The organism is Paenibacillus sp. CCS19 (genome assembly GCF_033239625.1).
Classification (GTDB): Bacteria; Bacillota; Bacilli; order Paenibacillales; family Paenibacillaceae; genus Paenibacillus_T.
This window is the reverse complement of record NZ_BTCK01000001.1, coordinates 115,344-346,029: the sequence shown is the minus strand read 5'-3', so window position 1 is coordinate 346,029 and position 230,686 is coordinate 115,344. Positions and strand designations below refer to the sequence as shown.

Here is a 230,686-nt window from a genome sequence, read left to right as displayed (position 1 = left end):
TTCGTCCTTCATCATCCACGACAACGAAGGGACGATTCAGAAACTCGCTCTCCCACCCATCAAAATGAAGTCGAGCGATGGACGTCGAGAAATGTTCCATCGGGTTAATGACTAGGAATGAATTAGGTCTGCGTGCCGTAAAATCGCCTTCGCCACGTGCTTGAAGCACTTCATAGAGTGCCGTATTCGCAAGCTCATCTGCTTCAATTGCATATTTCATCTTTCTTAAATGAATACGTTGTACAAGATTGTCCCAAGGCTCGACAAAACAATGGGAATGTCCCCAAGTATGCTCTGCGTAGAGTAGTAGATTCTGCGTAATGGCTTGCCTATTTTCTGGCGTAACGATTGTTCCATTCGGATCTAGGCGTTCAATTAATCGCTTTGTCCGCTGTGCTTGCCGGAAAAGCGCAGTTTCGGTTGGCGTAGATATAGCTCCATCCGACCACCAATCCGTCCAATCGCCGCTATAAACCGGTATATGCTGTACATTTTGTTCCAGATGCATAAAGAATTGTTTGAGCGTGGACGAGGTTACTGTGACCGAATCCCCGTGTACTTGGTTCCACTGCTCGATTACATCGCAATAACTGTCGCTTACCGGACTGTTATCGGTATATAGTGCCGAACCCATGACGGGCAGAAAATCATAGGGATAATCGTTCTCCTCAAGAATTCGAAGCAAAGGGAAAATCTTTTCCTCCGCTAAGGATATATCAGTTACATCAACATATCCGCCACGCCCTTCGAGGATGAGTCCCGGAATACCTGGATCAATATCCGGATTCCATCCAGCTATCAATCCTAGTAAATTAGCTTTATGGTACGGAAAGCCGTTCCAAACTAGTATTCGATTTCCTTGCGGCGTCTGCCATTGGAATGGAACAAGCGGTTTAAACGGGCACCCTCCATGATGTGTATTGATGTTCATCATTAAGTAACGAACACCTGTGTTATACAACGCCTCTGACATTCCCCATGAAAATCCGTTAATATCGCTTCCCATTGCGACATCTAATCGCAGCCCATGTTCATCTGCGAATTGTCTCGCAGGCTTAAGACTGTCTTCCAGATGACCTTGGTCTAAGAGCTCGCAGAAGTGGAGGTAAAAGGCTCCTAATTCGATTTGTTCTTCTTTTATTGCATCAAGTAGCCTGTCTTTCTCAGTAGCATTTGCATCCTTCCAAAACTGCTCAAGCGCCCAGAAACCTTCGATCGTAAATTTAAATCGTGAGGACTCATCTCTCTTCTTTTCATGATCTATAACAGCAGCTTGAACTGCTTGACTGATAAATTGTTTGTGATAAGCCGCAATGCGTTCTTGGCAATCTGTGTATCCCACATCAATATGCGAGTGATTGACAACAAAAAGTTTCCATTTTCTATTTAAAACTTTGCTGCCGCTCATCGATATATTCTCCTTCTGGCAAGGAATGTTCATTCCGTTCTATTTTTAAATAATCGACCATTGAGTGAGCAGTGATTTTACTCGGCAATGACCCTGGTATGTCAGTAGAAAATCGGACAGTGACTGGATATGCAGGAAGTAGATCGAAGTAATTGTCAGAGAACCTGCCCTCCGATTCAGAAGACAACCAAACCTGTTTTGCGAGACGATCACTTTCCAGACGAACCCATATACCGTTCTCATCCTGTCCTTGGGTAAGTTTAACGACTGGTGAAGGTAAGTCTAAATCTTTTGTTGGAACCCAATAATGAATGTTTCGATCGACTTCTTCGCCATTTATCAATAACTTAGCGATCACAACACTCTTTGATGGCTGGACGCTGCCGATCAGATCCGCTGCTAGAAGTGCTGTGTATACATTGACTGAAGGTTGTTGAATGATAACTTCAGTTCCGATACGACTCATTAGGTTTCCATGAAAATCATATCCTTCAACTATGAGTTCCCCTTTTGAATGAACAACTGAATCTGAAAGGACCCGAACATCTAATTTTCCAGGAGCGCTCTCCTCAAATACGATTCGCAGGTCTTGGAAACTTCGCTTCACCGCGTATTGCAGTGCCTTCCAACGTCCGTAATAATCTATTCCGGACCATGAGGCTGCCGGCCAACAATCATTCATCTGCCAATACAAAGACCCCATGCAGAACGGCTTGTTGCTTCGATGGGACTCGATTGCCGTCTGAATAGCTTCCGCTTGCAATATTTGGCTCATATATAGGAAAGACTCCATATCTTTGGCTTCCGGCATATACTGTTGCATGTAAGTCAGAATAAGTTGGTTGCCACCACCGCTTCGCTGATGAGCAAGCATGACTTCTGATTCCAATTCCATATCCTTCTCGGAAGCATAAGTCTGCACAGTTCGATACTCAGGGAAGGATTGGAAACCGTATTCGCTCATAAACCGTGCTTGATGCGTGCGGTAACTATCGAAACTTGCCCCTGTATGCCATACCCCCCAATAATGAACATCCCCTGCTGTCGAAGTATGACGAGCATGCATTTGTTCATCGAACGATGCACTGCATAGTGGAGATGACGGCCAATAAGCAATTTCCGGCGCAAGTTGTTGAATCACTTCTGGAAGAATGCGATGGAACAATGCAACGTAATCCTGCCAGATTTTTTCCCGAAGCTCAGCGGAGTACTTCTGCTTCCATCCCCAGCCGGATGCCTCATCGTAATGCGACCAAGCCATGTCGATCTCGTTATTCCCGCACCACAGTGCTATGCATGGATGATTACGAAGTCTCCTAACATTGTCCTCCGCTTCTAAACGTACACTATCAAGGAAAGGTTGATCTCCTGGATACATGCTGCAGGCGAACATGAAATCCTGCCAAATCATAATGCCGTACTCATCACATAGGTTGTAAAATGTATCTGCTTCGTAAACGCCTCCGCCCCAGACACGGAGCATATTCATGTTAGACTCTGCTGCCGATTGGATCTCTTGGCGGTACCGTTCCTCTGTCACGCGTGTAATGAAACTATCATTGGGTATATGATTTGCTCCTTTAGCAAATACAGGAACCCCGTTCAATTCAAAATAGAACGAAGTGCCGAATGCATCCGGATCGGTGATAAGTTTGATCGTACGAAGTCCCGTTTTTACAGTTTTATGTGAAAGCGGTATTTCGTTCTTGGAAAGTTCAACATGAAATTGATATAGATTAGGATCCCCAAGCCCATTGCACCACCAAAGCTTAGGCTCATTCATCTCGAAGTTAAGTTCATAGGTCTGTTCGCCCTTTTCAAGTGCGATTTCTAAACTCCATGCATGATTGTCCGTTGTTAGTTCAATAAGCCCTTGACCTGAAGTGTCGCTTTTTACTTGAATGACCGCCGTTAAGGTTGCCGACTGATTAGAGACTTCGTGTTGTTGAATGTGTATATCCGAAATGACTGCTTCGGACCATCCCTCGAGTCGGACGTTTCTCCAAATACCGCTGGTTACAAACCTTGGTCCCCAGTCCCATCCGTAGTGGTATGGTGCTTTTCGAGCAAATACACTAAGTTTTTGATCTTCTAATTCTCCAACCTCGGACTGGTCATTGATGGCAGGCAGTGAGTATCCCAATTGTTTTAACTTTGGCAAGTCCTCCATAATTGGAGAACGGAATTTGATGAAGAGCAAATTATCCTGGTGCTTTAACCAAGGCTTTACATCCTTCCGCCATTCACGGAACATATTATCAACCGAAAGTATAAATTTACCGTTAAGCCATATATCCGCATAAGTATCCAAGCCGTCGAATACGAGTTCTAGTTGTGGTAGAAGAAACAAGTCTTCAGGAATATCAAAAACGGATTTGTATTCCCAGTCCTCTTTATCAATCCATTGAAGGTTTCTTTCATTCGTTCCATAAAACGGGTCAGGAATTACGCCATTCTCCCACAAATCGGTATGGATGCATCCTGGAACATGTGCGGGCAACCACCGATCCTCTTGTTTGAGCTTGAACTCCCAGTTTTCTAAATTCATACTATAATCGTTTCTCATATCCATTCTCCTATCCCATTCAAACATGCTTGTTATCTAATGAAGGGGGCCTCAAATGCAGAATCAAGCCCCCCAAGCTGGTTATTTAAAATTCAATTTATTACGGATTTCATCTGCAATCTTAGGCAAAGCATCTGCTGCTTGAACTTTACCTTGATCAATCTGATCCAATATAGGCTGTAACATGGTTCTAGCTTCTTGTAATTGAGGGAATGATTTCACGAATATCGTATTGGATTGCATGGATTCGTTTACAACTTTCACGTTGCCAGGTACGTACTGCCCGGAATTAAACGTTTCCTGTGTACGTTTGATCGATGGATGCGCCCCCACAAGATTAGATTGGATATCTTGGCCTCCGCCATGTGTCAAGAACTCCAATAGCTTCCATGCTTCCTCCTGATGCTTTGTTTTGGAGCTAATCCCGATCGGCAGTCCAAGAAGCTGCGATTTGTTACCAGCTTTACCAGCGGGAACCTGAACGATATCCCATTTGAATTTGGCGTTTTGAGCGAAGTTAGACCAATCCCATGGACCGCCGAAAGTCATTGCGGCTTTTTGAGCTGTGAAGAGATTGCCGATCCCCTTGCTTTCTGCTGCCGATGGTTGAACATGATATTTATTCGTTAAATCCGCTACAAACTGAATAGCCTCTATCGCTTCAGGTTTATCAAACATGACGACCGGTGACTGTCCATCAAAATCAAAGCTCAAGCCTCCATTTTGCACGATCGCTTCGTCTCGGTAGTAGCTGGCAATGCCGAATTGCGTTACTTTACCATTAGAATCTTTAATCGTTAGCTTTTGAGCAACAGCTAGAAAGTCGTTCCAAGTCCAATCATCATTCGGATACGGTACTTGCGCTTTATCGAACATATCCTTGTTGTAGGCGACATGAATGTTAATCAAATCGCGTGGAAATCCAAAGGTTTTGTCCCTCCATCGGCCAATGTCTGTGCCTCCAGGCAGCCAATCATCCAGATCAATATTGTTTTTCATAATCAGATCATCCAGCGGCATCAGCAATCCTTTTTCCGCGAAGTCTGGAATTTTGTCACCCACCCAGAATACATCAGGCAAATTATTGCCAGCTGCCATTGTTACTAGCTTGTCCGAATACTGTCCATAAGGTGCCGTTAGAATATTGACTTTTACGGTAGGGTTTTGCTTCATAAATTCATCGATAATAGCTTTATCGCCTTTCAACTCCTCTGGACCATTGCCCCAAGCCATGAAGTTTAGTGTTACTGCTGAACTAGAACCACCGGAACCTTTGGACGTAGACTGATCAGTTGTGCCGCATGCAGCTAGAGTCGAAGCTAATAAAACGGATATACCGAATGCCATGATACGTTTCTTACTTTTCATTCTGACTTCCCCCTATAAATGTCATATTTATTATTCCTGACCGGACATGTGCCCTGATGCAGGTAATAACCTGGATTAGCCCTATCCCTTGATTCCCGACAATGCTATACCTTCGATAAAGAATCTTTGTGCAAGGAAAAATAAAACGACCAATGGAGCGATAACCATCGAACTAGCAGCCATTCCAGGTCCCCATAGTGAATTCTGAACACCGTTGAATAACTGCAGCCCGATCGCCAAAGTAAACTTAACCTGATCGTTCAGATAGATAAGCGGCGACATAAAATCGTTCCAGGACCACATAAAGCTGAGAATCGCAACCGTTGTGATTGCGGGACCTGAAAGCGGCAAAATGATTTTTGCGAATATGCCGAATGTAGAACAGCCATCAATGATAGCGGCATCTTCTAATTCCCTGGGAATGGTCTTGAAAAATTGTCTCAGCAAGAATATAAAGAAGGCGCTTCCCATAAAAGCTGGAACAATCAGAGGCAAGAATGTGTTTATCCAATGAAGTCTTGAGAAGATTAGATAAACCGGAATCATTGTGACTTGACTCGGAAGCATCATGGTTGCCAGAAGCATGACGAACCAGAAGTTTTTACCTTTGGCAGAAATTCTGGCAAAACCGTAAGCGACAATCGAACTGGATAGGATCGTTCCAATTACTGAACAAGAAGTAATAATAATGGTGTTTAAATAGAACCGACCAAACGGAACCAGTTCAAATACTTTAGCGTAATTGTCCCACTTCACCTCATTCGGGAATAAGGCAGGGGGAAAAGCGACAGCATCGCTTTCGGGTTTGAGTGAAGTAGATACCAGCCAAACGAACGGAAGGATAAAGACCAACGACAATAAGATAAGAAGTGCATATGTGATGGTTCTATCAAAATTATTTGCTTTGACTAAGGATGTCTTGGACAAAAGCTTTCTCTCCTCTCACAGAGCTATTGGTCTTCTGCTTCGTAGTACACTTTTTTGCCGAAAACTTTAAATTGAATGAAAGTAAACAAGATAATAATCAGAAATAGGACCCAAGCCAGCGCGGACGCATACCCCATTTTGAAATACTTGAACGCGTTGTTATACAAATACAGGACATAGAATGTGGAAGCATAATTAGGTCCGCCATTTTGGCCACTGGCATCAGTTGTCATAACGAAAGCTTGAGTGAAAATTTGGAACGAGCCAATCAAACCCATGATAAGACTGAAGAAAATGACGTTGGACGTCATGGGAACAGTAATGCGCCAGAACTTCTTCCAACGAGTCGCACCATCAATCTCTGCCGCCTCATATAGACTAGGCGATACACTTTGAAGCCCCGCGAGATAGATGACCATGCCGCCGCCTACCCCCCATAGGCTCATAATAATTAATGACGGCTTAACCATATGCTCGCTCATAATCCAGTTAGAGGTCGGCAAATGCAGGTAGGATAGGATCGCATTTGCCAAGCCAAATTCAGGCTGGAATACTAATAACCAAAGAAGCGAGCTTGCTACTGCAGGAACGATAGAAGGTAGGTAGAAGATCGTACGAAAAACCCCAAGTCCCTTGACCTTCTGATTCAACAAGACAGCCAGCAGATATCCAAATACCAATCCTAACGGCACACTGATAAAGGTGTAGTACAAGGTGTTCCACAGGGAAATCCAGAATATTTTGTCATGGAACAGTGTTTTATAATTCGATAGGCCAACCCAATTCGCATCGCCGAATATTTGCCAATCCGTAAAAGACATGTAGAGTGAATAAAGCATGGGGCCTGCAGTTAATCCAAGAAAGCCTAATAACCAGGGCGATATGAACAGGTAGAATAATCCCGTTTGTTTATCACGCATCTCTCTTCCTCCATGTGATGAAAGTGCTTACAGTTTTGAGTAAAACAAAGCTTCCATAGAAGACTGGAGCAATTGGCCCAATTCAGGGCCAATCAGATTAGAATTTGAATCTAGGGAGAAGATCAGCATGAACGGCAAGTTGATGATCAAATGCTTGCAAGGCTTTCTCTTTGTCGACAATGGCAGGATCTCGTAGCATTGCTTCACGAGCTGCCTCCCTGCTGCCCGTTGCAGCTGATGCTGCAACGAGACTATGCACATCGGATACCTGACGAATAAGATTAGCTAGTTTATCCGGGAACGGATTCAGTGGTATGGCTGCTAATTTTCCATTCGATACCTTTACAGGCACTTCGACGATGCGCTCATCTGGAAGATATGGGATGGCACCATCATTTCGGATGTTTAAAATATCAAAATATTCTGACTTTCTAGTGTGGAGCGCAATAGCAAGATCAACCGGGTGTTCCCAACTCGAATGTTGGAATAGTTCCTTCCAATCTACTTTCCCGTCCGCAATATGTTGTATTTCAATCATTCTCTGTTTGCGTTCCTCTTCCGTCCCGTGATAAGGAGGTGCCGTTGGATAATGAATGCTTGCTACGAACGGCAAATATTCTGCATGATGATCCACTGCACCGGCAGCTATTCCGCCGTATTCGGAATACCAGTTTCTCATGATTGCAAGTTCCCTCTGAATGGAAGAGTCGAACTGTTCCCATGTCCCATTCTGGATTCGTTCGGTTAATTGCGGCAGTAAGTCTTCGCCTGTCCTTCGATCACGAATGGAACAAATCCAAGCGAAGTGGTTCAAACCACCGGTTACGATATCGAGCGATTCTGGACTTCGGCCAAGTAAATGAGGGATTAACCTATATCCATCCGCCCCTCGGTACGCGATATTACAGAAACCGACAACGCGAATGGAGGTATACTGCTGTACAGCCGTTACGACTCTGGGCATCGGATTCGTAACGACAAGAAGCATGGCTTTGGGGCAAAGCCGCTCCATATCTCCACAGACATCAAGCACTAGGGAAATGGCGCGCAGAGAGTTGAGCAATCCTCCGATACCACCGCATTCTCTAGCTTGATCAGCTAGCCCAATACTGGAGAGGTATTCGAAATCCATACACCAGCGTTTGGCCCCTTGCGGTGAAGCGGAAACAATAACGAAATCAGCTTCCCGCAAAGCTTCTAGACGTTCTGAGGTCGCTTGAATCTCGAGCTGTACCCCTAGCTCCTTGGCAATCCTTCTTCCCGCAGCTGCCATTGCTTCAGCAGCTGCTATATTAGGGTCAACAAGAATTAACGAACCTTCAAGCTTATGCTTGACAATTGCATCCTCAAGTACAGTCGGTGCAAAGACGAAACTCCCGCCGCCAATCAAAACGATTTTCATTGGTGTCTCTCCCTGCTTCATTGATTACGAGTCTCTAGGTGCCAATTCGTACATTGATGCAGTTTCTCGCGTATTTCATCGTCATAACGTTTGGTATCACCGGCGAACAAGGTAAGCGTCGGAATTGTGAAGGCTTTGTTGCTCTTGTCGATGGACGACCAGTTCCAACCAATCTCATGGATCCCCGAGCTGCCGTTGAAAGCAGGATAAGCAAGATACTCGGTTTGTCTGGTATAGCGCAGCATTGCGTGCTCTAAACCGAGGGGGCCCCAACTAGTGGCGAAAAGTCCGAACAGTCCCCACAGTACGTCGTACCCGTCCTCGCCCATTAACAACTTGCCAGGGTGGCGCCTAGCAAATTCATTTGCAAAAGCAGAGACTCCCTCGAATGGCGAATAGTCGGGCGCATTGGACCACCGAATGGCCCCATCTAAGAAGATGCCGTCAAAGCCATACTTGTTCATTAACTCATCCACTTTATTCAGCATGTAATCACGCAGACCCGGATGCCCATAATTTACGATATATCCCATGTTCTCTTGCGACAAATCGCTGTTCCAATCGATCCAATTCTGAATCTGAGGAATTCCTTCGGTATCTTTCAATACTGCATCGAGCATATTGTTTTCCTGAAGAAATTGGCGAGTCACCAGATTGGGGCCGCCTAGCATTGGAATAACTTTGACACCGAGCGAGTGAGCGGTCTCAACCAGCTTACGTAGACCTGCTTCTCCTCCTAGCCGTTCGCCCGCCTCGTGATAAGGATAGGTGTAGTAGTACCGACCATCCCACGCAGGTAAAAATGCGAGAATATGTTTGCCAGGCATTTCCCTGCATAGATCTCTAAGTTGTTCCTCCATATCATGGAAAGTGTTGAACACATGACCCGTCCAATGTTCGCCGTGGAAGTTGACGACGACTCGAATATCTTCTATCCATTGCAGTTCTTCACGATTTTGAAATGGCCTAACACCGAAGTCATGTTCCAGATCTTTGCAGCGTTCAGCGACAACTTGTGCCCTGGATTGGACTTTGCCCATTTTCCATTCCGGCAGCTCAATTTGGTTTGTCCACTTACGACGATCCTCCTCGAAAGAAAGAATGAGGACGGGCGCCTGTTCTTCCATGTCGTAATAAGCTGCAAATCCCTTCTTTCGAACCAAGTTATCTTTGGAAAGGGCATACCATTCTTGTGCGATGCTGCTTTCGTTTGCTCTTTCCCCGATCATAACGAGCGGCATCATTGCATCTCGACCAGGATAAATCAATGGATGAATGCCACTTGGATACTGGAATTCTCGTCTGCCCATGTTATCTGAATCTGCGTCAAAGTACGTAATATCGATACCGATGATATGAATAAGCAGCGATTTACAAAGCTCTGTTGCATGTTCGCCTTGACCGTGGATGGAGAAGGATCCATCATCATTTCTTCCAATTGTAAGTGCTAAGGATCCTTCAGCTGATAACTGCCCCCCGGCTGCCCACAACCGTTTTGAAGTAAGCTGCAACTTTCCATTAACCTCCACAGTTTGAGTATGCTCTGGTGAAGGACAATAAATATTCTCTTTCGTCGATAGTCGAATGGCGAACTTCAATCCGCCATAAGTCACGTAGGTATCACCGAAATAATAAGCAAGCGTATACATATGTCTCTCCTTAGAAATCAAATAAATTGTACTGTCGATGAATTGATTTTAACTAGAAATTACATGACAATAATAGTATTATTAAGAACATATTTCGTACGATTTAAACTAGTCGAGAGGTGGTACACAAATGCCCTGTTATTATTTTGATACCCCACCCCTGCCTCATTTCTATATTTGTGGAGAACAGATTATTAATAAAGACGAATCTCATGCCGCACGTTCGAACATAGGCGTTTTCGATTTGCTTATCGTACTGGAAGGAAAGTTATTCATAGGGGAGGCAGATCGTCAGTGGGAATTAAAACCGTGGGACATGCTTATTCTTCGTCCGGATGCCCATCATTACTCTACCGCTCCGAGCTCTGAGAAGACTCGTTTTTTCTGGTTGCATTTTCAAGCTGGTTCACGCTGGTTTGAAGTGGAAGAGCAATCTCAAGAGGAAACCTTGCCACTCGAATTAAGTCGATATCAACATTTCGGCAATACCTATTCGTTATATATTCCAAAGCACTGGTCCATCAAAAATAAGGACGATGTTAAAAGAGAAATGAGTCTGTTATTGACATTAAACAATAAAACATCCATGACGAATGGTTGGGAACAGCAGTCTGCATTCCAGAGGTTGATTCGAATCGTTTTTCAAGAAACGCAAGAGATGAGTGCTTCTACTAGTCAGCTATTAATCGAACGAGTGACAGAGTATCTAAGAAATAACTATAAAGATTCGATAACGAATGAAGCATTAGCTGAAGAGTTTCACTTTCATCCTGTATACATCACTAGAAGTATGCAGAAGCATCAGGGATGTACACCCTTGCAGTACTTGATGAAAGTTCGCATTGAACAAGCTAAGTTGTTGTTAATCAACACGGACGGCAGCATTGCAGATATCGCAAGCGAGGTAGGGTTTGACAGTAATACTTACTTCACGCGCTGTTTTCAAAAAGCGGAAAACAAAACGCCGCGAGAATACCGAAATCAATTCAGAGCCTAATGCAAAAGAGCGAACGCGTTCATTAACGATGAACACGTTCGCTCTTTTAATGCGGGACTTACTCTTTAGCTTTGTTCCATCTATCATTGAATTGGTCAAAGACGGTTTGCAGGTCAGTAGTTGCAACCCACTCCTGAACATATTCACCTGACCATAAATTCCAGTTCGCTGCATTTGCTGTTCGAAGAAATTGATCATTGGGCGGAACACTTTCTAGAAACATCGGTGAATAAGATATAAATTGTTTTATTTGAGGCGAACTGCTATCTATGGAGATTGATGAGTTGACAGGAAGAAACCCTTCTTCCTCTACAACCCCGGATTCCTTTACGTAGAATTCAATCCATGCCTGGGCTAAGTGTTTATTCTGACTAAATTTGCTCACACCTAAGAAGAAATCCGGAAACAGTGGTGCATAATGAATAGTGTCATTATTGTACGGAAACGGAAAGAATCCCAGATCTTCGGGATTAGCACCTGCTTCAATTGCCTGTTTGATAAACCAATTACCATTAAAGTACATAGCAGCATCTCCGCTTGCTAGTTTCTGCTTGGATGTTTCCCATTGATCCTCCATTAAATTAGTCTCAACGTAGCCCTTACTAATAAGAGATTGTACAATTGTTATCGATTTTCCCCAAGCGTTATCAAGAACCAGAGGTTTCTCTTCGTTTACCATCTCGTTTAAATAATTGGCATTTCCGGACATGAAACTGACTAGATCCTCTCCCCAGATTTTCATCGGCCATCGGGCTCCATAATTTAGAATAACGGGTGTAATGCCAACTTGTTTTAACTTTTCACATGCTTTAAAAAAAGAAGTTAATGTGGATGGTATCTCATTAATTCCTGCTTTTTGAAAAGCTTTCTTATTGTAAATGATTCCAACGGTAGATACACCAGTAGTAATACCATATCTGATGTTATCGTACGATTTGTAGTCAGAGAATCGAATATCTTTGAACAATGTATTTGGCAGTGGTTCAAAATATTGTGGTAAGTCTTGCGATAACATGTTCGCTGGAATAAGTAATACATCCCCCATGTTTTGGGTGGCTAGGCGTGCCATAATGTCTGCAGTATAGTTACTGAACCCTTGAAATTGCACTGCGACATTTGGATGCATTTGTTCGAATTCATCTGCATATCGCTGCAATTTACCATTTTCAATCAAATCAACTCGGTTGGTTAAAACTGTAAGCACCTGATTTTCTCTTGGTTTTAAGGAACTGTTGTAATCTTGCTCAGTCTGCGGATTATTGTGAGTACAGGCTGAAAGTATTATAGTTAAGGCAAAAACGAAAGGCACGCTATTTCTGACTTTCTGCATTATTTCTCGTTTCTCCTTCTTAATCAAGCCGAGTAGGAAACGCTTCACTCCATCATACTTTAGGAATTGTATCATTACTACCATATAAAATATTTTACAGGAGGCTGAATCATGCTCCAACAGTTGGGGTACTCCGCTGCTGACAAACTGCTGATCATTAACGCTGATGATTTCGGTCTTACTCAAGGAACCAATGAATCCATTATCCGTTTATTCGTTTCCGGTCGCCTTTCATCTGCGTCTCTTATGATGCCTTGTCTCTCATCAGTGGATGCGATTAACAGAAGCATAGCGGCTGGAGTTAAGCAATTCGGCATCCATCTCACTTTAACGAGTGACAACTATCAGAACTATTCGCCGGTTTATCAAGAGCGCCCTCTATCGAGTATTACCCGGTCGGACGGTACGTTCCATATCGATTGTGCTCAGTTCGAACGTCAGGCAGATGTCGAAGAGGTGCGAATCGAGCTTGAAACACAAATTCAACAGGCCTATGCATCGGGCGTTGATGTTACTCATTTGGACAACCATGCTGGAAGCTTGTTCGGACTGCATACGGGGAGAGACTTTCTAGAAATCGCATTTGATCTAAGCATCAAATACCAGCTGCCGTTCAATCTGCCTCGTCGGATTGTTGAACAACCTTATTTTAATAATGACCAGCTTCAGTTGTTTCAGACTCGATTAGTCTCAGCGCGAGAACGTGGCATTGTACTAATCGACGATATGATCGCACTCCCCTATTCCTTCCAACCTATGCCTGAATACGCCATCATGAAGGCTAAATTGATGGAACTGCTGCATTCATTGCAACCTGGCATTACGCAGTTGACGGTTCATCCTTCTCTAGTGACGGATTCACTGCGAGCATTAACAGATTGCTATTCGGAGCGGGAAATCGAACATCAACTACTTCAAGACGATGAAATTATGCAGATATTGCGTCTGGAGGAAATCCATCTCCTATCTTGGAAAGAAGTTCGCGATTTGCAAAGAAGGTTATAGAGGTTGCAAAAAAGACTCCTGTGGCCATATCGGACACAGGAGCCTCTTCATATCGTATATTCACAGCCACTCTACAGACCTGCCGCTGCCTTAATGCGCTGCCGCTCCGCCATGATCAGCGCCTTTAACGGTTCTGTACCGAATGCGCCGCCAATGGCGTTCGCCTTCGGGTAGAATACCATTCGGAACGATGTTCCGTCCTTCAGATAGACGCGAAGGAAGACACCCGATTCATGCATCGTCTTCTTATACGTCTCGTCTGTTCCGACATACGCCAGCGGCAGCAGCAATTGAACGAATTGTTCAGAAGCTTCTGGCGTGAAATCACCGATCGCACTGCCATCATTGCCGCTGTCGAGACCGACTCTCGCGACTTTACCCTCGATATCCAATAAATCCGCCATCGTCCTTGCGTTAGGGTTCGTACCTGCTTGATAGACCTTGTTATCAGCGATGACACGGAACGACGGTTTGTACCCTTTCATCGCATAGATCGGTGTTCCAATCGGAAGAAAGGCAGCATCGCCGTTAACGGCTTTATGATCCGCACAAGCATGCTCGTCAAGCATATAAGCGACGGTTCCCACCTTCTCGCCAAGCTGATCCGAAGAAACCGTACCGACACCATCCACATTGCGGCCATAGGTAATATCATTGATCATCACGAAATCTACCCAATCGATAACCCCGCCGCAGTCTGTCGATGGTCTCATTTTCTCCTTGATCTTCTCACCGCAGCCGGTTGCGGCCAGGATGAGGCAGATCGCGAGCGTCCATCCTGTCAATCGCCGAAGTCGTCGTAATCGATACACTTTCTATCACCTCATTCATTAGACGACTTCGACCACGCCAATGTTACAAGCTTGACCCGCTCTTCCCTGTTCTTGCGGCCAATACTTGCAAATCCAGCCCCTTCAAAGCCCCTTCGATCAGCTCAGGCAGCTTGTCAGGCGTGCAGCCGAAGCATGGAATGCCGAACTGGGCGAGCTTCCGCGCAACATTTTCGTCATACGAGGGTACGCCATCATCTGCGAGCGCGAGCAGACAGATGACTTTGACGCCTGCCTCATGCATCTCCTTCAGCCTGCGGATCATTTCCGTCCGATTGCCGCCTTCGTACAAATCGGAGACAAGGATGAACATCGTTTTCTTCGGTTCGGTAATGAAAGGCTCGCAATACTGGATCGACAGATTGATATCCGTACCGCCTCCCAGCTGAATGCCGAACAGCATATCGACTGGATCGTTGGCGCACTGCTCCGTTAAGTCAACGACTGCGGTGTCAAAAGCAACCACCCGCGTATCCAGCGATGGCATGCTTGCGAAGATCGAACCTACAATCGAAGCGTAAATAACGGAATTCGCCATCGAACCGCTCTGGTCAATATCGAGAATGACGGTCCATTCCTTGCTCTTGCGAGCACGATCGAAGAAATACACCTTCTGTGGTATAAGCAACTGCCGCTCGACATCATAATGCTTCAGATTCCGACGGATCGTCGTCAACCAGTCTAAGCCGCTCATCGACGGCAGCGGCGTATGCTGCCTGCGATTCAAGGCGCCGGTAACTGCGCGCGTCAAATCTTGCTCGAGCCGCTTCATAATCTCTTGGACAACTTCGCTCACCAGCTTCCGAGCCGTCTCCTTCGTCCGTTCCGGAATATGACCGCGCAGCGACATTAAAGTCGCCACCATGCCGATATCGGGCTTCACTTGGGATAACAGCTCCGGCTCGAATAACAGCTGCGTCAGACCTTTGCGATGAACGGCATCCGCTTGAATGACCGATACGATATCCGGCGGGAAGAATGTTCGGACATCGCCCAGCCATTTGGCAAGCTTAGGCGATGAAGCTCCCAATCCCGCTGATCGTGGCTGACTACCGCTGCCTTGGGCACCGGAATGTCCGCCAGCGCCAGCGCCACCGCTTTCTCCCGAAGCGCCATCGTAGATCGCAGCAAGCGCCTCATCCATCAGACGCGCTTCCTCATCCAACAGTTCTGCGCCTGGGGCGCCGCTGCCCTGCGCGGTTCGCAACTGCTCATCCGCCGCAGCGCCTAGAATAAGCCGCCAACGTTTCATTTGTTGTTGATCAGGTATCGTCATAGGCTACAGGTCTCCAAAATCAAAATCGTTCAGCTCATCGAGCTGAACCTTCTCTTCCTCGTTGAGCGGACGCTGCAGCGCCTCCCCAACTACATCTGCGCCAGCACCCCACAGATCGCCCATTAATTCGGCAATCGCAGCCTTCTCCCGTGGCTCGAAAGAACCGAACGCTCGGCGCAGAAAGACGAGCGACCGCTTGAATGGCTCTTCTTCCAGCGAAGCAATGTATTGATCCAGCCCCTGCCACAGATATGGGCGCGACAGCAGCCCATATCGATTGCGCATCGCCAGTCCCTCGAACCAGCCTGCGCCAATGTCTGCCGGGATGCCAGGCGACAGCCGCCGCGATACCTCCATTGCGCACTGCTCTTCGCCCGCTTCGTGTCGTTCCAACAGAATCGAGAATGCATAACCCGACAGCTTCGCATTCCGGTCATCTCGCTCGGCCAGTTCTTTAAGCTTAGCTGTCCACAGCGTTTCATCGACGACATCATAATGCTCTTGCGCTGCCGTGCTCATGGCATGAATGGCGCTCACCATCGCGTTCGCTGCTTCGTCATTGCACCCTGATGCCTCAAGGAGCAGTAAAGTGCCGCGCAGAAACAACTGCTGAAGGAGCGGGACGAGCGATTCCGTATCGATTCGGCGGATGGAACCGTATTGCAGCAGGATCGAAAGTTCATGTACCGTCATTGCAATCTGTTCGAAATTTCCTGCATCCACAGCGAGCTGCTGGAGCGCATGCGTCGCCTGCCCCATCACTTGCGGCAGACCGCAGTCGCATGACTTGCGAATGAGCTTCGCGGCCGATTCGATGTCGGTGGCGGCGAGCAGCTCCTCGTGAATGACATAAGCCGCAGCCAGCTCGATCGTCTCGCCCTTCAACGTCGATTCGACCGTCTCAATCTCGGCTTCCGGCGACCATTGCAGCACCCAATGCTCCGCCCACGTCGCATCGGCCTGTCTGACATTCCCTTTGCGCGCGAATCGAATGCCAAGAACAAGCAGACGATGAAGGAAGACCGAACGATTCAAGTCCAAGTAAGCCGCTTCCTCCGATTTCACTCGGCGGTTCTCGCGCAGATCAAGCTCTAAGTCTGCTGACACGAGCGACTTGTACTTCTCCAGCTTCAGCCGCTTCAGCTGGCGATTCAGATCATCCTGTACAGGCGTCTGACTGACGCCCTCCGGCAAGCTGCCGATAGCCGTTCCAATATCAATGCGAGCAAGCGCTTCAGCGACAACGCTCAATTCACCATGCCCGAACAGCACGGTTGCAGCATCTCGCAGATCGCGCCATGTCGGCTGCAAACCGTCATGCATCGATGCGAGCGCCTCTGCTAACCGAACCCCCTCGATAACGGAGGCGGTCGAACGCCATGTACCTTGCTCGCGCAGCTGCTGGGCAACAGCCGACAAATACAAGGCAGGCAGCTTGTCCAGCTCGCCATGCTTCATGCTCTGCCACAGCAGCTCGTAATAAGCAGGCGCAACCGTCCCCGCTCCATACCCCGAATGCGAAGACAGCTTGTAATACGAGTAGGGCATCAATGTCATTCGCGTCGCAGCTCGCGGCAGCTTCTGCATGTCGTCGTCGGTCATGATCGGAAGCTGAAGCGTCAATGCCGGCGTATGATGCGCCCCGCTGATAACGACAATTCGATCCGCCTGATGACCGCTTGCAATCGCATCATGAATACGCCGCCTCATATAGGCTTCGCGAATTTCGTTGTAAGCGACCTCCTGCGGAGCGATTCGCCTCTCCATCTCCTCCGTCATGTCCCGAAACGTCGCAGAGAAATGCACGATTGCTTGTTGATAGGCGTCCGGTTGAAGAAGATGCTCGTAGTACCGTTCCCAATACGATTCATAATCCGGTTCGCCCGACAACTCCGTGATACGCGCGTACAGATCATGTTGAATGGAGCCGAAGCTGATCGATTCGGAAGAATCCGAATCACCTTCTTGTTCCGCTGGTTCCGCAGCAGTAACAATAGCCCTGCGCCTCAGCTCATTCAATGCAAGCGACACATCCGTCGGCAGATCGATGAAAGTTGCATGGCTTCCGTTCCGCTGCGCCCACAGGAGCGCTTGATATTCAGGCGAATAGTCGGCAAAAGGATACAGCAGCGTTCGCACCGGCAGCTGTTCCGTATAAGCCAGCATGGCAACAGGCGGCACAACGCCGCGCGCCACAAGTTGAGCCGCAAGGTGCCCCGCGTCGCTTGGCCCTTCAATGAGAACTGCCGTCGGCTTCACCTGGTTCAGCAGGCTGATCAAATGATAGGCACCGGCTGGCGATAGATGCCGGATGCCCCAATAGTGCGGCCCGGTCGCGGCGCCGCTCACCCATTCATCTCCGAGCATGCGCTGTACAGGCTTCGCCATGTTGCACCTCGTTTTTTCATTACATTATCGAGATATTCCTTCCAGACGAGCTGGTCCTTCGCATCGTCCTTCACGATCGCCCCTTGCAGGCCAGCGGCAATATCTTCATCCGTCAGCTGACCGTTGCCGAAGCTTCCTGCAAGTGCCATGCTGCCCGTCAGCAGCGAGATCGCCTCCGCCGTCGAGATGACGCCGCTCGGCGGCTTCACCTTCTCCTTGCCGTCCAGCGTAACGCCGCTGCGCAGCTCGCGGAATATCGTCACAACCTTGCGAATCGCTTCATCATCCGGCTGCGCCGCCCCAAGCTCATAGCTGGCAGCGATCTCGCCAACACGGCGCCGTACAATGTCGATCTCCGTATCAAGGCTGGACGGCGCGGGCAGCACGATAATATTGAACCGCCGCTTCAGCGCCGCGGACATTTCGTTAACGCCGCGATCTCGCGTGTTGGCCGTCGCGATGATCGAGAACCCGCGTTGTGCGGATACTTCACGGCCAAGCTCCGGAATCGCGATCGTCTTCTCGGACAGGATGGAGATGAGCGCATCCTGTACTTCGGACGCGCATCGCGAGATCTCCTCGAAGCGAGCGATGCCGCCGCTCTCCATGGCGCGAAGGATCGGGCTTCGAATGAGTGCTTGATCAGACGGACCCTGCGCCAGAAGGAGCGCGTAGTTCCACGAATACCGCACATGCTCCTCGCTCGTGCCTGCCGTTCCCTGCACCACTTTGGACGAGTCGCCGTGAATGGCGGCCGTCAAATTTTCCGAAAGCCATGACTTCGCCGTTCCCGGTTCGCCGATAAGCAGTAGCGCACGGTCCGTCAGCAGCGTTGCAATCGCCATCTCCACTAAGCGCTTGTTGCCGATATACTTCGGCGTGATCGTCGTTGCTCCCGCCTGTCCTCCAATGAGGAAGGTTAATACCGAACGAGGCGACAGCTGCCATCCCGCGGGCTTCGTATCTTGATCGGCTGCTCGCAGCGCTTCGAGCTCATGAGCATACAGCTTCTCGGCTGGTAATCTTAAGACAGCTTGCTTGTTATCCATCGCCATAATCCAGATCCACTCTCCTCAATTAAATCGGTTGGCGCAGCTTCTATTGCATCTGCGATCTCGATGATTTCTCGGTAATACCACTCGTCCCCAATGATGGCCCGCAGCCGAGGCACATAGCTTCTCGGTAATGCGGCAATCAACTGTTTGGTAGATTCATAAAGATGATGATATCGACTTCGTTCTATTAATTGGAGCAGCAATTCCGGCGATTCTGCGTGCCGAATACGGAATAAAGCGAACATAATGCGTACGTTTATGTAATTGCTCAACCCCGCCTTAATGTCCAGCTTGGCTAGCAAATAAGGAGCGCTGGAAGGATCTGAACGCTGGGTGAAGGCAGATACCAGCACAACGTTATCCGATGAGATAAAGAGCCGCAGCCATCGTGAATCCCAGTCTTCTACCTTTACTCCCCTACTATCGTTATCGGGATATTGAACTTTCACGACGTGCCAGATGGCGTCGCTGAGCTCCTTCGCCTCAGCAGTGGCTGGACGTTCCAGAAGCGGCGAGAATCGTTCATACAGCTCGGACGGCCGCAGCTGCCTGTATGCCGCACGGAATCGGAAAGCCAACAGATTGACCGCATTCGTATGCGGATGTTCCATTAGCAGGCGATTACTATCTTCTGTGTTAATCGAGAGCAGCAGCTCGGCTGCGTTATCCCGAACAACCTCGGTCTCCGGTGCGATAAACTCCGCGCTCGATAAGATCGTGCGAAGCAGTGCAAAGCATTCCTCTGTGCACGCAAGGGTCGCTGGAGAGATGGTAATGCGGCGATGCCAGCTCATGTTCGATGATGCCAGCTCGGTTTCTACGCCATGCAAGCAGAGAACCTCCGCGTGAAGCTGCTCAGCTGCTTTGGTTCGCTCTTTACTCTCCGGCGATGCAGACACGAACTGTTCGACTTGTTGGCTCGCAAGACCGATAATTCGTCTAAGCAGCTTAACGGATTGCGCTCGGCGAATCGGCTCAACGGCAAGATCGCGATCCTTGGATGTGAGCGCTTCACACAAACGGTCTAACGCAGCATCCGTTCCGATGGATGCGAGGGCATGCAGGGCCGCCTGCCGTACCTCTTTACGCTTGTCGCGGCTCAGCTCCAGCAATAACGATTCCTGCTGCTTGTAATCGCCCAACAGGCTGATCGCTGCAATCTTTAAGTCAACCGAACCCTGCGTGGCTGCGTTCAGCAGCAATTGTTCAACTTCCGCAGAAACTCCGCTAAGTTGGTGAATCAGCTGCAGTCTGCGGACGTCCCCCTTGCCTCCTTGAACATTGATCTGCTCACGCAGCACCGGGACTGCCAGCTGACCATAACCTGTGCGGATCGTGTCGGTTATGAGCTCTGCAATCTCAGGAAAGGTTTCGTCCAACGCGCGGCACATAACCGGAAGCGCACGAAGGTCCATGTGGATGCCGTCTTGCACAGCCTGTCTGAGCTGTTCCAGTCTTCCTTGCCCTTTGGTCGTCAGGATATCGAGCAAAGGCTTTAATCGCCGATAGGATATGTCCGTCGATAACGGAATACCTGTACTTATTACGGGATGAAGTTCGCCTGCCGTCTCCGTCTTCCCCTGCGTATGCAGCACAGCGCTCAGAAGCGTCGCCAACTCCAGCAGCTTCACGGCACTGTCTTCGCGCGAGGCGGTCAGCACAGCGTCAGACGCATCCGCAATCCGATTGAACACTGGCGCGGATTCGCCCAGCTTCTTCAATTGCGGCTGCAGCTTCGCGATACGCAGATCTCCCTGCGCCAGCGCGCTGCCTGCGATGAACAAGCGCCGAACCTCTTGCTGCAAGTCATGCAATAGCTCTACACTCATGGTCGTCTCTCCTCTAATACAGCAGCCGAACAAGCCGGCTATCCGTCATTATGCTCATCAATTGGGCAACCAGCCGGCCGCTATCCATCTCATGACGGAACATGATAAGCGCTGCTTGATCCTTCAACTCTTCCGGCTGCATCAGCCCGAGAATGACATGCGGCTGCTGCGGTGTTTCCAACAAGTTCGACACGAGCGGAATTTGTTTGTTCTGCGCGTCGCGCAGGATGTAGGTTTCATCGTCCACTCGCTCAACCGATTGGAAGGCGACGAGTGCGGCAGGCATTTTGTCCGAGAGAGGATTCTTGACCTGATTCTTCACTTTCTTGATCACATCCGGATAAGAAACGGCAGCTAGCTGCTTTACCTTGCGGTAGTCGGCCTCATGAACGTCTCGGAAACGGGAATGCTCCCATCGAACACGCGCATTCAGCTCGCCCGGATAGATAAACAGCTCATCGGTCTGAATAACCGCATAGATCGAATCCTCTTCTTTCATTTGCTTCGCAGCGCGGAAAGGACGCAGATGACGGGTCACGCGAATCGTGCCATCCTCCAAATCGATCCACCATCCGGTGTCTACGAACTCGCCGCGGGCATGGTCCGCATAGGACAAGAACGAAAGCTGCAGCAGCTCTACGCTCGGCTTGGTCCGACCAAGTTCGCGCAGCTCAGCCAGCTGCCAAGCATGGCCTAACAGCTCCTCCAGCGTCGAATCCGTCTCCATCGGCAGATCCGGCTGCTCAGCACGTTGTTCGAGATACGAACGGCTCTTCTTCACGAGCGACTGAAAGTAGATCAGCTGCTCTATCGCCTGCGTGTAGCTCGCTTCTCGATCGTTAGCTTCACGGAGCAGAAGCAGCAGCTCGCGGAGCGCCGCCTGTGCACCTGGTATGTAATAATTGCCCAATTGCTTTGCTTGATCGTCAATGAGCTGAATGGATTTTTTATCCATGCTGCCTAAGCCATTATGCACGAGTTGCAGGACCAGCTTGTCTAGGATCGACAGACCTTCGAGCTGAGCAGCAATTTTCTTCACTAACGCCGATTTGTTCACTTTGCGCGGAGCTTTCGGGGCACCTTCACTCTCGGCAGCCTGCTTCTTCTCTTCCCGCTTCTCCGCCTTGTCGCGTTTGTCTGCGATGTCCGCTGGTACATCCGCTGTCTCGAAACCTGCGTTAGCGACGTAAGCATAGAGCAGCCCGAGATTATGCTTGCACGGGAATTGACGGCTTGGGCAGGTGCAGCGAAAGACAGGATTGCCTTCTTGAATAAAATCAATCGAGCAGCGATACGGCTCTTTGCCGCTGCCCTTGCACGCTCCGAACAAGAGCGTACGGTCTTCCGTTACGCATCGGACAGGAAAACTATTTTTACGAGCAAGATCCCTGCCGTTCTTGATTGCCCCCGCATTAGGAGCGAGACTATCGACATAGGCTTCCGTTAATGTGTTCATCTTCTACCTCGCATGGATCAGGATTACACTAATTTCCACATCACCTGGATTTTTTCCTGTCTGTCATGATCAGAAAGCTCTGGATGATAAATACGCTATTCATCGGTCCGAATATGTCTTGATTGTGATTAATGAGAAAATAAAGAAATTGATTATTGTCGCAAGAAGTAAGATAATATGAAAATCGATTTTATGAATGTGAGAGGGTAATTGGCAATGAAGATCAATTTGAAGTATAAAAGCATTGTTTTTGCATTTCTGATGGCTTTCAGCATGAGTTTATTTATTTCTTTCATCTTATCTTCGATCAACCTCGGCTACAGCGACAGCAGCTTGTTCCTGCATTCGTGGTTAAAGACGTGGTCCCAGGCCTTTATTTGCGCCTTCTTCGGCGCTTACTTCTTCCCTAAGGGCATTCAGAGGGTAATGAAGAAGATTCATTTTGTGGACAAAACAAATTAGCGGCCTCACTTATACCGATAGGTTCGTTACAATGAGCCGCCTTCAATAAACTGCACGCCAGTTGTTAGACTTGATCTAACATGGGGTGCAGTTTTTATTTGTCGAACACCGACAATGTAGGACTTCGTTACTATTATCATATTAAATACAAACTTTTTGTAAGTACCTTGACAAAAGGAATTACATCGAGCTATCATAATTTTACCATGTGTTCTGTATAACGTCAGGAGCTTATGGGAAAAACTGTTCAACGGTGATGTTACCTTAACACAAGGAACCAACTGACAACCTAAGGAGGAAGTAAAATGTCGAAATTGAATATCGGTATTATTCTTGGCAGCACGCGCCAAGGTCGTGTAAGTCCGCAAGTTGGTGAGTGGGTCAAGAGCGTTGCTGACAAACGCGGCGATGCAAACTATGAAATCGTAGATATCGCAGATTACAAACTTCCACTCCTTGGCGAAGCTGATGCAACAGAACAAGCTACAGCTTGGAACGCGAAGCTTGCTACGCTCGACGGCTTCGTATTCATCGTGCAAGAATACAACCACAGCATTACTGGCGCGCTGAAGAATGCACTCGACTATGCACGTGATGCATGGAACAACAAAGCTGCTGGTATCGTGAGCTATGGCTCCGTTGGCGGCGCACGCGCTGCTGAGCACCTCAGAGGCATCCTCGGCGAGCTGTCTGTCGCAGACGTTCGCGTACACCCTGCCCTCTCCCTGTTCACGGACTTCGAGAACGGCTCGGTATTCAAGCCAAACGACCTTCACCTGACGAATGTCAACGGCATGCTTGACCAAGTTCTTGCTTGGAGCGGCGCCCTGAAGACGCTTCGTCAATAGTCGGTTCGATCATCGAATCCTAATCAAGCTGAAGCTGTCCTTCCGTCAATTGACGGTGGACAGCTTTTTTCGTATAACTCGATGACAACACGACTTCCAATGAATTGGGTGTTGTTTCCTACACTCCAAGAGCTAAGCCTGAATAAGATTGTGTAGCGAACAAACATCCAGCGACGCCAGTCTAGAAGGAGGATGTCACCAGCGTGAAACGAAAGCCTGGCAAGAACAACACACCTGTGCAGAAGCAATTAAGCGCAACCCATCGATTCTTCCAGAAGTTGGGATATAAAGACGAGGAACAGCTTCGGTTCGTGCTGGTCCATGATGCGCAGAACAATTACTACCAGCGATACAGCAGCAACAGCAATGACAACAATGCTTATAACAGAATGCCGGTCATCCCCTTATATAAGCCCTTTCATCTCATCGAACAGCAAGTGCCGTTCATTACGTTCTACTCGACTAACGGTCAGCCTGTTCACCTGTTCGGGCAGAACGCGCGAGGATATGCCATCTTCATGGAAGTGAATTATCGGCAGTCACGCCAGAGCAGCTTTCAAGACATACGCGCGCATTTCATCGATGTCGACCTGAACAAAGCGTCCACCATAACGGATACGAAGGAGCAAGCATTGGAGAAGGCAAAGTCGCTCAAAGCTTCTAAGTCCGAGTCCATCGCCTCTGTCAGCATTACTCGCACCCCTAACAGCAGATACCTCCTGCTGGCGGAGCGAACGAAATCCCGCATCGAGCAATTAAAGAAAACCTACTTGAATCGACATCGCAGCAGCATTAAAGACGCCATGATCGTGGAGACGAAGAACGGCTTTCATATGTACTGGCCGATACAGGATGGATCGCTCGACAAGTTCGAACCGATTCAGAAAGCGTTAGTGAACAAATTCAACTCCGATCCGAGAATTACCAATCTCTCAAGAGCGATGCGAGTGCCCGGCTTCTATCATATGAAAGATCCAAGCGACCCCTTCATGGTCAAAGTAAAGCAATGGGGCCGATCTCAGCCCTTCTCGCAAAATGAACTTGTTTCATCGCTGCAGTTGAACGTCGGCGCCGGCGCGCAACGCACTCAGCGGTCCCGATTAATCATGTAATTCAGCAGATGTTCTAGAAAAACGATGCGACGAGATAGGCTGTGGAGCGCATCCATCGCAAGACAGTAATGCTTCAACATCGCTTTGTTCGCCCCATCTATTCCTAACACGGTCACGAAAGTCGATCGATCGTTCTCGACATCCTTGCCGACCGGCTTCCCGAGCAATCGCTCATCGCCCTCCGTATCCAGCAGATCATCTTTGATCTGGAACGCGATTCCCGCATGGTAGGCGTATGTTTTCAGTACCGTAATCTCCTGCTCATTCACTTGTGCCAGAATGGCTGGCATGACCAATGCAGCTTCGAATGCGATACCTGTTTTGTAGTAACAAATCGTATTCAACTGCTCCTGCGTCAGTACCATGCGCTTGGTACTCAGATCCATCGCTTGCCCCGCGCATAGATCCTCCGCCTTGAGCGCGGAATAACGAATGAGCGCAAGCACATGATTCGGGTCGAAAGACTGCAGCGAAGCTTGTTCCTGCGTTGCGCGTTGAATGAGCAGGAGGCCCGTTAATTCGGCGGTAGCGCTGTTATGCACTTGATGAAGCGTCGCCCGTCCTCTTCGAGTGTCCGCATTATCCTGCGAAGGCAAATCGTCGAAGATGAGCGATGCCGTATGCATATATTCCAACGATCGCAATAATGGCACGATTGACGATGGCTGCAAGCCGTATTCATGAACCCCCATCACCCAGGTCAATACAGGACGCAGACGCTTCCCGTCTCCGGTAAGGCTGTAATTCGCAGCGTCGATCAGCGTCTCTTTCATCGGGAGCATGCCTTCGGTCTTCGCAATCTGCAGCGTACTGTTGATTTGTTCCTTCGCCGCTCGAACGGTTTCAGCGAATTGTTCCTTCTGCTGCTTCTCCTCTCTCAGGTGAACGACCAATTGGTCTCGAATCAGCTTATCGAGGAAATCCACATCATCCGCTTGCTTAACCATCTGTTGAATCAACCGATTAAACGCTGGAGCATCCGGGGCAAAAATCGCCATCATCCGATTGTACGCTTCTGCTCCTAGTCGCTTCAGGCAGCGCTTCAGTCCGTTGATCACCCGATTCAGAATAACCTCGCGGGCTTTCGGATCATGGTGGTACACGTCGTGGATCAGATGGCTTATGACCGTCCAATATAATTCGAACGGGTTGATTAGATCCGGCCGCTGCTCGCGGTGGGCCAAATAATACGTAAAGGGTGTTACGGCGCCATCTCGTTGATCATCAAACAAGTCCGCAAAATCGTCGGCGAGCTGATTGTAAATCCCATAATGAAAAGTCCGATGTTCGAACCCCTCATCCGAATTCGAACCTAAGACGGAACGAGCGATCAAGCGGGAAGAAGCGGATTTTAATATGATAGGAATGTAGAGCTCTTCGTTCGTGTAGGCTGCGTGAGTCAACACCTTCGCGCGGTCGATCTCCTGTGAATGAAAAAATACATAGGCCTGCTCGAAAAAAAACTGCTGCGTCTCGGGCTGCTGATGTTTCTTAATATATTCGAACGCCTCTTGGAGCTCGGCGTGCACGAAGTGAACCAGCTTCGCGTTCGAACCGCTCCACTCGCGAAGAGCCGGCACCGATCCGGTCAGCAGCGCCTCCCGTATCATGCGGGAATACTGCGCTTTCTCATCCGTTGACAACACCTGCGCATCCAGCAGATCGTCTACGAAAGGATAGGTCAATCCATAGGAGTAACCGAGCCTAATGGCTTCATCCAATCTTCGGCTGCGCACTGCAGGCGAGCGCTCCTCGATTAACGCTTCGTTCGCATGCATGACGACGCCAACAATAATCTTGATCAGCTTGCGTTGTGCATGTTCGGCACTCATTCCCTCTGGCATGTGATCCGATACGTTCTTCAGCTTGCCAAGCGCCCAGATGACGGCCGTCTCTACGCCTTCCTTCTGCGCCCATTGATAGAGCTCTGCCATACTAATGAATGTCGGCGTTTCTCCCCTGCCTGCCTTGGAAGGTTGAGCGAGAAGACGTTTGACATCGCTGACAACGCGCTGGATTCGCGCTTTTACAGCTGGTTCATCCAACGCCATGCCGAGATCGCGCATATAAATATAGGAGACGCTGCGATCCAGATAAGCCTCCAATCTATTGGTACGATGCATCCATTGCATATATCGATGGTAATCAGTTGTATTCGATTGTGTTGTACGTCGCATCAGTATTGCCAACCATGACCGACTTGACGTATGGGTTCTCTTCCATTGGCCTATGTCTTCTGTCAGAGTCGTTACATACGACTTTCTCTGCAGCTGCTCATGCAGCGACGCAAAATATTGACTTGCCTTGCTCTCAGCCAGCCGATAACTAGAATCGGCGTGGACAATGGATTGCATATTCATCTATAGATATACCTCAGCTTCTCTGTCGTCTACCAGTATGCCTATTGTATACGAAGCAAAATTATTCTGGTTACGCAAAGACGCGTTGACCAACCTACTCTTATCAAAAATAGGTGCAACCGCAAGCAAACTGACAGCTGTCTGCACATTTGTACTTTCCTTAAGTCAGCTCGGCCATTTGGCGCGAAACCTTGCAGACGCCTGCTTCATAATCGGATTGCCATGCCCGAAACAAGCGATTTCATAGTCAAGTTGGCCAACCATTCTGAGCGTCTCAAGTCCTTGCTCCAGATGCTCGTACCCAATATTTAAATTCAGTCCGGACATATTGGCTGCAAGATCTCCTGCAAACAATACGCCGCCATGGCTCGGAAGCAGAAACGCAAAGTGCCCGTAGCTGTGACCTGGCGTGAAGATCGCTTGCAATCCGCCGGCGAAATCAAGAACCTTTCCATGTTGCAGCACACCATCAAGCGGCGCTGGCTCAACTACGCCGTCGCCTCGGATGAGAATACGGAACAGAATAGCGTTCAATAACCCTGGAGCGGGCTTAATCGTCCGCTGTTTCTCCCGCTTGGACACGATGGAGATATCTTGTTCGCTGGCATAAATCCGAACGTCAGGCACTTCTTGTTTAAGGGCGCCGAGACTGCCGGCATGATCGGGATGAGCATGCGTCAGCAGAATGGTCCTCAGATCCGATGATTCACAGCCTAGTGAGCGAATCGCCTGAAGGATAGCGGGAGCACTTCCTTCATAACCCGTGTCAATCAAGACGAGACCTTGCTCGGTTTCCAGCAAATAGACATTCACTTGTCTGATCGGCAATCTATAGACGCGATCCACGACTCGCTGCAACGTCATCTCTCATACCCCCGGATATCTGTTCTTGTCAGAACATATGCCGGACAATCCTATTCCATGTACTTCTCGTAATAGCCTTTTTGCTGCAGGTCAGCCTACAACGGGATCTCTTTGATGACCCTCGCAGGATTGCCGCCTACAACGACGTTATCCGGTACATCCTTCGTAACGACCGCGCCTGATGCGATCACAACGTTATGACCGATCGTCACCCCCGGGTTGATGACCGCGCGTCCGCCGATCCATACGTTGTTGCCGATGACGATCGGCTTGCCGAATTCAGCGCCGGAGGTACGCTCCTTCGCATGAAGCGGATGGGTTGCTGTGTACACATGCACACCAGGCGCTATGAAACAATTGTCGCCGATTCGAATTTCGCAAACGTCGAGAAACACACAATCGAAGTTGGCATAGAAATTGTCGCCGACATGGATGTTATAGCCATAATCGCAGCGGAATGTCGGTTCCACGTAAGCACCTTTACCTACCGTACCGAACAACTCATTTATTAGTTCAGACCGTACACCGAACTCGGTCTCCAAGGTTTCATTATACAAACGGGTCAGACGGCGTGCGTTCACACGATCCCTCACCAATTCCTCGTCTCCGGCAAAATAGAGCTCGCCGCGAAGCATCTTTTCTTTCTCCGTTGTCATCTTCCATAGCTCCTTCCACTTCATTTAATATCCGTTCCATTATAACCCAGCCAACAGCCGAAGAATACGCCGCGTTGCGGGGTTGCGCATACAAAGAAGCCCTGTCTGTATAAGCAGACAAGGCGAATAATCTGAATAATTGGAGCTTAATTTCGATTATTAACTGCATTAATTACTATCTATATTTAATGTCATAAAATAAATACTTAATGCCATTACATATTCCTGCGATATTGTCCTCCGACCTCGTACAATGCTCGCGTAATCTGCCCGAGCGTGGCAACACGAACCGTGTCCATTAACATCGCAAATAGGTTACCATCCGCGCGTGCAGCCTGCTTCAATCGATCCAAAGCAGCGGCGCATTCATGCTGATGCTTCTGCCGGAACGCCTGCAAATTGTTGATCTGCGTCTGCTTCTCTGCTTCCGTCGAACGGGCAAGCTCCAACTCCCCCATCTGCGCCTCCTGCGCTCCTGCATTCATGAATGTATTGACGCCGATGATCGGCAGTTCGCCCGTATGCTTCTTATGCTCGTAATGAAGCGATTCCTCTTGAATGCGGCCCCGCTGATATTCCGTCTCCATCGCGCCGAGCACGCCTCCGCGGTCATGCAGCCGCTGAAACTCACGCAGTACCGCTTCTTCGACAAGGTCGGTTAATTCCTCTACAGCGAACGATCCCTGCAGCGGGTTCTCGATCTTCGCCATGCCGAATTCGCGATTAATAATGAGCTGGATGGCCATCGCCCGGCGCACGGAGTTCTCCGTCGGTGTCGTCACGGCCTCGTCATACGCATTCGTATGAAGCGAATTGCAGTTGTCATAGATCGCGATCAGCGCTTGCAGCGTCGTACGAATATCATTGAAGTCCATCTCCTGCGCATGCAGGGAGCGCCCCGAAGTTTGAATATGATACTTCAGCTTCTGGCTCCGCTCATTGCCGCCGTAACGGTTCTTCATCACGACAGCCCATATTCTGCGCGCCACTCGGCCCATCACACTGTACTCTGGATCCAGACCATTGCTGAAGAAGAAAGACAGGTTAGGAGCAAACTCATCAATCTTCATCCCGCGGGACAAATAATACTCCACATACGTGAACCCATTCGCCAGCGTGAACGCCAGCTGCGTAATCGGATTCGCTCCTGCTTCAGCAATATGGTACCCGCTAATGCTGACCGAGTAATAATTTCGCACCTGATGTTCGATAAAATATTGCTGGATATCGCCCATCATTCTAAGCGCGAATTCGGTTGAGAAAATACACGTATTCTGACCTTGATCTTCCTTCAGAATATCCGCCTGAACCGTACCGCGAACCGTCCGCAATGTCTCCGCTTGGATCGCTTCAAACTCTGCCGGATTCGGTGCTCTGCCCTGCGTCAAGGCAAATCGTTCAACCTGCTGATCAACCGCAGTATTCATATACATCGCCAGAATGATCGGCGCAGGTCCGTTAATCGTCATCGATACGCTGACGGACGGGTGACAAAGGTCGAAGCCCGCGTACAGCTTCTTCATATCGTCCAACGTGCAGATGCTGACGCCGCTGTTGCCGATTTTGCCATAAATGTCGGGCCTTGTATCCGGATCCTGCCCATATAAGGTGACGCTGTCGAACGCAGTCGACAATCGCTTGGCTTCATCATTCATGCACAAGTAATGAAAACGACGGTTCGTTCGATCCGGCGTCCCTTCACCGGCGAATTGGCGCTTCGGATCCTCGTTCGTTCGCTTGAACGGGAATACGCCTGCCGTATAGGGGTAGTAGCCCGGCAAATTCTCCAACATCAGCCATCGCAGCATGTCGCCGTCTTCGCTGTATCTTGGCAGACTAATGCGAGGAATGCGGCTTCCCGATAACGACTCGGTGTATAGTTCCGTCATGATCTCCGTGTTCCGAACCTTCGTGGTAAGTCGATCTTGAAGGTATTGTGCTCGGACCGCCGGCCAGTCGATTAAGCGCTTACGATATTCGGGATGCAGCCGTGCTTCAGTCTGCGAGATCATGCCGTCCAATTTCTCCAACAATGACTGAGCATTCGGCACTCCAGCTTCAGTTGGAGCTCCGTCATCCGCCTGTACGATCTGCCGGACACCCTTCAATTGAGCAAGCTGCCTAGCTATCGTCGCTTGCTCATCTACCTGCTGCCTGTATTCGCGAACGGTAATGAGGATCTCTCGCAAATATCCCGTTCGTTCAGGCGGTATAATGTGACGCGATGCCGATTGTTCTACCCGACTTCCAGTGCTGGCAGCGGACACCTTGCTCCCTGTCGTCTGTCGTATAGGCCAGTGGACTCCCGTTTTCTTCACAACGATCTGCATGAGTGTGGCAAAAAGCGCCGTCGTCCCCGGGTCGTTGAACCGGCTTGCCATCGTGCCAAGCACGGGCAATTCCGCATCGGGCACATCGAACAACAGCCGACTCCGTTTGAACTGCTTGCGCACGTCTCGAAGCGCATCCTCCGATCCTCGTCGCTCGAATTTATTAATGACAATGATGTCGGCATAGTCGATCATGTCGATTTTCTCCAGCTGCGAAGCCGCGCCGTATTCACTTGTCATCACATAGACGGCGATATCGCATAGATCAACAATCGCAGCCCCGCCCTGTCCAATGCCGCTCGTCTCTATGACGATCAGATCGAAACACGCCCTAGTCACAATCGCGATCGCATCTTTCAGCGCATCGCTTATTTCAGATCCGGAACCTCTTGTCGCGAGACTTCGCATATATACATTCGGATGGTGGATGGCGTTCATTCGAATGCGATCGCCAAGCAGCGCGCCTCCAGACTTCAGCTTGGAGGGGTCAATCGACAGGATGGCGATCGACCGGTCCGGGTAATGATCGAGAAAGCGGCGGACCAGCTCGTCGGTCAGCGAGCTTTTGCCCGCGCCACCTGTCCCTGTAATGCCAATGACTGGCGTCGATGCGTGAGCGACATCTTTCTTGTGATTAATAGAAGCAGTTATTGAATGCAGCACAGCCTCGCTGTCTCTATCTAACGGAAGCTGTGCGGCTCGTTCCTCTGCCAACGTGATAAGCCGCGCAATGGAGCCGTCATTGCGAGTCTGCAGAACGGCATAGTCAAGCTCCGCCATCTTCGGCGTCGGATGATCGCAAGCGCGTATCATTTCGTTGATCATTCCCTGCAGACCCAGCTGTCGTCCATCCTCTGGCGAGAACACGCGGGCAATGCCGCGCTGCTGCAGCTGCTCGATCTCTGCAGGAATGATGACGCCGCCACCGCCTGCGAAAATACGAATATGACCTGCTCCCTCTTGCTGAAGCAGATCATGCATATAGGTCAAATATTCAATATGACCGCCCTGATAAGAACTGACGGCAATGCCCTGCACATCCTCTTGAATCGCCGTACGAACAACCTCTTGGACCGAACGGTTATGGCCGAGATGCACAACCTCGACGCCAGACGATTGCAAGATTCGCCGCATGATATTAATGGAAGCGTCGTGTCCATCGAACAGCGCGGCAGCCGTTACAAAACGAACATAGCAGCTTGGGCGATACACATCTGTCTGCACAGCTTCTCCTCCCCGCTCTGTACGTGATCATGCAGTCTATATGGACATCTTGTTTGTTTGCTCTACCGGTCGTATTTCTCTTCGTTCTGGGAACAAGATCTCTTCCAAGTACTTCTTATTGTGCAGCACAGATGCATCGTTGGGCCGATATTCCCTTGCCTTCTCGTTGTGCATATAAGCGCGCTGATGATCGCCGAGCCGATCATAGCAGACGCACAACTGCAGATGCGGCAGCCAGGTGGCGCATTGATCGTTGCGAAGCGACCAAGTCTGTGCCGACTTCGGCGTGCTTAACGCCGCTTGATACCAATAGGCAGCTGTATCATACGCCTTCTTCTGCAGATGCCAGTACCCGATCCGGCAGCAGAACTCCGGTAGCGGCGTGCCGTAGCGAAACGAGATTAACGCATAATGAAGCATCATATCATCGTTGCCAAGAGCAGAATAACAATCCGACAGCTTGGCGCAAGCCGAGATGTTATCCTCTACCCAGCCTTCTCCTCCAAGGAGAAATTTGGCATATTGGATGATCGCCTGCTCGTATTGGCTATGATCCTTAAGCTCGTTCGCGTAGTAGAACGTATCTCTCGCATTGAACGTTTCTCCTGCCGCTAGCCGCTTCTCATAGATACGCAGATTTCGGTCGCTGTCATGCCGCAGACTCGCATGCGTTACCGCAATATCGGATGCTATCGAAGGACCATACACCTCGAGGTATTCATGCACCGCACCGATCCAGCGAAACCCGCGTGACCGCTTCACAAGCCGATTGCGGCGCAGCGAGCTCGTTACCCTGCCGTATTCATCCTTCGCTAGATGATAGTTCATAGACACCGCATCGATGTCCGGCGACAGATCGTCCTTCAGCTTCAGCAGCTTCTCTTGGTCGACTTCGAGCAACACATCATCTGCATCAAGCCACATAATATATTCGGACGTAGCTAAGCTGAACGCATAGTTCCGCGCCGCGGCGAAGTCATCCATCCATTCGAACGAATAGAGCGCACTCGTATATTCGGCCGCAATCTCTCTTGTTCGGTCCGTCGAACCGGTGTCGACGATGACGATTTCATCGGCGGCAGCGCGAACGGAGTCTAGACAGCGTGCAAGCACGTCCTCTTCATTTTTCACAATTAGAACGACACTGATCGTAATCACAAGCCACCTATCCTTTCCCCATAAGTCCACAATGGCCTGCCGCATTGCAAGACAAGCTGTTTCCTTAAAGTGCACACGCGACGAATAGTACTAATTTATGGAACATAATTTCCAATATGACTATTGTCGAAGGGAGCGGTGAGATGACAACGCGGCGTGTACTAATCGGCAGTCCGGTCTGCCAGAAACAATCGATTCTCGCTTTATTCCTGCAGGCTGCAGCAAGACTTACGCAGCGTACATGGACTTGCGATTATGTCCTAGTCGACGATAACGAGGATCCCGCTTCCCGCCTGCTGCTAGTGCAATTCGCCGATTCGCTTCGAAGCGAGGGCAAGTCAAAGGTTGAGATTATCGATGGAAGGTCAGGCAGCAGCCCAAGGATGACGTATTACAAGGACGAAGCGACGCATTACTGGAACGACGATCTGATTGACAAAATCGCAGGCTGGAAAGATCATATGATCCAATTGGCTCGCGATGGCGGTTATGATGCGCTGCTGCTGGTGGACTCCGACCTTATCCTTCATCCGGAGACGGTAGAATCGCTGCTGGAGGCCGATCGCCCGATCGTATCGAGTTTATTCTGGACGCGATGGCAGCAAGGCGGTCCGGAGCTTCCGCAGGTATGGATCAAAGATCACTATTGGCCATGGCAGGGCAGTGATGAGGCCTCGCCTGAAGCCGTTGCTGCAAGAAACGATCTGCTCGTCAAACTGCAAACCCCCGGCGTATATGAAGTAGGCGGGTTAGGCGCCTGTACGTTGATCAGCCGCCTTGCACTCGATCAACCCATATCGTTCCAGCGCATACCGAACCTGTCCTTGTGGGGCGAGGATCGGCATTTTTGCGTTCGCGCAGCTGCACTTGGCATTGAACTGGCTGTGGATACGCACTACCCCATTGTCCATGTATACCGGGAATCGGATTTGCTCAAGGCGCATCAATTCTTCCGCACAACAGAGCCTGCCGGCAGCAGCAGAGCGAAGCAAGTCTTCGAGCTGCTTGTTCGCCAAGCTGGACCGAAGCTTGTGCTGTCGATGGTCGCATGCAATGAGGAAGGCCGCTATCTAGACGATGCGCTGCGCAGACACCGGGAATACATCGACGGCGCTGTCATTATCGATGACGGGAGCACGGATGCGACGGCGGACATCATTCATGAACGATTGCAAGGCATTCCGCTCTATTACGTTCGGAACGAGCAGTCCAAGTTCACCAATGAGATCGAGCTGCGGCGGCAGCAGTGGAATGCAACGGTCCAGTTGAACCCCTCTTGGATTCTTAATCTGGACGCGGATGAGTATTTCGAAGACCGGTTCACGCAGGATGTGCACGGGCTATTGGCTAATTCGGCGGCACACACGTATTGCTTCCGTTTGTACGATTTCTGGAACGAGCATCAGTACCGCGAAGATGAATTTTGGCAGGCGCATCGGACGTATCGTCCTTTCCTCACTCGCTATGTGGCGGGCTTTCCTTATGTTTGGAACGAAATGAAGCTGCACTGCGGAAGGTTTCCGCGCAACCTGATGGACATCATGCCAACGCTCTCTCCCCTGCGGTTGAAACATTGGGGCTGGGCACGCGAATCGGATCGACGATTGAAGGCCGAACGCTACGAACAGCTGGATCCTGGCGCTCGATATGGCTGGAAGGAGCAATATGATTCGATTCTTAGCAGCAATCCGAGACTGATCAATTGGCAGGAGGATGAGAACGCCGTCCATTCGAAATCGATACCGACAGCAATGAAATGAGGAGTTGAATGAGATGGATAATGAAATTCCGATTACAGCCTCTCAGCTGAATGCGCTCAAGAAGCTGTTGAATGACCTTGCCGCATTGCTCCCTTCCGTGCTCGGTTCACCTACTCCTAGCAGCATCGCGCAGCTGAATGCTCTTCTTCGGGAGCTGCGCCGATTGGTGCTTGCGATCAATTTAGAAGTGGTGGAACAAGCAGCATTGCTGACGCTTCTTGAGAATTACATTACGTTAGCGGAAGTATTCCCTTTCACTCCGCTTGGCGCAGCCGTCATTACGGAGGAGCTGCTGATGTCGCTCGGCACCGTCATCCTGCGTTTCGCTGTTGATCCACCGGATAAAGATGAGCTCATTAGCCTCATTCGCTCGAATCAGCAGCGGCTTGCTGCCAGCTTCGGGCAGCTTGGTTCGCAATCCGGTGCGCCAGGACCCGCTGGACCGCAAGGACCGCCTGGGGCGCCTGGCTCAGCAGGCTCGATAGGCCCTGCTGGTCCGCAAGGTGTGCCGGGACCGCAGGGACCGCAAGGGCCTGCAGGTGAGATCGGTCCAGCTGGACCTCAAGGTCCCGCGGGGGCGGAAGGTGTGGCTGGCCCGCAAGGCGCTGCCGGTTCAGCAGGTGCCACGGGCGTAACGGGAGCGACCGGGGCGACCGGCGTTGGGCTGCAAGGCGTCACCTTTTTTAACCCGGCAAGCGCGTCAAAATATTCCGAAAACCAACTTGTTGTTTATAATGGCAGTCTATATATCACGAATACAGATCATCCAACCGGAACTCCTGGGTCGTCACCTGATTATACGCTGCTAGTGGCGAGAGGCGATACGGGCAGCGGCTCGACTGGGGCGACTGGGTTTACTGGAGCTACTGGAGCAACAGGTGTGACAGGCGTGACAGGAAACACAGGATTAACAGGCGCAACCGGCATTGGTGTAACGGGTGCCACTGGGGAGACGGGTACTGCTGGTACGCAAGGTGCGACAGGTTCGCCAGGAGCTACTGGCGCAACTGGCGCCACCGGGGAAACCGGCGTTGCAGGATCGCCTGGTGCGACTGGTACACCAGGTGTGACTGGCGCAACTGGGGCTACAGGGGAAACTGGCGCTACTGGCGCCACCGGGGAAACCGGCGTTGCAGGATCGCCTGGTGCTACTGGTTCACCTGGTGCAACGGGTGCAACTGGGGCCATGGGTGAGACCGGAACTCCTGGTACGCAAGGTGCGACTGGTGCACCCGGCGCTACGGGCGCTACGGGTGCTACAGGGGCCACGGGTGAAACCGGTACTGCCGGTACGCAAGGTGCGACTGGTGCACCCGGCGCTACGGGCGCTACGGGTGCTACTGGGGCCACTGGTGAAACCGGTACTGCCGGTACGCCAGGTGCGACTGGTTCACCTGGCGCTACGGGCGCAACTGGTGCTACCGGAGAAACAGGTGTTGCCGGTACGCCAGGTGCGACTGGTTCACCTGGCTCAACGGGGGCCACGGGTGAGACTGGTACTGCCGGTACGCCAGGCGCGACTGGTGCAGCAGGAGCAACGGGTACGACAGGCACCACTGGGGCAACGGGAGCAACTGGCAGTGCTTTCACGGATGTTCACGCTTTTGCAGCCAATACAACGGGCGCCGTTATCACAATCGTACTCGGCGGTACGCTTATTCCGCTCCCGGATGCGCAGCTATTTAACGGAGGCTTCACAATCAATGGTACCGACGATACGATAACCATACCTGTGACGGGCACGTATATGGTTACCTATCAAGTGAATACGACGGCAGCACTCGCAATAGGAACTCAGTTGCTAGTGAATGCCGCCCCAGTAACAGCGAGCATCTTAGATCCTGTCTTGTCCGCTTCCCAGTTCAATAATGTTGTCGTCATCAATCTTGCCGCTGGGGATACGGTCTCGCTTCAGATGTTCGGCGTGCTTGGTGCTGCGACATTAATAACGGGAGCCGGAGCTGCCTTAACCATTATTCTGCTGTCCTAATTGAACCATCTAAATAAACAAGCACGAACCTGACTCCTTCGGAATCTTGTTCGTGCTTGTTTTGCGTTTATTTAACTTGTCGACTCACCTTCAACCCGCTCATAATAAAATGCATTGCAGTTTGTTTAATCTGCGTAATCTCTTCCTGCGTCTTAGCAGGAGCATGCGCGTTTGTCTTCAGGTCGATTTTGGCAGAAAGACTTATGCCTCGAATGATGAGCAGCGTATGAGCAAGCGACTCAAAGTGAAACACGCCTTGCTCCCTGCCCCGCAGCAGCAGCTCCTCCAGTTTCGCCCACACTGGCTGTACATATGATCGTACAATATCGGTGCGAGTGGAATGCAAGATCAACTCTTGATCGATGATCAAGCTCAAATGATAGTCCTCGAAGCTCATCGAGATAATCTGATCCATTAGAAATTGCAGGCCTGTCAACGGGTCGCGATTTAATAACTCAGCCTGCTCCATCCTTGTGCCAGGAAAGAACGTCTCGAAGATATGCTGAAACACCTTATCCTTCCCGCCAAAATAGTAGGAAACGAGCGAAATATTCGCATTTGCTTTGTCGCATATTTGCCGAATCGTCGTGCCATCAAACCCTTGTACCGCGAACAGTTCCTTAGCCGCTAGTAAGATGCGCTGCTTGACATCCTGCTCCATCCGTCATACTCCCTCTGCCCAATTAGGTATATGGAAAAGCTTAACATGCAGCTCAGTATTGTTCAAACGTTTGATTAAACCGCTGCATCAGTTAGTCACTGTTTCTTGGGATACTGCGGTTTGCACTTCTATTGCTGCGGGTTGTTTCTTCATTCTCAATTGAATAAGGATGAAGCCGAGCGCTGCACTGATCACGAGAATGAGGAATAGAATCGCTGCATCATCCCACGTATGAATCCCGCCGAAGGCTAGGTTGAACAATCCATCTACCGCATATGTTGCAGGCAAGTATTGACCCAACGACTTGAAGAATCCGCTGAGCACTTCACGTGGTACGATCGTCCCCGAAGTAACCAGCTGCAAAGAAAGCATCATCATATTAATGAACATGCCGGCCATACCGAGCAGAAGCAGAAATAGCTGTGCGAAGAACATAAACGTGAGAAGCATCAGCATGCTGAACAGCCAGAACAACAGGAACCCGCTCTCCATCTGTCCGCCAAGCGCATAGATAAGCGTTGAGCCAACGATTGAGATGATAATTGCACCGCCTACATTAAGCACGACTCTTGCCGCAAAATGCTGCCGCGCCGACAGTGCCGATCCAATCGTTAGCGTCACCTGCTGCAGATTCATTGCCATGAGCATCGCACCTACGAATGACCCTAACACGAGCATCATTGGAAGCATCTGATTGTGCATCCCTTGGATCGGGTGAAGCGTCTCCGTCTGCGCCTCAACCTTCGAGAGCAGCGCTTGCGACGTCTGCCCCGCTTGTTCTTCAGGCATCTTCATCTGTTCCAGCACCGATTGTATTCCTTGCTGCGTTGTATGATCTTTCAACTGCTGCGTTATGCGCGCAACCACACTGTCCATCACACTTCTCGTCATCTGTGGATTCGACTGGTTGACTGTAAAATGAATCGTTGCTTTCGCATTCGGCGTCGTCAAGCTGCTGCCGAATTCACTCGGTATCGTCATTATGAGATGCACCTTGCGGCGTTCCAATTCCGTACGTGCGTCCTCTGCACTTGGCGTTATGATTTCGAAAGGCAGGCTTTCTCTGAACTGTTCAATCAACTGGTTGCCGAATTCCCCATCCTCATTCACTACAGCAATCTTCAAGCGGTCCGTCCGATCACTGACACCATCATAAGCAGTCATCCAGCATACGACGAAAATCGTTAGCGCCATCAATGCGACAACTAATGCCACGATCGTTTGCGGTTTGGTCAAATAAGCCCTCAATGCCGTTTTCATTTTCAACACCCTCATTTCATTCAATCGTTTTAAACAAACGTTTTAAACTGTTGTTTGAATAATAAATTACCATCGGTCCCCTTACCTGTCAATACCCAAATAAAAAGTCTGAGAGGACACCACTACTCTCAGACTCACACCTTACTTTCGCACCTCACCAACAACACTCAGACTCACTTTCGCCCTGCTCATCGCTAAAGCTGTGAATAGCCTTCTCCTCTGCGGAGACAATAAGGAAAATTAAGGGACAGATGGTGGCTTGTATGGAGAGCAAATCATTAACGAGAGGATTTCGAAAATATCGTGACGCGACAACCCGTGCGGAACCTGCGAGAACGGAACCTATCGAAGTCGATCTTAAGCATAATTTCGAGAAACTTAAGGAAATCTTCTCGAATACGCCGGACCTGATCAACCGGCATTTTATTCTGAAGGCGGACAATCGTCAGGCTATTCTTGCTTATCTCGAAGGCTTGTCTGACAAGAATTCAATCAATCGCGACATCCTTACCCCACTTAAACAAGGAACGGCCGAAATCAACGGTGACAATGATTTTCCTGCAACGATCGGCGAATTCCATCGGTTGCAGGACTGGGGACAAGTGGAGCACATGCTATTTGCCGGATATAGCATCTTGTTCATCGATGGAGAACAAGTCGCCTATGCTTGCGGATCTCAAGGCTGGCCCCAGCGTGCGATAGAGGACCCCCAATTAGAAACTTCGCTGAAAGGAGCACATCAGGGCTTCGTCGAAACAGGTGGCGCCAATGTTGCATTAATCCGACGTTACATTCCAAATCGCGAGCTCAAAATTAAAGAGTTCACGATCGGGGCCAGAAGTCAGACCAAACTTTCCATTCTATATTTAGCTGACGTTGCGAATGTTCAAACCCTTCATGTGCTAGAAGAAAGATTAAGCCAGTTAGACATTGATGCCGTCATTAATACAGGAGAATTGGCGGAGCTAATCGAAGATTCACCTCTCTCGCCTTTCCCTCAATTCATATTGACCGAACGCCCGGACGCTGCCTCATCTCAGATTCTTCAAGGCAAATTCGTCATAGTGGTGGATCGTTCGCCAAGTGCGCTGGTCGGCCCTGTTAACTTTATTTCCTTCTTCCAGAGTGTCGACGACTACAGCACGCGATGGACGATCGCAACTTTCATTCGCATGCTGAGGCTGCTCGCGTTTTTCATCGCCATTCTATTACCCGCGATCTACATCGCGGTCGTATCGTTTCACTTCGAGGTCATTCCGATGAAGCTTTTGTCGACGATTGGCCAATCGAGAGCAAAAGTCCCCTTCCCTCCTTACATGGAGGCTGTCTTCATGGAACTTACGCTAGAGATGTTACGTGAGGCAGGCGTCCGTCTACCCGCACCGGTCGGACAAACGGTCGGCATCGTAGGAGGCATCGTTATTGGTCAGGCTATCGTACAAGCCGGCCTTATAAGCAATATCATGGTCGTCGTCGTTGCTTTTACCGCAATATCTTCATTCATCTTGCCCAACTACGATATGGGTGCGGCGGTTCGGTTAGTTCGGTTCGCCATGATGCTTTTCGCTTCTATTTTCGGATTTGTGGGGATAGTCGTCGGACTATTGACTTTGATCGCTCACCTGCTGTCTCTTAAATCCCTTGGCGTACCTTACAGCACGCCATTCGGACCCGTGCGATTCCGGGATTGGAAAGATACGCTGGTGCGGATACCGATTTGGTTAATGAAGAATCGTCCAACCAGCTCGAACGCGCAGCAAGACACCAGACAAGGCGATACCGGCCACCCGAGAGAGGATGAGAGCCATTGAACCAATCCGTTAAGACTCCCATATCTTTCCTTCAATATGTATTTACCATTGCTGGCATCCAAATCGGCATTGCGATCCTGTCGACACCGAGAGAGGTATCACGTTTTGCCGGAACGGATGGCTGGATCACTATTGTAATCGGCTACTTGATTACAACCATCCCAAGCCTGTTGGTTATCAATATCATGAGGAGAAGTCCTGACGGCACCATCCTCGATTTGCTGAAAACAAAACTAGGAAGATTGCTTACACGAATCTTAGCTCTATCCTTAGCAGTTTATCTTGCAGGGATGGCCTATATCGGACTACTCCGAACGCTGTTAATTATCCGGGTGTGGCTCTTGCAGAATACGTCACCCTTTATCGTTTTGCTGCTGTTGTTCATCCCAACCTACATCGTCGCGAAGGAAGGGACGAATATGCTCGGAAGATATGCCGAAGCGATCTTCTATTTTCTGTTCTGGCTTCCTTTTATATATTTACTGCCTCTTAAGGAAGGTCAATGGTTAAACATTATTCCTTTGGTGAAGGAAGGCTGGACACCGATCCTATCCGCAATCCCTAGTGTTCTTTTTGCCTATTTGGGCTTTATAGCAGCCTTCTTCCTGTATCCTCATTTAACGCATAAGAAGCATGCTGGCGCCGGGATAATGCTTGCTAATACCATTACGCTGATCATCAATCTGCTTATTACGCTAGTTTGCTTTATTTATTTCAGCCCAAGCGAGATGGTCGAAGTGAATCAGCCCGTCATTTCTGTACTTAAGACGATTCAATTCAAATTCGTTGAGCGAATTGAAATTATATTCATCTCGCTCTTCATCGGCATATATTCCCTCTGTTGGGTCCCTTGTCTTTACTTTACAGCCTATTGCCTACGGTGGACAACGAATGGCGCTAGAGAACAAAAGTACTTGATCGCCCTCCTAGCCGTTATAGGGATCGAAACATACATCTATATTCCGACATTCAACCAAAGTGTCTGGCTGGAGCAGACGATGACCAATATCGGAATTGTGATGGAATATATCCTCCCGATTGTGATTTGGATTTATCTATTGATCAGAGAGAAAGTACATAGAGAGGAACAGCTAGGATGAAGACAATAATCAGGGGAACCTTGCTCTTAATGGCTCTGATTGTTGGAGGGTGCGGAGATAAGGTTAATTTAGAAGAAGCTGCAGTACCGCTAGCTGCGGGCATTGATCTGGATGAACACAATCAGCTTCGGTTCTATGTATCCAATCCAGTATTCGGGGAGAAGCATAGTGAAGAACAGCAATACAATATTCCGGTATCGAGTCTTCGCGAATCAAGAAGCATCCAGGATGCTTATACGTCGGGAGCCCTAGAGGGAAGAAACTATCAGGTTTACGTCGTTGGTCGCAAACTCCTTCATCACGAGAACTGGTTTAAAATTCTGGATGTCGTGTTCAGGGATGCACGAAACACCGTGCTTGACCGGATGGTTGCGTTCAATGGTCCCCTTGAGGAAATGTTTACCGTTAAGACGGATAAGCAGCCGCCCCTTCCTGTTCTATTGCGCGGGATGATTGATTCCAAGAGCAAACGAGGAACAACTGTACTTACCACCGTACAAGACATGCATCGGCAAATTTTTGAAGAAGCGCTTACCCCTAGTTTAAGCGAAGTAAGCTACGACGCTAAACAGGACAGCTTTCGACTATCAGGAACAGCTTTATTAACGCATAAAGGGAAATATGCAACTTCCATCGGATATCAAGAAAGCGTGTTAATGAATCTTTTGAAGAAAGATGCGACGAAAGGAGTTTCGCTTTCCTTCTCGATCCCTGGAGAGCCGAACTCCGACTTCTTTTCCTTAGATAAGGTTAGCTTTAGCGTCCGGGACATTAAGACTAAAATAAAATCGTCCTATTCCGGTGACCGTTTTCATTTCCTGATCCGGATGAAGGTGTCAGCAGCCATGACCGAACAATTGTTCACTTTCGATATCCAGGAGCATGCAGATATTCTTGAGAGAAAAATGTCTCAACAGATGCAGAATCAATTGGAAAAGCTGATTCGTAAGTTTCAGAAGCACCAAATAGATCCCGTAGGGTTCGGTATTTATGCAAGGGCTCATCAGTATCGTCATTTCAAGTCAAATGAGGACAATTGGGGAGATGCCTTCTCGCACGCGGATATAAAATGCAATGTGAGTATCAAAATCAACTCAATGGGTACCATCAAATAAGCCTTCGATCTGAATGAGCAGAGCAATAGCCTTGTTATCGGGAAATCTTGACCCTATTCCGTCAAAAACATGCTACGAAGCCCAATGGTCACCATTGGGCTTCGTTTGATGCAAATAACAAATGGTAATTATCGCTTTCTAGCTTTCCCTCGCGAGCAGCTATTCCTACCAGTCTCTCCGCAGCGTGAACAAGTCGCGCAGCGCTTCCGTCGACAACTCCGTGATCCACCCTTCCGAGCTCGTGATGACGTCATCGCTCAGTTGCTGCTTACTCTCGAGCATCTCGTCGATCCGCTCCTCCAACGTGCCAAGCGAGATGAATTTGTGCACCTGCACATCGCGCGTCTGGCCCATCCGGTAGGCGCGGTCCGTCGCCTGGTTCTCCACGGCGGGGTTCCACCAGCGGTCGAAGTGGAATACATGGTTCGCGGCGGTCAGGTTGAGCCCGACGCCGCCGGCCTTGATCGACAATATGAATACATTAGGTTGCTCCGCCGCAGGCAGCTCCTGCGACTGGAACTGCTCGATCATTCGGTCGCGCGCCGTCTTGGACGAGCCGCCATGCAGGTACAGGACAGGCTCACCAAGTTCCCGGGAGATCACCCGCTGCAACAATTCGCCCATGCCGATGTACTGGGTGAAGATCAGACACCGCTCACCCTCATCGCGGAGCTCCTTCACGAGGTCGAGCAGCCGTTCGAGCTTGGCAGAGCGGCCAATGAGCATCGCCGATTCGGCGGCTTCCTCGCGCTCGTCTTCAGGCACCGGCACAGCTTCCTTGGTGAACAGCACAGGATGGTCGCACAGCTGCTTCAGCCGAGTCAACGCGGAGAGGATCGCGGCTTTGCGCTGAATGCCTTCCAACTTCTTGACCTCGTCCATCAGCTCCTTCACCGTCTGCTCGTAGAGCGCGCTCTGCTCGCCGGTGAGATTGATGTACGTCTTCATTTCGTTCTTGTCCGGCAAATCCAGCATGATGTTCGGATCCTTCTTCTTGCGCCGAAGCATGAACGGCTTCACGAGCCGCTGCAGCTCCTGCGTACGGTTATGATCGCGCTCACGTTCAATGGCTTGGCTAAACCGTTCGGCGAAAACACGGGCGGTGCCGAGGTAACCCGGATTGGTAAAATCGTAGATCGACCACAGCTCCGCGAGCTTGTTCTCGATCGGCGTGCCCGTTAGCGCGATGCGATGCCGCGCGGGGAAGCTCTTGACCGCGATGGCCTGCTTCGTTCCGGCGTTCTTGATGTTCTGCGCCTCATCGAGGCAGATCGCTGACCACGTATACCCGCCAAGCAGCTCTTGGTCTAGCGTCGACGTCGCATACGAGGTCAGCACGAGATCAGCTCCCGCCGCTTCCTCGTAGAATGCACCGCCGCTGAGACGCTTGCCGCCGTAGTGGAGCATGATGCGCAGGGACGGTGCGAAGCGGCGTACTTCCTTCTGCCAGTTGCCGAGCACAGAAGTCGGACAGATCAACAGGGCGGGACGGCGTCCTCCGCTAGCGGCGGCTTCTTCAGCGACGTGCAGCAAGTACGTGATGAACTGAATCGTCTTGCCTAGCCCCATATCGTCGGCCAGCACGGCGCCGATCCCGAACCGGCGCAGAAACGCCAGCCATGAGAACCCAGCTTGTTGGTAGCTGCGCAGCTCCGCTCGCAGCGTCGGCGGCACGGGGATTGACGGCCAGTCCGTCTGCTGCGTCAACTGCCCCATAACTGTCGTCAGGTGAGCGTTGAGCTCCACGTCCACCTCCAGCTCGACGTCTTCTTCGCCGTTGTCCACAGCGCCGCTTAAACCATTCTCGCCCGCGGAAGCCGGCATGCTGTCGCCGCGATTGCGGTGCAGGTGCATCTTCAGTACATCCTGGAAGGACAAGCCCCGCCGGTGATCGACGCCCGCCATCGCTTTGCGTATCTGCGCTAGCAGGGCCGGATCGAGCGGTACCCATAGGTCGCGGAATCGCACAAGCCGTTCGCCGCGGGCGACCAGCTCGCGAAATTCCTCCTCGCTGAGGTCAACCTCGCCAATAGACAGCCTCCAGTCGAATTCGATCAGCGCGTCGAGACCGAAGAAGGACCGCCCGCCACCCGTCCGGTTTCCTTCCCCATCGCCTTCGCCGGGGCGGACCTTCGCGCGGAGGCGCGGCTTCTTGCGGCTTGCCTCCTCCCACCATCCGGGCAGCAGCACTTGCCAGCCGGAGGCTATAAGCCGCTGGCTGTCCGCGGTCAAGAACCGCCACGCATCGTCGTTCAACAGCGGTGCGTTCAGCACGTCCGCGGGACTACCGGACAGCCGGTCCTCCGGCAAGCTCGCTCGCAGATGCGCGAGCCAGGCCGCGGAGCGCTCGCGCACGTGCGGGGTCCAGTCGGAGGGCCATGTCCCGTAGGCTTCTCCATTCGCGGCCAGCCGAACAGGCGCAAGTTTCGCTGGTTCGAGCTTGTCCTGCAGCATTAGCGCAAGGCGCCAACCATCGGATTCGGCGTCCTCCGGCTCCAGCAGCTGCAGCAGCGGCCGGAACGGAAGCGTGTCCGCCTTCCAGCCGGCAGCGACGAGCCATCCGCGCTCATCGAGGCCCGCGGCCGCGGCGGCGCGATCATGCGCGAACAGCAGCGGGAAGTCGCGGCGCAGGTCGGCTGCGGCAGCTTCCGTGCCGTAATGGCTCTGGAACACCGCCGCGGAGAACGCAGCTCCGAGGCCGGCCAGAAAGACGGCATCCGCCCCTCCCTCGTCCTCGGTCACTTCATTCCAGACGCCTGAGTCATCCATACCGCCGCCAGAGAGCGCGCGCAGCGCCCGGCGGGTCTTCGCGTCGAGCGCCTCTTCCTCCCACGTCCATCTCAGTTTGCCGACCTTGTAGGCTTCGAAACTCGGGACGAATCTTCGCTCCGTGATGCCGCGATTCAGCGCCGGTGCGAACGCGGCGAGCCGCGCAGCGTCGCCTTCAAGCTGCCAAGTCACGTGCATCGGCAGCAGCCCGGGATCGGCGAAGAACGGCACGACCATCTCCGCCGGCAGTACGACAAGCTCCAGCTCGTCCCTCAGCTTCTCGATCTCAAGCTCCGTGCCGTAAAACGACGGCTCGTGCCGAGCGAACAGCCGCTGCTTGACGAGCAGCCCCGGCGCGTAGCCGGACGCATCCGCACCGAATATGAGCGCATCGCCACGTTCGGTCAGACTCGCTTGAATCGTAAGTGTATCGGCGTATGCGTTCATGACAGCAGTCCTCCTTTGCGCAGTTCTTCCTGCAGCGCCCTCAGCCGGCTGTTTCGGCTCGCGAACATGTCGATAAACTGCTCCCATCGCTCGCCTTTCTTCAGGCGCGCATAAAGCTTGGCGAGCCGCTTCAGCAGCTTCACCGCACTTTTGTAGCCATCGCGGTTCTTCTGCAGTACATACCGTTCCACCGCCTGATGGTAGAAGGGCAGAAGCAGCTCCGGTGCTTCCTTCTCTATGGGCTTCAGCGCGGTCGCGCGGAATGACAACGGATCCTGGCCCATGCACATCTGCAGGTCGATCCACCGATCCCACCTGCCGAGTGCCGCCAGCGCATCCTCATAGACGGACCGCGAGAACGGCAGCATCGCCTGGAGCGTGCGCCACATTGCCGGCTCCGCCTCAGGCAGTTTCTCTACGACCACGGCCCAATAGTCGCCGTAGGGTGCCAAGTCTTCGCCGCGGAAGCCGGCGAGCAGCGGTCCGGACTCCTCGAGCCAGTCGCGCAGCAGCGCCCATTGCTCCGCGCGCTCGAGAACGCCAAGCAGTGGTGCGAGATGCTCCAGCCTCAGCATCAGCTTTCGTCCGGCCTGCGCGAGCAGCGCCCGCGCTTCCGCGTCGCGAGACAGGTAGAGCAGCAGCAGACATAGCGATAGCGTCCACGGCAGCCGCGACAAGGACGGGCCGAGCGCCGCTTCTGCCTCTTGCAGCTGGCGCATCTCTAACTCGTAGAGCGCGGCGCTTCCGGCAGAGTCTGGGCCGAGCCAGCTCAGCCACATCGAAGCATAAAGCGCCGAGAAGCAGCCGAGCGTCTTATCCTCGGTCAGCATGCGCTCGCGGAGAAAAACTACCGTCTCCATTAGCCGCTCCCAGTATATGGAGCTTTCGTCTGCCATCGCGAGCTTGTCCTCGAGCAGGCTCTGCGCCTTGGCGCGAAGCCCGTCCAGCGCCAGCTGCGTATGGTAGCCCTTGAACAGGCCCGATTGGCGCCAGTCCGCCTGGGTCGGTTTGGTTATCTGTTCCAGCACAAACAGCAACGCGTGGAGCGTGAACAGCTGCTCCAGCGCCCAGGGCAGCTCGGGCCGCATCGCTTGCAGGTCAGCGAGCAGCTCATTGGCCTCCTGCGCCGTGCGAATGTGCAAGTGCATCGGTCCGCGGCGAGCCTGGAACCGTTCATGCCACTTCGCCACAGTAAGCTCAGTCAGCTCCGCCTCCGTCAAGGTCGGCCGATCGCGCCAAGGGGCTGTCGGCGCAGCTCCCCGGTTCGCGATATCGCCACTGCCCGTCCGGGACGAAGTCTCCGAGGCGGCTTCTTCGGCACCAGCGCGGGCAACGCCGCGGCCGCCGTCCAACGCTGCGCCAGGCTTGACGCCGGCGGCCGCGCTCTTCAAGGCGGTGCGCGCGTTGGCGAGCGCCTGGATCGGCCGGCCGCATAGCTCCGCATATCGCATCAGGGCGGCTGCCATGTGCGTGCAGGCGCGGTTCGCGGAACAGTTGCATTCGCGCGCCGCGAGATCGTCCAGATCGACGGCGACGTCGTACATCCGGTTGTCCTTGACACGCGCGTCCACGTGCACGCCGTCGTCGCGGAGCGCTAACTCTTCGACCCGTCCCTGTTTATAGTATTGAAACCCTCGTATGATCGTCAGTTCGTCGAAACGCGCGGCGACGCCTTCCAATAGGAGCCGCCACGCGCCGTCATCCAGCATATAATCCATATCCATAATCCGTTGACTCCCGGTTGCGTCGTCAGTATTTTTAAAGCTTCACGCTCTATTATACCATCTCTTCCACCCGCGGGACCTGTAACAAGGTACCATGGCCGGAGACTTTCAAATCGAGAAGAAACGATCTCATAGTGACTGCAGCCCGGTATCAGCCTATACTCACAGCCCAACCACAATGCAAAAAGAAGTCGCCGTTTATGCGACTTCCATTGTATAAATGTCTTGTCATTCCACATACCTACTACTACTTCTAAAGGTTCTATCCATACCAGGAAGCTGCCGATCTCGGGGCGATTAGCTTTAATGAATGATAATTGCGCTTCCTCACTTCATCCCGCTTAGTGCGATGCCTTGAATAATTCGTTTCTGGAAAATCAAGAAGATCGTAATCAGAGGAAGCACAGAGACGGTAGCGGCGGTCATAATCAGAATCCAACCGCTGTTATCTTTCATTTCGCTAGAGAAATAGACCATCCCAACAGGGAGTGTATATTTGCTCTCCGTCTGCAGTACGATGAACGGCCATATAAATTGATTCCAGCTCGAGATGAAGCTTAAGATCGCAAGCGTCGCTAATGCCGGCTTCATGAGCGGAACCGCTATGGAGGCGAATACCTTCCACTCGTTCAATCCGTCGATGCGCGCCGCATCAAGAAGTTCCGAGGGCAGCGACTCCATAAACTGGCGCATGAGGAAGATCCCGAAGGCGGAAATAAGGCCAGGCAGCAGCAAACCGGCATATGTGTCCGACAGGCCTAACTTCGACGCGAGCAAGTACCAGGGGATGATGAGCATCTCGGTAGGGACCATCAATGTGCTAATAATCAAGACGAAGATAACGTTTCTTCCAGGAAAATCGAACTTAGCGAGCACATACCCCACGACCGTATCGAAGAACAGTACCGACATCGTCGATACGACTGCGACGCCTGCCGTGTTGGAGATCCATCGCCCGAAAGGTGCTTTGACGAACAAATCTCCATAGTTGTTCCAAGTGGCAGGCGACGGGATCAGGCTTAGATCGAACAAATCCTTGGGCTCCTTGAATGAGGAGGCTGCCATCCATAGGAACGGAAACAGTGTCACGGCGACTCCCGCAAAAAGAAGCAAATAACGAAGAAGCACCCCTGCTCCAATCGCGTAAGAGCGGCTTAACCTCCTTTTGACGGAAAATCGTACTGGTTCTGTGTTCAAATTCATATCGAGCCTCCTCTCAGTATTCAATTTTGCGATTTAATATTCTTAGCTGCAGAAGCGTGAACGCAAGAATGATGATGAACAGAACGACAGTCGCAGCCGAAGCGCTCCCCATGTCGAAATTCTTGAACGCTAGTTTGTAGATATGATAGACGAGCGTTCGAGTCGAATTAAGCGGGCCTCCGTCTTGGGTCATGCTGACGATATGCGAGAACGACTGCAGATAGTTGATGCCGGCGATGACGGCAGAGAACAGAATGATCGGATTGAGCAGCGGCAACGTGACATAGCGAAACCTATGCCATGCATTGGCGCCGTCTATATGAGCGGCTTCGTGATACATCTTCGGAATGCCTTCCAATCCGGTCAAGAAGATTAACATCTGAAATCCGACGCTCTGCCAAATCATCGACAAGGCGATGACGTATGGCGCTTGATCCGGAGATTGGAGAAACGGCTGCGCATGAAAGCCCAGGCTTAGCAGCTGTCCGTTAATCCAACCGTTCGGCATGAGAAGCCAGCGGAATATCCAGCTCACCGCGACGACGCTCGTGATATACGGGATGAAGTACACCGTCCGGAAGAAGCTGCGAAGCCGCTTCACGTTATGCAGCAGCAGCGCTGCGGACAGCCCGACAGCCAACTGTCCGGGAATGCCCACAACGACATATAAGAACGTATTCGTAAGCGACTTGCGGAACGCCTCGTCTGCGAGCAAGCTTGAATAATTGTCCAATCCAACGAATGGCTTCTCTGGCGAGAGAACATCCCATTCGCGGAAGCTGATGTTGAACGAATACAAGATAGGAAACAGCCGGGTCAGTACAAAATAAAGCAGCGGTATGCCCAGCATCAGATAGATAAAAAGATAACGCTGAGTGCGATAGTTCAATCGCAACGAGAGAAGCTTTCTCCCTTCGGCTGCGCGGCCTCGTGTCGTGGTCGTGATCATTCGGTATCTTGCCTCCCTCATAGACAAGCAGGCGCCGGATCACCCCGGCACCCCTCTCTTGCTTACTTCTTGTCAACTTTGGCCCAATAGTCGTCATAGAGCTTCTGCGTCTTGGCGACGAGATCTTTGAACGCCGTCTCGACGGGAACCTTGTTGAGAAGAACTTCATTCACGGCATCGACGAACAACGTCCTCTCTCCGGTCTCGTCGATGAAGAAGTGTGCCTTGCTGTTATCGAGCTGTCGAATAAACGGCCCAAGCTTCTCGTCATTCAAGTATTTGTCCTGCGTGGCGACTTCCTTCTGAGCCGGAAGTTCGCCAACCTTATCCACCCATTGTTCTTGAACTTCCTTGCTCGTCAGGAACTGAAGGAACTTAATTGAGGCGTCGAGCTTCACGCCAGTGACGCCAGCCGGAATCGCGTTCGCCCAGTATGAGGAAGGCGCAGAGCTGCTCTTATAGGACGGTAACGGCGCAATCCCGTAATTGAGATCCGGTGCGTCCTTGGCCAAGGAGCCAAGACGGAAGGAACCGTCGATATTGATTGCGGCGTGCCCCGTCTTGAAGGCTGTAACATCATCGGTGAAGACGCCCGTCGTTCCGACCTTGTGCTTGACTGCGAAATCTATCAGGTACTGGAATGCCTCCAGTCCTGCAGGTGTGTCCGCCCATAGAAGCTTGCGCCGGTCTTCACTGAGGTCTTGGCCTCCTGCCTGCGGCAGCAGCCCGTCGCGATACCAGTGGTGAAGCTGCGCGCCTGGCTCCCATGCCAATCCTTCGACGACGAATTGCCCGTTGGAATCCTTCTCCGTCAGCTTCACGCTGTCCTCTACCAGTTCCTCCCACGTAGCGGGAGGCTCAGTGATATTCGCCTTTGCGAACAAATCCTTGTTGTAGAATACGGCAAGCGTGCGTACGGCGGTCGGAATCGCCCAGTAAGAGCCGTCGATCTTCGATGCATTGACGAGCGGGTAGTACTTGTTCGCGATGTCCGACGCCGGGAAGCCCGATTCGGGCAGCGGTTGCAGGAAGCCGGAGGAGACATACTTCGGCAGCCAGCCATAGTACAAGTTGATGACGTCAGGTCCTTTGCCCGCCGGTACGAGCGTCGCTACCTTCTCGTTATATTGATCGTAAGGGAAGTTCGTTTGCTTGACGGTAATGTTCGGGTTCTGCTCTTCGAATTTGTTGATCAACTCGTTAATAAGCTCGACTTTGGACGGATATTCGTACTGCCAATATTCGATTGTCACCTTCTCCTGCGAATCACTGGAGGCTGCCGTCGTTTCGGTTGGAGAATCCGTGGCTGCAGGTGTAGAGGCTGAAGAGGTAGATTTGTCAGTTCTATCGGAATTATTCCCACCGCAAGCGGTCAAGAGCAAAGATACGACTGCGAGCAGCGATAATGGCTTAGCGATATTGTGGATACGATTCATGAACGGGTCAACTCCTTGGTTTCGTTTAGGGGGTTAGAAGGATCCAATCGAAGCAGCTTTCTCGCATTGTTGCCGAAGATGGCTTCGATCTCCGATTCAGAGAAGCGAAGGTCGCGTACAACGCGGATTTGATCCTGCAGATAGCGGTAATTGTAACCTCTTGGAAATCCCATCGAGTCTGAGCCGTAGATGATTCGCTCCGGTCCGATCAACTCGTAGGTTTTACGGAACAACGTCTCAAGCGTCAGCTCGTATGGCATCCAACGGACCCATTGATTCGAGCCGGACGTGTCGACGTAGACGTTCGGACAGCTCCAGCACAGATGGAGCAGCTCCTGGAAGTAACCGCAGCCGAAGTGTGGAATGATAAACGGAATGTCAGGATACCGACGGGCGACATTGAAGATGGCGAGCGGGCTGATATTCGGATGCGACACGATCCCTCCCGCATGTCCCAGGAGACCAAAGTGGATAAGGATAGGCAAACCGCGTTCAGCGAGTAAGTTCCACACCGGTATTAGTGATTCGTCATCGAACGAGATCGGCGTGAGCGGGCCGAATAGCTTGTAGCCCCGAAGTCCAAGCTCATCTACAGCGCGTTTCAATTCTGGAGCGGCATCCGGACGTTCGATCGGATGCGAGGCAAATCCAGTGAAGATATCCGGATAAGCAGCGATCTGCTGCGCCAACTCATCGTTCGTCCAACCCGTTAGAAAGTTAAGTCCCCCGATGCCGTAACGGTCGAGTTCGTCCTTCCATCGCTCGACGAGTGAACGATTGGCATGTTCGGGATCGACTTCCTCCGTCCTAAGGTCCCATGTCAGCCGCATCCGCTGCGAACGCTCGCGGCCATAATCAGTAATTCGATCATGCTTCTCGAATGATTTCGGATAGTTGTAAGGCAAATGCCCGTGTATATCGAACACTTGAAATCCGGATCTAAACACCGTTCCTTCCTCCTTTAGCCGACAGGTCGGCGTCTTCCCCTAAGGGATCGTACGATCGGTTGCGCCGCTCGGTTAAGATCTGATCCAGCAGCTTGATCTTGGTATCGATCTGGGCTCTCGTCTGCTCCGTCCATACTTCCGCTTGCCTATGTGCAGAAGTTTGCACCGCTAACGCTCTCCTTAGCTCTCCTGGACTTGGCCCGCCGAGAACCGAACGGATACGGACGAAGTGCTCCGGATCAAGCGCTTGTTGCAGTTCTTCAGCAGTCAGCGACAACGGCCTTCCAATGATGCTCCTAGCGGCCTCGTTAAGTCCACTTACCGTAAGCTCTCTCACGGTAAGGCCATCGGAAACCGCTGTATGTACCAATTCAGCAACGATGGCATGCGCCGTACGAAACCCAAGTCCTTCTTTGCGCACTAGCGTATCAGCGAGTTCTGTAACGGTCGCATAGCTCATCTCCGCCCTTCGACGTAACACGTCCCTATCGACCTCAAGCGTCTCGATGATGCGAGCCAGTAGCCGGTAAGATGAAACTAGCGTGCGAATACTTCGCCAAACGTAAGGCTGAAGATCGTCTTCAGTGTCAACAATGTCCCCGAAGGGCGTGTTGTGAACCATGCTCTGCACCGTGTTCGCATCTCCGACGCAGCTCGACAGCAGCGACCGAAGGTGCTCGACCGACACCGGGTTTCGTTTCTGCGGCATGATCGAACTTATCTGGACATAAGGCGCTGCCACCTTCACAGCTGCGAATTCTTGCGTACACCACAGAAGAAGCTCCTGAACGAAGCGACCGAGATTCACGGCGGACAATGAAACGGATAAAGCGATCTCGAGGACGTAATCCGCCCCGCTGACCGCATCGTACGCATTCGTGATCGTCTCGTCGAATCCAAGAAGCTCCGCCGTCCGCTCCCGACTGATCGCGAAGCCTGTTGTCGTTAGCGCTGCAGCGCCGAGGCTGCTCCGGTTGCAGTTCGCATAAGCAGCCCGCAGACGACGGACATCCCGGGAGAGCGAGTCCGACACCGCTGCGATATAATGCCCGACGGTCGTTGGCTGCGCCTGCTGCGTATGCGTATAGCCGATCATGAGCGTCTCTGCATGTTCTTCCGCAAAACCAATAAGCCGCTCCTGCAGTTCTAGTGCGGATTCGATAAGAGTCAGCAGTTTAGTCCTTAACACGATACGATAGATCGCGATTCCCATGTCGTTGCGGCTGCGCGCGAGATGCAGATGACCTGTTGTCTCTCCCCCCAACTGCGCGAGTTCATGCTCCACTTCGAAGAATAGATCCTCAAACTCGCCCGTATATTGGCCGTTCTCCAATTTCATCAGATCGAGCTCCTGAAGCGCCCAGGTAATGATCGCAGCATCCTCTTCGGCGACGAGTCCTTGCTCTTCGAGCATGATGAGATGCGCCTTGCTGACCGAAATCATTGGTCCAAGCAGCTCCTTCTTGGCCTGTTCATACGCTGGCTTGAGAACAACCTCCGCGTATGTTCGGCCTGGGAAGGTGTCTCCCTCCTCCCGTTGCCGTTGTTGCGCATCCGGCATTTGCTTCACTCCTATCTGCATGCTCCTGTTTTACTAACGCAAAAAGGAGACCCTCCCTGCAAAGAGATGAGGTCTCCAGTTATCTGGTAGAAAATTATTCCGACAATTCCAACTGTTATTGTTTAATTTATCACATGGTAGCACTGACTCTCTCGTGGTGTCAATCGCTAGCTCTATCGATAATTCCTATAGCAGGATTTGGAATTTTGATCGTAATGGGACGACAACCTTTTATCATATCATTTTAGGTAGAAGAGAAGATCAACTGTTTTGTGTTCTATAGCCTGATGTTAAGGAGGATCATGATGCCCTTCCCAAGCAATGCGCAGTATGTCCCGGTTACATTAAACGGTGCACCCGTGTCCGACCCCGTCCGAGATGTTTCGCCCGACCAGACGGACATCGTAGGCAGCTCTGCTTTTCCAGCCGCGTATTATGGGTACGATGGAACGAATATTTACTTCCGTATTCGGTTGAACGCTGATCCTCGTTTCAAGACTGGATTCACCAATTTTGCCTGGGGCGTTCTATTCGATACGGACGGTAATTCCTCCACTTACGAATGGGTGCTAGCTGTCAACGGATTGAACAATTCCGTGGATCTCATCCAGAACACGGCTAAAATTCCGAATAGCTTTAACGACCAAGCCGAAGGAACGGATGGCAAAGGAACGCCGAACTTTACGCAACCGATCGTAAACTATGATATTGCTCGGGCTGCCCTTACAGGTGACGGCTCCGCGTTCGGAGGAGGAACGAATTACTTTCTAGATTTTTTCATCCCCCGTGCAACGCTCTTCCCTCTGCTCGGCATAACAGACCAAACCGTGCTCCGATTCTTGTTCTTCACTTCAACCAACAACAACAACTTCAACAAAGACTTCATCGGAACGGGTCAAACGCTAAGTGCGGCATTCAGTGATCCGCTCACTGTTGCGGGCGGAGATGTTAGAGCTAATCTATCGGTTACGCAAAACGTTGACGGCGCTCCGCTCACGCTGGTTGCCGGTCAATCTAGTACGATTAATGGAACCATTACCGTTACCAATACTGGCCGCGGCAGCGCCTCCGCCATCTTCATCAATGCGCTGTTTCAGTTCAATAAACTTCAATCGTTGCAGATCGTTTCCGCTTCGGCCGGTTCTGCCGTAACCAGCTTAACGGGTGCTGCAATGACATGGAACATTGGCACATTAGCACCTGGTTCAAGCGCCTCATTGCGATATACAGCACAAGGAACATTCCTTCCATCGTCGTCCGGAACGATTGACATTAAATCGACCAAAGCGATAGACCTATTCACCGGTCAGCCTATTACAGCTCCACAAAGCACGGCCGCTGCCAGCATTATATCGACTGGCGGGGTAAGCGGGACAATCATTGACAAATCGACAGGCCTCCCACTGACAGGTGTTACCGTTCAATCGACAAGCCTGCCTTCAGGTATTCCGAACGGATATGCCGTCAGCGGCATAGGCGGTGTTTATTCCATTACCGGTCTGCCTACGGGGAACGTTCAGCTTCAATTTTCTCTGCCGAATTATCAGACGTTAATGGTTAGCGCAGCGACATCATCCAACACGGTAACAACGGTCAATGTTATTCTGATGCCGCAACCCGCTTCTGTTCAGGGTTCGATCACAAGTCAGGCTGACGGAAGCCCAGTAGCCGGAGCGGCCATCCATATAACGGATTCCGTCGGAACGCTGATCGCCCAGACATCAACCAATGCAGCAGGTCAATATGCTGCAGCCAATCTGCTGCCGAATTACTACCGGATCAGTATAGCCGCGCCTAATTACCAACAGCAGGATCTGCCGCTTACGTTAGCCGCCGGTGAGGTCCAGGTCGTCAATGCAGCGCTAGCCAGCAGTCCCGGTGCAGTCACTGGCACAGTAACAGCTGCATCTGGCGTGCGGATCGCAGGCGCGAAGGTTGAAGTGCTGGATAATCGCAACAATGTGCTTGCGACTATATTCACAGACGCACTAGGCGTGTTCCGAGATAACAGTCTTGCACCGAACCTTAACGATCGGCTGCGCGTCACGGACCCTGGATTTGTCACGCAGGTGATCGGGTTTCAAGTCGCCGCCGGTCAGACGACAACGGTTAATTTGGTTTTATCGCCAGAGGCGGGCAGTATTAGCGGGATCATAGCCGATGCAGAATCAGGCGAACCGCTTGCGGGAGCTAGCATTCGCGTCGTGAATGCGGAAGGAATTACGCTGCAGACTGCTGTTAGCGGCGCTGAAGGCACTTATGTGGTAACTTCACTTGCACCAGGAGGCTACACCGTCAATTTCTTAGAAGAAGGTTACGCTGCAGAAACAGTAGGCGCCATCGTGACTTCAGGTGTTTCAACGCCTATTCATGTAACGCTGGAGAAACTCGCCGGCGCATTATCTGGCAAGGTAACCGACTTGAATGGTCTCCCTCTTCCTGATGTCGTGATTCGAGCTTATCGGAACAATATCATCATTGCACGCGTCTCAACGACGGAAGACGGAACCTACACGATTGGCAACCTTGCGCCTGACGTCTATACGGTTTCCGCTCGGACCGATGGCTTCGGTGGCGATACAGTCGGGGCAATCATCGAATCGTCTGTTACAACAACGATTAATTTCAAGCTCGTGCCAGACCCGGGAATGATCGTTGGCACGATTACCGACGGATCAGGAAATCCGATAGTGGGCGCGGCAGTCGCTGTTCAAAATAACGTTGACGGCGGGCCTGTCCTGCTTACACGGATTCTCTCGGAGACGAACGGTGCCTATATTATTGCGAGCCTTGCTCCAGGCAACTATATCGTCAACGTATCTGCAGCTAATTTTCAAAATCAATACGCAAGCGCACGCGTCCAATCGGATGCGCAGACGCTGCTTAATTTTACACTGTTGCCTAACCCCGGCTTCATCCGCGGGGCCGTAGTGGATAACCAAGGTAATCCGATTGTAGGAGCAGGCATTCAAATTCGCGTCACCAGCGCAAACGGAATAACGGTGTTCAGCTTATTCACGGACCCGATTGGACAATTTCAAACGAGCAGCCTGACACCAGGCATCTACACGATATTCGCATCCGCAGATAACTTCCAGACAGCTTCCGCTACAGTCGATGTGCCGCAAGGAGCTGCTGCACAGCTCAGACTCGTACTTAATCCGGTGCCTGGGTCGATTCAAGGAACCGTATCGGACATTATCGCGGGAACTGGTCTTCCTGGGGCCGTGCTGAACATCATGGACCAGAACAACTTCTTGATTGGCATTACCATTACGGACAGCAACGGACGCTTCGATGCGACGGGTATCGCACCTGGCAACTATACGATTGTCGCGCAAACGACCGGCTATCAGAGCAATACGTTCGGCGTCATTGTGAATGCTAACGCAATCTCGCCAGCCTCAATTCCGCTTACGCCGAATCCGGGATCGATTATCGGCTTATTAAGACCGCCGCTTGGCGGCGCAGTTGTACAGTTAAGCAATCTGAATAACATTCAGGTCGCAACGACGGTATCGGAGCCCGACGGCAGCTTCTCCTTCAGTACCGTTCAAGAAGGCTCTTACCTCCTCACAGCCGTAGCTGCCGGGTACTCTTCCGGCGTTATAGGGGCCAATATTATTCCTGGCGGCGTTGATCAAGTTGTGGTCGATCTTACGCCGAATCCAGGTTCCGTCGCAGGAGCCGTGATCGATACGGCTGGCAATCCGATTCCGGAAGCAGCTGTAAAAATCGTGAACGGCAATGAATCCATTCGAGGAGTCGGCCAGGCGCAAGCGGACGGCAGCTACATTATCGGCAATCTGCCGCCAGGCACACTGACGGCTATCGCTTCCGCACCAGGCTTCAGCAGCATCGTACGAGGCATAAATCTGAATCCCGGGGAGCTTGTGTCCAGCCTCAACTATGCGCTCACGCCAGACCCCGGCAATGTGAATGGTCAAATAACGGATGCGGTCACAGGGGAACCCATTGGCGGTGCCGATGTAGAGATTCGCCTATTAGGCGCTTCTGGTTTGTCTGTGACATCCGTCTCGGCCAGCATGTTCGGCAACTATCAGATTTCAGGTCTGCAGCCTGGACCGTATCTCGTCATAACCCGCGCGGCAGGCTATTCCACAGGAACCGTCGGCGCAATCGTCGTCAGCGATCAGAGCACGATTGCCTCTATCGCTCTGACTCCAGCATTCGGAAGTCTAGTGGGGACAATCGGAGATTCTTCCGGAAATCCTATCTCGTCCGTCAATACACAGCTCAGATTATTCTCGCAAGAAGGGCTCTTGATCAATACGTTCTTCGCAGGCATCGATGGTACATTCTTCGGCGGCAATCTGCAGCCCGGCGAATATACGTTGAATGTATCGTCGCCTGGATTCGAGAGCGAGACGATCGGCGTCTTCATAAGGGCCGGGTTCAGTACGACCCTAACGATCAAGCTGACTGTATCGGTTGCATCGGTTTCTGGCAGCGTCATTGACGGTTCAACCGGCTCAGGCGTTTCAGGCGCAATTATCAATATTAACGATGTGTATGGACACCCGATTATTCCAACATTCTCAGACGAGAAGGGCGATTTCACGCTAAGCGGAATTCCGCTCGGCAACTTAATCGTTACGGCGTCATACCCCGGATTTGGATCCGATTCAGTCGCTATTGTCACAACAGCAGGACAGTCTGTTCAAGCTCAGCTTACCTTAACGCCTAATCCTGGCAATGTGTTCGGATTTGTGAGCGACTCTTCCAATGGTGCCGATCTATCTGGTGCAACGGTACGTATATATGACGGCGTTAGCGGTGCATTAATCGCGACAGTCGTTACGGACAATAGCGGCATCTTTACGTATCCGAATCTTCCCGCCGGAGCTTATACAGCAAGCGCAGCTGCGTTCGGTTATGCATCCGAGCTTGGCGGGTTCTCGATCGTATCCGGCGAGACCACGCGATTCAGCTTTGCACTCGACAGGCTTCCAGGCAGGATCAGCGGCATTGTAACGGCTAATTCGAATGTCGGCGGTATACAAGGCGCACTCATTGTTCTGCGTCAATACAACAATTTTGGCCCGGTCGTCTCATCGATCTTGACGGATTCGAACGGACAATATGATCTGGGAGAGATCGCAGCGGCCAACTATGTCGTGACTGCCTCCCATGTCGGATTTGTCTCACTCCAGACATCCGCTTCTGTTCTGCCAGGTCAAGGATCGACCGTTAATTTCTCGCTTGCGGCAACGCCATTATCCGTAAGCGGTACGGTAACCGATGCCGGAACCGGGTCACCTCTTCCTGGCAGCGCAATCTCGATTGTCGATGATAATGGGGTTATCGTCGGCAATGGCGTAACGAACAATAAGGGACAATATACCGTTATAAGCGTACCTTCAGGCAATCTGACCGTTATCGCAAGCGATCCCAATCATCAGAGCGGCAACAACTTCGTCATGCAGCCTGTTCAACAGACGAATCTACCTTCCAATCAGACGGCGGATCTCTCATTAAACAACGACCCATCAGCAATTGAGGGAACCGTCATTGACGATGTGGTCGGTTCTCCGGTTTCGGGTGCGATCGTAACCGTGCTTGATCCAGTGAACAATACACCTCTGGGAAGTACAATAACGGACGGTTCGGGCAGTTATCAGATTGGCGGCCTCGCCCCAGGCACCTCGTATACCGTGACCGTTACTTCACCTGATTTCGGATCTGTTGCGAACGCTGCCCAAGCAGGAGCTGCGGCAGGTAGTTCTACACGGACTGATCTGGCTCTTAGCTCGACATTCGGAACATTGACGGGATCGATTCGTGACGCGGAAGGCAGACCGCTTAATTATGCTTTAGCCGAGATTCGGACAGAAGATCGTCTGCTCGTAAGAAGCATCATAAGCAATGCAGCTGGCCGTTACACCATTAGTAACATAGCAGCGGGCAATCCGCCTGCCCAGTTTTCTTTTCCAGGGAAGCAGACGGTCATCGTTAAGCCACTAATTGCCGACCAACAGACGACCGTATTGGACATCATCCTCCTTGATGAGGAAGAAGAATAACGTGACAATCACATGATGGTAGCACTAGGGAGCAATTCTGCTGTGGCAGGTTGCTCCCTGCTTCCATATGGGCTGAGCAGACGCTTACGACACCTCATGACTAGTTCTGATGATTGTTCAAGCGTGCACTCTCTTCTTCGATCCTAGCCGTATCAATCCGCTCGAACAACAGCTTCACAGATCCAATCTCCCGGACCGCTTCAACTGATACAACCTTCCATGCAGGCTGATCCAGCGACAGCAGTTGCCGCACTTTATCGCTCGAGAACGGGATGAACGGCTGAAGAAGATTCGCAAGATTCGCAATAATCTGGACACAGGTGAACAACGTATTCCCGCAGGCTGCGGAATCATTCTTCGCGGTCACCCAAGGCCGCTCTTCGTCAAAATATTTGTTCGCCAGCCGCACATAAGCGAAGATCGTATCCAACGCTTCCTTCAACCGCGCCTCTTCGATCAGCTTGCCTGCTTGATCATAGCAGTCCTGCAGATGACTGAGCCATGGCTCGGCAAGCTCGCCATCCGGCACGCGACTATCGAACGACTTGGCTATGAAAGCGAGCGTTCGGTTCACGAAATTCCCGTATGCCCCTAACAGTTCGCCGTTATGGCTGTGTATGAATTCCCGCCATGAGAAATCTGCATCCTTCTTCTCCGGACCGTTGGCGATCAAGAAGTATCGGATTGAATCCGGCTCATAACGGCTTAGTAGATCCGGCACCCAGACTGCCCAGTTTCGGCTGGTCGAGAACTTCTGTCCTTCAAGCGTCAGATGCTCGCAAGACACGATCCGATCCGGTAGATGATAGCCGCCCGAGCCAAGCAGTATCGCTGGCCATATAAGGGTATGGAACGGAATGTTGTCCTTGCCATGTACGTAGTAAGCTGTAATCGGCCCCGCTTCAGCATCTTCGATCCAGAATGGTTCCCAGCGTTTTCCTTGTTCGGCCGCCCATTGCTGACTCGCCGATAGATACCCGCTTACCGCCTCAATCCAGACGTATATTTTCTTCCCTTCGAAGCCTTCGATCGGTACGTCTACGCCCCAAGTCAAATCCCTCGTCACCGCGCGGTCCTGCAGCCCTTCCTTCAGGTAGCGGCTGGTCAAATGTATCGCATTGTCTCTCCAGCCCTCAGCCTTCGCAGTCGACACATAACTCTCCAGTGCCTCTTGGAACTTGGACAGCGCGATGTAATAATGGTCCGTCGGTCTCTCTGTCGGCGGGTTGCCGCACAGCTTGCACGTCCGGTCGCTCAAATCCGAAGGATCAAGCAGCGTAGAGCAATAGTCGCATTGATCGCCTCTCGCTCGCTTGCCGCACACTGGACATGTGCCTTCCACGTATCGATCGGGAAGAAATCGCTCATCCGTCTCGCAGTACGTTTGTTGAACCGTTCGGGTGAATAGATGTCCTTTCTCGAGAAGCTTCAAGAACAACTGCTGTACAACTTCATGGTGAAAAGGCTGATCGGTTCTCGTGTAATTGTCATACGTAAAGCCAAGCTGAGCGAAGCAATCCAAGAACTCCTGATGATATCGGCTCGCAAACTCACTCGGCGCAATCCCTTCCTGCGCTGCTTGCACCGCAACGGGCGTGCCATGACAGTCGCTTCCTGACACATATAATACTTGATCGCCTCGCGCACGGTGATACCGTGCCAGCACATCGCCTGGCAGCAGGCTCGCCAGCCTGCCCAGATGCAGGGAACCGTTGGCGTACGGCCAAGCGCCGCCAATGAATACGCTAGTCGTCATTCAACATGACCTCCTTGTGATAGAAAACGCAAAAAAGCCCTCATCCCAATAGGGACGAGAGCTGTGCTCACGCGGTACCACCCACATTCATCAATGCCTTGCGGCATTCACCTCATCAGGTACGCCGTACGCAGGACACGTCGCGGTTATACCCTAGCACGTTAACGGGTGCGGGTTCCGGCGCAGCCTACACCCCGTCAATAGAGTTCGATGCGCAGCTCAGAGACCATATTCCCGCTCGTATTCTTTACCCCTTCTCAGCACCCGGGGCTCTCTGTTAAAGACGTCTTAGCGGTACTCTTTCTCTTCATCGCTTTTAGCAATAATAGAATTTACTGGATATCTTACGCAATGAATGCTATTAAGTCAACCCGGATTTTTCTAAAGGCGATCCTATCATTCTCAATTAAGATGCTTCGTACAGTTGTACAATTCGCATTTCCACTCATTATTCGTATGCGTTAGGATCGTCAACGCGGTATTGCCAATGATCGTCTTCGAGAAGCGTTGCGGCAACAAATGCTGTAAGGTGATTCCAATAAATGCACCATGACTTACGAGTAGAATTCGTTGATCCGCATGCTGCTCAACCATATGCTCTAGAAAAGCGATTCCTCGCTTAGCAACATTGTGACGTTGTTCCATTCCGAGATCCAGTTCACGATATTGAGCACCCCAACGAGCGATACGTTCTTCCTCGGTTGTGCCATCCATGAGTCCCCAATCGATTTCTCGAACACGTACATCCGTGAACACCGAAACTACGCCTAACGACTGCCGTACGAATTCCGCTGTTTGCCTCGCGCGAATCAGATCGCTCGAGTATAAGTGGTCCCACTCTCCGTGTGCAAACCGTTTCGCTAATGCCTCCGCCTGCTTCTTGCCATCCTCGTTTAACGGAATATCCGCTATCCCCTGTGCCTTGCCCAGACGATTCCACTCCGTAACCCCATGGCGGATCAGTCCGATCGTGGTTGCCATTTCTTCCCCTCCATACGCCCATCAACCGAAGAACAAATCTAGGATGTTCGATGCTGCAGACGATTTCTTATTGTAAAATTCGGAATAACCGCAATTGGTACAGTACACGACGACAAATTGATTATGCTGGACGTCAAACATTTTGGAAAGTCCGGTGCCGGTCATCGCGACCTCTTTGGTCTTGGCTTCCTTGCCTCCGCATTTGACGCATCCTTTGTCACTCATCGTACATTCCCCTTTCTATGTGGGCTGACCGATTCAAACACTCTTCCTATTTTATGGGCTTCCAACTACCCATTATTCGTATCTGTGAGATGTTGCAATCAGCGGAACCATTCGCGGAGCCGGATCCAAGCAAATAGACCTGATGTGACGAACACCAGGTCTATCGTTCGCTGACAATTATGTTACGATGCTCATGCGATGCGCATTTGCATCCCACCGAACTTCAATCCCAAGCGATTGCAGCAGCTCATATGGAATGGTAATGCTGCCTGCTGAACTGCCGATGCTGCTCTCCAGCTCCAGCGGCTGGCCGTTCAAATCGACCGTTACTTCTCCACCATTCCGATGAATCGTAACGACCGACTTTCCACGCGAGAGCGATATGGTGCCGTCACTTGCAGCCGAGAACCGAACGCCCAGATCGCCGGCAAGCAGCTTGATCGGCACCTGTACAGACGCACCAGCCTCATACGCCGGTACGATGGTATTGACCAGCTTGCCGTTTAATACAATATCGACGCCTGACAGGAGCTGCGCTGGTTTATAGACCATCCCGCCTTCTGCGGATGTCGGGCTGCCGGTCTCGAACCATTTGTTGGCGCCCCAGCCCCATACATGTCCTTGCTTATCGAGCGCAAGCTGATGATAGCCGCCGCGGCTTATCCCCGACACAACTGGCAGTCCATTCACCTTAACCAGCTTCCCGTTCACGACGTTGTACACCGTACCGCTGTCCGTCAGCAGCAGGTTCGAGCTGAAACTGCGCGCTCGCACTGAAGTGAACGCGCGGGTCGGCTTTGCCGCATACGCAATCGCAAGCTTCGATGATACCGTCACCTTCCAGCTCCACATACCGCCGTTAGCATCCACTGCATATCCCGTATCCCAGATCGAAGATACTTGCTTAATATGCGCTAACCCTTGCAGCTTCCATGGCTTGCTAGTGACAACATTGCGCTTATCGTCCAGCTTCGAATACCATGCGTATACGCTGCCGTCCTTCACGATCGCATAGTTGACCATGCCCTGCGTCGAGATTGCCGTCACGTTCCCAAGACCTGCAATCGTCACATGTTTCACAGCGGATGTATCATCAGCACCAAGCCGTGCCCAAGAGACTACGGTTCCGTTCTTCAACAAGGCGCTCGCTATTCCACCTTGAGAGGAAACCGCAGCAGCACCCGAGATTCCCTGTACTCTTCTAGGCAGAATCGACTGCCGATACACCAGCGGGTCTCTTCCCCATTCCCAGACCGTGCCGTCCGATTGGACGCCTAGCTGGTAGCCATCCTGGCCATCTACCGAAATATTCGTTATGTTAGACAACTCCGGCAGACGCAGCGGATACGGGAAGCTTGTAATCGTTGCCTTCTTCTCGATGCCCAATTCGCCCCACAGATTGCGTCCCCATGTCCAGACCGTTCCATCACTGCGAAGACCTACAGAGTAGTACGTGCCAGCTTTCACCTGCTTGTAAGTTTGATTCAATATGGGAGCAGTCGTACTGTTCTCGGCTGCTGCAGCCGAGCTTGTTGGTTGAGCTATTGCATACAACATCGTACTTAGGATCAGTACAAGCAGCACGAATGCGCGGCGTGACCGATCGACTTGAACTAGATGAATGATACACACTCCCTCTCCTTCGTTTATCTGCTCAAGTAGACGAATGCTAGAATAATAAGGTTGCATCTTGCACCGCCAACGCTAATGCCATCGCCTTCGTTGCTTAGTTGTCTTCCTAATAAACGAAAAGACTGCCCATCACTTAAAGTGAATGAAGCAGTCTCCTATATCTCTAACCTTTTTCCTAAAATGACGCTATCGCGTTCTCTATTGGTTCAGCTGTTCCCGCCATCTGTACTTCGGCTCCCAGCCAAGCAGCTGCTTCGCCAAGCTGTTGTTCAACAGCGTCTCGAATCCCTCGAGCGGTGCGCGGAAATCGGTGACTTCCGGATATCGTGCAGCCATCAGATCGCGGCTCTTCACGTTCATGCTCGTCTCATCCGATGCCAGATTGATCGCAACGGAGCCAAGACCATCTGTCTCGATTGCAAGTCGGCATGCCTCTGCCGCATCGCGCGTGTCGATGTAGCTCCACAGAATCCGATCACGCTCCTCCGGCTTATCGATGAACGAAGGGAATCGCTCATACCATTCCGGCGGAATGACGTTGCCAAGCCGCAGCGATACGACTTGCATGCCTGTCCGGCGGTTGAACATGTCCGCAGTAGCTTCATTCACAACCTTCGACAATCCGTAGCTGTCTTCCGGCAGCTGCGGATGCGATTCATCCATTGGTACGTAAGTTGGACCAAGCGGATTCACAGCAAAGCAGATCCCATAGGAGGATTCGCTCGACGCGATGACCGCCTTGCGAATGCCAAGACCAGCGGCAGCTTCCAATACATTGTATGTCGACATGACATTGTTGCGGAATGTTACTTCCGGAGGCACCATGCCTGCTCTTGGAATCGCCGCCATGTGCACGACCGCATCCGCTCCTGCGAGCGCGCCATACGTTTGTCCTAGATCCTGTAGATCCACAATTAGCGTCGGACACAGTTCTTCATCAGGAAGACGCGTATCTACGTTCAGCACCTCATATCCCTGCTCTACAAAATGCCGGACAACCCAGCGTCCAAGCATTCCGCTCCCGCCCGTTACAACGACTTTCTTCGCCATGCTGCTCTCTCCTTTGTCCATTCGTGCTGTCTATCGTGTTATTATGCGAGAATCTCTTCAATCAGAGTCAATACGTCTTCGCTAAGAACAATGCCCGATGCCTTCGCGTTCTCCGTCACTTGCTCGGGGCGGCTTGCGCCGACCAGTGCGCTGGCTACATTGTTCTGACGAAGGATCCATGCAAGCGCCAGGTTGCCGACCGAAATTTCAAGTTCTGCCGCTACGCCTTCAAGCTGACGAACCTTGGCAATCTTCTCTTCCGAAATTCCTTTGCGAACCCAATCCAGTCGTGCAGCACGGCTGTCTGCCGGAATATCCGACGCGGAGCTGTATTTGCCCGTCAACAGACCTTGCGCAAGCGGCGAGAAGACGACTTGTCCAATTCCGGCACGTTCGCCGAGCGGAATGACTTCCTTCTCGATATAACGCTCGAACATATTGTAGATTGGCTGATTGACGACGATACGATCCATCAGCTTGCGATCTGCGATACCGACCGCTTCTGCCATCTGGGACGCCTGCCATTCGCTGACGCCGACATAAAGCACTTTGCCTTGACGAACGAGATCGTCGAGCGCGCGCAGCGTCTCTTCCAGCGGCGTTTCTTTGTCATAACGGTGGCAGTAATACACGTCGATGTAATCGAGGCCAAGCCGCTGCAAGCTCGCATTCGCCTGCTCCGTAATATGTTTGCGCGAGAGTCCGCGGTCATTCGGTCCGTCGCCCATCTGGCCGAACACTTTCGTTGCCAACACATAAGATTCGCGTGGATATTGGCGAAGCACTTCGCCTACTACCGTCTCCGCTTCGCCACGTTCATAAACATTGGCTGTATCAAAAAAGTTAATGCCCAGCTCGTAAGCCGTCTTAATCGCATTCACTGCATTCTCACGTTCTACATAACCGCCATATGTAAGCCAGCTGCCCAAGCTGATTTCGCTAACCTTCAGTCCTGTGCCGCCTAATCTCCGATAGTTCATTGTCGTATTCCTCCCATAGAACGATAATGTGAATCGTCAAACACTCTGTCAAACACTCTTATTCTAGAATAGAAAGCTGACGATTGTAAGAACTGAAATTATGTTCATTAGGGGATGTGGAGGGTAGCAGCTATACTTCAGTATAGTCTGTCCAATCGTACGATACCGTTACGTATTCCGAAGCTGGACGCTTGAAGAACACTTGAATATCACTTCTCGGACAAACAAAAAAACTGCCGAGCCCAGAGCTCGACAGCTTATTCATGTGCGATAACTTAACGTGATACGTCGACCAGCCGTTTGCGATCCAGCATCACTTTAATATCGCGGACCATCTGAATGGAAGCTTCAATCTCAACCTTGCGAGTCGATACGCTCTCGACGCTGCAGCCGATCGGAATGCCCTTCTCCAGACCGAATTCGAACAATTCTTCGAAGATCTTCGTCGTCAATTGAATCGATTTGTCCAATACATCGGAAGAGTACTTCAATTCATTCTCGAGCCAGCGCGGAATGCTGATGCCGAGCCACTTCATGAACTCCAACGTCTTCGTCGAACCGCATGGTGCGAGGTTGAACAGAATCGGCACCATCTCAAGCTCGTTCTCCGTGCAGTGATGATAGTAATCGGACAAGAAGTTTTTCGAAGCTTCGACATTGTAGGTCGCCTGCGAGATGAAGTAGTCACACCCCTGCTTGACCTTGTTCACCACGCGTATATGCTCGTCATTCTTCACCATATGGCGTTCTGGAATAATAACGCCGCCGAACGACAAATTCTCGTTATGCTGCTTGCTGATCCGGTAGGCATCGGCAAGCTCCAGCTTCACCGCTTGCTGGCTGGACGATGCGCCGACGTATACCGTATAACGCTGCTGGTCTGCATCCTTCTGCACCCATTGCGTTAGTTCATTCTCTGAATATTTGCCGACGCAGCGGTAAATAATCTTAGGAACCTCCAGCGTATGAAGGTATTGTTTGCTGTACAGCTCCGGATCAAGCATTGTCGTGTACGGGAACGGACGCTCTTGATCGATACGATCCGCTTCCTCCTGCACGTCATACAGAATCAATGCGTCTATATCAAGACCTTTCAGTCGTTCGATCTGCTTCTGTGCAATCTCCGCAATCTTCTCCGCCTGATTGTCTTCTTTCGGCGGTGTCATGCCATACGTCAAAATGCCGGATTGCTTGTTCAATATCATATCCTTCAGCATCTCTTCACATCCTTACCCCATAATCGCGCGTATATCAAACTATGATCCTATTATTTATTTAGTATATTATACACGATACGAGTTGGATGAGCCCGTTTTTTCTTTAACGCGATAAAATGCAGCCTAAATTTCGATTCTATTCGGATTTCGCAAATCATATGACCTGCTTAGCAGGAACAGAAAACGACCGCCTATAAGCAGGCGGCCGTTCGTTCGCATCGATTATTCCCAGTTGACGTTGTGATAAACCTGTTGAACATCTTCGAGGTCTTCGAGCGCATTGATCAGCTTCTCGAACGCAGGAATCGATTCTTCCGGAAGATCGACATCGTTCTGTGCCAACATCGTAATCTCAGCTACGACGAACTCAGAGATCCCCGCAGCCTTCAGCGCTTCCTGTACGGCGTTGAATTGATCTGGTTCTGCATAGACCATGATCGTCTCATCTTCTTCAACGACATCGCGCACATCAACGTCTGCTTCAATCATAATCTCCATTACTTCATCGAGCGATTTGCCTTCAACGCCGATAACTGCCGTCTGATCGAACATGTAAGCGACAGAGCCGCTTACGCCCATGTTGCCGCCGCTCTTATTGAATGCAGCGCGGACTGCTGGCGCTGTACGGTTCACGTTGTTCGTCAGCGCGTCAACGATGATCATCGAGCCGGAAGGACCGAAGCCTTCATAACGAAGCTCTTCGTAAAGCTCGTCCGAGCTGCCTTTGGCTTTCTCAATAGCACGGTCGATAATGGCACGAGGTACGTTATACGTCTTCGCACGCTCCAGAACGACCTTCAGCGCGCCGTTCGATTCAGGGTTTGGTTCGCCCTTCTTCGCAGCTACATAAATTTCGAGACCGAACTTTGCATAAATTCGGCTTGTATTAGCGTCTGATTTTGCTTTCTTCTCTTTGATATTATTCCACTTACGACCCATGCTGATCCCACTTTCTTCAATGTTCTTGAATCAAATATAAGACTTTATAAGTTTCATGACTATATGTAGGCTTATATTTCTCCGGAATGAAACCTGCTTCGCCGTTCCAAGGCGATAGTCGTTTCACCTTGTATTATAACGAAAGTTGCTAACGATGGACAAGCTATCCTTTCGTCAACGTTAGCTCGCATCAGTGAATCGGCTGCGCCATTCGCGCTGCGATTCGCTGTGCGGTCTGTTCCCCATTGGCTACGCAATCTGGAATGCCGACTCCATAATAAGAGCAGCCGGCGAGCAGTATGCCCGGATACTGTTCCTCCATTCCCTTCTCCAGCTCGGCGACGAGCTGAGGATGACGAATATGATAATTCGGCATCGTATTGTCCCACTTCGTCACCGTCCAGTGAAGCGGCTCTGCTTCAATTCCTGTTGCGCGCATCACATCCTGACGCGCCACTTGCAGCAGCTCCTCCTCAGGCTGATTGATCAGCTTGGCATAAACGGAACCGGAACTCTTATAGAACAGCCGCATTAGCAGCTGTTTAGATGACGATGTATGTGCCCATTTGCGGCTAGTCCATGTGCAGGCGTCGCAGCGAAGCTCGCTGTCATCTGCCGTGATGAAGCCAGTGCCATCCTTCGGCAGATGATCATCGGAAACATCGAATGCGATATAAATGCTGATGAGCGAGCTGTTGCGCAGTTGGTTGAAGCTCTCATTAAGCTTCTGGCTATGGAGCATCGATTGTGCGGCTGCACTTAATGTACTTAACACAACATAGTCCGCATCGATCGTCTCACTGCTATCCGAGAGCGTAATGCGATATTGTCCTTGTTCGGAATCCGGGGACAACCGATCGATACTTGTCACCTTCGTGCTTTTGCGGAACTCGACAGCACCGGCGAGACGCTCCTCCATGCGATCAATGATCGTGGAGAGTCCGTCTCGGAACGAGTAGAACTTCTTGTTTCCGCCGCTCTGGAACTTGGCGCGGTTCGCATCCAGCCCTTGAATGATGCTGCCATGCTCGTTCTTGTAATCAAGCAGGTAAGGCATGGTCGATGCCAGCGTAAGCTCATATAAATCTCCGGAATAGACGCCTGATAGCACAGGCGCAATCTGCTTCTCTACGAGCTCCTTGCCAAGAAACGCCTCGAGAAAATGACCAATCGAGTCCTGCTTCGTGAAGCGCTCATTCGGTGTATATAAGTCTTTCAACGCCTCGACTTTGCCTTCCGCGGATACGAGCGTGCTCGTCGCCAGCGATTGTACGGACATCGGGATGCCGAATATCGCGTCCTGCGGAATCAGCTTCAGCTCTCCATCGGCGAATAGGTACGATTTGCCGGTTTCGTTGTAGACGATGTCGCCCTGGAGCTCGAGCTCTTCGAGCAGCGGAGCCATGTTCGTCTTACGAGCAACGATCGAATCCGCCCCGCTCTCCATGATGTAACCGTCGCGATGCACCGTTCTTATTTTGCCGCCCAGCTGTTCACTCGCCTCGACAAGTACGATCCGTGCTGCTGTTCCGTCCTGTTTCAATTGCTTATTCAAATAATAGGCTGTGGACAGCCCTGTAATGCCGCCGCCAACGATGACGATTGTCTTCACTGCAACCACCTCGAATGCTAATTCAATTAAAACTATCATAGCAGTTCAGGCGTCCATTCGACAAATGAACCAATTGTTACAATTGTACATGACAAGATGATGCTTTTATTCACTTATGATCCATTCGGAACACGAACACATCCGGTGAAGTCGGCTGCTCGCTGCCGCCAACGGGCTCGACGGTCAGAACGATATGCTTAACATGGTCCAGCACTTGGCCTTTCAGATACAAATGCGCGCGATCCGCTTCATCCTGCTGCAACAGACCAAGACTTGCATGACCTTGTTCGTCTACCGCCCAGGCCTGCACCTCCTGTCCTTCGCTGGACAACAGCCCTTCAAGCAGCACTAACATCTCTAACGAACTGTCGTTATACCAAAGATATCCTTCGCCTAGCTGTTTGTTATAGGGATGAATCTCATAGCTGGCCGTACGCGGATCGTCCATAAACGATATTGCATTGGGCTCGTAATGTGCGACAAACCGGGCTCGCTTGTCTTCGGGCTGTTGACTCTCGAGCTGCATAATACTCCAAACGCACAACAGCAATAGAATGCCTGCAGCTATCCCTGCCGCCCATTTGCCCTTCGTATAGACGCTGTTCCGCAGCCGATGCCGGATTCCTCTTGCTTGAACCTGTCGGCGCAAACGTTTGTATACCTCGTTCGATGGCATTGTTCGTTCCGATTGCGCCACCGATGGCGACGGATTCACTTGCATGAGCGAAGCCCACAGTTCGACGGTCTCACGGCACTTGTGACAAGCATTCCAATGCAACTGCATCGCATCATGCTCTTCTGGCTGTTTGGAGCCAAGCATCCAATCGATCCAATCTTGTTCCCGGTACATGCGTTTGCAAGAATGCTCTTCCGTATGTAAGTTATTCATCGTCGTACCTCCTTCGCACCATGATCCGGCTCTCTCGCCCAGCCTCGTTTTTCCATTTGTTTGCGCAAATTGTTCAGTCCATAGCGGACCCAAGATTTTACCGTTCCGAGCGGCACATTCCACGACTCAGACATTTGACGCTGCGTCTGTTCGCTGTAGTAACTGCTTACAATCGCTTGCATTTGTTCAGATGGCAGCTTCTCCAATGCGCCATGCAATTCCTGTTGCTCAAGCCGGTGGATGACCAACTCCTCTGTCATGTCTGAAGAGGTGATTCGAGCCTCTATTGCTTCGTCTGCATGCTGCCATCGATTGCGGGTCCGCATCCGGTCCAGACATCGGCTTCTCGTCATGACTGCAATCCATGCCGTGATTGAGCCCCTGCTCGGATCGTAACTGGCACCCCTGCGCAGCACCTCAAGGAATACGTCATGACATATATCCTCGGCCTCCATCCGATCTGCCAGCATTCGCGAAGCGATTTGCATGACAAGCGGCGCAAACTTCGAGTAGATCAGGTCGAACGCTTCCGTCGAACCTTCGCACATAGCGCGTAATGCCTTGCACAGGTCATCATCCTGACCGCTCATGCCGATCCACCTTCCTTCCATCCCGATTCCAATATGATCTATACAACGTTGTACCAAAAAACGATTCGTTCGAAAACAAAAAAATTTTTGCGCATGGGTAAATCCAAATCGTCTGCTGAACCGTACCGTCAATGAACGCTGCGCAAGAGCAGCACTATTCCATTACAATTCGGGAGGGATTTGCATGCTGCAAGCATGCCGCAAGTCAAGCTTAACAAGGATTGCCGCCACATTCGCAATCGGATTGGGGGTGATGTCTTCCACATGGGGAGCCGTACCTGTTCATGCAGCTGCCAATGTCGAGTTGTATACGCCATACCTGTCATTGTCCGCTCCGCCAGGAGACTCGATTTCTTATCAGATCGATCTAATCAATCATGGCAGTTCAACCGAAACCGTAGATCTCGGTTTTCAAGAGGTCGGTAACAATTGGAAATACGATTTGACTGCCGGCGGCCGCAACGTTAGCCGAATTGCTGTGAAAGCCGGCGAGACGGAAACGATCAATCTTGCACTCGATGTGCCGCTTGAAGTCAACAAAGGCGCCTACAACTTCCAAGTGAAGGCTGGAGGAGAGGTGCTTCCGATTACGGTTCAAGTATCGGAACAAGGCACTTTCCGATCCGACCTCTCTCTTGATCAACCGAATATGCAAGGACATGCCGATTCAACCTTCACGTACAGCGCAACGCTGCGTAATCGTACTGCCGATAAACAAACCTATGCACTAACTGCTCAAACGAAACCGGGTTGGGACATTACGTTCGTCGATGGCAGCACGAACGTAACAAGCGTAGAAGTGGAACCAAACGGTGAGAAGTCGGTGCAGATCAGCGTCAAACCGCCTGAGAACGTTGCCGCCGGCACGTACAAAATCCCCATCGCAGCATCGAACAACAGCACCTCTGCGAATGCAACGATCGAGGCGGCGATAACGGGTACATACGGTCTGAAGCTAAGCACGCCGAATGACCTGCTCAGTACGGATGTTACCGCTGGTGCGCAGCGCAAACTCGACCTGACCGTGACGAATACCGGCTCCTCCGAGATGAAAAATGTCAGCTTATCAGCCGATACGCCCTCCGGTTGGGAAGTGACGTTCTCCCCATCCAAGTTGGATGCGCTTGATGCCGGTGAAGTCTCCCATGTACAAGCAACAATTAAAGCAGATAAGAAAGCGCTCGCGGGCGATTATGTGGTTGGCATGACGGCATCATCACCTGAGAAGACGGCAAGCGCTGATTTCCGAGTTGCGGTGAAATCGTCGACGCTGTGGGGCTGGATCGGCATTCTCATCATCGTTGCGGTTGCAGGAGGTCTCTTCTTCCTGTTCCGCAAATTCGGGAGGCGTTAATCGTGGAGACAGCTATCCAAGAGGCGGTGCCAGTGACCAAACAGCCTGAGCCGATTATTGAGCTGAAGCGGTTGACGAAACATTACGACTCCCAGGTCGCCGTTAACGGATTAAATCTCACGATAGGCAGAGGCGAAGTGTTCGGTCTGCTAGGTCCGAACGGCGCCGGCAAGACGACGACCATACTGATGATGCTTGGACTAACGGAACCGACAAGCGGCAGCGCGCGAATTTGCGGACTGGATCCTATGCGTCAGGCTCTGCAAGTCAAACGGCGGGTCGGTTACATGCCCGATGACATTGGCTTCTATGAAGATCGTACAGCGATCGACAACTTGATGCTGACCGCCCGATTGAATCGAATTTCGAATGCTGAGGGATGGTCGCGTGCACAAGAGCTGCTTGATCTCGTCGGCCTGCGAGACGCGATCAACAAGAAGGTTGGCGCTTTCTCCCGAGGCATGCGGCAGCGTCTTGGCATCGCAGACGTGCTGATCAAGCGGCCAGAGGTTGTCATACTCGATGAGCCGACACTCGGGATTGACCCTGAAGGCGTGCGAGAGCTGCTTAAGCTGATTTCGGATCTGAGCCGTCAACAGAAGATTACCGTGCTCCTTTCGTCTCATCATCTTCATCAGGTACAGCAAATCTGCGATCGAGTCGGACTGTTCGTGCGCGGTGAGTTAATTGCATGCGGGGATATCGAATCATTGGCGAACCAGCTGGATGATGAGGGAACAGTCACGGTGGAGCTGGAAGCAGAAGGCTGGAACGAGGAACTGATTCGTAAACTAACGGACCACGGCGGTGTGATCACCTATCGAGGGCCACAGGTTGCTGATCTGGACAGCGGCGGTCCTGCGACAGCACCTGCCACGCTGGTCTGCAGCCGAGACCTGTCATCCGAAGTGGCGCTAGCGATTATTCAATCCGGAGCCCGGCTCAAGACAATAAGCCGCAAGCAATACGGGCTAGACGATATTTATCACCGCTATTTCGAAGGGGGTGAACGAGGTGAGCGAAACCGCAGCAAGTCCTAGCTTTCTAAGGCGAATATTCTCGGACGGACAACAGCCGTTGCAGAAGGAAGCTAGATTAGAGAGGACGACCGTCCGAACGACTTCGCCGTTCTGGGTGATGGTGCAGAAGGAATTCGGCGACCACATGCGCAGCTGGCGTTTTATTATTCTAATTGCCATCATCGCTCTTGCATGTATCGGTTCAATCTATACCGCAGTGACTGCGCTCCGGGACGGGGTCAAATCCGAACAAGCCGATAACAACTTCCTGTTTCTGCAGATGTTCACCGTATCGGATGGGACACTGCCGACGTTCGTTACATTCGTCTCTTTCCTTGGCCCGCTAGTCGGCATTGCGCTCGGATTCGATGCGGTCAACACGGAGCGGAATAAGGGAACGCTGAGCCGACTGCTCTCGCAGCCGATCTATCGCGATGATTTCATCCTCGCGAAATTTACGGCGTCGCTTCTGCTCGTCGCAGTCGTCCTCTACTCGCTTGGTTTTCTCGTCATGGGACTAGGGTTATTCACGATCGGCTATCCGCCGACGCCTGAGGAAGTGATGCGGGTCATCTTATTCTTGTTCGTGGCTGTGGTCTATGTGGGCTTCTGGCTTAATCTGGCCATCTTGTTCTCGATCCGGTTCCGACAGGCGGCAACTTCTGCCTTGTCAGGCATTGCGCTCTGGCTGTTCTTTACGATCTTCTACAGCATGCTGGTAGGGATTATAGATAAAGCAACTGAACCAGCGGATTCATCGGCTCTATCGATCCTGCTGCAACATGCCAACCGGATGCTGCTGCTCAATCGGCTGTCTCCTGCCTATCTTTTCTCGGAGGCAACCAGTACGCTGCTGACGCCAGGTGTCCGGTCGCTCGGACCGCTGACGACAGCGCAAGTAATCGGCGCGATCTCAAGCCCGCTCTCGCTCATGCAGAGCATCCTGCTCTCTTGGCCGCAGCTCGTCGGGCTTATCGCAGCTACGATGATCTGCTTCGGCATCTCGTATCTGCTGTTCATGCGGCAAGAGGTTCGGTCGAAAGGTTAACCTATGACAACAGCTCTATGACGTTCGTTGGCGTGCTGCCTGGGAACGTCGTAGAGCTGTTTTATCTTGTTGCTAAGCTTCAACCGTTCGTCGCAAGCACTATAACCCCAGCTGTTATTAGGATAGACGTACCGATTCTCCGCTTCCCCTGCGGTTCGCGGAGCAGCATAATCCCCATCAATGTTCCGAACACCGTTCCGATCTCCCGCATCGGCGCGAGTTGTGCGACTGGAGCAAGCGACAGAGCATACAGGAACAGCATATAGCCGCCAGGTGCGATGATCCCGCCAAGCAGGATCGTTTTCCAGTTGATCCGAAGCTCCGATTTCACCGCATGCGAGCGATAGGCCGCATATCCGAGCAGCAATGCATTTCCTACATTCGTAGCCTGATTCAACATTACGGCGGGCATATAATCCAATGTCATTTTATCAACGATAATATAACTCGCAATACACAGTCCAACCGCCAGCGCCAACAATGGAGCCTTGTATGATGCATTCGCGGTGTTCTTCCTCAGCAAGCGCAAATTGCTTGTTATGCTAATGCCGAATAAGATGAGGATGACGCCGAACCACCCTAATGCAGTCAAGTGTTCACCTAGCAAGGCTGTTCCGAGAATCGGCACGATGAGCGGGCTTGTGCCTCTCATTATGGGATACACTTGCGAGAAATCGCCTATGGAATAAGTGCGTGCAAGCAGCAGGACATAGATGCCATGAAGCAGCATCGACAGAAGGAGCAAGAGTCCTCCCGTTCCCGTCATTCGGCTCGTATCCCACTCTAATATCGTAAGAGGCGTAAAGATGAGTACCGAGATTATTTGTGTCAGCCACAGGAAGGAGACCTTGTTCAAACTGCGCTTTGCATATAGATTCCAGATCGAATGAAGCAGTCCGGAGAGCAGAACAAGCAAAATTGCAATACCATACATAGGCTGGTCCCCCTATCGTTCCATAACGACCTTCTTCTTTCCAGTTCCATTCAATATATCGTACACACGCCCTACCGTAAACCATAATTTAACAATAACCTTAATATCTGTTGTTAAAATAGATTGTCAGCGATATCGCACCCGTGTTATTGTTGTTGGAAATATTTGACGGAAGGTGAGCCTATGTCTGACCAGCAAGCTTCCCCGATCTTAATGACGATTCCTGAGCAATTCGAGAGCAATCGATTAGTTATTCGCGCCCCGCAGTGGGGTGACGGAACGGCTTTGAATGAAGCGGTAATTGAGAGTATCGAGGAGCTTCGGCTGTGGCTTCCTTTTGCCCAGCGCATCCCTACGTTGGAGGAGTCAGAGATTGTCATTCGAGAAGCACGTCTGAGATACTTGGATCGTTCGGATCTGATGCTCCTCGTCTTCCATCAAGAGACAGGCAAGCTGATCGGGAGCAGCGGGTTGCATCGAATCGACTGGAATGCGCGAAAATTCGAGATCGGTTATTGGCTTCATTCGGCTTATACGAATCAAGGCTATATGACAGAGGCTGTGCATGCGATTACGCATTTCGCTATTGAAGAACTAGCCGCCAACCGGATCGAAATCCGCTGTGATCGGAATAATGCACGAAGCGCTGCGGTCGCAAGACGGGCTGGGTTCACACTCGAGGGAATCCTGCGCAATGAAACAACTGCGATGGATGGTCAACTAAGGGATACGATGGTGTTTGCCAAAGTTCGCGGTGTCGAGTTTTGACGAAACACTTGATGAAAACGCTTCTATACCGAACGTTAACGTTCGAAATATGGTATACTGACGCTACTGCATCAGGACATTATCGCATCGTTAAAGGAGAAGAATCGTTTGAATTTTCAACAATGGGTTGCACCTGAACAATACAATATGAGTTCCGAGATCGACCGCCATAAGTCGGACAAAATCGCGCTTCGATGGACGGACGACCATGAAAGCAATGGAACGATTACATACGCCGAGCTCATGAAGCAGGTGAATAAGCTCGCTGGCGGCCTCGACCGCCTTGGTCTTGCGAAAGGCGACCGCGTGCTCGTCATGGTGCCAAGACAAGTCGAAGCTTATGTCATCTATATCGCTTGTCTCAAGCTCGGGCTCGTTATTATTCCTTCGTCCGAGATGCTTCGCGCGAAGGATCTGTCCTTCCGGTTGAATCATTCGGAGGCGCGCGCGGTCATTGCATGGGCAGATGGAACGCGTGAGGTCGACAGCATTACAGAAGAACTCCCCGCTCTCCGCTATCGCATTGATGCAAGCGGTCGATCGACTGCCGGCTGGCTCGCTATGCAGGAACTGATGGACGGTCAACAAGAGGAAAGGGAAGCCGTTCCGACACTCCGCGACGATATGGCGATTCTCGCCTACACTTCTGGAACGACCGGCAATCCGAAGGCAGTCGTTCACAGCCATGGCTGGGGGTATGCGCATCTTCGCATTACATCGGCTTGGCTCGATATCCGCGAAACGGATCTCGTATGGGGAACCGCAGCGCCGGGCTGGCAGAAGTGGATCTGGACGCCATTCCTATCGGTCCTTGGCAGCGGGGCGACTGGCTTCATCTACCAAGGTACGTTCAGTGCCGAGCGTTATCTTGAGATGATTCAGACGCACCGAATCGGTGTTATGTGCTGTACCCCTACTGAATATCGCATCATGGCCAAGCTCGATACGCTGGGCGATTATGATCTATCCTCGCTTCGCAGCTCGGTCTCGGCAGGCGAACCGCTCAATCAAGCGGTTATTCATAAATTCCAGGAGCTGTTCGGTTTCATCATCCGTGACGGCTACGGACAGACCGAGAGCACGCTGCTGATCGGCAATCTCAAGGATGAACCGGTCAAGCTGGGCGCCATGGGGAAATCCATCGCTCCTGGGCTCGTAGAGATCATCGATGAAGAAGGACGCCCGCTGCCCGCGGGAGAAGTCGGCAGCATTGCGGTACATGGCGCGATGCCGGCCCTCTTCCATACGTATTATCGTGATCCGCAGCGCAAAGCGAATAATATGGTCGGCTCGTACTTTATTACAGGTGACCGAGCGAAGCGTGATGAGGACGGCTACTTCTGGTTCGAAGGCCGCGGCGACGATATTATTATCAGCTCTGGTTATACGATTGGTCCTTTCGAAGTCGAGGAAGCGCTGCTGCGCCATCCGGCTGTGAAGGAATGCGCTGCTGTCGCAAGTCCGGACGAGATACGCGGTCACGTCGTCAAGGCGTTCATCGTGCTGAAGGACCAAACGGCGGCCTCCCCTGCTCTTATGAAGGAACTGCAGGATCATGTGAAGTCGTGGACTGCGCCATACAAATATCCACGCCGAATCGAATTCATCAGCGATCTGCCGAAGACGAATTCGGGTAAAATCCGCCGCATTGAGCTGCGCGAGCGTGAAACGCGCAATTACAGCCAAGGCGAATAGGATCTAATTGTACAAAAAGAAAACCGCCGTCCAGCTGGGCTAATAGGCTCAGCTAAACGGCGGTTTTTCATTTTACATGACTAGGGAGCAGCTTGGATCGTACCCATATAATACTGTTTCCGATCTTGATCTAGCGTGAACAAAGCGATTATCGCGGTTCCGTCAGGTGACCACTGCAAGTTAGAGATACGTGCATAGTTCTGCGTGACGAGCTTCGTCCCGTTTCCATCACTGTTCGCGAGTGCGATTCGAGTGCCCTCCACCTTATCGCCTGTACTTTCTCCTATGGCACCAAGAAGGTACGCCAATTGTTTGCCATCCGGTGAAATGCTCGGGTGAGAAGGTCCGAACGTCCCTCCCTGCTCTCCACCAGCATAATAGATCTCTGCTGCCTGCCCCTCGGATTGACCCGCTATGGAATTGTATTTATTCGTGAATTCATCAAATCCGGTCGGCCAAGATGTGTCGGATGAGAGCTCGCCGTTCGAGCCATATGCTTTGAACGCCCCCTGGTCACTGACGAGTAAGTGATGGTTGATCGGATTAATCGTGCTGGACAGGTAATCGAAATTCGATGAATCGACGACTTGGTATTCCTTATTCGTATTCAAATTGACGATTTTCAAACCGACGACATCATCAAATCCATTGTGAGCAAGCACGGAGACGCCTGGCTCCAGCCACTCGATTGTCCCCCAGTAACCGGACTCAAACGAAAGCACGGTCATTTTGTTCGAACGTATATCGAATCGAGCAAGTTGGTACTTCGGTCCAGCACCATCGCCCAAATTGTCTCCCGTATCGTGCAGGAATAGGAAGCCAGATGAATCGGGCAGCCATAATGGCTGATCATCCTTCGGTCCCGTTGTCCACTGCTTCCGTTCACCAGTTGATTGGTCCGTACCCGAGATGCCTAGATTGGGATTATTATAGGTTGGATCTGCCACCCATCTGCCATCGGGACTTTCCTTGGTATCGTCAATTCGAATCACTTTCTGATTCTCATCCAACTGATACGTATGAAGAACTGTCTCCTTCTGACTATACGTACGCCATTGCACGATGCCATTATCCGACAGCGCTATAGTATAACCAATGATCTGATCGTCATCGCTGCTTTCTTGTATGACCGATGTACGGCCGCTATTCAAGTCGATGCGAACAATCTTCGTGTCATCTTCACCATTGCTGCTAATCGCTGCAATCACTTCGTTCGCATTAAGCGCAACGAAACCAATGCAAGAATAGCCATTCAACTCAAGCTTCGAGATCGTATCAAATCCTAGAGCCGCTAACTTATTATCAGATGGTGTGGCTGGTTCCTTTGTTGGCTCGACATCGCCTTCTCCTTCCGTATTGCTCTGCTCGATGCTGGGTGAAGGTGCAGTTTGTGTATGTCCTACTGTTCCAGAATCTTGGCTTGGAACCGTCGTACCTTTATCGCAGGCCGCCGTCATACACAATGCGGTGAGTAGAATAGTAAGTTGCAGTCCCTTCCGGTACATAATCGTCCACCTCATCCGTTAGCATTTCGTTCCTGTTCATTAAACGCAAGAGGAGTCGATAGAGTTGCACAGTTGTGCATGATGAAACATCCAACTCATTATCGGGCTGTTTAGTTCTGCTGCAGGGTGAAGTATTAATCAACTGGTGAAATTGTATCACTCTCTGCCCGCTCTTGTTGCGTTCGTTACATATCCTGCGACACATTCACGTATTGCAGCTGCTTCATATCGTACAGGAATTTCGGCTTCCTATTGATCATGCATTCTCCCAGGTCTAGAACACGAAGGTTCTTCAGTCTCTGCAGCTCGAGTGGCAGCTCATGGATCGAGGAATATAGAATCGTTAGCTGCTCCAACCGTTCCAGCTCTCCAATCTCTGGCGGGATGCGGTTCAGGCTGATCTCTTCCTTTGGTTTGGGCCGAAACCCGGGCCGATCGGAGCTCGCGCAATAGATGCGAAGCTCCTTCAGCTTCTTCAACTTGTTTATAGATGAAGGTATGCACTCTAAATCTGCGGTCGAGATCGACAAACACTCAAGATTGCTTAACTCGAACAGCGCGCCGGGTAGACGATACAGATCCTGTTCAAAAATGACTAAATCACGTAACTCTGTGAGTTCCCGGATTCGTTCAGGCAGCTCTGTCAGTCCATGCCCGCTTATATACAGCCAGTCCGTCTGATGTTTGATTGCATCATCCAGCAGACGATCAAGGTCCCGATGAACCTTTAATTCCAGAAAAACGCCCGTTACTTGATTCATCAATTCGATGGCTTCTTCCTCCGTTAAATCCATACCGTACATACGTTCATGCACAACGGAGTAAAGGTAATCACCGCCATCTTCTTTCAAGAAACACAAGTCTTCCGGCAAGCTGGGATAAGTCCAATCCGACAGACGGCTTGCCATTTGCTTCAATAGTCTCCCGCTTTCTTCACAGCATCTATACCAATAGTAGGTTCCTGCAGTATAAAAAGCATGGCTGCGACAGGTTCTTCCCATTTGTATGATTTCATGATCTTGGATTGCGATTGACTTCATCAAGTATGGCTCCAACGCTTCCAACACACTTATGTATTGGCGGCGATGTACAACATTAACCGGCATTTTCTCCCCTAGTACAAAGCATTCCGAGTTCCGTATCGCCAAATCGATGATCTGCTCGTAAGCTTCACCTTTAGGATCTGTATACATTCGCATCTCGTAAGTCTCCATTCCCATAGGAAGTAAAAAAGCCTACGAACCTATTCGTTCGTAAGCCTCCTTTTATATCATATAGTCCGCTTCCCAGTTATCAATTATATCGCTCCAGAAACGAATCCGTTTAATGTTATCAAACTCGATTTCCTCATACTTCTTAAACCCGAATTCAACCAATAGGTACTCGTACAAATTCTCACCATAATAGATGATATCCGTTTGATAAACCGACAGGACCGGATTTCCCGCCTCGGACGGTGTCTCTGGAATATAGCGATGCGCATAGATCGGAATCAATCTCGGCGCTGTGTGGTACTCCACTTCGCATATGCTCTTGGCTTCCGCTAGATCCGAGGGCTTCGGTCCCCATTCATACATCCAGAATCGATTGTTCTCCACATCGGTCAACATGCCTTCGAGGCACCAATTCATACGTTCACGAATGCGTTCGATATTATGCGCACTGTTGTCCCGCCAGTTAATAAACTTATCTGAGATCGGCAATGCAAGGGACAAGAATTGTTTGAAGTCCGGTGGAAAATGAAACCCGAACCGCTGCTCGATCGCGTCAAATTCCTGCTCTGTCAGACCATCCGCAAACCGAACACCTGCCGTTTTCATCTGATTAATCAGTCCGATATAATCCATGATCATCCCGCCTTCATCTTCTTGTTGTTGTCCCGCTGCAGCTAAAGCGCCGTCTACAGCGGCAATAGTTGTTCCATTCGATATAGGGAACGGAATTGCAGACCTGCATTCTCTAGGTTCGATCTGCCTGCTTCTTCCCGTTCGATTACACTTATAACAGACTCGACTTGAGCGCCATATTGTCTTAAGTCTTCTACGCTGAGCAAGATCTGTCCACCTGTCGTTACTACATCTTCGATAACGCAGACTCGCTTTCCTGCTACGTTGATTCCTTCTGCTAATTTGCAAGTGCCATATTCCTTCGCTTTCTTCCTGACGAAGACGACCGGAATGCCCGTTCGCAACGACAGCGCTGTGGCAACTGGAACCCCGCCCATCTCTAGTCCAGCCAATACTTCGGTCCCATCTGGTATCAGGGGCGCTAGTTGCTCTGCGATAGCCGCTAATAGGGTCGGATCGGATTCGAATAAGTATTTGTCAAAATATTGATCTGACGTCTTGCCCGACCGCAATTTGAATTCGCCTGTTAAGTGCGCTGTGTTGTAAATTTCCGCTGCCAACTGTGCTCTTTCCATTGATATCCCCCGTTCGGTTATTCCATTATCTGGCGCCATTGAACAGAATACCGATTCTACTAGGGGATGTCTAACAAAAACATTTTTACGATAGATATAGAATATTTTATTGCATCAAGCAATGATTACAGGTTCAATGGGATTAAATAAGAATGGATCTCCCTTCAGGAAGTCCCGGATGATCGCCTGCGCGTACGGTTGTTCCTCCTTAAGCCCAGTAATCTCTCTTGGATCGGACACATGGTTGCAATAGTTCTCGATCATGATCATGACGAAGAAGCAGGACAATATCTCTTCTTTGTTGATCTGTGGGCCGAGAATGCTCTCATAACCTTCCAATAGAACCCGGCGTTGATGAGGGTACAAACCAATCATCGTGCCTGCGAGATCATACAAGTAATAACCATACCCGCACCGGCCCCAATCAATCGACAAAGGCGTTTCGCCTTGGAAGATAACATTTCCTAAGTGCAGATCGGCATGAATAAGTCCATAATTATCCTCGTAGGTACTCATAGCAGCAAGCATCGTTTTTATTTTGGCAGCCGCCTCTTGATACTTGTCCCATCCGCGGGTCGTTAAAAACCGATCGTGGTATCGTTCCAGCTTGGTCAAATCTCTGACGAAACTGTCCATGCCCCATATCGGACGCGCGAAATCGGCTGATGGTACGAAACCAGCTGCCGCTTGATGCAGCCGCGCGATCATACTGCCCAAATTCCTGACCTGCGTATCCGTCGCTCCGCCATTCAATAACTCGCCATCCAACCAACGCATTAGAGTCACATACAAAGTGGCGCCTTGCTCTATGGTATACGCCAACACATATGTTGCATGGCGAGAGAGTTGTCCCATCGGAACTGTGATCCCTTCATGAACCCCTATCGCATTCAGAAATACGAGCTCCGATTGGATCTCTTCTTGTGACATCCCGTTCGTATGCACCCGCAGAAGGTAACGGTTATCGGTTTCCGTCTCAATACGGAACGTAATGGTATCTGATTGTTGGATAAAATGAATTTGCGTCCAAGCGAGATGATAGGCCTGCAGAGCAAATAATGCTGCTTGTTTAGCTTGCGCTAACAAGTCTTGCAGCTCTTCTTCTGTATCCATTTTCGCAGAATGAATCATTGTCTCGATCCCCTATTTATCTATTTCATTCGTCTTAACGAGTCCGTTGGCGATGCGCTAATGCAGCTCTTCGAACGCTTTCCAGCGTCCAAGGCGGCGCTTTCGGATGATTCATGATTTCAGCGTATGTCAGCCAGTGTACGTCCTCAACTTCATCAGGACTAACGCTGTATCCAGTTCCGCTAGCATACTCACACAAGAACACCATATTAATGACATTCCGGCCATCCCTTATTACGAAGGACGAGCTGTACACGAATACAACGGCATCACCAATCTCGACGCCAACCTCCTCAAGTACTTCTCTCTTCACAGTCCGCTCCAAGATCTCCATCCCCATATCCGACAAGTCAACCTTGCCGCCTACGAGCGACAGCGTTCCTCCCGCATGCCCTTCCTTCGTGCTTCTGGTAATCATCAGCCACTTATTGTCTCGTCGAATTGCAGCTTCGACGTTAATGATGAACATGGATTTCACTCCTTGTTATGAAGTTGCCTGCTTGATCTCATTGTCAAAATTTCACTCCGAATCTAGCACATTCCTCATCATAGACCGCTTTAGTATCCTCATATGAAGGCTGATCCAGGAATACTACATTCTCCACTTCGATCTGCAGAAATTGTCTCGCCAGTAGATGAACATGCGCCGTGATGCTTTCCATATCCCAAGCTTCAGCGAGCTTGGACCATACATAAATATAAGTTGGTTTGTGGCCTTTCTCGTTCAAGGGTGCCGAATGATCCACCTGGTATGATTCATCCTCAGTATCCCTGGGATAGATATAGCTGTACCCAATGTCTATATCTCCATCAATGAATGCTTGGATTTCTTCTATATACTCTTTATCATCCGTATAATCATCGTCCTCAAAGTCGTTATTATAGTGATTGAGTAAACCTGGGAGTGTCATCAAATCGAAATAGGCAATCCGCTTTATCCCCTCTTGATCCAAGTAGAGTGTAATTTCGTCGTTGCAACTTCTACGAGTAAACCCATATACACCCCACCAGAAATGCCAATGACGAATATGTACATAAATCGTAGTTACGTTCATCACCCTCCAGTTTTTAGTACGATTTGATAAACCTTCATTGCGAATATTCAGACGAAAGGGTAAGATTAGGCAACTCAATGATTCTGAATAGCCAACATTAACCACAAAGGAGCGTATACCTATGAAATATCGTCGTCTTGGGAGCAGCGGACTTGAAGTATCGGCACTCGGTCTTGGCACGAATGCGTTCGGCAAACGCGCAGATCAATCCACTTCTATCCAGATTATACATCATGCTATCGATAGTGGAATTAATTTCATTGATACCGCTAATATTTATGCAGGTACAGAATCGGAGCGGATCATTGGTGAGGCGTTAGAGGGAAAACGCGAAAAGGTTGTGCTTGCAACCAAGGCTGGATTGGTTCGGGGCAGCGGCCCTAATGAAAGCGGCTCTTCTCGTATCCATATCCAACAGGAGCTCGAACAAAGCTTGCGCCGGCTCCGCACCGACTACGTCGACCTGTACCAAATCCATACGTTCGATCCCTACACGCCACTGGAAGAGACGCTCCGTGCACTAGATGACATGGTACGCTCAGGTAAAGTTCGCTACATAGGCGCATCCAACTATGCTGCATGGGAGATGATGAAGGCTCTCGGCATTAGCGAATTCAAAGGTTTAGCCCGCTATACGTCCAACCAAGTCAGCTACTCCCTCGCCGATCGTACGCCAGAGCTTGAGACCATACCGATGTGCCTGGATCAAGGGGTCGGCATTATACCGTACTTCCCGCTCGCCGGAGGCATTCTCAGCGGCAAGTATAGTGCACCTGGTGCGATTCCAACCGATTCCAGAGCCATAACAGATCCCAACTTCAGCAAATTCCTGGATGACAAAGCGATTTCGCTTGCTCGCGAAGTAGGTTCCATTGCTAGCGATCATGGCAGCAGCACCAGCGCTCTTTCCCTCGCGTGGCTGATGGACAGACCCGCGGTCTCGACCGTTATAGTTGGTGCGACACGTGTAGAGCAGTTGGAAGATAACCTGAAAAGCATCGAACTAAAGCTTACAGAGGATACGATCAACCAGCTGAATGCAATTAGCAGTCCGTTCGTTTATGGAAAGCCTTTTGCCTTATATCGACTGCCTGCTAAATCTTAATGGAGCCAACTTTACTTAACATCATTGAACACACGCTTCAACTACTGGTTGAGTGAGCGTAAAACTCAATTATACGGTTATTGTTCGTTCCGCACCGTTCCAATAGAATGAATGTACATGAAGGAGCGTGAGGAATGATGAAAGACAAACTAGCTCGAAACATTAGCATCTATCGCAAGGAGCAAGGACTGACCCAGGAGGAGCTGGCCAAGCTCCTTGGCATCTCTTTTCAAGCTGTATCCAAATGGGAAAATGCGCAAACGATGCCCGATATAACGCTGCTGCCTGCACTCTCTACAATTCTGGAAGTGAGCGTTGATAAGCTTCTTGGCTACGTTGCACAAGACAAGCGGATTACGATTTATGAGGATGAATACCAGACCGAAGACTACTACTGGGGCACGGAACCGAATACAGCGTGCTACCAGGTGCTGCAGCTTATTCCGCCGACGAAACCGTTGAAGCTGCTCGATATCGGCTGCGGCGAGGGTAAGGACGCCGTGTTTTTTGCGCGGAATGGTTACGAGGTTGATGCGTTTGATGTAACGAATGCTGGAATCGAGAAAACGAGACGGCTAGCTGACCGGACTGGCGTACATGTGAATGTATTCAAAGCCGATCTGCTGGAGTTTCGATTGGATACGCATTATGACATTATTTTCTCCAGCGGCGTGCTGCACTACATGAAGCCGGAATATCGAGCGGACATCTTCGACAACTACAAACGGTTTACGAACGAGAACGGGATGCACGTGTTCAACGTGTTCGTGAACAAGCCTTTCATCGCCCCGCCGCCGGAGAAGGAAACTAACGCATATCCTTGGCAGTCCGGCCAACTGCTTACGTATTACCATGATTGGCTTATCCGGGATAGCGCAGAGATCGTCTTCGACTGCAACTCGTCGGGTATTCCCCATCAACATGCCATGACGACAATGGTCGCGCAGAAAATAACTACGTCGCCATGACAAAGAGGGGATACTCTCCCCTCTTCCTTCACCCATCAGCCTTACCTTACCTTACCTTACCTTACCTTACCTTACCTTACCTTACCGATGATTGCTCGGTCCTCATTCATTATTTGATTTTGCCCAATGCTTTCCACACCATTGCTCGGATGAACGGCAGCCTTCGCTCCTCGAACTCCGGATGATCCATGAACCACTTCACGTTCAATGGCGAAGGATGCGGCATCACATAGGCAGGTTTATCGTTCAGGATGTGATCGTTAAAGACCAGATCGATGAAAGGGATGCCAGGGAACAAATAGTTAGCCGCTTTCGCTCCGACGATGACGAAGATTTGATTATCAACGAACGACATCTCCGTCGCCATCCATTTCTTCGCACATGCTAATGGCGGAGGCTTGTCCCCTCCTTTACCATTCTTGCCAGGGAAGCAATGCGCAATGGACGTAATGTAGAAGTTGTCCTCATTGTAAAATTCATCGTCTGATATTTGATACCATTGATATTTCAGCTTATCGCCAGATGGATCGTTGAATGGCCGCTTCGTCAGATGTACGTTCTTAGAAGGCGCTTGACTGATCTGCATGATCTTCGAGCGCTGTGTGCCGTGAAAAATAGGACTAGGCGTATGCCCAAACTTCTCTTCACAGTCCCGACAAGCAAGAATGCTTTGTTTCAGCTCGTTAAAATCCATGGTTTCATTTCCTCTAAACTTGACTCACTTGGTTGTAGTTCTTGAACGAATATGACTTGAAACTCCCGTTATCCGACGAGAATCGTAATAGGTTCCCGTCTTCAGGTATTCCCTCAAAATAAGCCCCCATACACCCCGTCGTACATCGGTGCCCTGAAATCATAATATTGACTTCTTCGCCGATGAACTTGGTTTCAAGCTCCTTCATGAAGCTGAACACTCTTCCGATGAATGCCCGAATGTCTTCTACGCCGCTATAGATGTTCGAGTCCGGCACCATACCAGCTAATTTCACTTCCGCCCGCGTTAATCCGTCCGCTTCCCCTAGATCAAATACATCCAGCCGCTGATCTACGTTCGCTTGCATGCCGGACGCGATCTCAGCCGTTTGCACCGCTCGTTCTTGCGGGGAGGAGAAAACATAATCAAACTTCACGTTCTTAAGCGATTCTCTTAATTGTTCCGCTTGATTCCTGCCTGTATCATTCAAGGGCAGCCCGCCTCTGCCCTGCAGTCTGCCTTCGAGATTCCAATCGGTCTGCCCGTGTCTGACGATGTAGATCATGCTGCTGCCTCCCTACTCTATCGTTTGTTATTTTTTACTAGTATATCAAAAAATAAAAATGCTCTCCAACGAATAGAATCGTTGAAGAGCATGGTTTATGAATTAATAACCCGTATACTCAAACCAATCAAAGTCCGCGACATTGTCGCTTGCTTGTCCGTTGCTGCTCGCATACATCCCGAGACATGCGCCAACGAAACCGCCAGCTACATCTGTGCTGAGGATGCGTCCATCCACTTGCTCTGCTAGAGGAACATACTCATCCGCCCGCTTCCCATAGTAGAAGGAGTAGTCCTGCTCATGGGCTTCAACCGTCAGATACAGCTTGTCCGCATCGACAGCCTGCTCTGCCAGGATTTCATCTTTACCATCTGTGCATTTGGTCAATCGCAGCACCTTAACCCCATTAACCATTCGATATTCGAATCGGAAATGGAACTGGCTGCTCTGCAGCACAACAATCCCTGCCGATTCATGCTCCGCTTGCGGCGTGAACGCCATCGCCGTACGTGCGTTGAAGTGAATATGCTGCTGTCTGCGACCGACGAAGCTTGGCTGTGCATCCTCTGTCAGCATTTGCGGACGAAGCTTCAATCGGAGATGACCCGGACGTTCCGTCAGACTCATGAACGGCTCTCTCGGCGTACGAATGGACAACCACTGCATGCCGAGCTCCTCTGTTTCGAAGTTATCGCATGCAGGAGGCTGCACCCACCGTTTCTCCGGCAGATTCGGCCGCACCTCTTCCATCTCCACAATCGATTTGCCTGGCTTGACGACTGGCCAGCCTTCTTCCCATGTGAAAGGAACTAAGAACGTTTCACGTCCCAGATTGCGATAATAGCCGCCGTATGGACGAGATGCTAGCAGTACCATCCACCACTCGCCATTCTGCGTTTCCACGATATCCGAATGACCGACGTTGACGATCGGATAGTCATTGCCAAGATGACGATGCGTCAGTACCGGATTCTTCTTGTAGCCGACATACGGACCGAAGATATGCTCGCTCCGAGCAACCGAGATGGCATGATCAGGTCCCGTACCGCCTTCCGAGATTAACAGATAATAATAACCGTTGATCTTGTATGTATGCGGACCTTCCGGCCATACCGCATCGCGGAGCGCGCCGCGCCATAACGAGTGCGTCTCACCGACCAGCTTCATCGTATTCAGATCCAGTTCTTGAATCCAAATCTCCCAGTTGCCGAAGTACTGAGGACCCTCAGGAGCCGGCCGAGTACCTGTATAATACGCTTTGCCGTCCTCATCGAAGAACAGAGAAGGATCGATTCCTTCGGATTCGAGCCAATACGGATCGGACCATGGGCCAGCAGGATCGGTGGCGGTGACGATGAAATTGCCCTTTTTGCCAACATTCGTATTAATCACATAGAACGTACCTTCATGATAACGAATCGTTGGAGCGAATACGCCTCCCGACGGCTTAACCCCATCCAGATCCAGCTGTGACGGACGATCCAGCACATGACCAATTTGCTGCCAGTTCACAAGATCTTTACTGTGAAAAATAGGAATACCCGGGAAATATTCGAACGTAGAAGTGACCAAATAATAATCGTCGCCAACTCTGCACATCGACGGATCAGGGTAAAATCCAGGCAAAATAGGATTTTTGAACGTTGTTGTCATCCTCTATCACTCTTTCTGCTATCGATTTTCCCTTCCATGATAAGCTGTGCAGTCAGCGGCAACAACCCGCCAAACTCTAGTTCATCCACCACGAACTATAGATCATTACGACTGGTTAGAATTACTCTCTTTGAATTTCGCAAGACACGCCTCGCATATACAAGCTTTATCGATCTGATCCTCAGGTACGAGTCGGAAAATTTCCTGAGGGAACTTCTCTTTCATACACCAACATGTTTCGTTACCCGATACGCTCCCGCATTGATTATTACCGCCGCATATCGGACATTGAGCCGCTGATTGTTCTGTCATGCTTCACACCTGCTCTTTATCATAATCTTCTAAATTGTATCATACTTGTACATTCGATAAGAGGCCAGCAGGCTGCTGAAATCTAGTTTGACAGCTTACCCAAGCGTCCGCCAATCCCGCCACTCACGAGGATCGTTCACCTCATAGATCTCATTCTCCCGATTCACGAATCGATGAATATATAACTCCCTTCTTATCGTTGCATAATCCTCGTTCCACGGCCGAATGAAATCGTTGATCTCCTTCTCTGTGTACTTCCTATCCGTATCCAGTTGGCTCGTTAGATGCTCTAGTACGATCAACCTCTTCTTCAATTGCGAAGGAATATGTTTAATGCACCCCTGCTCGGTTATAAAATTGCGAAGCACCGATCGCTGCAGCTTCTCGTTCTGCGTCAGCCCGCTGGCACCATGTTCATTCATATGGTTACCTCCATCTCATTATTAATTTAATAAACGTCTAATTAGATACTAATCTAATCATTTGACAGTGTCAACAATTGTATGTACGACGGTTTGCGCCAAGTGTATTTACAGATTTCGAACTAGCCATTATGATAGGATAACAACTTGTACACAAGTATACTTGTAGACTCAAATAGAGGTGAACACGATGAAACTAGGCATGATCGGTCTTGGCAAAATGGGTTTCAATCTCGCGCAAAATCTACTCTTGAACAAGCATGAGGTTGTCGTTAACGATGTGAATCCTGAGCCTGGCATGCAATTAGCCGAGCAAGGCGCTGAGTTTGCCGCTTCGATCGAAGAAGTCGTAGCGAAGCTCCCTTCCCCTCGCATCGTCTGGATTATGGTGCCAGCAGGCAACATTGTCGATCAAGTGATCGACACCCTCATCCCGATGCTGGAAGTAGGCGACATTGTCATCGACGGCGGCAATTCGCACTATAAACAATCGCTCGCCCGCGCTGAGAAACTCAGCACGAACGGTATCCACTTCTTCGACGTGGGTACATCGGGCGGTACGAACGGTGCGGCGAATGGCGGCTGTTTCATGATCGGCGGCGACCGAGAAGTATTCGCAAGCATCGAGCCTATATTCCGAGACATTGCAGTCGATCGCGGTTATCTATATGCCGGCAAGAACGGAAGCGGCCATTATTTGAAAATGGTTCACAACGGTATCGAGTATGGCATGATGCAATCGATCGCAGAAGGCTTCGAGCTGCTGTCGAAGAGCGAATTTGAATTCAACTACGAAGAAGTTGCGCGTGTATGGTCCAACGGCTCAGTGATTCGAAGCTGGCTGATGGAGCTTACGGAGAATGCATTCTCCAAGGATGCGAACCTGGACGGCATTCGCGGCGTCATGAAGAGCTCCGGCGAAGGCAAATGGACAGTCGAGGCTGCGCTCGATCTCGAAGTCAGCACGCCAGTCATCGCGCTATCCCTCTTGATGCGCTATCGCTCGCTTGAGACCGATACGTTCCACGGCAAGGTAGTTGCAGCGCTGCGTAATGAATTCGGCGGCCATGCGGTTGAACGCAGCAACTAATCAACATCCGTTCTCCTCATAGAATCGATAACCGAATGTGTGTTAGAATCGATAAATACATATGGGTACTAACGAACACATTCGATATTGATGATAGAGGAGAAATGACTTTATATGCGTTATCCTACTGCTTGGCTGCAGGGCTCTTCCCTGGGGGAATCGATAGCTTGTGAATTAAGACTGCAAATCATCAATGGCACCATTCAACAAGGCGAGAAGCTGTCCGAGAATCGGATTGCGGCAGACTTTAACACGAGCAGATCCCCCGTCAGGGAAGCACTCAAGGCATTGTCTAACGAAGGACTTATTCGATTGGAACGGATGGGTGCCGTTGTACTCGGACTGAGTGCGCAAGAATTGCAGGAGCTGTACGATGTCCGGTATCTCATCGAGAGCTTCGCTCAGCAGCGTCTGGCCAGCGGAAACCACGATTCCTTGCTGGCGAACTTGAAGCAAATCATCGATAAGATGGAACTAGCTGTTAAGTACAATGACGCCGTTGAGTTCTCGCACTTGGACTTCCGCTTTCATGAATCCATGATCGTAGAAGCTCAGCACACGCGAATCCACCATTTGTGGAGAAGCATCCGTCACATTGTGCTGACCGTTATGCTCATTACGACAGAGGTTGTTTTCGCTGAAGGCGAGAATAAGCTTCTTCAAGTCATCGATAAGCATCGGGGCATTATTAAGGCGCTGGAGTCACGGGATGTTCAAGTCATTCAACAAGTTGTGCAAGATTACTTCGCAGATTCCAACATAACGCTTCATAGCAGCATATCGTAAACGTTGTCAGACAACCCAAGGCGGGTTAACCATTAAGCGCTTGTGAAAGCGTTTCGACTTTTGTTGTCGACAAGTATACAATGTTTAGCTTATTCTTATTGATGAAAGCGTTCTATGATGGAAATGCTGAAAGTAATATCGAATTTTGGATCATTACAGGAGGCAGCATCATGAACACGATATTTGGTTTCAGTCACAATGTTACCTTGTTAATATGGGCATTGGTTTCGATCGTTTTTCTTGTTGTGCTAATCGCGAAATACAAGTGGAATCCGTTCGTTACGCTGCTCATCTCTTCTCTGATGCTCGGCTTCCTGGCAGGCATGAAGTCGGATGAGGTTATCAAATCCATAACCGGCGGTTTAGGCGGTACGTTAGGAACAATCGCCATCGTCATCGGTCTTGGTACCATGCTTGGCAAAATGATGGCGGAATCCGGCGGCGCCGAACGGATCGCGACGACGCTGGTCGATCGATTCGGAGAGAAACGCGTACACTGGGCGATGATGACCGTCGGTTTCATCGTCGGCATCCCGGTATTCTTCGAAGTCGGGGTCATCCTTCTGATTCCGATTGTATTCATCGTCGCTCGCAAAACAAAAATGTCGCTGCTGCAGATCGGTATTCCCGTTCTCGCCGGCCTCTCTACTGTGCATGGACTCGTTCCGCCGCATCCTGCACCTATGATCGCTATCGATGCGTATCAAGCGGATCTTGGCAGAACGATCTTGTACTCCATCCTTATCGGTCTCCCGACGGCAATTATCGCGGGACCTGTATTCGGTAAATTCATCGGCCGCCGAATTCTCGTCGAACCGCCAGCCAACCTGGTCGAGCAGTTCATGACCAAAGAAACGCGCAAGCTTCCAGGCTTCGGCATTACGCTGTTTACGATTTTGCTGCCTGTCATTCTGATGCTGATCGGCTCGGTCGCCAACATCGTCGATCCTGAAGCGACAAGCCAATTCACTGTATTCTGCGAGTTCATCGGACACGAGATTATCGCGCTCTTAATCGCTGTCGTATTTGCCTTCTTCTCGCTTGGTTTCTCACGCGGCTTCTCCAAAGAAGATATATCCCGCTTCACAAGCGAGTGCTTGGCACCTACGGCTACAATTATCTTGATCATTGGTGCAGGCGGCGCATTCAAGCAAGTGCTGATCAACAGCGGCGTCGGCAGTGCGATTGCCGATATTGCTACGCAGGCGAATGTGAACATCATCTTCTTCGCGTGGTTCGTAGCTGCGTTGATCCGTGTAGCAACGGGTTCGGCGACGGTTGCGATGACGACGGCTGCGGGCATTATAGCACCCGTACTCGGTCAGAACCCGGATACGAACGTTGAGCTTGTCGTGCTTGCGACAGGCGCTGGCTCCCTCGTTCTGTCCCACGTCAACGACGCAGGCTTCTGGATGGTGAAGGAATTCTTCAACATGACCGTTCCGCAGACGTTGAAGTCATGGACCGTGATGGAGACCTTGCTGTCGGTAGTAGGCTTAGTATTGATTCTTCTCCTTAGTACGGTAGTATAAAGAGAGTATCTGGTAACTTTTTCACGGAAAGAAGGTTCATCCATTGAGTCAGCCTTACTATATGATTGGCGTAGATATCGGAACAACGAGCACCAAGGCCGTATTGTTCGAGGAGAACGGGAAGGTTGTAACCAAGGCGGACGAGGGCTATCCCTTGTTTACACCTTCTTCTTCTGTAGCGGAGCAAGATCCGGATCAGATTTTCAGTGCAGTCGTTCATACGTTGAAAATGGTGATGACGCAAAGCGGAGCGAAGCCCGAGCAGATCTTATTCGTCTCCTTCAGTTCAGCTATGCACAGCGTGATTGTCGTCGATGAAGATGCCAAGCCGCTGACGAACTGCATCACTTGGGGCGATAATCGCAGCGCCGCTTGGACGGAACGTCTGAAGAATGATTGGAATGGACATGAGATTTACCTCCGGACAGGGACGCCGATTCATCCGATGTCCCCTCTCTCCAAGCTGATGTGGCTTCGCCACGATCAGACGGACTTATTCGCGAAGGCTCATAAATTCATCTCGATCAAAGAATATGTATTCGCTAAGCTGTTCGGCGAGTATGTGATCGACCATTCGATCGCTTCCGCTACAGGTATGATGAATCTCGAGAAGCTGGATTGGGATGAAGAAGCATTGGAGCTTGCCGGCGTTACGAGCGAGAAGCTGTCTAAGCTCGTACCGACGACGCATACGCTCAATGGGATGTCTGCTGTCTATGCGGAGGAAATGGGACTCGATGCGTCCACGCCATTCGTTGTCGGAGCCAGCGACGGCGTACTGTCCAATCTTGGCGTTAACGCGATCAAGCCAGGCGTCGTCGCCGCGACAATTGGGACAAGCGGCGCAATTCGCACCGTAGTGAATAAGCCCGTGACCGATCCGAAGGGCAGATTTTTCTGCTATGCGTTAACGGAAGATCTGTGGGTCATCGGCGGTCCCGTCAACAATGGCGGCATGCTGCTGCGCTGGGCAAGAGATGAATTTGCGGCTTCGGAAGTCGAGACAGCCAAGCGGCTAGGCATGGATTCCTATGATCTCCTCATGCAGATCGTGGAGAAGGTTGGACCGGGAGCAGATGGCCTGCTCTTCCACCCTTACTTGACTGGTGAGCGTGCGCCGCTGTGGAATCCGAACGCTCGCGGCTCCTTCTTCGGTCTCAACATGCATCACAAGAAAGAGCACATGATTCGTGCCGTGCTGGAAGGCGTTATTTTCAACCTGTACACCGTACTGCTAGCGATGGAGGAACAAATCGGCCGTCCGACGCGAATCCACGCAACCGGCGGCTTCGCACGATCGCATCTATGGCGCCAGATGATGGCGGATATTTTCGATCAAGAGGTCGTTGTTCCGGAGAGCTTCGAGAGCTCGTGCCTTGGCGCTGTCGTCCTCGGCCTCAATGCCATCGGCAGAGCCGATTCGCTTGAGATCGTAGCCAGCATGGTCGGCTCCACCCACCAGCATCAACCGGTCAAGGAGCATGCCGATATTTATCATCAACTGCTGCCGATCTATATTCAGATCCCTCGCAAGCTCGAAGCCGAATATGAGGCGATTGCGAAGTTTCAGGAACGGGTTACGAAATAGCTAGTATACATGCAGAACAGTCCACCAGGAGGTGGACTGTTTTTTGTACGAATAGTCAGTATGATGGTTGGAAACCTTACGATAACGTATGAAGCTCGTTCGCAGGCCTGCTCTTCCCGGATCCTTTACTTTCAATCCCAAGCAGCTGCAATTGACTGCCTAGCATTGTTCTAATGCCGTTCGATTTATCTAATAAAGCTAAATACAGAAACAAAAAATTCGCATTGTTCAGCGTTTCCAACGTTTTTGCTACCATCTTGATTATTAGCCCCTTGTAGATGTTATTGTTATTAATGTTGTTGCCGATTGTTTCAACAGCTTCATTATCGCAACCGATTTTAAATTGAATATAAACAACTCACTGCCATTCTCATTTCACAAGCAAAAAGCAGTCCGCATCGAATGCGGACTGCCCTCGGTTTACGGTTGTTTCTCAATAACCGTTTACCTATTTAACAAGTGCTGCAAGAATAACAGCCAGCTCTTTTCTCGTTAGCGCATGAGCTTCGCTCTCGTTTCCGCTGCTATTATAAGTAATGCCTGTTAATGCGGCGTACCGCGTCAGAATCAAATCCATTTGCGTCGAAGTAATGCTCGTATTCGGCATGAAGCGCCCAGCCCCGTCACCTAGCACAATCGCATTCGTGGAAGCCCATCCGACATATCCGCTGTACCAGCTGCCTTGTTTGACATCCTTGAATGCTGCAGTCTCTGCTTGATCAACGCCGAGCAAGCGACCAAGCGCTGTAACGGCTGCCGCGCGCGTTACGCTTGCCGAAGGAGAGAACGTCGTGCTGCTCGTGCCAATCAGGATGCCTTTATCGTAAAGCGTCTTCACCGCTGCATAACCACTGTCTGCTGGACTAAGGTCCGTGAATGGAAGTGCCCCAATCATAAACGAGTATTGTGATGTACCTGTGTATTCCGAATGATCCGAAACGACTGCAACCGTGAGCTGGTACGTTCCATCTTCTGTCGGCAGCGTCAGCGCATCTAACCCTTCAGATAAACGGATTGAAGATGAGAAGCTCTCCGAAGGAACGTCCGTAATCGTAAGCTGAATATCTTCATCGGATACAGCCGCACTTGGCGTAATTGTATCAAGTACAAGTTTGCCGCCTGTCGCGACATTCTTAAGTCCGCTGCCGTTATTCACGTTGAAGGTAACGCGAGTCTTGCCGGACGCTTCCGTTGAAGCCGAAATTCCCGAGAAGCTATGCACCGTATTCGTTATCGTAAACGTTGTAGAACCTTCCGTGTTCGCTTGATCTCCGATTGTTGTCTGCGGGTTGAAGCCGCCTGCACCATTCGGCGCGCCGCCTATGAAATCGCCTGTCGGAAGCATTTCACCCGTTGGTGGAGTTCCGTTGTCTGTACGATCTGGAGAGGTGAACTCCCCCTCAGCCGGAGCAGTACCATCTCCTCTGCCGCCTTGACCCATGCCGCCGAACCCGCCGCCGCCCATCATGCCGAAGCTGTTGCCTGTATATTGCTGCTCAACGCCATCAATAAACAGATGGTATTCCTTATTCGTGGCCAACTCAGAAGAAGAGAAGGTAACGCTCTGGAACGCTTTCTCTGCCGTGTGATTCAACAGTTCGTTGCCTTCGGCATCCTTCAATGCGATCACGCTGCCAGCCTTCTGAGTAGAAGCAAATGCGAGTTCAATGAAGGTCTGCTTCGAATTCGTGCCTGTCGCATCGTTGCGAGTGCCAAGTGCAATGACCGTACCGCCATTAATCGCAATGTCGCTATCCGCATCAATGCCTCCGTCTGGACTGCGATCGTTCGCCATTGTAACGATGGTACCGCCATTAATCGTCAAGTAACCGTTAGAGTCAATGCCATCGCCTTCGGCGCCTAAACCTGCGTTCACATGGAGATAACCGCCGTTGATTGTCGTAACGGAGATGCCGTCTTCATTCGTATTGATGCCATCATCCTGCGACTCGATGTAGATTTGCCCGCTGTTGATGGACAAATGCAGTTCGGAGTCCAGGCCTTCCCTGTCACCTGTAATATGCAGTTCACCTGTCCCCTGCGTCTCGCCAGAAATATTCATCGACATACGGGAGTAGAATGCGCCGTCGTACTTGTGCAGTTTCTTCGTCGTGCCTTCCTTATAGATACGAGCGACATAAGAGCCATTCACTTCGTTCACCGTACCATCGGCAAGGACAACCTGTGCGCCTGCGTTCGACAGGTCGGTTACGCCTTTCGTATCTTCATCGGCACTGTAGGGTTCATATACATTGTAGAAAATAACCGCTGGTGCGACCGTCGAAGTTATATCAACGCCATCCAAAATGAGCGTAACTTTCGCAGTTGGGTCAGACTCCGCATCTTCACCCAAGTCGACCGCAACCTGTCCGGCAGACAACGTCCCCGATAAACGATATGTACCTGGCTCGGTAATCGTAACGACCGTATGCTTGTCCGCTTCACTGTTTTCATGCGAATCAGCAGCCGTTCCTTCCCCATAAGAGGCGTCATGCCCAGCTTCATAATAGATAATATCGGCACCGGTATAGACGGCATCCGTAGAAGAAATTGATGCCGACTGTCCATCTACGGTGACACCACTATCGGATAATGCAATGTTCGTTACGTCTCCCATAACATCGGCTGCTGCGGCGACATAGGCCGTGGATGACAGTGTGAGCGCTAGCGCCAGCGAGGTTGAAGTTAATTTCTTAATCATAAGCTTGTGACACTTCCTTTCGGATTGGATGCCCCAAGTGTAAAGGCGTTTACTTAAACGAGACTTAAATATTTGGTAAAGGCTGCTGCAAGGAGTGTATGGACTACATCTTCTGATGATCCAAACATACCAAAAACTCCTACCAGTCCATGCTTATTAAGCATAACCGGTAGGAGTCATAAGCCCGTAGGCTGTTAATAGCGATGGCGAACGGCCTCCATCGCTATTCGATTAACTTCACTGGCTAAACGCCAGTGCCATCATTAGTTTTTCCCGACATAATACGATTCCGTCGGCCCCAAGTAGCTCTCTGCAGGCTTCTTACCGACTGGATAGATGACAAGCTTCTCGAGCACGAAGCCTGGACTTACCGCATAGATCCGAAGCTGATTACGCCCTTCCCGACAGGCGACCTGACTGACGTGGCGGCGGATATTGTCCAACACACCTGTAGCCCAATCCCGATTATACTCGCTCACCTGCTGTCCCCTGACGATACAGTTCCGCACTTGAATTTCATCTTCATTCGCTTGAATGCCATAGTGCAGCGTATTGTCCGTCGTGATCGGATTCGATGGCTGCATATACAATTCGACCTCATAGTCGCCAGCTTCTTGCACAATGAATTGATACGACAGATAAGGAGCATCTTCGCCCGCTGTAAAATATCGCGTAGTCGGGAACACCTTCATCGCGGATAAGGTTCGACCATACCCCTCGATGAGCTGGAAGCCAGCCGAGTCTTCCTCACGCTGTCCTGCATCATGCTTGGCATAATAATGCTCGGCTTCAATGGATATATATCCTTCTGAGCCGATGAAAGTCCGTTCCGGCAGGCCGCTCAGTACCGGCAGCTCGGCATCCACGATAATCGTGCAGACACCGCTAGGAAGCTTCACTTCGATATTGGCCGCCGCTTCGCCATTCATGACGTTGCGGTCGATGCGAACCGTAATCGTCTCTGACGTTGTATCGATGCCGTCTAACGTTCCCGCATAGCTGGAGCATGTCACCCACGGCGTATCACAAGTGATATCGTAGGAAGCCTCCAAATTACTGATGCTGTAGATCGTGAAGGATGCCTCCGCCACATCCGGCCGCTTGAAGTCACGCATATAGAGCTTGTTCAAATGCCAGCCGCTGCCCTCGGATTGCAACGTACTGCCGTCCAAGGAGACGCTTAATCTTGGCTTTCTGGCAGGAATGACCTGCATCAGAATCGGATAACGGCATTCGTCTTCATTCCACTTAGTGAAGCCGATATGCTCGGACAAGCCCATGCCGTACCATCGAGCCCCATCGATCGCGTGGTATTCGTCCACGAGCTCCTCATCCCGTTGCATGCAAGCTTGAATCTGCTCAGCCAGTTGGTTCGCTTCCACTCGATTCAGCTTAGCTGCGTAATGATTCTTACCAGCTAGCAGCTGCATTTTCTGAAGATTCAGCGTTCCCATCGCCGGATAATACACGAGTGACATATAGGAAGTCATCGCCGCACCATCCATCTTCTCGAACAGTTCATTGGCGACTGCCATGAGCTTCTCAATCTCGGCTAACAGCTTGTCGGACTCTCGGTAATGAACGGGGTGATAGACGTCCGCATTCATCGCCTCGGGCTTGCGATTATGAGCAATACGCGTATACCCATCGATAAGTTGATAAATCGCTGCGCGATCCTGTTCATCGCATACAGCGCCGAATTGCTGATCGATCCACAAACGTGTGTATTCCTTCGTCTTATTGATCGCATCCGTTCCCCAACGGTCGAAGTCATACGCCAGATCCAAGAAGTACGCGAGCGGAAACTCTTGCGTTGCAATATCGCCTACATTGACCACCCACAGATCGCGAACGCCAAAATCATAGGCCATGCTCATCTGCTCCCATACCTTCGGCAGGTAGGTGCTGTTAACCCATTCATAAGAGATGGGACCGCCATGGTAGTCGAAGTGGTAGTACATGCCATATCCGCCGGGATGCGAGCGCATAGCCTCCGTCGGCAGTGTTCGCAGATTGCCGAAATTATCATCGCAGAGCATCAGGATCACATTATCCAGCTCCTCCGATCCGATCAAGCCCGGCGTCTGTTCATCGCCATAGAAGAACGGCTCCACCTCTTTGTACAGCGCCAGCATCCGCGGCACTTGATCCAGCTGAGGATTCACATGCTCCTTGATCAATTGATTCTGGGTCCGCAGCACATCGCGCAGCAGCTCGATATTATCTGCGAAAGTCGCTTCCTTCCCCATGATCGCGGTATCGGCTTCGCCGCGCATCCCGACCGTAATGACGTTCTCGAACTTGCCGCTCCGCTTCAGACCGTCTGCCCAGAACCTGGTGATGCCTTCTTCGTTCGTTCTGAAATTCCAAGCATCGCCATAGATCGAGTCCTTGCCTCGTAAGTATTTGTACTCCTCGCCTTGACGCAGACATGGTTCGTGATGGGAGGCTCCCATGACAACGCCGTATTCATCCGCTAATTCTGCATTGGCAAGTCCGGGACCATCATCGTGGAATCGAGCCGACCACATCGCTGGCCATAGATAGTTGCCTTTCAATCGAAGCAGCAATTCGAACACCTGATCATACGCTTCCGCATTAAACCCGCCAAAACGTTGATGCACCCAAGTGCCGAACGCCGGCCACTCATCATTAATGAAGAAACCTCTGTACCGAATCGACGGCTCTTTCGAAACATACTTGTAGCCGCTCTCCAGCGACCATTCATCCAGACGCTTAGGCTGCACATTGTTCCAATTCACATAAGGTGATACGCCGAGCATCTCCGACAGACGGAACAAGCCGTAGATCGCTCCCCGTTTGTCGCTGCCGGCAATGACAAGCGCTCGATCTACTCCATCCAACGGGGCCTCTACAACTTGTAATAAATAAACCTCATTCTTCCCTTGAATCTCTTTAACATCTATCTTCCCGCTTTCGGACAGACTGTCCAGGACAGGGCTTCTGCCGATTGTTCCATAGATGACTGCACAGGAAGCTAATTGACTCCATTCGTCTGTTGAAGAAGGGCGTGAGCCGAAGATCAATTCCATATCTTTCTTGATCTTCTCCGCAATTTTGTGGATGCCGGCATAGGCTTCCTTTTCCCGATAAAAGAATGCGCTTTCACGAATAATGCTCTGATTTATTGTAAAATTCATTATGTTCTCCTTGTATTCAACTAGGTGATTTGTCCCGCGTATTCATGCCTAATTATACAATCAAATGCGACGTTTTCCCTTGTGATAATTAAACATTAATCACAATAAATTAAAGATGTTTTAATTGGATTAATTGGTGTTTCATTGGAAATCGAGAGATGATCATGAAGGAAATAAATAAACGGCTGCCCAATGAAGGACAACCGTTTGTATTCGATACACACCTGCACTATTGACGCATGCCTCTCCCGCCGCCGGCACCGCCGCGACCTCCGCCGCCACCTCCACGCGAGACGGTAATTTCCGTTATTTTCTCGCCATTGACCGTAACGTCGCCGCCATTAAGCTGCGCTGTACCATCCGCATCGAAGGCAGAGGCTCCCTGCACCGTGATGGTGCCTCCATTAATAACGATATTGCCGTTCGCATCGAATGCATCTGTATCGCCGCTTGCCATTGATACATCAATCGTGCCGCCATTCACTTCAATCACGACATTCGAATCGACCTTCTGCGAGGCATTAATGCCATCATCCTGTGCGTTTATCGTAATTTGACCATCATTAAGCTGGATATAGTTGCCCTCAATGCCTTCTTGGCACGTCTCGATGTTAATGGTGCCTCCATCAATCTGAACAATGCTGTTGCCGCGAACGCCATCATCGCCAGCGTTAATATTCAATGTCCCGCCATCCATATAGATATACCCGAGAGAAGCATCATCTTCGTTCTCGCTATGAAGAGCATCCTTGCCGGAATCGATTGTGATCGTGCCATCGTGGATGCGAATGGAGTCGTTGGCCTCTAGTGCATCGGCAGCGGAATGAATGCTAAATTCACCGCCCGTAACTGTGAGATCATCCTTCGACGATATCCCGTTTCCTTGACTCGATACGATGTCCAAGCTTCCGGTTCCGTTCATCGTAAGATCGGCTCTTGAGAAAATGACCGCATCCAGGTTCGTCTCCCCATCCGCTGTGTACGTACCGGTTACCTTCATATAATTCTCGCTGGCCGTAGAGGTCACAAACACTTTATCCGCTTCCTTCGCGTAGATGGCAGGCGAATCTTCGTTCGTTATGCTGACGCCATCCAGGACGATTTGCACCTTCGCGTCCTCTGGCGCATCAACGATTACCGTCGCATTCCGTATCTCGCCGCTTAAGACGTACACGCCTTCTTGATCCAACGTCACATCCTTGTCGCTAGTCAGCTTAATCTGCGTAGCTGCAGTTAGATCTGCAGTCTGTTCGAGATCACGATCGCTGAACATATCCGATGTTTCTAGCTTAGAAGCTCCCGCTGTTGCTGCAGTTGTGATTGTTGTATCGGTCTCTGTCGTTTCGCTGGTTGATGCAGCTGGCTTATCGGAAGCTTGCGTTGTTACAGCCGGTGCCGTATCGCCGCTATTGCTGCTGACTTCTGCCTTCGAGCATCCTGCAACCGCTACAGCTAGTAAAGCGGCCAATGTCATGGCGCTAAGTTTGATCATTTTGTTGGATTTCATCAATCAACACTCCTTGTATATTCATTGTGAGTTGCATGTTCTTTGCTGAGTTACTACTGGATGACTTGCTTTTATCCTAGTGGACATCGCTTAAACCAAACTTAAATGAAATTGGGAAGATCGGTATTTGCAGTAAAAATAAGAACGCAAAAAAACCTCAGACCTAACCGTCTGAGGAAACCAACGCAATTCCTATTTCACAACTCCTTCTTACTCATTCTTCACCCTATACAGTTGGGCCATCTCCATTATTCGCCTACCAAGTTCGGCCCTAATTGTCGCTGGCTCCTGTACATTAACCAGAGGACCATAGCTCAATATATTCTGAATCGCCTTCTCTTCCGAGGAATAATGCGCTTCGAGCGTCAAGGTGCCGTCTGGATTGTTGACCGCTTGCTGGAAGCCGAATTCATCTAACACACGACTGCGGGCAGCAGGTTGAAACAACAGCGTAGCCCTCACCTTGGAAAAATCCGCCCGCCCCATAAACTCACGCTCAACATCTTGCAGCGAGTAGTTCCTTCGCTCGAATGTTTCTTGCAGCTCCGTCATTCGAATTATTCGGCTCAAACGGAACACGCGGAACGCGCCTCTTGTACGGCAATACCCGTAGAGATACCATGTATATGCCTTGAGGAAGAGCCCCATCGGTTCAATCGTTCGATCCGATTCATTCCCCTTGTTATCTAAGTAACACATTTGAATCAAACGTTTATCTTTAATCGCCTGTCGCAGCGGTCCGATCTTGGCCTTGTCATTCGGACTTGGTTGAAAATCCAGATCGACATGATGATCTGGAACACTGCCCGATTGCACGGGCATCATTGCTCCTATTCGTTCAAGAAGACCATCAAGCTCAGAGCCGTCTGTAGCGGAGCGCGCCCCACGCAAAGCCGTTACGATGGCGGCGAAATCTTCCAAAGATAGCAGCTGCTTATCGATTCGATAGCCGGACATAATCTCATAACCTCCATCCGAACCAGCGAAGGACACAATGGGAATGCCCGCGAGATTGATCGCCTCCATATCGCGATAAATCGTACGTAGGGAAACCTCGAATCGCTGAGACAGCTCCGTTGCGCTGACGCGTGTTTGATTGAGCAGAGCCATCGTTATCGCAAGCAAGCGGTCCAGTTTCATATTGAGGTTCCCCCTTTATTCATCCCTATAGCGATTCGACCAGTTTTTAACTTTCGGCGTATGTTCCCTAAAACCCTTCTTAGCGGAACCGGCGGAAAAACGAACGGATATCCGAAGTAAGCACCTCAGGCTCATCGATTGCAGCAAAATGAGTTCCGCGCTCATGCTCCGTCCAGAACACAATGCTCGTATTGTCTCTTTCTGCAAAACGACGGATCGTCCGGAAGTCATTGCCGAAGACGGAGATCCCTGTCAGAGCGGCATTCTTCTCCCCTGCTAATGGATTCGTTACATGGGCGTTCTCATAATACAGACGGGACGACGACTCTGCCGTATTCGTCAGCCAATAAATCATGACGTTCGTAAGCAGCGCATCTTGATCGATGAATCCTTCATGATCACCGAAGCCATCGAACAAATCGAGAATCCATGACAACTGACCGACTGGCGAGTCGGACAGCGCGTACGATAATGTCTGAGGACGCGTGGATTGAATGACGTTAAAGCCGGCTCGATCTTGGAAAGCTCCAAGAAATTGCAGACGTGCCCAATCGTCTTGCGACAACCCTTCCATCTCTGATGGGTCGCCGGACGGAAAGGAAAACAGCTGCAACACATGGATGCCTAGGAGCCCTTCTGTACGCTGAACGCCAAGTTCCCGCGAGATTAATGCACCTAGGTCACTGCCATGTGATCCATATTCCATATAACCGAGCCGCTTCATGAGCGTATCCCAAGCTTTCGCGATTCGCGGTATATCCCAACCTTCAGCTAGATCAGAGCCGGCGAAGCCGAAGCCCGGAACCGATGGAATGACTAAGTGGAAAGCATCTTTCGGATCACCGCCATAAGCGCGCGGATTGGAAAGCGGACCAATAACATCAAGAAACTCCGCGATCGAACTTGGCCAAGCATGCGTCAACAGCAGCGGAATGGCATCCGGTTCTGGCGACACGATATGCATGAAGTGGATGTTCGCGCCATCGATCGTCGTCGTGAACTGCGGCCAGCTGTTCAACCTGGCCTCGTGTTTGCGCCAATCGTATTGATGATTCCAATAAGCAACCAGCTCTTGTACACGGGACAGCTTCGATCCGTATTTCCAGCCTGCAGATTTCGAAGCATGCGGCAGACGGCTTTGCGACAGGCGCTGACGAAGATCATCGAGGTCACCTTGCGGTACGGCGATGCGGAACGGGCGAATTTCGGATCCTACCGATTGTGTCACTTGATTTACATTTGGCATTTTGAACATCCTCCTTATTTTGAGAAACGTCGTATTTGTTCTCTACACTTCTCACTATAAAGCAGCCACCCTGACAGCATAGTGTCAGGGTGGTTGGAGGAGATTCAACTTTTTTACTGTCTTTGGGACAATATTTGCTGGATTGACTAAATCGTCTGCAACTATCTGTCATCGATTGTGCGTTATTGTATACAAAGACAAGCTGTTAGGAGATGATCGCTTGGACTCCCTGAAACCGGTGAGAAGAAGTTCGCTCCGTATTTATTGCGGCAAGAAGTATTATCGAATGAGACGTTATTGGGATTGGTATTTCGGCAGTACAAAATATGTAACAGAACAAGTAGATTTGATTTTGCCGCATCTAATCTTTACACATAAAACGCCTCTGCTTCGACAGCTCAAAGACGTAGATATGTGGTTGCAGCACAATAAAGTGAAGAACCTTGCCATCGCTTCTAAGCAGATCAACGGTATCGTCATTAAACCGGGCGAAACATTCTCCTACTGGCGCTCAATCGGAAGCACTTCAAAACGTAAAGGGTATGTGGACGGCATGATCTTATTTTATGGACAAGTCACCACCGGCGTAGGCGGAGGATTGTGCCAGCTATCGAACCTCATTTACTGGATGACGCTCCACTCCCCATTGACCGTGACGGAGCGCTATCGGCATAGCTATGACGTATTCCCGGATTCTAAGAGAAGCCAGCCATTCGGCAGCGGTGCCACATGCGCTTACAACTATCTCGATCTACAGATCAAGAACGAGACCAATCAGAACTATCAACTAGTCGTTTATTTGACGGATACTCATCTGGTTGGCGAATGGAGAGCTGTACATCCACCAACGGCGAAGTATGAAGTGTATGAGCAAGAACATTGGATTAGCCGAGAATATTGGGGCGGTTATGTACGGCACAATACAATTTACAGAAAAGTGTACAATCTTGAAGATCAGCTTATAGCCGATGAATTCGTAACGGATAACCATGCGATTATGATGTACGAACCGTTGCTGCCACAAACTACAACTACTGCTGAAGGGGTATGACCATATGAGTTATAGAAACAAGAATCTGCTGCGCTATGGAAAGCCGTCCGCGCGAGTCATTATTATTGCCAGCATACTAACGCTCGTTGTAATATCGGGAATATCTTTCAAGCCGGCAGCAGCTAAACAGGATCTATCTTCTGAGCGTATCGTTGAACTAACGAACAAATGGGCTAGTGCGCTTATGACTCGGGATGGGAAACCTCGCTATGAGATGATGTCCGAAGCAATGAAGGATAAATTCGAACAAGAGCAGATGATTCGGAGCCGCGAGAACTGGAATTACAACATCGGCGTCTCCAGCCCTTGGGTCGTCGATTACAGCATTAAGATCAACGGCGAGACGGCAACGATCACTTATTCGACGAGGACAAGCGAGCCTGCATCTTACCAATCAGAAGAAACGGTCCACTTCGGTAAGGCGAATGGGAAATTGGTCGTTGATGACTACCGGACGGTATATGAGGATGCATTGATTAAGTAGCATAGCTTAAGCTCGCGATTGCTGCGAAGTTGATGGGTGTTAATACAAGAAGCCTCAGAGCATCAGCTCTGAGGCTTCTTGTACGAATATAACGCCGAACATGTTGTGAACGACGTCTCTTCTTCTATCAAATGTTCAGTGCGATTCTAAATCCTAGATCATCAATCTTGAAATTAGGCATACTCTTCCTTCTTACGGTAGATCCACAATTGTTCTCAACTTCAGCCCAACTGCCTCCTCGGAACACTCGGTAATCCCCATATCGGTCGGAATCGTACAGATCCCAGCACCATTCCCACACATTCCCGATCATATCGTACAACCCCCATGCGTTAGGGAACAGCTGTCCGACCGGTTGAGCAGATCCATTGGAGTTTGCTTGATACCATGCAATCTTATCTACGCTTTCATACCGATATCCCTTGGTGTCAGCCTTGCACGCATACTGCCATTCGGCGTCTGTTAGCAGTCGTAAGCCATTCGCTTTATTGTTATATATTGTGTTTACACTTTCCTCGGTAATTGTATAGCACTCCGTCCTGCCCAACAGTCTGGACAATGTGTTACAGAAGATTATCGATTCTAACCAAGATACTTCCGTAATCGGCAGGTTACTCCTGTCCGGCTCGACCTCTTCCCCATGAATGACCGAATGATACAAATGCCGCGTTACCGGATACTTCATTACATAGAAGGGTTCGATTGTTTCAATCCACGTAACAACCTTTCGATCATGTCCTCTGCCAGGGTCCGATAAGGTGTAATTCGAACTGAGCCATTTGTTTTCATTCACATAATCGCGCAATTCAACGGTTCCGCCCTCAATCGGTACCATTAACTTCGTTAAGCCTTCTAGCAAACGCGCCTTCTCACTTTCGTCCTTTCCGATTGTCATTGTGCCCCCCTATATCGTCACGACTTTTCTCCTGCAGAGTAATCCCTTGGGCAGGCATCGAAATCGTCTTGCATCCATTAAATATCGCAAACCTTTTGAAACAATCGTCAATAGCGGTTTGCAGTTTCTTAGTTTGCTTTACACCTTGTTCATACCAAATGTTTTTAACCGCAAGGTTCCTCGTTTTTCGTTCAGCGATGACCTCGACACGTCCGATGAAGCTGTCTCCATATAATAAAGGCAGAACATAATAGCCGAATTTCCGTTTATTAACCGGTGTGTAAATCTCCCAAGTGTAATCAAAGCCGAACAATTGGTTAATTAACTTCCTGTCCCATAGCAAATTATCCAATGGGGCAATCAATTCGCAGCGAGATTTTAACGCTGGATTCGTAAGGACGGCTTCAATAAGCGGCAAGTCTTCCGTGCTGCAGTATAATGTATCCTTCATTTGTTCGACGGTAACTGCTGCAATCTTAGCCTCGATCAATAACTGCCGGAACACCTCCTTGCGCTCGTCGGATTTCAGTCCCCATATGTTCAACCAAGCATCGGACGCTCGATTCCACAGAAGCCCAACAGCGCCAATTCGACGCAATACCCGCCATTTCTGATGCTCAAGTTCACTAAGCAGCGGCTCTGGCGTATTCAGCAAATTTACTTCAATGTGCTTTTCGGCGATATCGTAATATTTGCGCGTACCTTTCTTGTGATGGATAATCAACTCGCCTGTCGAATACATCTGTTCGAGTACCGATCGAGTGACATTATTGCCACCGCTCCAGTGGATTGCCGATCGCCAAGAGAAATCCGCTTCCAATTGCAAATCATCCGAACATATCGCACCTTGATTCAAGATATGAGTCCTTACTTGCTCTGTCAAAGCTTGCATCTCAGGATAGTGTTCGGCATGTCGTCGAGCGGCCTGCCTATACCTCTCAAAATAAGGCCAGTCCTCGACAGGGATGATTGCCAGTTGCTTATCGGGATAATCGACTAAACATCTATCTGCATACAGCAGCTCGCCGAGCATTTCCTTATTAAACCCTTTGACTCTAGATTGCAGTACCAATTCGGAGTTTTTACCGCATACATCGATAGGATCATATTGGATGCAGCCCTCCTGTCGAACAAAATCCAATAGGCCCTGCTTTCCTATAAATTTGTAGTCATCTAACAGACCCTGCTTCAACAACATAAATTGCCGCGCCTGGCGGATTGTTAAGTAGATCATTCGCGCACCTGTTCTTCTTATTTTATTGTTATTCTAACCATCGTTATAAAAGAAAGAGAACCAGCAATGCAGCAGCAAAGCTGGTTCTCCTTCCCCCTCCAACTTCTAACCCACAGGCACCTCTCGCAGCTCGCCCCGCTCCTGAAGATAAGCCTTCAAGCACATACCAGTATGCGATTCCGGCACTTCCATTACCTGCTCCGGCGTTCCTTGAGCGACGACCAACCCGCCGCCTCGTCCCGCTTCCGGACCAAGGTCAATGATATGATCGGCAACCTTGATCACATCCAGATTGTGCTCAATCACGAGCACCGTATGCCCCGCATCAACTAATCGGTTCAAGCAGTCTAGCAGCTTCTGGATGTCGGCAAGATGCAGCCCGGTTGTTGGCTCGTCCAGAATGTACAGGTTATGCGCACCTCGTTTGATCTTGCCAAGCTCCGCTGCGAGCTTGATCCGCTGCGCTTCCCCGCCAGACATGATCGTCGCCGATTGACCCAACTGCAAGTAGCCTAGACCAAGCTGATTCAGAATGTTCAGCTTGTGCGCGATCAGCTTCTCATCCTTGAAGAAGGCCTCGGCATCCTCGATCGACATGTTCAAGATATCGTTGATCGTCTTCTCCTTGAACTTAATCTCGAGCGTATCCGATGAATAGCGAGCGCCCTTGCACGAAGGACACACGGTCTCAACGTCCGGCATGAACTGCAAAGCAGTCGTAATCGTTCCGAAGCCTTTGCATTCCTCGCAGCGGCCGCCCTTCGCATTGAAGCTGAACTGTGTCTCGGTATAACCCCGTTCAACCGATTCGGGCAGCGATGCATACAACGAACGAATACGATCGAATAAGCCGACATAGGTGGCAGGGTTTGAAGTCGGCATACGGCCAATCGGCGATTGGTCGATGCTGATGACGTTGTTGATCTGCTCATAACCTTCAAGTGCATCGTGCTCGCCTGCGATGATACGGACGTCTTGGAACAGGTGAGCCAGCTTCTTGTACAGCACTTGGTTGATCAGACTGCTCTTGCCAGACCCCGATACCCCTGTTGCACAGACGAACATGCCAAGCGGGATATCGACATCGATGTTGCGCAGCGTATTCTCTCGTGCACCGACAATGCGCAATACGCGTCCATCCGACTGCCGACGTTTATCCGGCATCGGTATCGTCCGTCGACCGCTCAAATACTGCCCCGTCAACGAGTCTGGGTGTCTCCGTAGATCCTTGATCGTCCCTTGTGCAACGATATTGCCGCCATGAATGCCCGGTCCCGGTCCAATCTCAATGACATGATCGGCTTCGGCAATTGTCTCCACATCATGCTCAACGACAATGACGGTATTGCCCGTGTCCCGCAGCTTCTTCAATGTCTCGATGACACGACGTCCATCTCGCGGATGCAAGCCGATACTAGGCTCGTCCAAGACATACAACATACCCATCAGTCCCGAGCCGATCTGCGTCGACAGCCGTATCCGCTGTGCCTCGCCGCCAGAGATGGAGTCCGAACGCCGATTTAAGCTTAAGTATCCGATTCCGATATCAATAAGAAGCTTGATTCGGCTCGACAGCTCATGCAGAATCGGAACACCAACCGACTTAAGCCGCTCGGGAACGACCAGACTGTCAAGACGGAGCACAAGCTCATCAATCGGCATTGTACAAGCCTCATGAACGGTCATACCACCAATCTTCATGAGCAGACGCTCTGACTTCAGCCGCGTTCCGCTGCATTCCGGACACGTATGCTCGACCATCACCTTCTTGAACATACTCTCCTCGTAGCCCTTCACATCCTGCTTCTTCCGCGAATTTCGATACCAGCGGTCGATCTCGCCGACGATGCCATCGAATGTGAACATCTTGCCGACATGCTGCTGAATCCACGGCGCTTGATCGTTCGTCTCCGCACCGAGGAACGGGAACCGCTCGCCTTTGGTTCCGTAGAACAACAGGTCGTAATCACGCTTGGACATCTCCCGAAGCGATACATCAAGATCCACACCGAAGTGCTGCGCCATACTGTAGATGACCATGTTGCGCCATGCTTTCGGATTGTTCATCTTATAGATCCGTTCATTGAGCGCTCCCTTACGAATGCTCCGATCCGGGTTATCGATCATGAGCTCCGGCTTTGCGTACTTGTACACGCCGAGGCCAAGGCATGTACGGCAAGCGCTGTCCGCATCATTGAAGGAGAAGTAATGCGGCAGCAGCTCGCCGACGACCAATTGATGCTCCATGCAACCGAAGCCGCGATAGAACGACGTCATCACGCTTGCATCCGTGTCAGCTTCATCGACCCCTTCACCCGCTAATGCGATATGAAGAAACCCTTCGCCTATCTTCAATCCTTCCTCGACCGATCGAACGAGCGATTTGAACACTTCGCGGCTGACCAGAAACTTATCGACCAGTACCTTCAGGTCATACGCCGTATGTTCATCCAGCTCGATGTTCTCACTCGCATCATGCATGACACCGTTAATTCGGTACATCCGATATCCCTTCTCACGGATCTCGTCGAACAGCACCGTGTAATCCTCGCCATACAGCTTCTTCACAGGCGCATAGATCTCCACCCGCTTCCCTTCCAGCTTCGTCAAGATATGCTCGGCAATCTGGGCAGGCGTCTTCACGGCCATCTCATCACGGCAGTGAGGGCAGTGAGGGGTACTAACCGTTGCGTACAGCAGACGTACATAGTCGTAGATGTCAGACATTGTACCAACGGTGGAACGCGGATTCGGCGTCCCCGTCTTCTGTTCTATGGAGACGACTGGTGACAAGCCGGTTATGTAATCGATGTCAGGCTTCTTCAACTGCGGAATGTACCGCTTCGCATAGCTCGATGACAGCGATTCCAAGAATCTGCGCTGCCCTTCGCCATAGATTACATCGAACGCAAGCGTTGATTTTCCAGAGCCGCTGACGCCTGTAATGACGGTAATCTGATCACGTGGGATATCGACCGAGATGTTGTTCAGGTTGTTCTGCCTTGCGCCTTTGATTGAGATCGATTTGTACATGCGTATCGTCTACATCCCTTCATCCAACATGAAATAGGCAAGCTCGTCCAATTCAACTCGGCTCTTAGGCGTCAGCTTCACAGGGGAAGACGCTTTGTCGATCAGCCCCTTCTCTGCCATCCATTCCGTGACATGTACGATCATTCCGTCCTCCATTCGATGCTTCAGCTTCATATGTTGCATCAGCTCGGAGAACGGACGGACATCTTGTTCCTCCTTCAAATATTGGAACACTAAGTGGAACAGCTTGTCCTTGTGCAGCAGCAAATAACCGTCCGCGCGCCGGACAGCTTCCATCATGACTTCTTCATTCTTCGGTCCGTTAATCAGCTCCGTATACATCCAGTTGAAGAATTCAGGATTATAACGAAGCGCTTGATGAATGACTTCACGGGTCGGAATGTCATGGTTCAGCACCACTTCAAGCTGCGCTAGCTGCTCTACGATCTTCAACATGAATACGAATGAATAGGTCGGATCATGCTTGACCGCCACCCATTTCTCTGCTTTCTCCAAGTAGACGATCGCCATAGAGGCGATCAACAGTAAATGGATCTCGCGGTCGCGATCACCGACCTTGCTCATGCGCTCGTATATATCTCGCACCGCTTCGTCCTTGCAATAGACAAGCCTGCTTTTGAACAGAAAGGAATGAAGGAAGCTTCCTTGAACGACTCTCTCGAGCGTCTTCCGAAACTCGGTTCGAGATACTAGATTCACACTGAACACAATGCCATCCTCGACGAGATGGAACGGTGCGTACGCCCGCTTCTCATCGTCACTGACAAGATAGACATCGATGTCAGACTTCTCCCATACCTCATCATAGGAGAGGCTTCCTCCTATGAAGATGGCTAGGATATGGCTGTCCTGTCGGACCCGCTCGACGAACATCTCCATCGCCGTACGGTACCTCAGCTGTAGTGCCTCGCTCATGAATGTCCTTCACTCCCTTAGGTTCAAATCCATTCTATCGAATGTTTGTTCTCACATTCTACCAGAAGACCCCCGAAAAAAGGAAGTGTTGATTTGGAACAATTTTACGTTAATCGGAAACCGCTTCCTTGCAGCATAAAATCCGAATAGGCCTCTCGTAATCCATCGTCGAATTGCACGGTTGGCTGCCAGAATAGTTCCTCTGACGCTTTCAAATTGTCGAGACAGCTGTGTACCGTATCCCCCGCGCGCGGTGAAGCGGTGTGCACGATCGGATGCGACGTTCCGTGAATTGCAATTAGCCGGTTGGCAAGCTCGTTAACCGATATGCTCTCCCCTGTACTCACGTGGTACGTCCCGTTGCGCCCGAGCAGCGTCGCAGACAGCAGCGCTTTCACAACATCGCCAACGTAGACGAAGTCGCGCGTCTGATTGCCATCTCCATGAATCGTAATCGGCTGGCCTTTGCGCAGTTGATTCATGAACAGCGGAATGACATTCCCTTCCCCCTGCGGTTGCTGACGCGGTCCATATACATTGGAGAATCTTAGAATCGTGTAGGGCAAATGGTGCAGCTCCGCAAAGAGCCGAATATACTGTTCGGAGAAACATTTGGACAATGCATAGAACGATACAGGCTGAATGGGGTCGCTCTCTGATAATCGATCTCGAACAGTTGAACCATATACTGCGGCCGTCGATGCGAAAATAAACTTCAATACCGAAGCCCGCTTACAAGCCATCAGCAGCTTGAGCGTTCCAAGCACATTGACTCTTACATCCGTAACCGGATCGGTCATCGACTTCAGCACATTCGCCTGCCCCGCCAGATGGAAGACGACGTCCGGACGTTCACGCACAATAAGGTCATAGGCCTGATCCGACGCAATATCCAACTGATGCAGCACCGCTCCCTCGGGAACATTGCTCAGACGCCCTGTACTAAGGTTATCAATGATTTGCACATGTGCACCGCTAGACAATAAGGCAGCCGCTAGATGCGAACCGATGAATCCAGCGCCGCCTGTTACGATGGCCCTCAATGCGTCACACCTCTCTCGCTATGGATGCTATGCTCCTTCTCTATTCTATGATTCATAGATAGATGTTGGCTCAATGTTTGTCCCCCGCAATTCGTATATTCTAACGCGTATTAATTCGAACAAATCGTGAGGCCACGATGAACGTATAGCCCAGTCAGCGCGTACGATATAGCAGTTAATATCACAGCAGAGAACATCCTAACAGCGTATAACCGTACAAACCCTATTCGAGGGATAACGGACAGGAGGTGAGCGCAGTGAACAAACAGTGGAACGGATTTCCTCCCGCGCCGGAAGCCTTCGCCCATCACGCAACGGCCGACACTTTGCTGCTCCAGCAGTTAGCCAGCCGCATGGATCAACTGATCCGATTGATGGAGCAAAATAACGAGCTGCTTCGCTCGATCGAACAGCAGCAAAGCCGAGTCGTATCGAGCGGCAGCGGTTCGGTTATTGTGAGGATGTAACATTTCTCGAAATTTCACGTCTACAAGGTATCTGTGAATGAAGGGGAATGTGGAATGAAGCTTAGAATGACGGTCTGTATCTTGGTTATGGTTGCGATTATTTCGGGGTGTTCCGGCGGCGGAGACGAGGTCAGCTCGAAAATGACGTTAGATGGTGTAACAGCAACTGCAGTCACAGAAGGAGAGAAGGCCGAAAGCCTTCGAACGCTAGAGGATGTCACAACGGCGATGGAAAACCAAGGACTGAAGCTTCTGCAGATTCACCCCAAAGGCGGCACTTCGATATTTGCAACGCTGAACGGTGTTGATGCTGTGACGTATGCCATTGATACATACGCAATGGGAGATGTCACCGACGAAGTCAGCTCATCGCTGTCCTATGCCGTGAATGTATACGTTTATGTATTCGGCTCCGACAACGCTCGGATCGAAGGACAGAATGCTCTGAACGATATACTCGCACGTGCCAAATTTGCAGCTGCGCCGAGCGTATTCGTGAGCAAAAATATACTCGTGATTCACTTCAATAGTAAAGGCGAGAACGAACAATACGACCACATGATCCAGTCCGCCGTTGATGGTCTGTAACGCGAATGCGCTTCGGTAATGCCATATGGAATATAGAGAAAGGACAGCCGTGTGTGCGGCTGTCCACTTTTTTATCGCAGATAGATACCTAAGAACGCTTGAAGCTGCTTGATGTGATGCTCATCATGCGCAATGAAGTCCGGTACATAATGATCGACTGCGAACGGATGTCCTTCGCCATCTTGATGTACCTCTGTCCATTCGTCATCCGTTAATTGACGAAGATGCTCGAGGATAGCAGCACGATACCGAATCGTCAGATCGATAATCTCGGGTTTCTCCTTCGTCTTCGCATACACCACCGCGTTGTTATTGAATTCATCGAAATTCAAGTGCTTCACCGTGAGCGGTTGATGAGCTGCAATCTTCCCAATGGCTTCTTCCAGAAAATATTGGTCCCACAGCATAATATGCGCCACTACATCACGGGTTGTCCATTTGCCTGGTTCGATCGGCGCCGTCCAAGTTTCCTCATCCAGCTCCCGCAATCCTTCAACGAACGAGATAAGCTGCGCAAACTGCTCGACTAATTGTTCTCTATTCATCATCTAACAGCCCCATTCTTAGGCATCAACACTCTTACGATCATAATTGGTAAAATGCTGCAAAGGCCCTTTATCATCAGCCCTTCTCGCTTCAACCATCGGATCGCTGACATAATCCTGTATGACACGCCGCCAGAACTGCTGCGCAGGCTCATTCCAATCGAACTGACTGACCTGCCACTTCCCGATATACCGGTCAAATGCCATAATAGCCGCTCGCTTGCCGACGCGCTTCCTTCTGAATTTGCGCAGGACGAAGAAGTGGTTCAAATAATAGGCTTGCTCCTCGACTAGATTTTTAATAACCACGAATCCCGCTATCGCCTCATCGACTCGTATCAGCAATAAGTCATAGTGGGGGTCTTCATACCAAATCCGAACATCCAGATTGGCTATGAATTGACCATTATCGAGAATATTCGCTCCGCTCAGCTCCGACAGATCATAGGCTGTAAGCTCAAAGAGATTCCGAAGCAGGTTCAACTCGTCAACCGTAACTCGCTTCAATTCAACCGAAACCGACACGACTTCCACCTCCACGATGAATCGTCCCTATTCACGTCTACTAACTTCTAACTTTTACGTTCGGAAATACCCGTTCGCCGCCGGTGTCACGTCCTTGCGAAGCCCTGCGCCTTCCGGGTTGTGAACCGCAACATCAAGCAGCCACTGCGTAAAACCGGCAACCTGCATCGACTTCAGCTCTTCGAAAGTGAAGAACCCTGCCGCATCCACCTCGACCCCGTCAGGCACCGGCTCGCCGTCGATATATTCCATCTCGTACGCAATGTATACGTTATGTACCGCCGCACGAGGCAGATCCCGAAGTGCCACGATGCTCACCACGCGCGCCTCTACGCCTGTCTCTTCCAGCACCTCGCGAACGACCGTTTCTTCGATCGGCTCCAGCTGTTCGATATATCCGCCTGGGTTCGTCCAGTTGCCTTTGCCCGGTTCCTGGGCTCTGCGAACGAGCAGCACACGGTCATCCCTCATCACGAGAGCGCCAACGCCGATGCTATAGCTGCCCCAATGGACGTAGTTGCAAGCTTCCGACGAACAGGCCAGACGCTCCACGCCATCCATAACTCGCGTTTCCATCGGATGGCCGCATTCCACACAATAATTGATCGCCATTCGTTCATCCACCCCTATTGTCTGTCTCGTAATCTAGTCATTTGTATCTCATAATGATAGCTTGTCTGAGGCAATCGTGCCACCCTTCCTATGAAAAATAAGGCCGCATGCGCGGCCTCTCTCGCTCGAGTGTTTAGGTGGTGCTGACCCATAGGTCGACGAACTGCGGAACCGGCATCCCCTCGAGTGCCTCGGGCTCCTCGAACAACTGCATGATCGGCTTCGCCTGTTCATCCGTCAGCCGGCTGCGCACATTCGCTTCGAACTTCCGCTTCAGCAGCGGCGTTCCTTCCGCGCGTCTGCGCCGATGGCCGGGCGGATATTCAACCTCGATCCGCTCCGTCGCGGTGCCGTCCGTGAACCACACCTGCACCGCATTCGCAATCGACCGCTTCTCTGCGTCCAGATAGTCAGCGGAATAGCGGTGTTCTTCCGTTACCGACATCCGCTCGCGGAGATAATCGATCCGAGGATCGCGCGAAGCATCATCCTCATAGTGATCTGCCGTCAGGTCCCCATGCAGCAGCCCGATTGCAACCATATATTGCAGGCAATGATCGCGGTCGGCTGGGTTATGAAGCGGTCCCTTCTTATCAATAATTCGAATGGCAGACTCATGCGTCGTCAATTCGATATGGTCAATCTCGTGTATCCGATCCTTCACCAGTGGATGCAGCACGATTGCCGCTTCCACCGCCGTCTGCGCGTGAAATTCGGCTGGGTAGCAGATTTTGAACAACACATGCTCCATCACATAGCTGCCAAGCTCACGACCGAGCGATAAGGAGCGACCCTTGAACAGGACATCTTGAAATCCCCACAGAGGTGCGCTTAGCGCAGATGGGTAGCCCATCTCGCCTTGCAGCGTCATCATCGCAAGTCGAACGGCGCGGCTCGTCGCATCGCCGGCCGCCCATGACTTGCGCGAGCCGGTATTCGGCGCGTGGCGGTAGGTACGCAAGGATTGCCCGTCAATCCATGCATTCGAGAGCGCTGTGATGATCTGTTCCCGCTTACCGCCGAGCAGCCGGGTTACAACGGCGGTTGAAGCGATTTTGACCAATAGAACATGATCCAGCCCGACCCGATTGAAGCTGTTGTCCAGCGCTAATATGCCTTGAATTTCATGCGCTTGAATCATCGCCGTGAGTACATCACGCATCGTGTACGGCTGCTCGCCGTTCGCTTCGCGAACTCGGCTTATATAATCGGCAGCGGCCAGAATGCCACCGAGATTGTCGGACGGATGCCCCCATTCCGCGGCCAGCCACGTATCATTGTAATCCAGCCAGCGGATCGTGCAGCCAATGTTGAATGCAGCCGTCACAGGATCTAGCACATAGGAAGTGCCGGGGACGCGCGCTCCGTTCGGGACGACCGTGCCGGGGACGACCGGACCGAGCAGCTTCGTGCAGGCGGGATAATTCAGCGCTAACAATCCGCAGCCGAGCGTATCCATCAGACAGTACCGAGCGGTCTCGAACGCCTCGCTGCTCATGCGGCTGTCTCCCGCATCGATGGCATAATCGGCAAGCTGCACGAGCAGCGGGTCCGGTTCCTGACGTGTTTGGGTATAGGAACTCGTCATCGCGTCACCTCCGCTTCCCCGTTAGCGTTATCTCTACTCTCGTTCATGCAAAGGCACCCAGGTCTGACGGTCCGGACCCGTATAATCCGCGTTCGGCCGAATGAGCCGATTCGAAGCGCGCTGTTCGATAATATGCGCCGACCAGCCGCTCAAGCGGGAGACGACGAACAACGGCGTGAACAGATTCGTCGGAATGCCAAGCATACGGTAAGCGGACGCGCTATAGAAATCTAGGTTGGGGAACAGCTTCTTTTTGCGCATCATGACCGATTCGATCCGCTCCGAAATATCGTACAGCTTCCAGTCATCCGCATGCTCAGCCAGCTTAGCGGAGATCGCCTTAATTATATCCGAGCGCGGATCGGATACGGTGTAGACGCGATGGCCGAAGCCCATAATAATACGCTTCTGGAGCAGCATTTGCTGTACGCCGGCCTCAGCCTCATCGGGACTGGAGAACGCTTCAATGAGCTCCATAGCCGCCTCGTTCGCGCCCCCGTGCAGATTGCCGCGCAGCGTTCCGATCCCCGTCGTCACGGCAGAATAAAAGTCGGACATCGTCGAGGTCGTCACACGCGCCGCGAACGTCGACGCATTGAATTCATGCTCTGCGTACAGCGTCAGGGATATATCTAGCGCCTTCGCATGCATCGGATCAGGCTTGCGGCCATGCAGCAGCATGAGAAAATGCTCCGCAATCCCTTCCTCCGTCCGCGTATCAATTCGAATGCCGCTGCGGTGATAATGATGCCAATACAACAAGATCGAAGAGCTGCAAGCAATAAGCCGCTCCGCTATCGCAGTTGCGCTGCGTTCATAGCCTTCCGGCTCGAATGAAGCCAGCGCCGAAACGCCGGTTCGCAGCACATCCATCGGATGCGAATCGGCAGGCAGCTGTTCGAGTATGGTGTACACCGCAGCAGGCAGCCTGCGATTCTCGATCAATCTGCCCTGATAGTCGCTCAGCTCTTCCTCATTCGGCAGCTTGCCGTGCAGCAGCAGGAATGACGTTTCCTCGAAGGAGCACAGCCGCGCCAGCTCATGGATCGAGTAGCCCCGATACGTCAGATCCCGACCTTTCTTCCCGACAGTCGAAATAGCCGTCTGACCGGCGATGATGTCGACTAGGCCACCTGCTCTTTTGTCAGCCATTGTTAGGCTCGCCCCTTTCTGCCCCGAACAATCGATCCAACCGCTGTTCATAATCAAGATAGTTGAGAAACTCATACAGCTCGGCTCTCGTCTGCATTCGATCAACCACCTGCTGCTGCGTTCCGTCCTGGCGTATGGTGCGGAACACCTGAAGCGCCGCTGCGCTCATCGCGCGGAACGCGGATAACGGATAAAGGGCAAGACCGACATTCGCTGTACGCAGCTCTTCCAGCGTAAAAAGCGGCGTCCGGCCGAACTCGGTCAAGTTCGCCAGCACCGGCACTTTAACAGCCTCCGCGAAAGCCTGATACACGTCCAACCGGTCCACCGCTTCAGGAAAAATCATATCCGCGCCAGCTTCCACGCAAGCTTGCGCACGCTCGATCGCAGCCTCCAGCCCTTCCACCGCAATCGCATCGGTTCGCGCCATGATGACGAAATGCTCATCCTCTCGCGCATCGACTGCCGCACGAATACGATCAACCATCTCGTCCTTGCTCACAATCGCTTTGTTCGGCCGATGGCCGCACCGTTTGGCTGCGACCTGGTCCTCGATATGGATACCCGCTGCGCCCGCTCGCGTCAGCTGCTTGATTGTCCGTGCGATCTGAAAAGCACTGCCGAAGCCCGTGTCTGCGTCGACCAACACTGGCAGATCGACTGCGCTGGTGATGCGGCTTACATCCTCGACGACATCATTCAACGTCGTGATGCCGAGATCCGGCAGACCGAACGACGCATTCGCGAAGCCTGCACCGGATACGTACAGCGCTCGGAATCCAGCGCTTGCCGCCAGCAGCGCGGTGAAAGCGTTAATGACGCCCGGCAGCTGCAGAGGCTGCTCCGCTTGCACCGCTTCTCGCAGGCGCAGTCCCGGGGAATCTCTCATGGACGCTCACCCCCTCTAACGTAATAGCTGATTGCCGATGACGATCCGATGGATCTCGTTCGTGCCTTCATAGATCTGGGTAACCTTCGCATCTCGAAAAAGCCGCTCAGCGGCATACGGCTTCGCGAATCCTCGCTCGCCGCACCATCGGACCGCCGCCGTAGTGACCTCGACGGCCGTATCGGATGCGAACAGCTTCGCCATCGACGCCTCCTTCGTACAGCTGCGCCCCTGCTGGCGAAGCGCCGCAGCGCGATACACGAGCAGCCGCGCCGCTTCGCCGCGCGCGGTCAGCTCGGCGAGCGCCGCTCGCGCAGCTGGCGGCGCTATGGTGCGCTGCTGCGAAGCGGTGCCGCTGCGGCTACGGCGCACCGCAGCAGCCAGCAGCTGCAGCGCCGACTCCGCGATGCCAAGCGCCTGCGCGCCGATGCCGATGCGGCCTCCGTCCAGCGCGCCCATCGCAATCGCGAACCCTTCGCCTTCGCCGCCGAGCCTCTCATCCGCAGACAGACGCACGTCGTCGAACAACAGCTCGCATGTGCTGGAGCCGTGCAGCCCCATTTTGCGCTCGCGCCGACCGACTTGAAACCCTGGGGTATCTCGACCGACGAGGAATGCGCTAATCCCCCGCGTTCCACGGCTCGCATCCGTCACGGCGAACGTGAGGTACACATCTGCCGCGCCGCCATTCGTAATGAACAGCTTCGCGCCATTCAGCCGATATCCATCCTCTTCTCTTGTCGCGGTCATTCGTATCGAAGCCGCATCGGAACCGGCCTGCGGCTCTGTCAATGCAAAGGCGCCAAGCCACTTCCCCGAAGCAAGCCTGTTCACGTAGTTGTGCCGCTGTTCATCCGTACCGTGCTTAAGGATTGGCAGCGTGCCGACAGAGGTATGAACCGAGAGAATAACGCCAACCGCAGCGCTCGCCTTGGCCAGCTCATGGATGGCGATAATGTAAGAGATGAAATCCGCTCCCGCACCGCCCCATTCGGCTGCAATCGGAATGCCCATCAAGCCAAGTTCCGCCATTCTCGCGACGAGATGCGCAGGGAAGGCATGCTCATCGTCCCGCTCCATCTGCGGGATGGCGGACGCCACTTCCGTCTGTGCGAACTGTCTGACTTTGCTGCGAATCGCTTCCTGCTCTGGTGTCCATCGGAGGTCCATCGCTGATCCCCCTTCTCATGGTGTTCGTCAGCATCATTTCAGGTTCATGTTCAGGTTAGGTGTAGCTGTAGAACCCGCGTCCGCTCTTCCGACCCAGCCACCCCGCCTGCACATATTGGCGAAGCAGCGGACACGGACGATATTTGCTGTCGCTGAACCCTTCATTGAGCGTCTCCATTATGGCAAGGCACGTATCCAGCCCAATAAAATCCGCCAGCGTCAGCGGTCCCATCGGATGGTTCATTCCCAGCTTCATGACGGTATCGATTGCCTCCGGCGTCGCAACTCCTTCATATACCGCATAGATCGCTTCATTGATCATCGGCATCAGCACGCGGTTGGACACGAAGCCTGGGAAATCTTTCACTTCCACCGGTGTTTTGCCTAGGGAGACAGCCAGCGCCTGCACCGTCTCGCATGTCGCATCCGAGGTTGCGAGTCCGCGAATAATCTCAACCAAGGGCATAATCGGCACCGGGTTCATAAAATGCATCCCGATCACGCGGTCCGCCCGCTGCGTGACCGATGCAATCGACGTAATCGGCAGCGAGGACGTGTTCGTCGCAAGAATCGTATGAGACGGACAGCTCGCGTCCAGCTTCGCGAACGTTGCCTGCTTGGTCGCAATATGCTCCGGCGCCGCTTCGATGACAATGTCACTGTCGCGGACTGCGTGCGCCAGGTCCGTTGAGACGGTGAGCCGCTGCAGTGCTTCAGCCTGCGCTGTCTCGGTTAATCGGCCCTTATCGACTAGCCGATTTAGGCCCGCTTCGATCGCGGTGCGGCCGCGTTCAAGCGGCGCGTCCGCGATGTCCACCAGCGCTACCGTATATCCGCCCTGGAGCAGCGTCTGCGCAATGCCGCTTCCCATCTGTCCTGCGCCGATGACGACCGTTTTCTGGATTGGCATGGTCTAGCACCTCGCCTTGTTCAACCTTCGACACGTATGAGCATCGCATCCCCCTGCCCGCCTCCGCTGCAGATCGCCGCGATGCCAAGGCCGCCGCCTCGCCGTCTTAGCTCATGAGCAAGCGTCACCACGATTCGTGCGCCGCTCGCACCAAGCGGGTGACCAATCGCAATGGCGCCTCCATTCACATTCACTTTGTTTGCATCCCAATTCAGCAGCCGCCCGCAAGTAAGCACGACGGCAGCGAATGCTTCGTTGACCTCGAATAGGTCGATATCCGCGAGCGATACGCCGGTTTGCTGCAGCAGCTTGCGAATGGCGCGTGCAGGCGCCTCCGCCAACTCATGCGGCGCCAAGCTGACGGACGCGTGCCCAACAATCGAGGCGAGTGGTCGATGCCCACCGTTGTTCGCCGCCTTCTCCGACATAACCAATACCGCTGCAGCGCCATCATTCACCCCTGGCGCATTGCCTGCCGTTATCGTTCCGGTTGAATTATTCGGGCCAGCAATTGGACGAAGCTTCGCAAGCTTGGCTGCGCTTGTATCCGGCCGCGGGCATTCATCCGTATCGACTGCACCAGATTCGGTCGGAACCGACACGATCTCTTCCGCGAGCCTGCCCTGCCACAGAGCAGATACGGCGAGCGAGTGGCTGCGCAGCGCCCACTCGTCCTGCTCCTCGCGGGTGATGCCATAGAGGGTCGCGGTCTGATTGCCATGCATCGCCATGGGCACGCCGTCGAATGCGCAGAGGAGACCGTCATTCATCATCAGGTCCGTCATCTCCGCGTTTCCCATCCGATTTCCCCATCTAGCGGTGCGAATGGCAAAAGGCGCATTCGTCATGCTCTCCATCCCGCCTGCGGCGATAATGTCCCCGTCGCCTGCACGGATGCATTGATCAGCTAGCGCAATTGCGCGCATGCCGGATGCGCACACTTTATTAATCGTCTCAGAAGGTACACTGCCGGGCAGCCCTGCTGCGATCGCAGCTTGACGAGACGGGATCTGACCGGCGCCGGCTTGGATCGCCATCCCCATAATGACCTGCTCTACTTGCGACGGTGCGATGCCGCTCCGTTCAATCACCCCGCGCAGTGCCGCTGCGCCGAGGTCGACTGCTCTTACATTGCGATACATGCCGCCGAATTTGCCGAATGCCGTCCGAGCTCCACTCACAATGACTGCTCCGCGCAGTGTACTCCCTCCTAACGTCATGAACTTTGGTTAAAGGCTGTGCATTGCATGCTGCTTCGTACTTAACGATGCCGCAGCTCTAGTCCGCCGACTCCGACTGCTGTCTCCAGCGTCATCGCATCGCGGAGCATTCGTTCCACTTGGAATTCCTCGATATAACCGTAACCGCCGTGAATTTGCAACGCCTCTCGGGCGACCATCGATGCCGATCTTGCTGCATGCGTTCGTGCGAGTTGAACCTGTGCCACAGCTGTATTCATCCCTACATCGAGCTGCCAAGCCGCTTGATGAACGAGCAACCGCGATGCTTCTGTTGCAATTGACATATCGGCGAGCTTAAACATAATGCCCTGCTGCTTGCCGATCGGAATGCCGAACTGCTTGCGCGACTTCGCATAAGAAGCGGCAGCTTCTAAAGCACCTTGCGCGATTCCGACGGATTGCGCGGCTGCGCTTAACGCGAGGCGCGTGCGGACTTCACGAAGAATGCCGCGCGCGCGTTTACCTTGCGCGATCATTTTCCCCCGAGGGAATATCTCGCTTGAAGCGAGTGTCAGCGCCCCTGTTGGGAATGCGCGCAGACCGAGTTTGCTAATGGGGATGTTGGCCGCCGTTACTCCAATCGGATCCGACTCTACCCAAAGGGCAGAAGGCTCACTTCGGTCGTCATACACCTGCTCGGCGAACATTAGAAAGCCATCCGCCACTCCGGCATTCAGCACGAATGGATGCGTTCCCAATAGCGGCGTCCATCCCCGCCGATTCACCAAGCTGGCTCCGCCAAGCTTATTACCAGAAGCAAGTGGAACAAGCTGCTCCTGCTGTACTTGTTCATCTCCGTACCGATACAACGGCCAGACAGCCCCTGCCGTATGCGCGGCCAGCACCGATGCCGTCGACGCACACACCTTCGCAAGCTCTTCTAATACGACAACATAAGCCAACCACCCGACACCAGCGCCACCGTACGTCTCTGGGACTGGAATTCCTGTAAGGCCAAGCTCCGCCATTTTACTGAATACTGCCCGATCAAACCGCTCGTGTGCATCCCGCTCAATTGCCCCTGAAGCCACCTCAGACTGTGCGTAATCTCGTACAACCGACCGCAGCATCTCCAGCTCATCCGGCAGTTCGAAACGCATGCCCCTCCCTCCCCGACGAAGCACTCGGATCACTGGCCGACCATTCTCCTAACCTAACGGACAAGACCGGTCGGCATCCGTGGATACCCATGTATATGAGCAACAATTTGTCCGACATAACAGGCGTGTATGAAGGTTTGAAAATGAAAAAGAGCCCTTGAATGGGCTCTTGGGATGTGGATGGACTGTATATCTGGAATTCAATTAGTCTCATGCGTCTATTCTATAAATTCAGGATAAAACCAATGTAATTCCATGAAGAATTTTTCTAATTTTCTATACCCATGGATACCGTCAAACACTCTATTCCATTGACTCTTAGTAATATAAGTATCAATATATCTAAATTCCAATTTATCATCTTCTAATTGTTTTACTAATAATCTTGGACCATCGTAAGGATGCTTCACTTCGTTTTGAACAATATATAGATCACAAACGGAGCTCCATCCGTAAATATGATTTGAATATTTAGAATCTCTGATAGAAACCACTAGATTATAAATACTTAAATATCTATTATTATTTTTACATAACTGTTCAAAATCTGTGCTTATATCGTCCCATTTTGATATCATTGCAGCTCTCCATAAACAAATTTACAATTGTTTAATTCTTTATCTGGAGTTGTGTTATTTCACCTAACGTCATTAGAGATTTCTTCTATCGTCTTAATATGCATGAGCCCTCACTGGGTCCGACGGTCAACTCACTAGCTCTTTGATTGCATTATAAAATCCCTCAATATCTGATTCCAAAGGTAAACCTGATACTTGGCCATCCCCTATCTCAATAACAATCCAATCACCAGAAACTGTCTTTCCGATATCCATCGTAAAAAAGTTGCTGCCAATGTCTTGAGCAATTTGATTAAAGGTCGTTAAATCTGGTTTATCGTTATCATAAATGCTATCTTCCCAGTAATCGAACTGAAATAGGAATGTATTATTGAGATAGAATAATCTGAATTCTTTAGACAGAGGCATCCGGCTCTTTGTATGTACTGATATTTGTTCAAGATTTACGAACTCCCTCAATACAATGCCCTCATTGATGTCTTCACCTTGTCTAGCAATGAAATTATTGATCACTTGAACCGCATGAATACTATCCGACGCATCAGGTATAAAAAATGCTTCGTTCCATTCATGTTTTCTAGACTTGACATAGTCCTTAATGATAATTGGTTTGTTACCAAACTCAGCTAAATTCTTATAGATCTGATCAAAATCGTTCTTCAGATTCACAATCTGAATCCAATTGCTATAAGGTGTAACATCCTTAATATTCTCGTAAAAGTTGGGCAGATAGTGACAATTCCTATATTCCTCAGGATTGTTGATGAGAACTACATTTTTCTTCAATAAGCCCTCATACAATTTCTCATAGATATGAGGTTTTATCATCCAACCTCTATAAATAGCTGATCCTTGAGATCCAGCTGTATTAATCCTACTTAACGTCTTATCAATACTGCCTTCGAGTAACTCTTCAAGATTAATCAATCCGACAGTGATGCCAAGCGATCTTGCTGTTGAATACTCCACTTCATAATCCATATCTACTGCATTCCTATTCATCGGATCAGAACAAAAGATAAGAATCATAGAGATTCGGCCCCTTAACTTGTATTGTTCATGCACTTGCAGAAGTTTCAGTTAGCTAACGTTTTCTATAATTCCCGATACACACTGGCCTATTTGATAAAAACCTTCTTTCTATATCTCCTAATTCCTATTACTGATATGAAGATTAGTATTACTCCAGCAATGACTACTAGAATAATCCAATAACTTGAGCCTAAATCTAAATTATCATGCTGACTAATCACCGTACCTATTCCCAATTGTGTTAATTCGTTATCTGCCTGTGATATAGGTAGGTTTCCGCTGCACAAATTAGTTGCTAGATTAGTGGCAAAAACTAAATATGTTTTATTTTTATCAAAATGGAATCCACATGAAGCTTCTCCACCAGCATAACTATAAATGTTAATTTCATTGGATTGAACGCCTTTCCATGATTTATAAACTTTAAATGTATATTCTCTTAGTCCACCAAACTCCGGCTTTTGATCGCCTATTTTTGTTACTTTACCTTCAAAGACCTGTGTAGATCCTTCTAACCCTGCATTTGCACTTCCACCAACACAGCTGCAGGCATATACTTTGTTACCTGGCAGTGATAGTATTCCGGTTATAACAAAGAGGAGGCTAATAATAACAACTATTAATCTCTTCAATAACTTCCCCCCTTGAAATGCATGCATTCCGATCACATTTTTATTTTCATAATCCAAGCTTAAGGGTGCCAGCCCTGGTTATCATACTTAGCCAGTGTAGTGTGAAGGTTTTCCTGCTGCTTATGAATTTGATTGTCAGTAATTATTAAATTCCATAGTACTGTCTATAGTTTTCTATTATTGTTTCCTTATTAAAATCAACAAAATCCGTCCCCTTGCATTTCTCCAAATATTCAATTTGTTGGCTAACAGACTCATCATTAATAGTTTTTAGAAACTCTACAGTATTCTCAAAACCTGCCCCACATAATAGCTGAACATCGATGTAACAGCTTGCATCAAAGTTCTTCTGTTTTGCTTTCCAAATCAGTAAGCTATCTTCGGCTCTTCCTAGGCTAAATAACATAATACATAGCGTTTTTAGATATTCATTATCTTCTGATGAGCTATTATTTGTTTCATCTATAAGTAACGATTGAATTATCTCTCTGTGATCTATAGCAGGTTTTAATCCAAATCGATCTATAATCTCATCTTCTTTGTTCAGCATTGTCATCAATCCTACTTCATACTTTTTAATGATCTTTCTGGCAGCCATAGTAACATCTCTTTTATTATTTCAATACTATTATCTGAATTATCCCATTATGTATTTAGAGTAAAGGGTTGATCATAATCCTGCTGCCGAACCGAGAACCGAATGCCCCGATGCATGAATATGGTGTTAAAAGATGTACGTTCACTTCCTACTTACAAATTCCTTATTCAAGCATTAATTCCAATGGTTCTGTGCAATTTATATATCCATTTCTCTTATAAAAATCAATACTATTATCACTCGGCCATACGATAATGAATTCATAGTTATTTTCTTTCGACCACTCTTTAATTTGTTTTAAAAGCTTGCTCCCGATTCCTTTACCTCGATAGTTAGGAAGTGTATATACATTCGTCATATACACGAATGGGTTTGTTTTCTTTCCTGGTCTTGGTACTTTATTAATCAATTCCAAGAAAATATGTGAAACGACTGATTCATCAATCTCAGCCACCCAAATAAACCACTGATTTGAAACGATCGCTTCTTCAAGAAATTTTTTCGTTTCCTTATAATATTCGTTAAAGGTTTCTTCTGAGATCGTTAAGCTTTGATTGTATTCTAGCGTAAAATCTAATCTCATTTTAATGAGCGATTCAACATCTTTATGAGTCGCGAGTCTGATTTTCACTTTTACTTTGTGCCCCCTTGGTGTTCTTAATTAATCCTTGCATTTCGTCTACATCTTTGTGTTCACGAATCCCCACTAATACGTACTTCAAAAACGAAAGAGACCATTAACAGTTTTAATGCCTTTATTGTTCATTTCCATTGGATTTTCTTTATATTCTCTTTGAACATAGTCATATGAGATCCATTCAAAGTTATCTATTCTTAATAATTCTGTAATTTGATTAACAGGTTCTCTTTCAAATAGTTCTTCAAAATCAGAAATATAAAATATTTTTGTGATATCAAGTGGTGTTACCGATCTTAGTTTATTCGGATTTTGATTAATTAAATCTACAATACGCTCTCTATTATATTCATCTTGATTAATTTCAATTTCGTCTTCCCATGTACATTCAAAGTGAAAAGTTCTCCTATTGCCATCATAAATACTTAAAGACCAACCGTGATCTTCAGCATTAATTAAATGAACTAAAATGCCTTTATTACTATTAATAAGTCTTTTGTTAGGTTGAAAGCTTTTTCCGTTTGGGATTATTGTCACCCAATTATTACTTGCTGGATAAACGTATCCTCGAAGCCAAGCTCTTTTTAACAGCTTTATCCCATCATTCTGCTCTAATGAAAATAGATAATAACTCTCACTAAATTCGCTCACAGTAACACTCCCTTGTCTAGCTTTCAAAGAATCTCACCAGTTTAATATAACTTCTTTATATTCACGAACCCTCACTGACTTAAGGGCGCTAGCCCGGGTCCAATGGACTTCGCCAGTGCAGGGTTATCCGGCTCCCCTCTTCACCGAAATGCCCCTGCCAGACCGAAGGTCCGTGCCCCGATGCATGAATACGGTGTTAGGTAATGTTGGAGCCCTCTCTCTGCAAAAATATAAATTGAATTCCAACCATTCGGCTCATTTTACCAAAAAAGTAAAATAATCTGTTTCTGTGTTTTGAATATTGATGTGGGATTCTCAAGTGGCTCACACAATAATAGATAACCATTTTTATACTTTTATTTTAATTTATAGTCAAGAAGTTTAGAAGTATTAAAGTTAGGTATCCAAAAATTGAAACAAATATCATTGTTCGATCACTATTACTTCTGAATATTCTTAAAATAAAAAATATAGATAAAGCAACGGATACCGTTAACATCGAAGTGTATTTGAAATCTTCTAATCCAAACAAAACACATGTACATAAGAGTGCCGACAATAAATATAATACAAATCCAATAATGTACTTTAATGAATACTTGTAGCTACCCATTTTTGTCTCAGTAACCCATTCAATTAAAATAGAAACTGGTATACCTACTATCAATATGTAAGGCGCTTCAACGACAAATACAATCGGGCTTAATCTTCCAACCATAGACGAAATGAGTAGATAACAAAATTCATAAATCAGAAAACAATACACATATTCTTTAATTCGTTTTATTGCAATCTTATCCTCAATTTTTTCTTGATGTATTCCTGCATGAATATCATGAGAACATGACCAACAATAGCCGTCTTCTGGATTAATGCAACAATCACACAATAGTTTATTACATAAATTACATATATTATCGCTTTCATTTTGATCATGATAGTAACATTCCATTTGACATTTTTCCTTTGGTTTTAGTTTTAATCAGTAATTTCGGATAATGTCTTTGTATTTGCAATCCTCTTTGGCTTAAGGGCTTCAGCTCGGGTCTGACGGACTTAGCAAGTGCAGGGGTTGTCGGACTGCTTCCTCTTCCTCGTAATCCCACTGCCAGAACGAGTATCCATTCTTCAGTTTTGAAAGCATTAAAATACCTGTAATATTCTTCTCTAGCCTCACTAGGCATACTATAGATCCTTTTCCCGAACTTTATAATTTAGTCTTTGCCTTTTCCCATTCGCCAAAACATACTAAATGGATCCTCATTAGGATATGTAAGCCACTGAGGCAAATAAAACTCTCTACTATATTCTGTCAAACTATCTCGGACTTCCATGAGAATTTTGCCTAACATATTCATTCCTGACCCGTCCCCACCATCGGCCCAGTACGAATCATTTTTTGTGTGTTCGACTAGAATACAATTTCCAGTAGATAGCAAAATATTTCTTATTGATTCATGGTGAATTACTTTTGCTTTTATAGCGGTCTTCATAATATCATCTTTAACCATTTCCCAATCTGTCCTTAATGGTCTTGAACGCTCTCTACCTAACTTTGCAGCATCCATTGGGGTTGAGGCCGTTCTTATAATTTCTTCATGTTCTGTACCTATAAATTTCATCGCTTGAAAGAAGTGCTCGGTTGTCGACCATATTTTCCCGTCAATTTCTATTGGGTATTTAGCGAAATTCGAAAAACATCCGTAGGGCTGATCTGTTTGATAAAAATGTAATTAATACTAGTATAAAAATTTGAATGTATGTCTTCCAGAAAAATCATTCCTTTAATAGAAGATAGCTCTTATCTTAGGGGGATCGATGAGGCCCCTACTTCCTCGAGATCCCTCTGCCAGGCCGAGAGCCCGAATGGTCCGATGCGTGATTATGGTATTATACGCAGTAACTGACTTCTTGAAATAGTAGCACTAACTCATTCATTATTTATTCCAGTGGGAATCCATGACCGTCATAGCCCACATTAAACTCTTTGGCATATTTCTCGCTCTTAACATCTTCTTTATTAATTTCTTTCTCAGTTACTTCTTTACTTGTATAAAAGGACCACTCTGTTTCGCCCCTCAACTCATATGACTTGAAATCATTTATTCCATATCCTTCTTTCCTTAACTTATCTGAGAGCTCTCTTAGATCTTCTTCGTTACTAGAGTAAAAGTACTGCTCCAATATCATCTCTTTGTTCAGATGTCTGATCGAATCTTCTTTCTTTGTGTTATTACAACCAACTAAACAACAAATTAAACAAATAACTAGTATGTATTTCATAATCTTCTTCATTTTCAGTCTCCAGGTTTTTCACATTCTCGGTTATTGCGTATAACGTCTTTGTATTCACGCCCCCTCACTGACTTCAGGGGCGAATGCCCGGGTCCGACGAACTTAGCCAGTGCAGGGTTCTCAGGTTGCTTCCTTTTCTCCGAAATCCCTCTGTCAGGACTTGTGGAACGAATGGCCCAATGCGAATGCGGTGTTATATGACGTAACTGACTTCTTCGACTAGACAATAATATCATTAGTTACTTTTAGATTTACCACTTCTTTACTTGTCTTACCTGTGCTGTCTTTCCAAATTATCGTAACATTCAGTTTTGAGAGTTTATCTCTATCAATATCCTTTTCAAAGGAACTCATAGTGTATTTATTGATATTTTGAATCGTTTCTCCCATTCCTGTATTGATATTTGCATAAATCAATTCATTATCTAATTTGATTTCGACTTTTAAGTATTTTATTTTAGAGTTTTCTTTATGAACTAGTTCAACTGAACATTCTCTAACTGACTGTAGGGAAATAATTAAATGATAATTCTCTACTTTCCACTTTTCTCCGTCCCCTTCTAATTCATAGAGATGAATTTTGGATTGTTCTAACGTAGCTGCATGGAAATTCTTCGTTGTATAAAAAGTGAATAGATTCGTTGATATGAGCATTAAGATTAAAATAAGGATAGGTTTAATCTTCATTATTAAACTCCTTTGACTAGCACTCCACACTTCAGTAATGTCAGATAACGTCTTTGTATTCATGAACCCGCACTGGCTTAAGAGCGTAAGCCCGGGTCCGTCGGACTTAGCCAGTGCAGGGTTGTCCCGCTGCTTCAGCTTTTCCGAAATGCCTCTGCCGGACCGAGGGCCGGATGGACCGATGCGTGAATATGGTGTCATCAGATGTACGGCACTTCTTCGATTTACTCCCAATTGCCTTAATTGTTCTTTATCGGGGTTAATAAGATTTTTCGAGCTTTATCTTTACTATCTTTCGATATGCCCTTATATGCTTGGCACTTTACATATCTGTCTTTCGTATATTCTCCCATTTCCCATTCATCATCAATTATTACAAAAGACTCAATTTCTTTATCTCTATTATCAACCAACCACGTTTCAATTTCTTTCCATCTAATTGAAGTGTTTAGCTTCTCTGAAAGAACTGGCGTAATATCAATTATTCTATCGTCTATATAATTCTCTATAAAGTTACTCATTAGTTCTTTCCATAATCTATTATCCGTTCCGTAATGAATGCGCCACGTTGAACTAATAACAATATAAGCATTTGTTTCTTTAATAAGTTCCTTCAAATTCTTCATAGCTTCAGCATCAAATATTATTCGATCATGGTTAAATAACTTTTGAAGTTTAACTGCTCGATCGGTATTCAAAACACCATCAATATCTAGAAAAATTATCTTCATAGGAATTACTCCAATTAAAGATTTGTTTTGCCGTATTTCTCATAACGTCTTTGGTTCACGAATCTTCCCTGTCATAAGGCGTGAATGCGCCGGGTCTCAACGAACTTAGCCAGTGCAGGGTTAATCGGCTGCCTCCACTTCCCCGAAATCCCTCTACCGGACCGAGAGCCGGCTGGACCAATGCATGAATATGGTTTTATATGAAGTAGTTGCCTTCTTTAAGATGCACACTAAAAGATCTGGACTATATTATTGGATACTTTATTATGTGTTTGAAAGATTGTTATGTCATGATATGGCAATGGAATATATCCCTTCTCAAAAGCTTCATTAATAAATGATTCATTATTCTCTGAACTCGAAAATACTCCAATTGGTCTTGTTTTTAATAGATTATCGCAACTGTAACATTCGTCTCCGGTAATTACATATTCCTTTTGATTATGTTCAAAATAGACTACAGATGAACCGGTCGTATGCCCTCCTATGACCTTAAACTTAAATTTATTCTCAAACAAATATGCATCATTTATTTTCACTACATTTTCTTTAAGAAGTCTATTTTTTACATTGGGGTTTACACTTTCCAAAGCATGAACATAGTCATCGTAACTAATGATTATTTGTGCATCCGGGAACAAGTCAATATTATCAATATGATCAAAATGACTATGAGTTATAAAAATAACATCAACGCGATTTATGTCTATTATTTTCTTCACTTCTTCGTCGACATTACATAGCTCTATTCCCCACTCATTAGCAGTAATCGGGTCCCGAAATCCAACATCAAATAATATCGTTTTATTATTATACTTAGCTATGTAGTATGACCATGAAATCCTAATTAAGTCTTCTGAAGTTTCATCTCGAAAAATATATTTAGAGCTTAATAACGATTCACCGAACTTTACGGCATACAATTGCATTTCGCTTACCTCCTTTGGTCTTGGCAATTATTTCATCTAACATAGTTGTATTCAAGACGTCGATACCCCTTAGATAGCTCTTATCTTAGGCGGATCTATGTGTCTGGCTGTCCCTACTTCCTCGTGATCACTCTCCGGGCTGAGAGCTGAATGGCCCGATGTGCGAATACGGTGTTATCTAAGGTGACCACTTTCTGTGCTACTTACAAATACGTCTTAATTCCCCTTTATAAATTCTTTCATTATCCTCATCAAAACAAACGAATTGAATATGTTTGATAGATGAGTTACTCTTCACAAATTCAATCACACTCATTATTGCAACCTCAGCTGCTAGGTCTTTTGGATATCTATAGATCCCTGTACTTATATTCGGAAATGATATACTACTGATTCCATACTTCATTGCAAGATCTAATGAATTTATATAACAATTCCTTAGCTTTTCTTTTTCGTTTTTATTTCCATCATTCCAGACAGGTCCAACCGTATGTATTACGTACTTCGCTTTTAGATTTCCCCCAGATGTTATTACGGCTTCTCCGACCGGACAATTTCCTTGTTTATTACGTATTTTTATACATTCATCAAGGATCGCCGTACCTCCCGCCCGATGAATTGCACCATCAACTCCGCCCCCACCAAGTAAACTAGTATTGGCTGCGTTAACTATGCATTCCAATTGAGATTGTGTGATATCTCCTTTAAGAACTTCAATAACTGATGAATTTATTAAAGCTTCCATGATGATATCTTCCTCTCATTTGCTCTTATCACTTTTAGATAACGTCTTTGTATTCACGAACCCTCACTGGTTTAATGGCGCCAGCCCGTGTCGTTAGACTTATCCAGTGCAGGGTTGTCTGGCTGCCCCTGCTCCTACGAAATTCCTCTGCCGGGCCGAAGGCCGTCAAGTCTGATGCGTGAATATGGTGTTAGATGAAGTAATGGCCCTAATGAATTACATTCAATTCTTAATTTCTTTCATATACATACTTTATTAGACTATCATCAATTTGCTTTATTACTTTTGTGAATCCAACAGCCTCTAAGCATTTAATACTACCTATATTGTCTTCATCTACCCAGGCTTCAAATTCTTTTATTTCATCTAAAAATCTATAATCAATCAACTCTTTTATTACTTTCTTTCCGTATCCTTTGAGCCTTCGTGCTGGATCTATAATAAAAGCAATTGCTGCTTTCTTATGAACTAATAGTTCAACCATTACTTCACCTATTAGATCATTATCTTCGTATATCACCCAAACGAAGTAATCCAATCTACTACTAGTTGTTTTAAACCAATCATTTATATCTTCTATTGACAATCTCTTATGAGTTTCAATCTCATTATGCCATTCAGTGATTACTCCTAAATGTTTCATCTGTAAAAACTCGAAGGTAATTGTCATGCCCCACCTCCTGAATAATCTACACAGATAACTCTTGCCGTTATTTTATCTAACGTCTTTGTATTCACGAACCCACACTGGCCTAAGCGCGTAAGTGCGGGTCCGACGGACTTAGCCAGTGCAGGGTTGTCCGGCTGCCCACTATTGCAGCGACGTCCCGATGGGCTTAGGGGGCTTGATGTAATCACTGGCTTCTCAGAGTAACTCCGAGCGTCAATATGGTGTTAGCCGAAGGAAGTTCTGGAAGCAGCCATTGTATTCAAGGCGTTCTCAAAATAGCTATATACTTCGTCTGCAATTTCCAGAAACTCTTCAACAAGGACATCACTATCCAAATAACAAGCATACAGATAATCAACTAAAGCGGAGTCAATCTCACAATAGTCTAATAAGGCATTCTTCATCTTCATAATGTCGTCTTGCCATACACCTGTATCTTCTAAAACCAAAGAGTATAATGCACGTATTAATCTCTTAGAATAACCTTTAATATATCTAGTTTTCATTGTGTGATCACTAGCATTAGAAAGTAAACGATGTATACGGTCTACTTCCTCCTTGGTATCTGTATTTAAGTCTAAAATGAACTCTGGAGAAATAATTATCGGTGGCACTTTTTCTCCAACGTCAGGACCATACATGCATACACAGATTATCTTAATCCAAAAACCCCACTCATTCGGTTTACTTAATACATCGTCAATCGAGCAAATGATCGTATCAATCTTAGTTACTATTGGATATTCTTTCAAAAGTCTGTCTTTAATATTTGACACTTTTTCGTAATCAAAATCTTTGGGATTTACACATACAATTGTAAAGTCTGCATCTGACTTAAAAGGTTTAGCAGTTCCTTTTGGAATCGAGCCACACATATAAATGCTATGAATCTTACCTTTAAATTCGTTAAGTAAATTTCCTATATACTTATCGACAAAATCCTTATATTCACTTTGTATTACAATTTTATTTATAACTTTTTCTAAAATCATACAGCCTCCTCCTAAACATGTAATAACTTCTTTCGGCTAACGTCTTTGTATTCACGAACTCTCTTTATGATTTGATATTTGTTCTTACCACTCTCTCCATTCTTCCGTTATATCTTGACCTTCTTCTACTTCTAATCCAGCTAGAATTGCTGCTTTTTCTATGAACTCAGCTAATTCTTCTCGTTCCATTGTTTCGATAAAGTAGTCATTTTCTTCATTCAACTCATTAAAGGCAACTACTATTTCTTCTACTAATTTCATGAGTTTATCTTGATCATCACTTTCCTGTGTTGAGATCAATTTGTTTATGTAATTGTCAATTACCTTGTCACAAAGATCTAAGCGCTCTGGTGTAAATAGATCATCACCAAATTCAATCATTCTTTCATTCCATAGTTTAGTTGGTTTCTCTTTAAATAATTCTTGTAAATTCATAATAATACCCTCTTCCTAGTTTTTTAAATATTATTCTTTTATCAGATTCATGGTATTTCATATAACGTCTTTGTATTCACGAACCCTCACTGTTTTAAGGAGTCAGTGAGCCGGGTCCGACGAACTTAGCCAATGCAGGGTTTTCCGCTTACCACTTCTTCCCTTAAATATCCCTATGCCGGACCGATGGCCGAATGGCCCGATGCGTGAATATGGTGTTATATGAAGTAGTTTCCTTCCTTTAGATACACACTAAAAGATCTGGACAACATTATTGGATACTTTATGATGTGTTTGAAAGATTGTGATGTCATGGTATGGTAGTGGAATATATCCCTTTTCAAAAGCTTCATTAATAAATGATTCATTATTTTCTGAACTCGAATATACTCCAATTGGTCTTGTTTTTAATAGATTGTCGCAAGTGTAACATTCGTCCCCAGTAATTACATAATCCTTTTGTTTATGTTCAAAATAGACTACAGATGAACCGATTGTATGCCCTCCTATGACCTTAAACTTAAACTTATCCTCAAATAAATATTCATCTTTTATTTTCATTACATTTTCTTTAAGAAGTCTATTTTTAACATTGGAGTTCACACTTTCCAAAGCATGTAGATAGTCCTCGTAACTAATGATTATTTGTGCATCAGGGAACAAGTCAATATTATCAATATGATCAAAATGACTATGAGTAATAAAAATAACATCAACGCGATCTAGGTTTATTATTTTCATCACTTCTTCGTCAACATTACACAGCTCTATACCCCATTCATTAGCTGTAATCGGGTCACGAAATCCAACATCAAATAATATCGTTTTATTATTATACTTAGCTATGTAGTATGACCATGAAATCCTAATTAACTCTTCTGAAGCATCTCGAAAAATATATTTAGAGCTTAATAACGATTCTCCGAACTTTACGGCATACAATTGCATTTCGCTTTTTCTCCTTTGGTCTTGGCAATTATTTCATCTAACGTCTTGGTATTCACGAACCTTCACTGGCTTAAGCACGCCAGCCCAGGTCGTCAGACTTTGCCAGTGCAGGGTTGTCAGGCTGCTCCCCTCTTCACCGAAATGCCACTGCCAGTCCGAGGGTCGTATGGCCCAATGCGTGATATAGTGTTAGGCGATGTTGCAAGCACCTTTGAAATCGCTTGCAAAGATAGTTCCATCATTTCAACAATTTTATTTAATATGACTTTTTGTAAATTGAAGTCGTTTTATACGATGCTCCTAAACATATCTTCGCTAAGTAAAGAATTTGACCAAGGTGTTCTGAATAATGACTTGCACACTGTTGTAATATTTCATATATTGTCTTGGCTTTCCCTCGTACCTCTATCGTTCTTACTAGATCTTCATTTTGTAATTCTTTTACGCTTTCAATCAAAAGCTTGAACGATTTATCAATCTTATCTATCAATTCATCTTTTGAAACATTCAAATCTCTGCTAAATTCATGATCCCTAGATCTTATATCTCGATGTCCGTGTATACCTGTTCCAATCCTTTGATTAATATTCCCTTCAATATGAACAACTAAATTTGCGATTGAATTACTCTCATTATTAGGTCGGTAATTTATATCATCATCATCTAGTTGTTCTAACCCCTTCTTCAATGTATCCCTAATCTCTTCAAACTTACATACTAACTGAACAAATATTAGTTCATAGATCTCCATGGTTTCACTCCTGTTTTTATGAGCCCAATCGCAATTACTTCCCTGAAATGCCCCTGCCGGACCAAGAGACGGTTGGCTCGAAACGTGAGATATGTTGTTATACGAAGGCCTCTGCTCCCTCAAGTTACTGCTAATTTTTCATTACTACACCAATCTGATAATCATCTTCGTACACCAGTTCACCTGGTACATCCACAGAGGTGGATTTAATTATTTCTACATTATAGTTAGCAGCTATTTCAATAAAGGCTTTGAGCTTTTGAACCATTTGTATAGATTTTTCATTTTCCTTAAACCAAGTTACAGCCCCCATTGAATTATTATTCTCATCATAATAAGGAGGATTTGGTAAATTATCTTCAAACCATTCTTTTGTACTTAAGTAAACTTCGCCATCATGTTTTAGAAGCTTACCGTCACGATGTAAGTGATAGATGACAACAAAAATACCGTATGGCTGATTTGTACGAGGACTCCAATAGTTTCCATGATAACGAATATACATAATCTTTAGTTTCCTCCATTGGTTGTTATTGTGAATATGGTGTTAGGTGAAGTTCCTCTCTCCTTGAGATACCGACAAAATGCACTTAAATCTCTCTACTCCTGGGTACTTCTCTCCCAAACTCGTTATTTCAAATCCAATTTTTCTATAAAAATTCACTGCGTCTTTATCCGTTTCTGCAATCATTTTTACTGTCCTACTATTCTGCAAATATTCTAGAATCATTTTTCTCCCTATTCCTTGATTCTTAAATTCAGATTTCACAGCTATATGTTTTAATTCAACTTCAGCTGCTGAAATTTGAATTATTCCAACTAAGCCTACTAGCTCGTTATTAATCAGTCTTCCAAAAAGTATTCTCGAATCTTCTTCACTGTACTTTAAGAGTTCTTGTTCGATCTTATCGCTACCAGCCATCATACATTCGGCCAATAGTGATTTAACCTCTGTAAGGTACTCATAGTTCTTTAAATTAATCATGACTAGCCCCCATGAAAATATGAGTTTAAATAATCAAATAATTGCTCTTTATAAGAATTCCGCATAACGTCTTTGTATTTGTATTCATTAACACTCTTGGCTTAATGGGCGACGGCCCCGGGTCCGACGGACTTAGACAGTGCAGGGTTATCCCGCTGCTCCCGCTTCCCCCGAAAATGCCCTGCTGGACCGAGGGCCGAATGGCCCGATGCTGGAATACGGTGTTAGATGAAGCACGTGTCAACTTGAGTTATCTTAATAATCTTCTTCACGTAGTGGTGTTATGTGCCATTTTAAATATTGGAGAATATCAACTTCTTGTTGGTCAAATTCTTGATGATATAAATGGGTATGAGGAATAGGGAGATAAATCGATTCAATTTGTTTTAAAAATTGCTTAGTTATTAATAACTCTTGAAACCTTTTAATATCACCATATAAATAAATTAAATTATCTTTATCGTAAACAATCGTTGAATTCGAACCAGGAGAATGTATCCAAATATCATGTCTACTGTCGTTCTTAATAAAATCCCCGAACTCAATAAAGAACCTTTCAAGTTCTAAAAAATCTATTTCATTACTTTGATATCTAGCAGTTTCCTGACCTGTCCTGCTTACATTGAGGATATAAAGTAAAAAGTATGGCTCTTTCATTATTCTTACAAAACTCAACAAAGTATCAATCACATCAACTGACCATACAATGATTCTAGAAAAGTGATCTGAATTCTGTATATGATAAATATTTGAATTTACAATTGTTTCGAACCGTTCGAAGTCTTCAGTATTATTGTCCTCAAAAAATCCGATTTTTCTTTTCATTTCTTCTTCCTTCATTATCTCTCTACATGTCTTTTTATTCACGAACCCTAACTGGCTTAAGCGCATAATCGCGGGTCCGACGAACTTAGCCAGTGCAGGGTTGTCCGATTGTTTCCACACCCCCGAAACCCCTCTGCCGGACCGAGAGCCAGATGGCCCGATGCGTGAATATGGTGTTATCAGAAGTTAGTGGCTTCTCCAGTTACCTTCAACTTTCTTTTCAGCCAACCGCTTTAATTCAATATTTCGATGTTCTAAGAACTTCTTCATATATTTTTCAAGTATGATTCTTTCAACTACTCGACCCAGAATTCCAAATGGGGCTTCAAAATACAATGTATCACTCATTAAAGTCTTTCCATCTAGTTCGATAAATTCATGTATGTGTTTTAAACTCTTAAACGCGCCCTTCTGCATTTCATCTACAAATAAATATGTCTCTTTATACTCAGTTATTTTTGAGGTCAACTTCTGTCTTATAAATAAATGAGTGGCTTCAAATGTTACAGATTGACCAAATCCGATTGGTCCAGAGGTAACTCCCTCGATCGCTTTTTCTTTTGTGTGTTTCCAAACTGTTTTCGTATGTATCTCGATGTCTCTGGCTAGATCGAAGCAGAGCTGGATAGGCGCTGAGATCTCAATCTGAGTCTTAACAGTAATCAAACGACCTCCACCTTTCTTGATCTATATATTCACTATATAGTAATTTCCGATAACGTCTTTGTATTCACGAACCCTCACTGTCATAAGTGACCGAAGGGAACGGTCGCGATGCGGTTAGGCAGTGTGCAGGGTTGTCCGCCTGACCCAACATCCTCGTAATTCCTCGGACGGACCAAGGGCCCGATAGAGAACCGCAGCGTGAATGCCGTGTTATATGAAGGGAATATCTATGAATTAGCTAGACAGCTCTTTCTGTTTGACCCAAATCGGAATATGATGACCAAAATATTTCGTGATCTTCTCAGCTTCAGTCAATACCAGCTTTATACCAGTCTCATCAAGAAACCAGTTATGTCTATTCACACGCATATCATCTTGTATCACTTGAAACTTAATATTCGACGGAAAAACGGTTTGATAAGTCATTAGAGCTCTTCTAGAAAAAAATGATTTACACACTATTATCGCACGCTCTACTCCGATCTTTCTTTCAACCAAAACACTCCACGAATTTCGAGCATTATCAAATGTGTTCAGAGCCTTGTCTTCCTTAAGGATATTCCGCTCCGGTACACCTTGCGACAAAGCAATATCTCTGAGATGTTCCCATTCTGTTCTATTAACCTTAGTACTAAAACCACCAGAGGGTAAAATGTAGGGAGCAATCCCGGAATTATATAATTCCGAAGCAATTTTCATTGGCATATTATGAGTACCACCTGGTACCAAAATAACGTCAGCCGGAAGAATTTCTTCCTCTTGAACAAACACAAGATCTGTAAGACAGTCAAAGGGATACCTCAATGGATTAACTCCTCTCAGATTGCATTCCTTTCATATAACGTCTTGTATTCACGACGTCGATCCCCCCTAAGATAGCTCTTATCTTAGGGGGATGGATGTGGCCGGCTGCCCTTCTTCCCCGAAATCCCTCTGCCGGACCGAGGGCCGGATGGCCCGATGCGTGAATTACGGTGTTATGTGATGCAACTACCTCCTCGACTCATCTTATTTGTGGTACGAATTGAATTTATTAATTATCTCTTTAGTATCTTGAAAATCATTAAAATCAATAATTCTCTTTAATTTCATGTCCCAAACTATTAGATCAAACTGACTACATATTCCGCTGCAGATTTCAATTGTTTTTAATATATTTCCATGTGGTTTGAATAATGATGTTATTACAGATATCTCCGTTATTCTTTCTTCTTTAGTACCGGTATTAAGTTCCAAATCAAATTTATTGTTTCCATCATCAAACGAAAAATAACACTCGTCATCAAAAGAAGACCACTTATCAGATGGAGAATAATTAGTAATATGGTGTTGTGTCTCGAAGTAATTAACAATTGAATCGAAAAGCAGAGCACCTTTTCCTACGAATTCGATTCCTTCTTCAGTAAAGACAACCTGATTCACCCGAGGAATAAGAAAGAATTGATAAAATCCTGCTGCCATGACATCACCCTCTCTAAATATCATGCAGTTGTTTCATCTAACGTTCTCTGTATCCACGAACCCTCACTGGCTTAAGGGGCGCATGCTCCGGGTCCGACGGACTCAGCAAGTGCAGGGTTTTCCGGCTGATCCCACTTCTCCGAAATGCCCCTGCCGGACCGAGGGCCGGATGGTCCGATGCATGAATACGGTGTTATCGGAAGTCCCTCTACTTTGCCCAATCTATCAACATTCTATTTCTTATTAATATAGATCAGGGTACTTAGGATTTTTAATTGAATCTCCAAATTGTCTTTCACTCATTACAAAACTTCCAAAATACCCTTCAATCATAAAATCCAATCTTTCGTAGTAATCTATATATTTGTCTTCTGGGAAGTTTTTAATTATATAAATGTCGTTTAGTTCAAAATGGCATAAGAAAGATCGCATTATTCGTTTATATGTCCAAAAAATAATTCGGGTTAATTCTCTATCCAATGGTTTATCCATTGTTTCTCGTACAATATCTATTACGGCATTGTAGTAGTCCCAGAAGTAAGGCTCACTAAAAACACCTTCTTCTAATAAAGAATATAAAAATGTTCCTTCCTTCAGTTGATAATTATTTATCAGTTCCAGATTTGCCTCTGACATCCTTTTCTCCTAGGTTTAATTTATTGGGATTTCCGATAACTACTATTTCTCTGTATTTCGCAAATCTACTCTCTAGTCCCAAGCTTCCGAATTTCATTTTGTCACCTGAAGCGATTGTATCTGCGAAGTTCGTTAATTCGTTTACAGCTGATAACTTTCTAAACCGCGGTACTCTCCTTCAGCTCTCACTCGTGAACACAATCCTCGTTATTACACCTTCAATTACCATACGATATTTTCTCCACCACCATTCTACTATAATATCCCAGTTAATAGATATCATTAACTTCCCCGTATCATCAAAACTCATATAAATAGGCCAGCCAGAATTCTCTGACTGACCTAAGTAAAGTTCCTAAAATGGTCTTAGGCTCAACATCACCTATCTACCCCGAATATTTGTTCACAGTAATTGGATAATGGTAAATCTCAATATCTTCAGCGATGAAGCCTCTTCTTTGCGCCGCCAACAGCGTCTCATACATATTCCGTCTTCCTACTGGATTATCGGTATGCAGATAAATCTTATTTGCTCTTAAGCCATTCTCACAAAAGTACTTCACAAGGTCATACCCGTTAGGGAGTTCAACTCCATTCTCATCTTCTCCCAAGTCATGATCAAGTGTCAGAATGTCTACGTCATGTGTTTCAAGCAAATGTATTGCTTCGCCATATGTCCGAGCTAATTCAAAGCCATCCGGACAGTCTCGCAAATCGTCTACATACAAATTGATGATATTTGTCACTACGATTCCGCCTTTCTCTTATTAATGCTCTTACACCGCCTTCGCATTCTGCTGAAACAGCATCCGATACAGCTCGCTCCGCTCCCACAATTCCTCGTGTTTGCCTTCATCGACTAATCTCCCGTTATCCATCAGCAGGATGCGATCCGCGTTCCGGACCGAGGAGAATCGATGGGCGATGACGATGAACGTTCGCTCACCTGTCAGCTGTTCGAGCGCTGCATTGATTTGCACCTCGGAAGCATGGTCGAGCATGGAGGTCGCTTCATCCAACACCACAATACTCACCTTTGACAAAATAACACGCGCAAGCGCCAACCGCTGGCGCTGACCGCCTGACAACTGAACACCGCGCTCGCCGATCATTGTCTCGTAGCGCTCAGGCAGCTGACTCACAAACTCGTCCATGTACGCGAGCTTACAGGCTTCTTCCAGCTCGACATCGCTGGCGTCTGGCCGAGCAAGTCGGACATTGTCCGCGATCGACATATTGAAGATGGCCGGGTCCTGCATCACAACGCCAATCTCGCGGCGAAGTGCACTCGCCTGAACTTCCGTCATCCTCCGTCCTCCAACACACACTTCACCAACCGAAGGCTCGTACATGCCGAGCATGAGCTTCGCCAGCGTGCTCTTGCCAGAGCCGCTTCGTCCGACAATGGCAACACGCGAACCCCGCTCCACTTGGAGCGATATATTCTCTATCGCATCGCGATTCATGCCATCGTAACGATAACTGACCTGCTGCAGCGTCATTGCATGCAGCGAGACCTCAGCCTCACCGTTCACCTCATCAACCCCAACAGCTCCTTCGGAGAACATCTTATCCTGCTTCGACGTTTCCCCGATCATCTCTTTCACACGCTCAAGCGATGGAATATCGCCTGCGAGCTGCAGGTCCATCTCGGTGATTTTGCCAATGTGAGAGAAGAACTGCTCATAATACATCATGAACACGAGCAGCGTGCCGATCGACATGTCGCCGTAGATGATCAGCAGTCCACCGATGAAATACACATTCATCCGTGTAATGAAGAAGTCCTTCACCGCTTGGAACGATCGATTGCCGTACCAATACATATGCTGCCGGAAGAACGCCTTGGATATCGCGTGCCAATGCACCGTGAACTGCAGCGTCACCCGCTTCTCCATGCCGTTTGCCTTGATCTCTTTCCAGCCGCGCAGCGAATGCGCAAGCCAGCCTTCATATTGCCCGAACCGTTGACGCAATTGCTCGGACGTTCGCCGCGCGCCTTTGCCAAGCCAGCGGACCATCCAGAACGACACAGGCACCATGAGCATGCCGAACAATGCCAGCTGCCAACTGAATGCGAACATCATTACACCGCCGACAAGCAGATAAGACCAGCTAAATCCATATTCGAGCAACTGCTTGCTGAAGAAACGGTCCACCGCATCAACGTCCTGCTCGATCCGGTTCTTCAGATCGCCCTTGTTCATCCGTTCATATTGGGCAAACGGCATACGTACATACCGTCCCCATACCAAGCGCCGCAGCGTGAACGTCAATCGATTGGACAACCGATTGCCAGCTGCCGTCTGTCCGCCTCTTATCGCACTATCCAATAGATAGATTCCGATATACCCGCCGCATATCCACCATAACGCATTCAGATTCTGCCCGACCATCACTCGGTCAACCAGCTGCTTGAATAGGAGCGGTGACAGCATGCCAAGCGCTAATAGTAGAAGCTGTAAACCAGCAAGCCCGAAGAGCAGTCTTCGCTGTTTCTGCCATACCCCTTCGTAAGCACGCAGCCAAGTCCAACGCTTCATCGTCCAACGCCTCTTCATCCTACTGCCACCTCCTCCAGCTCCGAATACTGCGCTTTGAATAGTGTACGGTATGCTTCGCTTGTTCGAAGCAGCTCCTCATGCGGTCCGAATGCTGCGATACGCCCATCCTCCAGCACTGCAACTTGATCCGCTTCCAGTATCGTCGATAGCCGGTGTGCAATGATCATGACCGTCGTCTCCTCACCGATCTGCCGCCATCCAGCCTTCACTGCATGTTCGGCTTCACCATCAAGCGCCGAGGTTGCTTCGTCGAACACAATAATGCGCTTCTGATTTAGAAAAGTTCGCGCCAGCGCAATCCGCTGCTGCTGACCGCCTGACATCGTTACACCACCGCTGCCGCCATACAACGTATCCAACCCGCTTGGCAATCGCACAATATCTTCGGCAATCGATGCCTTGCGGCATGCTTCCCATAGTTCTTCATCGGTTCGCGTGCCGCTTCCCCATAGCAGATTCGAGCGAATCGTTCCTTCGAATAGATAAGGTTCCTGCAAAGCCGCTCCAACCGCTTCCCGAACAGACGCGAGGCTGCATTCAGAGATCGGCACACCGTCGATTCGGATCTCTCCTTCATCAGGCTCATACATCCGAAGAAGCAGCGAGACGAGCGTACTCTTGCCGCCTCCGCTCTTGCCGACGATCGCGACGGTCTCGCCGCCGCAAATTCGCAGATTGATGCCCGACAGCACCGGCGTATCGGGCCGATAACGGAAGGAGACATTGTCGAACGTTATGTCTCCGCTCGTCACTTGCAGCTTCGGCGCATCCTTCATCGCCGGCTCTGTCTCTTCATTGAGAAGCGCAATGACACGCGCGAGACTGACTTTATTTTGCTGAAGACGGCCATTGGCTCCACTCATATTCCGCAGCAGCCCATTCGCCCGGGAGAAATATTCGATCATCGCGATGAAACCGCCAAGCGTCAAATGACCCTTCACGATTAACAAACTCGCCACCACATAAAGCGTAAGATCCGAGACGAGCGTGACGAACCCAACCGCCCGATCCGTACCGAATTGAATCGCACTGGTCTTGTTCTTCAATCGCATATAAGTAACAATGCTATCGACAAACTGACGGGATGTGTAGCGTTCAGCACCCATCAGTCGAATATCTCGCAGACCGGACAGCATCTCGACGCACCAGCCCATCAGCTTGCCGTACTGCTTGCGCTGTGCATCCATCCGCTTCTTCGTCGCTTGCGTGAATGCAAGCGTTGTGAAGGTAACGACAGGAACCACCAGAATCATGAGCAGTCCAAGGTACAGATTGGCATACAGCACGAACCCGATCGCCGTCATGAGCCGCAGAGCATTCGCAGATAGGTAGAAAATATTCCAGTGAATCAGGTTCATCGCTTCTTCCGCGTCCCGATTGATGACCGTCATCATTTCCCCTGTGCTGCTCGTATGGAAGAACGAAGCTTTGAGCGACACGATGCGTTCATACAGCCGCTTGCGGATATCGAAGGTGAAGCGAGTGACCATGTAGGTCCAAACGCTGTTGAGCACGAGGTGCAGTCCTTGCTCCGTCAGGTAGATGAGACCATAGCCGATCACGATGAATTTGAAGAAGCCAAGATTGCGATGATAGAACACTTCGTCAACGAGCATGCCGAACAAATACGGATAGACCATGCCGATAATCGAGGTTACAAGTACACAGAGGAATAGATTCAAGAAGCTGAGCTTGTACCGCCGTATGATCGGCCATAGCGCGGTCAACGCACTGCGAATCGTTACGGTTGTCATTGTGCGTCTCCCCCTTTGCTGCCGAACAACTTCTCTTTCACCGACTGCTTGCCTACTGGCAGATCAACCGTTATCTTTGAATCTTGGCTGTCTGCCTCCTTCATAGCCGTATCCCATTGCCCAGCATCCGTCCGAATTTGCACAGTGCTGCCAACGTCGCTAGCTTCAATACTCGCAATCTCGCCATCATAGCGATTACCGCTGTCCTCGACATACCAGACAACATCGTCTCCCACATGAAGTTCAATCGATTCAAGCTTTTTATCCAGCTTGGCGGCTAGTAAATTTCCCCCAGCATCATCCTTATTCCCATCTCCCACATGCGCCTGAACCGAGATGTATTCACGCACGGTGATGCTGCTCGTCAGCAGCGAGAGTCCGACGATAAGCGCGATAATGAAGCACAGTGCTGCTATCGGTGTTCGGATGAACAAATTGAAATACCCATTCCATAATTTCGCCTTTGGCATGGTGACGCCGTCCTTTTCATCGAAATGGAACTATTAACCGCAGACTAACATCGTACTGAAAGATTACTATTTTGTAAATCTATCCTTTTTTCTATACCCTGAACGCAACAGAATACAAACATTATCTTATAAAATATGAAAAACCCTCCATATCGGAGGGTCTGTAATTACTGCTCTAGTGAGAGGCATCACAATAGATAAAATCATTTGTTGTAATCCCTACAACTCCTGCGGCAAACCATGCTGATACATTTCCACACAATTCGTGTTCCGCCGGAGCGTTTCAATCGTCTTCGGATTGGGTGCTGCGTAGATCACGGGGTAATCGACCTCCTCATATTCCTGCCGAATGGGGAACGCGAGTTTCTCTTCATGCAATGAAAATTCCGCTTCAATCCCTGGTTTATTGCCTCTTGCATCGAACCGAATCCATCGGCCTAACTCTGCAATATAAGCAGCATTCAGCGCATGAATGCAATAGCCCGTGTCCGGCGTATCTCCCAGTGTTAGACGCTGATAGCAGAAGCCAGTAGGGATGCCCGCACTTCTTAGAATCGCACTCAGCAGATTGGATTTCGCATAGCAGATGCCTTCCCGATATCGCAGCACTTCAGACGCAGAGCAAGTCACCCGATCGCTGCGTAAATCCCAGGAATGATGAATCTCATCCCGTACGAATTCGAAAGCTCTTCGAATGAAGTCAATCGTGTCTTTGCCCTCTTCCGACAAACTAGCGCTCAACCGCACGATAGCTGGGTCGTGATAGTCCACTTCCTCCGATACAGCCAGATAATCATCCAAATCCTCTGAATCACAAATCAAATTCATCGCTTTCACCTCTCCCACAGAATGACTTACACAGGAGTGCCTGTTCAAACTTCGTACCGATGAGATCGGTCAATCGAGCAATCGAGTCATAATGAAGTCGATCTGTTCTTCATCTCCCATGTAGAACGCATGAGCTCCTGTTTGAACAAACTTCAATTTGGCATAAAATGCGATAGCCCGCTCATTCCTCTCCCAGACTCCCAGCCATACCTTCTTTTTATTGAAGTCACTAGCAATTTCTATCGCTTTATCGATTAGGTATTTGCCCAGCCCCTGTTTCTGATAGATCATTCTTACATAGATTCTCTCGATTTCAAGCGAATCATCGCCCATTGGTTCCGTTTGGGCCTCGTTCGTATTGATCTTCAGATACCCAGCAATTTCATTATTGAAATATATAAAATAAAACGCTGAAGCAGCGTTGGATAATTCTTGTTCTAATTGCGGTAAGTTAAATGCTTTGTCCAGATAAGCAGTCATATTGTCTGGCGAATTGTGATCTCTGAAGGTATCCGTAAATGTTTCAATACTAATCTCTTGAAGGATGCTCAGATCATCAATGCTGCACTTCTTTATATCTATTGTCATATGATTTGGTTCTCCTTTACGGTAGCTAGCTGAATGGTTTGATTGTAGAGAACAAAGCATACAATAATTTTGTTGCATTTGCAACAAAAACAGACGAAACCACCTATCCGCTGTATAAATATGCATATATATGATAGTATATTCAATCCATCAAATACGCAACTTCTATAAACGAATAACGTCGATATGTTATCCAAGTAATGTGGAGGTTAGCGATGAGACAACCGTTAAGACGCGTGGCATTCGTCTTCTTATTAGCTATTGTCGCAATTCTTATGTACGACTACTTCACAACGTCTCGATCCGAGGCGATTCAAATCGCCGAACGATATAACGCCGCAGAGTCATTCCGATGGAAAGTTGGCGAAGCAATCAGCGAGAAGGGAAACTGGGTCATTCAATTGACGCCAGTCGAACAATTGAAAGAAGCAGAATGGCTTTACATCGATAAATTTTCGGGGAGGATCAACAAGATCGAGGCCACGGAGTAATCGTGATGGAAGGAGGTGATTGCTATACAACCCCGCCTCTTCTCATCATGAGGGCAGACGCCAGATACATAAGAAGAACTACGGCATACAGATTGAATACACTTGGGATCGAAGCAATCGACAAGTAAACGCCCATGGGCAGGGACCAGACCAGCGCGATCCCCATCAAGTATCGAAGCTTATAGATCGAGGCTACGACGCCAACACAAGCGGGAATGACCAGCATAATAAGTATCACTAGCATCGTATAATTGCTTACCTCTTGGCTCGAATAAGGGTTCCAGAACATGAGAATCACGCTCAATACAATGCTAAGGAATGATCCTGTCAGCCCTATAAGCGAAAGCTTCATCGTCCAAACCTCCTGCCGTTAATTAGAACTTGCAATACCAGAACACAGCCTTCTCACCTGCAACCGAAGGCAAATTAGCGTACAGCATGGAATCTACACCGCCTATGCTGAAGTTATTTCTCGCATAGAACCGGCAGGCTGACAAGTTAATATCCTGCGTTTCCAGCATCAAACCTTGCAGGCCAAGCCCCTTCGCCCATTGGATCGCTTATGCAAGCAGCTCGGACCCGATCCCTCGTCTTCTCCAAGTCTCGGCTATGCCAATATGATCGATATACGCAAACCGGTTCCAATTCGAACGCAGCTGAATTTGTCCAACACACTTCTCATCCGAGTAATATAGAAATACGGCTTTATCTTCATCATTCATATAGCAATCGTCGATTACTTCATGTTCATATTGCTTGAAGTACGGACTAGTCAGGAGTTCCTCCGTATAAGTCCACTTACCGTCCTTATAGCTTGGGACAATACGACCAATTACCATAAAGCCCTCGTTCGACTTGTTGAAGTCACACCGGTTGAAATGCGTCATTTTACGAATCATCGCGATCTCCTTCATTTTCCGAATTCTCGCCAGCGGTCCTCTAATAACCAGTTGTCAGAAAACACTCGAGCCAATGAAGGTATTTGCTCATCTCCTTGCGAAATTCCTCCGTATTCTTAAATCCTCTGCTGTCTACAGGTACTAGTTTCTCATCGTTCATCATATGTGCAGCCATTTGCGACCTGATGAAATATTCATCGAAATGGATTTGATCTACATATGCGCGGAATTTCCCCCTCATCACAACGTGCTGGAACACGATAGTATACTTACCTTGATAAACGACGATGCCTCCAGTATCGATTAAACGATCGTCTGTTTGAGTCCTCTCGTATCCATACTTTGCAAGGGTCGGATCAACCAAGCCCTCATACACGGAAAGGAGATCCATGTCTTCCATCTCATTAGATTCCAGCCAGGGAATACCTACTTCAGCGATATCAATCAACAATTGGTCGAGACCCTTCACAAGTTCAATTTGGGTAGCAAAATGAATAAATCGTGTATATCCATGCTGCTGCAGCCATTCAATATCCTCTTCATCAAAAGAGGGATGCATGTATGTAATGACAACGCACTGTTTAGTCGCAAGATTGAACATGATCTCGTATCGATATCCGTTTATCTGTTTCAAGAATAAGACTCTATCATTCGTCTTATTTTGATACCTATACCCTTTCGACTGAAGAAACTCTCCGGCATGATGAACGATCACATCTTGAATAGCCCTGACAGTCAACTTCTTAGGGTTGCTCTTTTCATAAAATACAATATGCTTTCGTTCCAACTCATCGCGATCTTCCAATTCCAGAAAGCGATATTCCATTCCTTGATAAGGTTCAAGCCCGAAAGCTTGCAGGAACTTTATCAATGTCTGACCTTTCAACGCTGATGACAAAAGTTGATGAAGTAACTCCTCATATGCTGATGAATCCGCGATAAGCGGCAGCAACACTTCCTCGATGAAGTCCGATTGGAGAGAATCATATCCATGACGGATAGAAGAAACCGCGGTCCCGTCTCGATAAAACGTGCATGCCCAGAATAAATCATTGTCCTTCAGATTGATGACGACTGTATCCAGTTTGGTAGAGATCTTCGCGGCGAGCTTTGCGATCGATTTCGTGCTTTCTTCCAAGCTAATGCCGATTGTGTCATGTTTCCCCTCGATCAAGAAATAACTCCCTGGAACCAAATTCGCATCTTTATTTAATTGGTTGCGAAGCAATTCCGCTCCCCTAACTACGATAAGATCTAAATACGAGCTCATCATTACTCTCCTTTGTATGACGAACCTAGCTGGACCGGAACAACAAAGGGGTACCAGCAGCATCCATAGTCTTTTTATAAACTCGCTCCGAACCCGAACGGCAGGTAAAGGTCGCCAACGCGCCTATTCCGTAGGGAACATGTCTATTATCAAGCCAACGGTTGCCATAGAGTCTATTGCTGTATTTTCACAATAGAATCGCCTTTACCAGCACGAATAGCTCCGCTCACAACCGTTGGTCCAGCAAATCCTATCTTTTCGGCACATTAGCCGCTCCTGCAACCGTTGAACACATCTCGGACAGACAGCCAGTCCCCAACACACCATACTTGCAGAGTCGCTGCCCAACACCTTTATTTTCTTCGTCCTTATTACCAAATCCTCCCTTCCCCAATCGCCATTATTGCCCAAATAAAAAAAGCCGCAGAAATCTGCGGCTTTCCTTCATCCATCTTCTATCCGATTAATCCTCTAAGCGACCTACGCGACCTTAAAGCCGACGCCGTCACCCTGTGGTTCGAATTGCAAATATAAGTCCTTATTCTCCAAATACCAGAGCTGATCCTCCAGCATGTAAAATTCGATGCCTTCGCTCTCGACCCGAATGCGCGGAGCACTCGAGTTCTCCTTAATGATGCCTAGGCTCATGCCGGGCACGACGCTGCCGCAGCCTCCGAGCCGAACATAAATATGAAGCTGATCGCCAGGCTGCAGCTCCATCTCATCAATGTACCAGCGCGCAACCGCCCCATCCACAATAATTCTCATCGCCAGCAGCTCCTGTCTCCGAAGGATATGTTCCTGATCTTATAGTATCGTGAGTCCGCGCCGTTCTCAAATGCGAATTATCACAGTTCGTCCATTCCATGCCAAGATCGACGCAGCTGTACGCACAGAAAAAGCCGCGGCCGGCGCGGCTTCTTCTCTGCTCTAGTTCAAGGAGCCGACAATCTTGAGCACAGCCGCACGCGTCAGCTTATTGCCGCCAACCGACAGCAGATTCGTTGTTGCGTGAGCAAGCGCCAGAGGGATCCGGCAGAAGCTCATTGCAGGTCCGTCCTTCAGTTCTGCAATATAATCGTCAGCCAACTTCAGATTGCGCTTCGTATATTGAAGCATGTCCTTCAAGTTCCAGCCGTCCGGGAAGAAATCGACGCCGCGCTTCAAATCCTCGTCTCGGTTGCGCATAATGTTGACGGCTTGCAGCCCTCTGCCGAAAGCGACCGCTTTGTTCATATCCGATGCCGTTCCATCGTACCACTGCCACAGCTCGGACAACATCTCGCCTACCATGCCGGCAACGCTGTATGTATACCGATCCAGATCCTCTTCCGTTCGAATGTCCCAGCCCGTGTGGACCCATTCCGCCATCTGCTCGGACATTTTCGCTGTATAACGCTGTACAATCGGCAGTGCAGTTGGTGGGCACAGGACCAGCCAGTCGTTCAGTTGCAGCGTAACGGCAGGCAGTTCCGATTGATGCGGCGCCAGCAGCTTCGTAATCGTTTCGAGCGGTTGTTCCGTATGAAGGGCATCGCGAATCCCGCTGAGCAGACTGCTCTTCAGGTTGTCCGGCAATTGCTCGTGATCTTCAATCTCGTCTATCGCACGCATGCACAAATAACCGGATGTTACGGCTTCCTTCAAGCCTGGAACCAGTCGGCTGATCGGAATGTAGAACGTCCGGCTCGTTTGTTCCAGCATTGTCATAGCATCATTCAACACAACGTTAGTGATGACAAACCCCTCCAACTAATACTTCGCGTTCTTCGTGTATTACCCGTCTTTTCTTTATGATACCATACGTTGGTCCGATGACCAAATGAGGAAGTTGTGACGAATAGCACAGGATTGCCATTAATATATGACAGTTTCATACTGACATGCCCTAGCTATGTAAAAAAGCGGCAGTCGAGGAACTTTCCATTATCCCCTGCTGCCACTAACTGTATCATAGCTCTTATGAAACAAGATCAAATCACGAGTCTCCGCACACAATACAAAACGCTCGATTATTTCTCTGCTCCGCCAGTAACCCGAATTTCTTTCTTCTTCGCGTCATAGACGACCTTGAATCCCGTCAACTCCGAAATGTTACGCAGCGGCAGCATCGTAGAATTCGCAATGACCCGTGAAGCTGAAATTTGTACAGTCTCACCGTTCAGTTTGACGGCATTCGTCAGCGGCGTGTGCACTAATGTACGATCTCCAACGACGGCGGTAACGGTCTTCTTCTCATTATTCCAAGTAACCTTCGCTCCTAGCAGCCCGAACAGCTCACGCATTGGAACGAATACCTGCGAACCAAGGATGGCGAGAGGACGCTTAAGCTCAATGACCTTGCCATTCACAACGAGCTTGCCGTCATAATCTTTCAGCACCGAATAGCCATTATTCTCGGCAATCTCAGTCATCGTGAGCTTCGAGTTGGTTATTACCGCCTTCGTACCAAGTTTGATCTGCGGGAACAGCCAATGAATATCTTCATTGTACATCCGAATGCAACCCGAACTGACATACTTGCCGATCGACTTGCTGTTATTGTTGCCGTGAATCGCATAAGTCGTGCCTGCGGTCCCATTCACATCAAGCCCCATCCAACGGTCGCCGAGCGGATTCCTTGGATCGCCGCCAGGAATATGCTCTTTGTAGTACGGACGGTTCTTGATTTTGTTCACAATCTCGAAGCTTCCTTCAGGGGTCAATTTATTCGTTCGACCCGTTGCGACAGAGAACGTCCGAATGAGCTGCCCGCCCTCGAAGAAGGCGAGTTTATTCGTCTTCTTATTAATGACTATGAGCTGATCGCTGCCCTCATCGATAGCAGCAGCGCCGCTTGCGTTAGCGAAAGGCAGCAGTAACCACAATAGCAGGCTTACAATCGTAACGATTCCCGTCATTCTTAGCTGCGGTTTCAGAACCAGACTCCCTCCCATTCCTATATTGATGATGAATCAATATATGAGCGGGACAGCCAAGGTCATCACTTAAAATTTCCTAAAATATTGCATCAAAAAGAGCCCTGATCTGATCATCAGGGCTCTTGTTCGTAAATACTCTACGCTGCTGTCGGCTTCAAAACGTAGGCAAATTGTCTAGATTGTTATCGGTTCTTCCATCCGGATCAGAACGAAGATGCTCATCCCCGTCACGCCCCCGGAATACGTTGAGATGCTCGATTTCGTTGTTCTTAACCATCGCTTGCGCGGTTTTGTAATCAACCACTCGGCCAGACGTCAGCTTGAGGTCTACGATATCGCCGTCGCCATTTTTACGAACGGCTACAACTTGCTCGATGTTATCGCTCATGTTGAATCCCTCCTTACCCATAGATTGAGCATTCTGAGCAAAACTATACAAAAAACTCGGTTCTCCGGGAGAGAACCGAGTTTCCATCATGTTGATTACCTCGTGCCAGCTTATTCGCCGGACATCGTGCTGTCCTTCAGCATAACGTCATGCGCGCCGCCTTCGACCAAGCTTGTCGCCGATACGAGCGTAATGCGTGCGGTCTGCTGCAGCTGCTCGATCGACAGCGAGCCGCAGTTGCACATCGTCGATTTGATTTTGCTGATCGTCTTGTCGAGGTTTTCCTTCAGCGTGCCTGCGTACGGTACGTACGAATCGACGCCTTCCTCGAAGACAAGCGATTGCTTGCCGCCCGTGTCATAACGCTGCCAGTTGCGAGCGCGGTTCGAGCCTTCGCCCCAGAACTCCTTCACGAAGTTGTTGCCGACCTTCAGTTTCTTCGTCGGGCTCTCGTCGAAACGAGCGAAATAACGGCCCATCATGACGAAGTCAGCGCCCATCGCCAAGGCAAGCGTAATGTGATAGTCATGCACGATGCCGCCGTCGGAGCAGATTGGCACGTAGATGCCTGTTTCTTCGAAGTACTGTTGGCGAGCCTCTGCAACTTCGATAACGGAGGAAGCTTGACCACGTCCAATGCCCTTCTGTTCGCGCGTAATGCAGATGGAACCGCCACCGATGCCGACCTTCACGAAGTCAGCACCCGCTTCGACGAGGTACAAGAATCCTTCACGGTCAACGACATTGCCTGCGCCGATCTTCACGTTAAAGTTTTCTTTGACCCACTTAACCGTATCGTATTGCCATTCCGAGTAGCCGTCCGACGAGTCGATGACGAGAATGTCGACGCCAGCGTCAACCAGCGCTGGAACACGTTCCATATAGTCCTTCGTGTTAATGCCTGCGCCTACGATGTAACGTTTGTTCGCATCCAGCAGGCCGAGCGGATTTTCTTTGTCCGCATCATAGTCTTTACGGAAGACGAGATGCTGCAGATTCTGGTTCTCGTCCACAATCGGCAGACAGTTCAGCTTCTTGTCCCAGATCAGGTTGTTCGCTTCGGGAAGCGACATGCCCGATTCACCATATATAAGGGAAGAGAATGGCGTCATGAACTCACCGATTGGCTTGTCCAGCGAATCGCGGCTCATCCGATAGTCACGACTCGTTACGATGCCTAGCAGTTTGCCGCTTGACGTTCCGTCCTCTGTAATTGCAACCGTCGAGTGACCGTTCTCTTCTTTCAGGCGAAGCACATCGCGAAGCGTTTGTTCAGGCTTCAGGTTCGAGCGGCTCACAACAAAGCCCGCTTTATATTCTTTAACTTTACGCACCATTGCCGCTTGATCTTCAATCGACTGCGAGCCGAAAATAAAAGAAATACCGCCGCATCTTGCGAGCGCAGTCGCCATGTTGTGATCGGAGACAGACTGCATAACCGCAGATGTGAACGGTATATTCATCATGATGTCAGGCTGTTCGCCCTTCTTGAATTTGCTGATAGGTGTTTTCAGTGACACATTGTCCGGTGTGCAGGTCTTGCTCGTCAGGTTCGGAATGAGCAGAAATTCACTGAATGTGCGGGATGGTTCCATATAATAGTGTGCCAATGCTCTCAACTCCTCTTCGTTTTATAATTTAAAACAAGATAACAGATTTGCAGCTAGACTGTCAATCATAAGTGATGATCGATCCAGAACCTTAACACTTCCTTACCATTCTCGTCCGTAAAGCTGACATCCGCCGAGCCGCCATTCCTAAGAATCGTCCTTGCGGAAGCCGTATTGAATTCATCGCATACGACAAGTACCTTCTCGATCCCTAATTCCTTCGTCTTCTCAAGCGCCATTGCCAGCAGCTGAGTTGCGTAGCCTTGTCTGCGTTCTGTCGGGCGTATCCCGTAACCGACATGCCCCCCGCTGTTGAACAGCTTCTCAGATAGTCGGTGCCTTATGTTCACCGCACCGATTACTTTATTGTTCGCAGTAACCAGCCAATAGGTCGAATCAGGAACCCAGCCGGCAGGCAGATTTTCATCCTTCTCGTTGTTCAATAGCGATTGCACCATTGCATCAAAATCCGTCGGGTCCTTGCTAATGACCCAAGGTACCATGTCTTCTCCGCTATCGACCCATTCTTGGTAGAAATCCAAATACGCTTCTCGAAGCTCCGTCGTTGGTTTTACTAATTGAACGTATTCAGGCATCGATATCTCCCCCCGTTCCATTATCATTGAAGTCGGAACACAATAGCACCATATTAGAAGGGCACCCGAATGGATGCCTTTGCCTTGTTCATTGATGTACCGTATAAGTGCTTCATCTGCACAATGAATGTCAATACTCCATGTCCCGCTGTTCTTCTTCCGCCATCGTCTGTACATCCTCAGCCGTAATCGTCATAATCGGATAACCATCCTCCGCATGACGTTTCTGCGCCTTCAGCTTCATATACTTCGGGCTCGCTTCACCTGCATCCTCATCGTAGAACAGCAATAGGCCGTCTGTGCGGCGCAGCAGAAGCTCATCGCGAGCCGTCAACTGCCACACGCCTTGGTAAGGCTGCTTACTGACGAAGCCATAATAATCGACATGCTGCAGAATGCCGCGGTAATACTCCTGCTTCACTTCGTTCCACTTTTCTTCCGGGTTCGTGTAAGCGGCAAGGATAGACAGCTTCAGCTGCGGATACGTCTGTTTGAGCGCAATCGCGACTTCACAAGCCCATAGGTCCACGCCGTATTGGCCAGACGTAACGATCCACTCAAGACCTTCCTCGATGAGCGGTACCAGCCGCGATTCGATCGCTTTGCGTATGTAGGGAATGCCCTTATGCTTCTGGTCATAGATCCCGAGCTCATGTGCGCGATAGCCGGTAACGAGTAAACTTTTCATCCGATTATATCTCCTTGTTGCGACATGTGTTGATTGTAACGCCGTTCGTGCAGCGCTGTCCATGTCTAGGTCCAATACAGATGATTATGAAAAAGACTGCATAAGCGATTCGCTTGTGCAGCCTTCGTGCTTCTCGTTGTACCCTTAGCCAGTAGATGGCTTGTTTGGAAGGTGGCCCTTCTGGTTACGATTCGTTTCCGTCGCTGCGGCTTGATTGTCTTCCGCCTGCTGACTAGCTGCTCGGAAAGCCTGCTGCTGGCCATTAAAATTCTTTTCTTTGCGGCTCATCTGCTTCGCTGCCTCCTTCACATCTTCGCATGAATGACTAGCGACAATTAGGGTGTCCAATTACTCAACCTCTATGCCCTTCGTCTCTTTCCCAAGCAGCAGAACAGCCGCCGCACCGATCAGAATGGTAACGAAGAAGATGGAGAAAATCGCAGATATCGGCGTGCTTCGCTCAACCAACGCACCGACTAGATAAGGGCCGATAACGCCGCCTACCCGACCGAACGAAGCTGCCAGACCAACGCCCGTCGAACGGATCGGCGTCGGGTACAGCTCCGGCGTGTAAGCATACATTGCACCCCAAGCGCCGAGGTTGAAGAACGATAGACCGATTCCTGCCGCAATAAGCACGCCAGTCGACGTTGCGCTTCCGAACACGATCGCGCACACCGCTGTCAGGATCAAATACGCAATGAGCACGAACTTACGGCCCGCTCTTTCAATGAGATAGGCAGCTGTGAAATACCCTGGCAGCTGCGCCAACGTCATGATGAGCACATATTCGAAGCTGCGAACGAGACTGAAGCCCTTCATGACCATAACCGTCGGCAGCCATAAGAACATGCCGTAGTAAGACAGGACGACGGTAAACCAGAGAATCCACAACATAATCGTCGACCGGCGATGCGAGCTTTGCCAGATCGAAGCGATGCGATTCCCATACGACAACGATTGATTGCCTCTGGTCGTGAAACGCACAGGATCTTGAATGGCACGCCGCAGATACAGTGCATAGAGCACAGGCACCAGACCAATGGCGAATCCGATGCGCCAGCCATAGTCGGGGATGATGAAGTAGGCGATGAGCGCCGACAAAATCCAACCGCCCGCCCAGAAGCTTTCCAACAGCACAACCGCCTTGCCGCGCGATTCCGCCGGCACTGACTCGGACACGAGTGTCGAGGCTACCGGCAATTCGCCGCCAAGACCGAACCCGGCTGCGAATCGAAGCACCATTAACACGGCGAAGCTGCCGGCTAAGGCGGATAAACCGCTGGCAACGGAGAATATAACGAGCGTCCAGAGCAGAATCGCTCGTCTGCCATAACGGTCTGCCAATAGGCCGGCGGCTGCGGCACCAGCTGCCATACCGATTGAATTCGTAGCAGTTAGAAGCCCAATCTGATGAGCACCAAGTCCCCATTCGACACTTAGCGCAGCGACGATAAAGGACAACATGCCGACGTCCATTGCATCGAACAGCCAGCTTAATCCTGCGCTTAGCAGCAGCTTGCGTTGATGGCGATCGCGGCCTGCGCCTGATTTGAGAAGGATCGAATTGTTCATATCGTTACAATTCCCTGCAGACGAATGAAACATGAGTTGTACGGCTTATCATTGTTCAACATCTCCCAGGCGCTCGCCAACGACATTCCAGCGATGCGCATACTGCACGAGCCTTGGATGCATTTGACTTGATGAAGGTCCAGTAGTCAACAACAGACGAATACGGGTAATCCATGGCTCGAACGAATCGTAGCTGGCGAACATGCTCGCCGTTTCAGGCGATACCAGCAGAAACAGCGGCTTGCCGTAGGTCTCCGTCAAGTGGCGAAGCGCACTGTCGATCGGGGTATACTTCTTCCGCTTGCCTTCCAGCCCTTCGATCACAACGTCCGTCTCCTCGATCGAACGCCGCCAATCGTGTAGGAAATCCAATCTTTTGTAATAAGGACGAACCTCGTCCTTAGACATTCGCTTCGCCGTCGATTCGTGCAGCGGATATAGAATGAGCTTGCGGAATGACATTTGGTTCATCCAATCCACAGCTTGATCCAGTTCCTCCTCTGTGACGAGCTCGAACGTGTCATAGTAGACGAGTATGCCCTTGCGTGAATCCACCGGCGGCTCATAGCCGTACGGAACTTGAATGTTATTCTGTGCCAATCGCATTCCTCCTAACTACAGGGATTGAATAAAACGTTCGATCCGTGCGAGCGCCTCTTCGATCATCGGGATCGATGTCGCGTAGGAGCAGCGAATAAATCCTTCGCCGCCTTGACCGAACACATTGCCTGGGACTGTAACGACTTTGTGTTCGACTAGCAGACGCTCTGCGAACTGCTCGGAAGTCAGCCCCGTTCCTGCAATCGACGGGAAAGCATAGAACGAACCGTACGGCACATGGCATGGCAGTCCGATGCGACGGAAGCCATCTACAATGATTTGACGGCGGGTATTATAGCTTTCCACCATCCGGTCTTTATCAGGAAGACCAATTCGCAGCGACTCCAATGCAGCGATCTGACCGAGAATAGGCGCGCACATGATCGTGTACTGGTGGATTTTCAACATTGCAGCAATCAACGGTTTAGGGCCGCAAGCATAACCGACACGCCAGCCTGTCATCGCGAACGCCTTGGAGAAGCCGTTGATAAGCAATGTCCGATCTTTCATGCCAGGCACTGCTGCAAGGCTGACATGCTTCGTGCCATAAGTCAGTTCAGCGTAAATCTCGTCTGATAGAACGACCAGATCGTGTTCCTCCGCCACTTGCGCGATCGGCAGCCAATCCTCGTAGGTCATAATGCTGCCCGTCGGATTGTTCGGGTAGGAGACGATCAGCACCTTCGACTTCGGTGTAATGCTGCTGCGCAGCGCTTCAGCCGTCAGCTTGAATCCGTTGGATGCGTCTGTCGGCACTTCGACCGTCTTCGCGCGGCCGATCTCTGCAATCGGCGAATACGAGATATAGCATGGCACCGGAACAAGAATCTCATCATCCGGCTCGATGAGCGCACGCAGCGCCAGGTCGATCGCCTCGCTGCTTCCTACCGTTACGAGCACTTCGTCAGAAGGATCATAATTGACATTCCAAGACGTCCGAACATAATCCGCAATGGCGCTGCGAAGCTCCGGCATGCCTGCGTTAGACGTATAAGAAGTTTTTCCTTGCTGCAGCGCGATCATGCAAGCATCGCGTACAGGCTGCGGCGTTACGAAGTCCGGCTCGCCGATTCCGAGCGATACGATCCCTTCTTGACCAGCTGCAAGATCGAAAAACTTACGAATGCCCGACGGCTTCATGTCCCGTACGAGCGCCGCCAGCCGGCCCTCGATCGATTTGGATTTGGTTACGGTTAACGATTGACTTAGCATTGGCGGATCTCCTCACTTTAGGATCTTTGAACGGCGTTCAAAGTCGCTCCTCTTCAATTTGGGCAAACGAAAAATGAAAACAAAAAAGACCCGTCCCTAATAAGGGACGAGTCTGCACCCGTGTTACCACCCTAGTTCCGCTGCCCAATGGCAGCGACACTCGATTACGCATCTATCAATGCGCTTCCGTCTAACGCTGGAATAGCGGCATGGCTTTTCAGCCCGCTTCTCGGAGATAGCTTTCGGTTAGCGCCTGAACGTTGGTTTTCAGCTTCTCCCAACTCTCTGTTGATCAGTCGTTTAACGTACTCATTCTCGTCATTGAATTTGTCGTTCGCGAAATATGAAATTACTCGTAATTATACACCCGTCTCCTCAAAATGCAACGACAAAGTTAAAAGTTTTGTCCATGTGCAGCAGACAAGTCTAAATTTAAGTATGTTAAATAGCTGAAGAAACAGAGAAGCGCAGAATCGTTTGCCGCTTAGAAGGCTCTACCTTGCGGGCGTCGGACAAGTAAATCTCACGATGTGCCTTGGACATGCGAACCAGCTGATTCGCCTCGCAATAAGCTTCCATTCGTGCGAATGTCTCAGGTTCATCGTCATAGCTGCCCACATGCAAACATTGTACGGATGGCCCATCCGTTATCGTGACAAGCTGCAGCTTGTTCAGCAGCTCCGAATTAATCTTCCCAGCGCTAAGCGTCCTGGCTCGCTCGAATACTTGTTCCGTGACGAACTGAGGCTGACGGATCATCAAATGGTAGACGAGATGACTTTTATCAAGCTTAGAAAGCTTCCGTCCTTCTTCGTCTAGATCCCACAGTCCTTCTAACGGATACACTGTGTACTCGAAGTATCCTTCCGGCACGATCTGCTTCTTCGGCATCATCCGAATGGCGTACGATACCGCATACAACGCCTCTACCTCTTCTGCAAAATGCGGATGGTTCGGATCGCCTTTCCCTTCCAGCTGAATATAAGTCATCGGTTCAATGTCGATCCATTGCGGCGGCTGCTTCACACCGTAGATCAACTTCTCTGCTTTGCGCCATTCATGCTTCATTCCTTGAGCATTCCTCTCTCTGCTAGGTGCTTGTCACCACTTCAACCGTACGTGTCGATGCATTCCAATTCACCGTAACGCCAAGCAGACTGCCAATATCTTTAACCGGAACATAGAGGGCACCATTCAGTATGACTGGCGCGAAGGAGAGTTCCGAACCGCTTGTTCCAACCTCTGCATAAGTCTTGCCTTCTGTAATCATGAACACCCGGTCTCGATAGCTAACCGTCGTCGATTTCGTCTTACTGTCGTATGCGACCTTCGCGCCAAGCGCCTCCGTCAAGAAACGAAGCGGTACAAACATCCGGTTAGCCGCCGTCATCATGCTCGGATTAAACTCGCGAAGCTCTCCGTCGAGCGACAACTTAGCCTGTGCCTTGGAGTAGCCGGATGCCATTGCTTCAGCTTCCGTAATTGGCTTCGTCATTTCTGCGGAAATCAGGAATGCATATAGTTTGTTATCTGCTTGGACGAGCAGCGTTGTACCCACCGTCTGGAACGGACCATAGTTACGCGCACCTGTCTCGTAACGGAACTGCGCTTTACCCGATTTCACGTTAAAAGCAAGAACGGAACCATCCGTCTGCCCAATATACATCCCCGATTCGATCAAGTCGAAGCGGCTGATCGGATTATCGACTCCGTTGTAAGCGACTTGCGTGTTATCCGGGACCTTCACGCCGAACAAGCGCATATTGGTTGCATCGCTGAAATACAGCTTGCCGTTGTATGGCCCCGCGATCCAGCTTCCGTTCACGGATAAATACGCCGGTTTCGCTATCATCGGATCTGCCAGCAGACCGTAACGGTAGATCCCGTTACCACCTGCACCGATATACATATTGCTGCCGTCTATCACGATCTGACTGGAGCGATAAACATAGCCGCCCGTACTCGTCTGCGGCGATGGATACGATCTGGATTCCAACACTTCCCCAGTACGTAAGGATACAACATCCAGCTTCGCAATCGCATTCTCGGCATCATCGATATTCGGCCATTGGTCCTCATAATACAGCTTATCGCCATCGAATCCCAGCAGGTTGGAGTGGCTTCCGCCCAGCCGCCACAAGGTCTTGCCCGTCTTGGGATCGATCGCATAAGTTGTTCCGACCGTAATCGCACCGGATTCGAATGTCTCCATCAGCAGCGTGCCATTAACAAGCTTCGGAACACTCGTGCTGAAGAATTCGTCATTCCGCCATTTCTGCTTTCCGGTTGCGAGAGAAATCGCTGCGATCGTGTTCGAATTTTGCACGAATAATAGGCCTTCGGCTTCCTGAATCGACAGCCCGTTTATGGAATGCGCCGCAGCACCTTTCGCATCCGTCATCTGGTACAGCTTCGTGCCTTTCCCTGTCTTCGCATCAACCCGGTAAACCGCCCCGACTTCATCGGCAGCATAGACGAAGTTGCCTGATGTCACTACGCTGCTAAGCTGCAGCTTCTTACCATACGTCCATAACGTCTTGCCGCTGGACGCACTGACCGCATAAAGCGTACCCGACTTCACGAAGAACACATTACCGCTTGCTGCTGCGATGCTTGTGGGATTATAGATGACATCTTGCTTCGATCCACCAAGGTCAACAGACCATCGAGGTTTCGCCAGCGGTATGCTTTCTTTGTCACTTATCGTTGAATAAACATAGCTCGTGTTCACTCCCGCACTTCCCTGAGCACTAGCCGATGCCCCTGCTGCACCTGATACTGCCAATCCGATCGCCAAGCATCCTGCCGTCAGCTTCAACCATCTCGACCTCATCACGTATCCCTCCATAACCTTATATCCATAGTCAACCTATCATCGTATTCGCTGCATTCATAGACTTATGGAATCAGAGGAATGTTGCAATCGGTATCGATTTAGTTTTCGACAATCGCTTCAGGTTGTTTATCCTGCTCTGGCTCCCGATGAATCAGCTTTAACAGCGGTGGCGTTACAAGCGTCGTAATAATAACTAACACGATAACGGTTGTAAAATAACGCTGCGGCAGCAGTCCTGACTCCAGTCCGGACGCCGCAATAATGAGTGCCACCTCGCCGCGCGACACCATCCCCGCTCCGATCATAAGCGCTGAACGGCTTCCGAATCCGGTCAGCCTTGCACCGATTGCGCCGCCAGCGAGCTTGGCGGCGATCGCCACAAGCGAGAGTGCAATCAGGAACCATAACTGACTGCCAAGACCGTCGAAACGAATGTTCAAGCCAATGCTGATGAAGAACACTGGAACGAAGAGACTGTAAGCGATCGGACTCACCTTCTCCTCCACTTCGTGTTTGAACCGGGTCTGCGAGAGACTGATGCCCGCTGCGAAGGCGCCGATAATGCCGGCAACCTCCATTCGCTCGGCGAAGTACGCGAAGCCGCATACGATAATGAGCGCACCGCTTATGACCGACTCACTGACCTTATAATCAGCCAGACGTTTCATCGCATGAGGGACAATGAACCAGCCGACAATGACAATGATCACGAAGAAAAGTACATTTTTCAAAGCGAGCGCCCCGAGCGATCCGCCTTCACCGGAACCAAGCACGCTCATCATGACCGCCATCAGCAGCACGACGATGACGTCGTCTACGACAGCCGCTCCGAGAATGGTAGTGCCTTCTCGAGATTGTAGCGCATTCATCTCCTTCAAAGTCTGTACCGATATGCTGACGGACGTTGCACACAGCAGTACACCAATGAATAAAGATTGAGAGCCCGTAAGTCCGAACGCTAAAGATAGACCGTATCCACCGATGAACGGAGCTGCGATTCCGCCGAATGCCACTGCGACCGATGAACGCCAATTGCGTTTCAATTGATCCAGATCCGTCTCCAGTCCCGCGATAAACATGAGCAATAATACGCCTATCTCCGAAAACTCGTGGATGAACGGCTCTGGTTCAATCCAGTGAAGCACAGCAGGCCCCAGCACGATGCCCGCAATCAATTTGCCCAATACGGATGGCTGACCCAGCCTTACCGACAGGTCACCCGCCAGCTTGGTTGCTGCAATCATAATGGCAAGAGATAATAACATTTGCATACTTAATCCCTCTTTTCCTTGTACTTATTACTTGTATAAAATGCCAAAAAAAAACGCAAAAAAGAGCCTGTTAGATACAGGCTCTCCCGAAGACAGAGAAATCCCGTAAATGACAGGCTCCTCCAAGTAAAACGTATGTGATTGGTTATAGTATACCGTCTGACCAATTGTCTGTGCAATCAAAATCGGATTTATATCATGCTACGGCTTCGCAATACCGCCTATCCACTCATACACAGCAGATATCGCGTCCTGCTGCGAATGACGGCGCATCGTATACCGATAGTTATGCCGCTCATCGTACAGCTTCGACACTTCGTCCACGAGTGAATGAGCGTCCAACTGCTCTTCCTCAAGCACCTCCGCATAACCCGCTTCCTTGAACGATGCCGCATTCAGCAGCTGATCCCCTCGACTCTGCTGCTTCGACAGCGGGATGAGCAGCATCGGCAGCTGCAGCGACAGAAACTCATAGATCGAGTTCGAGCCCGCGCGAGTAACGACGATGTCTGTCATCGCAAGCAAATCCGGCAGTTCCTCCTGCACATACTCATACTGACGATAGGATGAGTTATTGAGGTTAGGATCCAGTCCGCCCTTGCCGCAAAGATGAACGACATAGAATCGCCGAGTCAACTCAGGAAGTGCAGAACGAACGGCTGCATTAATCGCGCGTGCCCCAAGGCTGCCGCCCATGACGAGCAGCACTGGCTTCGATGCGTTCAACCCGCAGAATGCGCGGCCTCGCTGCGCATCCCCTTGGCGAATTTCCTCTCGAATGACCGCACCGACATGACGTACCTCCGTACTCCCAGCCTTGATATACTGCGAAGTCTCAGGAAACGTCGTACAGATACCGGTTGCCAGCGGCATCGCAATACGATTCGCTAGTCCTGGCGTAAGATCCGATTCGTGAATGAGAATCGGCGTCTTGTTCAGCCTAGCCCCCATCACGACAGGGACGGAGACGAAACCACCCTTGGAGAAGACGACATTCGGCTTCAACCGACGGATTATTCGATAGGCCTGCATAACACCCTTCACGACCTTGAACGGGTCTTTCACATTACGCCAGTCGAAATAACGGCGAAGCTTGCCCGTTGCAATCGGATGGTAGGTAACGCCCTCCAGCGGCTCGATCAATCGTCGTTCAATGCCATCAACAGAGCCGATGTAGTCGACCTTCCACCCGTCTGCAATAAACTTCGGAATAAGCGCGAGATTGACCGTAACATGTCCAGCGGAGCCTCCGCCTGTGAACAGGATCGATTTCATGCCCGTCTCCTTCCATAGCCAACACTAATTGATTAAACGTCGATTCCCGATTCAAGCTCTTCTTGGCAAAATTGCGCAAACGCCGCAAGCTCTTCGTCTTCCAGATCAATCTCCAGGAAACGATCCGTCGAACGTTCACGCAGCTCATATTTCACGATACGCGTACCGCTGTCGGCAACGCTGAAGATGACGCGCGCATAAACACCGTTGTCGCAATACAGCTCATCGTCGTCTGGTACATCGAGATCGAGAATGAATTCATATCGTTTGCCGTCCAGAATGCCGAACGGATCTTTCACTAGTTCAACGCTGTATTCCGTAATGTTTAACATGGTGCCATCCTCTCTGTATTCGACGGTAGAAACCGCATAATCTGCTCACGAACATATTCGTCTTCCAGCTGTTCGCCGAAGATCGAGACGGTCCCGCTGTCGCTGCTGGTGCGAATGAGCCGGCCAATCCCCTGCCGCATCCGCAGCAACATATAAGGCATATCCACTTCGCGGAACGCATCCTGCGCGTCCTTCCGCTTCGCATCGAATACCGGATCATGCGGCGGGAACGGCAGCGACCAGATCAACACATGCGACAGCGACGGGCCAGGAATGTCTAATCCTTCCCACAGCGTTACAGCGCATAGAATGCTGCGTTCATCACGCTGGAATTCGGAGATCAGGTGGCTGATTTCAGCCGATCCCTCATACAGAAACCGATAGCTGCGCGCTTCTGGATAATGTTCCAGCTCAGCTTGGAATTGATGCAGCTCCTCGAAGGATGGGAACAACAGCAAAGAGCCGCCTTCGGCATGCTTCAAGCTGCGAAGCACCTGCTCCATCTTTGCAGCGGATGGTGCCGAAGGTTCTGGATACAGAACGGCCTTCATCTGTTCCTCGTAGTTGTAAGGAGACGCAACCGAGAAAGATAAATAATCGCTGATGCCAAGACTGGACGCCACATAGTCGAACGAGCCGTCAACCGACAGCGTAGCGGACGAGAAGACGACCGGCATCCGCTTGCCGAACACCATCTCGGCCAGAATTTCCTTCACCTTGCGCGGCATGATGACGAGCGTAATGCCGTCCGCTCCGTCGTCTGTCACCCACGAGATGAGCCCTTCGGGACGCTTAAACAACGATAAGGCAAGACCGATCATCTCCAGATGCTCTTCGACAATCTTCAGCTGATAGTCGTCAATCGTGAACAAGCCGCTCTCGAATACGAGCTCCTCTTCGATCGTACCAAGCAGACTGCTGAACCGATTGATCTCTCGCATCAGCGGCTCACTCAGTATAACTTCGCGTCGATTCGACGCCGGCACATGAACGCTGTGCTTCGCCAGCAGCTCGAACAACGTCTGGCTGGAAGTGATCGCATCTTCGACCGCATACGCGAGCGACTCGCGCACTTCGCCGTCGAGCAAACGTGTAACGATGCTCTCGAACAGCGAATGCTTCAGCTTGTAGGTCAATGCGCTCTGCGCTGCCGTCTCGAGCAGATGCCCTTCGTCGAACACAACCGAGCTGTGCTCCGGCAGCAGCGGAAGCTGGCCTTCCCGTTTCCGTGCGTCATACGTCCATACATGCTCCATATAGAAATCATGCGAGCAGATAATGATGTCCGCCGCTTTGCGATAATGCTCGCGCGACAACGTCTGTCCGCACCGATGCCGCTGATTGCACACGAGGCAGTCCTGGAAGACATCCCAACCGATTCGACCCCACTCGTCATCGGACAACTGCGGGTAATCCTTCCGATTGCCATAGGGATGGAACGCCTGCATCGTATCCGGACGATGCACGAAAGACGGCAGACCGCTGTGGATCGTGTCGTAGATCTCGGATGCCATTTCGTCGGCCCGTACTTCATCCAGCTTGTTCAAACAAATATATTGATCCGGCGATTTGCCAAGGCGCGCATCGATCGTCAGCTCCAGATGGCGGGCAAGCTTCGCAATGTCGCCCTCAGGCTTTACTAGCTGCTCGATCAATGATTCGTCCGCGCAAGCAATAATAGCAGGCTTGCGTGTATAACGTGCATAACAGATCGCATAGAGCAAGTACACCAGCGTTTTGCCAGTGCCGACACCAGCCTCTGCAAAAATCGTTTTCTTCTCGTTGTACGCACGCTCCAGCTGAAACGCCATGTAGATCTGCTCGTCGCGCACCTCGAAGCCGGCCTCCGGCAGCACTTCATAGAAGACATCGGCGATCCAATCGCTCGCCTGCTGCATAAACGGAGTACCGGGGTCAAATTCAAACGGATATTTAGCCAATTACGTCTGTGCCTCCACATTCATCAATAAACTCCATCGTTCCATTATACCGCAAAACAGGTTCATTTCACCCTCTAATTATGTATGCCGGTTCATTCCCGTTTAAACGCAGTAAAGGCTGCGGCAGTCCGCAGCCTTTGCTCATAATCTTAATATGGATATTGGTTAGGCGCGTATGGCGCTCTTGGCTGCTGCCATGGCATTTGTTGTCCTTGTTGTGCTGGATTTACCGCCGTTTGCGCAGGCAGTTGTGTTGGCAATTGAGATGGCTGTTGCTCGTCGCGTTCCATGTACGTTTTATGGCAATACATATGCGATATGCGCGGAATGACAACCGTTTCTCCCTGTCTCAATTGGCTCGGATTGCTCAGATGCGGGTTGGCTTCCTCAAGAATCGGATAAGGCATGTTATAGGCGTGCGCAACTTGTTGCAGCGTCTGACCTTGCGTCGCTTGATGCTGCGCGAACGTACCGTCATTCCGATCTTCACCTACCTCATCGCCTTCACGGAAGAATGGGAAGAAGAACGGCGAGAAGAAGAAGAATGGGAACAACGTACGTCTTGGGAAGAAAGGATGCGGAAACGGACGGAACGGTGGGCGTCCGAAGCCCCCGCCAAACGGTGTAAAGCCACGATTCATTGTATTACCTCCCGGTTCAATAGTCATACGTCTACACTGTATGTCGCATGCACCGGCTTTGCGCCTATCCGATAAAAAAGAAATTGTTACATTTGCTGCCGCAACTGCTGCATTCGTTCAAAGAGGTAAAATCCTGCATCGGAGTGCCCTGCATACGTATAGCCCGCCGAGCGATAAAACGTATCCAGCTGCGGATTTGAATCAATGCAATCCAATCGAATGCGGTCCTTGCCCTCGAACCGTATGCTTGTATGAACCCATTGGAGCATTGCATCGCCGAGATTTCGGCCGCCATATTCCCGGTTAATCGCCAGACGATGCAGATATACGGCGCGCTCATGCCCTTCCTCGCCCCACAGATTAATGTCCCATGCGCTTGGACTGCGGAGCAAGGTAACAATGCCAGCGAGCGACTCCCCATCCTTGAACAAATAGACATCGCCTCTGCTTGCAGACTCTGTGGTGTTGTGATGATCTTCTCCTCGCAGCAGTCCGCTCCACTGCGTCGAGCCTTTGCTATTCAGCCATTGAGCGGTTTGCAGAAGCAGATTCATAATAGCCGGCGCATCCTCGGCTGTCGACTGTACGACGTCGATGTTATCGATGACATGCGAATGAAGAATATAGGCGTCATTGGTGGTATGGGCATTGTGATGTACATTCATCGCGGGCTGTGCCTCCTCTTTGTTATAGACTATTTGAATTTAAGAGCTTTGAATGAATTTAGATGGATTTCGTTAACGAATAGGCGCGATCCTCTGGTGAAATGCTCTCGATCTTGACGCCGTCGATTGATTCGATATAGACGCATACGCTTGGAAACAGCTTAGGTTTTCCTGTTAGAAACCGTCGACCATTCGCGTTATGCTCTTCGATCAGCAATTCGCATATCACCCGCGCACTTCCGATCCCGCTGCGCAAATAAGTACGAACTCGGCTTTGCAGCGCATAATCCAGTTCGATCAGCGGCGGTTCCTCTTCCTGCTCTTCTTCCTCCTGCCACGCGAATAAGTCATAAGATTGCGGGCTTTCCACAACCGTTGTCTTCTCCGGCTTGAACGCTGGCTCTGACTGCTTCTTCGCTTCGCTGCTCCTCCAAGCTGCAGTCAGCTCAGCTGCACGGATCGACCGCAGCTTGCGTACCTGCTTGTCCAGCAGCGGAAGCTTCAGCCGTACATGATCCACGACATCTTCAGGAAGCTGGGCAACCTGAAGCAGCTCCGGATCGGCTGCCCAATCCGACGACAGCTTCACTAGCAGCTCGTCCAGCTCATAATCGATCGCGTCGAACCCCTTCTTAATCGCAGATACGACGGCTGCATCGATGGCGAGATGCTCCTTCAGATGTTCGATGCCGAAGTATTTGCGCTCCCCGGTCGTCTTATGCTGCACTTGGTGCTGATACCGAAGGGGACGCCCGCACTCGCATCTAAGATCAGGCGATACTTTCCCCGCATCGATATACCCGGTATAGATCCACTCATCGAGAAGCCGTTCAATCTGCTCGACATCGGTTCCTTCCGGTATCGAATATCCTTTCTGCCTGGCCATCTCGTTGGCGAATACCGTTCTTCTCCCCCGAGACAACACTTCCGTCAAATATTGCTGCTGCTCTTCGCTCAGTCTGCTCAGCAGCTCATCCCGTACACCAATCTCTAATATCATGCCCGATTCACCTCATCCACGACGTGACTGACTTGCATCTTGTCCAATACTCACTCTCCCGAGTATAACGCACATGAACACTTTCTTGGAACAAAATAAAAACCCATCCCTATCCGAAACATGGATAGAGATGGGTGATGTTGATCATTAACCGCGGCGCGAGACCGGTTGTGCCGTAGCTTTTGCTTTGTCCTCATGTTTAGCCGTTTCAACGGACTTCTCTTCATGCGGTTTCACTTTCTTGATGAAGAAAGCAAGCACGAGCGCAACGACCGCGAACCAGGTGGCAACGACGAACGAGTGGTTGATGCCGTCGATCATCCCTTGGAATTGAAGCGGCTGCATCGCTGCTTCGTCCTGCGGGTTCGTACCCGTGCTGACGATCAGCTCCTTCACCACTTCTTTCGTTTTGTTCGTCATGATCGTAACGAGCAGCGCGGCACCAAGTGCGCCTGCAACGTTACGCAGCGTTTGCTGCATAGCCGAACCGTGCGCATTCAGACGTTGAGGCAGCTGGTTCATACCTGCTGTCTGAATCGGCATCATGAGCAGCGACATACCGAACATACGGAACGAGTAGATCGTAATCAAAGCCGTGTAAGTGGTATCCGCTTTGAGATCGCTCAGCATGTAAGTCGTGCCAACCGTAATGGCGAGACCTACAACCGCCAGCCAACGTGCACCGATTTTATCGAAAATAATACCCGTAATCGGCGACATGATACCCATCAGAATTGCACCAGGAAGAAGGAGCAAACCAGATTCGACTGGCGTAAAGCCGCGAATCGTCTGCAAGTACAGCGGCAGCAGAATCATACCGGAGTACATGGCCATCGTAACGATTACGTTGATAACCGTCGTGAGCGAGTACATGCCGAATTTGAATACGCGCAGCTCAAGGATTGGTTTTTCAACGACAAGCTCACGCCATACGAACAGGATGAGTGCGACAACACCGATAATAAGTGTCGTATACACAGTCGCATTGTTCCAACCTTCCGTACCTGCATCGGAGAAGCCGTACAGGATGCCGCCGAAGCCAAGCGTCGACAATACGACTGCCGTGTAGTCCAGCTTCGATTTAGCATTGCGCGTAACGTTCTTCATGGCGTATGCGCCATAAACAAGAGCGAACACTGTAATCGGCAGCAGGATGTAGAACAGGACGCGCCACGAGTAGTGCTCAACGATCCAGCCGGAAAGCGTAGGACCAACTGCTGGCGCGAAGATCATCGCCAGACCCATCATGCCCATTGCTTTACCGCGTTCTTCCACTGGGAAGATCGTCAGGAACACGATCGACATGAGCGGCATGAGAATACCTGCACCCGCTGCTTGAATCAGACGACCTGTTAGCAACACTGGGAAGCTGTATGCTAAGCCGGCAACGATCGTACCAAGCGTGAACAAACCGACAGCGACAATAAACAACCTTCTAGTCGTAAAACGTTCGATCAAATAAGCGCTGATCGGAATAAGTACGCCGTTGACAAGCATGTAGCCTGTAATCAGCCACTGTGCCGTGTTCTCCGACACATCCAGGTCCTTCATGATGCTTGGCAGCGCAATGTTAAGCAGCGTCTGAGCCAAGATCGCAACGAACGCCGCAATGATTAGCGAAGCGACGATTGGACCCCTTTTTAAATGTGATATCGCGTTAGTCATGTTAGGCTTCCTCTCCACCTTGTTGTATTAATTCTATAATGTCCCGTTGAATGCGGAACATCGTGTCATAATCCTCTGAGGGCAGCTTCAGCAGCGGCTTCAGCCGATCTAATCGCATTTCGAGAGCCATGGTAATCAATTCTTCACCTTGAGGTGTCAATGTCAGAGATATCGCCCGGCGATCCGTATCGGGCCGCTCGCGCTTGACGAGGTCGGCTTTGACCAGACGATCGATAATACCGCTTGCCGTGCTGTTGTTGGAATAAATCTGTTCCGCAAGCTCAGACAAACCAATGCACGGCTTAGAGTGCAGTGCTTTGAGCACCATGTATTGAGCAGATGTGACCCCTAGTTGCTGTAACGTTACGTTCAACACCTGATACAACTCTTTGTTCATTTCTCGAAAAGTCAGCAATAGTCGCTGCAGCCGCTCCTGATTCTCCAAGTTGTATGCCTCCTCCCTTCTAGTTTGATTCTTAAAGCAAACCTTTCACATACGAACATTTCGCATACGAAGTATTTTACTCAAACTAGAGTAGGCCGTCAATCCATTTTTCGTGCTATACTTTTGCCAACAGCAGAAGTTTAGGTCGTATCAAGGAGCGATTTACGTTTGAGACAATTAATGGACAAGTGCATATCGGGGCTGCGTTGGTTAATCATCAGCGCTGCCATCGGTCTAATAGGCGGAACAGCTTCCGCATTATTTTTATTCGGTCTTGAAGAGGTCACATCAACCCGCGAGCACTTGCCTTGGCTGCTCTGGTTGCTGCCATTGGGTGGAGCATTGATCAGCTGGCTGTATGCTGCCTACGGAAGCTCCGCTGCCAAAGGCAACAATTTAATCATCGAGCAGGCTTACGGCGATCAAGCGCATATCCGCGTCCCGTTCCGAATGGCACCGCTTGTCCTGCTTGGAACTTGGACAACCCACTTATTCGGCGGATCAGCTGGCCGCGAAGGAACAGCCGTTCAACTTGGCGGCAGCTTAGCCGAACAAGTTGGGGCGAGAATGAAGCTAAGTCCGCAGCAGCGAAGCATGCTGCTCCAATGCGGAATTAGTGCCGGATTCGGCTCTGTGTTCGGGACGCCGCTTGCAGGCGCTGTCTTCGCTGTCGAGCTGCTTGCCGCACATCGCAGCTTCAGAAGCCGCTTCATTGCGCTGCTGCCGAGTCTGATCGCGGGCTGGACAGGCGATTTTGTCACGAGAGCTTGGGGAATTCGACATATTCAGTATTCGCTCGGTCAATTGCCTTCATTCTCTCTTCAATTATTGGCACAGATCGTTGCTGCTTCCATACTGTTCGGCGCAGCGGCGCTGCTCTTCAGTGAACTGACTCATGTATTGAAGCAGCGATTCGCTGCTTGGATACCGAATGCGCCGCTCAGAGCCTTCGCAGGCGGCTTCGTTATTATCGCTCTCGTTTATATCGTGGGCACACGTGATTATCTCGGGCTTAGCCTGCCTTTGTTAACCCATTCCTTCGATGAGGCTGTGAGTCCCGCCGCCTTTGCGCTTAAGACGTTGTTTACTTCGATCACGCTCGGTGCTGGTTTCCAAGGAGGCGAAGTGACACCGCTGTTCGTCATCGGGTCTGCGCTAGGCAGCGCGCTTGCTGGACTATTCCATGTCTCCGTGCCGTTGTTAGCAGGCATCGGACTTGTAAGTGTGTTTAGCGGAGCAGCGAACACCCCGTTCGCGTGCTTCATCATGGGTCTTGAACTGTTCGGAACCGAAGGTGCGGTTTACCTGTTCATCGGCTGCATGATCAGCTATGCTTGCTCTGGACATGCGCGTATTTACCGCTCACAGCGGTATGGTTGGGTGAAAGCTTCTCTACCGTGGGTTAGGAACAAATCCAGTGATCAGACTGTCGATAAGCAGCGGCAGCGAACAATAGGGTGACACAAAAAAAGAGCAGGCCTGCGGCTTACGCCGCGAGCTTGCTCTTCCTGTTCTTATAGCGGTATTCGATACTGTGATCGATTCTCCACAATGTTCTCGCCTTGCTGATAGACCCATTGGAAGTGGAACTGCGTTCCTTCATACCCGGTCCGAAGTTTAATATCAGGCACAATGACATCGTCCAGTCGATCAAGAATCGTCTGCTGAATCGTACGCAGCCGCTTCTCATTGCTTTCCGCTAATTGCTCTGCCGCTTCTTCGGATGGTGCAGTCTGCAGGAAATATGCAATTGCAACTTCTTCATTCGACAGATCGTCCGGCAGCGGCGACCCTGAACCGCGGAACACTTCTTGCACCGTGTTCAGCCAGTCGCGGTACAGATCCATTCTAACATCGTATACATGCGGATATTCGCTCATGTTACATCTCTCCTTCAAACCAAGCAAATCCAGTCGTCACCAGCATAATACGGCCGCGCATGATCAATCAACCCTTGATTTGCCGATTTACGACTCTTGATCTTGATCGTCTGAAGATTCCACATAGCGTTGTAGCGCGAGCATTTTGTTATCCCAGAACCGATCGTAATAAGCAAGCCATCGCTTAAGCTCCTGGAGAGGCGCAGGCTCTAATCGATAGCGAGTCTCGCGCCCCACCTTCCGTTCCGTCAGCAGTCCGGCATCCGTAAGAATGCGCAGATGTTTCGAAACAGCCGTTCGCGTCATCGAGAAATGGCTGGATATTGCGGTCACCGGCATTTCTTCATCGCCTAACATCTCTAGGAGCTTGCGCCGCGAAGGGTCTGCAATCGCTTGGAACACGTCAATTGTAGGTTTCTTATCGTCGGGAGTGGGCTTAGCCTGTCCCATCCACAGTTAACCTTCTTCGATAACGTGTGCAAGCTTCTTGATGATACCATCCCAGCCATGACCCATATGCTCGCGCACTTGCGTATGCGGTTGATTGAATTCCGTAACCATATCCGCGCTCCAACCGCCGTGCGTAAGCGTAAACGCCGTTTTGCCCTCTTGCTCTACAAGCTCGAACGACAACGTCCAGTCTTTGCCCCAAAGGAATGCCAAGCGGTATGGCGGTTCCACCACCGTCACCTTGCACGGCGACATGCCGAATTGACCGGCATTCAATTCAAATTCATAACCGACAACAGGCTCGAAGCTCGTAGGCGGCATGAACCATGACGCGATCCCTTCGGCAGTGGATACTGCCTTCCACACTTTATCAATTGGTGCATTCAATACAATATTGCGTACGATGTCAGGCAGCTGTTGTTGGTTTGTTTCGCTCATTGGTCTAATCTCCTATTCATCACATGTTAAAGAAATTGGTCATCGATTTATGAAACCATTTGGTTTCACATCGGAGTATATGACACCTTAAGGTTTCATGTCAAGCTTCAAAATATACATAAAAAAACCGTCCTTCCATTGGAAGAACGGTTCTGCGATTAGCTCAACTAACTAGTGGATGCGGCGAAAACTCCGATAACGATGATGAATATCACAATGTACAAGGCGAGAATAAAGGCTGCGAATAGCAGTGAAGCCTTGAAATAATTGGCTTTACTCGGATTGGTATTGCTGCTGAATGCCCAAACGAACATCATGACGATATTAACGATCGGAATAAGCATGATCAAGTTTGTAATCAACCACTCTTTGACGGAGACTACTTCCGATACGTTCGGTTTGTAATGATTCAAATTCGGGTTATGATTCGGCGCACCTTGGAATTGATGACCTTGTTCAGTCTGCATGTGTTATATATTCCTCCCAAATATAGTTATGTAAAATAATTACTCGATTATTATATGCAGGATTAATAATAAATTCCATTATTAAATTAACATAAAATTCATCATGACGAACCGTATATATCTTGACTTTCATAGTTTCACAACTTACTTGTCCTATGAAAATAAAGAAACCGCCATAAGCAGAGAAATAAATTCCTCCACTTATGACGGCTTTCTAATTGAAAATTGACTGCTCCGATCACCGATCAGCTATACGCCGATAATCGTCAGTTCTTTCGGGAATGTCGTCAGCGACTCCGCGCCTTCGTCTGTAATCAGCACATCATCCTCAATCCGAACGCCACCAAGGTCTGGGACATAGATGCCCGGCTCGACAGTGACGACCATACCGGTACGAAGCAAATCCGTGTTCGCTCCATGCAGGGATGGATACTCATGAATATCCAGACCGATGCCATGTCCAAGCCGATGCGTAAATCGTTCGCCATATCCGCATGCTTCAATGTGGCGTCTTGCCGCAAGGTCCGCTTCCATCATCGGAATGCCCGGCTTCAACGCCTCGATGCCTCTTTCATTCGCCTTCAATACCGCATCATAGATTGACTTCAGCTCATTCGAAATTTCACCGACTGCAAATGTGCGAGTAATGTCCGACACATAACCGTCAGCATATACGCCCATATCGAACAGCAGCAGCTCGCCTTCAGCAATACGGCGATTGCCAGGCGAACCATGCGGCAGTGCGGAATTCGCGCCTGCCAGCACGGTTGTGTCGAACGAAGGGCCTTCCGCCCCGACCTTGCGCATACGGAAATCGATATCGGCCGCGATCTCAAGCTCCGTCACGCCTGGCTTAACAAGCGGAAGCGTATCACGGAGTACTTGCTCAATAAGATGAACCGCATGCTTGATTCGGGCAATCTCATCCGTCGATTTGACCGCACGCATGGCAAGAAGCGCATCATCGATGCCAGACAACGATGCCTGAGGGAGAACCGATTTCAATCGCTCATACTGCGATACCGTTACCCGCTCCTTCTCGATCGCGAGAGTGCCTGCGGCTGTTGTCCCGAGCATGCTGGCTAGAATCGAATAGGCATCTTCCGTGTCACGATGCGATTCGATTCCATCTACCGATGCATGTGCTTCCGCACCGGCGCGATCCAGCTGAGGCACTAGCAGCTTGGATGTCCCGTCAGCTGTTACAATAAGCGCAAGAAGACGTTCGTGCGGATCACTGCGAAACCCGCTTAAATAATACACATGCTTCGGATTCGTAATAATTGCTGCTTGAATCGATTGATCCGCCAATTGCGTTGTAAGCAGTCGCAGCCGTTCATTCATCGTAAACCCACCTAACCTTCTTCATTGTTATTCCGTTATATAAGCAAGCAGCAGCGCCGCCGTATTCACAATCGCATCCGCATGCGTACGTTCCATTCCATGCGAGGCGTGTACCCCTGGACCAATGAGCGCCGCTCGAATATTGCTTCCGCCTCGCAGCGCTGCTGACGCATCCGAACCGTAGTATGGATAAATATCGACAGCGTAAGGCATTCCTTCCCGCTTCGCCAACTCTATCAGCTTCGACGTCATACCGTAATCGTACGGACCAGACGAATCTTTGGCACAGATCGATACATCCCGCTCCGTCGTGCTTAGATCATCGCCGATCGCCCCCATATCGACCGCAATCATCTCGGTAATATCCGGCGATACATAAGCGCTGCCATGCCCAACCTCTTCATAGGTCGAGACGATGATATGAACCGTACGAGACGGCGTACGTCCTTCCCGCTTCAGCCACTCCAGCAAACCAAGCAGCGCGGCTACGCTCGCTTTGTCGTCCAAGTGACGAGATTTCACAAGTCCGTTCGGTAGAATTCGTACCCGTGGATCCCAGGAGATGAAATCGCCTGGCGCAATGCCCAGACGCTCCGTATCACTCTTCGACTCCACCCACTCATCCACTCGAATCTCCATATTCGCTTCGTCACGCTTCCAATCGCGGGCATCCGAATAAACATGGACGGATGGCTTCGTCGAGAGAACGGTTCCATCATATTGCCGCCCGTCCCGCGTATGTATAAGACAGTACTCGCCCTCTACGGTCTGCATGGCATATCCGCCGATCGGTGTGAACCGAATCGTTCCGTCTGATTTGATCGAGCGGACCATCGCTCCGAGCGTGTCGACATGAGCGGTTAATGCAATTGCATTCGTATCGCTTGCACCTGGTATAACGATGATGCCGTTCCCTTTGGGCGAACGCTGCATCGTGTAACCGAGTCTGCTCACTTCCGTGTTCACGAGCTCCATGATCGCCATACAGAACCCGCTTGGACTTGGCGTTCGAAGCAGCCGATCCAGCATTTCCAAGATGTACGAACGGTCTAGTGAAGCTGCATAAGTATTCGTCATTCATGCATCACCTCATTGGTTATAGTGGAATGAATCGTTTCGTTGACAGATGATGGATACCCTCATAGAATGATAGTGATTATCATCATCACATGAAACATCGTTTCATTTTTACAGCCGGACAGCTATAAACCGCATTATACATTTGATACATAGGAGGGTTTCATGGATGAGCACCGAACTTGATTTTTCCCTTATCAAAATGTACTTCCATACCTCGCCTGAAGGCGCTGATCACCCGATTCTCGAAATGCGCAGCGATCAATTCCTGGATGCGGACATTGCGAAACAGACATTCCTTGAAGCCGGCAAGCTCGTACAAGCGATCGGGCTGGAGCTTCCCGCCTCGTTCGCAGGCACCTCATTCGGCAACTTGTGCGCGATCCAGCTGCTGATGTTCGCTCAATATCATATTATACTCGATCTGTCGCTTCCGAATCTGATGTTCCAGGTTGAAGCCCATGACGACCATGCTCACCTAGGCTATCGCATTATTGAACTTCGTACCATACCTGCTCCTGTCGAGGGACAAGAAGCTTGGCTCGCGGCTTCGCTTGAACGATTCGTGCGTGAAACAGTAACGCCAGCCGTCTGCGCAATTGCACAAGCCGCTGGCGTCAAGCCTCAGATGATCTGGCAGCAATACGGTTCACTGCTCGCATACGTAAGAGATTATGTGCGTGATCATATTCCGGTACCCGCCATGGTCGAGTCGTTTGAAGTGGGGTACCGTGTCATTACGGAGCAAGTCCCGCCGGATGCATTCGGCGTACGCCGAAACCCGTTCGTACATACGCCGCGCTACATCGACAGCCCCTATACACCAGATGGTAAGCTGATGATGAATTCGTCATGCTGCATGTACGACAAACGCGAGAACGGTGTCAAATGCTACACTTGTCCGATGCTCACGCCAGATCAACGCGAATCGATGCGTGTTGAGATGTGTGCAAAGACCGAAGCCCAAACAATTTAGTCGTTTGAATTTATCGCGAGGATGTCGTCGTGCCCAGCACGGTGTCATCCTCATCTCTCCATCCGAACAGCGGCCAAGATAGGTTGCGACGAATATGAAGCGTTATGCCTTCCTCTGCCTTGCGAATCGTAACGGTTCGACTGAAAGGTGTCCATACCTCATGCTGGACGAGGTTAAGCTCGCCTGCAGATGTCCACTGCGCTCTACCCGCTGTCGACTTCAAGCGCTCTCCTGCATAGACCCACTGATCAATGCCGTAAGTCAGCTGATGTTCTCCGCTAGTATCCGTGACAGTTGCGACAATTCGATCCGCTTCCTCCGTCAGCTGAATCGTCTCCCAGCCCGCCAAGTTCGATTCAAGCTGATACGTTGTACCATATGCGATAAAACGCTGCTTCTCCCCTGCTTCGCCCAATCGAGTGCTAAGCGTAAGTTCTGCAATCCGATCCAACAACTGCTCATGTGCTTCCGCATTCGCCGGCAGCGATTCTTCACGAATAGCAGGCAGCAGATGCTCCCATACTGCGTTCAACGCCTTCTGCTCGCCCCAGTCAGCAGCATTCAAAGCAACCAGCATATTGTGCGACGGGATGATGATACATTTCTGAGTGAAGAGTCCCGAGAACCGATACGCGTCAAATCGGCAGCGCCACAATTGATAGCCGTATCCCGTCTCCCAATCATGATTCGGATCCGTGCCGTTGCTGACTTGGAGCTCCGAAGAAGCGTCAATCCAGCTCTCTGCAAGCAGCTGCTCACCGTTCCATACGCCCCGCTGCAAGTAAAGCAGCCCTAGCTTGGCCACATCCTCCAGCTTGATGCACATTCCGAAGCCCCCAGCATTATGTCCGCCCGGAAGGATCGCCCACTCTGCAACCTCGATGCCAAGCGGTTCTAGCAGCCGCGGAGCGAGGAATGCTTGCAGCGACTGACCGCTCACTCGTTCAACGATAACGCCAAGAATATGCGATGCTCCGCTATTGTAAGCAAAATGAGTGCCTGGTTCATACGGTATCGGCGCTTCAAAGAACTTGCGAATCCAATCTCCGCCCTGCGCGATCGTCTGCTCAGTCGGATCACCCGTATGACCCGTCGCCATGGCCAGCAGATCATGGATCGTCATGGCAAGCAGGTGCTCTGACGGCTCTTCCGGAAGCTCATTCGGGAAATAAGAGACGACTTTATCCTCCACCTTCAGCAGCCCTTCCTGAACGGCTAGTCCAACCGCAGTTGAGGTAAAGCTCTTCGTAATCGAGAATATAAGGTGAGGAAGCTCAGCCGAATACGGTTCCCACCAGCCTTCAGCTGCTACGACGCCATTGCGTACAACCATAAACCCGTGAATTTCTAATGAATCTCGCTTCAATGCATCGAGAAAATCAGATATGGCTTGGCTTGGAATTCCTGCCTGTTCGGGCGTTGAACGCGGCAAACGAATGGATGAAGTCATCGTGAATGAAACCTCCAATTATCGCAATTTAGGTAAAATACAATGAATCGTGATACTTAAACCTTACCATAACTGAGCATCGATCGAGTGAACTTCCGCTATGATAATAGCGAAAGACGAGCATAAATTTTGAGAACTAGCGTGTGAGAAAAACGGACTGTCTGGACGTTCTTAATGATTGGCATTTGAAAGGCATCGATCCACATTCTGTATGTTGACAAATAATTATTTTTGTGATATAATAAAATATTTATCTATTTACACGAAATTGTTCTCCCATTAAGATAAGAACACGCATGATAGGGTTTCGGCTCATTTTGCGATGAAATGGACTTGGGGGATTGTGCATATGCGAGTAACGAATGGCGTTTATTTGGCGGCTGTCACCACTACAGCAATGGGGAAACCGGACACGGTATATCCCGTGTTGTTAACTGATGGAACGGAAGCGGTACTTATTGATGCCGGATATCCGGGAAGACTCGCAGATCTTCAGCAAGCTTTGGCTGACGCAGAAGTCGAGATCACGCAGCTATCTCAAGTTATTGTGACACATCAAGATATTGATCATATCGGCGGGGTTTCAGCACTGCTGGAAGAGGTAAGGAAGCACAGATCGGTTGAGGTGCTGGCTCATGCGCTCGAGAAGCCATACATTCAAGGCGAGAAGCGGTTGATTAAAGTAACGGACGAGGTACTTGCGAATTTGGATGCGATGATGCCGCCAGGTACGCCCGACACTTTCAAACAAGCGTTGCGAGCACTGCTGGAATCTCCTCCAAGTGCAAAGGTCGATCGGACGATTAAGGATGGAGATCGACTTCCCATCTGCGGTGGCATTGTCGTCATCGAAACGCCTGGCCACACACCTGGTCATATCAGCCTCTATCATGAGCCTACCCGCACCCTCATCGCCGCTGACGCGCTAGTGGTCATTGACAATCAGCTTCGCCCATCATTCCCTTATACTTGCGTGGATTACGGCCAAGCTTTGCGCTCATTAGACCGATTCGCAGGCTTCGCGATCGATCGCGTGATCTGTTATCACGGCGGCGTATACGAATCTGACGATGTGAATCATCGTATCGCCGAATTGGCTGCAGAGTCTCCTTCCCTTGGGTAGGAGCGTGACTCTACAGCTCATGCAGCGTAACTTCACAGCTTATGAATAATCTTGCGTTCGGGAAGGTTTGCCCCATCCCTCTTGAGATATAGAATGGACAGCCTTTGTACCGATGCAGCCCTTTAATGATTCCGCTAGATGCCAATGCACCTTTGTTAATGTATCGGAACAGCGGCGGGACGTTGAACTGCATGCCATGAAAATGTCCCGCCATGAAATAACGGAACTGCGGCTTCAGATGGAGAATCACATTCGGATCATGCGTAATGACGATGACGGGCTGCTCTGGCTCCGCCTTGGCGAATGCCTGTTCCGGATCGCTCTTCTTCGAGCCAAAATCGTCGATGCCGACGATGCGGAATTTGCCGTCAACGAGAACCGAATCGTTCAGCAGTACCGTGAACCCTGCCTGCTCTAGAATGGAAATGAGCCGCAGGCGATCTGGCTCCGACAAGCGATAGTCATGATTACCGAGTACAGCATATACAGGAATGCCGGCTGCGCCAATCGCTTCGGCATAACGCTTCACCTTCGGCAGATGCTTCGCCTTCTGAGTGAAATCACCTGTAACACAGATGTAATCGGGCTTCTGCTGCTTAATGATTCGGCTGATTCTCCGATGCGATATTCGCGTAAATTCCACATGCACATCACTGATTTGAAGCACTCGAATGCCCAGCTGTGCGGAAGGAACTTGAATTCGCTCCAGCTTGAGCCACTGGGTTGGTACGATAAGTAGAACATAGGCGGACAGCGCTGCAGCAGCTATCATCGCAATGATGAGCCACATATTGTCCATTGGGATCTCCTCCTTCCTTCTCCTTCATTAACACAATTGGAAGGCGGCTTAAGCAGTGCTAGATCTATGATTTGCGTTTCGGCTTTATCAAATGGTCCAGCGGCTCGTTATCCTCGATGAAGCGCTGTCTGCCTGCCGCAGTCGGCAGCATGCAGATGTCCGCTTGGCCGAACATGCGATACCTCATTCTTGCGATCCAAGAATACCCATAATCACGAATCGGCGCTGGCAGCACGATCGTTGCGTACAACAGCGGCCACAACCCGCCTAGTCTGCGGAACACACGCAGTGCCGCGCCAGACTTCACGTATACACGACCGTGTTCGAGCAGTACGAGCGAATCAAGCTTCTGCGCATCAAGCCCTGCATGAGTTAGCAGCTTGCTGCCGATCTCCGATTGCAACGCGGCAATTCGAAATCGCTGGTGCTTATCCCGCTGCACCGCGAATTTGGTCATGCCATGACAGAGCGCACAATCACCGTCCACCAGCATAATGATTGGCATTTGATCGTTTCTTGTGTCCGCAGCCATAGGTTGTCTCCCCTTGTATAATCTGCACGATTTCTTTCCATCCTAGCACATTTAGGGGCGTTTGTAAGTATGAGCAATATCGCCGAATGGGTTACATGACACTTGCATCGATCAAGATGACCAATCGGCGCCGAGTAAGGCTAGATCAAGATCCATTGTGGAGTATGCTCCTTGAGCTGCCTCAATATCATTGGTCATCTGCAGGCTGCTGTGCTATAATGACAGGCAAATTCTACTACCGATTGCCGGAGGAACCTCATGCTTACTTTTGAACAGAAGCTGTCGATCATTGAATCGTTTCCGCAGCTGCAGCGCAAGGATGTATCGCTAGGACGCATTAATTTTCAATACGAAGAAAGCGTCTATGAACGGAAAAATCTCGTCTACCACCTTCACCCGAATGGGAATGGTTACGTCTATGCCGGCCTGTTGAACGATCCACGCAAGGATGCCAAAGGCCTGGTCAACATTCGAGACCTTGATGCTGATGAGCTGCATTCGCTGCTCTCGCAATCCATCGCATCGCTCAGCGAGCTGACGGATTCGCCAGAAGCTATTGCTATTACGCCGAAGCCGCCGAAGAAGCCGAAGGAAGAACCCGCTGCTGAGCTGGATGCGCCAGACTCGTTGCAGCAGCTGTGGCAGGACAAGCAAGGCAATACGCTCGTTCTTCGATACGAAGATGATGCAGAGCTATGGTACATCTGGGCGCTTGATGCGCTGGACTGCGCGTTCGAGACCGAAGCAGAATCAATCGAGTATTTGGCAGAGGAAGGCTTCCGACGCGTCAAATAATCAAATGAGGGGTTGTCTCTTACGGTTAGATTAACCGAAGGAGACAACCCCTTATCTTATGCGCGAGCTGGGCTCGCCTCATATTTTAATAATAAACTGGCAGTACGCAAACCGGCTGCGACAGCGCCAAGCTGTTGCCCGTAAACGTCAGTTCACCGCTGTCCCGATTGACGCGGAATACCGCAATGTTGTTCGTATCGCGATTAGCAGCAAGCAGATGGCTGCCGCTTGGCGTCAGCGCGAAGTGGCGCGGATGACCGCCTTCGACTGAAATATATTGAATCGTCGACAGCTTGCCTGTCGCTGCATCAATGGCATACACGACAATGCTGTCATGGCCGCGATTGGAGCCGTAGACGAAACGTCCGTCCTTTGAAACCGTGATCTCTGCACATGTGTTCTCGCCATCAAAACCTTCTGGAGGCAGTGTCGACAACGTCTGGATCTCAGTCAGGGCTCCATTCTCTGCATGATAATTGAAAGCAGTCACTGTCGAATCCACTTCATTGATGACATAGGCATATGGCGCAGTTGGGTGGAATGCAATATGGCGTGGACCACCGCCTGGATGAATCACCGTCTCGCCTTGCGGTACAAGCTTCTTCGCTTCGCGGTCGATCGAATAAATACGAATCCGGTCCAGTCCAAGGTCCTGTACATACAAGTATTTGCCGTCTGGGCTGAACATCGACGAGTGCGGATGCGGACGATCTTGACGCTCTGGATGAACGCTGCTGCCCTCATGCTGCTGGACATCAAGCTGTTCGCCAATTCGGCCGTCTTCCGTCAGTGCGCTAAGGCCAACCATGCCGCCATGGTAGCTTGCTACTGTTATGTATTCACTGTTAGCATCCCGTTGGATGTGGCAAGTTGGAGCGCTTACCGTGAACTCGCGATTCAGCTGCGTAAGCGAACCGTCTGCCGGCGAGATTGCATAGGCGACAGCCTCACCATTTTTGCTGCCATCCGCATTCTTGCCTTCCGTAATCGCATAGAGACGATTGCGTGCTGCATCGACGTTCAGGAACGTCGGGTTTTTCAATCCGCTGTATCCGTGCAGCTGAGTCAGCTGTTCCGAGCTTTCGTCAAATAGAAGTACATACACACCGTTCGATTCCGCTTCAGCATATGAGCCGGCGAACACGAGCAGTCTAGCTTGTTCATTGGTCATTATGTGTTCTCCTCCTAATCCCTTTAACACCTTGTAATCTTCATCCTCCTGATTATATAAGGAGTCTGTCTAAGAAACAAATGATTCCATGCGAAAGCTTCAATGTTGATGTCGACCATGATATGATAGGACGCGTGTTGATTGACCTATTATTGACTATGATGGATTCGTTCTAGGAGTGTTCAATGATTATGATAAATGGTGACAATATAGAGGCATCCGAGCTCCCTCTGAAGGTTCAGCTCGTATTGGACGTTGGCGGCGTATTGCTGTCGAATCTGACCCCGACTTTCTGGACCCAGCTTGTGGAGCATACAGGCGTGGAGCACTCCTTAATCCGTTCACGGTATAAGCAAGAAATTCGCGATGATTTATGGTCAGGCGCCATCGAGGAACCTCAGTTCTGGCAATGGATGAACCAATACTGCCCTTCCCTCTCGGAGGAAGTCGGACGAGGGATGATCATGGACAACCTCGTGCCATTGGCTTCACTTGAACGACTGGCGAGCTGGCAGCAGCTTGCGGACTTACATATTCTAAGCAACCATCGAACAGAATGGCTTGCTCCGAAGCTTGCCGATCATGCACATTGCTTCACGAGTATCACCGTTTCGAGCAGCGCTGGCTGCTTCAAGCCGAATCTTCGCATCTATGAGCATGCAGCCAATGCGATTGACAGCGCGAGAGGCCCTATTCTATTCATTGATGATTCACCAGCGAATCTGAAGCAAGCGGAATCGCTCGGATGGGCCGTACTGCTGGCCGATCCGGCAGGCGAATGGTTGGACAAAGTTGAGCCCGCTATGCGGCAACTACTTGAAGGCTATAAAGCAAAGTGACATTGAAATCCACTCAAACAACTGATGTCAGGAGAAGCGAAAATGAACATCTATCGGAATCCGCGTAAATATGCAGTGACGTTCATCATGACGAGTGCCGTGTGTGTATCGTTATTGTCCGGATGCGGAAATAGCGACAGTAACAGTAATAGTAACAGTGCTAAAGAAAATACATCTACTGAAGTTGCCGGACAGACAACGGACGCACACGTAGGCCACGTTCATACGGAGACGACTCAATTGGCTAACGGCGATATTCAGGAAAAAACCGCTTCGATCGACGTCCTCCCTTCATTCTTGGATGGGCTGCCTGAGCAAGTCGTTCTGGCCTACCAAGCCGCAGCCATTACTCGCGACACGCTCGCATGGATTCCATGCTACTGCGGCTGCGGCGGCAGCGCCGGACATGAGAGCAACTTGAACTGCTTTATCGCAGAAGTCGAAGCGGATGGCTCCGTTGTATGGGATGACCACGGCACACGCTGCGATGTGTGCGTCAATACCGTGCTGCAGACGGTCCAGATGAAGCAAGAAGGCAAGTCGGTGAAGGAAATTCGGACGGCAATTGATGATGCGTACAAAGTGGGATATGCGAAGCCTACGGCGACGCCGATGCCATCGTAGGGATCATCTACCCACCCAAACCCTCAGGAGTTCTACCCACCCAAACCCTCCCTGCAAGGGAGGGCCCCCAGGGTTTCCAACCCCGGGACCCCGGAATGACTGTTCTATGTACTGGTGAGCGTATGCTCGCTTTAGTCCCTGCTGGGACACGCTTTACGTTTGAGTGTTCTAGGACGGTTGGGTGATAGCATACCTAGTTCGATTAGGCCCTACATGCGAGCATATACCCGCTTTCGTCCCTGTGGGACACGCTCTCCTTTTCTGCTAAGCAGTTTGTTAAAAGAGATTACATATTAGTTAAACCGAAAAGCCCCCATCGGGACGACAATCGCTCTACTAAAGAGAGCGGTCGTCACGGTGGAGGCTTTTTAACGGTTGTGATAGTGGTTATTTCGGGATATTGGGTGCATGAGGAACGGTAACGGTTGTGGGCGTGGCTATAGTGTTCAAGCATCGAGATTTCGATATCGTAAACATGTAATAAGCACGTCTGCATCCGTTAGAACTTGAAAAGTGCGGTTTTGAGACTAATAAGCCCTGCCGACAATCGTTAGGAGATGGCGGTACTCCGTAAACGGAGTACCCCGGAACATGGATGTGCGCTCAAGCGTTCTGCGACCGACTTCTCGGAAGATACTACTCCGCTTCGGCGGCTGTCGCCTCGGCTTGGCCGTGGACGGATGCGCTGCTCATCATTCGGTAGTAGGCCCCCTGCTGCGCCAGCAGTTTCTCGTGGCTGCCGTGTTCGAGGATCTGGCCTTTATCGATGACCATAATCGTGTCAGCGTCGCGGATCGTGTTGAGCCGGTGAGCGATGATGAAGCTCGTACGGCCTTCCATAAGCTTCGCCATTGCTTCTTGAATGTGCAGCTCCGTCCGTGTATCGATCGAGCTGGTCGCTTCATCCAAAATGAGCATCGAAGGCTTCGCCAACATGACGCGCGCAATCGCGAGCAGCTGCCGCTGGCCTTGGCTCAGGTTGCCGCCGTTCTCGCTGAGCAGCGTGTCATATTTGTTCGGCAGACGCTGGATGAACGGATCGGCATTGGCAAGCTTAGCCGCCTCCCTCATCTCGGCATCCGTTGCATTCGGATTGCCGTACTTCAAGTTGTCACGAATCGTGCCCGTGAACAAATACGTGTCCTGAAGTACGACGCCGAAGCTGCGGCGCAGGCTGTCGCGCGTATAATGATCGATCTCGATTCCATCGATCGTAATCTTGCCCGCCGAAGGATCATAGAAGCGCGTCAGCAGCTGAATGATGGTCGTTTTGCCAGCGCCTGTAGGACCTATAATGGCTGTTGAGCTGCCCGCTGGCGCGACGAAGTTGATATCGTTGATGATCGGTTCTCCAGGCTTGTAGCCAAACTTCACATGCTCAAATTCGACACGTCCAGCCGGTGATTTCATCTCGATTGCTTGCGGGAGATCTGCTGGTTCTTCTTTCTCGTCCAGCGCTTCGAACACACGCTCTGCGCCGGCAAGTCCGGACTGCAGTACGTTGTACGTAGCCGCCAAGTCGTTAAGCGGACGAACGAATTGACGCGAGTATGTGATGAAGCTGGCGATAACACCAACGGACAAATAGCCTTTGACACCGAGAATACCGCCAACAATCGCAACGGATGCGAAGCCGATGTTGCTAATAATGTTCAACAGCGGCATCATCAGGCCCGACCACACCTGCGCTCTGTAGCTTGTCTCCCGCAGCTTGTCGTTAATTTCATTGAATTCCTCGATCGCTCGCTGCTCCTGGTTGAATGCCTGGACAATCTGGACGCCGGAAATCGTCTCCTCGATATGGCCATTCAACGCGCCAAGCTGTGCCTGCTGCGCCTTGAAAAGTGCGCTTGTCCTTCGCGTAATGATGCGAGTGAGTGCGAAGACAAGCGGAACAGTGATAAGACTCGCTAGCGTAAGCGTCGGACTGAGCACAAGCATCATTACGAGCGATCCGCCGATGCCGAGTATGCCTGACATGAGCTGGGTCGTCGACTGCGAGATCGTGTTGCTAACGTTGTCAATGTCGTTCGACAATCGGCTCATAACATCACCATGACGGCGGCTGTCAAAATAAGCGAGCGGCAGCTGCTGCAGCTTCTCATACAGCGTTCTTCTGAGCCGAACAACAATACGCTGCGCAACGCCTGCCATCCAACGGCCCTGCATGAAACTAAGACTTGCATCTGTCAAATAAGCGACCGCCATTGCGATCAAGAAATAACGCAGCAGGTCGAAGTCGACGCTGCCTCCCTTCATCGTATCAATGGCACGCCCGATCCAATATGGTGTCAGAAGGCCGATTGCGGATGAAATAATGACAAAGCAGAATATGATCGACAATCGCAGTCGTTCAGAGCCAACGAATTTCCACAAGCGCAGAAGTACGCTAAGCGCATTCTTCGGCTTCCCTCCTGCTCCTCGCGGACCTCCCCCGAAACCTCCAGGACGCGGGCCGCCTGGACCGCCGATCGGCATTGGAGGAGGCGTCGGCTTATTCGTTTCAGGACGATTGGGCTGCTGCGGCATGCTGATCGGCCTCCTTCCCATACTGCGAACGATAAATTTCACGATAAACCTCGCACTCGCGCATCAATTGACCATGATCGCCAACCGCAACCAACTGGCCGTTATCCATCACGAGAATGCGATCTGCATCCATAACGGATGTAATGCGCTGTGCGATGAGGAGCGTAGTCACCTGTGCGCCAAGCGACTTGAGCGACCCTTTGATGCGCGCCTCCGTCAGCACGTCCAGCGCGCTCGTGGAGTCATCCAGTATTAGAATCTCAGGCTTCCGTACCAACGCCCTGGCAATCGACAGCCGTTGTTTCTGACCGCCTGAGAAATTGACGCCGCCTTGACCAACAAGCGAGTCGTAGCCGCTGGGCAGCGCTCGAATGAAATCATCCGCAGCAGCAATCCGTGCAGCCTCCATAATCTGCTCATCGGTCGCATGCTCATTGCCCCAGCGAATATTGTCCTTCACCGTACCGGTGAAGAGCACCGCCTGCTGCGGAACAATCGCAATTCGACTGCGCAATGAAGTCGGATCAACTAAGGCAACATTATGTCCGAGGACGGACACCGTGCCGCCTGTTGCATCATAGAAGCGCGGAATGAGACTGACGAGCGTGCTTTTGCCAGAACCTGTTGAGCCAATGATGCCGATCGTCTCCCCTTGCTTGCAATGGAAGGACAGATGATGAAGCACCTTTTCACCAGCCACGCCATCGTAGGAGAACGACACGTTATCGAATTGAATGCAGAAACCGTCGCGAGCGGCATCCGCAGCTTTCTCATCAGACATAACCGAACCGCCTGGACGTTCATCCTGCTGGAAAACGCTTACGATTCGAGTCGTTGAAGACTTCGCTCGGACGAACATGTTGAATACCATCGTAATCGTCATAAGCGAGAACAGAATTTGCAGCATGTAGTTAATGAATGCAACGACATGCCCCGCCTGCATTTGGCCGTTATCAATGCGGACTCCGCCGATCCATAGAATGACGATAATACCGATGTTAACCGTCAAAGCGATAAGCGGATTGAAGATCGCCATTGCCTTCATCGCGTTCTCATTGGCTGAGCGATAAGCGTCATTCGCTGACTCGAACTTCTTGGCTTCATCCTCGTATCGGTTGAAGGCTTTGACTACACGAATGCCGGACAAGAAGTCACGCGTATAGCCATTGAGTCGATCGAGCGACTGCTGCACGCGCGCGAACCGCGGAAAACCGATTCGAAGGTTCATGACGATCAAGAACGCGACAATCGGCACAACTGCGAGCAGAATAACCGACAGCGGCGGATTAAGCCGTACTGCCATAATAACGGCACCGATGCCAAGCAATGGCGCTTTGACGAAGATGCGCATCAGTCCGTTCACGAAGTTCTGAATTTGCGTCACATCGTTCGTTAACCGCGTAATTAGCGATGCCCGGTCCAACTTATCGATTGCTGCAAAAGCTAGCGATTGGACTTTGCGATACAAATCGCCTCGAAGCTCTGCCCCGAACTGCTGGGAGACCCGGCTGGAGACGAGGTTGCGAGTCGCTGCTGCGGCAGCGCCAAGTGCTGTAATCAGCAGCATGATGGCTCCATAGCGGTAGACAACATCCAGATCGCCGGCAACGACGCCTTCGTCGATAATCTTCGCAAGCATGGCGGGCTGCAGCAGATCGCACAGCGCCTCGAGCATTAGGAACAGAATGGCAATGATGAAGCCTTTGCCGTACTTCGCCCGATATTTGCGTAATAAATACATCCGATTCCTCCGTTCTGAGCATGCTGCGCACGATAGTTCTACACCAAAATATCTCAGAGATTATAATGCAATTATATCAACGCCTCAACTCACGCTTGGACAAGAAAACAGCAGGAAATTGGTGTAAATCAAAATCAAACTGCTATTGTGGTGCTTAAATCGGGATAGAGCGGCTTATTCCAGATAAATTGTAGATTACCTATGAGAATACAAGGTTTTAAGATCGACAAAACGGGTCCCCTCTTCCAAACCTTTCATAAGAAGCTTATAAATTCTGGGGTGCGGGTGTCGTGAACTTATAGCGTCTTATAAAAAACAAAACGGCCGGAAAACTCCGACCGTTCTGGTATACGATGCATGCGAATGGTTATTACACGCTTACGCGCTTGTAATGGCGATGATGTCGCCTGCCTTCGCTTGCAGTTGAAGGACGGCATCTTCTGGCGCAGGCTCATACGCATTGCCGTTAAGCTGCAGCTTCCAGCCTTGCTCGCCTTTCAATTGGAACATGCCATCCTGCGCGATGCGCAGTTCAGCATGCTTCAAGCGGCTATCCTCCCATGCAAGATCAACTTCCGCCCCGCCGCGCGCACGTAAGCCGGTCACTCGGCCCGATGGCCAAGCGCTAGGCAGTGCAGGCAGCAGTCGGATCAGACCCGCATGCGATTGAAGCAGCATCTCTGCCACGGCAGAAGTACCACCGAAATTCGCATCGATCTGGAATGGCGGGTGGTCGCCGAACAGGTTCGGGTGAATCGACTTCGCTAGCAGTCCTGCCAAATTCGAGTAAGCTTCTTCCGCATCGAATAAACGCGCCCAGAAGTGGATGATCCATGCTCGGCTCCAGCCCGTATGACCGCCTCCATGTGCCAATCGACGATTTAGCGTCTTACGCGCCGCTTCTGCCAGCACAGGCGTACTGTCTGGTGTTATCGCATCGCCTGGATGCAGGGCAAACAGATGCGAGATATGGCGATGACCCGGTTCCGGCTCTTCGTACTCCTCGGACCATTCCATCAGCGTGCCGTTGCTTGCAATGCCCTGTTCGGGCATATGCGCGAGTCGATCGCGCAGATCGTCGGCAATCGGATCTTCGAGTCCAAGCGTATTGATCGACGTCAGACATGCCTCGAACAACATGCGAATCATCTGGGTGTCCATCGATGGGCCGACGCACAGTGCTCCTTCATTGCCGTTCGGTAAACGGTAGCTGTTCTCCGGCGAGACTGACGGTGCCGTTACCCAACGTCCTTGCGGATCCTGCACCATGAAGTCCAAGAAGAATTCCGCAGATTCGCGCATTGCAGGATAAGCGCGATCCCGCAGGAATGCCTTATCCCCGCTGTACAAGTAATGTTCCCACATATGCAGCATGAGCCAAGCGCCGCCCATTGGCCAGAACATCGCTGGGAGCCATGTCGACACGATTGCCGTATCTGCCCACAGGTTGCTCGCATGGTGAACGCAGAAGCCTCTTGCCCCATACATGACTTTCGCCGTATGGCGGCCGTTCTCGATCAGCTTTTCGGTATAATCGAACAACGGCTCATGGCATTCAGCAAGGTTCGTCACTTCCGCTGGCCAGTAGTTCATCTGGATATTAATGTTCGTGTGATAGTCAGATTCCCAAGGCGGCGTCAGAAACTCGTTCCATACACCTTGCAAGTTCGCTGGTAGACTGCCCCTTCTCGAACTCGAGATGAGCAGGTAACGACCGTATTGGAAGAACAACGAAATGAAGCCAGGATCCTCTTCTCCATCGCGGAAACGGGCGATACGCTCATCCGTCGGCAGCTTGCTTAAGTCATCGCTCGCATTCGAAGCTCCATTCAACTCCAAGGTGACACGGTTGAACAGAGCACCATGTGCTTCGATATGATCGTGGCGAACGGCTTCATAACCTTTGGACACAACAGCATCTATGACTGCCTCGCTAGCCGCTACAGGATCCGCCTGATTATAGGTTGTCGCTGCTGCTACATAGATAACAGCTGAATCCGCGCCTTTCACCGTTACTTGATTGCCCGATGCTGTCACTTGTCCGCCTACTGCTTCTACGCGAAGCAACGCTGCATAGCGAACGCCATCTTCACCGCATTGACCCGTCATAAGCAGTCCGTTCGAGCCTTGCGGTGCCGCTTCCCAAGCTTCCTGACGGCTCAAATCCGCTGTGAAAGAGATCGTACCATTGCGGTCTGCAGACAGGCGATAAGCAATGACGGCATCGGGTCCGCTCACGAAGGATTCACGAGCGTAATGAACGCCATCAGCTGTGTAGCCCACTGACACGAGACCCGTCGCCAAATCCAATGCACGCGTGTATGTACCTGCTTCAGGTGCAGCACCTTCAATACGGAGCATCAGTTCGCCAAGCGTCTGATAAGGTCCCATGCCATCTGGAATGGACACCATTGTACGGAATGCAAGCTCCTGTGCTTTCTCCGGTTCGCCGGCAAACAACAGACGACGGATTTCTGGCAAATTCGGGAGAGCTTCCAAATTATCTCGTTTCTGCGGGCCGCCAAGCCACACCGATTCTTCATTCAATTGGATGCGTTCTGCGTCCGGACGCCCGAACACCATCGCGCCGAGTTTGCCGCTGCCGATCGGGAATGCTTCCACCCACTGCTCAGCAGGCTTTGTATACCATAAAGTCGTATTATTCATTATATGAAGTCGTCTCCTCTACTTTGAGATACCGATAACTCTTACTAACTATACCATAGCTTCTAAGGGGTGAAAAGCCGCATCATGCAGCACTTTGGCATGAGAAAAGCGGCCCTGTCGGGCCGCTTGCGTGTTGGTTCATATTCGTTCCAAATGATATCGACGATTTCGTTAACCATCTCACGTTATCAATGCGCAATTGCAGCGATTGTGTTTGCTTTCCTGATCTTATGCCCACGGGTCTTTCTTCTTAGGCTGGCGCTTAATTTTATTTTGTACCTTCGGCAGGTGACGCATGCTTCTCATCATTGGACCTTTACACATAGGACACGGCAGACCTTCGCTGCCGAATTCTTCGCGGACCCACGCTTTACATTCCGGGTTCTTGCACTTGTAGATCTTCGTCGGGATTAGCTCGGGTTTTGCTTCCTGTTCTTCAGACATGTTCAAGCTCCTTCTGTGTTCATTAACCCGACTATTATAGCCCCTCCCCGATTGAAAAATACAGTTACGACCGACCATAAAATCCAATATCCGACACCCATGGAACGATTGTTTTAATTGACAGCGCTCCCATATACCAATGTGTGGAACAGCCCTTGTCGCCCTATCAACTGATCGCAAGTCCCACTCTAAGTCACATGGCTGTTCTTCATGACATGGATCAAGTCAGCGTTCAGGAATCGTCGAAAGCCTATGAACGATAATATGCAAAAAGCCCGAGACATCTTCAGCAAGATGCTCGGGCTTGATATAAATTGTTGTATCGTTACTCGAATACTTTCACGCGCTCATCGAGCGGCTGGAACTGCTTCTCATTCGGCTGCGCAGCTTGCTTGCCGAACGGCATTTGGGCGAGCAGCTTCCATGTAGCAGGAATGTTAAATTCCTTCTGCACCGTCTCGTCGATCAACGGCTGATAGTGCTGCAGCGATGCACCCAGCCCTTCTTGTTCGAGCGCTGTCCAGACGATATATTGCAGCATGCCGGATGATTGATACGAATAAGGCTCGAACGCTGCGGCATAGGATGGGAATTTGCTCTTGAGCTCTTCAACGACGGTTTGATCCTCGAAGAACAGAACTGTACCGTAGCCGGCGCTGAAGCTTTTCATGCGGTCTTCCGTCGCTTGGAACGAGTCGCCGCCGCCTGTCTTGGCACGAAGGATTTCGGTCGTCAATTGCCACAGCTTGTCCGAATGCTGATCGAAGAGGACAAGGACGCGTGCGCTCTGGGAGTTAAATGCCGAAGGGCTGTGTTTCACCGCTTCTTCAACGATTTGTTTGACGCGCGAATTCGGGATGACTTTCTCTTTGCTAATGCCGTAGATCGATCTACGGTGACGGACTGCGGTAAGGAATTGTTCTGCGCTTGTTGCGTTTGTTGTCGTTGACATACGTTAGCACCACCATGATGAATTTATTTTGGAGGACGAACACTACAACAGTGTGCGTCCAGTGTAGGCAAGGAATACGAGAGAAAAGGCACCAGCTTAGGATTGACGTAGGGAAAAGTAAAAAAGTTAAAAGACGGCTTCGCCTGTAATGTTAGCTATGCTCGGAAACACTTCGTGGACAAATGTTCTTCCGATCGCTGTTGTGTCCAGATTGTTCTGATTATATAAGATCAGAAAAGGATACAATCCGGACACAAAGGCGAACGCTGACGCTTCTCCAGAATCATTTGTCCACTTCGTGTTTCTCCTCGCTAAGCTAACGAAGGGCACTCCCTCGCTCCCGCCTTGGGAGGGGGAATATCGGCGTTACAGCTTTAGATATGCTGTAACAGCCTACATGTGTATGTGCAAAGCATATACACACATCTGATGAAGCAAAGCATAAGCATTGCTATTTGCAAGGCATTTACTAACATGCAGAACACTTACTAAGCACATACAGGACCTCTGCATAGGACATACAAATACTGTTCATACAACGAAACCCTACACCGACACGGTACCCGATTGCGGCGGGATTGATGTGCTGCCATGGGATTTGTTGAGCAAGTGGCGGGTAATGTCGGCGACGTTGTTCGATTCGCGGAGGCGAATGAGCAAGATGGCAGTCCGCAGCAGCAAGCCTGGAGGCTTGAGCAGCTCTTGTCCGAGCAGCGTCGTCTCGGCGTCCTTGTTCATCATCAGCTTGAATCGTTCGACGCTGTCTGCCTGCGACAAGCTGACAGCGAAACGCCATGCAAAGTTGCGTGCCTTCTCCATGCTGAAGCGGATGATGACGTCTGTCGCCCTGCCGCCAAGGCGGTCAAGCCAGCCGATCCAAGGGGAGACAGCGTTGATATCACCCTTCACCTCGCCGATGAGCGAAGCAAGGATGTCGTTGATGACGTTGAAGTCATGGTTGAGCGGCGCAAGAGCGGCACCAGGGCAAGTCTCAACAGCGGCGATGCCGAGATCATAATTGATATGCGCGTTCATACCAAGCAGCAAATGCTGCAGCACAATCGGCTCTTGCCGTTCCGCAGCGTCGAAGGCGATGCGCCAGCATAGGCTGCATTTGTCCTTGCGGGAATAAGCGTCGTATGCATCAAGAAATCGATTCGCGAATCGTACGTCAAGCCGCTCCATGCGCGGCCCGTCTTGGAAACGCCCGTTCAAGATCCCTTCCTTCACCTGTGCGGTTACCATCCGATACATCGCTGCGAAGTAACCTATCCGGCTGCCGCTCTCGATCGACGATTGAATAATGGAGTCCAATCTGTCCAGCACTTCGTCAATCGTACGCGCATTGCTCATACTGCCCGTTGACATCGCCGTCATTTCAACCCACCACCCTCTCCTACACCTCGAAAGTTTGAAGTGCCTGAATCCTTTCGTTAAGAACACTAATGGTCCACTGCGTATGTTCTTCCTGATAGCGACGGTAGGCACACTCAATCCGAAGCACAAGCGCCTGGTAGAGATCATACAGCATCCTGCGTTCTCTTGTATTCGGATCGGCAGCAGGTGATTGCACGCCGTAGCCATCAAGGAATGATGTACTGTTCCCGAAGAAACCGAAGTAGTGCTCCATGAGCGGATCGCCCCATAATGCACGTTCATGATCGATCAAACCTGAGATGCGGCCTTCATGGACGAAAATGTTCCCTTCCCAAAGATCCCACAATACGAGCTTCGGGACCGTGACCGCATCTAAACTTGCTGTATGAGTTTGCACGATTCCTTCAATCGTCTCATAGGACACCGGTAGCTGAATGCCCGCATCCATCCCGTCCTGGAGCAGACCTCTGATCATCGCTGTGAAAGCTTCTCTCCATGACGAGCGGCGCGACTGCGGCAATCCGAAATACCCGAACGAGTCGCCGGAGATGGTGTTGATACGAGCATTGTATGTACCAAGCTGGCGCTCAATTACTGCCTGTTCCGCTTCGCTTAATTGTCCTCGAACCGTATTGTAGGGCTTACCAACCAGACGCTCTTGAAAAAAGTATCTGCCCGCCAGCAGTTCACGCGAATCGTCATAGGCGTACAGTGCAGGAATCGGAACATCAACGCCCGCTTCATGAATGGCACGCATCGCTGCAACCTCTGCCTCCATAAGATTCACTTCGTATCGCAGCGTGCGAACCTCATCTGGTGGCGATACTTTCAATACCACACCACGGCCATCATTCAGATCAATAGAATAGGCTGTATTGAACCAGCCATCGCTAAGCTCCGCCGCTTGCAGTACCTTCGCATCGCTGCCGAAGGCACGCTTGACCATTCCGTCTATGACATCGCTCGTCAGTTTCGTCTTCGTCACACTATCCATCAGATGCTCCCCCTCTGATTGTAAACCTTTTCCTACGTTAATTTTATTATAGTAATGTAAAGGGAAATAAACTATCATAAATTGGATTAGCGCTAGAACGATTCTGATATTCTGCGTTTTATTCTCATCCATTGGATGAAAAAACGAACGTTCAGGCAAGCTAAATCTATACATACCTTATAGGGGGAGATATTCTTGCAACGCATCATTCAAGTGGAAGAACGTCCACCGCTGATGACTAGCATCCCGCTCAGTCTGCAGCATCTGTTCGCGATGTTCGGTTCAACCGTGCTCGTGCCTGCTTTATTCCATGTCGATGCTTCAACGATTCTGCTTATGAACGGCATCGGCACCCTACTTTATTTGCTTATCTGCAAAGGTAAAATCCCTGCTTATCTCGGTTCCAGCTTCGCATTCATTTCACCGGTGCTGGCCGTATTAAACGATGATACGGCTGCCAACTATCCGAAAGCGCTCGGCGCCTTCATCGTCGTAGGGGTTATCTTTACCTTGTTCGGCATATTGATCAAGTTCACGGGAACCCGCTGGCTGGATGTCGTATTCCCGCCTGCGGCAATGGGCGCAATCGTCGCCGTTATCGGTCTCGAGCTCATTCCCACAGCAGCTTCGATGGCTGGCTGGATCGCGCCAAGCAACTCGCCTGATTGGACACCCGATTCCAAATCCATAACGGTATCCGTCGTTACGCTGCTCATCATTATGATCGGTTCCGTTGCCTTCCGCGGGTTTATGAAAATCATTCCGATCCTAACCGGCTTCGTACTCGGCTATCTGCTTGCGTGGATCATGGGCATTCCAGATTTCTCGAACGTCTCAACCGCTAGTGTTGTCGCTGCACCAACCTTCACATGGCCAGAATTTGATTGGTCGGCGATCATCACCATTATGCCTGCCGCATTCGTTGTTATCGCTGAGCATATCGGCCATCTGATCGTAACGGAGAAAATCGTCGACCGCGACTTAACGCGTGATCCCGGCCTGCATCGCTCGCTGCTTGGCAATGGTATCTCGACGGTACTTTCCGGCTTCGTCGGCTCCACGCCGAACACGACCTATGGTGAGAATATCGGCGTTATGACGTTGACGCGCGTCTTCTCCGTCTTCGTCATCGGCGGAGCAGCCGTATTCGCAATCCTGCTCTCGTTCCTTGGCAAGCTGTCCGCGATTATCGCGGCCGTTCCGAGTGCCGTTCTAGGCGGCGTCTCACTGATGTTGTTCGGGGTAATCGCAGCTGCTGGTATTCGAATGCTGGTTGATACGAAAGTCGATTACGGCAATCCGCGCAACATCGCATTGACGACGATCGTTCTCGTGCTCGGCATTAGCGGCACGACGCTGAAGATCGGCGGCTTCGAGATGAAAGGCATGGTTCTCGCAACCGTTGCTGCCATCATCCTCAGCCTGCTGTTCGCGATCTTCGAACAAATCAAGCTCATTCCGAAGGACGACAAGAATGACGAGAAGAGCTCGAGTCATTAATTCGACGCAAATAAGCCGAAGCAGCGCATCTCATGTGCCGCTTCGGCTTATTTTACTTATCTGACAGCTTGTCGAACAGCCGCTTCAACATCGTTGCCTCCGCCCAGAGGGGGAGCGGATCGTTCAGCTTCATTTTCCACGATTTATCGGTTAACAGCCCTTGCGCATACAGCCATTCGACTGCGTCGATCCGCCACTGCGGCGTGCCAGCAGGATATTCCGCCGACACGTCCGGCCCTGGGACTGGCACCTCCGGCTCTGCTGGCTCAGGCACTACCGGTACCGCTGCCAATTGCAGCGCCTGCCCGATGCCAAGCGCAATCGCGTCGCACAGCTTATCCACAACAGCCGGGTTATTGAGCAGCGCCGTATCGATCGCGTTATCGACGAACAGGTTCTCGATAAGAATAGCCGGCATCTTCGTCTCGCGGATAACCGCGAAATTCGCTTCCTTCTTGCCTCGGTCATTCACTCCGACGGTGCTCAAATAGGCCATGATCGCCGCATGCACAACGTCCTGCTTCTTGCCGGATTCCTTCAACCGCGTTCCTGTATAGACGAACGACTCGAAGCCACGACCGCCTGAAGCATTATGATGCAGCGCGACAAAATAGTCCGCACGCCAATTGTTCGCCATCTCTGCCCGCTCCTGCAGCGGAATGAAGATATCCGTGTCGCGGGTCATCTTGACCTGCACAACGTACTGCGCAAGCAGACGATCACGGACCTTCAGCGCGATGGCGAGCGCCTTGTCCTTCTCCACGATGCCGAAGCCTTGGGCGCCTGGATCGGTGCCGCCATGCCCAGCATCGAGCACCACTATCGGCCCCGCTGCAGCAGGAGGCGTTACGGGAGGTATCGAAGCGTGTAACTTGATAATATTTTGCCCATAGCTATCCCCCGCCTGCATCGCCGCTGCAAGTGAACTGTACTTCGACTTATCGAAGCCAGGTACAGCCCATGCGCCCGCCAGTTCCTCCCAATTCTTCGCGGAGCCCCGCTTCACAAGACCGAATCGCGTATCGATGACCGTTTCGCCTGCGGGAATGGGATTCGTGGAGGCATAAGCGTATAAATGCTGAATTTGGGCCGTTACCCCTGCATTGATAGTTGGGAACGAATTACCCGCTACACCGCCTGTCGCACCGATTCCTGCAAAATTGTTCTGCTCCGGCTTCACATCTCCACCGAACCGAAACCAATTCGTCTCATGAATCGACTGCACGAACGCAATATCGCCTCTTATGCCATACTTCGCCCCTACGCTAAGGAAGGCAGCAGCAATCTCCTCCTTGAACGCAGGATTCACTTTCTTCACGAACTGCACGAGTTCGTCCTTCGTTCTAACGCTTGTCCCCATGATTGGATTTCTAGCTGTCGGATCAATACCTGTCGGCATCCGCCATCACCTCTTGCCACTATACTATATGGCTAGAATATGTATGCAGAGGGGCATTCGGAACTGCCAAACGGGTACAAACCACTCTTAAATTTCAGACAGGCGTAAGCGACGGCACGATACTGTGGTGGAACAAGTCGCGAGATATGATGCCGCTGCCTCTGCCCGATGGTTTCTTGCGGATGACGATGACGGCGTCCAGCTTAGGCGCAACGATCAGATACTGACCCCCATGCCCATAGGCAAAATAAAACGGGCCACTTGCTTCATCTCCCTCATCTACCCACCAATGTCCGCCGTACTCCCCATAAATTCGCGGTTCATAATGCTTAAGCGCCTTATGATGCGACTTCGTCGTCTGCTCCAGCCATGCTGTCGAGACGATTGGGGTTCCATTCAAGTACCCGCCCCGCATGCAGAGCAGGCCCAGCTTCGCAAGATCGCGAGAACCAAGATGAAGTCCCGTCCCGCCTTCATTAATGCCATTGTTCGAGCTCCAAGCCGCATGGCGAATGGCCAGCGGTTCGAACAGTCGAGTCGTCGCATATTGCATGGCGCTATGGCCGGTTGCTTGAGACAAGATCGAAGACAACAGATGCGAACCTCCGCTGTTATAGCAGAACACTTTGCCGGGATCATGCAGCATCGGCACGCCAGCCGAATACGCGACCCAATCTTCACTCTTACGCATCGCGCGGTAAGGCTTATCGAAGTCCGCCCATTCGAGACCGGAGGTCATCGTCAACAGATGTCCGACCGTAATTTGGTGAATGCGCGGGTCTGCCGCTCTGGCGAATGGTTCAATCCATTCGGAAGCAAACTCCTCCATCCCTCGAATAAGACCTTCATCTGACGCGATACCGATAAGCAAGGACAATACGCTCTTCGTGCAGGAGAAGAGCGGCTCCACTTTATCTTCTCCTAGATCATGCCATTCCCACACAAGAGCGCCGTCCTTCACTAGGACGACGCTCCTCATGCCAAGCGAACGGAACGAAGCGGCATTCCGGTGAAGTCGGTCATGGTCGATATTGGCTTCTTGCGCGCTCACGATGGGCAGAATCGCGTTATCTGTATCCGTATATTCTGATCGAGTCACTAACATCGTGTCCTTCTGCCTCCTCGAGTTAATTCATTGCTTATTGTTTATGGATTACTGCTGCTTCATGCCTGTTGTTTAATGCCTGCCATGTAGGCTCGAATCATATATCGAAAGCTCTCATCACGATCAATGCCCATGTTGAAGCCTCCGCTCAGTACGAGCGAGGTGTATCCATGAAGAAGGCTGCGGAAGCCTCTCACCGCATGGATGATGACCACTTCATCTGCAGAAGGCACATAAGGACGTAGTCCGCTCGATACGAGCTCGACAAGTTTCGCCGCCTCCTGCTGTATCTCTTCAGGATGCTCATTGGGGTTTATGTTGATGGTTGCTTCATACAAGCCAGGATACTCAGAAGCATACTTCGCATATGCAAGCGCCAATGCAGGTATCGCATTGGAATCTGGTTTGGGGTTCGCAAGGGCTTCTTGCATGGCGCCTTGCAAACCTTGCAGGCCGAGCAAGGTCAGCTTATTACGAATTTCCGGAAGTCCGTCGACATGATTGTATAACGATGGCGGACGTACGTTCAATTGCTTCGCCAGCGTGGCGAGCGTGACCGATTGCAGTCCTGTTGCATTCGCAATCGCTGTGGCTGCTTGCATGATCGTTCGATCATCTAATCCGACTCTTGGGCTCACGATCCGATTCTCCCTTGTGTTGATGATGCTTGTGGCAGTGCGCGTTCAGCGGCTACAATCGCAGCTGCCATTGCTTGTGCTGGTTGGTGCAGCATTGCACCATGGCCAACTGCCAGCACCGCTGGCTCCAGTGTTAGCAGACGCTTGGCGCTTGCTACCGCCTCTTCCTTGCTCCATGTCGCCATCGCTGGGAATGGGAAGAACGGCTGCATTTTGCCCGAAACGGCTGTACCGCCGCTCGTCTGCATCGCATCGCCCGCGATTAACGTACGCGTGCTCTCCTGCCACAGCGCAATATGCCCCGGCGTATGACCTGGTGTAGGGATGACGGTAAGCGAACCTACCCGGTCGCCAGGCTGCAGCTCGACATCAGGTGTCGTGTGGATTGCGCCAGCTTTCGGCACGCTTCCTTTGATCGGCTGCTGCGGTTCATTGGCATCAAGCGAGCGATCGCCGCGGAGAAGACGTGCATCACGTGCCGAGATAAATACTTTCACATTCGGAAGCTGTTGTTTGAGCACATCAAGTGCGCCGATATGGTCGCCGTGCGCGTGAGTCAGTACGATTCGCGTAATTGGTTTGCCGATCGCTGCCGCAGCTTGCATGATGCGCTTCGCGCTGAACGCCATTGCACAATCGATGAGTGTAAGTCCATCCCCTTCCTCCAGCAGGTAGCAGTTCATTGGTAAGAGATAAGGCAGAAAAGTCAGCTGCGTCAGCGCGCCTGATTTTGTTGTTTTCATATCGTTATCCTCCCTCGATTCGAAAAACTAATGTCGTTAGTTTTACTATAACTAATACCATTAGTTTTGACAAGAGGCTTTTGGAAGTTTTTTCTTTGAGTTTGTCCATGATTTGAGTTTGTCCATGAGTTGTATGATGATGATCCGATGATCAAGCGACCTATGATACGCATTGCGTTTGTTCGAGCCGTTCAGAAGTGTGTGAGGTGTTGCACCATCGGCCACCACCCAAAAATCCTCCCACCTTTTCGGTTCGCCACTTCAAACTGACCTGTGCCTGTCGAACATCCATAACGTAGTCGCAAAAAAGCCCGTCCTTATTTCGTTAAGAACGGGCTTTCCACCAATCATTAAGATGTGACTTCCACGCCAAGCAGCTTGCGGGTCATGTCTTCGATTGTGCTGACTTCATGCGTCGGACGGTGGTGCGACTCTGGTTGACGGCCGCGGTTGTTGAGCCATACGCAGCTCCAACCGGACTCGCACGAGCCAACGATGTCGTTGCGCCAATTGTCGCCGATATAGATGCAGTTCTCCGGCTTCGTTCCAGTACGACGGTTTACTTCCGCGAACAATCGCGGATCCGGCTTCGCCATGCCGAGCGCATCGGAGACGAATACCCAGCCCTCATTCGCGAACTGCCGTACGCCCAGCGCATCGATCTTGCGAGTCTGATGAACGACTGGCCCGTTCGTAATAATGCCGATGTCATGACCGCGAGCGCGAATCGCTTCAAGCAAAGGAACGATGCCTGCCGATGGTTGAATTACGCGCTGCTCCGCTTCATAGGCCAGCTGCAGACGATCCGCCAGTTCGTCGGACACTTTGATGTCATATTCGGCGAATGCCAGAATGAGACGAAGACGGCGAGTTTCCTCCAGCGTCATCTTGCCCGCAACGTAATCGTCCCACAGCTCGTCGCTGTGGTGACGCACTCTTTTGAACAGACGGTCGAATTCCGCCCATTCCTTGTCCGTCCACATGCCCTCTCGAATGAGCGACATACGGAATGGCTCCATTTGGTCATACAACGTATCATCCATGTCAAAGAAAAAATGTTTGATTTCGTGCATCTTCGTCAGTCCCTCACCCATCATTCATTTGTGCAAATATTTCACATGCTGAGCTGTTAAGCTGCCTTCATGGATCGTGAATATCCCGAACGCATAATGCGTAGACCGTCTCCGATCTGTCGGCGAACCTGGATTGAACAGGAGCACGCCGTCGCGATGCTTGTGCAGCGGAATATGCGAATGACCGAACACGATGACATCCACTTCACCCGGCTCGAACGAACGGAAAGCACGCGTCTCCGTATCCTCCCGCTTCCCCTGTCCGTGGCCGTGCACAATGCCGATCCGTATTCCATCCAGCTTAACAATCCGACGAAGCCCGAATAGACGGACAAGCTCCGGCCCATCGTTGTTGCCGCATATTCCGTGCACAGGCGCATACTTGCCAAGCATCTCGGCGACTGACGCATCCGTCCAATCTCCTGCATGAAGAATGACGTCCGCCGTCTTCAACGCTTCGACGAGCCGCTCCGGCAATTTCTTCGCCATTCGCGGCATGTGTGTGTCCGACACTACGACCACCTTCAGCATGCGCCCACGCTCCTATCTCATTGAACAGCTGTGATTAAGACTCGAGCGAACCTTCCGCAAGCTGCGCCTTCGCTTCGCCGATCAATCGGAAATACAGATCATCATCGTCTTCGATTGCGTCTTCTACGAGTTCAATCTGCTCCTCCGGACCCGAACCGTCGAGGAAGAACAGGCTGTAGCCCCAGTCGCGCCCCTTCTTGCTCTGCAGCGCCATCTCATACTTGCGCACATGTCCCTCTACTTCAAAATGGACGAAGCCGACGTAGCCGTCCTCTTCGGTATGCGTCATTCCCGCTTTCAACACGTTCACGTTCATTGCTGCTTGTACCCTCCATTTGGACCGATAATCGATCTATCTCGCTTCCATCATACCACTGCCCATCGCGCCGTCGCCAGCGGCCAGCATAAAATCATTTACGTCCTGCAGGAAATCCGTATAATAGCTTAAGGAGTGAGCATTGTTACTTAATAGGGAGACTACAGTCATATGGGCGTTCTAGCACCTTTATTATTCGCACTTACAGTAAGTATGGTCATCTGGCAGCCGCGTAAGCTGAACATCGGCTGGTCGGCCAGCGGCGGCGCCTTAATCGCGGTGCTGCTAGGAATTGTCGAATGGCATGACATCGTTGAAGTAACATCCATCGTGTGGAACGCAACGTTTACGTTTATCGGCATTATTATTATTTCCATCGTGTTAGATGAAATCGGATTTTTCGAATGGTCCGCCTTGCACATGGCTCGGCTAGCTCGCGGCAGCGGGCGACGGCTGTTCGTCTATATGGTGCTGCTTGGCGCTTGCGTATCCGTCTTCTTCGCCAATGACGGCGCAGCGCTGATCCTTACGCCGATCGTACTCGCAACGGTCCGAGCGTTGAACATGAAGGATCGCATGGTGCTTCCATTCGTAATGGCATGCGGCTTCATAGCGGATACCGCATCCGTACCGCTTATTATTAGCAACTTAGTCAACATTGTCGCAGCAGACTTCTTCGGTATCGGATTCGCACAATATGCGGGACGAATGATTGTTCCAGGCTTGTTCTCCATAGGAGCCAGCTTGCTCGTCGTTTACTTGTTCTATCGCCGTTCGATTGGAAATCCGTATACCGTATCCGATCTGCCCGAGCCGAATTCGGTCATTAAGGATATGAAGCTGTTCAAACTATCTTGGATCATATTAGCGGTTCTGATGGCAGCTTACATGTCGAGTGAATGGTTGTCCATTCCGGTGTGCGTGATTGCTGGCGCTGCCTCCGCTGTACTGCTTCTTGCAGCAAGGCGCAGTCCTCACATTAAGACAGGCGAGATTATGAAGCAGGCGCCATGGTCCATTGTTGTGTTCTCGATAGGGATGTACGTTGTTGTTTATGGCCTTCGCAATGTCGGACTGACCGATCATCTAGCGAATCTGCTGCAGTGGTTCGCCGATCAAGGGCTGTTCGCTGCATCTGTCGGCGGAGGATTCGTAGCGGCGATATTATCCTCGGTCATGAACAACTTGCCGACCGTTATGATCGACGCGCTCGCTACCGCCGATACGGAAACAACGGGCGCCATTCGCGAAGCACTTATTTATTCGAACATCATCGGATCGGATCTCGGTCCCAAGATGACGCCGATCGGTTCGCTCGCCACGCTCATCTGGCTTCATGTGCTTAGCCGCAAAGGCGTGACGATTTCTTGGATTGATTATATGAAGACAGGCGTCATATTGACGATCCCCGTCTTGTTCATAACGTTGTGCGGCTTGTACGTGTGGCTGCTCATTCTGCACTAATTGCAGGTTATATAACGAAAGGCCTCGCGAAGCGCTCCACAAGGAGCCAACGCGAGGCCTTTTTTTGAGTACAAATGAATTCTAGCATGATGGCTTCATTACACGGCAAAAATATGATTGCCGATCTTCACGGTTTGTTTGCGCGACCAGATCCAGCTAGACGTTGCGGTATTCGGGTTGAAATAGTACAGCGCATTGCCAGTCGGGTCATAACCACGAACGGCATCCATTGCAGCTTGGTAAGCTGTGCTGTCTGGTTTCAAGCTGAACTGTCCATCATCAACGGCTGTAAACGCACCCGATTGAAGAATAACTTCACGAACCGTATTCGGGAACGAGGACGACTGCACGCGATTCATCACGACAGCGCCGACAGCGACTTGACCTTTATAGGATTCACCACGCGCTTCCGCATAGATGATGCGAGCGAGCAGATCGAGTTCTTCTTGGTTGACCGAGACTTTCTTCAGCAGCGACCATGTTTTCGTTCCGGCAACACCATCGGATGCAAGACCGAAATCAGCTTGGAACCGTTCAACGGCATCTTGTGTCATCGAACCATAAAAAGTTGTAACCTTCTTATTATCGAAATACCCGAGCACCTTCAGACGGAATTGCAAGTCAGGTACATCGAGCGATGTCATGCCATAGCTTAATGTCGATGGCGAAGCCGCATGAGCGGCTGGCAAAATCGCACTAAAAGCAATCATCATACTGCATATCGCAATCAGCCATTTGGGCATCTTGGATTTCGTGTTGTTCATTGTCATGTTGTTATTCATGTTGTGAGCTTCCCCTTCCTAGGAAACGAATTTGTGTATGTTCGTATCGGTCGTTATGGTCGGCTCGCTGCTTGGGACTGAGTTTAGCACAGCACAGTTACAGATTTGAACCCCTTTTGCATAATTACATGGATTTGGTAAAAGTAAAAGATTAAAGAAAAACCGCCTCCAAACGCAGTGGTGACCACGATGGAAACGGTTTCTTGTTTTAGCGTAAAAACATCGATAATGGCGCCAATTGCTGCTCTCGAATCAGGTCCGCAACCAGACCTGCGATTGCTTTACCGCCGAATTCTTGGAAATGGGTATTGTCCTGCACGCCTTCCGGAAAAGCTTCGAACTCACCTGGATGCGTCCACATAAACAACGCTTTGCTCGGCTCGACGCCAAGTGTCTCGTACAGCGATTTCGTCGCTTCGGCAAGGTCAAGCAGCGGTACCTCAAGCTCGGCCGCAAGCTGCTTCATCGCCGGGATATAATCACCGTGACTGTCGGCCAGCTTGCCGCTCGGAAGGAACAATCGGCGCTGAACAGGCGTGATGAGCACTGGATGAGCACCTTTCTCGCGAGCCAGCTTTATGTATGCCGTTAGGTATTGTTTGTAGGTCGTGAACGGCGAAGTTGAACGCTCTTCATCCGGCTTCTGGTCGTTATGGCCGAATTGGATGAACAGAAAATCGTTTGGCCTAATTCGCTCGGCTATCGCAGCCAGACGGCCTTCGCCGATAAAGCTCTTCGAGCTTCGGCCTGACATTGCTTCATTCGCTACAGCTACGTCTGCTTTGAATAGAGATGGCAGCATCTGACCCCACCCTGCATATGGAGCTGTTGTCTGGTCAGTTACGGTAGAATCCCCTGCGAGGAAGATGGTTACCGCTTGCTCCGTGGGCTCAATGTCCAGTGCTGCAATGCGTGGCACGCTGCCGTTGAAATGGAGTCGAAGCGATTCGCCTTCGCGAACATGTACGGTGAATGTGTGTCGCTGCAGAAATCCGCGCGCCGACGCCGCACCGTCCAACATGAGCCGACGGTTACCCGCTTGAACCGTCGTCGACGTTGAGGTTGCCGGATCTCCTGCAGCCAGCGTTACCCGATAATTGCCCTGTGGGGCGTCGATACGGAATACGGCATCCAGCGGAATGACGAAGTCATTGCCCAGCGGATCGGATGCTCCGCCTCGGATACGTGCATTCACGATACCTCCTGGCTCAAAGCCGAACCCCTCTTCTTCATTATAAGATGATGCCGGCGTAACTTTTGTATACCCTTCCACCGGCTCAACTGCCTGATCGCCGAAATCCAATCTCCAGCTCATACGCATCGACAAACTCTCCTCTAATAAAGATATTGGCATTATGATTGCTAATCAACCTAATTGTAAACCTGCTTACAGAGGCAATTCTTGTCCATTTCGGGCAAAAAAGCGTTGTATTGTATCAATGCTATATAGCATCGTAGGGATGTCTCGAAACTTAAGAACAGCATCCTCTAGCGTCTTTCCGATCGGAATTCGCAAAGATGCCAATGAGTATTACGCCTGTACCGGTCCACCAAAGCCGTTTATGATTATTAGGTTTCAGAATGTCCACCTCAAAATGATCGGTTTATTTCAACGGTTGCAGTCCTTCTAATCTGTGCGCCATCAGTTTGTTGGCAAGACGGATCGCCTCTGTTCGGTCCTTCGCTGGCGCTGACAGCATAAGACCGTCATCGCCACCCCAAGAGCTGGACCCATCTTCCTGATGATCATAAAGTGTAAGTGTTATTTGGGAAAAGTCATTATTCGCATACAGTTCGCCTAACAAAAAAGAATGCATATTGCCTCCTCCCTCAAACCATGGGTAAATTAAATGAAAGCCTTCTCCCTTTCGGGCACGAAATGTAAGGTTCTTCATTACTTCCTTCGAAACTGGAGTTGACTCACCTTCAATTTCTACCGTTCCTCGGAACTCTCGTTTACCACTTAACATTCGACGGACGGTACCTTCGATACGAATGGCAGCAGGTTCTACCTCAGATGCATGGATCGTGCCGAGACGGTATTTAAGCCCCTCAAGTCGTACATCAACTCCCCGTGCGGAGTACCGCCACAAGCCGACAGTTATAGCAGCTAGAAAGAGTCCGATTATGACTATCCAGACGACTTTCTTCCTCAACGAACAATAACCCCTTTCAATGAATGAGTAATAGTTGTCTCAACTGTTTCCAATGGACCACGATCATTTTCTGCTTTTCTTTGAAGCCATCCAGAAGACGAGAATCACGATTGGGATGAAGATGAACCAAGGAATGTTAATCGTGCTTCGGGTTATAAAAGCTAATATCATCAATCCTATGAAGCCAAGAATGAGCCAGAGACACCCTCTTCCAAACGTTTCCATAGCCGTGGACTCCCCATCGTTCGAGGAAGGTTGATTATGATAATATTGAGGACCATTCGTTCGCTTGGAGACTACGCTCCCGCAATATTTACACGATAACGATCCATGCTCGATACGTTCATTGCAGTATTGACATATTGCGGAACTTGCGTTCCCAGAATAAACTTTATTAGCGTTTGGAGTTCCTTCGATTGGCGCATCTTTCAATGAGTTGCCGCATACCACGCATATTAATGAGCCTTCGGAGTTGGATTCCCCGCAATTCGTACAGTTCTTGACTGCCATTATCCAATCCCACCTTTCATAACAGGTAAGCACGAACCCGCAACCGCAGTCTCTTCGTCATTATTCTGACTGGTAGTTACAATGTCCTTATCGCGATCTTCCATATAAATGGATTAGTGGGTTCATTTTACTCTTAAGACGTTTGAAATAGACTAAAGTTGCGTTGACCTGCCTGTAAAATGAACAAAGGCAGCCTGTCCTTGATGGACAGCTGCCTTCTACCGTGTCATTTCAACGTCGCTTAATTATTACCGAGCTGTTCCGCCAAACCGATCAGAAGACCGTCTTTCCCGCGAATGTAGCAAAGCCGATACGAGTTCTCGTATTGAACCACTTCGCCGACGAGCTGCGCACCATGCTTCACAAGTCTGGATACCAATTCATCAATATCCTTGACGGTGAACATGACGCGTAGATAACCGAGAGCATTGACAGGCGCAGATCGATGATCCGATATAGTTGGCGGGTTAATAAACTGCGAGAGTTCAATTCGGCTGTGGCCATCCGGGGTAACCATCATTGCAATCTCTACACACTGCGAACCGAGCCCGGTTACGCGGCCAGCCCATTCCCCTTCGATAGCAGCTCGTCCTTCGAGCTTCAAGCCAATCTCCTCGAAGAAAGGGATTGCTTCACCAAGCGATTCTACAACGATGCCAACATTGTCCATTCTTATTAATTTGTTCTCCGCCATCGTTTTATCTCCTTATGTGTACAAATTCATTACCAGGCCATCTTCATCTTGATTCTATCAACAATCACCAATTCATTCCAACGGTTTAATAACATGTCCATGTCACAGATCATGAAAACAAGGGCAAATTTTCCAGGCAATAAGTTGACTCGCCTTGCATGGGCCCAGTTATAAAGGATATAATTATGGTTTGATGAAGGTTACCTATCGCCCAGATGGAGGTCGTATAAGATGAGCGAATGGTCTACGGAATGGGACAACGAACAGCAGCGTGTCGATGAAGTCATTGCTGCGTTCAAGAAACGAATTAAAGAATATGAGCCGCTCGTTGGCGAGCTGCGTACGGAGGTCGTCGATTTTCGGACCAATTTCTGGGACGATGTGACGGTCAACTTAAGCAATGACGATGACGTTCTCGAAACATTCATGAGTATGAAACAGCAGGCGCAGATTCTGTCGGAACGTGAGCACAACCACCGGCATTTGCTGAATCAGCTGAAGCGGACGCGGAGGCTGCTGCCTTCCCCTTATTTTGGACGTATCGATTTTCATGAGGACGGCACTCCGGCTACCGAGAAGTTGTATATCGGGGTCGCTTCATTCTTAGCTGACGATGACGAGACGTTCCTTGTGTACGATTGGCGGACGCCGATCGCGAGCTTATACTATGATTTTTCGACCGGACCGGCTGCGTACAACACACCTGGCGGTGAAATAAGCGGTACAATCGATTTGAAACGCCAATTCGCCATCCGCGAAGGACGCATTCGGACGATGTTCGATACCAGCATGACGATCGGGGATGAGCTGCTGCAAAATGTGCTGAGCAAAGGCGCAGGATCGCAAATGCAGTCCATCGTGGCGACGATCCAGCACGAGCAGAACCAAATTATTCGCAACGACAGCAGTCGGCTGCTCGTTGTACAAGGTGCCGCAGGCAGCGGCAAAACATCCGCCGCGCTGCAGCGCGCTGCGTATCTTCTATATAAACATCGCGAGCGGTTGACTGCGGAGCAGATGGTTTTATTTTCGCCGAATCCGATGTTCAACAGCTACGTCGCTACAGTTCTTCCTGAGCTAGGCGAAGATAATATTCAGCAGACGACGTTCCAAGAGTATCTGAATCGCCGGCTTGGCGGCACATTCGATGTGGAGGATCCATTCGATCAGATGGAATATGTGCTGACGAAGCAGGATGATCCGGAATATGACGCAGTCATTGCCGGCATCGCCTTCAAGGCTTCTTCCCGCTTCCTTCATCTCATGCGCAGCTACCGAGATCGATTGCTGACGGAGGGCATGAAGTTCAAAGGCATTCGTTTCAAGGGGCGCACCTTGCTGTCGCGCCAGGCCATTGAGACGCAATTCTACAACTCCCAATCGGCCGCCTCTCTCTCCTACCGCGTCGACGAGCTGAAGGATTGGATCATGCAGCAGCTGCGCAAGCTCGAACGTGCGGAACGTTCCGCAGAATGGGTGAAGGAAGAGCTCGATTATTTGGATCAAGAGCAGTATCAGGATGCATTCAACCGATTAGCCAAGCGCCAACAGGCCAAGAACCCTGCATTCGACGACGCGCAGCAGGAGGAAGAGCTTCTTCGCGAAGGAGTCGTGAGGACCCATTTCCGTCCCTTGTATCGGAAAGTGAAGGCTCTCCGTTTTGTCGATGTGAAGGGTTTATACCGACAGCTGTTCGAAGATGAATCGGTTCTGTCGTCGCTAGCGGGCGAGAATGACCATACGGTAAACAACGACTCCGGCTTCCCTGCTGATGAGCAGTGGCAGCTGATTTGTGCCCGCACCGTTCGGTTAATGGATGAAGGCAAGCTTGCAGCCGAAGATGCGACACCGTACTTATATTTGAAAGAATTAATTGAAGGCTTCCAGATGAACGGCAGCATCCGTTATGTACTGATGGATGAAGCGCAGGATTACTCGGCATTCCAATTCGAATTCGTGAAACGATTGTTCCCTCGAGCTCGCATGACGGTGCTCGGCGACTTCAACCAAGCGATTTTCGCTCAGGCGAGCGATCTGCACGAACGAAGCGGCTCACCATTGGAAGGACTGTATGGTCCAGAAGATACGGCATGGATGAACTTGACGCGCAGCTATCGTTCGACACGTGAGATCGTCGATTTCACACGAGCAATGCTGCCGGACGGCGATCGCATCGTTCCGTTCGATCGTTCCGGCGGCAAGCCGATTGCTGTGCAGTGCGCAGATGCAGCAGATCGTGATCAGCGCCTAGTCGACGATGTGGCAGCAATGCAAGCCGAAGGCTTCGGCTCGATTGCGATCATCACGAAGTCGCAGGCTGAGGCCAATGAAGCATATGAGCGTCTTCGCGCTGTTCCGGCGCTTGGTGAATCGCTGCGTCTCGTGAACAAGACGACACCGCAATTCGAGCATGGGCTGCTCATCATTCCGGCTTATCTGGCCAAAGGCGTTGAATTCGATGCTGTGCTCATCTATGATGCATCCGCTCGCTGCTATGGACGCGAGTCCGAGCGCAAGCTGTTCTATACCGCCTGCACACGTCCGATGCATCGACTTCGCCTGTACAATGCAAGCGAGGTTTGGTCGCCATTCGTGCTTGGCGTAAGTGAGGATTTGTACGAACGCCAGTAGACTTTTACAGATAATCAGCAGCAAAGGCCCCTGTCCGGGGCCTTTGTTGTATTATCATCGAGTTCGACGACAAGCCATACATACTGCTTAGAGAGGAGTATCCTTGATGAGAAGTGAACAGGATATGATGCGTATATTACTCGACTTCGCCAGCGAGGATGATCGTATTCGATTGGTCACCTTGGAAGGATCACGCACCAACGTCAATATAGCGCCCGATTCCTTTCAAGACTATGATATTTGTTACTTTGTAACCGATCTTCCTTTTTTCAAGGACAATGACGATTGGCTTCAGGTATTCGGGAATCGGTTGATGATGCAGAAGCCCGAGGATATGGAGCTTTTCCCTGCTGAGTTAGGCAATTGGTTCTCGTACTTGATTATTCTCGAGGATGGGAACAAATTAGATCTTACGCTAATCCCGATCGACGAAGTCGATCATTATTGGGCCAATAGCGACGGACTCGTTCAAGTGCTGCTTGATAAGGATGGCCGTGTTACGGATAAGGTTATCGCTGCGGATCGTCAATATTGGATTCAGAAGCCGACGGCAAGACAGTTCGATGACTGCTGCAATGAGTTCTGGATGGTATCTACCTATATTGTCAAAGGATTAGCGAGGAAGGAAATTTTGTTCGCGATCGATCATTTGAATGAAATTGCAAGACCTAATCTGCTCCGCATGATGGCGTGGGCGATCGGGTCCGAGCAAGGCTATACATTCAGTGTAGGCAAAAACTACAAATTCATCGATCGTTATCTACCTCCGGCGGATTGGGACAAACTAATGACTACATACACGCAGAGCAGTTACGATTCCATGTGGCAATCGCTGTTCACTTGCTATGATTTATTCCGCAAATACGCTGGCGCAGTTGCAAATAACCTGGGGTATATATATCCCGATTACGATAGGACCATATCGAAGTATACCGCGGAGATTTATGATTCGATTAAATAATAAGAGCCGCTCCAATGTCATGTCACATGACTTGGAACGGCTTTTTACATCGATCAAATAATAGGTTTATTTGTTTGCTTCTTGCAAATGAATGCGCAGCACGGGTACCTCATGAAATAGATCGAACACGACATGTTCGATGGAAGACATTTTGCCAATCGTGACTTTACCATTATTGTCATCCCTTATGGTCAATGGATAACAAACCTCGTCGCTCTTGAACAACGCATGTACGGCTGATTCATCGAACTCGTAGGGCTTAGGATTCGTATGGTGAGTAACGCCATCTAGATCGGTGAAATGAAAAAATACTTGAAGCATCATGCTCCCTCCTCTTCATGCTATCTACTATATTCGGAGATCGCATATAAATTCCGATAGAAGCCACTCTAGTTTAATCTCTCCAGTACGCGAATCATGTTACAAATCGATACAACCTTTAGAATTGTTTAACTTCAGCTTAATTGTAACAAAATGTAACCCCGCTATTCTATTAACGCAACAATTAATAGAATTGGAGGGATTTACACAACATGTTACACCGCTTACGTCACCAATGGGCTAGTATGCTGCTAGCCGCTGCTTTGCTATTATCCAGCGTGCTCGGCTACGCGCCAAGCTCCGCTTACGCTGCGAATGCTGACGGGTCGCTGACGGTCGCAGAGGCGATCGCTAACAACGCTGGAACGGGAACGGTCGAAGGCTATATCGTCGGACATGCTACAGGTTCGCTGACTGCGAATTTCAATGCGCCTTACAGTAATGATTTCAACTTATTGATCGCGGATTCAACTGCTGAGCGCACGAACGCGAAGCTGCTTGATGTTCAAATTACGGCGGCTTATCGCTCACAATTCGGTCTGCAAACAAATCCGAGCCTGATTGGCAAGAAAGTGAAAGTAACGGGTACTTTCGGCGCCTACAACAATTACGCTGGCGTCAAGTCGCCCACTGCTTTATCGTTCATTGAAGGAACAACGACGCCTGATCCTGGTACCGGCGGTGGCACTACCGATCCAGGCACTGGTGGCGGTACGACCGATCCTGTAGTTGCTCCACTGCCAGACGGTACAGGCAAGAAAGTGCTGTTCGATCATTCTCACGGCCAGACAGCTGGGGCTGCAGACTGGGTCATCGACGGCGGATTCTCTGACTTCGCCGACGGTTTGCGCGGCGCTGGCTTCACGGTCGAGTCGCTTGATCGCACGATCCCTTTCACTTTCGGTGAACAAGCTGTCACCTATGAGAAGCTGAGCCAATACGATGTATTCATCATCGGCGAAGCAAACATTCCGTACAAGACTTCTGAACAAGCAGCCATGCTGCAATATGTGAACAATGGCGGCAGTATCTTCTTCATTGCCGATCATTACAACGCAGACCGCAACAAAAACCGCTGGGATGCATCCGAAGTCATGAACGGCTACCGACGCGGCGCTTGGGACAACCCTGCCAAGGGCATGACAGCTGAAGAAGCGGCATCCCCCGCTATGCAAGGCGTCCAAAGCTCGGACTGGCTTGCCACTAACTTCGGCGTCCGTTTCCGCTACAATGCCCTTGGCGATGTGGACAATATGACCGACGTAGTAGCACCTAACCAAGCATTCGGCATTACGACCGGCGTTGCTTCCGTAGCGATGCATGCAGGCTCAACGCTTGCCATTCTCGATCCCCAGAAAGCCAAAGGGATCGTATATGTTCCGTCTAACGTCTCCGCTTGGGCAAACGCAGTGGACAATGGCGTGTACAGCGGCGGCGGTCGTGCAGAAGGTCCGTTCGCAGCTGTATCCAAGGTCGGCGCTGGCAAAGCCGCCTTCATCGGCGACTCCTCCCCTGTCGAGGATGCAACTCCGAAATATTTCCGTGAAGAGAATGGCGCTAAGAAAACGACATACGACGGCTTCAATGGTGAAGCGAACGATGCGACATTCCTCGTCAATACGGTGAAATGGCTCGCAAACCACGAGAGTTATACGAATCTGTCGCAAGTTGCAGGCTTGCAGCTCGATCAGCCGACGACGCTGCTTGCTTCGGAAACGCCAGCTCTGACAACCGAACCACAAGCAGAGCCATGGGCTGCCCCGGCTGCCGGCTACAAATGGTACGATCCAACAACGTTCAAACCAGGTTCATATGGCTCCACTGCGGCACCAGCTGTAGAAGCGCAATATGCGTTAGTCCACCAAGCAACACTGCCTAATGCTGTACCTTTCCAGATCCGCGTAACGGTCAATAACCTGCTGCCAGGTCAGACGGTTACGGGCTTGACGGCTGGCATCTATCTGACTGGCGGCACACAAGTTGCCAAAGTCCAGAATGCAGATGGCAGCTGGCCGACATCGTACGGTTACAGTTCGAGTTTCTCGGTAACCGCGGACTCCGCTGGACACGCTTATAAAGATCTGACCGTTCAACTGAATCCTTCTACTAGCGGCAGCGCCAACCTGCGCTTTAGAGTGAACGGCAACAACATCATTACCGAATCTGTAACGGTCGGCAATGTAGCTGCAGAACCGCTGCCGCAGGACCAGACACCAGTGCCTACTGCGATCTCGATTGCAGACGCACGCTCTAAGGCAGACAATTCGGTCGTGACGGTCGAAGGCGTTATTACGTCGGAACCGGGAGCTTTCGGCGGACAAGGCTTCTATCTGCAGGACGGTACGGCTGGTATCTATGTATTCCAGAACGCAACCGGTTATCATGTTGGAGACTCAATCAAAATCAGCGCGATCAAAACCGTCTACAACACGGAAGTCGAGCTCAGCGACCCCGTTGCTTTGGAGAAAACAGGTACGGCTGCAATTCCAGCTGTCCACCCTGTTACCTCCCTCAGCGAAGACAATCAAGGGCAGCTCGTTCGACTCGATAACGTTACGATCAGCAACTACATTACGGGTACACCAGCTGGCTCCTTCGAATTCGACGCGGTGCATGGTCCGACTTCCACTCACATTCGGATCGACGTTCGCACGGGAATTAGTCAGACAGATTTTCAGGCTCAATACCCAGCAGGTACGGTTGTGAACATCTCCGGTGTATCGTCAATCTTCAAAGGAACGTATCAACTGAAGCCGCTCTCGCTTCAAGATGTAACGGCTGCTGATACAATTGCTCCAACCGCAACCGTAGCTTATAGCACAACAGCACTCACGAATCAGGACGTAATTGCGACAATCACGCCTAGCGAGCCTGTGACGATTACGAACAACGGCGGTTCTGCTAGCTATACGTTCACGGACAATGGCAGCTTCACGTTCGAATTCGTTGATGCGGCAGGCAACACGGGCAGCGCGATCGCAACGGTCAGCAATATCGTGAAGGCTCCGCCAACTGCAACGGTAGCGTATAGCACAACTGCGCCAACGAATCAAAATGTTATCGCAACGATTACACCTAACGTACCAGTCACGATCACGAATAACGACGGGTCAGCAAGCTACACGTTCACAAGCAATGGCAGCTTCACGTTCGAATTCGTTGATGCGGCAGGCAACACGGGCAATGTGACGGCAATCGTAAACAATATCGATCAGACAGCACCAACGGTGAAGTTGTCGGTCGACAAACCTGTCATCGAACAAAGCAACCACAAGATGGTTCCTGTGAATATAACGGTGCAAGCTGACGACAATGGTTCAGGAATTGCATCCATCGTATTGACCTCCGTGACATCGAACGAGTCCGACAACGATACGGGCGATGGCAACACGGAAGACGACATTCAATTTGCAGCAATCGGAACGTATGATACGTTCATCAGCCTCCGCGCTGAGCGCTCCGGCAATGGCAATGGCCGCATCTACACGATCACGTATACGATCACAGACTATGCCGGCAACGAATCGGCTGCCTCGGTTGAAGTGACGGTACCGAAAGGGAAAAAGTAATTCAGCAAGTGTACTGGCATATGAAAGCTGCCGTCGATGGTTCGACGGCAGCTTATTTTTTATTTAAAAGGGATACATATGGTTAATATCATCCCTGGATGGGAAAGTTCTTCGACTGGCTGAATAAAAACGAATACTCGCAGCGTTTTCTGGAAAAATAACCCTATCACTTAAATCGTGTGGAGGCCAGAAATGAAGCGAATTGTTCTGCTTGTCCTGCTGATTATGACATTGCTGCTCCATCCAACGACTGTACACGCGGATCCGACGATGCCTTGCAGTCTTGTCTTAGAGCCAACTAACCCTGCCGACACGAATGCCAAAGGTGCAGCATTAATGTATAAAGTGAAATTAACGCCCAGCTTCCCTCGCACGCACATCAGTATTCATGCATCCCATCTGCCGGCACCTGCTTCATTCGGGGATTATGATCGATACGAAGGGTTTGCTTTTATACCCGATGTCATTAGCTGGCGATTCAAGCTATACCCCACGCCTGAACAAGATCCCGATTGGGTAGGCAGAATCGATACGATAACAGCAGACCTGAACAACAGCCAGATTCAAGTTCGCCTGACGAACTCCACCACTGATCGCTTGGGACCTGCTGTTCTGACAGGCACAATTACGAACTGCAAATAGATAGAATAGATTGTTAGACGCTTAAGCCGCGAAAGCGGCTTTTTGGCGTTTGTTTATTGTCTGCTGAATTCCTATGTCTCCTACATGCAGTTCGTTTATGGTATAGTTTCTCATACGACTAAGACAATGAAGGAGCTACTGAATATGAGCACTCACACGACTTGGAAAAATGGCGCGCACGGTAGCAAATTTATTGCATCCTTCAGCGGCGGCAAGGACAGTACACTCGCGCTCTATCTATCGATGCAGGTTGGCGAAGCCATCGGACTTATCGTCATGCTCGAAGAAGAAGGCCAGCGCTCCCGCTCGCACGGCATGCCGCCAGCACTTATCACAGCGCAAGCCGAGGCGATCGGTCTGCCGGTCTATATGGCTGCTGCGAGCTGGGGAGCTTACGAAGAAAAGTTCATCGGACTGCTACAGGAGGCGAAGCAGCTTGGCGCAGAAGTACTGGTGAATGGTGATCTGGATATGCCCATTCACGGCTGCTGGCATGATAAAGTAACACAGCAGGTTGGATTGGGACTCGGCATGCCGCTATGGGAAATGGATCACCGCGAAGCAGTCGAGACGTTCATCCGACTTGGCTTCGAGACGGTGATCGTAACCGTTAACCTCACACTTGGCATGCGCGAGGAGGATCTCGGCCGTGCACTTACGCTTGAGTACGTGCAAGAGCTTGTTGATCGAGGCATCGATCCCTGCGGCGAAGGCGGCGAATTCCATACTACCGTCATTAGCGGCCCCCTCTTCAAGCATCCGATCGCGGTGCGCAAGGGTGAAATTGTGAGACACGGGGAATATGCTTTTCTTCCATTGGAGCTGGCAACTGCCGATGTATAGAAAGCAGTTCGCAAATAATTTCAAATGGGTGGCTCTATAGAAATAATTATAATATTCCTACCCGATTAATCGGGTTTAGTGTATAATGGGTTTAGTTCTCAACTCAACATTCTTCTATATCAAATGGAGGATTGCCCATGACTACATCTAAATTGATTTCATCCGATTATGATTGCATCGATGAAGTGCCGCTTCACCGCGTACGCGGCAATCAGCTTGGCATTCTCATAAGTGTTATTGTCGCTGTCGCTACCCAGCAGCTGTGGATTCTCATCCTCCCGCTGGTCGTTCAACTCATTAGCCGCACCTATGGGGTCAAGTACAACCTGTTTGTCCGACTGCTGTCCCCGTTGTTTCCTAGAAGTTCCGTAACAGAAAGCCGTGAGCTGCTGCGATTCAACCAGCTGTTAGCCATTCTGTTCCTGTCCTTCGCACTAATCGGCTATGCAATTGGCAGCATTGTGTTCAGCTCCATCTTCGTTGGCTTCCTTACCGTTGCCGTCATCCTTGCTCTGTTCGGTTATTGCCCGGGCTGCTTTATTTATTTTCAATGGAAGCAGTTCCGCGCTAAGCGCAGAGCTTCGTAGGCATTCATTACAATCAAATAAAAATCATGAAGCGCATCGTCCGTACATGGACGATGCGCTTCTATATAAGGAAGAACACCTATCTCCACTAGCTGCAAATAGTCGAACGCCCATGCCCGCCCATGCATACGATACAGTACCGTACACCACGGGAGGGCGAATCGATATGGCTGTTGAATTAACAGCGCTACACTGGGTTTATTTGGCGTTCATCGTCGGCATCATCGGCTTCATGCTCATGCGCCGCGACACGACCATCGTCTGTATTGCAGGCGTGTTTCTCATCGGTCTTCTTGCGACCGAAAGTTTAAGCGGTTCCATTAGCGGTATCTTTAACAGCTTCATCTATGCAATAAAAGAGCTCATCGGCACCATCCTCATCATATCCGTCATCGTGTCGATGAGCCGCGTGCTCATTGCAGCAGGCATCAACGAATTAATGATCGCCCCGCTTACCCGATTCTTGCGCTCGCCGGCACTCGCATATTGGGGTATCGGTATCATCATGATGGTGACGTCCTGGTTCTTCTGGCCATCGCCAGGTGTTGCACTTATCGGTGCGGTGCTGCTGCCAGTTGCCGTGCGCGTCGGTCTTCCAGCATTGGGCGCCGCAATGGCAATGAACCTGTTCGGTCACGGTATCGCATTATCGGGCGACTATATCATCCAAGGCGCGCCTAAGCTGACAGCTGATGCTGCGGGTCTACCGGTCTCCGATGTCATGCAAGCCAGCGTACCGCTCGTCATCGTGATGGGTCTCGTCACGACGATCGCAGCCTTCTGGTTCATGCGCCGCGATATGAAGCTGGGCCGTTGGAGAGACGGAATCGTTGCCAAAACGGATCTAACCAGCGATGATTCGACTGTTCCAAGCACAGGAAACGGAACGGAGCCGACCATCCAGCTCTCCTTCGGGATGCGCCGAATGTTCGCAATCCTCATCCCTCTCCTCTTCGCCGGTGATGTCGTTGCGATGTTCATGCTCGATCTGCAAGGCGGCGACGCAACGGCGTTAATCGGCGGCACAGCCATACTCATTCTGTTGCTCGTCTCGTTATTCGCGCACCGCAACGCGGGACTTGAGAAAACAACAAGCTATCTCATCGACGGCTTCGTCTTTGGCTTCAAAGTATTCGGTCCCGTCATCCCAATCGCAGCCTTCTTCTATCTCGGCGACTCCGGCTTCACTGCAATATTCGGAGACGCACTGCCGCAAGGCTCGCAAGGCATCGTCAACGATCTCGGTTTAGCACTCGCCCATCAAGCACCGATGAACAGCGCCGTCGCTTCCGTCACCTTAACATCGGTCGGCGCAATTACAGGTCTCGATGGCTCCGGTTTCTCAGGTATCTCACTGGCAGGCTCCGTCGCGCATCTGTTCGCTGTCGCGCTTGGTCACGGTGCCGCAACGCTTACGTCACTCGGCCAGATCGCCGCGATCTGGGTCGGCGGCGGTACGCTGGTGCCGTGGGCCCTCATCCCAGCAGCCGCCATCTGCGGCGTCAGTCCATTCGAGCTGGCTCGCCGCAACTTGAAGCCTGTGCTCATCGGCTTAGTTGTTACCACTATCGTTGCGATGTTCTTGATTTAATTAGCGAATACAGATAAGAACAGCGACAGCCAAGGACATGGAATAACGTCCTTGACTGTCGCTGTTTCGTTGAGCTAACGTTCGCCGATAGCTTAATCGATTTTTCTTCCTATATATCGAACGAAATCATTATTTTATATCTATAACAAATACGTAAACCCCATGTCCTTCCTTCCAAACACCCCATAAAGTGTAGATGAAACGACCTTTTTCAGCGGGGAGCATGGCTTCAAAGCCATCAATAGGTTCGCTATAATTTTGATTTCCGTCGGTTGCCAAGGCGCTGAGCTTCAGCTCATTTGGTTTGTAGTCAAATTCTACCTTTAGCAGTGATGAAGGTGAAGCGTTAAAAGGTTTGACATGCTCAGCTAAATCAGATGGCTGAGGTGCATCGGTAATAGCACCTTTCCATTGATAAGATCCTAGCAGAAACGGTACGTTTTTCCCGTCTACCGTTATCTTAGGATTCGGCGGTTCAACTGTTACCGATTCCATATCTTCCTTTTTACTACATCCAGACACCCACGAAACAAGCAGGGTGAGCGAGAACAATAGAATTACTGACATAGTCATTTTGCTAACAGATCGGTACATTAGCCCTCCCCTTTCTCTTACTAAATATTAGACGAAAAAGGGAGATTTTAGTTGCGTAATCCTCCCTCTATGGAGAATCGCTTTTCTCTTAAATACTCACGTTTTCTTAGATTCTGACCGAAATTAAGATTTCAACAATCAATATATCACTGGAACCAAGTTGTAGAAGAAGAAATTTATGGGGCAGTTGAAGTGCAAAAAGCCCTCCACTTAGACCACTCGCTTAAAAAAGTGGATGATGTGGTAATGTATGGTTGCACTTTTGGATCTCCACATGAACTCATGGCGGCTACCCTCCCACATCTCGCAGAGTCTACGCTCCCACATTCCTTCATTCAACCTGTCCATGAGGTGGAGGTCAGATATGCTGCCCGGCAGGATCTTCGTCCGTAGGTTTAGTGCCGTTCCGACTCATCCGTGCTTCTTGTTTTCTATCTTCACTTAGGTCATGCTAGTTGAAAAAGTTTGTTTAAGCTGCTTGTAATAATTCTACACATCGAGGGATATCCTGCATCATTTTGTCTTCACTGAACTCATGTCCCTTTTTCAATATACCGAATAAGATTCGAATGAGTTTGTTGCATAACGCGATGAGTGACTGCATTTTCTTCAATGGGTTTTTAGCTCGTTTGGTGTAATACTCATGCAACGCTCGGAAGGCTGCATTCTTAGCGACCAACGGCATCATTACTCGAAAGAGCAAGGCACGAAGACGCTTCCGGCCTCTCTTAGTTATCCGGGTCTGCCCGGTATGTGTGCCAGATGAATTGGTTTTCAAATTCAATCCAGCGAGCTTCGTGATCTGCTTGGGATGACGGTACTTGCGAATGTCTCCCACCTCTGCGAGAAAGCCTGCGATGGTGTCCCTGCCTATCCCTTTCATGGCCAGCACTTGCTGTACGTGTGGGATCTGCAACAGTAACTCATCTACCTTTACTCCCAATTCTTCGAGTTTGTTCTGAAGCCATTCGTACTGGGTCAGTAGTAACTTCAGCTCCATTTTAGCTAGCTTAGAGCCTTGTTGAATACCGACGGAACACATGGCCGCCGCCTTCAATTTCTTAATTCTACCCAGGCCCAGACCTCGCTTTGCCGCTTCTCTCAAGTGCTGCAGCAGCGTCTCATCGGAAATAGAAATCAGCTCATGCGGCAGTAAATTGAGGCTAAGCATTTGGATGGCAGACTTACATTCCCAATCCTTGAAGACTGTTAGAAACTCGGGGAAATACCGATCTAACCAGTTATGGACACGTGCTTGCACGACGCATAGATCAGTCGTCAGTTGATCGCGAATTTTCATAGCTTCCCGCAATTCAGCATATACGCCTTGGGGAAGGCTAGGTACGGCGTATCTTCCGTCTTTGACCAGCTGTGCAATAACTTTTGCGTCCTTGATGTCATTCTTCGTTGGCGAATTGTCGTCGAGTTCTTTGCTTTTCTTGACATGTAGTGGATTCACCACACCGTACATAATCTGTTTATTTCGTAGGAATTGAGCAAGGTTCAACCAGTAATGACCCGTTGGCTCCATGCCTACAATAACATCTTGGAAGCCTTGTTCCGTTGAAATCTTCTGGAACCAGCTAACAAACAACTCGAATCCTTCGTATGTGTTCTCAAACGTGATCGGCTTCCCAAACTCGACTCCGCGGTAGTCTTGTGCTCGAGCCACGTGTTTAAATTTAGCGATGTCTACACCAACAATTAAGGTAGAAGAAGTAATTTGATTAATGCGTTCATTTTGAGTAGAATTCATCTTGTAGTCTCCTTGATTTGTATTTGGATCCTGTCGCTGGCCAGCATCTGGGACCCATATACATCATATCAAGGAGTCTTTTTATTTCTCAAATCTCGTATTTCTTCATAATAGGAATGCTGCCCATTACTTCAATAGAAACAGGGAGCAGGGCCGCAGCGGTCTACTCCCTGTTTGTGTTGAACTATAGTTCTCCGATAGTTGAATAATTCAGCCTTGCTCTATTTCATATTTTATTCGATCCGCCCCTTAGATGCTGAGAGTTCCTTCCATTCCTTTACGACATCCTCTATACCTAACTGTATCGTCGGGTACAAATAGGTAAAGCCGGACGCCTTAAGCTTGCTGTTCGAGAAATTTGTATGCGCTGTGGCGTATTCGGTTAACACGGGACCAAGCAGCATCCGGCATAACCAAGTTGGCACGTAACGTTTTTTATCCTGTCTATGGAGCGCCTGGGCGCTAAGCGTCGTAATGTCTGCACTTCTGATCGGCTGATCATCGACCAGTAAATATCGTTCCCCTGTCTGGCCTTGCTCTAGCAAGAACAAGAAAGCTCGGGCGCAGTCTTCTACGTGAATAGGAGAGAATATTGGATTATGCCCCTTGAGGCCGGTAACCGGTTTGTTTTGAGAGAGTGGCTCCAGGAACAACTGCGGAAACCACGACTTCGCGCCGTACACTTGTCCCGGGAAAGTTATCACGACGGGCATGCCTTTATCCACATAAGCAGAAAGCAAGTCGACGGAAGGAGCTATGTAAGGTCCCCATCCTTTCGGCTGCGAGCGGTATGATTCCGTGACCGGCTCATTGTCGCCGCTGTCGCCGAAATAGCTGGTGCCTGCCACATATACGAGCTTCTTTAGCTTCTGCGGATTGATGTTGTCGAGCAGACGGACGGTCATTTGATAGTGCCCTTTTTGATAGGCGCTCGCGACTTTCAAAGTTACTTTCTTACCCCAGGTTGGAGGGGCCGCCAAATGAATAACATAGTCCGCTTCCGAAAGCGCGCTTTGCCAATCGCCATCTGTGAGCAGATCACCAATAATAGCCCGCCCCCCTTTATCTTCAAGCTCTTTTGCTTTTTCCTTGCTTCGTGTCAAGACCATAACTTGATGACCTTGGCGAAGCGCTTCGTTTACCGTGCTGCTTCCTATGTACCCCGTCCCACCTGTGATAAAGATATTCATGAACTTCTCCCTCTCCTGTTAAATGCAGTTATAAAATACCATTTTTCATCTTTTCGTATAGCATATTTCTAATAGCTGTGCCGCTGGAGTCTCTTTTTACTTCCATTAAACGTTTGATTTAACCTAGATAGTTCTTTCTTCTACATCACTTAAAGATGCAGGTCTCGCGTTCACCTTTAACACCCTTTACGAGCTAACATTATTAAATATATTATACCACTTAATGGAACCATACTGCTCATTACTTCAATAGAAACAGGGAGCAGCGCCGCGGCGGTCTGCTCCCTGTTGTGTTGCACTATAGTGCCCGTTATCGGAATGATCTGATGACAGTTAATTGGTTAGGAAATCAAAAACCTCAGGGAGAGCCGCTTGCGTTGTTGCTGTGTGATCTAAGTTCTGGAACCGTTTCAAGCTTGCATTTGGGATAATACTCACCAAATACTCGGCATGCGAAATAGGGACGGATTGATCCGCTTCGCTATGAAAGAATCGAACGGGAACCCGAATTTCTTCGAAATTCACGTTCCATGGTTGACCGAAGCATCGGTAATCATCCAGCATTCCGTTCGGACTTTTTGTGCCTTCCTTGATCATCGGGATTAAGGCTTCTATGGCTGCGGCAGGTACTTGCTCTCGCTTTTCTTTGGGCAAATGGGCAAATATTTGTTCTATAAAAGATAGTGGATCACCATACGCTTTCTCGGCGAAAGAAATAATGACTTCTGGCGCATTCGACGCGGCTTGCAAAAGTTTTAAATTTTCCTTGTCCAGCCCTTCTAGTAACTTGGGCAAGTATACCGGTCCTAAGCCGGCCGAAATCGCGGTTTTCGTAACCCGATCGGGCAAGCGGTGACTACAGGCCAATGCAAAAGGCGCACCGCCGGAACCGGCAAATAAAGCGAAACGCTTTAATTCCAGCGCGTCAGCGAAATGGGCGATATCCTCCACAACATGATCTATGGTTCGCCCAGGATGTGGGTCCGAGAGACCATAGCCCGATCTTTCCAAAACAAACAACCGAATAGCCGGTAAAGTCCCCTCTTTAACCATCCGATCCATTCTGGATATATTAGGGCCAAAGCGTACCCCTGGCGTTCCGTTCATCAAGATCGTCGGAGTGCCGTCCGGATGCCCGTATTCCGCATACCCCAATATTCGCCCATCAGGTAATTGTATTGTGCTTTCAATCATGCCTCATACACTCCCTCTCACAACGTCTTCATTTAAAAATTTATTTTTATACCGGCTTTGGAATTCCTTTGTTGAGATTTACCGATACCTAAAACTTCAAACGGATCACTAATTATGAGCCTATAATTGTGTTAAGATACCTTCTGCAATGAAAATAGAGCAGCTGCGAATTGCAAACTGCCCCATGATTGGTGGAACTATAGTTACCTGTTAGTTTTGTACATTTTTTAACCACTAATCAGCTTGAAAGATGCGTTAGTATGAACAGATTGTTCCCAATTGTTAAAGATACTGTCCTTGTGTTTAATGGAGCATTCCTTCTCTTCGCTAGGCGACGAGACTGATTAAATTGTTATCGGGGTCCTTTATGATCGCATATCGCTCTCCCCACGGTGTATCTCGCGGCTCGAGGAAGCCGTCATACCCAAGCGTCGTCAACTGACGGTACACGTCCTCCAGCGCTTCGTTGCTGGAGAACTGAAAAGCGAGCTCGGTCCGGCAGCCGACAGGATCTTCCCAGCCATCAAAAACACGCTTTACCGAATCCACCATATCGAATGCAAACACAATTCCTTCTTGCTCCACGTCTACGTGATGCGCTTCGTCGGCGCCGTCTGGAATAGCCAGCCCCAGCACGCGATAAAAATCCAACGCCCTCTTCATCTCTTCTACGTAAATCGCGACTCGTTTCAACTTTACCGTCATGCTTTGTAGCTCCCTTCGCCTTGCTTGATTTTCACCCCCATTATAGTGATTGTCCCTCATTGCAAAATAGTAAAAATCGGACTTCCTCACTCTTGCTTGGTCAGCCGTTTGAGTGGTAGTCCGTAATATCGCTTAAAAACGCCTGCGAAGTGCGACTGATCGTAGTACCCGTGTTGAAGCGCCAAATCCGTCAAGCTGAAGTAGTCTCCGCTGTACAATTCCTCCAGCACACTTTGAAAGCGGACGATGCCGAGCATATCCTTCGGGCTGAGGCCAAGCTCCCGTTCAAAGGCCCTTCGCAGATGCCTCTCGCTGAAGTTCACTTTATCCGCCAAATCCGTTACGGAAAGATTACCTTTGACCTCGTATATATATTGCATGCTCTGGTATACCAAAGTGGGAGCATGCGCCTCGGTCGCAGCCAGTATTTGGCCCAATTGCTGCTCGACGACATCGATCCTGTCTGGTAACGATTGGGCAGTCAGCAGCTTTTCGACCCAATCGAGAGCATCTTGTCCCCAGAGATCCTCCAAAAACACACGATTTGCCGTTAAAGTCGATATTGGAGACTTTAGGATCGTGCAGGCCGACTCCGAATACAGCCGGATGCCCCATACCGAGCGTGCTTTTTCAAATTGCAAAACTTCAACTTGCGTCGTTAGCCCTACGACATATGCGGCCTGCCGGCTTGATGAAGCGAACAGGTCCACTATAATATCGACACAGCCATCAGGGATGACTCGATGTCCCGGATTTCCCGGTACCGGCAGGAAATCCACCGTCCAATAGGCAGCTACATGCGACGCCAGGCGACGGCTCGGCGCAAACTCCCGGAAGTTATGCGAGTGGATATGCAACTGCGGCTGCAATTGGGGAGCATGCAAGGGTCGGTAAGGATGGCTCATCTGCGCTTCTTCCTCCTATTACGTGAAAAATCCTGACAGCTTGGCGGCTGTCAAGGCTAACTTGGCTCGCCAAGGAGTCCACCTCATGAATGCATTGTAACAAATAACTGACAATCGGACATATGTCGTTTAAAATTCAATATTGCAGAGTTGAAGTTTATCTTTTCTGGAAAAGGAGCAACTAAGGCATTCAATCGATGAATGTTCTTATCATCCTACAACAACGATCAGTAATTGAGTTGCGAGATTTGGATGAGCATGAATGAAAAATGGCTACCCTATTGATGGTAGCCATTTATTCAATCCTTATTTAATCACCATTTCGTATTCGCTCTTGATCAGTCCATATACAAATTCATCAAAATGTTGCCCTTTAGTATAAATCATATTCCTCAGTCTGCCCTCTTGAACGAATCCAAGATGCTCCTGAAGTGCGATCGAACCCTCGTTAAATGCATAGACATGAGCGGTTACTTTCTGGTATCGCAACTCCTCAAAATAATAGCGTACAAGGATTTTAACTGCTTCTGAAGCATATCCTTTTCGCCAGTGCTCTCGAAAAATGCCTATGCCATACTTGAACGTTCCATGTCTTGAATCGCAACTGTGAGCATTAATGCTGCCAACGAGTTCACCATCAAGTGTTTCGATTGCGAGACTGAAGTTATCGCCGTCCGGACCTTTGGACGCTTGATTTCTAGCCCAATGCTGCGTCCCTTCTTCAGACCTTGGAAAATGGATTACATCGCAAAGTCTTGAGCTTTCCGAATCAAAATCGTTGTTATGGAACCTATCCCAATCTGTAGGCAAAATCGCACGTAACCTTACTCTGTTACCGGACCAAATATTGTTATTCATATGGACCCTCCTAATGAAATTGATTCGCTCCTAATCCCTCCTAAGAAAGATGGTGGAGATCTTGTGCGAGGATCTACATTTCTAATTGTGACTACATTGTTCTCATTCCTTTCAACTTTCTAGATTCTCACAAAATGAGTATCATTCTCTGAATCAGCCTTAACCGAAAATCCTATAGATTGATAAAACAAATCTGCATTAGGATTATCTGTCTTTAAAACAAGCATCTGATAATGAATTCTAGCCTCTGCAATTACCGAATCCATCAGCAAGCGTCCTATCCCAAATCGTCGAGCACTTGGTAGGACATAGAGACGACGAACACGACCAACTGCTTTAATACCTGCGTAAGGGTCTTGGTTTAACCCGCATACCCCTACAATATCGCCTTCTTTAATAGCGATGAAGAGGGCTTCCCCGTCCCCGTCAAATGTATTGGTTCCCGCTTCATAGTCTGCCACTAAACGTTTGATGTGACGAAACCCTTCGCTCGAGCTTTCTTCAACGAGCCGCTTTAACTTAGAGGTTTCTAGATGATTAACTTTTATGATGATAAAATCATTCATTTAACTACCCCTTTAATTTAACCCTTTCCGTATGGGCAGCACAGCAGCCGCGCCATTCTACCCTATTAATTTCAACCTATCGAAATACTTGTTTATTTCCTGAAGGTTCTTTCATATTCCTCCAGGCTCTCATTCGGCAAATGGGGATATCCATTTTTCATTTAAATCCGGACTTACAAGGACCTCTTTAAATTTGTCGATTTTATAATCAATAAGCCTTTGCGTCTCCAGTAATCTGTCAATCTCGTTCTGAATTCTATTCTTGTGTTCGATTAGAATGGAGACTCTCTGATGAAGCGAGGCTTCACCCATTTCGTAAAGCTTACGGAAACGCTTCATTTCTTCCAGTGTCATTCCGGTTGCTTTGAGTCTCGTTAAAAAGATCATGCCATCCAATTGATGTTTACTGTACGTTCTGTGCCCGCTTGCTTTGCGGTCGGCATACGGAAGTAAGCCGATTTTCTCATAATAGCGGATCGTATCTTCTGACAACCCCGTGAATTCAGCAGCCTGTTTGATTGAGCTTGCGGTTTCGGGAACCTCGATCACTTTGCCGCACCTCCTGACGTATTACCACGGTATCGCTCCGTTCTCATCAAAGAAACCGCCGCTGGGACCATCGTCCGGAAGGGTGGCGAGTTTCACGACAATGGAAGCGCCCTGTTCAACGGTACGATAACCCTTATGTCCATTCAAATCCGTAGCGGTATACCCTGGATCAGCTGAATTTATCTTGATCGGCGTATCTTTTAATTCTTTGGCAAACAAGACCGTTAGTGCATTGACAGCCGTTTTCGAACTCATGTAGGCGATCAGATTTATTCCGTATTTCTCGGCATCCGATTCCGGGGTA

At 49.8% G+C, this 230,686-nt stretch carries 207 protein-coding genes, 3 pseudogenes and 2 other annotated features (2 of these 212 only partly in view); of the genes and pseudogenes, 42 read left to right on the top strand and 168 right to left on the bottom strand.

Going from position 1 to position 230,686, the window contains the following annotated elements; genetic code table 11:
- The 7 genes from SBI19_RS01665 to SBI19_RS01635 all read right to left on the bottom strand — a co-directional run.
- Positions 1–1,408, bottom strand: partial view of a glycoside hydrolase family 38 N-terminal domain-containing protein gene (locus SBI19_RS01665; protein WP_317964459.1) — the 5' portion only. It extends 956 nt beyond the left edge of the window; the window shows 1,408 of its 2,364 coding nt (coding positions 1–1,408); its start codon is at positions 1,406–1,408; its stop codon lies off the left edge, out of view.
- Positions 1,383–3,980, bottom strand: a complete 2,598-nt coding sequence (locus SBI19_RS01660; protein ID WP_483312216.1) for a beta-mannosidase — start codon at positions 3,978–3,980, stop codon at positions 1,383–1,385. Before SBI19_RS01660 ends, SBI19_RS01665 begins: the two co-directional genes overlap by 26 nt.
- A 75-nt stretch (positions 3,981–4,055) precedes the next feature.
- Positions 4,056–5,342: an ABC transporter substrate-binding protein gene (locus SBI19_RS01655; RefSeq protein ID WP_317964457.1), complete on the bottom strand. Its 1,287-nt coding sequence runs from the start codon at positions 5,340–5,342 to the stop codon at positions 4,056–4,058.
- Positions 5,343–5,423: 81 nt separating this feature from the next.
- A complete protein-coding gene (locus SBI19_RS01650) occupies positions 5,424–6,269 on the bottom strand; it encodes a carbohydrate ABC transporter permease (RefSeq protein WP_317964456.1) in 846 nt (281 codons plus the stop codon).
- Positions 6,270–6,292: 23 nt separating this feature from the next.
- On the bottom strand, positions 6,293–7,189 hold the full coding sequence (locus SBI19_RS01645; protein WP_317964455.1) for a carbohydrate ABC transporter permease: 897 nt from the start codon (positions 7,187–7,189) through the stop codon (positions 6,293–6,295).
- Positions 7,190–7,286: 97 nt separating this feature from the next.
- Positions 7,287–8,591, bottom strand: coding sequence for a family 4 glycosyl hydrolase (locus tag SBI19_RS01640; protein ID WP_317964454.1), 1,305 nt, complete (start codon positions 8,589–8,591; stop codon positions 7,287–7,289).
- 17 nt (positions 8,592–8,608) lie between these two features.
- Positions 8,609–10,240, bottom strand: a complete 1,632-nt coding sequence (locus tag SBI19_RS01635) for a hypothetical protein (RefSeq protein ID WP_317964453.1) — start codon at positions 10,238–10,240, stop codon at positions 8,609–8,611.
- Positions 10,241–10,370: 130 nt separating this feature from the next.
- On the opposite strand from SBI19_RS01635, the gene SBI19_RS01630 reads away from it, so the two are divergent.
- Entirely contained in the window at positions 10,371–11,237 is an 867-nt protein-coding gene (locus tag SBI19_RS01630; RefSeq protein ID WP_317964452.1) for a helix-turn-helix transcriptional regulator, read from the top strand.
- A gap of 58 nt (positions 11,238–11,295) precedes the next feature.
- Here the strand turns inward: SBI19_RS01630 and SBI19_RS01625 are convergent, their stop codons facing one another.
- Positions 11,296–12,567, bottom strand: a complete 1,272-nt coding sequence (locus tag SBI19_RS01625) for an ABC transporter substrate-binding protein (RefSeq protein WP_317964451.1) — start codon at positions 12,565–12,567, stop codon at positions 11,296–11,298.
- A gap of 111 nt (positions 12,568–12,678) precedes the next feature.
- Between SBI19_RS01625 and SBI19_RS01620 the strand changes: the two genes are divergently transcribed.
- A complete protein-coding gene (locus tag SBI19_RS01620; protein WP_317964450.1) occupies positions 12,679–13,572 on the top strand; it encodes a polysaccharide deacetylase family protein in 894 nt (297 codons plus the stop codon).
- Positions 13,573–13,643: 71 nt separating this feature from the next.
- Here the strand turns inward: SBI19_RS01620 and SBI19_RS01615 are convergent, their stop codons facing one another.
- From SBI19_RS01615 to SBI19_RS01590, 6 genes are read right to left on the bottom strand one after another with little or no spacing between them, the layout of a single operon-like run.
- On the bottom strand, positions 13,644–14,384 hold the full coding sequence (locus SBI19_RS01615; RefSeq protein ID WP_317964449.1) for a hypothetical protein: 741 nt from the start codon (positions 14,382–14,384) through the stop codon (positions 13,644–13,646).
- A gap of 43 nt (positions 14,385–14,427) precedes the next feature.
- Positions 14,428–15,678, bottom strand: a complete 1,251-nt coding sequence (locus SBI19_RS01610) for a VWA domain-containing protein (RefSeq protein ID WP_317964448.1) — start codon at positions 15,676–15,678, stop codon at positions 14,428–14,430.
- 3 nt (positions 15,679–15,681) lie between these two features.
- The gene (locus SBI19_RS01605; protein WP_317964447.1) at positions 15,682–18,066 is read right to left on the bottom strand and encodes a DUF5682 family protein; all 2,385 of its coding nucleotides are present in this window, start codon (positions 18,064–18,066) and stop codon (positions 15,682–15,684) included.
- Positions 18,024–19,115 (bottom strand): ATP-binding protein, encoded by a 1,092-nt coding sequence (locus SBI19_RS01600; protein WP_317964589.1) that lies wholly within the window; start codon positions 19,113–19,115, stop codon positions 18,024–18,026. Before SBI19_RS01600 ends, SBI19_RS01605 begins: the two co-directional genes overlap by 43 nt.
- Positions 19,091–20,950 carry a HEAT repeat domain-containing protein gene (locus SBI19_RS01595; protein ID WP_317964446.1) on the bottom strand — a complete coding sequence of 620 codons (1,860 nt, stop codon included), beginning with the start codon at positions 20,948–20,950 and terminating at the stop codon, positions 19,091–19,093. Before SBI19_RS01595 ends, SBI19_RS01600 begins: the two co-directional genes overlap by 25 nt.
- Before the next feature lie 13 nt (positions 20,951–20,963).
- Positions 20,964–22,406 carry an SWIM zinc finger family protein gene (locus tag SBI19_RS01590; RefSeq protein WP_317964445.1) on the bottom strand — a complete coding sequence of 481 codons (1,443 nt, stop codon included), beginning with the start codon at positions 22,404–22,406 and terminating at the stop codon, positions 20,964–20,966.
- Positions 22,407–22,622: 216 nt separating this feature from the next.
- Here SBI19_RS01590 and SBI19_RS01585 point away from each other — a divergent pair, with 216 nt between their 5' ends.
- From SBI19_RS01585 to SBI19_RS01575, 3 genes are all read left to right on the top strand, one after another.
- The gene (locus tag SBI19_RS01585) at positions 22,623–22,868 is read left to right on the top strand and encodes a DUF2798 domain-containing protein (RefSeq protein WP_317964444.1); all 246 of its coding nucleotides are present in this window, start codon (positions 22,623–22,625) and stop codon (positions 22,866–22,868) included.
- 305 nt (positions 22,869–23,173) lie between these two features.
- Complete coding sequence (locus SBI19_RS01580; protein WP_317964443.1) at positions 23,174–23,716, top strand: NADPH-dependent FMN reductase; 543 nt, start codon at positions 23,174–23,176, stop codon at positions 23,714–23,716.
- Between the two features lie 203 nt (positions 23,717–23,919).
- A complete protein-coding gene (locus tag SBI19_RS01575) occupies positions 23,920–24,828 on the top strand; it encodes a DNA-primase RepB domain-containing protein (protein WP_317964442.1) in 909 nt (302 codons plus the stop codon).
- Here the strand turns inward: SBI19_RS01575 and SBI19_RS01570 are convergent.
- The 5 genes from SBI19_RS01570 to SBI19_RS01550 form a co-directional block, all read right to left on the bottom strand.
- The gene (locus SBI19_RS01570; RefSeq protein ID WP_317964441.1) at positions 24,804–27,188 is read right to left on the bottom strand and encodes a polyprenyl synthetase family protein; all 2,385 of its coding nucleotides are present in this window, start codon (positions 27,186–27,188) and stop codon (positions 24,804–24,806) included. The two genes, SBI19_RS01575 and SBI19_RS01570, sit on opposite strands and share 25 nt — an antisense overlap.
- 165 nt (positions 27,189–27,353) lie before the next feature.
- Entirely contained in the window at positions 27,354–28,052 is a 699-nt protein-coding gene (locus tag SBI19_RS01565; RefSeq protein ID WP_317964440.1) for an MBL fold metallo-hydrolase, read from the bottom strand.
- 95 nt (positions 28,053–28,147) lie between these two features.
- Positions 28,148–28,708, bottom strand: coding sequence for a maltose acetyltransferase domain-containing protein (locus SBI19_RS01560; protein ID WP_317964439.1), 561 nt, complete (start codon positions 28,706–28,708; stop codon positions 28,148–28,150).
- Positions 28,709–28,923: 215 nt separating this feature from the next.
- On the bottom strand, positions 28,924–32,262 hold the full coding sequence (gene icmF, locus SBI19_RS01555) for a fused isobutyryl-CoA mutase/GTPase IcmF (protein WP_317964438.1): 3,339 nt from the start codon (positions 32,260–32,262) through the stop codon (positions 28,924–28,926).
- Positions 32,263–32,298: 36 nt separating this feature from the next.
- The gene (locus SBI19_RS01550; RefSeq protein ID WP_317964437.1) at positions 32,299–33,420 is read right to left on the bottom strand and encodes a glycosyltransferase family 2 protein; all 1,122 of its coding nucleotides are present in this window, start codon (positions 33,418–33,420) and stop codon (positions 32,299–32,301) included.
- Between the two features lie 143 nt (positions 33,421–33,563).
- Here SBI19_RS01550 and SBI19_RS01545 point away from each other — a divergent pair, with 143 nt between their 5' ends.
- Positions 33,564–35,180 carry a glycosyltransferase gene (locus SBI19_RS01545; protein WP_317964436.1) on the top strand — a complete coding sequence of 539 codons (1,617 nt, stop codon included), beginning with the start codon at positions 33,564–33,566 and terminating at the stop codon, positions 35,178–35,180.
- A gap of 13 nt (positions 35,181–35,193) precedes the next feature.
- The gene (locus SBI19_RS01540; protein WP_317964435.1) at positions 35,194–37,170 is read left to right on the top strand and encodes a BclA C-terminal domain-containing protein; all 1,977 of its coding nucleotides are present in this window, start codon (positions 35,194–35,196) and stop codon (positions 37,168–37,170) included.
- A 67-nt stretch (positions 37,171–37,237) separates the two neighbouring features.
- On the opposite strand, the gene SBI19_RS01535 is transcribed toward SBI19_RS01540, so the two are convergent.
- On the bottom strand, positions 37,238–37,831 hold the full coding sequence (locus tag SBI19_RS01535) for a TetR/AcrR family transcriptional regulator (protein ID WP_317964434.1): 594 nt from the start codon (positions 37,829–37,831) through the stop codon (positions 37,238–37,240).
- Between the two features lie 87 nt (positions 37,832–37,918).
- Positions 37,919–39,091, bottom strand: a complete 1,173-nt coding sequence (locus SBI19_RS01530) for a YhgE/Pip domain-containing protein (protein ID WP_317964433.1) — start codon at positions 39,089–39,091, stop codon at positions 37,919–37,921.
- A 263-nt stretch (positions 39,092–39,354) separates the two neighbouring features.
- On the opposite strand from SBI19_RS01530, the gene SBI19_RS01525 reads away from it, so the two are divergent.
- The 3 genes from SBI19_RS01525 to SBI19_RS01515 are packed head-to-tail and all read left to right on the top strand — an operon-like array spanning position 39,355 to position 43,117.
- Positions 39,355–40,902, top strand: coding sequence for a spore germination protein (locus SBI19_RS01525; RefSeq protein ID WP_317964432.1), 1,548 nt, complete (start codon positions 39,355–39,357; stop codon positions 40,900–40,902).
- Positions 40,899–42,002, top strand: a complete 1,104-nt coding sequence (locus SBI19_RS01520; RefSeq protein WP_317964431.1) for a GerAB/ArcD/ProY family transporter — start codon at positions 40,899–40,901, stop codon at positions 42,000–42,002. Before SBI19_RS01525 ends, SBI19_RS01520 begins: the two co-directional genes overlap by 4 nt.
- Positions 41,999–43,117, top strand: a complete 1,119-nt coding sequence (locus tag SBI19_RS01515; RefSeq protein ID WP_317964430.1) for a Ger(x)C family spore germination protein — start codon at positions 41,999–42,001, stop codon at positions 43,115–43,117. Before SBI19_RS01520 ends, SBI19_RS01515 begins: the two co-directional genes overlap by 4 nt.
- Before the next feature lie 165 nt (positions 43,118–43,282).
- Here the strand turns inward: SBI19_RS01515 and SBI19_RS01510 are convergent, their stop codons facing one another.
- From SBI19_RS01510 to argH, 7 genes are all read right to left on the bottom strand, one after another.
- Positions 43,283–46,333, bottom strand: a complete 3,051-nt coding sequence (locus tag SBI19_RS01510; RefSeq protein WP_317964429.1) for a DEAD/DEAH box helicase — start codon at positions 46,331–46,333, stop codon at positions 43,283–43,285.
- A complete protein-coding gene (locus SBI19_RS01505) occupies positions 46,330–48,057 on the bottom strand; it encodes an SWIM zinc finger family protein (RefSeq protein WP_317964428.1) in 1,728 nt (575 codons plus the stop codon). Before SBI19_RS01505 ends, SBI19_RS01510 begins: the two co-directional genes overlap by 4 nt.
- A gap of 327 nt (positions 48,058–48,384) precedes the next feature.
- Entirely contained in the window at positions 48,385–49,260 is an 876-nt protein-coding gene (locus tag SBI19_RS01500) for a carbohydrate ABC transporter permease (protein WP_317964427.1), read from the bottom strand.
- A gap of 13 nt (positions 49,261–49,273) precedes the next feature.
- Positions 49,274–50,209, bottom strand: coding sequence for a carbohydrate ABC transporter permease (locus SBI19_RS01495; protein ID WP_317964426.1), 936 nt, complete (start codon positions 50,207–50,209; stop codon positions 49,274–49,276).
- 62 nt (positions 50,210–50,271) lie between these two features.
- Entirely contained in the window at positions 50,272–51,645 is a 1,374-nt protein-coding gene (locus tag SBI19_RS01490) for a sugar ABC transporter substrate-binding protein (protein ID WP_317964425.1), read from the bottom strand.
- The gene (locus SBI19_RS01485) at positions 51,642–52,592 is read right to left on the bottom strand and encodes an amidohydrolase family protein (RefSeq protein WP_317964424.1); all 951 of its coding nucleotides are present in this window, start codon (positions 52,590–52,592) and stop codon (positions 51,642–51,644) included. Before SBI19_RS01485 ends, SBI19_RS01490 begins: the two co-directional genes overlap by 4 nt.
- The gene (gene argH / locus SBI19_RS01480; RefSeq protein ID WP_317964423.1) at positions 52,585–54,153 is read right to left on the bottom strand and encodes an argininosuccinate lyase; all 1,569 of its coding nucleotides are present in this window, start codon (positions 54,151–54,153) and stop codon (positions 52,585–52,587) included. Before argH ends, SBI19_RS01485 begins: the two co-directional genes overlap by 8 nt.
- A 302-nt stretch (positions 54,154–54,455) precedes the next feature.
- Between argH and SBI19_RS01475 the strand changes: the two genes are divergently transcribed.
- Positions 54,456–60,197 (top strand): carboxypeptidase regulatory-like domain-containing protein, encoded by a 5,742-nt coding sequence (locus tag SBI19_RS01475; protein ID WP_317964422.1) that lies wholly within the window; start codon positions 54,456–54,458, stop codon positions 60,195–60,197.
- Between the two features lie 100 nt (positions 60,198–60,297).
- On the opposite strand, the gene metG is transcribed toward SBI19_RS01475, so the two are convergent.
- The 11 genes from metG to SBI19_RS01420 all read right to left on the bottom strand — a co-directional run bounded on the left by metG (position 60,298) and on the right by SBI19_RS01420 (position 72,068).
- Positions 60,298–61,953, bottom strand: a complete 1,656-nt coding sequence (gene metG / locus SBI19_RS01470) for a methionine--tRNA ligase (protein WP_317964421.1) — start codon at positions 61,951–61,953, stop codon at positions 60,298–60,300.
- Between the two features lie 47 nt (positions 61,954–62,000).
- Positions 62,001–62,273, bottom strand: a binding site (T-box leader).
- 82 nt (positions 62,274–62,355) lie between these two features.
- On the bottom strand, positions 62,356–62,934 hold the full coding sequence (locus tag SBI19_RS01465) for a histidine phosphatase family protein (protein WP_317964420.1): 579 nt from the start codon (positions 62,932–62,934) through the stop codon (positions 62,356–62,358).
- A 21-nt stretch (positions 62,935–62,955) separates the two neighbouring features.
- Positions 62,956–63,159, bottom strand: coding sequence for a zinc ribbon domain-containing protein (locus tag SBI19_RS01460; protein WP_317964419.1), 204 nt, complete (start codon positions 63,157–63,159; stop codon positions 62,956–62,958).
- Between the two features lie 177 nt (positions 63,160–63,336).
- On the bottom strand, positions 63,337–64,791 hold the full coding sequence (locus SBI19_RS01455; RefSeq protein ID WP_317964418.1) for an RCC1 domain-containing protein: 1,455 nt from the start codon (positions 64,789–64,791) through the stop codon (positions 63,337–63,339).
- Between the two features lie 198 nt (positions 64,792–64,989).
- Entirely contained in the window at positions 64,990–65,841 is an 852-nt protein-coding gene (locus SBI19_RS01450) for an NAD-dependent epimerase/dehydratase family protein (protein ID WP_317964417.1), read from the bottom strand.
- 41 nt (positions 65,842–65,882) lie between these two features.
- The gene (locus tag SBI19_RS01445; RefSeq protein WP_317964416.1) at positions 65,883–66,821 is read right to left on the bottom strand and encodes an aldo/keto reductase family protein; all 939 of its coding nucleotides are present in this window, start codon (positions 66,819–66,821) and stop codon (positions 65,883–65,885) included.
- Between the two features lie 275 nt (positions 66,822–67,096).
- Positions 67,097–68,038: a methylenetetrahydrofolate reductase gene (locus SBI19_RS01440; RefSeq protein WP_317964415.1), complete on the bottom strand. Its 942-nt coding sequence runs from the start codon at positions 68,036–68,038 to the stop codon at positions 67,097–67,099.
- A 222-nt stretch (positions 68,039–68,260) separates the two neighbouring features.
- Entirely contained in the window at positions 68,261–68,977 is a 717-nt protein-coding gene (locus SBI19_RS01435; protein ID WP_317964414.1) for a YebC/PmpR family DNA-binding transcriptional regulator, read from the bottom strand.
- A gap of 190 nt (positions 68,978–69,167) precedes the next feature.
- The gene (gene hemG / locus SBI19_RS01430) at positions 69,168–70,589 is read right to left on the bottom strand and encodes a protoporphyrinogen oxidase (protein WP_317964413.1); all 1,422 of its coding nucleotides are present in this window, start codon (positions 70,587–70,589) and stop codon (positions 69,168–69,170) included.
- Positions 70,590–70,698: 109 nt separating this feature from the next.
- Positions 70,699–71,478, bottom strand: coding sequence for an anti-sigma factor (locus tag SBI19_RS01425; RefSeq protein ID WP_317964412.1), 780 nt, complete (start codon positions 71,476–71,478; stop codon positions 70,699–70,701).
- A complete protein-coding gene (locus SBI19_RS01420; protein WP_317964411.1) occupies positions 71,475–72,068 on the bottom strand; it encodes a sigma-70 family RNA polymerase sigma factor in 594 nt (197 codons plus the stop codon). Before SBI19_RS01420 ends, SBI19_RS01425 begins: the two co-directional genes overlap by 4 nt.
- A 184-nt stretch (positions 72,069–72,252) precedes the next feature.
- Here SBI19_RS01420 and SBI19_RS01415 point away from each other — a divergent pair, with 184 nt between their 5' ends.
- The 3 genes from SBI19_RS01415 to SBI19_RS01405 all read left to right on the top strand — a co-directional run bounded on the left by SBI19_RS01415 (position 72,253) and on the right by SBI19_RS01405 (position 75,489).
- Complete coding sequence (locus SBI19_RS01415; RefSeq protein WP_317964410.1) at positions 72,253–73,422, top strand: COG1470 family protein; 1,170 nt, start codon at positions 72,253–72,255, stop codon at positions 73,420–73,422.
- Positions 73,423–73,424: 2 nt separating this feature from the next.
- Positions 73,425–74,462, top strand: a complete 1,038-nt coding sequence (locus SBI19_RS01410) for an ABC transporter ATP-binding protein (RefSeq protein ID WP_317964409.1) — start codon at positions 73,425–73,427, stop codon at positions 74,460–74,462.
- A 97-nt stretch (positions 74,463–74,559) separates the two neighbouring features.
- The gene (locus SBI19_RS01405) at positions 74,560–75,489 is read left to right on the top strand and encodes an ABC transporter permease (protein WP_483312222.1); all 930 of its coding nucleotides are present in this window, start codon (positions 74,560–74,562) and stop codon (positions 75,487–75,489) included.
- A gap of 79 nt (positions 75,490–75,568) precedes the next feature.
- Here SBI19_RS01405 and SBI19_RS01400 read toward each other — a convergent pair whose 3' ends face one another.
- On the bottom strand, positions 75,569–76,423 hold the full coding sequence (locus SBI19_RS01400; protein WP_317964407.1) for a DMT family transporter: 855 nt from the start codon (positions 76,421–76,423) through the stop codon (positions 75,569–75,571).
- 183 nt (positions 76,424–76,606) lie between these two features.
- Between SBI19_RS01400 and SBI19_RS01395 the strand changes: the two genes are divergently transcribed.
- Both SBI19_RS01395 and SBI19_RS01390 read left to right on the top strand, forming a co-directional pair.
- Positions 76,607–77,191 carry a GNAT family N-acetyltransferase gene (locus SBI19_RS01395; RefSeq protein ID WP_317964406.1) on the top strand — a complete coding sequence of 195 codons (585 nt, stop codon included), beginning with the start codon at positions 76,607–76,609 and terminating at the stop codon, positions 77,189–77,191.
- Between the two features lie 147 nt (positions 77,192–77,338).
- Entirely contained in the window at positions 77,339–78,886 is a 1,548-nt protein-coding gene (locus tag SBI19_RS01390; protein WP_317964588.1) for an acetate--CoA ligase, read from the top strand.
- An 80-nt stretch (positions 78,887–78,966) separates the two neighbouring features.
- Here SBI19_RS01390 and SBI19_RS01385 read toward each other — a convergent pair whose 3' ends face one another.
- From SBI19_RS01385 to SBI19_RS01355, 7 genes are all read right to left on the bottom strand, one after another.
- On the bottom strand, positions 78,967–80,391 hold the full coding sequence (locus SBI19_RS01385) for a TolB family protein (RefSeq protein ID WP_317964405.1): 1,425 nt from the start codon (positions 80,389–80,391) through the stop codon (positions 78,967–78,969).
- A 185-nt stretch (positions 80,392–80,576) separates the two neighbouring features.
- Positions 80,577–81,590, bottom strand: a complete 1,014-nt coding sequence (locus tag SBI19_RS01380) for a leucine-rich repeat domain-containing protein (protein ID WP_317964404.1) — start codon at positions 81,588–81,590, stop codon at positions 80,577–80,579.
- Positions 81,591–81,656: 66 nt separating this feature from the next.
- Entirely contained in the window at positions 81,657–82,238 is a 582-nt protein-coding gene (locus SBI19_RS01375; protein ID WP_317964403.1) for an SMI1/KNR4 family protein, read from the bottom strand.
- A 53-nt stretch (positions 82,239–82,291) separates the two neighbouring features.
- On the bottom strand, positions 82,292–82,813 hold the full coding sequence (gene pyrE, locus SBI19_RS01370) for an orotate phosphoribosyltransferase (RefSeq protein ID WP_317964402.1): 522 nt from the start codon (positions 82,811–82,813) through the stop codon (positions 82,292–82,294).
- Between the two features lie 114 nt (positions 82,814–82,927).
- Positions 82,928–83,944, bottom strand: a complete 1,017-nt coding sequence (locus tag SBI19_RS01365) for a phosphotransferase enzyme family protein (RefSeq protein WP_317964401.1) — start codon at positions 83,942–83,944, stop codon at positions 82,928–82,930.
- Between the two features lie 34 nt (positions 83,945–83,978).
- Positions 83,979–84,413, bottom strand: a complete 435-nt coding sequence (locus tag SBI19_RS01360; protein WP_317964400.1) for an NUDIX hydrolase — start codon at positions 84,411–84,413, stop codon at positions 83,979–83,981.
- A 43-nt stretch (positions 84,414–84,456) separates the two neighbouring features.
- Positions 84,457–84,999, bottom strand: a complete 543-nt coding sequence (locus SBI19_RS01355) for a hypothetical protein (RefSeq protein ID WP_317964399.1) — start codon at positions 84,997–84,999, stop codon at positions 84,457–84,459.
- A gap of 121 nt (positions 85,000–85,120) precedes the next feature.
- Between SBI19_RS01355 and SBI19_RS01350 the strand changes: the two genes are divergently transcribed.
- Both SBI19_RS01350 and SBI19_RS01345 read left to right on the top strand, forming a co-directional pair.
- Entirely contained in the window at positions 85,121–86,104 is a 984-nt protein-coding gene (locus SBI19_RS01350) for an aldo/keto reductase (RefSeq protein WP_317964398.1), read from the top strand.
- Between the two features lie 137 nt (positions 86,105–86,241).
- Complete coding sequence (locus tag SBI19_RS01345; RefSeq protein ID WP_317964587.1) at positions 86,242–87,072, top strand: helix-turn-helix domain-containing protein; 831 nt, start codon at positions 86,242–86,244, stop codon at positions 87,070–87,072.
- A gap of 109 nt (positions 87,073–87,181) precedes the next feature.
- On the opposite strand, the gene SBI19_RS01340 is transcribed toward SBI19_RS01345, so the two are convergent.
- The 5 genes from SBI19_RS01340 to SBI19_RS01320 form a co-directional block, all read right to left on the bottom strand.
- A complete protein-coding gene (locus tag SBI19_RS01340; protein WP_317964397.1) occupies positions 87,182–87,766 on the bottom strand; it encodes a uracil-DNA glycosylase family protein in 585 nt (194 codons plus the stop codon).
- Positions 87,767–87,779: 13 nt separating this feature from the next.
- Positions 87,780–88,331, bottom strand: a complete 552-nt coding sequence (locus SBI19_RS01335) for a histidine phosphatase family protein (protein ID WP_317964396.1) — start codon at positions 88,329–88,331, stop codon at positions 87,780–87,782.
- Between the two features lie 102 nt (positions 88,332–88,433).
- Positions 88,434–89,984 (bottom strand): glycoside hydrolase family 43 protein, encoded by a 1,551-nt coding sequence (locus tag SBI19_RS01330; protein ID WP_317964395.1) that lies wholly within the window; start codon positions 89,982–89,984, stop codon positions 88,434–88,436.
- A gap of 105 nt (positions 89,985–90,089) precedes the next feature.
- On the bottom strand, positions 90,090–90,296 hold the full coding sequence (locus SBI19_RS01325) for a cysteine-rich CWC family protein (protein ID WP_317964394.1): 207 nt from the start codon (positions 90,294–90,296) through the stop codon (positions 90,090–90,092).
- 95 nt (positions 90,297–90,391) lie between these two features.
- Positions 90,392–90,718: a DUF2087 domain-containing protein gene (locus tag SBI19_RS01320; protein WP_317964393.1), complete on the bottom strand. Its 327-nt coding sequence runs from the start codon at positions 90,716–90,718 to the stop codon at positions 90,392–90,394.
- A 190-nt stretch (positions 90,719–90,908) separates the two neighbouring features.
- On the opposite strand from SBI19_RS01320, the gene gnd reads away from it, so the two are divergent.
- The 4 genes from gnd (at position 90,909) to gntK (ending at position 95,714) form a co-directional block, all read left to right on the top strand.
- Positions 90,909–91,808: a phosphogluconate dehydrogenase (NAD(+)-dependent, decarboxylating) gene (gene gnd / locus SBI19_RS01315; protein ID WP_317964392.1), complete on the top strand. Its 900-nt coding sequence runs from the start codon at positions 90,909–90,911 to the stop codon at positions 91,806–91,808.
- A gap of 114 nt (positions 91,809–91,922) precedes the next feature.
- Complete coding sequence (locus SBI19_RS01310; protein WP_317964391.1) at positions 91,923–92,594, top strand: GntR family transcriptional regulator; 672 nt, start codon at positions 91,923–91,925, stop codon at positions 92,592–92,594.
- Positions 92,595–92,764: 170 nt separating this feature from the next.
- On the top strand, positions 92,765–94,126 hold the full coding sequence (locus SBI19_RS01305) for a GntP family permease (protein WP_317964390.1): 1,362 nt from the start codon (positions 92,765–92,767) through the stop codon (positions 94,124–94,126).
- Positions 94,127–94,169: 43 nt separating this feature from the next.
- Positions 94,170–95,714 carry a gluconokinase gene (gene gntK, locus SBI19_RS01300; RefSeq protein ID WP_317964389.1) on the top strand — a complete coding sequence of 515 codons (1,545 nt, stop codon included), beginning with the start codon at positions 94,170–94,172 and terminating at the stop codon, positions 95,712–95,714.
- A 448-nt stretch (positions 95,715–96,162) separates the two neighbouring features.
- Here gntK and SBI19_RS01295 read toward each other — a convergent pair whose 3' ends face one another.
- The 5 genes from SBI19_RS01295 to SBI19_RS01275 form a co-directional block, all read right to left on the bottom strand.
- Positions 96,163–98,415, bottom strand: a complete 2,253-nt coding sequence (locus SBI19_RS01295; protein ID WP_317964388.1) for a carbohydrate-binding domain-containing protein — start codon at positions 98,413–98,415, stop codon at positions 96,163–96,165.
- Between the two features lie 263 nt (positions 98,416–98,678).
- A complete protein-coding gene (locus SBI19_RS01290; RefSeq protein ID WP_317964387.1) occupies positions 98,679–101,576 on the bottom strand; it encodes a glycosyl hydrolase 115 family protein in 2,898 nt (965 codons plus the stop codon).
- 229 nt (positions 101,577–101,805) lie between these two features.
- Positions 101,806–103,083, bottom strand: a complete 1,278-nt coding sequence (locus SBI19_RS01285) for a carbohydrate-binding domain-containing protein (RefSeq protein WP_317964386.1) — start codon at positions 103,081–103,083, stop codon at positions 101,806–101,808.
- A 210-nt stretch (positions 103,084–103,293) separates the two neighbouring features.
- Entirely contained in the window at positions 103,294–104,223 is a 930-nt protein-coding gene (locus tag SBI19_RS01280) for a helix-turn-helix transcriptional regulator (RefSeq protein ID WP_317964385.1), read from the bottom strand.
- Positions 104,224–104,302: 79 nt separating this feature from the next.
- Positions 104,303–105,469: an epoxide hydrolase family protein gene (locus SBI19_RS01275; RefSeq protein WP_317964384.1), complete on the bottom strand. Its 1,167-nt coding sequence runs from the start codon at positions 105,467–105,469 to the stop codon at positions 104,303–104,305.
- Between the two features lie 220 nt (positions 105,470–105,689).
- Here SBI19_RS01275 and SBI19_RS01270 point away from each other — a divergent pair, with 220 nt between their 5' ends.
- Together SBI19_RS01270 and SBI19_RS01265 are read left to right on the top strand one after the other, a co-directional pair.
- Positions 105,690–106,520 (top strand): VanW family protein, encoded by an 831-nt coding sequence (locus tag SBI19_RS01270; protein WP_317964383.1) that lies wholly within the window; start codon positions 105,690–105,692, stop codon positions 106,518–106,520.
- Positions 106,521–106,524: 4 nt separating this feature from the next.
- Positions 106,525–107,004, top strand: a complete 480-nt coding sequence (locus tag SBI19_RS01265) for a hypothetical protein (protein WP_317964382.1) — start codon at positions 106,525–106,527, stop codon at positions 107,002–107,004.
- Positions 107,005–107,131: 127 nt separating this feature from the next.
- Here the strand turns inward: SBI19_RS01265 and SBI19_RS01260 are convergent, their stop codons facing one another.
- The 5 genes from SBI19_RS01260 to SBI19_RS01240 form a co-directional block, all read right to left on the bottom strand.
- A complete protein-coding gene (locus tag SBI19_RS01260; protein WP_317964381.1) occupies positions 107,132–107,899 on the bottom strand; it encodes a formylglycine-generating enzyme family protein in 768 nt (255 codons plus the stop codon).
- Entirely contained in the window at positions 107,874–109,133 is a 1,260-nt protein-coding gene (locus tag SBI19_RS01255) for a winged helix-turn-helix domain-containing protein (protein ID WP_317964380.1), read from the bottom strand. The genes SBI19_RS01260 and SBI19_RS01255 overlap by 26 nt, the downstream gene beginning before the upstream one ends.
- Positions 109,134–109,238: 105 nt before the next feature.
- The gene (uvrA, locus tag SBI19_RS01250) at positions 109,239–112,166 is read right to left on the bottom strand and encodes an excinuclease ABC subunit UvrA (RefSeq protein ID WP_317964379.1); all 2,928 of its coding nucleotides are present in this window, start codon (positions 112,164–112,166) and stop codon (positions 109,239–109,241) included.
- Between the two features lie 9 nt (positions 112,167–112,175).
- Positions 112,176–113,102 carry a nucleotidyltransferase domain-containing protein gene (locus tag SBI19_RS01245; RefSeq protein WP_317964378.1) on the bottom strand — a complete coding sequence of 309 codons (927 nt, stop codon included), beginning with the start codon at positions 113,100–113,102 and terminating at the stop codon, positions 112,176–112,178.
- Positions 113,103–113,206: 104 nt separating this feature from the next.
- Entirely contained in the window at positions 113,207–114,145 is a 939-nt protein-coding gene (locus SBI19_RS01240; protein WP_317964377.1) for an NAD-dependent epimerase/dehydratase family protein, read from the bottom strand.
- A 257-nt stretch (positions 114,146–114,402) separates the two neighbouring features.
- Between SBI19_RS01240 and SBI19_RS01235 the strand changes: the two genes are divergently transcribed.
- A complete protein-coding gene (locus tag SBI19_RS01235; protein ID WP_317964376.1) occupies positions 114,403–114,612 on the top strand; it encodes a hypothetical protein in 210 nt (69 codons plus the stop codon).
- 54 nt (positions 114,613–114,666) lie between these two features.
- A complete protein-coding gene (locus SBI19_RS01230; protein ID WP_317964375.1) occupies positions 114,667–115,200 on the top strand; it encodes a hypothetical protein in 534 nt (177 codons plus the stop codon).
- Positions 115,201–115,271: 71 nt separating this feature from the next.
- Here SBI19_RS01230 and SBI19_RS01225 read toward each other — a convergent pair whose 3' ends face one another.
- From SBI19_RS01225 to paiA, 40 genes and pseudogenes are all read right to left on the bottom strand, one after another.
- On the bottom strand, positions 115,272–115,748 hold the full coding sequence (locus SBI19_RS01225) for a DinB family protein (protein ID WP_317964374.1): 477 nt from the start codon (positions 115,746–115,748) through the stop codon (positions 115,272–115,274).
- A 15-nt stretch (positions 115,749–115,763) separates the two neighbouring features.
- Positions 115,764–116,270 carry a GNAT family N-acetyltransferase gene (locus tag SBI19_RS01220; RefSeq protein WP_317964373.1) on the bottom strand — a complete coding sequence of 169 codons (507 nt, stop codon included), beginning with the start codon at positions 116,268–116,270 and terminating at the stop codon, positions 115,764–115,766.
- 54 nt (positions 116,271–116,324) lie between these two features.
- Positions 116,325–116,882, bottom strand: a complete 558-nt coding sequence (locus tag SBI19_RS01215; protein ID WP_317964372.1) for an NUDIX domain-containing protein — start codon at positions 116,880–116,882, stop codon at positions 116,325–116,327.
- 133 nt (positions 116,883–117,015) lie between these two features.
- Positions 117,016–118,470 (bottom strand): bifunctional 2-methylcitrate dehydratase/aconitate hydratase, encoded by a 1,455-nt coding sequence (locus tag SBI19_RS01210; RefSeq protein WP_317964371.1) that lies wholly within the window; start codon positions 118,468–118,470, stop codon positions 117,016–117,018.
- Between the two features lie 33 nt (positions 118,471–118,503).
- Positions 118,504–119,622 (bottom strand): citrate/2-methylcitrate synthase, encoded by a 1,119-nt coding sequence (locus tag SBI19_RS01205; protein ID WP_317964370.1) that lies wholly within the window; start codon positions 119,620–119,622, stop codon positions 118,504–118,506.
- Positions 119,615–120,511 (bottom strand): methylisocitrate lyase, encoded by an 897-nt coding sequence (gene prpB, locus SBI19_RS01200; protein ID WP_317964369.1) that lies wholly within the window; start codon positions 120,509–120,511, stop codon positions 119,615–119,617. The genes SBI19_RS01205 and prpB overlap by 8 nt, the downstream gene beginning before the upstream one ends.
- A gap of 15 nt (positions 120,512–120,526) precedes the next feature.
- Positions 120,527–121,681, bottom strand: a complete 1,155-nt coding sequence (locus tag SBI19_RS01195) for an acyl-CoA dehydrogenase family protein (RefSeq protein ID WP_317964368.1) — start codon at positions 121,679–121,681, stop codon at positions 120,527–120,529.
- Positions 121,682–121,736: 55 nt separating this feature from the next.
- Positions 121,737–122,591 (bottom strand): 3-hydroxybutyryl-CoA dehydrogenase, encoded by an 855-nt coding sequence (locus tag SBI19_RS01190; protein WP_317964367.1) that lies wholly within the window; start codon positions 122,589–122,591, stop codon positions 121,737–121,739.
- Between the two features lie 20 nt (positions 122,592–122,611).
- On the bottom strand, positions 122,612–123,790 hold the full coding sequence (locus tag SBI19_RS01185; RefSeq protein WP_317964586.1) for an acetyl-CoA C-acetyltransferase: 1,179 nt from the start codon (positions 123,788–123,790) through the stop codon (positions 122,612–122,614).
- A gap of 62 nt (positions 123,791–123,852) precedes the next feature.
- Complete coding sequence (locus SBI19_RS01180) at positions 123,853–124,932, bottom strand: acyl-CoA dehydrogenase family protein (RefSeq protein WP_317964366.1); 1,080 nt, start codon at positions 124,930–124,932, stop codon at positions 123,853–123,855.
- A gap of 218 nt (positions 124,933–125,150) precedes the next feature.
- Positions 125,151–125,510, bottom strand: a complete 360-nt coding sequence (locus tag SBI19_RS01175; RefSeq protein ID WP_317964365.1) for a hypothetical protein — start codon at positions 125,508–125,510, stop codon at positions 125,151–125,153.
- Between the two features lie 126 nt (positions 125,511–125,636).
- A complete protein-coding gene (locus SBI19_RS01170) occupies positions 125,637–126,539 on the bottom strand; it encodes an ATP-grasp domain-containing protein (RefSeq protein WP_317964364.1) in 903 nt (300 codons plus the stop codon).
- Between the two features lie 89 nt (positions 126,540–126,628).
- Positions 126,629–127,174 carry a hypothetical protein gene (locus SBI19_RS01165; RefSeq protein WP_317964363.1) on the bottom strand — a complete coding sequence of 182 codons (546 nt, stop codon included), beginning with the start codon at positions 127,172–127,174 and terminating at the stop codon, positions 126,629–126,631.
- Positions 127,175–127,319: 145 nt separating this feature from the next.
- A complete protein-coding gene (locus SBI19_RS01160) occupies positions 127,320–127,772 on the bottom strand; it encodes a hypothetical protein (RefSeq protein ID WP_317964362.1) in 453 nt (150 codons plus the stop codon).
- Positions 127,773–127,935: 163 nt separating this feature from the next.
- Positions 127,936–128,403 carry a GNAT family N-acetyltransferase gene (locus SBI19_RS01155; protein ID WP_317964361.1) on the bottom strand — a complete coding sequence of 156 codons (468 nt, stop codon included), beginning with the start codon at positions 128,401–128,403 and terminating at the stop codon, positions 127,936–127,938.
- A gap of 87 nt (positions 128,404–128,490) precedes the next feature.
- Positions 128,491–129,087, bottom strand: coding sequence for a hypothetical protein (locus SBI19_RS01150; protein ID WP_317964360.1), 597 nt, complete (start codon positions 129,085–129,087; stop codon positions 128,491–128,493).
- Positions 129,088–130,274: 1,187 nt separating this feature from the next.
- Positions 130,275–130,781, bottom strand: a pseudogene (locus SBI19_RS01145) (NADAR family protein); the annotation flags it as partial.
- 220 nt (positions 130,782–131,001) lie between these two features.
- Complete coding sequence (locus tag SBI19_RS01140) at positions 131,002–131,355, bottom strand: ribonuclease E inhibitor RraB (RefSeq protein WP_317964359.1); 354 nt, start codon at positions 131,353–131,355, stop codon at positions 131,002–131,004.
- 219 nt (positions 131,356–131,574) lie between these two features.
- The gene (locus SBI19_RS01135; RefSeq protein ID WP_317964358.1) at positions 131,575–132,042 is read right to left on the bottom strand and encodes a hypothetical protein; all 468 of its coding nucleotides are present in this window, start codon (positions 132,040–132,042) and stop codon (positions 131,575–131,577) included.
- Between the two features lie 239 nt (positions 132,043–132,281).
- A complete protein-coding gene (locus SBI19_RS01130; RefSeq protein ID WP_317964357.1) occupies positions 132,282–132,773 on the bottom strand; it encodes an HAD domain-containing protein in 492 nt (163 codons plus the stop codon).
- A 230-nt stretch (positions 132,774–133,003) separates the two neighbouring features.
- Positions 133,004–133,702 carry an MBL fold metallo-hydrolase gene (locus SBI19_RS01125; protein ID WP_317964356.1) on the bottom strand — a complete coding sequence of 233 codons (699 nt, stop codon included), beginning with the start codon at positions 133,700–133,702 and terminating at the stop codon, positions 133,004–133,006.
- 199 nt (positions 133,703–133,901) lie between these two features.
- Positions 133,902–134,447 carry an O-acetyl-ADP-ribose deacetylase gene (locus SBI19_RS01120; RefSeq protein ID WP_317964355.1) on the bottom strand — a complete coding sequence of 182 codons (546 nt, stop codon included), beginning with the start codon at positions 134,445–134,447 and terminating at the stop codon, positions 133,902–133,904.
- A 229-nt stretch (positions 134,448–134,676) separates the two neighbouring features.
- A complete protein-coding gene (locus SBI19_RS01115; RefSeq protein ID WP_317964354.1) occupies positions 134,677–135,117 on the bottom strand; it encodes a GNAT family N-acetyltransferase in 441 nt (146 codons plus the stop codon).
- A gap of 224 nt (positions 135,118–135,341) precedes the next feature.
- Positions 135,342–136,109 (bottom strand): nucleotidyltransferase domain-containing protein, encoded by a 768-nt coding sequence (locus SBI19_RS01110; RefSeq protein WP_317964353.1) that lies wholly within the window; start codon positions 136,107–136,109, stop codon positions 135,342–135,344.
- A gap of 84 nt (positions 136,110–136,193) precedes the next feature.
- Complete coding sequence (locus SBI19_RS01105) at positions 136,194–136,544, bottom strand: hypothetical protein (RefSeq protein ID WP_317964352.1); 351 nt, start codon at positions 136,542–136,544, stop codon at positions 136,194–136,196.
- Positions 136,545–136,796: 252 nt separating this feature from the next.
- Positions 136,797–137,492 carry an MBL fold metallo-hydrolase gene (locus tag SBI19_RS01100; protein WP_317964351.1) on the bottom strand — a complete coding sequence of 232 codons (696 nt, stop codon included), beginning with the start codon at positions 137,490–137,492 and terminating at the stop codon, positions 136,797–136,799.
- 256 nt (positions 137,493–137,748) lie between these two features.
- The gene (locus tag SBI19_RS01095) at positions 137,749–138,243 is read right to left on the bottom strand and encodes a DinB family protein (protein ID WP_317964350.1); all 495 of its coding nucleotides are present in this window, start codon (positions 138,241–138,243) and stop codon (positions 137,749–137,751) included.
- Positions 138,244–138,373: 130 nt separating this feature from the next.
- Positions 138,374–138,748 (bottom strand): hypothetical protein, encoded by a 375-nt coding sequence (locus SBI19_RS01090; protein ID WP_317964349.1) that lies wholly within the window; start codon positions 138,746–138,748, stop codon positions 138,374–138,376.
- Between the two features lie 42 nt (positions 138,749–138,790).
- On the bottom strand, positions 138,791–139,228 hold the full coding sequence (locus tag SBI19_RS01085; protein WP_317964348.1) for a GNAT family N-acetyltransferase: 438 nt from the start codon (positions 139,226–139,228) through the stop codon (positions 138,791–138,793).
- A 255-nt stretch (positions 139,229–139,483) separates the two neighbouring features.
- Positions 139,484–140,173 (bottom strand): hypothetical protein, encoded by a 690-nt coding sequence (locus tag SBI19_RS01080; protein WP_317964347.1) that lies wholly within the window; start codon positions 140,171–140,173, stop codon positions 139,484–139,486.
- 66 nt (positions 140,174–140,239) lie between these two features.
- A complete protein-coding gene (locus SBI19_RS01075) occupies positions 140,240–140,719 on the bottom strand; it encodes an SRPBCC family protein (protein ID WP_317964346.1) in 480 nt (159 codons plus the stop codon).
- Positions 140,720–140,953: 234 nt separating this feature from the next.
- The gene (locus SBI19_RS01070; RefSeq protein ID WP_317964345.1) at positions 140,954–141,523 is read right to left on the bottom strand and encodes a YdcF family protein; all 570 of its coding nucleotides are present in this window, start codon (positions 141,521–141,523) and stop codon (positions 140,954–140,956) included.
- 204 nt (positions 141,524–141,727) lie between these two features.
- Entirely contained in the window at positions 141,728–142,180 is a 453-nt protein-coding gene (locus SBI19_RS01065; RefSeq protein WP_317964344.1) for a hypothetical protein, read from the bottom strand.
- 243 nt (positions 142,181–142,423) lie between these two features.
- Positions 142,424–142,816, bottom strand: coding sequence for an Imm41 family immunity protein (locus SBI19_RS01060; protein ID WP_317964343.1), 393 nt, complete (start codon positions 142,814–142,816; stop codon positions 142,424–142,426).
- Positions 142,817–143,202: 386 nt separating this feature from the next.
- Positions 143,203–143,553: a cyclic-phosphate processing receiver domain-containing protein gene (locus SBI19_RS01055; protein WP_317964585.1), complete on the bottom strand. Its 351-nt coding sequence runs from the start codon at positions 143,551–143,553 to the stop codon at positions 143,203–143,205.
- A gap of 39 nt (positions 143,554–143,592) precedes the next feature.
- Entirely contained in the window at positions 143,593–145,377 is a 1,785-nt protein-coding gene (locus tag SBI19_RS01050) for an ABC transporter ATP-binding protein (RefSeq protein ID WP_317964342.1), read from the bottom strand.
- The gene (locus SBI19_RS01045) at positions 145,374–147,134 is read right to left on the bottom strand and encodes an ABC transporter ATP-binding protein (protein ID WP_317964341.1); all 1,761 of its coding nucleotides are present in this window, start codon (positions 147,132–147,134) and stop codon (positions 145,374–145,376) included. The genes SBI19_RS01050 and SBI19_RS01045 overlap by 4 nt, the downstream gene beginning before the upstream one ends.
- Positions 147,131–147,604: a hypothetical protein gene (locus SBI19_RS01040; RefSeq protein ID WP_317964340.1), complete on the bottom strand. Its 474-nt coding sequence runs from the start codon at positions 147,602–147,604 to the stop codon at positions 147,131–147,133. The genes SBI19_RS01045 and SBI19_RS01040 overlap by 4 nt, the downstream gene beginning before the upstream one ends.
- A 219-nt stretch (positions 147,605–147,823) precedes the next feature.
- The gene (locus SBI19_RS01035; RefSeq protein WP_317964339.1) at positions 147,824–148,432 is read right to left on the bottom strand and encodes a transglutaminase-like domain-containing protein; all 609 of its coding nucleotides are present in this window, start codon (positions 148,430–148,432) and stop codon (positions 147,824–147,826) included.
- 69 nt (positions 148,433–148,501) lie between these two features.
- Positions 148,502–149,020, bottom strand: a complete 519-nt coding sequence (paiA, locus tag SBI19_RS01030; RefSeq protein ID WP_317964338.1) for a spermidine/spermine N(1)-acetyltransferase — start codon at positions 149,018–149,020, stop codon at positions 148,502–148,504.
- A gap of 215 nt (positions 149,021–149,235) precedes the next feature.
- Here paiA and SBI19_RS01025 point away from each other — a divergent pair, with 215 nt between their 5' ends.
- Complete coding sequence (locus SBI19_RS01025) at positions 149,236–149,511, top strand: hypothetical protein (RefSeq protein ID WP_317964337.1); 276 nt, start codon at positions 149,236–149,238, stop codon at positions 149,509–149,511.
- A gap of 22 nt (positions 149,512–149,533) precedes the next feature.
- On the opposite strand, the gene SBI19_RS01020 is transcribed toward SBI19_RS01025, so the two are convergent.
- The 25 genes and pseudogenes from SBI19_RS01020 to SBI19_RS00900 form a co-directional block, all read right to left on the bottom strand.
- Positions 149,534–149,863, bottom strand: a complete 330-nt coding sequence (locus tag SBI19_RS01020) for a hypothetical protein (protein WP_317964336.1) — start codon at positions 149,861–149,863, stop codon at positions 149,534–149,536.
- Positions 149,864–149,885: 22 nt separating this feature from the next.
- Positions 149,886–150,410, bottom strand: a pseudogene (locus SBI19_RS01015) (GNAT family N-acetyltransferase).
- Between the two features lie 40 nt (positions 150,411–150,450).
- Positions 150,451–151,638, bottom strand: coding sequence for a hypothetical protein (locus SBI19_RS01010; protein WP_317964335.1), 1,188 nt, complete (start codon positions 151,636–151,638; stop codon positions 150,451–150,453).
- Between the two features lie 522 nt (positions 151,639–152,160).
- Positions 152,161–152,448 carry a HesB/YadR/YfhF family protein gene (locus SBI19_RS01005; RefSeq protein WP_317964334.1) on the bottom strand — a complete coding sequence of 96 codons (288 nt, stop codon included), beginning with the start codon at positions 152,446–152,448 and terminating at the stop codon, positions 152,161–152,163.
- Between the two features lie 162 nt (positions 152,449–152,610).
- Complete coding sequence (locus tag SBI19_RS01000; RefSeq protein ID WP_317964333.1) at positions 152,611–153,390, bottom strand: squalene/phytoene synthase family protein; 780 nt, start codon at positions 153,388–153,390, stop codon at positions 152,611–152,613.
- 302 nt (positions 153,391–153,692) lie between these two features.
- Positions 153,693–154,580 (bottom strand): L,D-transpeptidase family protein, encoded by an 888-nt coding sequence (locus SBI19_RS00995; protein ID WP_317964332.1) that lies wholly within the window; start codon positions 154,578–154,580, stop codon positions 153,693–153,695.
- A 175-nt stretch (positions 154,581–154,755) separates the two neighbouring features.
- Positions 154,756–154,989: a DUF3892 domain-containing protein gene (locus tag SBI19_RS00990; RefSeq protein ID WP_317964331.1), complete on the bottom strand. Its 234-nt coding sequence runs from the start codon at positions 154,987–154,989 to the stop codon at positions 154,756–154,758.
- A 110-nt stretch (positions 154,990–155,099) separates the two neighbouring features.
- A complete protein-coding gene (locus SBI19_RS00985; RefSeq protein WP_317964330.1) occupies positions 155,100–156,599 on the bottom strand; it encodes an IMP dehydrogenase in 1,500 nt (499 codons plus the stop codon).
- A gap of 65 nt (positions 156,600–156,664) precedes the next feature.
- Entirely contained in the window at positions 156,665–157,195 is a 531-nt protein-coding gene (locus SBI19_RS00980; protein ID WP_317964329.1) for a GNAT family N-acetyltransferase, read from the bottom strand.
- A gap of 130 nt (positions 157,196–157,325) precedes the next feature.
- Entirely contained in the window at positions 157,326–157,883 is a 558-nt protein-coding gene (locus SBI19_RS00975) for an SLOG family protein (protein ID WP_317964328.1), read from the bottom strand.
- Positions 157,884–158,027: 144 nt separating this feature from the next.
- Positions 158,028–158,171, bottom strand: a complete 144-nt coding sequence (locus SBI19_RS00970; protein WP_317964327.1) for a hypothetical protein — start codon at positions 158,169–158,171, stop codon at positions 158,028–158,030.
- Positions 158,172–158,231: 60 nt separating this feature from the next.
- Entirely contained in the window at positions 158,232–159,458 is a 1,227-nt protein-coding gene (locus SBI19_RS00965; RefSeq protein WP_317964326.1) for an MFS transporter, read from the bottom strand.
- Between the two features lie 48 nt (positions 159,459–159,506).
- Positions 159,507–160,058 (bottom strand): hypothetical protein, encoded by a 552-nt coding sequence (locus tag SBI19_RS00960; protein ID WP_317964325.1) that lies wholly within the window; start codon positions 160,056–160,058, stop codon positions 159,507–159,509.
- 15 nt (positions 160,059–160,073) lie between these two features.
- A complete protein-coding gene (locus tag SBI19_RS00955; RefSeq protein ID WP_483312215.1) occupies positions 160,074–161,270 on the bottom strand; it encodes an aminotransferase class I/II-fold pyridoxal phosphate-dependent enzyme in 1,197 nt (398 codons plus the stop codon).
- A gap of 99 nt (positions 161,271–161,369) precedes the next feature.
- Positions 161,370–161,601 (bottom strand) — a binding site (T-box leader).
- A 110-nt stretch (positions 161,602–161,711) separates the two neighbouring features.
- Positions 161,712–162,338 (bottom strand): GyrI-like domain-containing protein, encoded by a 627-nt coding sequence (locus tag SBI19_RS00950; RefSeq protein ID WP_317964324.1) that lies wholly within the window; start codon positions 162,336–162,338, stop codon positions 161,712–161,714.
- Positions 162,339–162,360: 22 nt separating this feature from the next.
- On the bottom strand, positions 162,361–164,103 hold the full coding sequence (locus SBI19_RS00945; protein WP_317964323.1) for a stalk domain-containing protein: 1,743 nt from the start codon (positions 164,101–164,103) through the stop codon (positions 162,361–162,363).
- 101 nt (positions 164,104–164,204) lie between these two features.
- Entirely contained in the window at positions 164,205–165,377 is a 1,173-nt protein-coding gene (locus tag SBI19_RS00940) for a cation:proton antiporter (protein WP_317964322.1), read from the bottom strand.
- 201 nt (positions 165,378–165,578) lie between these two features.
- Entirely contained in the window at positions 165,579–166,652 is a 1,074-nt protein-coding gene (locus SBI19_RS00935) for an undecaprenyldiphospho-muramoylpentapeptide beta-N-acetylglucosaminyltransferase (protein WP_317964321.1), read from the bottom strand.
- Positions 166,653–166,684: 32 nt separating this feature from the next.
- The gene (locus SBI19_RS00930; protein WP_317964320.1) at positions 166,685–166,984 is read right to left on the bottom strand and encodes a DUF6509 family protein; all 300 of its coding nucleotides are present in this window, start codon (positions 166,982–166,984) and stop codon (positions 166,685–166,687) included.
- A complete protein-coding gene (locus SBI19_RS00925; RefSeq protein ID WP_317964319.1) occupies positions 166,978–168,924 on the bottom strand; it encodes an ATP-dependent DNA helicase in 1,947 nt (648 codons plus the stop codon). Before SBI19_RS00925 ends, SBI19_RS00930 begins: the two co-directional genes overlap by 7 nt.
- A 149-nt stretch (positions 168,925–169,073) precedes the next feature.
- Positions 169,074–169,565 carry a LysM peptidoglycan-binding domain-containing protein gene (locus SBI19_RS00920; RefSeq protein ID WP_317964318.1) on the bottom strand — a complete coding sequence of 164 codons (492 nt, stop codon included), beginning with the start codon at positions 169,563–169,565 and terminating at the stop codon, positions 169,074–169,076.
- An 86-nt stretch (positions 169,566–169,651) separates the two neighbouring features.
- Positions 169,652–170,230 carry a GNAT family N-acetyltransferase gene (locus SBI19_RS00915; protein WP_317964317.1) on the bottom strand — a complete coding sequence of 193 codons (579 nt, stop codon included), beginning with the start codon at positions 170,228–170,230 and terminating at the stop codon, positions 169,652–169,654.
- Between the two features lie 58 nt (positions 170,231–170,288).
- On the bottom strand, positions 170,289–171,230 hold the full coding sequence (locus tag SBI19_RS00910) for a DUF3895 domain-containing protein (protein ID WP_317964316.1): 942 nt from the start codon (positions 171,228–171,230) through the stop codon (positions 170,289–170,291).
- 147 nt (positions 171,231–171,377) lie between these two features.
- The gene (locus SBI19_RS00905) at positions 171,378–172,895 is read right to left on the bottom strand and encodes a DHA2 family efflux MFS transporter permease subunit (RefSeq protein WP_317964315.1); all 1,518 of its coding nucleotides are present in this window, start codon (positions 172,893–172,895) and stop codon (positions 171,378–171,380) included.
- A gap of 1 nt (position 172,896) precedes the next feature.
- Positions 172,897–173,340, bottom strand: a complete 444-nt coding sequence (locus tag SBI19_RS00900; RefSeq protein WP_317964314.1) for a MarR family winged helix-turn-helix transcriptional regulator — start codon at positions 173,338–173,340, stop codon at positions 172,897–172,899.
- 168 nt (positions 173,341–173,508) lie between these two features.
- Between SBI19_RS00900 and SBI19_RS00895 the strand changes: the two genes are divergently transcribed.
- Entirely contained in the window at positions 173,509–174,801 is a 1,293-nt protein-coding gene (locus SBI19_RS00895) for a chloride channel protein (RefSeq protein ID WP_317964313.1), read from the top strand.
- A gap of 53 nt (positions 174,802–174,854) precedes the next feature.
- Here SBI19_RS00895 and SBI19_RS00890 read toward each other — a convergent pair whose 3' ends face one another.
- The 6 genes from SBI19_RS00890 to SBI19_RS00865 form a co-directional block, all read right to left on the bottom strand.
- A complete protein-coding gene (locus SBI19_RS00890) occupies positions 174,855–175,220 on the bottom strand; it encodes a hypothetical protein (protein ID WP_317964312.1) in 366 nt (121 codons plus the stop codon).
- An 87-nt stretch (positions 175,221–175,307) separates the two neighbouring features.
- Entirely contained in the window at positions 175,308–175,670 is a 363-nt protein-coding gene (locus tag SBI19_RS00885) for an ArsR/SmtB family transcription factor (RefSeq protein ID WP_317964311.1), read from the bottom strand.
- A 6-nt stretch (positions 175,671–175,676) separates the two neighbouring features.
- A complete protein-coding gene (locus tag SBI19_RS00880; protein ID WP_317964310.1) occupies positions 175,677–176,108 on the bottom strand; it encodes an SRPBCC family protein in 432 nt (143 codons plus the stop codon).
- A gap of 167 nt (positions 176,109–176,275) precedes the next feature.
- Positions 176,276–176,575: a hypothetical protein gene (locus tag SBI19_RS00875; RefSeq protein WP_317964309.1), complete on the bottom strand. Its 300-nt coding sequence runs from the start codon at positions 176,573–176,575 to the stop codon at positions 176,276–176,278.
- A gap of 249 nt (positions 176,576–176,824) precedes the next feature.
- Positions 176,825–177,919: a M24 family metallopeptidase gene (locus SBI19_RS00870; RefSeq protein ID WP_317964308.1), complete on the bottom strand. Its 1,095-nt coding sequence runs from the start codon at positions 177,917–177,919 to the stop codon at positions 176,825–176,827.
- A gap of 27 nt (positions 177,920–177,946) precedes the next feature.
- On the bottom strand, positions 177,947–178,996 hold the full coding sequence (locus SBI19_RS00865) for a M42 family metallopeptidase (RefSeq protein ID WP_317964307.1): 1,050 nt from the start codon (positions 178,994–178,996) through the stop codon (positions 177,947–177,949).
- A 169-nt stretch (positions 178,997–179,165) separates the two neighbouring features.
- On the opposite strand from SBI19_RS00865, the gene SBI19_RS00860 reads away from it, so the two are divergent.
- Entirely contained in the window at positions 179,166–179,972 is an 807-nt protein-coding gene (locus tag SBI19_RS00860) for a (2Fe-2S)-binding protein (protein ID WP_317964306.1), read from the top strand.
- A gap of 10 nt (positions 179,973–179,982) precedes the next feature.
- On the opposite strand, the gene SBI19_RS00855 is transcribed toward SBI19_RS00860, so the two are convergent.
- The gene (locus SBI19_RS00855) at positions 179,983–181,422 is read right to left on the bottom strand and encodes a serine hydrolase domain-containing protein (protein ID WP_317964305.1); all 1,440 of its coding nucleotides are present in this window, start codon (positions 181,420–181,422) and stop codon (positions 179,983–179,985) included.
- A 349-nt stretch (positions 181,423–181,771) separates the two neighbouring features.
- Between SBI19_RS00855 and SBI19_RS00850 the strand changes: the two genes are divergently transcribed.
- On the top strand, positions 181,772–182,545 hold the full coding sequence (locus SBI19_RS00850; protein ID WP_317964304.1) for an MBL fold metallo-hydrolase: 774 nt from the start codon (positions 181,772–181,774) through the stop codon (positions 182,543–182,545).
- A 10-nt stretch (positions 182,546–182,555) separates the two neighbouring features.
- Here the strand turns inward: SBI19_RS00850 and SBI19_RS00845 are convergent, their stop codons facing one another.
- Both SBI19_RS00845 and SBI19_RS00840 read right to left on the bottom strand, forming a co-directional pair.
- Positions 182,556–183,344, bottom strand: coding sequence for a metallophosphoesterase (locus SBI19_RS00845; RefSeq protein ID WP_317964303.1), 789 nt, complete (start codon positions 183,342–183,344; stop codon positions 182,556–182,558).
- A gap of 64 nt (positions 183,345–183,408) precedes the next feature.
- Positions 183,409–183,876, bottom strand: a complete 468-nt coding sequence (locus tag SBI19_RS00840) for a thiol-disulfide oxidoreductase DCC family protein (protein WP_317964302.1) — start codon at positions 183,874–183,876, stop codon at positions 183,409–183,411.
- Positions 183,877–184,134: 258 nt separating this feature from the next.
- Between SBI19_RS00840 and SBI19_RS00835 the strand changes: the two genes are divergently transcribed.
- Positions 184,135–184,671, top strand: a complete 537-nt coding sequence (locus SBI19_RS00835) for a hypothetical protein (protein WP_317964301.1) — start codon at positions 184,135–184,137, stop codon at positions 184,669–184,671.
- 85 nt (positions 184,672–184,756) lie between these two features.
- On the opposite strand, the gene SBI19_RS00830 is transcribed toward SBI19_RS00835, so the two are convergent.
- Positions 184,757–185,842 carry a lactonase family protein gene (locus tag SBI19_RS00830; RefSeq protein ID WP_317964300.1) on the bottom strand — a complete coding sequence of 362 codons (1,086 nt, stop codon included), beginning with the start codon at positions 185,840–185,842 and terminating at the stop codon, positions 184,757–184,759.
- Positions 185,843–186,027: 185 nt separating this feature from the next.
- Between SBI19_RS00830 and SBI19_RS00825 the strand changes: the two genes are divergently transcribed.
- Entirely contained in the window at positions 186,028–186,681 is a 654-nt protein-coding gene (locus tag SBI19_RS00825; RefSeq protein ID WP_317964299.1) for an HAD-IA family hydrolase, read from the top strand.
- Positions 186,682–186,723: 42 nt separating this feature from the next.
- Positions 186,724–187,305, top strand: a complete 582-nt coding sequence (locus SBI19_RS00820) for a PCYCGC motif-containing (lipo)protein (protein WP_317964298.1) — start codon at positions 186,724–186,726, stop codon at positions 187,303–187,305.
- 636 nt (positions 187,306–187,941) lie between these two features.
- Here the strand turns inward: SBI19_RS00820 and SBI19_RS00815 are convergent.
- The 7 genes from SBI19_RS00815 to SBI19_RS00785 form a co-directional block, all read right to left on the bottom strand.
- The gene (locus SBI19_RS00815) at positions 187,942–189,834 is read right to left on the bottom strand and encodes an ABC transporter ATP-binding protein (protein ID WP_483312214.1); all 1,893 of its coding nucleotides are present in this window, start codon (positions 189,832–189,834) and stop codon (positions 187,942–187,944) included.
- Positions 189,809–191,575, bottom strand: a complete 1,767-nt coding sequence (locus tag SBI19_RS00810; RefSeq protein ID WP_317964297.1) for an ABC transporter ATP-binding protein — start codon at positions 191,573–191,575, stop codon at positions 189,809–189,811. The genes SBI19_RS00815 and SBI19_RS00810 overlap by 26 nt, the downstream gene beginning before the upstream one ends.
- A gap of 378 nt (positions 191,576–191,953) precedes the next feature.
- Positions 191,954–194,242 (bottom strand): glycoside hydrolase family 95 protein, encoded by a 2,289-nt coding sequence (locus tag SBI19_RS00805; RefSeq protein WP_317964296.1) that lies wholly within the window; start codon positions 194,240–194,242, stop codon positions 191,954–191,956.
- Positions 194,243–194,470: 228 nt separating this feature from the next.
- Positions 194,471–194,686, bottom strand: coding sequence for a cold-inducible protein YdjO-related protein (locus tag SBI19_RS00800; protein WP_317964295.1), 216 nt, complete (start codon positions 194,684–194,686; stop codon positions 194,471–194,473).
- 325 nt (positions 194,687–195,011) lie between these two features.
- Positions 195,012–195,638, bottom strand: a complete 627-nt coding sequence (locus SBI19_RS00795; protein WP_317964294.1) for a nitroreductase family protein — start codon at positions 195,636–195,638, stop codon at positions 195,012–195,014.
- Positions 195,639–196,184: 546 nt separating this feature from the next.
- Positions 196,185–197,015, bottom strand: coding sequence for a DUF5995 family protein (locus tag SBI19_RS00790; protein WP_317964293.1), 831 nt, complete (start codon positions 197,013–197,015; stop codon positions 196,185–196,187).
- 19 nt (positions 197,016–197,034) lie between these two features.
- Positions 197,035–198,009, bottom strand: a complete 975-nt coding sequence (locus SBI19_RS00785; RefSeq protein ID WP_317964292.1) for a phosphotransferase family protein — start codon at positions 198,007–198,009, stop codon at positions 197,035–197,037.
- 195 nt (positions 198,010–198,204) lie between these two features.
- Here SBI19_RS00785 and uraA point away from each other — a divergent pair, with 195 nt between their 5' ends.
- Complete coding sequence (uraA, locus tag SBI19_RS00780) at positions 198,205–199,509, top strand: uracil permease (RefSeq protein WP_317964291.1); 1,305 nt, start codon at positions 198,205–198,207, stop codon at positions 199,507–199,509.
- 52 nt (positions 199,510–199,561) lie between these two features.
- Here the strand turns inward: uraA and SBI19_RS00775 are convergent, their stop codons facing one another.
- The 8 genes from SBI19_RS00775 to SBI19_RS00740 all read right to left on the bottom strand — a co-directional run bounded on the left by SBI19_RS00775 (position 199,562) and on the right by SBI19_RS00740 (position 205,485).
- Positions 199,562–200,908 carry an N-acetylmuramoyl-L-alanine amidase gene (locus SBI19_RS00775; protein WP_317964290.1) on the bottom strand — a complete coding sequence of 449 codons (1,347 nt, stop codon included), beginning with the start codon at positions 200,906–200,908 and terminating at the stop codon, positions 199,562–199,564.
- A gap of 94 nt (positions 200,909–201,002) precedes the next feature.
- Entirely contained in the window at positions 201,003–202,013 is a 1,011-nt protein-coding gene (locus SBI19_RS00770; protein WP_317964289.1) for a serine hydrolase domain-containing protein, read from the bottom strand.
- Positions 202,014–202,072: 59 nt separating this feature from the next.
- A complete protein-coding gene (locus SBI19_RS00765) occupies positions 202,073–202,651 on the bottom strand; it encodes a TetR/AcrR family transcriptional regulator (protein WP_317964288.1) in 579 nt (192 codons plus the stop codon).
- Complete coding sequence (locus tag SBI19_RS00760; RefSeq protein WP_317964287.1) at positions 202,648–203,394, bottom strand: MBL fold metallo-hydrolase; 747 nt, start codon at positions 203,392–203,394, stop codon at positions 202,648–202,650. The genes SBI19_RS00765 and SBI19_RS00760 overlap by 4 nt, the downstream gene beginning before the upstream one ends.
- A gap of 350 nt (positions 203,395–203,744) precedes the next feature.
- Positions 203,745–204,467 (bottom strand): HAD family hydrolase, encoded by a 723-nt coding sequence (locus SBI19_RS00755; RefSeq protein ID WP_317964286.1) that lies wholly within the window; start codon positions 204,465–204,467, stop codon positions 203,745–203,747.
- A 24-nt stretch (positions 204,468–204,491) separates the two neighbouring features.
- Complete coding sequence (locus SBI19_RS00750; protein ID WP_317964582.1) at positions 204,492–204,995, bottom strand: metallophosphoesterase family protein; 504 nt, start codon at positions 204,993–204,995, stop codon at positions 204,492–204,494.
- Between the two features lie 37 nt (positions 204,996–205,032).
- On the bottom strand, positions 205,033–205,314 hold the full coding sequence (locus tag SBI19_RS00745; protein ID WP_317964285.1) for a hypothetical protein: 282 nt from the start codon (positions 205,312–205,314) through the stop codon (positions 205,033–205,035).
- Between the two features lie 36 nt (positions 205,315–205,350).
- Positions 205,351–205,485 carry a hypothetical protein gene (locus SBI19_RS00740; RefSeq protein WP_317964284.1) on the bottom strand — a complete coding sequence of 45 codons (135 nt, stop codon included), beginning with the start codon at positions 205,483–205,485 and terminating at the stop codon, positions 205,351–205,353.
- Between SBI19_RS00740 and SBI19_RS00735 the strand changes: the two genes are divergently transcribed.
- The gene (locus SBI19_RS00735) at positions 205,486–206,778 is read left to right on the top strand and encodes an arsenic transporter (protein WP_317964283.1); all 1,293 of its coding nucleotides are present in this window, start codon (positions 205,486–205,488) and stop codon (positions 206,776–206,778) included.
- Between the two features lie 98 nt (positions 206,779–206,876).
- On the opposite strand, the gene SBI19_RS00730 is transcribed toward SBI19_RS00735, so the two are convergent.
- The 5 genes and pseudogenes from SBI19_RS00730 to SBI19_RS00715 form a co-directional block, all read right to left on the bottom strand.
- Complete coding sequence (locus SBI19_RS00730) at positions 206,877–207,521, bottom strand: cell wall hydrolase (protein ID WP_317964581.1); 645 nt, start codon at positions 207,519–207,521, stop codon at positions 206,877–206,879.
- A gap of 247 nt (positions 207,522–207,768) precedes the next feature.
- The gene (locus tag SBI19_RS00725) at positions 207,769–208,875 is read right to left on the bottom strand and encodes a rhamnogalacturonan acetylesterase (RefSeq protein WP_483312221.1); all 1,107 of its coding nucleotides are present in this window, start codon (positions 208,873–208,875) and stop codon (positions 207,769–207,771) included.
- Positions 208,876–209,164: 289 nt separating this feature from the next.
- Positions 209,165–209,716 (bottom strand): hypothetical protein, encoded by a 552-nt coding sequence (locus tag SBI19_RS00720; protein ID WP_317964281.1) that lies wholly within the window; start codon positions 209,714–209,716, stop codon positions 209,165–209,167.
- Between the two features lie 315 nt (positions 209,717–210,031).
- A pseudogene (locus tag SBI19_RS29535) lies at positions 210,032–210,226 on the bottom strand (hypothetical protein); the annotation flags it as partial.
- Positions 210,227–210,467: 241 nt separating this feature from the next.
- A complete protein-coding gene (locus tag SBI19_RS00715; RefSeq protein ID WP_317964280.1) occupies positions 210,468–210,920 on the bottom strand; it encodes a VOC family protein in 453 nt (150 codons plus the stop codon).
- 231 nt (positions 210,921–211,151) lie between these two features.
- Here SBI19_RS00715 and helD point away from each other — a divergent pair, with 231 nt between their 5' ends.
- Positions 211,152–213,551 (top strand): RNA polymerase recycling motor HelD, encoded by a 2,400-nt coding sequence (gene helD / locus SBI19_RS00710; RefSeq protein WP_317964279.1) that lies wholly within the window; start codon positions 211,152–211,154, stop codon positions 213,549–213,551.
- 106 nt (positions 213,552–213,657) lie between these two features.
- Positions 213,658–214,512, top strand: coding sequence for an aminoglycoside 6-adenylyltransferase (gene ant(6), locus SBI19_RS00705; protein WP_317964278.1), 855 nt, complete (start codon positions 213,658–213,660; stop codon positions 214,510–214,512).
- A gap of 66 nt (positions 214,513–214,578) precedes the next feature.
- Here ant(6) and SBI19_RS00700 read toward each other — a convergent pair whose 3' ends face one another.
- Positions 214,579–214,836: a hypothetical protein gene (locus tag SBI19_RS00700; protein ID WP_317964277.1), complete on the bottom strand. Its 258-nt coding sequence runs from the start codon at positions 214,834–214,836 to the stop codon at positions 214,579–214,581.
- Between the two features lie 209 nt (positions 214,837–215,045).
- Between SBI19_RS00700 and SBI19_RS00695 the strand changes: the two genes are divergently transcribed.
- From SBI19_RS00695 to SBI19_RS00675, 5 genes are all read left to right on the top strand, one after another.
- Positions 215,046–218,402 carry a DUF6359 domain-containing protein gene (locus tag SBI19_RS00695; RefSeq protein ID WP_317964276.1) on the top strand — a complete coding sequence of 1,119 codons (3,357 nt, stop codon included), beginning with the start codon at positions 215,046–215,048 and terminating at the stop codon, positions 218,400–218,402.
- 192 nt (positions 218,403–218,594) lie between these two features.
- Entirely contained in the window at positions 218,595–219,044 is a 450-nt protein-coding gene (locus SBI19_RS00690; RefSeq protein WP_317964275.1) for a YoqH family protein, read from the top strand.
- 144 nt (positions 219,045–219,188) lie between these two features.
- Positions 219,189–219,887 (top strand): Dph6-related ATP pyrophosphatase, encoded by a 699-nt coding sequence (locus SBI19_RS00685; protein ID WP_317964274.1) that lies wholly within the window; start codon positions 219,189–219,191, stop codon positions 219,885–219,887.
- A gap of 137 nt (positions 219,888–220,024) precedes the next feature.
- Positions 220,025–220,474, top strand: coding sequence for a DUF4395 domain-containing protein (locus SBI19_RS00680; RefSeq protein ID WP_317964273.1), 450 nt, complete (start codon positions 220,025–220,027; stop codon positions 220,472–220,474).
- 166 nt (positions 220,475–220,640) lie between these two features.
- On the top strand, positions 220,641–222,065 hold the full coding sequence (locus tag SBI19_RS00675) for a hypothetical protein (protein WP_317964272.1): 1,425 nt from the start codon (positions 220,641–220,643) through the stop codon (positions 222,063–222,065).
- A 129-nt stretch (positions 222,066–222,194) separates the two neighbouring features.
- Here SBI19_RS00675 and SBI19_RS00670 read toward each other — a convergent pair whose 3' ends face one another.
- The 10 genes from SBI19_RS00670 to SBI19_RS00625 all read right to left on the bottom strand — a co-directional run.
- Complete coding sequence (locus SBI19_RS00670) at positions 222,195–222,659, bottom strand: hypothetical protein (protein ID WP_317964271.1); 465 nt, start codon at positions 222,657–222,659, stop codon at positions 222,195–222,197.
- Positions 222,660–223,128: 469 nt separating this feature from the next.
- Entirely contained in the window at positions 223,129–224,415 is a 1,287-nt protein-coding gene (locus SBI19_RS00665; protein WP_317964270.1) for an IS110 family RNA-guided transposase, read from the bottom strand.
- 233 nt (positions 224,416–224,648) lie between these two features.
- Positions 224,649–225,605 carry an NAD-dependent epimerase/dehydratase family protein gene (locus tag SBI19_RS00660; protein ID WP_317964269.1) on the bottom strand — a complete coding sequence of 319 codons (957 nt, stop codon included), beginning with the start codon at positions 225,603–225,605 and terminating at the stop codon, positions 224,649–224,651.
- 333 nt (positions 225,606–225,938) lie between these two features.
- Positions 225,939–226,799: an alpha/beta fold hydrolase gene (locus tag SBI19_RS00655; protein ID WP_317964268.1), complete on the bottom strand. Its 861-nt coding sequence runs from the start codon at positions 226,797–226,799 to the stop codon at positions 225,939–225,941.
- Positions 226,800–227,126: 327 nt separating this feature from the next.
- The gene (locus SBI19_RS00650; protein ID WP_317964267.1) at positions 227,127–227,504 is read right to left on the bottom strand and encodes a VOC family protein; all 378 of its coding nucleotides are present in this window, start codon (positions 227,502–227,504) and stop codon (positions 227,127–227,129) included.
- 86 nt (positions 227,505–227,590) lie between these two features.
- Positions 227,591–228,409 carry a helix-turn-helix domain-containing protein gene (locus SBI19_RS00645; protein WP_317964266.1) on the bottom strand — a complete coding sequence of 273 codons (819 nt, stop codon included), beginning with the start codon at positions 228,407–228,409 and terminating at the stop codon, positions 227,591–227,593.
- Positions 228,410–228,715: 306 nt separating this feature from the next.
- A complete protein-coding gene (locus SBI19_RS00640) occupies positions 228,716–229,267 on the bottom strand; it encodes a GNAT family N-acetyltransferase (protein WP_317964265.1) in 552 nt (183 codons plus the stop codon).
- A 119-nt stretch (positions 229,268–229,386) separates the two neighbouring features.
- A complete protein-coding gene (locus SBI19_RS00635; RefSeq protein ID WP_317964264.1) occupies positions 229,387–229,833 on the bottom strand; it encodes a GNAT family N-acetyltransferase in 447 nt (148 codons plus the stop codon).
- Between the two features lie 129 nt (positions 229,834–229,962).
- Positions 229,963–230,382 carry a MerR family transcriptional regulator gene (locus tag SBI19_RS00630; protein ID WP_317964263.1) on the bottom strand — a complete coding sequence of 140 codons (420 nt, stop codon included), beginning with the start codon at positions 230,380–230,382 and terminating at the stop codon, positions 229,963–229,965.
- 21 nt (positions 230,383–230,403) lie between these two features.
- Positions 230,404–230,686, bottom strand: partial view of an SDR family oxidoreductase gene (locus tag SBI19_RS00625; protein WP_317964262.1) — the 3' end only. Its footprint extends 452 nt past the window's final position; 283 of the gene's 735 nt are visible here — the last part of the coding sequence; its start codon lies off the right edge, out of view; its stop codon occupies positions 230,404–230,406.

Coding starts and splice junctions, on each gene's coding strand:
- SBI19_RS00800 (WP_317964295.1), bottom strand. CDS start 194,686: ATGTCTGAAGAACAGGAAGCAAAACCCGAGCTAATCCCGACGAAGATC.
- SBI19_RS01635 (WP_317964453.1), bottom strand. CDS start 10,240: ATGTATACGCTTGCTTATTATTTCGGTGATACCTACGTGACTTATGGC.
- SBI19_RS00870 (WP_317964308.1), bottom strand. CDS start 177,919: ATGAATGAACGGCTGCGACTGCTTACAACGCAATTGGCGGATCAATCG.
- SBI19_RS01245 (WP_317964378.1), bottom strand. CDS start 113,102: ATGAGCGAGGCACTACAGCTGAGGTACCGTACGGCGATGGAGATGTTC.
- SBI19_RS01400 (WP_317964407.1), bottom strand. CDS start 76,423: ATGTATGGTATTGCAATTTTGCTTGTTCTGCTCTCCGGACTGCTTCAT.
- gnd (WP_317964392.1), top strand. CDS start 90,909: ATGAAACTAGGCATGATCGGTCTTGGCAAAATGGGTTTCAATCTCGCG.
- SBI19_RS00845 (WP_317964303.1), bottom strand. CDS start 183,344: ATGGACAATATGTGGCTCATCATTGCGATGATAGCTGCTGCAGCGCTG.
- SBI19_RS00970 (WP_317964327.1), bottom strand. CDS start 158,171: ATGAGCCGCAAAGAAAAGAATTTTAATGGCCAGCAGCAGGCTTTCCGA.
- SBI19_RS01340 (WP_317964397.1), bottom strand. CDS start 87,766: ATGGATTTTAACGAGCTGAAACAAAGCATTCTTGCTTGTCGGGACTGT.
- SBI19_RS01215 (WP_317964372.1), bottom strand. CDS start 116,882: ATGGCGATCAATTATTGTGTGGAATGCGGCCATCCGATGGAAACGCGA.
- argH (WP_317964423.1), bottom strand. CDS start 54,153: ATGCCGGATGCGCAACAACGGCAACGGGAGGAGGGAGACACCTTCCCA.
- SBI19_RS01115 (WP_317964354.1), bottom strand. CDS start 135,117: ATGACAATTACCTTCGAGTTTTTACAGATGAAACATTTAGGAGTAATC.
- SBI19_RS01605 (WP_317964447.1), bottom strand. CDS start 18,066: ATGGCGAAGCCTGTACAGCGCATGCTCGGAGATGAATGGGTGAGCGGC.
- SBI19_RS00740 (WP_317964284.1), bottom strand. CDS start 205,485: ATGACTGTAGTCTCCCTATTAAGTAACAATGCTCACTCCTTAAGCTAT.
- SBI19_RS01625 (WP_317964451.1), bottom strand. CDS start 12,567: ATGCAGAAAGTCAGAAATAGCGTGCCTTTCGTTTTTGCCTTAACTATA.
- SBI19_RS01495 (WP_317964426.1), bottom strand. CDS start 50,209: ATGATCACGACCACGACACGAGGCCGCGCAGCCGAAGGGAGAAAGCTT.
- SBI19_RS01595 (WP_317964446.1), bottom strand. CDS start 20,950: ATGAGTGTAGAGCTATTGCATGACTTGCAGCAAGAGGTTCGGCGCTTG.
- SBI19_RS00745 (WP_317964285.1), bottom strand. CDS start 205,314: ATGAACGTGAACGTGTTGAAAGCGGGAATGACGCATACCGAAGAGGAC.
- SBI19_RS01035 (WP_317964339.1), bottom strand. CDS start 148,432: ATGAATTTGATTTGTGATTCAGAGGATTTGGATGATTATCTGGCTGTA.
- SBI19_RS01360 (WP_317964400.1), bottom strand. CDS start 84,413: ATGTTCATCATTAACGTCGAAGCTGCAATTCGACGAGACAATAAGTGG.
- SBI19_RS01025 (WP_317964337.1), top strand. CDS start 149,236: ATGAGACAACCGTTAAGACGCGTGGCATTCGTCTTCTTATTAGCTATT.
- SBI19_RS00890 (WP_317964312.1), bottom strand. CDS start 175,220: ATGAGCGAATATCCGCATGTATACGATGTTAGAATGGATCTGTACCGC.
- SBI19_RS01175 (WP_317964365.1), bottom strand. CDS start 125,510: ATGATATCAAAATGGGACGATATAAGCACAGATTTTGAACAGTTATGT.
- SBI19_RS01640 (WP_317964454.1), bottom strand. CDS start 8,591: ATGAAAATCGTTTTGATTGGCGGCGGGAGTTTCGTCTTTGCACCGACT.
- SBI19_RS01585 (WP_317964444.1), top strand. CDS start 22,623: ATGAAGATCAATTTGAAGTATAAAAGCATTGTTTTTGCATTTCTGATG.
- SBI19_RS00700 (WP_317964277.1), bottom strand. CDS start 214,836: ATGATGCTTCAAGTATTTTTTCATTTCACCGATCTAGATGGCGTTACT.
- SBI19_RS01600 (WP_317964589.1), bottom strand. CDS start 19,115: ATGGATAACAAGCAAGCTGTCTTAAGATTACCAGCCGAGAAGCTGTAT.
- SBI19_RS00645 (WP_317964266.1), bottom strand. CDS start 228,409: ATGAGCCATCCTTACCGACCCTTGCATGCTCCCCAATTGCAGCCGCAG.
- SBI19_RS00785 (WP_317964292.1), bottom strand. CDS start 198,009: ATGGATAGTGTGACGAAGACGAAACTGACGAGCGATGTCATAGACGGA.
- SBI19_RS01355 (WP_317964399.1), bottom strand. CDS start 84,999: ATGAACGTAACTACGATTTATGTACATATTCGTCATTGGCATTTCTGG.
- SBI19_RS01375 (WP_317964403.1), bottom strand. CDS start 82,238: ATGGATTATATCGGACTGATTAATCAGATGAAAACGGCAGGTGTTCGG.
- SBI19_RS00660 (WP_317964269.1), bottom strand. CDS start 225,605: ATGAATATCTTTATCACAGGTGGGACGGGGTACATAGGAAGCAGCACG.
- SBI19_RS00675 (WP_317964272.1), top strand. CDS start 220,641: ATGGCTGTTGAATTAACAGCGCTACACTGGGTTTATTTGGCGTTCATC.
- SBI19_RS01655 (WP_317964457.1), bottom strand. CDS start 5,342: ATGAAAAGTAAGAAACGTATCATGGCATTCGGTATATCCGTTTTATTA.
- SBI19_RS01160 (WP_317964362.1), bottom strand. CDS start 127,772: ATGGCTGCCAGAAAGATCATTAAAAAGTATGAAGTAGGATTGATGACA.
- SBI19_RS00825 (WP_317964299.1), top strand. CDS start 186,028: ATGATTATGATAAATGGTGACAATATAGAGGCATCCGAGCTCCCTCTG.
- SBI19_RS01110 (WP_317964353.1), bottom strand. CDS start 136,109: ATGATTTTAGAAAAAGTTATAAATAAAATTGTAATACAAAGTGAATAT.
- SBI19_RS01545 (WP_317964436.1), top strand. CDS start 33,564: ATGACAACGCGGCGTGTACTAATCGGCAGTCCGGTCTGCCAGAAACAA.
- metG (WP_317964421.1), bottom strand. CDS start 61,953: ATGACGACTAGCGTATTCATTGGCGGCGCTTGGCCGTACGCCAACGGT.
- SBI19_RS01435 (WP_317964414.1), bottom strand. CDS start 68,977: ATGGGTCGTAAGTGGAATAATATCAAAGAGAAGAAAGCAAAATCAGAC.
- SBI19_RS00680 (WP_317964273.1), top strand. CDS start 220,025: ATGACTACATCTAAATTGATTTCATCCGATTATGATTGCATCGATGAA.
- SBI19_RS01440 (WP_317964415.1), bottom strand. CDS start 68,038: ATGCTGAAGGATATGATATTGAACAAGCAATCCGGCATTTTGACGTAT.
- SBI19_RS01330 (WP_317964395.1), bottom strand. CDS start 89,984: ATGACAACAACGTTCAAAAATCCTATTTTGCCTGGATTTTACCCTGAT.
- SBI19_RS01090 (WP_317964349.1), bottom strand. CDS start 138,748: ATGTATATTCGTTATCATGGAAACTATTGGAGTCCTCGTACAAATCAG.
- SBI19_RS01210 (WP_317964371.1), bottom strand. CDS start 118,470: ATGACGAGTTCCTATACCCAAACACGTCAGGAACCGGACCCGCTGCTC.
- SBI19_RS01285 (WP_317964386.1), bottom strand. CDS start 103,083: ATGAAATCCAACAAAATGATCAAACTTAGCGCCATGACATTGGCCGCT.
- SBI19_RS01005 (WP_317964334.1), bottom strand. CDS start 152,448: ATGAGAATTATTGTGGATGGGGCGGTTGCGCGCTGGTACATTGATGAG.
- SBI19_RS00770 (WP_317964289.1), bottom strand. CDS start 202,013: ATGTTAGTGACTCGATCAGAATATACGGATACAGATAACGCGATTCTG.
- SBI19_RS01230 (WP_317964375.1), top strand. CDS start 114,667: ATGAAGCTTAGAATGACGGTCTGTATCTTGGTTATGGTTGCGATTATT.
- SBI19_RS00995 (WP_317964332.1), bottom strand. CDS start 154,580: ATGACGGGAATCGTTACGATTGTAAGCCTGCTATTGTGGTTACTGCTG.
- SBI19_RS00795 (WP_317964294.1), bottom strand. CDS start 195,638: ATGTCAACGACAACAAACGCAACAAGCGCAGAACAATTCCTTACCGCA.
- SBI19_RS00815 (WP_483312214.1), bottom strand. CDS start 189,834: ATGCCGCAGCAGCCCAATCGTCCTGAAACGAATAAGCCGACGCCTCCT.
- SBI19_RS00695 (WP_317964276.1), top strand. CDS start 215,046: ATGTTACACCGCTTACGTCACCAATGGGCTAGTATGCTGCTAGCCGCT.
- SBI19_RS00665 (WP_317964270.1), bottom strand. CDS start 224,415: ATGAATTCTACTCAAAATGAACGCATTAATCAAATTACTTCTTCTACC.
- SBI19_RS01610 (WP_317964448.1), bottom strand. CDS start 15,678: ATGACGATACCTGATCAACAACAAATGAAACGTTGGCGGCTTATTCTA.
- SBI19_RS01590 (WP_317964445.1), bottom strand. CDS start 22,406: ATGAACACATTAACGGAAGCCTATGTCGATAGTCTCGCTCCTAATGCG.
- SBI19_RS01325 (WP_317964394.1), bottom strand. CDS start 90,296: ATGACAGAACAATCAGCGGCTCAATGTCCGATATGCGGCGGTAATAAT.
- SBI19_RS01095 (WP_317964350.1), bottom strand. CDS start 138,243: ATGGAGATCTATGAACTAATATTTGTTCAGTTAGTATGTAAGTTTGAA.
- SBI19_RS00880 (WP_317964310.1), bottom strand. CDS start 176,108: ATGAGCGAAACAAACCAACAACAGCTGCCTGACATCGTACGCAATATT.
- SBI19_RS01225 (WP_317964374.1), bottom strand. CDS start 115,748: ATGATGAATAGAGAACAATTAGTCGAGCAGTTTGCGCAGCTTATCTCG.
- SBI19_RS01365 (WP_317964401.1), bottom strand. CDS start 83,944: ATGATTCATTCTGCGAAAATGGATACAGAAGAAGAGCTGCAAGACTTG.
- SBI19_RS00685 (WP_317964274.1), top strand. CDS start 219,189: ATGAGCACTCACACGACTTGGAAAAATGGCGCGCACGGTAGCAAATTT.
- SBI19_RS00950 (WP_317964324.1), bottom strand. CDS start 162,338: ATGAAGCATGAATGGCGCAAAGCAGAGAAGTTGATCTACGGTGTGAAG.
- SBI19_RS00635 (WP_317964264.1), bottom strand. CDS start 229,833: ATGAATGATTTTATCATCATAAAAGTTAATCATCTAGAAACCTCTAAG.
- SBI19_RS01205 (WP_317964370.1), bottom strand. CDS start 119,622: ATGGCTGACAAAAGAGCAGGTGGCCTAGTCGACATCATCGCCGGTCAG.
- SBI19_RS01445 (WP_317964416.1), bottom strand. CDS start 66,821: ATGAACTATCGGAGATTAGGCGGCACAGGACTGAAGGTTAGCGAAATC.
- SBI19_RS00930 (WP_317964320.1), bottom strand. CDS start 166,984: ATGTTAAACATTACGGAATACAGCGTTGAACTAGTGAAAGATCCGTTC.
- helD (WP_317964279.1), top strand. CDS start 211,152: ATGAGCGAATGGTCTACGGAATGGGACAACGAACAGCAGCGTGTCGAT.
- SBI19_RS01320 (WP_317964393.1), bottom strand. CDS start 90,718: ATGAATGAACATGGTGCCAGCGGGCTGACGCAGAACGAGAAGCTGCAG.
- SBI19_RS00730 (WP_317964581.1), bottom strand. CDS start 207,521: ATGCCCAAATGGCTGATTGCGATATGCAGTATGATGATTGCTTTTAGT.
- SBI19_RS00875 (WP_317964309.1), bottom strand. CDS start 176,575: ATGCAGACTGAACAAGGTCATCAATTCCAAGGTGCGCCGAATCATAAC.
- SBI19_RS01265 (WP_317964382.1), top strand. CDS start 106,525: ATGAGTTATAGAAACAAGAATCTGCTGCGCTATGGAAAGCCGTCCGCG.
- SBI19_RS01560 (WP_317964439.1), bottom strand. CDS start 28,708: ATGACAACGGAGAAAGAAAAGATGCTTCGCGGCGAGCTCTATTTTGCC.
- SBI19_RS01020 (WP_317964336.1), bottom strand. CDS start 149,863: ATGAAGCTTTCGCTTATAGGGCTGACAGGATCATTCCTTAGCATTGTA.
- SBI19_RS01305 (WP_317964390.1), top strand. CDS start 92,765: ATGAACACGATATTTGGTTTCAGTCACAATGTTACCTTGTTAATATGG.
- SBI19_RS01450 (WP_317964417.1), bottom strand. CDS start 65,841: ATGGCGAAGAAAGTCGTTGTAACGGGCGGGAGCGGAATGCTTGGACGC.
- SBI19_RS00920 (WP_317964318.1), bottom strand. CDS start 169,565: ATGAATCGTGGCTTTACACCGTTTGGCGGGGGCTTCGGACGCCCACCG.
- SBI19_RS01045 (WP_317964341.1), bottom strand. CDS start 147,134: ATGACAACCGTAACGATTCGCAGTGCGTTGACCGCGCTATGGCCGATC.
- SBI19_RS01180 (WP_317964366.1), bottom strand. CDS start 124,932: ATGCGTTTCGAACTGCCGGATGAGCTGGAGATGCTGCGGTCGGTTGTA.
- SBI19_RS01535 (WP_317964434.1), bottom strand. CDS start 37,831: ATGGAGCAGGATGTCAAGCAGCGCATCTTACTAGCGGCTAAGGAACTG.
- SBI19_RS01525 (WP_317964432.1), top strand. CDS start 39,355: ATGGAGAGCAAATCATTAACGAGAGGATTTCGAAAATATCGTGACGCG.
- SBI19_RS00655 (WP_317964268.1), bottom strand. CDS start 226,799: ATGATTGAAAGCACAATACAATTACCTGATGGGCGAATATTGGGGTAT.
- SBI19_RS00935 (WP_317964321.1), bottom strand. CDS start 166,652: ATGAAATCGATCCTGTTCACAGGCGGAGGCTCCGCTGGACATGTTACG.
- SBI19_RS00955 (WP_483312215.1), bottom strand. CDS start 161,270: ATGCTAAGTCAATCGTTAACCGTAACCAAATCCAAATCGATCGAGGGC.
- SBI19_RS01505 (WP_317964428.1), bottom strand. CDS start 48,057: ATGGATATGGATTATATGCTGGATGACGGCGCGTGGCGGCTCCTATTG.
- SBI19_RS00690 (WP_317964275.1), top strand. CDS start 218,595: ATGAAGCGAATTGTTCTGCTTGTCCTGCTGATTATGACATTGCTGCTC.
- SBI19_RS00975 (WP_317964328.1), bottom strand. CDS start 157,883: ATGAAAAGTTTACTCGTTACCGGCTATCGCGCACATGAGCTCGGGATC.
- SBI19_RS01405 (WP_483312222.1), top strand. CDS start 74,560: ATGGTGCAGAAGGAATTCGGCGACCACATGCGCAGCTGGCGTTTTATT.
- SBI19_RS01630 (WP_317964452.1), top strand. CDS start 10,371: ATGCCCTGTTATTATTTTGATACCCCACCCCTGCCTCATTTCTATATT.
- SBI19_RS01290 (WP_317964387.1), bottom strand. CDS start 101,576: ATGAATTTTACAATAAATCAGAGCATTATTCGTGAAAGCGCATTCTTT.
- SBI19_RS00860 (WP_317964306.1), top strand. CDS start 179,166: ATGAGCACCGAACTTGATTTTTCCCTTATCAAAATGTACTTCCATACC.
- SBI19_RS00760 (WP_317964287.1), bottom strand. CDS start 203,394: ATGAAAACAACAAAATCAGGCGCGCTGACGCAGCTGACTTTTCTGCCT.
- SBI19_RS01040 (WP_317964340.1), bottom strand. CDS start 147,604: ATGCCAAAGGCGAAATTATGGAATGGGTATTTCAATTTGTTCATCCGA.
- SBI19_RS01135 (WP_317964358.1), bottom strand. CDS start 132,042: ATGAAGATTAAACCTATCCTTATTTTAATCTTAATGCTCATATCAACG.
- SBI19_RS01645 (WP_317964455.1), bottom strand. CDS start 7,189: ATGCGTGATAAACAAACGGGATTATTCTACCTGTTCATATCGCCCTGG.
- SBI19_RS00735 (WP_317964283.1), top strand. CDS start 205,486: ATGGGCGTTCTAGCACCTTTATTATTCGCACTTACAGTAAGTATGGTC.
- SBI19_RS01540 (WP_317964435.1), top strand. CDS start 35,194: ATGGATAATGAAATTCCGATTACAGCCTCTCAGCTGAATGCGCTCAAG.
- SBI19_RS00715 (WP_317964280.1), bottom strand. CDS start 210,920: ATGGCGGAGAACAAATTAATAAGAATGGACAATGTTGGCATCGTTGTA.
- SBI19_RS01140 (WP_317964359.1), bottom strand. CDS start 131,355: ATGAAGAAGATTATGAAATACATACTAGTTATTTGTTTAATTTGTTGT.
- SBI19_RS01490 (WP_317964425.1), bottom strand. CDS start 51,645: ATGAATCGTATCCACAATATCGCTAAGCCATTATCGCTGCTCGCAGTC.
- SBI19_RS00755 (WP_317964286.1), bottom strand. CDS start 204,467: ATGCACGAAATCAAACATTTTTTCTTTGACATGGATGATACGTTGTAT.
- SBI19_RS01295 (WP_317964388.1), bottom strand. CDS start 98,415: ATGATTAAGAAATTAACTTCAACCTCGCTGGCGCTAGCGCTCACACTG.
- SBI19_RS01105 (WP_317964352.1), bottom strand. CDS start 136,544: ATGAATTTACAAGAATTATTTAAAGAGAAACCAACTAAACTATGGAAT.
- SBI19_RS01275 (WP_317964384.1), bottom strand. CDS start 105,469: ATGCCAAATGTAAATCAAGTGACACAATCGGTAGGATCCGAAATTCGC.
- SBI19_RS01100 (WP_317964351.1), bottom strand. CDS start 137,492: ATGCAATTGTATGCCGTAAAGTTCGGAGAATCGTTATTAAGCTCTAAA.
- SBI19_RS01195 (WP_317964368.1), bottom strand. CDS start 121,681: ATGGACCTCCGATGGACACCAGAGCAGGAAGCGATTCGCAGCAAAGTC.
- SBI19_RS01120 (WP_317964355.1), bottom strand. CDS start 134,447: ATGGAAGCTTTAATAAATTCATCAGTTATTGAAGTTCTTAAAGGAGAT.
- SBI19_RS01420 (WP_317964411.1), bottom strand. CDS start 72,068: ATGAGCGGTCAGGATGATGACCTGTGCAAGGCATTACGCGCTATGTGC.
- SBI19_RS01570 (WP_317964441.1), bottom strand. CDS start 27,188: ATGAATATGCAATCCATTGTCCACGCCGATTCTAGTTATCGGCTGGCT.
- SBI19_RS01660 (WP_483312216.1), bottom strand. CDS start 3,980: ATGGATATGAGAAACGATTATAGTATGAATTTAGAAAACTGGGAGTTC.
- SBI19_RS01125 (WP_317964356.1), bottom strand. CDS start 133,702: ATGCAATTGTATGCCGTAAAGTTCGGTGAATCGTTATTAAGCTCTAAA.
- SBI19_RS00980 (WP_317964329.1), bottom strand. CDS start 157,195: ATGCCTGAATACGTTCAATTAGTAAAACCAACGACGGAGCTTCGAGAA.
- SBI19_RS00835 (WP_317964301.1), top strand. CDS start 184,135: ATGCTTACTTTTGAACAGAAGCTGTCGATCATTGAATCGTTTCCGCAG.
- SBI19_RS01170 (WP_317964364.1), bottom strand. CDS start 126,539: ATGATTCTTATCTTTTGTTCTGATCCGATGAATAGGAATGCAGTAGAT.
- SBI19_RS01510 (WP_317964429.1), bottom strand. CDS start 46,333: ATGAACGCATACGCCGATACACTTACGATTCAAGCGAGTCTGACCGAA.
- SBI19_RS01065 (WP_317964344.1), bottom strand. CDS start 142,180: ATGGCAGCAGGATTTTATCAATTCTTTCTTATTCCTCGGGTGAATCAG.
- SBI19_RS01050 (WP_317964342.1), bottom strand. CDS start 145,377: ATGAAGAGGCGTTGGACGATGAAGCGTTGGACTTGGCTGCGTGCTTAC.
- SBI19_RS00820 (WP_317964298.1), top strand. CDS start 186,724: ATGAACATCTATCGGAATCCGCGTAAATATGCAGTGACGTTCATCATG.
- SBI19_RS01515 (WP_317964430.1), top strand. CDS start 41,999: ATGAAGACAATAATCAGGGGAACCTTGCTCTTAATGGCTCTGATTGTT.
- SBI19_RS00850 (WP_317964304.1), top strand. CDS start 181,772: ATGCGAGTAACGAATGGCGTTTATTTGGCGGCTGTCACCACTACAGCA.
- prpB (WP_317964369.1), bottom strand. CDS start 120,511: ATGAGAGATTCCCCGGGACTGCGCCTGCGAGAAGCGGTGCAAGCGGAG.
- SBI19_RS01000 (WP_317964333.1), bottom strand. CDS start 153,390: ATGACAATGCTGGAACAAACGAGCCGGACGTTCTACATTCCGATCAGC.
- SBI19_RS00790 (WP_317964293.1), bottom strand. CDS start 197,015: ATGACGGCGATGTCAACGGGCAGTATGAGCAATGCGCGTACGATTGAC.
- SBI19_RS00885 (WP_317964311.1), bottom strand. CDS start 175,670: ATGGGACAGGCTAAGCCCACTCCCGACGATAAGAAACCTACAATTGAC.
- pyrE (WP_317964402.1), bottom strand. CDS start 82,813: ATGGAAAGAGCACAGTTGGCAGCGGAAATTTACAACACAGCGCACTTA.
- SBI19_RS01390 (WP_317964588.1), top strand. CDS start 77,339: ATGAGTTCCGAGATCGACCGCCATAAGTCGGACAAAATCGCGCTTCGA.
- SBI19_RS00905 (WP_317964315.1), bottom strand. CDS start 172,895: ATGACTAACGCGATATCACATTTAAAAAGGGGTCCAATCGTCGCTTCG.
- SBI19_RS00810 (WP_317964297.1), bottom strand. CDS start 191,575: ATGTATTTATTACGCAAATATCGGGCGAAGTACGGCAAAGGCTTCATC.
- SBI19_RS01260 (WP_317964381.1), bottom strand. CDS start 107,899: ATGACAATCGGAAAGGACGAAAGTGAGAAGGCGCGTTTGCTAGAAGGC.
- SBI19_RS00915 (WP_317964317.1), bottom strand. CDS start 170,230: ATGAATGTACATCACAATGCCCATACCACCAATGACGCCTATATTCTT.
- SBI19_RS00945 (WP_317964323.1), bottom strand. CDS start 164,103: ATGAGGTCGAGATGGTTGAAGCTGACGGCAGGATGCTTGGCGATCGGA.
- SBI19_RS00775 (WP_317964290.1), bottom strand. CDS start 200,908: ATGCCGACAGGTATTGATCCGACAGCTAGAAATCCAATCATGGGGACA.
- SBI19_RS00855 (WP_317964305.1), bottom strand. CDS start 181,422: ATGACTTCATCCATTCGTTTGCCGCGTTCAACGCCCGAACAGGCAGGA.
- SBI19_RS01060 (WP_317964343.1), bottom strand. CDS start 142,816: ATGTCAGAGGCAAATCTGGAACTGATAAATAATTATCAACTGAAGGAA.
- SBI19_RS01580 (WP_317964443.1), top strand. CDS start 23,174: ATGTCGAAATTGAATATCGGTATTATTCTTGGCAGCACGCGCCAAGGT.
- SBI19_RS01310 (WP_317964391.1), top strand. CDS start 91,923: ATGCGTTATCCTACTGCTTGGCTGCAGGGCTCTTCCCTGGGGGAATCG.
- SBI19_RS00865 (WP_317964307.1), bottom strand. CDS start 178,996: ATGACGAATACTTATGCAGCTTCACTAGACCGTTCGTACATCTTGGAA.
- SBI19_RS00990 (WP_317964331.1), bottom strand. CDS start 154,989: ATGAGCGATAACATCGAGCAAGTTGTAGCCGTTCGTAAAAATGGCGAC.
- SBI19_RS01530 (WP_317964433.1), bottom strand. CDS start 39,091: ATGAAAACGGCATTGAGGGCTTATTTGACCAAACCGCAAACGATCGTG.
- SBI19_RS01190 (WP_317964367.1), bottom strand. CDS start 122,591: ATGCCAATCCAGAAAACGGTCGTCATCGGCGCAGGACAGATGGGAAGC.
- SBI19_RS01335 (WP_317964396.1), bottom strand. CDS start 88,331: ATGATCTACATCGTCAGACACGGGCAGACCGATTGGAATCTCGAAGGC.
- SBI19_RS01380 (WP_317964404.1), bottom strand. CDS start 81,590: ATGCGAATGTATACAGATCCTAAAGGTGAAGCTTACGAGCAGATCATC.
- paiA (WP_317964338.1), bottom strand. CDS start 149,020: ATGACAATAGATATAAAGAAGTGCAGCATTGATGATCTGAGCATCCTT.
- SBI19_RS01085 (WP_317964348.1), bottom strand. CDS start 139,228: ATGATTAATTTAAAGAACTATGAGTACCTTACAGAGGTTAAATCACTA.
- SBI19_RS01425 (WP_317964412.1), bottom strand. CDS start 71,478: ATGAATAACTTACATACGGAAGAGCATTCTTGCAAACGCATGTACCGG.
- SBI19_RS01500 (WP_317964427.1), bottom strand. CDS start 49,260: ATGAATTTGAACACAGAACCAGTACGATTTTCCGTCAAAAGGAGGTTA.
- SBI19_RS01465 (WP_317964420.1), bottom strand. CDS start 62,934: ATGGCAACCACGATCGGACTGATCCGCCATGGGGTTACGGAGTGGAAT.
- SBI19_RS00670 (WP_317964271.1), bottom strand. CDS start 222,659: ATGTACCGATCTGTTAGCAAAATGACTATGTCAGTAATTCTATTGTTC.
- SBI19_RS01415 (WP_317964410.1), top strand. CDS start 72,253: ATGCTGCAAGCATGCCGCAAGTCAAGCTTAACAAGGATTGCCGCCACA.
- SBI19_RS01395 (WP_317964406.1), top strand. CDS start 76,607: ATGTCTGACCAGCAAGCTTCCCCGATCTTAATGACGATTCCTGAGCAA.
- SBI19_RS00640 (WP_317964265.1), bottom strand. CDS start 229,267: ATGAATAACAATATTTGGTCCGGTAACAGAGTAAGGTTACGTGCGATT.
- SBI19_RS01255 (WP_317964380.1), bottom strand. CDS start 109,133: ATGATCTACTTAACAATCCGCCAGGCGCGGCAATTTATGTTGTTGAAG.
- SBI19_RS01280 (WP_317964385.1), bottom strand. CDS start 104,223: ATGAAACTGGACCGCTTGCTTGCGATAACGATGGCTCTGCTCAATCAA.
- SBI19_RS01620 (WP_317964450.1), top strand. CDS start 12,679: ATGCTCCAACAGTTGGGGTACTCCGCTGCTGACAAACTGCTGATCATT.
- SBI19_RS00840 (WP_317964302.1), bottom strand. CDS start 183,876: ATGGCTGCGGACACAAGAAACGATCAAATGCCAATCATTATGCTGGTG.
- SBI19_RS01130 (WP_317964357.1), bottom strand. CDS start 132,773: ATGAAGATAATTTTTCTAGATATTGATGGTGTTTTGAATACCGATCGA.
- SBI19_RS00805 (WP_317964296.1), bottom strand. CDS start 194,242: ATGAATAATACGACTTTATGGTATACAAAGCCTGCTGAGCAGTGGGTG.
- SBI19_RS01350 (WP_317964398.1), top strand. CDS start 85,121: ATGAAATATCGTCGTCTTGGGAGCAGCGGACTTGAAGTATCGGCACTC.
- SBI19_RS01385 (WP_317964405.1), bottom strand. CDS start 80,391: ATGTACCGGAAGGGACTGCAACTTACTATTCTACTCACCGCATTGTGT.
- SBI19_RS01345 (WP_317964587.1), top strand. CDS start 86,242: ATGAAAGACAAACTAGCTCGAAACATTAGCATCTATCGCAAGGAGCAA.
- SBI19_RS00650 (WP_317964267.1), bottom strand. CDS start 227,504: ATGACGGTAAAGTTGAAACGAGTCGCGATTTACGTAGAAGAGATGAAG.
- uvrA (WP_317964379.1), bottom strand. CDS start 112,166: ATGTACAAATCGATCTCAATCAAAGGCGCAAGGCAGAACAACCTGAAC.
- SBI19_RS00910 (WP_317964316.1), bottom strand. CDS start 171,230: ATGATATTAGAGATTGGTGTACGGGATGAGCTGCTGAGCAGACTGAGC.
- SBI19_RS01460 (WP_317964419.1), bottom strand. CDS start 63,159: ATGAGTGACAAAGGATGCGTCAAATGCGGAGGCAAGGAAGCCAAGACC.
- SBI19_RS00965 (WP_317964326.1), bottom strand. CDS start 159,458: ATGAACAATTCGATCCTTCTCAAATCAGGCGCAGGCCGCGATCGCCAT.
- SBI19_RS00940 (WP_317964322.1), bottom strand. CDS start 165,377: ATGCAAATGTTATTATCTCTTGCCATTATGATTGCAGCAACCAAGCTG.
- SBI19_RS00725 (WP_483312221.1), bottom strand. CDS start 208,875: ATGAGCTGGAGATTGGATTTCGGCGATCAGGCAGTTGAGCCGGTGGAA.
- SBI19_RS01565 (WP_317964440.1), bottom strand. CDS start 28,052: ATGACGTTGCAGCGAGTCGTGGATCGCGTCTATAGATTGCCGATCAGA.
- SBI19_RS00830 (WP_317964300.1), bottom strand. CDS start 185,842: ATGACCAATGAACAAGCTAGACTGCTCGTGTTCGCCGGCTCATATGCT.
- SBI19_RS01475 (WP_317964422.1), top strand. CDS start 54,456: ATGATGCCCTTCCCAAGCAATGCGCAGTATGTCCCGGTTACATTAAAC.